This is a genomic window from Solimonas terrae (assembly GCF_011067135.1).
GTDB lineage: Bacteria > Pseudomonadota > Gammaproteobacteria > Nevskiales > Nevskiaceae > Solimonas > Solimonas terrae.
On the sequence record NZ_JAAMOW010000001.1, the window covers coordinates 1 to 230,686 of the forward strand.

At 65.9% G+C, this 230,686-nt stretch carries 186 protein-coding genes, 3 tRNA genes and 2 pseudogenes (1 of these 191 cut by a window edge); 112 read left to right on the forward strand and 79 right to left on the reverse strand.

Going from position 1 to position 230,686, the window contains the following annotated elements; genetic code table 11:
• The first annotated feature begins 223 nt into the window (after nt 1-223).
• The 6 genes from G7Y85_RS00010 to G7Y85_RS00035 all read left to right on the forward strand — a co-directional run bounded on the left by G7Y85_RS00010 (nt 224) and on the right by G7Y85_RS00035 (nt 3,430).
• Nucleotides 224-469, forward strand: coding sequence for an SH3 domain-containing protein (locus tag G7Y85_RS00010; RefSeq protein WP_166250571.1), 246 nt, complete (start codon nt 224-226; stop codon nt 467-469).
• A gap of 107 nt (nt 470-576) precedes the next feature.
• Nucleotides 577-2,385, forward strand: coding sequence for an excinuclease ABC subunit UvrC (gene uvrC / locus G7Y85_RS00015; RefSeq protein WP_166250573.1), 1,809 nt, complete (start codon nt 577-579; stop codon nt 2,383-2,385).
• 52 nt (nt 2,386-2,437) lie between these two features.
• Nucleotides 2,438-3,016 (forward strand): CDP-diacylglycerol--glycerol-3-phosphate 3-phosphatidyltransferase, encoded by a 579-nt coding sequence (gene pgsA, locus G7Y85_RS00020; RefSeq protein ID WP_166250574.1) that lies wholly within the window; start codon nt 2,438-2,440, stop codon nt 3,014-3,016.
• Nucleotides 3,017-3,099: 83 nt separating this feature from the next.
• A tRNA-Gly gene (locus G7Y85_RS00025) sits at nt 3,100-3,175 on the forward strand.
• A gap of 84 nt (nt 3,176-3,259) precedes the next feature.
• Nucleotides 3,260-3,333, forward strand: a tRNA-Cys gene (locus G7Y85_RS00030).
• 10 nt (nt 3,334-3,343) lie between these two features.
• Nucleotides 3,344-3,430 (forward strand) — tRNA-Leu (locus tag G7Y85_RS00035).
• 36 nt (nt 3,431-3,466) lie between these two features.
• Here the strand turns inward: G7Y85_RS00035 and G7Y85_RS00040 are convergent.
• The 10 genes from G7Y85_RS00040 to G7Y85_RS00085 form a co-directional block, all read right to left on the reverse strand.
• Entirely contained in the window at nt 3,467-4,396 is a 930-nt protein-coding gene (locus G7Y85_RS00040; protein ID WP_166250575.1) for a response regulator, read from the reverse strand.
• Nucleotides 4,393-7,779 carry an ATP-binding protein gene (locus G7Y85_RS00045; protein WP_166251734.1) on the reverse strand — a complete coding sequence of 1,129 codons (3,387 nt, stop codon included), beginning with the start codon at nt 7,777-7,779 and terminating at the stop codon, nt 4,393-4,395. The genes G7Y85_RS00040 and G7Y85_RS00045 overlap by 4 nt, the downstream gene beginning before the upstream one ends.
• Before the next feature lie 98 nt (nt 7,780-7,877).
• Complete coding sequence (locus G7Y85_RS00050) at nt 7,878-8,456, reverse strand: HupE/UreJ family protein (protein WP_166250576.1); 579 nt, start codon at nt 8,454-8,456, stop codon at nt 7,878-7,880.
• Nucleotides 8,456-9,118, reverse strand: a complete 663-nt coding sequence (ureG, locus tag G7Y85_RS00055; protein ID WP_166250577.1) for an urease accessory protein UreG — start codon at nt 9,116-9,118, stop codon at nt 8,456-8,458. The genes G7Y85_RS00050 and ureG overlap by 1 nt, the downstream gene beginning before the upstream one ends.
• Nucleotides 9,115-9,795, reverse strand: coding sequence for an urease accessory protein UreF (locus tag G7Y85_RS00060; RefSeq protein ID WP_166250578.1), 681 nt, complete (start codon nt 9,793-9,795; stop codon nt 9,115-9,117). The genes ureG and G7Y85_RS00060 overlap by 4 nt, the downstream gene beginning before the upstream one ends.
• Nucleotide 9,796: 1 nt before the next feature.
• The gene (locus G7Y85_RS00065; RefSeq protein ID WP_166250579.1) at nt 9,797-10,291 is read right to left on the reverse strand and encodes an urease accessory protein UreE; all 495 of its coding nucleotides are present in this window, start codon (nt 10,289-10,291) and stop codon (nt 9,797-9,799) included.
• A 643-nt stretch (nt 10,292-10,934) separates the two neighbouring features.
• Complete coding sequence (gene ureC, locus G7Y85_RS00070) at nt 10,935-12,647, reverse strand: urease subunit alpha (RefSeq protein ID WP_166250580.1); 1,713 nt, start codon at nt 12,645-12,647, stop codon at nt 10,935-10,937.
• On the reverse strand, nt 12,648-12,965 hold the full coding sequence (locus tag G7Y85_RS00075) for an urease subunit beta (protein WP_166250581.1): 318 nt from the start codon (nt 12,963-12,965) through the stop codon (nt 12,648-12,650).
• Nucleotides 12,966-12,970: 5 nt separating this feature from the next.
• Complete coding sequence (locus G7Y85_RS00080; protein ID WP_166250582.1) at nt 12,971-13,273, reverse strand: urease subunit gamma; 303 nt, start codon at nt 13,271-13,273, stop codon at nt 12,971-12,973.
• Nucleotides 13,274-13,287: 14 nt separating this feature from the next.
• Nucleotides 13,288-14,172 carry an urease accessory protein UreD gene (locus tag G7Y85_RS00085; protein ID WP_241695904.1) on the reverse strand — a complete coding sequence of 295 codons (885 nt, stop codon included), beginning with the start codon at nt 14,170-14,172 and terminating at the stop codon, nt 13,288-13,290.
• A 254-nt stretch (nt 14,173-14,426) separates the two neighbouring features.
• Between G7Y85_RS00085 and G7Y85_RS00090 the strand changes: the two genes are divergently transcribed.
• Genes G7Y85_RS00090 through urtB form a run of 3 tightly spaced genes read left to right on the forward strand, consistent with a single transcriptional unit; the run spans nt 14,427 to nt 18,588 of the window.
• A complete protein-coding gene (locus G7Y85_RS00090) occupies nt 14,427-15,512 on the forward strand; it encodes a hypothetical protein (protein ID WP_166250583.1) in 1,086 nt (361 codons plus the stop codon).
• Between the two features lie 59 nt (nt 15,513-15,571).
• Nucleotides 15,572-16,840, forward strand: a complete 1,269-nt coding sequence (gene urtA, locus G7Y85_RS00095) for an urea ABC transporter substrate-binding protein (RefSeq protein ID WP_436286630.1) — start codon at nt 15,572-15,574, stop codon at nt 16,838-16,840.
• A 26-nt stretch (nt 16,841-16,866) separates the two neighbouring features.
• The gene (urtB, locus tag G7Y85_RS00100; protein WP_366514892.1) at nt 16,867-18,588 is read left to right on the forward strand and encodes an urea ABC transporter permease subunit UrtB; all 1,722 of its coding nucleotides are present in this window, start codon (nt 16,867-16,869) and stop codon (nt 18,586-18,588) included.
• 48 nt (nt 18,589-18,636) lie between these two features.
• Here the strand turns inward: urtB and G7Y85_RS00105 are convergent, their stop codons facing one another.
• Nucleotides 18,637-19,044, reverse strand: a complete 408-nt coding sequence (locus tag G7Y85_RS00105; RefSeq protein ID WP_166250586.1) for a hypothetical protein — start codon at nt 19,042-19,044, stop codon at nt 18,637-18,639.
• Between the two features lie 131 nt (nt 19,045-19,175).
• On the opposite strand from G7Y85_RS00105, the gene urtC reads away from it, so the two are divergent.
• From urtC to G7Y85_RS00125, 4 genes are all read left to right on the forward strand, one after another.
• Nucleotides 19,176-20,276: an urea ABC transporter permease subunit UrtC gene (gene urtC / locus G7Y85_RS00110; protein ID WP_166250587.1), complete on the forward strand. Its 1,101-nt coding sequence runs from the start codon at nt 19,176-19,178 to the stop codon at nt 20,274-20,276.
• On the forward strand, nt 20,273-21,085 hold the full coding sequence (urtD, locus tag G7Y85_RS00115) for an urea ABC transporter ATP-binding protein UrtD (RefSeq protein ID WP_166250588.1): 813 nt from the start codon (nt 20,273-20,275) through the stop codon (nt 21,083-21,085). The genes urtC and urtD overlap by 4 nt, the downstream gene beginning before the upstream one ends.
• Before the next feature lies 1 nt (nt 21,086).
• Nucleotides 21,087-21,803 carry an urea ABC transporter ATP-binding subunit UrtE gene (urtE, locus tag G7Y85_RS00120; protein WP_241695905.1) on the forward strand — a complete coding sequence of 239 codons (717 nt, stop codon included), beginning with the start codon at nt 21,087-21,089 and terminating at the stop codon, nt 21,801-21,803.
• A 101-nt stretch (nt 21,804-21,904) separates the two neighbouring features.
• Nucleotides 21,905-22,369, forward strand: a complete 465-nt coding sequence (locus tag G7Y85_RS00125; RefSeq protein WP_166250589.1) for a hypothetical protein — start codon at nt 21,905-21,907, stop codon at nt 22,367-22,369.
• Nucleotides 22,370-22,386: 17 nt separating this feature from the next.
• Here G7Y85_RS00125 and G7Y85_RS00130 read toward each other — a convergent pair whose 3' ends face one another.
• Together G7Y85_RS00130 and G7Y85_RS00135 are read right to left on the reverse strand one after the other, a co-directional pair.
• Nucleotides 22,387-23,184: an alpha/beta fold hydrolase gene (locus tag G7Y85_RS00130; RefSeq protein ID WP_166250590.1), complete on the reverse strand. Its 798-nt coding sequence runs from the start codon at nt 23,182-23,184 to the stop codon at nt 22,387-22,389.
• A 10-nt stretch (nt 23,185-23,194) separates the two neighbouring features.
• Complete coding sequence (locus G7Y85_RS00135; protein ID WP_166250591.1) at nt 23,195-25,699, reverse strand: TonB-dependent receptor; 2,505 nt, start codon at nt 25,697-25,699, stop codon at nt 23,195-23,197.
• A gap of 149 nt (nt 25,700-25,848) precedes the next feature.
• Here G7Y85_RS00135 and G7Y85_RS00140 point away from each other — a divergent pair, with 149 nt between their 5' ends.
• The 7 genes from G7Y85_RS00140 to G7Y85_RS00170 all read left to right on the forward strand — a co-directional run bounded on the left by G7Y85_RS00140 (nt 25,849) and on the right by G7Y85_RS00170 (nt 31,833).
• A complete protein-coding gene (locus tag G7Y85_RS00140) occupies nt 25,849-27,111 on the forward strand; it encodes a glycoside hydrolase family 1 protein (RefSeq protein ID WP_166250592.1) in 1,263 nt (420 codons plus the stop codon).
• Nucleotides 27,108-28,394, forward strand: coding sequence for a sugar MFS transporter (locus G7Y85_RS00145; protein ID WP_166250593.1), 1,287 nt, complete (start codon nt 27,108-27,110; stop codon nt 28,392-28,394). The genes G7Y85_RS00140 and G7Y85_RS00145 overlap by 4 nt, the downstream gene beginning before the upstream one ends.
• A gap of 302 nt (nt 28,395-28,696) precedes the next feature.
• The gene (locus G7Y85_RS00150) at nt 28,697-29,185 is read left to right on the forward strand and encodes a P-loop nucleotide/nucleoside kinase family protein (protein WP_166250594.1); all 489 of its coding nucleotides are present in this window, start codon (nt 28,697-28,699) and stop codon (nt 29,183-29,185) included.
• A gap of 95 nt (nt 29,186-29,280) precedes the next feature.
• Nucleotides 29,281-29,454, forward strand: coding sequence for a DUF3144 domain-containing protein (locus G7Y85_RS00155; RefSeq protein WP_166250595.1), 174 nt, complete (start codon nt 29,281-29,283; stop codon nt 29,452-29,454).
• Nucleotides 29,455-29,479: 25 nt separating this feature from the next.
• The gene (locus tag G7Y85_RS00160; protein ID WP_206675446.1) at nt 29,480-29,977 is read left to right on the forward strand and encodes a GFA family protein; all 498 of its coding nucleotides are present in this window, start codon (nt 29,480-29,482) and stop codon (nt 29,975-29,977) included.
• A 152-nt stretch (nt 29,978-30,129) separates the two neighbouring features.
• On the forward strand, nt 30,130-31,188 hold the full coding sequence (locus tag G7Y85_RS00165; protein WP_166250596.1) for a hypothetical protein: 1,059 nt from the start codon (nt 30,130-30,132) through the stop codon (nt 31,186-31,188).
• A 168-nt stretch (nt 31,189-31,356) separates the two neighbouring features.
• The gene (locus G7Y85_RS00170) at nt 31,357-31,833 is read left to right on the forward strand and encodes an MOSC domain-containing protein (RefSeq protein WP_166250597.1); all 477 of its coding nucleotides are present in this window, start codon (nt 31,357-31,359) and stop codon (nt 31,831-31,833) included.
• A gap of 61 nt (nt 31,834-31,894) precedes the next feature.
• On the opposite strand, the gene G7Y85_RS20735 is transcribed toward G7Y85_RS00170, so the two are convergent.
• Complete coding sequence (locus G7Y85_RS20735; protein WP_241695906.1) at nt 31,895-32,335, reverse strand: hypothetical protein; 441 nt, start codon at nt 32,333-32,335, stop codon at nt 31,895-31,897.
• Between G7Y85_RS20735 and G7Y85_RS00180 the strand changes: the two genes are divergently transcribed.
• The 3 genes from G7Y85_RS00180 (at nt 32,303) to G7Y85_RS00190 (ending at nt 33,730) form a co-directional block, all read left to right on the forward strand.
• On the forward strand, nt 32,303-32,800 hold the full coding sequence (locus G7Y85_RS00180; protein WP_166250599.1) for a GNAT family N-acetyltransferase: 498 nt from the start codon (nt 32,303-32,305) through the stop codon (nt 32,798-32,800). The two genes, G7Y85_RS20735 and G7Y85_RS00180, sit on opposite strands and share 33 nt — an antisense overlap.
• 134 nt (nt 32,801-32,934) lie before the next feature.
• On the forward strand, nt 32,935-33,324 hold the full coding sequence (locus G7Y85_RS00185; protein ID WP_166250600.1) for a YciI family protein: 390 nt from the start codon (nt 32,935-32,937) through the stop codon (nt 33,322-33,324).
• 10 nt (nt 33,325-33,334) lie between these two features.
• A complete protein-coding gene (locus G7Y85_RS00190) occupies nt 33,335-33,730 on the forward strand; it encodes a GFA family protein (RefSeq protein WP_166250601.1) in 396 nt (131 codons plus the stop codon).
• 129 nt (nt 33,731-33,859) lie between these two features.
• On the opposite strand, the gene G7Y85_RS00195 is transcribed toward G7Y85_RS00190, so the two are convergent.
• On the reverse strand, nt 33,860-35,017 hold the full coding sequence (locus G7Y85_RS00195) for a metallophosphoesterase (protein ID WP_166250602.1): 1,158 nt from the start codon (nt 35,015-35,017) through the stop codon (nt 33,860-33,862).
• Nucleotides 35,018-35,109: 92 nt separating this feature from the next.
• On the opposite strand from G7Y85_RS00195, the gene G7Y85_RS00200 reads away from it, so the two are divergent.
• Both G7Y85_RS00200 and G7Y85_RS00205 read left to right on the forward strand, forming a co-directional pair.
• Nucleotides 35,110-36,036 (forward strand): ABC transporter ATP-binding protein, encoded by a 927-nt coding sequence (locus G7Y85_RS00200; RefSeq protein ID WP_166250603.1) that lies wholly within the window; start codon nt 35,110-35,112, stop codon nt 36,034-36,036.
• Nucleotides 36,033-37,373, forward strand: coding sequence for a hypothetical protein (locus tag G7Y85_RS00205; protein WP_166250604.1), 1,341 nt, complete (start codon nt 36,033-36,035; stop codon nt 37,371-37,373). Before G7Y85_RS00200 ends, G7Y85_RS00205 begins: the two co-directional genes overlap by 4 nt.
• Before the next feature lie 135 nt (nt 37,374-37,508).
• Here G7Y85_RS00205 and G7Y85_RS00210 read toward each other — a convergent pair whose 3' ends face one another.
• From G7Y85_RS00210 to G7Y85_RS00245, 8 genes are all read right to left on the reverse strand, one after another.
• Nucleotides 37,509-38,267 carry a Crp/Fnr family transcriptional regulator gene (locus G7Y85_RS00210; RefSeq protein WP_166250605.1) on the reverse strand — a complete coding sequence of 253 codons (759 nt, stop codon included), beginning with the start codon at nt 38,265-38,267 and terminating at the stop codon, nt 37,509-37,511.
• Nucleotides 38,268-38,331: 64 nt separating this feature from the next.
• On the reverse strand, nt 38,332-39,189 hold the full coding sequence (gene kynA / locus G7Y85_RS00215) for a tryptophan 2,3-dioxygenase (protein ID WP_206675447.1): 858 nt from the start codon (nt 39,187-39,189) through the stop codon (nt 38,332-38,334).
• A 6-nt stretch (nt 39,190-39,195) separates the two neighbouring features.
• Nucleotides 39,196-40,569 carry an FAD-binding oxidoreductase gene (locus tag G7Y85_RS00220; RefSeq protein WP_166250606.1) on the reverse strand — a complete coding sequence of 458 codons (1,374 nt, stop codon included), beginning with the start codon at nt 40,567-40,569 and terminating at the stop codon, nt 39,196-39,198.
• Nucleotides 40,570-40,571: 2 nt separating this feature from the next.
• Nucleotides 40,572-41,846 (reverse strand): dihydrolipoamide acetyltransferase family protein, encoded by a 1,275-nt coding sequence (locus G7Y85_RS00225; protein WP_166250607.1) that lies wholly within the window; start codon nt 41,844-41,846, stop codon nt 40,572-40,574.
• Nucleotides 41,843-42,850, reverse strand: coding sequence for an alpha-ketoacid dehydrogenase subunit beta (locus G7Y85_RS00230; protein WP_166251750.1), 1,008 nt, complete (start codon nt 42,848-42,850; stop codon nt 41,843-41,845). The genes G7Y85_RS00225 and G7Y85_RS00230 overlap by 4 nt, the downstream gene beginning before the upstream one ends.
• A 10-nt stretch (nt 42,851-42,860) precedes the next feature.
• Complete coding sequence (locus G7Y85_RS00235) at nt 42,861-44,114, reverse strand: thiamine pyrophosphate-dependent enzyme (RefSeq protein WP_166250608.1); 1,254 nt, start codon at nt 44,112-44,114, stop codon at nt 42,861-42,863.
• A 29-nt stretch (nt 44,115-44,143) separates the two neighbouring features.
• Nucleotides 44,144-45,811: an alpha/beta hydrolase-fold protein gene (locus G7Y85_RS00240; RefSeq protein WP_166250609.1), complete on the reverse strand. Its 1,668-nt coding sequence runs from the start codon at nt 45,809-45,811 to the stop codon at nt 44,144-44,146.
• Complete coding sequence (locus G7Y85_RS00245; RefSeq protein ID WP_166250610.1) at nt 45,801-48,230, reverse strand: TonB-dependent receptor; 2,430 nt, start codon at nt 48,228-48,230, stop codon at nt 45,801-45,803. The genes G7Y85_RS00240 and G7Y85_RS00245 overlap by 11 nt, the downstream gene beginning before the upstream one ends.
• 110 nt (nt 48,231-48,340) lie before the next feature.
• Here G7Y85_RS00245 and G7Y85_RS00250 point away from each other — a divergent pair, with 110 nt between their 5' ends.
• Nucleotides 48,341-48,979: a TetR/AcrR family transcriptional regulator gene (locus tag G7Y85_RS00250; RefSeq protein ID WP_166250611.1), complete on the forward strand. Its 639-nt coding sequence runs from the start codon at nt 48,341-48,343 to the stop codon at nt 48,977-48,979.
• A 115-nt stretch (nt 48,980-49,094) separates the two neighbouring features.
• On the opposite strand, the gene G7Y85_RS00255 is transcribed toward G7Y85_RS00250, so the two are convergent.
• Complete coding sequence (locus G7Y85_RS00255) at nt 49,095-49,712, reverse strand: OmpW/AlkL family protein (protein ID WP_166250612.1); 618 nt, start codon at nt 49,710-49,712, stop codon at nt 49,095-49,097.
• On the opposite strand from G7Y85_RS00255, the gene G7Y85_RS00260 reads away from it, so the two are divergent.
• The 16 genes from G7Y85_RS00260 (at nt 49,711) to G7Y85_RS00335 (ending at nt 62,464) form a co-directional block, all read left to right on the forward strand.
• Nucleotides 49,711-49,923 (forward strand): hypothetical protein, encoded by a 213-nt coding sequence (locus G7Y85_RS00260; RefSeq protein WP_166250613.1) that lies wholly within the window; start codon nt 49,711-49,713, stop codon nt 49,921-49,923. The genes G7Y85_RS00255 and G7Y85_RS00260 overlap by 2 nt on opposite strands.
• Complete coding sequence (hemN, locus tag G7Y85_RS00265; protein WP_166250614.1) at nt 49,890-51,272, forward strand: oxygen-independent coproporphyrinogen III oxidase; 1,383 nt, start codon at nt 49,890-49,892, stop codon at nt 51,270-51,272. Before G7Y85_RS00260 ends, hemN begins: the two co-directional genes overlap by 34 nt.
• 97 nt (nt 51,273-51,369) lie before the next feature.
• Nucleotides 51,370-52,809 (forward strand): cytochrome-c oxidase, cbb3-type subunit I, encoded by a 1,440-nt coding sequence (gene ccoN / locus G7Y85_RS00270; RefSeq protein WP_166250615.1) that lies wholly within the window; start codon nt 51,370-51,372, stop codon nt 52,807-52,809.
• Nucleotides 52,806-53,453 (forward strand): cytochrome-c oxidase, cbb3-type subunit II, encoded by a 648-nt coding sequence (gene ccoO, locus G7Y85_RS00275; RefSeq protein WP_166250616.1) that lies wholly within the window; start codon nt 52,806-52,808, stop codon nt 53,451-53,453. The genes ccoN and ccoO overlap by 4 nt, the downstream gene beginning before the upstream one ends.
• Complete coding sequence (locus G7Y85_RS00280; RefSeq protein ID WP_166250617.1) at nt 53,450-53,635, forward strand: cbb3-type cytochrome oxidase subunit 3; 186 nt, start codon at nt 53,450-53,452, stop codon at nt 53,633-53,635. Before ccoO ends, G7Y85_RS00280 begins: the two co-directional genes overlap by 4 nt.
• Nucleotides 53,632-54,519, forward strand: a complete 888-nt coding sequence (gene ccoP, locus G7Y85_RS00285) for a cytochrome-c oxidase, cbb3-type subunit III (RefSeq protein WP_166250618.1) — start codon at nt 53,632-53,634, stop codon at nt 54,517-54,519. The genes G7Y85_RS00280 and ccoP overlap by 4 nt, the downstream gene beginning before the upstream one ends.
• A 2-nt stretch (nt 54,520-54,521) precedes the next feature.
• Nucleotides 54,522-54,845 carry a hypothetical protein gene (locus G7Y85_RS00290; RefSeq protein WP_166250619.1) on the forward strand — a complete coding sequence of 108 codons (324 nt, stop codon included), beginning with the start codon at nt 54,522-54,524 and terminating at the stop codon, nt 54,843-54,845.
• Complete coding sequence (gene ccoG, locus G7Y85_RS00295; protein WP_166250620.1) at nt 54,832-56,325, forward strand: cytochrome c oxidase accessory protein CcoG; 1,494 nt, start codon at nt 54,832-54,834, stop codon at nt 56,323-56,325. Before G7Y85_RS00290 ends, ccoG begins: the two co-directional genes overlap by 14 nt.
• A gap of 19 nt (nt 56,326-56,344) precedes the next feature.
• Nucleotides 56,345-56,509: a hypothetical protein gene (locus tag G7Y85_RS00300; protein ID WP_166250621.1), complete on the forward strand. Its 165-nt coding sequence runs from the start codon at nt 56,345-56,347 to the stop codon at nt 56,507-56,509.
• 11 nt (nt 56,510-56,520) lie between these two features.
• On the forward strand, nt 56,521-58,731 hold the full coding sequence (locus G7Y85_RS00305) for a heavy metal translocating P-type ATPase (RefSeq protein WP_166250622.1): 2,211 nt from the start codon (nt 56,521-56,523) through the stop codon (nt 58,729-58,731).
• 3 nt (nt 58,732-58,734) lie between these two features.
• Entirely contained in the window at nt 58,735-58,878 is a 144-nt protein-coding gene (ccoS, locus tag G7Y85_RS00310; RefSeq protein ID WP_166250623.1) for a cbb3-type cytochrome oxidase assembly protein CcoS, read from the forward strand.
• Between the two features lie 60 nt (nt 58,879-58,938).
• The gene (locus tag G7Y85_RS00315; RefSeq protein ID WP_174839723.1) at nt 58,939-59,280 is read left to right on the forward strand and encodes a TraR/DksA family transcriptional regulator; all 342 of its coding nucleotides are present in this window, start codon (nt 58,939-58,941) and stop codon (nt 59,278-59,280) included.
• 16 nt (nt 59,281-59,296) lie between these two features.
• On the forward strand, nt 59,297-59,920 hold the full coding sequence (locus G7Y85_RS00320) for a sulfite exporter TauE/SafE family protein (RefSeq protein WP_166250624.1): 624 nt from the start codon (nt 59,297-59,299) through the stop codon (nt 59,918-59,920).
• Nucleotides 59,917-60,273, forward strand: coding sequence for a thioredoxin family protein (locus tag G7Y85_RS00325; protein ID WP_166250625.1), 357 nt, complete (start codon nt 59,917-59,919; stop codon nt 60,271-60,273). Before G7Y85_RS00320 ends, G7Y85_RS00325 begins: the two co-directional genes overlap by 4 nt.
• Before the next feature lie 62 nt (nt 60,274-60,335).
• Nucleotides 60,336-61,853, forward strand: a complete 1,518-nt coding sequence (locus G7Y85_RS00330) for a PAS domain-containing sensor histidine kinase (RefSeq protein ID WP_166250626.1) — start codon at nt 60,336-60,338, stop codon at nt 61,851-61,853.
• Nucleotides 61,850-62,464 carry a response regulator transcription factor gene (locus G7Y85_RS00335; RefSeq protein WP_166250627.1) on the forward strand — a complete coding sequence of 205 codons (615 nt, stop codon included), beginning with the start codon at nt 61,850-61,852 and terminating at the stop codon, nt 62,462-62,464. The genes G7Y85_RS00330 and G7Y85_RS00335 overlap by 4 nt, the downstream gene beginning before the upstream one ends.
• 28 nt (nt 62,465-62,492) lie before the next feature.
• On the opposite strand, the gene G7Y85_RS00340 is transcribed toward G7Y85_RS00335, so the two are convergent.
• The 4 genes from G7Y85_RS00340 to G7Y85_RS00355 form a co-directional block, all read right to left on the reverse strand.
• Nucleotides 62,493-62,759: a hypothetical protein gene (locus tag G7Y85_RS00340; protein WP_166250628.1), complete on the reverse strand. Its 267-nt coding sequence runs from the start codon at nt 62,757-62,759 to the stop codon at nt 62,493-62,495.
• A 113-nt stretch (nt 62,760-62,872) separates the two neighbouring features.
• Nucleotides 62,873-63,628, reverse strand: coding sequence for a Crp/Fnr family transcriptional regulator (locus G7Y85_RS00345; protein WP_166250629.1), 756 nt, complete (start codon nt 63,626-63,628; stop codon nt 62,873-62,875).
• Nucleotides 63,629-63,874: 246 nt separating this feature from the next.
• Nucleotides 63,875-64,420: a BON domain-containing protein gene (locus G7Y85_RS00350; RefSeq protein WP_166250630.1), complete on the reverse strand. Its 546-nt coding sequence runs from the start codon at nt 64,418-64,420 to the stop codon at nt 63,875-63,877.
• A gap of 85 nt (nt 64,421-64,505) precedes the next feature.
• Nucleotides 64,506-64,709 carry a hypothetical protein gene (locus tag G7Y85_RS00355; RefSeq protein WP_166250631.1) on the reverse strand — a complete coding sequence of 68 codons (204 nt, stop codon included), beginning with the start codon at nt 64,707-64,709 and terminating at the stop codon, nt 64,506-64,508.
• Between the two features lie 143 nt (nt 64,710-64,852).
• On the opposite strand from G7Y85_RS00355, the gene G7Y85_RS00360 reads away from it, so the two are divergent.
• The gene (locus G7Y85_RS00360; RefSeq protein WP_166250632.1) at nt 64,853-65,389 is read left to right on the forward strand and encodes a flavodoxin family protein; all 537 of its coding nucleotides are present in this window, start codon (nt 64,853-64,855) and stop codon (nt 65,387-65,389) included.
• A gap of 6 nt (nt 65,390-65,395) precedes the next feature.
• On the opposite strand, the gene G7Y85_RS00365 is transcribed toward G7Y85_RS00360, so the two are convergent.
• The 4 genes and pseudogenes from G7Y85_RS00365 to G7Y85_RS20555 form a co-directional block, all read right to left on the reverse strand.
• Complete coding sequence (locus G7Y85_RS00365; protein WP_166250633.1) at nt 65,396-66,352, reverse strand: universal stress protein; 957 nt, start codon at nt 66,350-66,352, stop codon at nt 65,396-65,398.
• Nucleotides 66,353-66,471: 119 nt separating this feature from the next.
• Nucleotides 66,472-67,428, reverse strand: coding sequence for a ribose-phosphate diphosphokinase (locus G7Y85_RS00370; protein WP_166250634.1), 957 nt, complete (start codon nt 67,426-67,428; stop codon nt 66,472-66,474).
• On the reverse strand, nt 67,425-68,936 hold the full coding sequence (locus tag G7Y85_RS20550; protein ID WP_166251756.1) for a thymidine phosphorylase family protein: 1,512 nt from the start codon (nt 68,934-68,936) through the stop codon (nt 67,425-67,427). The genes G7Y85_RS00370 and G7Y85_RS20550 overlap by 4 nt, the downstream gene beginning before the upstream one ends.
• 27 nt (nt 68,937-68,963) lie before the next feature.
• Nucleotides 68,964-70,373, reverse strand: a pseudogene (locus G7Y85_RS20555) (MBL fold metallo-hydrolase RNA specificity domain-containing protein); the annotation flags it as partial.
• 233 nt (nt 70,374-70,606) lie between these two features.
• Here G7Y85_RS20555 and G7Y85_RS00380 point away from each other — a divergent pair.
• Nucleotides 70,607-70,963 (forward strand): carboxymuconolactone decarboxylase family protein, encoded by a 357-nt coding sequence (locus tag G7Y85_RS00380; RefSeq protein WP_166250635.1) that lies wholly within the window; start codon nt 70,607-70,609, stop codon nt 70,961-70,963.
• A gap of 37 nt (nt 70,964-71,000) precedes the next feature.
• On the opposite strand, the gene G7Y85_RS00385 is transcribed toward G7Y85_RS00380, so the two are convergent.
• The 8 genes from G7Y85_RS00385 to G7Y85_RS00420 all read right to left on the reverse strand — a co-directional run bounded on the left by G7Y85_RS00385 (nt 71,001) and on the right by G7Y85_RS00420 (nt 76,852).
• On the reverse strand, nt 71,001-71,408 hold the full coding sequence (locus G7Y85_RS00385) for a DUF6691 family protein (protein WP_166250636.1): 408 nt from the start codon (nt 71,406-71,408) through the stop codon (nt 71,001-71,003).
• Nucleotides 71,405-71,845 (reverse strand): YeeE/YedE family protein, encoded by a 441-nt coding sequence (locus tag G7Y85_RS00390; protein ID WP_166250637.1) that lies wholly within the window; start codon nt 71,843-71,845, stop codon nt 71,405-71,407. The genes G7Y85_RS00385 and G7Y85_RS00390 overlap by 4 nt, the downstream gene beginning before the upstream one ends.
• A 34-nt stretch (nt 71,846-71,879) precedes the next feature.
• Nucleotides 71,880-72,173, reverse strand: coding sequence for a cyd operon YbgE family protein (locus G7Y85_RS00395; protein ID WP_166250638.1), 294 nt, complete (start codon nt 72,171-72,173; stop codon nt 71,880-71,882).
• Complete coding sequence (cydX, locus tag G7Y85_RS00400) at nt 72,170-72,292, reverse strand: cytochrome bd-I oxidase subunit CydX (protein WP_166250639.1); 123 nt, start codon at nt 72,290-72,292, stop codon at nt 72,170-72,172. Before cydX ends, G7Y85_RS00395 begins: the two co-directional genes overlap by 4 nt.
• A 16-nt stretch (nt 72,293-72,308) precedes the next feature.
• Nucleotides 72,309-73,445 carry a cytochrome d ubiquinol oxidase subunit II gene (gene cydB / locus G7Y85_RS00405; protein ID WP_166250640.1) on the reverse strand — a complete coding sequence of 379 codons (1,137 nt, stop codon included), beginning with the start codon at nt 73,443-73,445 and terminating at the stop codon, nt 72,309-72,311.
• A gap of 12 nt (nt 73,446-73,457) precedes the next feature.
• Nucleotides 73,458-75,017 carry a cytochrome ubiquinol oxidase subunit I gene (locus G7Y85_RS00410; RefSeq protein WP_166250641.1) on the reverse strand — a complete coding sequence of 520 codons (1,560 nt, stop codon included), beginning with the start codon at nt 75,015-75,017 and terminating at the stop codon, nt 73,458-73,460.
• Nucleotides 75,014-75,307 (reverse strand): cytochrome oxidase putative small subunit CydP, encoded by a 294-nt coding sequence (gene cydP / locus G7Y85_RS00415; protein ID WP_166250642.1) that lies wholly within the window; start codon nt 75,305-75,307, stop codon nt 75,014-75,016. Before cydP ends, G7Y85_RS00410 begins: the two co-directional genes overlap by 4 nt.
• Nucleotides 75,308-75,538: 231 nt before the next feature.
• On the reverse strand, nt 75,539-76,852 hold the full coding sequence (locus G7Y85_RS00420) for a sigma-54 interaction domain-containing protein (protein ID WP_166250643.1): 1,314 nt from the start codon (nt 76,850-76,852) through the stop codon (nt 75,539-75,541).
• Nucleotides 76,853-77,099: 247 nt separating this feature from the next.
• On the opposite strand from G7Y85_RS00420, the gene G7Y85_RS00425 reads away from it, so the two are divergent.
• The 8 genes from G7Y85_RS00425 to G7Y85_RS00460 all read left to right on the forward strand — a co-directional run bounded on the left by G7Y85_RS00425 (nt 77,100) and on the right by G7Y85_RS00460 (nt 84,609).
• On the forward strand, nt 77,100-77,984 hold the full coding sequence (locus G7Y85_RS00425) for an MBL fold metallo-hydrolase (RefSeq protein WP_166250644.1): 885 nt from the start codon (nt 77,100-77,102) through the stop codon (nt 77,982-77,984).
• Between the two features lie 15 nt (nt 77,985-77,999).
• On the forward strand, nt 78,000-79,667 hold the full coding sequence (locus G7Y85_RS00430) for a bifunctional protein tyrosine phosphatase family protein/NAD(P)/FAD-dependent oxidoreductase (RefSeq protein ID WP_166250645.1): 1,668 nt from the start codon (nt 78,000-78,002) through the stop codon (nt 79,665-79,667).
• A 4-nt stretch (nt 79,668-79,671) separates the two neighbouring features.
• On the forward strand, nt 79,672-80,496 hold the full coding sequence (locus G7Y85_RS00435; RefSeq protein WP_166250646.1) for a sulfite exporter TauE/SafE family protein: 825 nt from the start codon (nt 79,672-79,674) through the stop codon (nt 80,494-80,496).
• A 101-nt stretch (nt 80,497-80,597) separates the two neighbouring features.
• A complete protein-coding gene (locus tag G7Y85_RS00440; RefSeq protein ID WP_166250647.1) occupies nt 80,598-80,867 on the forward strand; it encodes a hypothetical protein in 270 nt (89 codons plus the stop codon).
• Between the two features lie 166 nt (nt 80,868-81,033).
• A complete protein-coding gene (gene exaC, locus G7Y85_RS00445; protein WP_166250648.1) occupies nt 81,034-82,557 on the forward strand; it encodes an acetaldehyde dehydrogenase ExaC in 1,524 nt (507 codons plus the stop codon).
• Nucleotides 82,558-82,582: 25 nt separating this feature from the next.
• Nucleotides 82,583-83,608 (forward strand): alcohol dehydrogenase AdhP, encoded by a 1,026-nt coding sequence (gene adhP / locus G7Y85_RS00450; RefSeq protein WP_166250649.1) that lies wholly within the window; start codon nt 82,583-82,585, stop codon nt 83,606-83,608.
• Between the two features lie 46 nt (nt 83,609-83,654).
• Nucleotides 83,655-84,155: an ion channel gene (locus G7Y85_RS00455; RefSeq protein WP_166250650.1), complete on the forward strand. Its 501-nt coding sequence runs from the start codon at nt 83,655-83,657 to the stop codon at nt 84,153-84,155.
• 280 nt (nt 84,156-84,435) lie between these two features.
• Nucleotides 84,436-84,609, forward strand: a complete 174-nt coding sequence (locus G7Y85_RS00460; protein ID WP_166250651.1) for a hypothetical protein — start codon at nt 84,436-84,438, stop codon at nt 84,607-84,609.
• A gap of 45 nt (nt 84,610-84,654) precedes the next feature.
• On the opposite strand, the gene G7Y85_RS00465 is transcribed toward G7Y85_RS00460, so the two are convergent.
• The gene (locus G7Y85_RS00465) at nt 84,655-86,805 is read right to left on the reverse strand and encodes a TonB-dependent receptor family protein (protein ID WP_166250652.1); all 2,151 of its coding nucleotides are present in this window, start codon (nt 86,803-86,805) and stop codon (nt 84,655-84,657) included.
• A gap of 329 nt (nt 86,806-87,134) precedes the next feature.
• Here G7Y85_RS00465 and G7Y85_RS00470 point away from each other — a divergent pair, with 329 nt between their 5' ends.
• Together G7Y85_RS00470 and acs are read left to right on the forward strand one after the other, a co-directional pair.
• Complete coding sequence (locus G7Y85_RS00470; RefSeq protein ID WP_166250653.1) at nt 87,135-87,722, forward strand: adenylate kinase; 588 nt, start codon at nt 87,135-87,137, stop codon at nt 87,720-87,722.
• A 172-nt stretch (nt 87,723-87,894) separates the two neighbouring features.
• Nucleotides 87,895-89,871 (forward strand): acetate--CoA ligase, encoded by a 1,977-nt coding sequence (acs, locus tag G7Y85_RS00475; RefSeq protein WP_166250654.1) that lies wholly within the window; start codon nt 87,895-87,897, stop codon nt 89,869-89,871.
• Between the two features lie 31 nt (nt 89,872-89,902).
• On the opposite strand, the gene G7Y85_RS00480 is transcribed toward acs, so the two are convergent.
• Nucleotides 89,903-91,945 (reverse strand): sigma-54-dependent Fis family transcriptional regulator, encoded by a 2,043-nt coding sequence (locus tag G7Y85_RS00480; RefSeq protein ID WP_166250655.1) that lies wholly within the window; start codon nt 91,943-91,945, stop codon nt 89,903-89,905.
• 408 nt (nt 91,946-92,353) lie between these two features.
• Between G7Y85_RS00480 and exaC (G7Y85_RS00485) the strand changes: the two genes are divergently transcribed.
• The 3 genes from exaC (G7Y85_RS00485) (at nt 92,354) to G7Y85_RS00495 (ending at nt 97,127) form a co-directional block, all read left to right on the forward strand.
• The gene (exaC, locus tag G7Y85_RS00485; RefSeq protein ID WP_166250656.1) at nt 92,354-93,883 is read left to right on the forward strand and encodes an acetaldehyde dehydrogenase ExaC; all 1,530 of its coding nucleotides are present in this window, start codon (nt 92,354-92,356) and stop codon (nt 93,881-93,883) included.
• Nucleotides 93,884-94,031: 148 nt separating this feature from the next.
• The gene (locus G7Y85_RS00490; RefSeq protein WP_166250657.1) at nt 94,032-96,410 is read left to right on the forward strand and encodes a TonB-dependent receptor; all 2,379 of its coding nucleotides are present in this window, start codon (nt 94,032-94,034) and stop codon (nt 96,408-96,410) included.
• Between the two features lie 159 nt (nt 96,411-96,569).
• Nucleotides 96,570-97,127 carry a hypothetical protein gene (locus G7Y85_RS00495; RefSeq protein ID WP_166250658.1) on the forward strand — a complete coding sequence of 186 codons (558 nt, stop codon included), beginning with the start codon at nt 96,570-96,572 and terminating at the stop codon, nt 97,125-97,127.
• Between the two features lie 172 nt (nt 97,128-97,299).
• Here G7Y85_RS00495 and G7Y85_RS00500 read toward each other — a convergent pair whose 3' ends face one another.
• Both G7Y85_RS00500 and G7Y85_RS00505 read right to left on the reverse strand, forming a co-directional pair.
• On the reverse strand, nt 97,300-98,517 hold the full coding sequence (locus G7Y85_RS00500; protein ID WP_166250659.1) for a c-type cytochrome: 1,218 nt from the start codon (nt 98,515-98,517) through the stop codon (nt 97,300-97,302).
• 7 nt (nt 98,518-98,524) lie between these two features.
• Nucleotides 98,525-100,255 carry a methanol/ethanol family PQQ-dependent dehydrogenase gene (locus tag G7Y85_RS00505; RefSeq protein ID WP_166250660.1) on the reverse strand — a complete coding sequence of 577 codons (1,731 nt, stop codon included), beginning with the start codon at nt 100,253-100,255 and terminating at the stop codon, nt 98,525-98,527.
• A 572-nt stretch (nt 100,256-100,827) separates the two neighbouring features.
• On the opposite strand from G7Y85_RS00505, the gene G7Y85_RS00510 reads away from it, so the two are divergent.
• Nucleotides 100,828-102,063: a porin gene (locus tag G7Y85_RS00510; RefSeq protein WP_166250661.1), complete on the forward strand. Its 1,236-nt coding sequence runs from the start codon at nt 100,828-100,830 to the stop codon at nt 102,061-102,063.
• A gap of 156 nt (nt 102,064-102,219) precedes the next feature.
• On the opposite strand, the gene G7Y85_RS00515 is transcribed toward G7Y85_RS00510, so the two are convergent.
• The gene (locus G7Y85_RS00515) at nt 102,220-103,257 is read right to left on the reverse strand and encodes a type IV pilus assembly protein FimV (RefSeq protein WP_166250662.1); all 1,038 of its coding nucleotides are present in this window, start codon (nt 103,255-103,257) and stop codon (nt 102,220-102,222) included.
• A gap of 113 nt (nt 103,258-103,370) precedes the next feature.
• On the opposite strand from G7Y85_RS00515, the gene G7Y85_RS00520 reads away from it, so the two are divergent.
• The 5 genes from G7Y85_RS00520 (at nt 103,371) to G7Y85_RS00540 (ending at nt 111,690) form a co-directional block, all read left to right on the forward strand.
• Nucleotides 103,371-105,512, forward strand: a complete 2,142-nt coding sequence (locus G7Y85_RS00520) for an EAL domain-containing protein (RefSeq protein ID WP_166250663.1) — start codon at nt 103,371-103,373, stop codon at nt 105,510-105,512.
• A 148-nt stretch (nt 105,513-105,660) separates the two neighbouring features.
• A complete protein-coding gene (locus G7Y85_RS00525) occupies nt 105,661-106,590 on the forward strand; it encodes a histone deacetylase family protein (RefSeq protein ID WP_166250664.1) in 930 nt (309 codons plus the stop codon).
• A gap of 8 nt (nt 106,591-106,598) precedes the next feature.
• Nucleotides 106,599-108,956 carry a bifunctional acetate--CoA ligase family protein/GNAT family N-acetyltransferase gene (locus tag G7Y85_RS00530; RefSeq protein ID WP_166250665.1) on the forward strand — a complete coding sequence of 786 codons (2,358 nt, stop codon included), beginning with the start codon at nt 106,599-106,601 and terminating at the stop codon, nt 108,954-108,956.
• A 131-nt stretch (nt 108,957-109,087) separates the two neighbouring features.
• Nucleotides 109,088-110,011 carry an alpha/beta fold hydrolase gene (locus tag G7Y85_RS00535; RefSeq protein WP_166250666.1) on the forward strand — a complete coding sequence of 308 codons (924 nt, stop codon included), beginning with the start codon at nt 109,088-109,090 and terminating at the stop codon, nt 110,009-110,011.
• Nucleotides 110,012-110,211: 200 nt separating this feature from the next.
• Nucleotides 110,212-111,690 carry a leucyl aminopeptidase family protein gene (locus tag G7Y85_RS00540; protein WP_166250667.1) on the forward strand — a complete coding sequence of 493 codons (1,479 nt, stop codon included), beginning with the start codon at nt 110,212-110,214 and terminating at the stop codon, nt 111,688-111,690.
• Between the two features lie 40 nt (nt 111,691-111,730).
• On the opposite strand, the gene G7Y85_RS00545 is transcribed toward G7Y85_RS00540, so the two are convergent.
• Nucleotides 111,731-112,927, reverse strand: coding sequence for an alpha-hydroxy acid oxidase (locus tag G7Y85_RS00545; protein ID WP_206675449.1), 1,197 nt, complete (start codon nt 112,925-112,927; stop codon nt 111,731-111,733).
• A 91-nt stretch (nt 112,928-113,018) separates the two neighbouring features.
• Here G7Y85_RS00545 and G7Y85_RS00550 point away from each other — a divergent pair, with 91 nt between their 5' ends.
• The gene (locus G7Y85_RS00550) at nt 113,019-113,753 is read left to right on the forward strand and encodes a FadR/GntR family transcriptional regulator (RefSeq protein ID WP_166250669.1); all 735 of its coding nucleotides are present in this window, start codon (nt 113,019-113,021) and stop codon (nt 113,751-113,753) included.
• 11 nt (nt 113,754-113,764) lie between these two features.
• On the opposite strand, the gene G7Y85_RS00555 is transcribed toward G7Y85_RS00550, so the two are convergent.
• The gene (locus G7Y85_RS00555) at nt 113,765-114,286 is read right to left on the reverse strand and encodes an Lrp/AsnC family transcriptional regulator (protein ID WP_166250670.1); all 522 of its coding nucleotides are present in this window, start codon (nt 114,284-114,286) and stop codon (nt 113,765-113,767) included.
• A gap of 135 nt (nt 114,287-114,421) precedes the next feature.
• On the opposite strand from G7Y85_RS00555, the gene G7Y85_RS00560 reads away from it, so the two are divergent.
• The 13 genes and pseudogenes from G7Y85_RS00560 (at nt 114,422) to G7Y85_RS00620 (ending at nt 130,419) form a co-directional block, all read left to right on the forward strand.
• A complete protein-coding gene (locus tag G7Y85_RS00560; RefSeq protein ID WP_241695908.1) occupies nt 114,422-115,486 on the forward strand; it encodes a Glu/Leu/Phe/Val family dehydrogenase in 1,065 nt (354 codons plus the stop codon).
• A gap of 116 nt (nt 115,487-115,602) precedes the next feature.
• Entirely contained in the window at nt 115,603-117,459 is a 1,857-nt protein-coding gene (gene ilvB, locus G7Y85_RS00565; protein WP_166250671.1) for a biosynthetic-type acetolactate synthase large subunit, read from the forward strand.
• Nucleotides 117,459-117,596, forward strand: coding sequence for a hypothetical protein (locus tag G7Y85_RS00570; RefSeq protein ID WP_166250672.1), 138 nt, complete (start codon nt 117,459-117,461; stop codon nt 117,594-117,596). Before ilvB ends, G7Y85_RS00570 begins: the two co-directional genes overlap by 1 nt.
• A complete protein-coding gene (locus G7Y85_RS00575) occupies nt 117,593-117,907 on the forward strand; it encodes a response regulator transcription factor (protein WP_166250673.1) in 315 nt (104 codons plus the stop codon). The genes G7Y85_RS00570 and G7Y85_RS00575 overlap by 4 nt, the downstream gene beginning before the upstream one ends.
• Before the next feature lie 131 nt (nt 117,908-118,038).
• Nucleotides 118,039-118,683, forward strand: a complete 645-nt coding sequence (locus tag G7Y85_RS00580; protein ID WP_166250674.1) for a TetR/AcrR family transcriptional regulator — start codon at nt 118,039-118,041, stop codon at nt 118,681-118,683.
• Between the two features lie 61 nt (nt 118,684-118,744).
• Complete coding sequence (locus G7Y85_RS00585; RefSeq protein WP_166250675.1) at nt 118,745-121,246, forward strand: TonB-dependent receptor; 2,502 nt, start codon at nt 118,745-118,747, stop codon at nt 121,244-121,246.
• Nucleotide 121,247: 1 nt separating this feature from the next.
• Nucleotides 121,248-122,723 (forward strand): AMP-binding protein, encoded by a 1,476-nt coding sequence (locus G7Y85_RS00590; RefSeq protein WP_166250676.1) that lies wholly within the window; start codon nt 121,248-121,250, stop codon nt 122,721-122,723.
• Nucleotides 122,724-122,740: 17 nt separating this feature from the next.
• Nucleotides 122,741-122,938, forward strand: a pseudogene (locus G7Y85_RS00595) (SDR family NAD(P)-dependent oxidoreductase); the annotation flags it as partial.
• A gap of 47 nt (nt 122,939-122,985) precedes the next feature.
• On the forward strand, nt 122,986-124,530 hold the full coding sequence (locus G7Y85_RS00600) for a carboxylesterase family protein (RefSeq protein WP_166250678.1): 1,545 nt from the start codon (nt 122,986-122,988) through the stop codon (nt 124,528-124,530).
• 19 nt (nt 124,531-124,549) lie between these two features.
• Entirely contained in the window at nt 124,550-125,968 is a 1,419-nt protein-coding gene (locus tag G7Y85_RS00605) for an MFS transporter (RefSeq protein ID WP_166250679.1), read from the forward strand.
• Between the two features lie 79 nt (nt 125,969-126,047).
• A complete protein-coding gene (locus G7Y85_RS00610; RefSeq protein WP_166250680.1) occupies nt 126,048-128,591 on the forward strand; it encodes a beta-mannosidase in 2,544 nt (847 codons plus the stop codon).
• Nucleotides 128,588-129,817, forward strand: coding sequence for an AGE family epimerase/isomerase (locus G7Y85_RS00615; RefSeq protein WP_166250681.1), 1,230 nt, complete (start codon nt 128,588-128,590; stop codon nt 129,815-129,817). Before G7Y85_RS00610 ends, G7Y85_RS00615 begins: the two co-directional genes overlap by 4 nt.
• The gene (locus tag G7Y85_RS00620; RefSeq protein WP_166250682.1) at nt 129,814-130,419 is read left to right on the forward strand and encodes a GDSL-type esterase/lipase family protein; all 606 of its coding nucleotides are present in this window, start codon (nt 129,814-129,816) and stop codon (nt 130,417-130,419) included. Before G7Y85_RS00615 ends, G7Y85_RS00620 begins: the two co-directional genes overlap by 4 nt.
• A 68-nt stretch (nt 130,420-130,487) precedes the next feature.
• Here the strand turns inward: G7Y85_RS00620 and G7Y85_RS00625 are convergent, their stop codons facing one another.
• Nucleotides 130,488-131,204, reverse strand: coding sequence for a riboflavin synthase subunit alpha (locus G7Y85_RS00625; protein WP_166250683.1), 717 nt, complete (start codon nt 131,202-131,204; stop codon nt 130,488-130,490).
• 113 nt (nt 131,205-131,317) lie between these two features.
• Complete coding sequence (locus G7Y85_RS00630; protein ID WP_166250684.1) at nt 131,318-132,286, reverse strand: alpha/beta hydrolase; 969 nt, start codon at nt 132,284-132,286, stop codon at nt 131,318-131,320.
• A 218-nt stretch (nt 132,287-132,504) separates the two neighbouring features.
• Here G7Y85_RS00630 and G7Y85_RS00635 point away from each other — a divergent pair, with 218 nt between their 5' ends.
• The 11 genes from G7Y85_RS00635 (at nt 132,505) to G7Y85_RS00685 (ending at nt 147,140) form a co-directional block, all read left to right on the forward strand.
• A complete protein-coding gene (locus G7Y85_RS00635; RefSeq protein ID WP_166250685.1) occupies nt 132,505-134,910 on the forward strand; it encodes a TonB-dependent receptor in 2,406 nt (801 codons plus the stop codon).
• Between the two features lie 129 nt (nt 134,911-135,039).
• On the forward strand, nt 135,040-136,338 hold the full coding sequence (locus tag G7Y85_RS00640) for an MFS transporter (RefSeq protein ID WP_206675450.1): 1,299 nt from the start codon (nt 135,040-135,042) through the stop codon (nt 136,336-136,338).
• A gap of 3 nt (nt 136,339-136,341) precedes the next feature.
• Nucleotides 136,342-137,175, forward strand: coding sequence for an alpha/beta fold hydrolase (locus G7Y85_RS00645; RefSeq protein ID WP_166250686.1), 834 nt, complete (start codon nt 136,342-136,344; stop codon nt 137,173-137,175).
• 2 nt (nt 137,176-137,177) lie between these two features.
• Nucleotides 137,178-137,972 carry a GntR family transcriptional regulator gene (locus tag G7Y85_RS00650; RefSeq protein ID WP_277817104.1) on the forward strand — a complete coding sequence of 265 codons (795 nt, stop codon included), beginning with the start codon at nt 137,178-137,180 and terminating at the stop codon, nt 137,970-137,972.
• A gap of 13 nt (nt 137,973-137,985) precedes the next feature.
• Nucleotides 137,986-139,932 (forward strand): bifunctional 5-dehydro-2-deoxygluconokinase/5-dehydro-2-deoxyphosphogluconate aldolase, encoded by a 1,947-nt coding sequence (locus G7Y85_RS00655; RefSeq protein ID WP_166250687.1) that lies wholly within the window; start codon nt 137,986-137,988, stop codon nt 139,930-139,932.
• Between the two features lie 4 nt (nt 139,933-139,936).
• Nucleotides 139,937-140,860: a myo-inosose-2 dehydratase gene (gene iolE, locus G7Y85_RS00660; protein ID WP_166250688.1), complete on the forward strand. Its 924-nt coding sequence runs from the start codon at nt 139,937-139,939 to the stop codon at nt 140,858-140,860.
• 10 nt (nt 140,861-140,870) lie between these two features.
• Complete coding sequence (iolD, locus tag G7Y85_RS00665; protein ID WP_166250689.1) at nt 140,871-142,811, forward strand: 3D-(3,5/4)-trihydroxycyclohexane-1,2-dione acylhydrolase (decyclizing); 1,941 nt, start codon at nt 140,871-140,873, stop codon at nt 142,809-142,811.
• 32 nt (nt 142,812-142,843) lie between these two features.
• On the forward strand, nt 142,844-143,854 hold the full coding sequence (locus G7Y85_RS00670; RefSeq protein ID WP_166250690.1) for a Gfo/Idh/MocA family protein: 1,011 nt from the start codon (nt 142,844-142,846) through the stop codon (nt 143,852-143,854).
• 13 nt (nt 143,855-143,867) lie between these two features.
• Nucleotides 143,868-144,665 (forward strand): 5-deoxy-glucuronate isomerase, encoded by a 798-nt coding sequence (gene iolB, locus G7Y85_RS00675; RefSeq protein ID WP_166250691.1) that lies wholly within the window; start codon nt 143,868-143,870, stop codon nt 144,663-144,665.
• A 110-nt stretch (nt 144,666-144,775) separates the two neighbouring features.
• Nucleotides 144,776-145,585 (forward strand): alpha/beta fold hydrolase, encoded by an 810-nt coding sequence (locus G7Y85_RS00680; RefSeq protein ID WP_166250692.1) that lies wholly within the window; start codon nt 144,776-144,778, stop codon nt 145,583-145,585.
• Between the two features lie 94 nt (nt 145,586-145,679).
• The gene (locus G7Y85_RS00685) at nt 145,680-147,140 is read left to right on the forward strand and encodes a M28 family peptidase (protein ID WP_166250693.1); all 1,461 of its coding nucleotides are present in this window, start codon (nt 145,680-145,682) and stop codon (nt 147,138-147,140) included.
• 71 nt (nt 147,141-147,211) lie between these two features.
• Here the strand turns inward: G7Y85_RS00685 and G7Y85_RS00690 are convergent, their stop codons facing one another.
• Together G7Y85_RS00690 and G7Y85_RS00695 are read right to left on the reverse strand one after the other, a co-directional pair.
• The gene (locus G7Y85_RS00690) at nt 147,212-148,447 is read right to left on the reverse strand and encodes a serine hydrolase domain-containing protein (protein WP_166250694.1); all 1,236 of its coding nucleotides are present in this window, start codon (nt 148,445-148,447) and stop codon (nt 147,212-147,214) included.
• Between the two features lie 84 nt (nt 148,448-148,531).
• The gene (locus G7Y85_RS00695) at nt 148,532-150,979 is read right to left on the reverse strand and encodes a TonB-dependent receptor (protein WP_166250695.1); all 2,448 of its coding nucleotides are present in this window, start codon (nt 150,977-150,979) and stop codon (nt 148,532-148,534) included.
• Nucleotides 150,980-151,335: 356 nt separating this feature from the next.
• On the opposite strand from G7Y85_RS00695, the gene G7Y85_RS00700 reads away from it, so the two are divergent.
• Entirely contained in the window at nt 151,336-152,103 is a 768-nt protein-coding gene (locus G7Y85_RS00700; protein WP_166250696.1) for a TetR/AcrR family transcriptional regulator, read from the forward strand.
• Between the two features lie 211 nt (nt 152,104-152,314).
• A complete protein-coding gene (locus tag G7Y85_RS00705; RefSeq protein WP_166250697.1) occupies nt 152,315-153,844 on the forward strand; it encodes a carboxylesterase/lipase family protein in 1,530 nt (509 codons plus the stop codon).
• A gap of 60 nt (nt 153,845-153,904) precedes the next feature.
• On the opposite strand, the gene G7Y85_RS00710 is transcribed toward G7Y85_RS00705, so the two are convergent.
• From G7Y85_RS00710 to G7Y85_RS00735, 6 genes are all read right to left on the reverse strand, one after another.
• Complete coding sequence (locus G7Y85_RS00710) at nt 153,905-155,551, reverse strand: long-chain fatty acid--CoA ligase (protein ID WP_166250698.1); 1,647 nt, start codon at nt 155,549-155,551, stop codon at nt 153,905-153,907.
• Between the two features lie 56 nt (nt 155,552-155,607).
• Nucleotides 155,608-156,564 (reverse strand): alpha/beta hydrolase, encoded by a 957-nt coding sequence (locus G7Y85_RS00715; protein ID WP_166250699.1) that lies wholly within the window; start codon nt 156,562-156,564, stop codon nt 155,608-155,610.
• 71 nt (nt 156,565-156,635) lie between these two features.
• Nucleotides 156,636-159,164 carry a TonB-dependent receptor domain-containing protein gene (locus G7Y85_RS00720; protein ID WP_166250700.1) on the reverse strand — a complete coding sequence of 843 codons (2,529 nt, stop codon included), beginning with the start codon at nt 159,162-159,164 and terminating at the stop codon, nt 156,636-156,638.
• A 17-nt stretch (nt 159,165-159,181) separates the two neighbouring features.
• Complete coding sequence (locus G7Y85_RS00725; protein ID WP_166250701.1) at nt 159,182-160,999, reverse strand: trehalase family glycosidase; 1,818 nt, start codon at nt 160,997-160,999, stop codon at nt 159,182-159,184.
• Nucleotides 160,996-161,913 carry an alpha/beta hydrolase gene (locus G7Y85_RS00730; RefSeq protein ID WP_166250702.1) on the reverse strand — a complete coding sequence of 306 codons (918 nt, stop codon included), beginning with the start codon at nt 161,911-161,913 and terminating at the stop codon, nt 160,996-160,998. The genes G7Y85_RS00725 and G7Y85_RS00730 overlap by 4 nt, the downstream gene beginning before the upstream one ends.
• 32 nt (nt 161,914-161,945) lie before the next feature.
• A complete protein-coding gene (locus G7Y85_RS00735; protein WP_166250703.1) occupies nt 161,946-162,842 on the reverse strand; it encodes an alpha/beta hydrolase fold domain-containing protein in 897 nt (298 codons plus the stop codon).
• Between the two features lie 312 nt (nt 162,843-163,154).
• Between G7Y85_RS00735 and G7Y85_RS00740 the strand changes: the two genes are divergently transcribed.
• Nucleotides 163,155-164,153 (forward strand): LacI family DNA-binding transcriptional regulator, encoded by a 999-nt coding sequence (locus G7Y85_RS00740; protein WP_166250704.1) that lies wholly within the window; start codon nt 163,155-163,157, stop codon nt 164,151-164,153.
• 138 nt (nt 164,154-164,291) lie between these two features.
• Here the strand turns inward: G7Y85_RS00740 and G7Y85_RS00745 are convergent, their stop codons facing one another.
• From G7Y85_RS00745 to G7Y85_RS20120, 3 genes are read right to left on the reverse strand one after another with little or no spacing between them, the layout of a single operon-like run.
• Nucleotides 164,292-166,031: a DUF885 domain-containing protein gene (locus tag G7Y85_RS00745; protein ID WP_166250705.1), complete on the reverse strand. Its 1,740-nt coding sequence runs from the start codon at nt 166,029-166,031 to the stop codon at nt 164,292-164,294.
• Between the two features lie 18 nt (nt 166,032-166,049).
• Nucleotides 166,050-166,451, reverse strand: coding sequence for a hypothetical protein (locus tag G7Y85_RS00750; RefSeq protein WP_166250706.1), 402 nt, complete (start codon nt 166,449-166,451; stop codon nt 166,050-166,052).
• Nucleotides 166,448-167,227, reverse strand: coding sequence for a TetR family transcriptional regulator (locus G7Y85_RS20120; protein WP_206675451.1), 780 nt, complete (start codon nt 167,225-167,227; stop codon nt 166,448-166,450). The genes G7Y85_RS00750 and G7Y85_RS20120 overlap by 4 nt, the downstream gene beginning before the upstream one ends.
• Nucleotides 167,228-167,298: 71 nt before the next feature.
• On the opposite strand from G7Y85_RS20120, the gene G7Y85_RS00760 reads away from it, so the two are divergent.
• The 3 genes from G7Y85_RS00760 to G7Y85_RS00770 all read left to right on the forward strand — a co-directional run bounded on the left by G7Y85_RS00760 (nt 167,299) and on the right by G7Y85_RS00770 (nt 172,957).
• Nucleotides 167,299-169,506 carry a S9 family peptidase gene (locus tag G7Y85_RS00760; protein ID WP_166250707.1) on the forward strand — a complete coding sequence of 736 codons (2,208 nt, stop codon included), beginning with the start codon at nt 167,299-167,301 and terminating at the stop codon, nt 169,504-169,506.
• Between the two features lie 161 nt (nt 169,507-169,667).
• On the forward strand, nt 169,668-171,974 hold the full coding sequence (locus G7Y85_RS00765) for a TonB-dependent receptor (protein WP_166250708.1): 2,307 nt from the start codon (nt 169,668-169,670) through the stop codon (nt 171,972-171,974).
• Between the two features lie 8 nt (nt 171,975-171,982).
• Nucleotides 171,983-172,957: a dipeptidase gene (locus G7Y85_RS00770; RefSeq protein WP_166250709.1), complete on the forward strand. Its 975-nt coding sequence runs from the start codon at nt 171,983-171,985 to the stop codon at nt 172,955-172,957.
• Nucleotides 172,958-173,036: 79 nt separating this feature from the next.
• Here the strand turns inward: G7Y85_RS00770 and G7Y85_RS20125 are convergent, their stop codons facing one another.
• The 5 genes from G7Y85_RS20125 to G7Y85_RS00795 all read right to left on the reverse strand — a co-directional run bounded on the left by G7Y85_RS20125 (nt 173,037) and on the right by G7Y85_RS00795 (nt 178,292).
• Nucleotides 173,037-173,231, reverse strand: coding sequence for a ferredoxin (locus G7Y85_RS20125; RefSeq protein ID WP_166250710.1), 195 nt, complete (start codon nt 173,229-173,231; stop codon nt 173,037-173,039).
• Nucleotides 173,228-174,541 carry a cytochrome P450 gene (locus tag G7Y85_RS20130; protein WP_166250711.1) on the reverse strand — a complete coding sequence of 438 codons (1,314 nt, stop codon included), beginning with the start codon at nt 174,539-174,541 and terminating at the stop codon, nt 173,228-173,230. The genes G7Y85_RS20125 and G7Y85_RS20130 overlap by 4 nt, the downstream gene beginning before the upstream one ends.
• A gap of 365 nt (nt 174,542-174,906) precedes the next feature.
• On the reverse strand, nt 174,907-175,806 hold the full coding sequence (locus tag G7Y85_RS00785; RefSeq protein WP_206675452.1) for a DMT family transporter: 900 nt from the start codon (nt 175,804-175,806) through the stop codon (nt 174,907-174,909).
• On the reverse strand, nt 175,803-177,044 hold the full coding sequence (locus tag G7Y85_RS00790; protein ID WP_166250712.1) for a sarcosine oxidase subunit beta family protein: 1,242 nt from the start codon (nt 177,042-177,044) through the stop codon (nt 175,803-175,805). Before G7Y85_RS00790 ends, G7Y85_RS00785 begins: the two co-directional genes overlap by 4 nt.
• 9 nt (nt 177,045-177,053) lie before the next feature.
• Nucleotides 177,054-178,292, reverse strand: a complete 1,239-nt coding sequence (locus tag G7Y85_RS00795) for a metal-dependent hydrolase family protein (RefSeq protein WP_166250713.1) — start codon at nt 178,290-178,292, stop codon at nt 177,054-177,056.
• A 344-nt stretch (nt 178,293-178,636) separates the two neighbouring features.
• On the opposite strand from G7Y85_RS00795, the gene G7Y85_RS00800 reads away from it, so the two are divergent.
• From G7Y85_RS00800 to G7Y85_RS00820, 5 genes are read left to right on the forward strand one after another with little or no spacing between them, the layout of a single operon-like run.
• Nucleotides 178,637-179,284 (forward strand): TetR/AcrR family transcriptional regulator, encoded by a 648-nt coding sequence (locus G7Y85_RS00800; RefSeq protein WP_166250714.1) that lies wholly within the window; start codon nt 178,637-178,639, stop codon nt 179,282-179,284.
• The gene (locus G7Y85_RS00805) at nt 179,284-181,710 is read left to right on the forward strand and encodes a TonB-dependent receptor (RefSeq protein ID WP_166250715.1); all 2,427 of its coding nucleotides are present in this window, start codon (nt 179,284-179,286) and stop codon (nt 181,708-181,710) included. The genes G7Y85_RS00800 and G7Y85_RS00805 overlap by 1 nt, the downstream gene beginning before the upstream one ends.
• A gap of 38 nt (nt 181,711-181,748) precedes the next feature.
• Nucleotides 181,749-184,166 carry a S9 family peptidase gene (locus tag G7Y85_RS00810; RefSeq protein WP_166250716.1) on the forward strand — a complete coding sequence of 806 codons (2,418 nt, stop codon included), beginning with the start codon at nt 181,749-181,751 and terminating at the stop codon, nt 184,164-184,166.
• The gene (locus G7Y85_RS00815; protein WP_166250717.1) at nt 184,166-185,056 is read left to right on the forward strand and encodes an alpha/beta hydrolase; all 891 of its coding nucleotides are present in this window, start codon (nt 184,166-184,168) and stop codon (nt 185,054-185,056) included. The genes G7Y85_RS00810 and G7Y85_RS00815 overlap by 1 nt, the downstream gene beginning before the upstream one ends.
• A gap of 34 nt (nt 185,057-185,090) precedes the next feature.
• Nucleotides 185,091-186,827 (forward strand): DUF885 domain-containing protein, encoded by a 1,737-nt coding sequence (locus G7Y85_RS00820; protein ID WP_166250718.1) that lies wholly within the window; start codon nt 185,091-185,093, stop codon nt 186,825-186,827.
• Nucleotides 186,828-186,889: 62 nt separating this feature from the next.
• Here G7Y85_RS00820 and G7Y85_RS00825 read toward each other — a convergent pair whose 3' ends face one another.
• The 5 genes from G7Y85_RS00825 to G7Y85_RS00845 are packed head-to-tail and all read right to left on the reverse strand — an operon-like array spanning nt 186,890 to nt 194,231.
• Entirely contained in the window at nt 186,890-188,014 is a 1,125-nt protein-coding gene (locus G7Y85_RS00825) for a permease (RefSeq protein WP_174839724.1), read from the reverse strand.
• The gene (locus G7Y85_RS00830; protein ID WP_166250719.1) at nt 188,014-188,391 is read right to left on the reverse strand and encodes a sensory rhodopsin transducer; all 378 of its coding nucleotides are present in this window, start codon (nt 188,389-188,391) and stop codon (nt 188,014-188,016) included. The genes G7Y85_RS00825 and G7Y85_RS00830 overlap by 1 nt, the downstream gene beginning before the upstream one ends.
• On the reverse strand, nt 188,388-191,345 hold the full coding sequence (locus G7Y85_RS00835) for an FAD-binding and (Fe-S)-binding domain-containing protein (RefSeq protein WP_206675453.1): 2,958 nt from the start codon (nt 191,343-191,345) through the stop codon (nt 188,388-188,390). The genes G7Y85_RS00830 and G7Y85_RS00835 overlap by 4 nt, the downstream gene beginning before the upstream one ends.
• A complete protein-coding gene (locus G7Y85_RS00840) occupies nt 191,335-192,429 on the reverse strand; it encodes an enolase C-terminal domain-like protein (RefSeq protein WP_206675454.1) in 1,095 nt (364 codons plus the stop codon). Before G7Y85_RS00840 ends, G7Y85_RS00835 begins: the two co-directional genes overlap by 11 nt.
• Before the next feature lie 11 nt (nt 192,430-192,440).
• Entirely contained in the window at nt 192,441-194,231 is a 1,791-nt protein-coding gene (locus tag G7Y85_RS00845) for a thiamine pyrophosphate-requiring protein (RefSeq protein WP_166250722.1), read from the reverse strand.
• 634 nt (nt 194,232-194,865) lie between these two features.
• Between G7Y85_RS00845 and G7Y85_RS00850 the strand changes: the two genes are divergently transcribed.
• The gene (locus G7Y85_RS00850; RefSeq protein ID WP_166250723.1) at nt 194,866-195,093 is read left to right on the forward strand and encodes a DUF6496 domain-containing protein; all 228 of its coding nucleotides are present in this window, start codon (nt 194,866-194,868) and stop codon (nt 195,091-195,093) included.
• Nucleotides 195,094-195,393: 300 nt separating this feature from the next.
• On the opposite strand, the gene G7Y85_RS00855 is transcribed toward G7Y85_RS00850, so the two are convergent.
• Complete coding sequence (locus tag G7Y85_RS00855; RefSeq protein ID WP_166250724.1) at nt 195,394-197,040, reverse strand: tannase/feruloyl esterase family alpha/beta hydrolase; 1,647 nt, start codon at nt 197,038-197,040, stop codon at nt 195,394-195,396.
• A 337-nt stretch (nt 197,041-197,377) separates the two neighbouring features.
• Nucleotides 197,378-200,074, reverse strand: a complete 2,697-nt coding sequence (locus tag G7Y85_RS00860; RefSeq protein ID WP_166250725.1) for a winged helix-turn-helix domain-containing protein — start codon at nt 200,072-200,074, stop codon at nt 197,378-197,380.
• A gap of 209 nt (nt 200,075-200,283) precedes the next feature.
• Here G7Y85_RS00860 and G7Y85_RS00865 point away from each other — a divergent pair, with 209 nt between their 5' ends.
• The 6 genes from G7Y85_RS00865 to G7Y85_RS00890 all read left to right on the forward strand — a co-directional run bounded on the left by G7Y85_RS00865 (nt 200,284) and on the right by G7Y85_RS00890 (nt 210,875).
• Complete coding sequence (locus G7Y85_RS00865; RefSeq protein WP_166250726.1) at nt 200,284-201,843, forward strand: acyl-CoA synthetase; 1,560 nt, start codon at nt 200,284-200,286, stop codon at nt 201,841-201,843.
• Between the two features lie 39 nt (nt 201,844-201,882).
• Complete coding sequence (treF, locus tag G7Y85_RS00870) at nt 201,883-203,430, forward strand: alpha,alpha-trehalase TreF (RefSeq protein ID WP_206675455.1); 1,548 nt, start codon at nt 201,883-201,885, stop codon at nt 203,428-203,430.
• A 37-nt stretch (nt 203,431-203,467) separates the two neighbouring features.
• Nucleotides 203,468-204,895 (forward strand): D-xylose transporter XylE, encoded by a 1,428-nt coding sequence (xylE, locus tag G7Y85_RS00875; protein WP_166250728.1) that lies wholly within the window; start codon nt 203,468-203,470, stop codon nt 204,893-204,895.
• 127 nt (nt 204,896-205,022) lie between these two features.
• The gene (locus G7Y85_RS00880) at nt 205,023-207,416 is read left to right on the forward strand and encodes a TonB-dependent receptor (RefSeq protein WP_166250729.1); all 2,394 of its coding nucleotides are present in this window, start codon (nt 205,023-205,025) and stop codon (nt 207,414-207,416) included.
• A gap of 40 nt (nt 207,417-207,456) precedes the next feature.
• Complete coding sequence (locus tag G7Y85_RS00885) at nt 207,457-209,250, forward strand: CocE/NonD family hydrolase (protein WP_166250730.1); 1,794 nt, start codon at nt 207,457-207,459, stop codon at nt 209,248-209,250.
• Complete coding sequence (locus G7Y85_RS00890; RefSeq protein WP_166250731.1) at nt 209,247-210,875, forward strand: tannase/feruloyl esterase family alpha/beta hydrolase; 1,629 nt, start codon at nt 209,247-209,249, stop codon at nt 210,873-210,875. The genes G7Y85_RS00885 and G7Y85_RS00890 overlap by 4 nt, the downstream gene beginning before the upstream one ends.
• A gap of 64 nt (nt 210,876-210,939) precedes the next feature.
• Here the strand turns inward: G7Y85_RS00890 and G7Y85_RS00895 are convergent, their stop codons facing one another.
• The 5 genes from G7Y85_RS00895 to G7Y85_RS00915 form a co-directional block, all read right to left on the reverse strand.
• The gene (locus G7Y85_RS00895) at nt 210,940-211,893 is read right to left on the reverse strand and encodes a fumarylacetoacetate hydrolase family protein (protein WP_166250732.1); all 954 of its coding nucleotides are present in this window, start codon (nt 211,891-211,893) and stop codon (nt 210,940-210,942) included.
• A gap of 57 nt (nt 211,894-211,950) precedes the next feature.
• Entirely contained in the window at nt 211,951-213,105 is a 1,155-nt protein-coding gene (locus G7Y85_RS00900; RefSeq protein WP_166250733.1) for a VOC family protein, read from the reverse strand.
• 76 nt (nt 213,106-213,181) lie between these two features.
• Entirely contained in the window at nt 213,182-214,684 is a 1,503-nt protein-coding gene (locus tag G7Y85_RS00905; RefSeq protein WP_166250734.1) for a bifunctional 3-(3-hydroxy-phenyl)propionate/3-hydroxycinnamic acid hydroxylase, read from the reverse strand.
• Between the two features lie 8 nt (nt 214,685-214,692).
• Entirely contained in the window at nt 214,693-216,306 is a 1,614-nt protein-coding gene (locus G7Y85_RS00910; RefSeq protein ID WP_206675456.1) for an FAD-dependent oxidoreductase, read from the reverse strand.
• Between the two features lie 249 nt (nt 216,307-216,555).
• Nucleotides 216,556-217,527 carry a LysR family transcriptional regulator gene (locus tag G7Y85_RS00915; RefSeq protein WP_166250735.1) on the reverse strand — a complete coding sequence of 324 codons (972 nt, stop codon included), beginning with the start codon at nt 217,525-217,527 and terminating at the stop codon, nt 216,556-216,558.
• 102 nt (nt 217,528-217,629) lie between these two features.
• Between G7Y85_RS00915 and G7Y85_RS00920 the strand changes: the two genes are divergently transcribed.
• From G7Y85_RS00920 to G7Y85_RS00935, 4 genes are all read left to right on the forward strand, one after another.
• Nucleotides 217,630-220,245 (forward strand): TonB-dependent receptor, encoded by a 2,616-nt coding sequence (locus tag G7Y85_RS00920; RefSeq protein WP_166250736.1) that lies wholly within the window; start codon nt 217,630-217,632, stop codon nt 220,243-220,245.
• 75 nt (nt 220,246-220,320) lie between these two features.
• Nucleotides 220,321-221,637 (forward strand): alpha/beta hydrolase, encoded by a 1,317-nt coding sequence (locus tag G7Y85_RS00925; RefSeq protein WP_241695947.1) that lies wholly within the window; start codon nt 220,321-220,323, stop codon nt 221,635-221,637.
• Nucleotides 221,638-221,775: 138 nt separating this feature from the next.
• Nucleotides 221,776-223,287, forward strand: a complete 1,512-nt coding sequence (locus tag G7Y85_RS00930; protein WP_166250738.1) for a phytoene desaturase family protein — start codon at nt 221,776-221,778, stop codon at nt 223,285-223,287.
• Between the two features lie 23 nt (nt 223,288-223,310).
• Nucleotides 223,311-224,321: an MBL fold metallo-hydrolase gene (locus tag G7Y85_RS00935; protein WP_166250739.1), complete on the forward strand. Its 1,011-nt coding sequence runs from the start codon at nt 223,311-223,313 to the stop codon at nt 224,319-224,321.
• Nucleotides 224,322-224,423: 102 nt separating this feature from the next.
• Here G7Y85_RS00935 and G7Y85_RS00940 read toward each other — a convergent pair whose 3' ends face one another.
• Nucleotides 224,424-226,424, reverse strand: a complete 2,001-nt coding sequence (locus tag G7Y85_RS00940) for an acetoacetate--CoA ligase (protein ID WP_166250740.1) — start codon at nt 226,422-226,424, stop codon at nt 224,424-224,426.
• The gene (locus G7Y85_RS00945; RefSeq protein ID WP_166250741.1) at nt 226,421-227,275 is read right to left on the reverse strand and encodes a fumarylacetoacetate hydrolase family protein; all 855 of its coding nucleotides are present in this window, start codon (nt 227,273-227,275) and stop codon (nt 226,421-226,423) included. Before G7Y85_RS00945 ends, G7Y85_RS00940 begins: the two co-directional genes overlap by 4 nt.
• A 494-nt stretch (nt 227,276-227,769) precedes the next feature.
• Here G7Y85_RS00945 and G7Y85_RS00950 point away from each other — a divergent pair, with 494 nt between their 5' ends.
• Both G7Y85_RS00950 and G7Y85_RS00955 read left to right on the forward strand, forming a co-directional pair.
• Entirely contained in the window at nt 227,770-228,423 is a 654-nt protein-coding gene (locus G7Y85_RS00950; RefSeq protein WP_166250742.1) for a TetR/AcrR family transcriptional regulator, read from the forward strand.
• Between the two features lie 53 nt (nt 228,424-228,476).
• Nucleotides 228,477-230,686 carry the 5' portion of a TonB-dependent receptor gene (locus G7Y85_RS00955; protein ID WP_166250743.1) on the forward strand. It continues 181 nt past the right edge of the window, so the window shows 2,210 of its 2,391 coding nt (coding positions 1-2,210); it begins with the start codon at nt 228,477-228,479; the stop codon falls past the right edge of the window.

Genomic DNA, 230,686 nt, shown 5'->3' on the forward strand with positions numbered 1-230,686 from the left:
ACCAGCACCAGCACCAGCACCAGCACCAGCACCAGCACCAGCACCAGCACCAGCACCAGCACCAGCACCAGCACCAGCACCAGCACCAGCACCAGCACCAGCACCAGCACCAGCACCAGCACCAGCACCGGACACGCCGACAGCGGCGCTCGCGACGCCAGTGGTACAAACAAGGGATCGGATCGTGGCACCGGAGACGACGGCGCCCACGTCGAATCCGGTCATGCCGCAGGCGCCGCGTGCCGCGCCAACCGGCTCGATGCTGGGCTCCACCGAGGCGACGACGCTGATCCACGACGGCGTGGTCCGCGCATCGCCGACCGACCACGCGCAAATCATCGCGAGTCTGCCAGCGGGGACCGCCGTGACCGTGGCGTCCGCTGCCATACACAACAAGTCAGGCGACTGGTACTTCGTCAAGAATGCAAGCGTCACGGGCTGGATCAATGTGCTGGCGCTGCAGCCCTGAGTACTGCGGGCTGGTCTGATGCTTTCCCGTGCAGTTGCGGCGGACGGCCGACTCGTGATCGAGTCGCCCGTCCGCTAGCATGATCGGGTTGCATACCTGATCCGACGATGTCCGAGCGTTTCGACCACCGCAGTTTCCTCCAGCAGCTGACCACGCAGCCCGGCGTCTACCGCATGTACGGTGCGGCGGACGAGCTGTTGTACGTCGGCAAGGCGCGCAATCTGAAGAAGCGCGTCAGCACCTACTTCCTGCGCGCGAGCGGCAATCCGCGCATCGAGTCCATGGTCTCGCAGATCGGTCGCGTCGAGGTCACGGTGACGCGTACCGAGGACGAGGCGCTGCTGTTGGAAGCGAACCTGATCAAGGAGTTCGGGCCGCGGTACAACGTCATGTACCGCGACGACAAGAGCTATCCGTATGTGCGCTTTTCCGCGCATCGCTATCCGCGCATCAGTTACTACCGTGGCGCCAAGACCGGCAGCGATCGCTATTTCGGGCCATTCCCGTCGGCAATCGCGGTTCGAGAGACGCTCAGCACCTTGCAGAAGCTGTTTCAGCTGCGGCCTTGCCGCGACAGTTTCTTCGCGCATCGCGACCGACCTTGCCTGCAGCACCAGATCAAGCGCTGCTCGGCGCCATGCGTGAATCTGATCGGCGAGGACGACTACGCGAAGGAGCTGCACAATGCCGCGCGCCTCCTGGAAGGCAAGGCCGATGAACTCGCCGACGAGCTCGGCGTTGCCATGCAGGCCGCGGCCGACAAGCTCGATTTCGAACTCGCGGCACGCGTCCGCGATCAGATCGCCGCACTCAAGCGCGTGCGCGAAAGCCGGGTCATCAGCGGCGGCGCCGACGATCTCGATCTGATCGTCGTTGCGCTGCATCCGTCGAGCAGCTGCGTGGTCGTGATGAGCGTGCGCGATGGCGTCAATCTCGGCCATCGCAGCCATTTTCCCCGGCATCCGGCGCACGCTTCGGCCGAGGAGTTGCTGGACAGCTTCATCAGCCAGCACTATCTCGAACAGCCGGCACCACCGGAAATCCTCGTCAGCCACGCGGTCGACGAGCGCGAGCTGCTGGAGCAGGCACTGGGCCAGCGCGCCGGACGCAAGGTCGGCATCGCGCTGCCGCAGCGCGGCACCAAGCGGCGTCTGCTCGACATGGCGATGAACAGCGCCACGCAGGCGCTGTCCACGCGTCTGGTCGAAGCGGCGAGCATGGATGAACGCCTGCTCGAACTGCAGCGCGCGCTCGATCTCGATGCCGTGCCGCGCCGGCTCGAATGCTTCGACATTTCGCATACCGGCGGCGAGAAGGCGGTCGCGTCCTGCGTGGTGTTCAACGAGGCCGGGCCGTTGAAGAGCGCATACCGAAAATTCAACATCGAGGGCATCACGCCCGGCGACGACTACGCGGCGATCAGGCAGGCCGTCGCGCGGCGCTTCGCGCGCGTGAAGAGCGGCGAGGTGCAGATGCCGGACGTATTGTTCATCGATGGCGGCCTCGGCCAGCTCAATTCGGCTTTGGAAGCGCTGGAAGAACTGGAGATCAGCGAGCTGCGTGTCGTCGGCATCGCCAAGGGACCGACGCGCAGGCCGGGCCTGGAAGAGTTGATCGTCGCCGAACGCGAACTGCCGCTGAGCCTGCCGCCGGACTCGCCGGCCCTGCATCTGATCCAGCGTATCCGCGACGAGGCCCATCGCTTCGCGATCACCGGTCATCGCGGCCGGCGCGACAAGGCGCGCCTGAGTTCCGGGCTGGAAGCGGTCGAAGGTCTCGGTCCGGCGCGCCGGCGAGCGCTGCTCAAGGCGTTCGGCGGACTTGCGCAGATCAAGCGCGCCAATGTCGACGAACTGGCGCGGGTCGAAGGCCTGTCGCGCACTTTGGCCGAGCGGGTTTACGCTCACTTCCACTGATCGCTACTATCAGCGCCACGATCGCCCCTGGCGACGAAAAGGAAGCCATGGATTGCGCCTGAATCTGCCGCTGATACTGACCATGCTGCGTGTGGCCGTCATTCCGGTCGTGCTCGGCCTGTTCTATGTGCCCTGGGCGCACGCGCGCCAGATCGCCACCGTCCTGTATGCCGCGGCGGCGGTCACCGACTGGCTCGACGGCTATCTCGCGCGACGCTGGGGCCAGACCACGCGCTTCGGCGCGTTTCTCGACCCGGTGGCCGACAAACTGCTGGTCGCGGTCTGTCTGGTGATGCTGTTGCGCGACGCCTACGTGCAGAACACACCTGCCGATCTGCTCGGCGTCTTGGTCGCGATCATCATCGGCCGCGAGATCACGATCTCCGCGCTGCGCGAATGGATGGCCGAACTCGGACAGCGCACCAGCGTTGCCGTCAGCTGGGTCGGCAAATGGAAGACCGGTTTCCAGATGACCGCGATCGGCATGATGATCTGGAAGATTCCCACCTTCGGCCTGCCGTGGTATTCGATGGGTTACTGGCTGCTGTTCGTCGCCGCCGCGCTGACCATCTGGAGCATGGTCAACTATCTGCGCGCGGCGTGGCCGATGATGCGCGAGTCGGGCGAGTGATCGCCGCTGTGCGCATGTCTAAAAAATGACCTAATGAAATGCTTGACTTAGCGCTGCCGACCACTAGAATACGCGTCCTCGATGCGGGAATAGCTCAGTTGGTAGAGCGCAACCTTGCCAAGGTTGAGGTCGCGAGTTCGAGCCTCGTTTCCCGCTCCAAATCGAACAAGCCCCGGCGGTGCAGACCACGGGGTTTTTTAGTCTGAGCCGCTGTTACAATCCCGCGGCTGTCCGACTTCCGAAGGCTAGGTGGCAGAGTGGTCATGCAGCGGACTGCAAATCCGCGTACGCCGGTTCAATTCCGACCCTAGCCTCCATTTCCATTCGGCCCGAGTGGCGAAATTGGTAGACGCAAGGGACTTAAAATCCCTCGACCTCACGGTCATGCCGGTTCAAGCCCGGCCTCGGGTACCAGAACGTTCTGCCGGTCCTGTTCGATCGTGAGCGGCGCTAGCCGCTGAGCACGCGCACGGCCTTGGCCGCCGCCGCCGCGCGGTTCTCGACACCGAGCTTCTCGAAGACCTGTTCGAGATGCTTGTTCACGGTGCGATGGCTGATGCCGAGGATTTCGCTCATGTCGCGATTGGACTTTCCGCGGCTGACCCACAGCAGGACCTCGGCTTCGCGCGCGGTCAGCGACATCGTCTGCTGCAGTGCCTCGGCCTGCTGGCGCAGTGCGCCTTCGCTGTCGGTGCTGGTCTCGGTGAGGCGAAACAGGAATTCGTCGGCACCGGTGGCGCTGACGAAGGCGAATTCGAGACGGCGCTGATCGGCGTCGATCACGGTCGCGCCACCTTCGCGGCAGTGGCGTGCGAGCTGCGCCGCCAGTGCCTCCGGAATCTGCGGCGTCGTGCCTTCCCCCGCGGAAAATGCATTGCGCAGCAGCTGTTCGGCGCGCGGCGTGCACCACAGCAGATTGCCGGCGTGGTCGGTCGACAGCAGGAAGCGGCCGGTGGCGTCGAGCGCCACGCGTGAAGCCTGGGCGGTACGCGCATTGGCGAGGTGCACGCGAATGCGCGCCAGCAGCTCCTCGACGACGATGGGCTTGGTCACGTAGTCGACGCCGCCGGCTTCGAGGCCGCGCAGCACGTGTTCGGTTTCCGACAGGCCGGTCATGAAGATCACCGGCACGTGCGCAAGCTTCTTTTCGTTTTTCAGGCGTCGGCAGGTTTCGAAGCCGTCGATGCCCGGCATCAGCGCGTCCATCAGGATCAGGTCCGGCGTGATCTCGTCGACCAGCGCCAGCGCGCTCTCGCCGTCGGTCGCGACCAGCACCGTGACGCCGGCACTGTCCAGCGTATCCGTGAGAAAACTGAGACTGTCCGGGGTGTCGTCCACCACCAGCAGGGTGTCGCGGCGGCGATTCGGAGCGGAATTCACGAGCCGGCCTCCGGCGGGACGTCGTCGAGCAGATTCATGTAGGCCTTGAGATCGAAGTTCGCGACCAGACGCTGCAGCCGCGAAATGAAGGCGGAGTGCGCGGGATCGGTTTGCGCCAGTTCCCGCAGCCGCGCTTCGATCGCTCGTACGTGCCCGATGCGGCCGAGCTGGCGCAGCTCGTCACGGTAGCGCGCAAAGCCCTGCGGCATGGCGGCCACCGGCGACGGTACGTCGTCGGCCGCCCCCGGTTCTTCGGCGTACAGCCATTCGACACGCAGCAGTTCACCGAGGCGTTCGATCAGGAAGTCGAAGTCCCAGGGCTTCATCAGGAAGGCGTCGTGCGGTGCATCGCCGTCGCCGCCGCTGCGATAGTCGTGCGCATTGGCCGACACCATCATGATTCTTGCCGGCGTGTCTGCGGCGCGCAGCCGGCGCGCGACTTCCCAGCCGTCGATGCCCGGCATCGCGATATCGAGCGTGATCAGATCCGGTTGGCATTGCGCAGCGAGTTGCAGTGCACCTTCGCCTTCGCGCGCGGTGTAGACCTCGAAGCCGAGCCGGCGCAGCGGATGCAGCAGCAGATCCAGATGCGTGGGATCGTCGTCGACCAGCAGCAGGCGGCGACGGCGGCCGGCATAGCCGGTCACGCGACGGCGCCGGGCGGCATCGTCGAGCGTCTGCTGCGCTTCCGAGAGCAGCAGGCGCACCGTGAACACGCTGCCGCTGCCCGGCGTGCTGCGTACCGTGATCTCGCCACCCATGATCTGTACCAGCACCTTGGTGATCGCCAGGCCCAGACCGGCGCCGGGCGCCGCACGCGCAGCGGGCATGCCGCCGCGCTCGAAAGGTTTGAAGATGTCGTCGAGATCTTCTTCGCGTATGCCCATGCCGGTGTCGGCAATCTCGAACTCGGCGACCTGGCTGCGATAGCGCAGGCTGAAGCTGACCTCGCCGTGGTCGGTGAACTTGATGGCGTTCGACAGCAGATTGATCAGCAGCTGGCGCAGCCGCTTCTGGTCGCTGTGCACGAACAGCGGCAGTCGCGCCGGCCGGTGATAGTGGAAGTCGACGCCCTTGGCGACCGCCTGTGGGCGGAACATGTCGACGATCTGCTCGAGAAAATCCGCAAGACGAATGCGGTCGCGCGACAGGCGCAGCAGACCGCTCTCGATCTTGGAAATGTCGAGCAGGCCGTCGACGAGGTTCGACAGATGCTCGGCGCTGCGGCGAATGATGCGCACCGCGTTCTGCGGTGGCGTGGCGCTGTCGCGCTCGAGCAGCTGTGCGTAACCGAAGATCGAATTGAGCGGCGAGCGGATTTCGTGGCTGATGCCGATCACGTAACGGCTCTTGGCCTCGTTTGCCGACTCGGCGATTTCCTTGGCTTTCTGCAGCGCCGCGTCGGTGCGTTCATGCGCGTCGATTTCGTCCATCAGCATCGCCGTCTGGCGCACGGTTTCCTGCTGGGCGTTGTTGCGGCTTTCGTGCGCCAGCGCCATCAGCCACGCGGCGACGCCGGACAGCATGAACAGGCTGAAGAACACGATCCACAGCGTCGTGCCGATGACCGTGCGCGACGCCGGCGCCAGCGCGCTGTACTGCAGATAAATCAATGACAGCAGCGCGCCGATGACGATCGTGAACACCAGCAGGATGCCGATGAAATGGCCGATGCTGGTATTGACGTAGCTGGCAAGCCTGCGCGGCGCGATGCGCGCCAGCAGCGCGGTGATCTGCTGACCGAAGCGGCTGTCGTCCTTGCAGACGTCGTGACAGCGCGCTTCCAGCGTGCAGCACAGCGAGCAGATCGGACCATCGTAGGCCGGGCACATCGCCATGTCGGCGCGCTCGAACACGTTCTCGCAGATCACGCAGCGGATTTCCGCTTCGTTCGCCGGCAACCCGGTCGCCTCACGCGCCAGATACCAGCGGCCGCGCGTCGCCCAGGCCAGCAGCGGCGCGGCGGCGAACGCGGTGACCAGACCGATGAACGGCGACAGCGCTTGCGGCAGCGCGCCGAACAGACCGATGAACGCGGCGGTCGAGGTGGCGATCGACAAGGCCATCGCGCCGACGCCGACCGGATTGATGTCGTACAGATGCGCGCGTTTGAATTCGATGTACGACGGCGACAGGCCGAGTGGTTTGTTGATGACCAGATCCGCCGTCAGCGCGCCGATCCAGCTCACGGCGAAATTGGCATACAGCACCAGCACCGCCTCGATCACCTGGAAGATGCCGAGTTCCATCAGCAGCAGCGCGAGCAGCACGTTGAACACCAGCCAGACCACGCGGCCGGGGTGCGCGTGTGTCAGGCGCGAAAAGAAATTCGACCAGGCGATCGAACCGGCGTAGGCATTGGTGACGTTGATCTTCAGCTGGCAGGTGACGATGAAGATGCCGGTGATCGCCAGCGCGAAGCCCGGTGAGCCGAACATCTCGCGAAACGCGACGAAGAACATCTGCATCGGCTGCGTCGCGTCGGTAGCCGGTACGCCGTGACGCAGCGCGAAGTAGGCCAAGAACGAACCGGCCACCAGCTTGAGTCCACCCATGAACACCCAGCCCGGACCGCTGCTGATCAGCGCGCCCCACCAGGCGAAACGGCTGCTGCGGCGACGGTCGGGCAGAAAGCGCAGATAGTCCGCCTGTTCGCCGATCTGTGGCAGCAGCGACAATAGCGTCGAGGCGGCGAGCGCGAACAGCAGCACATCCATCGAGCCGTCGGCGTGGCCGTGCGCACCGGCGAAGTGTCGCCAGTCATGCAGCTCGGTGTGACCGCCGAACAGCGTCTGCCAGATGATGTAGGCGATCGGTGCGAGCTGCAGCAGCAGCCAGATCGGCTGCGTCGCGATCTGCATGCGGTTGATCAGCGTGATGCCGTAGATCGCGATCGGGATCACCACCAGCGCGCTGATCAGGTGCGCGATCCACAGCGGGATGCCGAGCACCATCTGCAGCGCCGCCGACATGATGCTGGCTTCGATCGAGAACAGCAGGAAGGTGAACGAGGCGTAGATCAGCGAGGTGATCGTCGAACCCATGTAGCCGAAGCCGGCGCCGCGCGTCAGCAGATCGATGTCGAGCCCGTACTTGGCCGCGTAGTGCGCGATCGGCAAGCCAATGAAGAACATCAGCACGCAGACGGCGATGATCGCCGGCACCGCGTTGGCGAAACCGTACTGCAAGGTCAGGCCGCCGCCGATCGCCTCGCACGCCAGAAACGAGATCGCGCCGAGCGCGGTGTTGGCGATGCGGAAGCTCGACCAGCGCCGTGCCTTGTCGGCGGTATAGCGCAGCGCGTAGTCCTCCAGCGTCTGCGTCGCTGCCCATTTGTTGTACTGGCGGCGTTCGCGAACGATGCGCTGGTGGCGGCCGCGCACCGCCGCCGCGCGCGGGCCGGCGCTTGGTGGCAGCGCATCGAGCCTGAGCGGCGCGTCAGCCGACATCGCCGCTCATCCCCGCACCACGGTTCCGGGCATCACGCGAATGCAAAGGCGAGCCCGGCCGCCGCGGTCAGTGCGCCAGCGACGCGGGCGAGCGTCCCGGCACCGCGCTGTGATACACGGCCCAATGCAATGCCGGCGACATGCAGCGAAGCCGTGGTGGTCACGAAGCCGATTGCGTACAGCCCCGGATTGGCCAGACTCGGCAATTCCTGACCATGCGCCGCGCCATGGAACAGCGCGAACAACGCGACCAACCCCATCGCCGCCGGCATCGGCAGGCGACGGCGCAGCGCGACCAGCAGACCCAGTACCAGCAGCGACGCGGCGATGCCGGCTTCGACATGCGGCGGCACGTAGCCCTGTGTCGCGGCGAGGCCACCGATCGCCATCAGCGCGACGAAGCTGCAAGGCACCAGCCAAGTCGCACGCCCGCCGAGCTGGGCGGCCCAGACGCCGACCACGGTCATCGCCAGCAGATGGTCGAGACCCAGCAGAGGATGCAGGAAGCCGGCGACGAAACCGGCGCTCGCGCCGTCGTGGCCGGGATGCGCGAGCGCGGGCAGGGCGGTCGTCAACAGGATCAGGGCGGCGAGGGAAGTCAGGCGACGCATCAGATGCTCTCCGGCAGCGGGCGGCTTTCGAGACCGCCGGTTTCGACGATGAAGCCTGCGATCTTGTGCAGGCCGAAATTTTCCTTGAGATTGCTGAACAGGAAGGGCCGTTCGCCGCGCATTTTCTTCGCGTCGCGATCCATCACCTCCAGCGAGGCGCCGACCAGCGGTGCCAGATCGATCTTGTTGATCACCAGCAGATCGGAGCGGGTGATGCCGGGGCCGCCCTTGCGCGGAATCTTGTCGCCGGCCGACACGTCGATCACGTAGATCGTGATGTCGGCCAGCTCGGGCGAGAAGGTCGCGGCGAGATTGTCGCCGCCGCTTTCGATGAAGATCACTTCCAGCGTCGGGAAGCGCGCGACCATGTCGTCGATCGCGGCGAGATTGATGCTGGCATCCTCGCGGATCGCCGTGTGCGGGCAGCCACCGGTCTCGACGCCCATGATGCGGTCCGGCACCAGCGCGCCGGTGCGCGTCAGGATCTCGGCATCTTCCTTGGTGTAGATGTCGTTGGTGATCGCGGCGATGTCGTACTGATCGCGCAGCAGCTTGCACAGGCGCTCGGTCAGCGAGGTCTTGCCGGAGCCGACCGGGCCGCCGATGCCGACGCGCAGCGGCCCATGGCCGCGACGCGGTTTGTTCTGAAGTGGAAGGTTCATGAGCGGAACAACCTCGTGTACTGGGTTTCGTGTTGCATCGAAAAAAGATCGAGACGCGGTGCCGCGCTGCCGAGCTCGTCGAGCTCGCAGTTCGGTGCGCGCGCGGCGACGTCGGCGACCACCGCGGCCAGCTGCGCCGTGGCGATCTGGCCGTCGGTCTGGCCCAGCGGCACCAGGCGCACGCCGGCCGACACCAGATTGGCGGCGAACGCGTGCAGGTAAGCGTGCAACGCCGGGGCGAGGGCGATGCCATGCGCGGCGCAGGCCAGCGCCATCACCGCCGCATGCGACAGGGGCTGCCCGCGCCGGCGTTCGGCGAACGCATCGAGCCTTGCGTGCGGCCAGGCACGGCGTGTCACTTGCAGAAAAGCCTGCCCCTGCTGGCGGCTTTCCAGTGCGGTCTCGGCGGTGCCGCGCATCGCTGCGGCAAGTTCGGCGATTTCATCGAACGCGTCATCGTCATCGGCGCTGCGCCATGCATGTGCGAACAGCACCGCGTCGATCCAGCCGCCACCGTGCCGCAGCACGGTGTCGATGTACTCGACCAGATCGTCGACATCGCGCACGTCGCCGCATTCGACAGCCCACTCCAGACCATGGCTGTAGCTGAACGCGCCGGTCGGATAACCCGGCGAGGTCCAGGCCAGCAGCTGGTAGAGCGTGGTGCCGTCACTCATGTCAGTGGCCGTGATGTGCGACGAAGACGAATGACGGATCGCCCGAACCGCCATGCGCGTGCGCGCCGGCATAGGCCCCGGATTCCGGCGTGAAGGCGGCCGACACCGCACGCGTGGTCGCGCCCAGACCGTGCAGCATCGCGACGATGACGTGGTCCTCGCGTATCAGGATGCGATCGTCGGAGAGTTGCGCCGGCAAATGGCGATTGCCGATGTGCCAGGCCAGCCGCACGAGCGCTGCGGGACTGGTCGCCGTCACTTCGATCAATGCTTCCGGCGCGGCGACGACCAGCACGATGCGTCCGTCGTCGAGCCGCAGACCGTCGCCATCATGAATTACCGCGGCGCGCGGCAGGTCAAGCAGGAACTCGGTGCCGGCGTCGGCGGTGTAGCGGAAGCGGCGACGATGGCGTGCGTCGTAGTCGAGGGCGATGCGATCGGCGGCGCTGGCGAGGGGCCAGGTGCCGGCGGGGAGGATGGCGTGGGCGTGGTTCATCGTGCGACCAGCCCGGTGGCGGCGTCGACATGGCCGCGAAAGCGGCGATCCGCTTTGGTATGAGATGCGGATCGCAGCTTGATATCTGGCCTTTGGTTTCGCCCTGTCGGGCGAGTTCCTTTTCTTTGCTTGTCCAAAGAAAAGGAACCAAAAGAAACGACACCCTGGCTTTCGCGTCGGTGCTGCGCACCGATACCCTGCGATGCTTGCCACGCCGGCCGCCGCTGAAACTCGCGCCGCTGCGCAGCGCTCAAACAGTCAGCGACGGACAGCCCCGGCGCGTCTGTGCTTCTCGGCGCTTCGCAAAGGGGCCCGGACGTCAAAAGCGGGAACGGCCGCCCGCTGTTGCGTCTGCTTTTGACTTTCGGGGTCCCCTCAGGGCCGCACCGAGCAGCGCAGCGCGCGCAGGGGGCGGCGTGCCAGGACGGCACGCCGAGTCGCCGTCGCGGCAGGGACGCCGCGTCGGTGACGACCCCGAGCACGGGAGCAGCGCAGGCTCCGCTCGCACAGCGAGCGGTGCGGCTCTCAGGGGTATGCTTTCTCTTGCCTACTTCTCTTTGCACAAGCAAAGAGAAGTAGGTCGCGCCGCAGCGCGAAACAGAAGGGCCAATCAAGTGACAGCCGTTCGTCATCAGCCAGGTACTCAAAACAGAAAATACCGCTGTGCCATCGGCAACACATCCGCCGGCTCGCAAATCAACAACTCGCCATCCGCCCGCACGTCATACGTCTCCGGATCGACCTCGATATGCGGCATCGTGTCGTTCAGCACCATGCTGCGCTTGCCGATGCCGCTGCGTGTGTTGCGCACGGCGGCGAGCGGGCGGCTGAGGCCGACGCGACTCGCGCCGCCGACGTCGATGAACGCCTGGCTGACGAACAGCAGCGACGAGTCGATGCCGGCGCGGCCGAGCTGACCGAACATCGGCCGGTAGTGCACCGGCTGCGGCGTCGGGATGCTGGCGTTCGGATCGCCCATCGGCGCGACCGCGATGCTGCCGGATTTCAGCACCATGTCCGGCTTGACGCCGAAGAACGCCGGCGACCACAGCACCAGATCGGCGAGCTTGCCGACTTCGACCGAGCCGACGTGTTCGCTGATGCCGTGCGCGATCGCCGGATTGATCGTGTACTTGGCGATGTAGCGGCGCGCACGGAAATTGTCGGCGCCGTTGCCGTCGCTGCCGAGACTGCCGCGCTGGACTTTCATCTTGTGCGCGGTCTGCCAGCAGCGGATCACGGTTTCGCCGACGCGGCCCATCGCCTGGCTGTCGCTGCTCATCATCGAGAACGCGCCGAGATCGTGGAGGATGTCCTCGGCGGCGATCGTCTCCTTGCGGATGCGGCTCTCGGCAAAGGCCACGTCCTCGGCGATCTTCGGATCGAGGTGATGGCAGACCATCAGCATGTCGAGATGTTCGTCGAGCGTGTTGACGGTATACGGCCGTGTCGGGTTGGTGCTCGACGGCAGCACGTTGGGCAGACCGGCGACGCGGATGATGTCGGGCGCATGGCCGCCGCCGGCTCCTTCGGTGTGGAAGGCGTGAATGGTGCGGCCCTTGAATGCCGCGATCGTCGATTCGACGAAACCGGATTCATTGAGCGTGTCGGTGTGCAGTGTTGCCTGCACGTCGAGTGCATCGCAGACGCTCATGCAGCAGTCGATCGCGGCCGGTGTCGTGCCCCAGTCCTCGTGCAGCTTCAGACCGCAGGCACCGGCCAGCACCATTTCCTCCAGCGCCGCCGGCCGGCTGGCGTTGCCCTTGCCGAAGAAGCCGAGATTCATCGGCAGGCTTTCCGCGGCTTGCAGCATGCGCGCCAGGTGAAAGGCGCCGGGCGTGCAGGTCGTTGCCAGCGTGCCGTGGGCCGGCCCCGTGCCGCCGCCGAGCATGGTTGTGATGCCGGCGCACAGCGCCTCGTCGATCTGCTGCGGGCAGATGAAGTGGATGTGGGCATCGATGCCGCCGGCGGTGACGATCTTGCCTTCCGCCGCAATCACTTCGGTGCCGGGGCCGACGACGATGTCGACGCCGGGCTGCACATCCGGATTGCCGGCCTTGCCGATCTTGACGATACGGCCGTCGCGCAGGCCGATGTCGGCCTTGATGATGCCCCAGTGATCGAGGATCACCGCGTTGGTGATCACGGTGTCGACGGCGCCTTCGGCGCGGCTGACCTGCGACTGGCCCATGCCGTCGCGGATCACCTTGCCGCCGCCGAATTTCACTTCCTCGCCGTAGATCGTGCGGTCTTCGTCGATGCGGATGAACAGCTCGGTATCGGCGAGGCGGATGCGGTCGCCGGTGGTGGGGCCATACATGCCGGCATAGGCGCGGCGACTGATCGTGGTCGGCATTTATTCCTCCTCGTCCAGTGCACCCATGGTCGCGCCGCGGAAGCCGACCACGATGCGGTTGCCGGCGTAGGGCACCAGCTGCACCTCGCGGGTCTGGCCGGGCTCGAAGCGCATGGCGGTGCCGGCGGCGATGTCGAGGCGCATGCCGCGCGCGGCGTCGCGATCGAAGATCAGCGCCGGATTGGTTTCCGAGAAGTGATAGTGGCTGCCGACCTGGATCGGACGGTCGCCGCTGTTGGCGACGCGCAGGCGCAGCGCGCGACGCCCCGCGTTGAGAGTGATATCGCCGTCTTGCGTGAGGATTTCGCCGGGGATCATCGGCCTTACCTGATGGGTTGGTGGACAGTGACGAGCTTGGTGCCGTCGGGGAAGGTCGCTTCGACCTGGATTTCGTGAATCATCTCGGCGACGCCGTCCATGACCTGTGCGCGGCCGATCACCTGTGCGCCGGCCTGCATCAGCTCGGCGACCGTGCGGCCGTCGCGCGCACCTTCGACGACGGCATCGGTGATCAGCGCAATGGCCTCCGGATGATTGAGTTTGACGCCGCGCTCGAGGCGACGGCGCGCGACGATCGCGGCCATCGCGACCAGCAGCTTGTCTTTTTCACGGGGCGTCAGATTCACGGCGGAGTCCTCGTTCAACAATGCCAGACCCGCGGCAGGCGCGCCGGCAGGTCGCCGACGGCTGCGCGCAGTGTGGCGGTAATGGCGACCGTCGCCGCGCGCAGGCTCAGCGCGTCGGCGGCCAGCAGGCGCACGATCAGGATGCCGTCGATGACCGTCGCGGCCGCCTCGACCTGGTGTTCGGCGAGCAAGCGGCGCGCCATCGTCAGCTGCGACGCGGCGCGCGGGCCGACGCAGACCAGGGTCGCGCCGGCGGCGGCGCCGCCGAAACCGAAGCGGGCGGACAACAGCGGGCGCAGCTCGCCGCGCAGGTGCTGGGCGTCCGCCCAGGCCAGACGGCCGTCGCGGCGAATGCGCCAGACATCGCGCAACAGGCCGTGTTCGCAGTGCTCGTTCATCGCGCGCCGGCCGAACACGACGCTTTCCGTCGCCAGCAGGTGCGCGTCGGCGGCGATGTCGATGGTCAGCCGGCGCCGCAGCCGGGCGCGATCGAACAGGATGGTTTCCTGCGCCAGCCATTCGGCCCAGGCCAGTGTGCCGACCCGCAGCCGCACGTCGATGACGGTATCGGCTTCGTCCGCCAGCGCGCGATAGATCTTCTCGGCCGCCTGCGTGGTCAAGGTCAGCTGCGCACCGGCGCCGACCTCGGCTTCGATGCGCAGGCGATCGCCACCGGTCAGGCCGCCGCTGGTGGTCAGCAGCACGGCCTGCGTCGGTTCCGGCGCATCGGTGTCCGGAAACAGCGCACGGCAAGGTGCGCGTTGATAGAGGTTGGACAGGCGCGTGCTGCCCTGCGCATCGCGGCGATACGCCAGGCGCAGCGCGCCATCGACACGCTGGCGGCGCGTGCCGTGCATCTCCTCGCGGGCCAGGTGCAGCGGCGGCGGGCTCGCAGTCATGTCGAAATCGTCGTTGATGCGGACATCGTCGCGATCTTCGGCGGCGGCCGCAATCGCGCACATACGTCAAATACCCCATGGCGCAGTCGGCAACCGGCAGGACCGGAAGCGGGCGGCCGCGGGCCTACGTCAAATACCCCATACCTCGCATCGCCGCCGCCGCCTAACTTCGATTCGCCGACACGCACGACCACTCCGGTCACAGGCATCGGCATTCGAGACGGGACTACGCAATGGGCAAACGGGAGACGGACATGAATACGGGACCTGCGGCGCGCAATCGGCGTCGCATGATGGCGCTGGCCTGCACGCCGGCACTGATGGCAGCAACGATCGCTGCGCCGGCGTTTGCGGGTGATGTGACCTTGCCGCCGATATCGGTCGGTGCCGGTCTGCGCACCAGCTTCACGCACACCGACATCGACGGCAGCTCGCCGAAGGCCAACGACTTTTCGCTGGACAGCGCGCGCATCTACATCAGCGGCGCGGCACTGCCGTTCCTCAAGTTCAGCTTCGACACCGACTACGACGGCGGCGACAGCAAGCTGACCGTGATCGACGCGATCGCACGCTTCGAGTTCTCGCCGACGATGAACATCTGGGCCGGCCGCTTCCTGCCACCGAGCGACCGCGCCAACCTCAACGGTCCGTACTATTCGAATGAATGGGGCTTCGCGACCGAAGGCATCGAAGACGGCTTTCCGTTCTATGCCGCCGGCCGCGACAACGGCGTCGCGTACTGGGGCGACTTCGGCAAGCTGAAGGTTTCGGTCGGCGGCTTCGACGTGCCGGCCACCGACGCCTCGTCGGCCGACAGCAACCACATCGTCACCGCCGGGCGCATCCAGTACGACTTCTGGGATGCCGAACCGGGCTACTACCTCAACGGCACCTACTACGGCGACAAGGACATCCTGGCGCTCGGCGTTGCCGCACAGCACGCCAACGGCGACACCGCGCTCACTGCCGACGGCCTGATGGAAAAGAAGATCGGCGGTGGTGGCGTGGTCAGCCTCGAAGGCGAATATGCCCATTACGACGCGCCGTTCTCCGGCTATGGCTATGCCGGCCAGAAGTCCAGCGACGGCGGCTTCGGTCTCGCGGCCTACCTGTTCCCGCAGAAGATCGGCATCGGCCAGATCCAGCTGCTCGGCAAATATGCCTCGAACAGCTACGACGTGCCGGGTCCGGACGTGAAGCGCAGCACCACCGAAGGCGACATCAACTACGTCATCAAGAGCTTCAACGCGCGCCTGAGCCTGTTCTTCATGGACGTCAACTACACGCACGCGCCGGGCGACTACACCCAGGTCGGGCTCGGTCTGCAAGTGCAGATCTGAGCCACCCCACACACCGAATACGGGAGTAATTCATGCAACGCAGAAACCTGATCCGCACGATGGCTGCCGCCATCGCCGCGCCGATGCTGCTGGCTTCGAGCCTGCAGGCTTTCGCCGCCGACGACACCATCAAGGTCGGCGTGCTGCACTCGCTGTCCGGCACCATGGCGATCTCCGAGACCACGCTGAAGGACACCGTCCTGATGATGATCGACGAGCAGAACAAGAAGGGCGGCGTGCTCGGCAAGAAACTGGAGCCGGTGGTCGTCGATCCGGCCTCGAACTGGCCGCTGTTCGCCGAAAAGGCCACCGAGCTGCTCGAGAAGGACAAGGTCGCCGTCGTCTTCGGCTGCTGGACCTCGGTGTCGCGCAAGAGCGTGCTGCCGGTGTTCGAGAAGGACAACGGCCTGCTGTTCTATCCGGTGCAGTATGAAGGCGAGGAGTCTTCGAAGAACGTCTTCTACACCGGCGCCGCGCCGAACCAGCAGGCCATTCCGGCCGTCGATTACCTGATGAAGGATGTCGGCGTGAAGCGCTGGGTCCTGGAAGGCACGGACTACGTCTATCCGCGCACGACCAACAAGATTCTCGAAGCCTATCTGAAGGCCAAGGGCGTCGCCGCGGACGACATCATGATCAACTACACGCCGTTCGGTTTCTCCGACTGGCAGAGCGAGGTCGCCAAGATCAAGACCTTCGGCTCGGCCGGCAAGAAGACCGCGGTGGTTTCGACGATCAATGGCGACGCCAACGTGCCGTTCTACAAGGAACTCGGCAACCAGAAGATCTCGGCCGAAGACATTCCGGTCGTGGCGTTCTCCGTGGGCGAAGAAGAGCTCGCTGGTCTGGACACCAAGCCGCTGGTCGGCCATCTCGCGGCCTGGAACTACTTCGAGAGCGTGAAGTCGCCGGCCAACGACGCCTTCATCAAGCAGTGGCACGAGTTCACCAAGAACCCGAAGCGCACGACCAATGACCCGATGGAAGCCACCTACATCGGCTTCAACCTCTGGGTGAAGGCGGTCGAGAAGGCCGGCACCACCGATACCACCAAGGTCATCGCGACCCTGCCGGGTCTGGAAACGCCGAATCTGACCGGCGGCGTCGCCAAGGTCCTGCCGAACCACCACATCACCAAGCCGGTGTACATCGGCGAGATTCGCGATGACGGCCAGTTCGACGTGGTCTGGCAGACCAAGAAGGAAGTGCCGGGCGACGCCTGGTCCGACTTCCTGCCGGGCAGCAAGGATCTGGAATCGGACTGGGTGACGCTCAAGTGCGGCAACTACAACACGAAGACCAAGAAGTGCTCGGGTCAGAACTTCTGAAATCGGGAATGACCGACTTGCTCCAAGTGGCAGTCTTGACCCCGGGCGCGACCACGCCCGGGGTCTTCCTTGGCGGACGGGGATGGCGGCGCTGGGTGGTGCTGCTCGCCACCGTTTTGCTGGTCACGGTCAACGTTCCGGCGTGGGCGCAGGACACGGCTGCCGACGAGACGCCGGCCGCAACCGGCGGGGCGCCTGCCGCCGCACCGGCCGATTTCGCGACGCTGGTCGACAGCCTGGTCGACGCCGGTTACGCCGACAAGGACCACATCGCCGGAGAGATCGTCGAGTCCGGCAATCCGCGGGCGCGGATCGTCCTGCAGGCGCTGCTCGACGGCAAGCTGTACGCGGACGGCAACAAGCAGGTCTACATCGTCGGCGACGCGCCGGACGATGCCAGCGAACTTCCGGTCAGCGACGCCGTCAGTGGCGATGCGCATGCGCCGGTCGCCGCCGATCAGCTCGACCGGATCGGCACCAACAACGGTTTGCGCAAAGGACTCAAGGGTCTGATCGCGCAACTCAAGCTCAATGATCCGGACGCCGGCGTACGCCAGCGGGCGGTCAAGGAAATGCTGCGCGATCTCGACGAGTCGACGATCGCCGCGCTGCGCGCACGGCGCGCACATGAAGACAATGCCAGGGTGCTCGCCAAGATCGATGTCGGCCTCGCGCTCGGCGATCTCGAAAGCAGCGACGTTGCCACGCAGCTGAGCGCGGCGAATTCGCTCTACGGCGAACTCGACGACGATGTCTACAACCGCCTGAAGCCCCTGGCCGACGCCGGCGACGGCGATCCCCGCGTGCGCGCGGCCGCGAGCAAGGCGGTCAAGCACATCGAGTTCTGGCGCGAGATCTACGACGGTCTGCAGACCCTGTTCTTCGGGTTGTCGCTGGGCTCCGTGCTGGTGCTGTCGGCGATCGGCCTGGCCATCACCTTCGGCGTGATGGGCGTGATCAACATGGCGCATGGCGAGCTGATGATGCTCGGCGCGTACACCGCCTACGTCATGCAACTGCTGATGCCGAATCATCTGGCACTGTCGCTGCTGCTGTCGATTCCCGCCGCGTTCGTCGTCTCCGGACTGATGGGCGTGGCGATCGAACGCGGCGTCGTGCGCTTTCTCTACGGTCGGCCGCTGGAAACGCTGCTCGCCACATTCGGCCTGTCGCTGGTCCTGCAGCAGCTGGTGCGTTCGATCTTCTCGCCGCTGAACCGCTCGGTTGCCACGCCGGAATTCATGAGTGGCGTCTGGCAGCTCAACGATCTGTTCGCGCTGACCTGGAATCGCCTGTACATCGTCGTCTTCGCGCTGATCGTGTTCGCCGTCCTGCAGCTGGTGCTCAAGCGCACCTCGCTCGGCCTCAAGGTTCGCGCCGTGTCGATGAATCGTGCGATGGCGCGCGCGATGGGCGTGCGCAGCCAGTGGGTCGACGCCGCGACCTTCGGTCTGGGCTCCGGCATCGCCGGCATCGCCGGTGTCGCGCTGTCGCAGCTCACCAATGTCGGTCCCAACCTCGGTCAGTCGTACATCATCGATTCGTTCATGGTGGTCGTGTTCGGGGGCGTCGGCAATCTCTGGGGCACGCTGATCAGCGGCATGTCGCTCGGCGTCGCGAGCAAGCTGCTGGAACCCTGGGCCGGCGCGGTGATGGCGAAGATCTTCGTACTCGTCTTCCTGATCCTCTTCATTCAGCGTCGCCCCCGGGGCCTGTTCCCGCAGAAGGGCCGGGCGGCGGAGGGCTAGGGCAATGAGTGCGATCCCCGAGCAGACGGTTCACGCCGTGCCCCCACCTCACCCAACCCTCTCCGCCCCGAGGGGCAGAGAGGGCTCGATGGTGAGAGCAACCCCGATGGCTGGAATCGGTTCGATGGTGATGCCGACCCCGATGGGTGGAATCAGTTCGATGGTGACACCGACCTTGATGGGTGGAATCGGTTCGATGGTGACGCCGATCCCGATGGGTGGAATCAGTTCGATGGTGACACCGACCTTGATGGGTGAAATCGGTTCGATGGTGATGCCGACCCCGATGGGTGGACCCCGCTCGATGGTGACACCGACCCCGATGGGTGGAGTCAGTTCGATGGTGACTCCGACCTTGATGGGTGGAATCGGTTCGATGGTGATGCCGACCCCTATGAGTGGAATCCGATCGATCGTCGTGCCCGTCCCCGTGAGCGGAGCGCCGTTCAGACGCACGGTTTTGCAAATGACCACCACTGGCCGCAAGCCACCGTCCCGATTCCCCTCCGCCCGCTCGCGGGGGGAGGGGTCAGGGGAGGTGGGCGCTTGCGTCTGGAACCGTCCTTTCGGCCGAGAGCCGCACGCTCATGAATAAGTCTTTCATCAGTCGCCTCATGCTCAACGACAGCGGCAGTCGCCTGTTTCTCGGCGCGCTGCTGATCGCCGCGCTTGTCGTGCCCTTGCTGAATCTGGTCGTGCCGGCGGGGTCGGCGCTGCATCTGCCGACCTATGCGGTGACGCTGCTCGGCAAATACCTGTGCTACGCGCTGCTGGCGATCGCGGTCGATCTGGTATGGGGTTACTGCGGCATCCTCAGCCTCGGCCATACCGCGTTCTTCGCGCTCGGCGGCTACGCGATGGGCATGTATCTGATGCGGCAGATCGGCACGCGTGGTGTCTATGGCGACCCGATCCTGCCGGACTTCATGGTGTTCCTGAACTGGAAGGAACTGCCGTGGTTCTGGCATGGCATGAATCTGTTTCCGGTCGCGATGCTGATGGTGGTGCTGGCGCCGGCGCTGCTGGCCTACGCGTTCGGCTGGCTGGCATTTCGTTCGCGCGTCACCGGCGTCTATCTGTCGATCATCACGCAGGCCCTGACCTATGCGCTGCTGCTCGCTTTCTTCCGCAATGAAATGGGCTTCGGCGGCAACAACGGGCTGACCGACTTCAAGGAGCTGCTCGGCTTCGATCTGCAAAAAGGCTCGACGCATGTCGGCCTGTTCCTGATCACAGTGCTGGCGCTGGCGCTCGGCTATCTGGCCTGCCGCTACATCGTCAATTCGCGTTTCGGCCGGGTCATCGAAGCGGTACGCGATGCCGAGAGCCGCGCGCGCTTCATCGGCTACAAGGTCGAGTCGTACAAGCTCTGGCTGTGGGTGTTCTCGGCGATCCTGTCCGGCATCGCCGGCGCGCTGTACGTGCCGCAGATCGGCATCATCAATCCGGGCGAATTCGCGCCGATCAATTCGATCGAAGTCGTGGTCTGGGTCGCGGTCGGCGGGCGCGGCACGCTGTACGGCGCGGCGCTGGGCGCGGTGCTCGTCAACTACGCCAAGACCTATCTGACGGCGGCCCTGCCGGAAGTCTGGCTGTACGCGCTCGGCGCTCTGTTCGTCGGCGTCACGCTGCTGTTGCCGCAGGGCATCGTCGGCCTGCTGCGCCAGCTGCGGAGCAAGAAATCATGAGGGGCAGCAGCATCGTCGACCGCGCGCTCGGCCGCGGCCATCGCTCGAATCCGCCGCGGCCGGATCTGTCGCACAACATCATCCTGTACCTGGAGGGGATCACCGTCAGCTTCGACGGCTTCCGCGCGCTCAACGCGCTGAACCTGTACATCGAAGCCGGTGAGCTGCGTTGCATCATCGGTCCGAACGGCGCCGGCAAGACGACGATGATGGACGTCATCACCGGCAAGACGCGGCCGGACGAAGGCTCGGCCTGGTTCGGTCAGACCATCGATCTGCTGGCGATGAAGGAGCCTGAGATCGCTGCCGCCGGCATTGGCCGCAAGTTCCAGAAGCCGACCGTGTTCGGCAGCCACACCGTGTTCGAGAATCTCGAACTGGCGATGGCCGGCGACAAGTCGGTCTGGAAAATCCTGTTCGCGAAGCTCAGTGCCGAGCAGCTGGCGCGCATCGACTCGGTGCTGGAGACGATCGGCCTCAAGGATCTGCGCTCGCAGCTGGCCGGCTCGCTCTCGCACGGCCAGAAGCAGTGGCTGGAAATCGGCATGCTGCTGATGCAGGACCCGCAACTGCTGCTGGTCGACGAACCGGTCGCCGGCATGACGCCGCAGGAAACCGAGAAGACCGCCGAGCTGTTGGTCTCGCTCGCCGGGCAACGCTCGGTCGTCGTCGTCGAACACGACATGGATTTCGTGCGTTCGATCGCGCGCACCGTCACCGTTCTGCACGAGGGCAGTGTGCTCGCCGAAGGCCCGATCGATCAGGTGCAGAACGACCCCAAGGTCGTCGAGGTGTATCTCGGTGAATGACATGAGCCCCGCCGCGCTGCTCGACGTTCGCGGCCTGAACCAGTTCTACGGCGGCAGCCACACGCTGTGGGACGTCGATCTCGCGGTCAAGGCCGGCTCGCGCACCTGCCTGATGGGTCGCAACGGCATGGGCAAGACCACGCTGCTGCGCGCGGTGATGGGTCTGGTCGCGACGCGCAGCGGCGAGATCCGCTACGACGGGCGCGACCTCGGCAAGGTGCCGGCCGAAGCGCGCGCCGGCCTGCGCATCGGCTACGTGCCGCAGGGCCGCGAGATCTTCTCGCAGCTGTCGGTCGAGGAGAACCTGCGCATCGGCATCTACGCACGCGCCGACAAGGCCAGATTCGCCGATGTCATCGACCGCATCTACGCGATCTTCCCGGTGCTCAAGCAGATGTCGCGTCGCCGCGGCGGTGATCTGTCCGGCGGCCAGCAACAGCAACTGGCGATCGGTCGCGCGCTGGTCCTCGATCCGCAGCTGCTGATCCTCGACGAGCCCTGCGAAGGCATCCAGCCGAACATCGTCCACGAGATCGGTGATCTGATCCTGAGGCTGAATCAGGAACATGGCCTGACGGTGCTGCTCGTCGAACAGAAATTGCCGTTCGCGCGACGCGTCGCCAGCGAATTCCGCATCATCGACAAGGGGCGCATGGTGGCCGGCGGCGAGATCGCCGCGCTCAGCGACGAGCTGATCCGCGCACATCTCACGGTCTAGGCCTGCAGCGGTGCGGACTGTACCGCGTGTCGTCGACGATTCCGCCGGGCGGGTGTCACGGATTTGATTGTCGGCGGTCGGTTCGCTGTTAGGATCGCGCCATGAACAACAAGCAAGCGATGGCGGCACTGGTGCTGGCGACGGCGGCCGGTCTCACGATCCCTGCACCGGCGCGCGCGTTCGGTGCGTCCGACGTGGCCGGGACCTGGACGATTGCAGCCAGGAAGCTGGTGTATTCGGCCGTGATGTACACGACCCTGGAGAAGGACGGCAGCTGTTCGCAGGCGCTCAAGGTGTCCGGCATGGGCATGACCAAATGGGCATTCGACCGCTGCGCCTGGTCGCTGCAGAAGTCGGAGCTTTCGATCCGGATCATCAGTTCGCCGACCTTGCCGGACCAGGTCGGCAAGACCAGCGTGACGACGATCAGGAGCCTCACGCCGGACGCCCTGCAGACCGAAGACCAGAAGCACGAGGCGCAGACCTGGACGCGCACGGCCGAGTGGCCGACCGAATTCACCAAGCAGTTCGACGATGCCTACGCCGCGGCCACGAAGGTCGATTGAGAGGCGCGGCCGCCGCGTCAGGCATCGGCGCGCTCGAGAAACGCGAGCACCTCGCGGTTGGCGGTTTCCGCCGCCGCGACGTAGTAGTTGTGGCCCGCGCCCTCGAGGGTGACCAGGCGGGCGTTCGGCAAGGTCGTGGCGAGTTCGACGCCGTGTTCGTGTGCCACCACCGGGTCCTCGTCGCCGTGCAGGACCAGGGCCGGCATCGTCAGGCCCGCGATCCGTTCGCGGTCGGCGACATGCCTGATCATCGCGCCGGCCTGTGCCGCCAGACCGAGCATGGCGTGCGGGTCGGCATCGATCATCCGCTGATCGCGTTCGATCGCCGCAGGCCGGGCGGCGCGGCCGTAAACCAGGTCGCCACCGCGGCGCTGCGCCATCACCGCGCGCAGCAACGGCGGCGGCAGGTAATAGAGCAACTGCACCGACTTCGGCATCCGCAGTTTTTCGAACGACCACAACGCGGTGCAGCCGAGGATCAGCGAGCGCACGCGCGTCGGCTGCTGCACGGCGAGTTCCTGGGCGATGCCGCCGCCCATCGACACGCCGTACACATGCGCGGATTCGACACCGGCCGCATCCATGACCGCCAGCGCATCGCGCGCCATCTGCGGGATCGTCACACGCAGGCTGTAGCCGCTGTCGCCGGTGCCGCGATTGTCGAAGCTGATGACGCGATGCGAGGCGGCGAGCGCGTCCAGCGCCGGATACCACATCCGCGCGCTGTAGCGGTGCCCCATGATCAGCAGCAGGGGGCTGCCGGCGCCGCGCGCCTCCCAGTGCAGCCGCACCCCGTCGTTTGTCAGCATCGGCATCGCGTCGACCTCAGAATGAAAGACTCAGGCGCGCGGAATACGTGCGCGGCATGTTGAGCTGGTACGAGGTAGCCGAAGTCTGGATGATGGAAGTGCCCGTGCCGCCGGCGACCACCGCAGTCCTGTCGAGGATGTTGGAGACGTTGAGCGCCAGCATAGGTTGCAGGGCCCACGCGCTGGTGCCGAAGGTGATGCCGGCGTTGAGCGTACCGTAGTCGTTGATGGCGACGCTGTGCACGATATCGCTGTAGCCCTTGCCGATATAGACGTAGTTGACGCGGGTTCCCAGGTCGAATACGCCGACCGGCACGAAGTAGCTGGCTTCCGCCGAGTACTGCGACTTCGCTGCGCCCGGCATCTGCGTGCCCGGCGATACCTCATCGCCGTTCGACGCCGTGAACGGCTTGGTGGTCCGCGAATCGGTCAGCGCCCCGTCCAGCGCCAGTGTCAGGCCGTGGATCGGCGTCAGCCACAGCATGTTCGCCTCGAGACCCTTGCTGCGTGCACCGCCGACGTTGTCGGTGTAGTTGAACGGCAGGCCGGTCGTGGTCTGGCCGAGCTGCGGGTCCTTGTATTCGATGTCGAACACGGTGAGATCGGCGTGCAGACGATTCTCCAGCCAGGCGGTGCGCAGACCGATTTCGTAGTTCCACAGCGAATCCGACTTGTAGACCGGCGGCACATGATTGGTCGGTGTCGACGGCACGCTCTGCAGACCGCCGAAGCGGAAGCCGCGCGCGGCCTGCGTGTAGACGGAGATGTCATGCGAGAAGTGCCAGGTCGCCGTGAACTTGGGGCTGACGCCGTTCTCCTTGATCGCATTGTTCTCGTAGTGGATGTCCTGGCCGCCGTTCTCGGCAAGCGCCAGCACGCCGGTGCCGTAGAAACCGCCCTTGACCTGCGTCGAATAGACGCGCGCACCGGCCTCCAGTTCGAGGTGATCCCAGAACGTGTCGCTGATGTCGAAGAACAGCGCGCGCTCCTGCGCCTTCGGCTTGCTCTCCGCGTACAGCAGCGAGGTCTTGTCGTAGAGGGTGCTGGCATCGAGGCTGAGCCCGGACAGCAGCGTGTCGAGCACGCTGTCGTGGCCGAGCAGCGTCTGGTGCGCGATGGTGTCGGCCAGCAGGTCGAAGTTCACCGAGTAGTCGTAGAAGTAGGCGCCGACCAGCCAGTCGAGCGGACCGCCACCGTTCGATTGCAGACGCAACTCCTGTGCGAAGGCCCTGGAGTTGTCGTCGAAGGTTTCGAATGCCCCGAGTGCGGCCGGATAGCCGGGCGGCGGCTGACCGATCAGCGCTGCCGTGGCATCGGCCAGGACCGTGGCGTCCTTGGTCGTGTACGAGCTCAGCGATACCGCGCGAACGCTGTCGCTGATGTCCCAGTTGATCTGCAGGCTGTCGAGCTGGAACTTGTTGTCGACCGGCGCCGGCAGCACCTGGTGGCTGTTTTCGCGGCGATCCGGATTGTCGGAGACGGGGGAGGCGTTCGGCGCGCTGTAGGTCTGGCTCAGATGCGTCAGCTTGAACTCCAGGGCATCGATCGGCTGCCAGGCGAGGATCGCGCGGTACTGGTTGCCGCCGCCGTGATCGACATTCTTCTCCGGCGTCGGATCGGTCAGATCGAGCACGCCCGGGTAGTTGCGTCGCACATAGCCGACGCGCAGCGCGAGACGGTCGCTGTACAGCGGCAGGTTGGCCATGACGCCGCTGCTCAGGGCCGAGCTGCCACCCTGGGGGCGTTCGTACTGCGTGAACGCACGCGCCTGCCATTCACCCATGACGGGATCGTTGAGCACGTAGCGAATGGCGCCAGCCAGTGCCGCGCCGCCGAACAGCGTGCCTTGTGGCCCCTTGAGGACGTCGACGCTCGCCAGATCGAAGGCGGCGAGGTCGGGCTGGACGTTGGAAATGTACGGATCGCTGAACGCCACGTCGCCGATGAAGATGCCGGTCGGCGAAGGCAGCGGCGACAGGCCGCTGGTATCGGTGCTGATGCCGCGCATCGAGATGCGCGGAAAGCTCGGTGCGATCGAGGTCAGCGTCACGCCCGGCGCCTGCTGCAGGTAATCGGTGAGATTCTGCTTGCCCTGTTCTTCGAGCTTGCTGCCGTCGAACTCGGTGATCGATGCCGGAATGTCGCGCAGCGACTTCTTGCGCTTGGTTGCTGTCACCACGACTTCGGCGATCTGGTCGCCGGCCGGCGCCGAGTCCGGAGGGGGCACCGGCGCCGGCGCGCTCGCGCTCGGTACCGGAATCGTGTCGAGCCGGTCGGCAACCGCCGGTGTGGCCGCCGCGCCAGCTTCTGCAGACGGCGCTTCGGGTGATGCGGGCGTCTCGTCCGGCGTCGGGTCCGGCGAGGCCGTATCGCTCTGCTCGGCCTGCGGGCCGGCCGGGCTCTGTGCCGTCGGCGCCTCGTCGACGGCCTGCGCCGCGGCGTTCTGCGTGCCGATCGTCGCGCAGGCCAGAATCAGCAGCGTTGCGGAATGTCCCAGCGTTCTCTCTATGCTCTTTGGCATGGTGCTCTCCTCGTTGTGAGGCGAGTGTGTGCGCTCCGCGCCGGCCGCGCTGTCTCTGTTGTGACACCGGGTGCCGATGCCGCGGGGCATACTGCGCGCACCGATCAACGGGGAGAGCGCGCGTGCCGAAAAGCAGCGCATCACGTGGCATGCGTATCGTTCTGAAGCTGTTCGCCGGGCTGCTGCTGATTTTCCTGTTGCTGGTCGTCTGCTGGAACTGGCGTCCGGCGAGCGTGCCGGTCGTCGCGGTTCAGGGTCCGATGCCGGCAGGCTTCATCTGGGGCGTGTCGTCGTCCGCGTTCCAGAGCGAGGGCGGCGATGTGGATTCCAACTGGAATCGCTACAACGACAGGACGCCGGGCCAGGATCGCTACGGCCGATCGGTGGACTTCCGGCATCGCTATCGCGACGACATCGAGCTGGCCCGGACGCTGGGCATCAACACCTATCGCATCGGCATCAGCTGGGCGCGCATCGAGCCGAAGAAGGGGCAGTACGACGAGACCGAGCTGGCGTACTACGACGACCTGATCCTGGCGCTCAAGCAGGCCGGCATCGCGCCGCTGATCACGCTCGATCACTTCACCTATCCGGGGTGGGTGCTGGAGCAGGGAGCGTGGAGCAACCCGCAGACGACGGCCGACTTCGTGGCGTACACGCGTCTGATCGCGCAGCGCTACCACGCCGACGTCCACCTGTGGATCACGTTCAACGAGGCAGCCTTCTTCATGGCCGGCGAAGCCGGCGCACGCAAGCTCGGTCTGCACGGGATTCTCGACATGCGGCGCAATCTGATCCGCGCCCATCGCCAGGCCTATGGCGTGATCCACGCGCTCGATGCGCAGGCGAGGGTGACGTCGAACATCGTCTGGATGGGCGACCACCTGCGTGACGCTCCCTTGCGCTGGCTGACCGACTGGATGTTTCTCGACGCCGTCGAAGACAAGTGCGATGTCATCGCCATCGACTACTACGCCTCGGACGTCGTCGCGGTGCTGAAGGTCGGCAAGCACTGGAAATGGCCGCCGGACCCGCCCGGCCTGTATCGCGCGCTGAAAATGCTCAAGGCGCAGTATCCCGGCAAGCCACTGCTGATCGCCGAGACCGGCATGGCGACCGAGAACGGCAAGCCGCGCGAAGACGGGATCAAGCGCGAAGACGTGCTGCGCGACGGTGTCTACTGGACGCAACACGCGCGGGAGGACGGCGTCAAGGTGATCGGCTACATGGTGTGGTCGCTGACCGACAACTTCGAGTGGGGCAGTTACACGCCGCGCTTCGGCCTCTACACGGTGAATGCGCTGACCGACCCGACGCTGGCCCGCATTCCGACCGCCGCCGTGCCGGCCTACCAGCAGATCATCCGCGACGGTGGCGTCGGCGCCGACTACCGACCGGTGCTTGCGCAATGAATCCGACCCTTGCCACCGTGCAGGCCGATGCGCCGGCTGCGCAGAGCGGGCAGCCGCGCGTGCTGTCGCTGGTCTTTCTCATGTTCTTTGCATGGGGTTTCTGCACGGTGCTGGTCGACACCCTGATTCCCAAGCTGAAGGCGGTGTTCGCACTGAGTTATGTCGAAGTGATGCTGACGCAGTTCTGTTTCTTTCTGGCGTATTTCGTCATCTCGCTGCCGGCCGGCTGGTTGCTCGGGCGTCTGGGCTATCTGCGTACGATCATGACCGGTCTGCTGATCATGGCCGGCGGCTGCATGCTGTTCACGCCGGCTGCGGCGCTCGGCGTCTACCCGGCGTTTCTCGGCGCGCTGTTCATTCTCGCCACCGGCATCACCATCGTGCAGGTCGCCGCCAATCCGCTGGCCGCGATGCTCGGCAACCCACTGCGCGCGCACGCGCGCCTGACGCTGGCGCAGGGCTTCAATTCGGTCGGCACCATGCTCGCGCCGCTGTTCGGTTCGGCCCTGATCCTGGCCGGCGGTGTCGCGCTCGCCGATCCCGGCTCGCTGAGCGCCGTCGCACTCAGCGCCTTGCGCGGGCACGAGGCGCACGTCTTCCAGCTGCCGTTCACGCTCGTGGCCGTGGTGCTGGGCGCACTCGCGCTGCTGTGCTGGATCGTCAAGCGCGCGCCGGCGCCGGCCGCCGCGCCGGCATCGACGGAAGCGTATCGGCGCGTGCTCCGGCATCCGCGCCTGTCGCTCGGCGCGCTGTCGATCTTTCTCTACGTCGGTGCCGAAGTGTCGATCGGCAGCGCGATGGTCAATTTCCTGATGGCCGGCTCCAGCCTGGATGCGCATCACGCCGGCAAGCTCGTCTCCGTGTACTGGGGGCTGGCGATGCTGGGCCGCTTCATCGGGGCAAGGCTGCTGCGGCACATGCCGGCGGCAGCGCTGCTCGGCAGCTGCGCCATGATCGCCGCGCTGATGGTCAGCGGCTCGACGATGTTCACCGGCACCACGGCCGCCGTCATGGTGCTTGCCATCGGTCTGTTCAATTCCGTGATGTTCCCCAACATCTTCTCGCTCGCGATCGAAGGCCTTGGCGAACAGGCCGCCAGCGGTTCGGGCGTGCTCTGCCTGGCGATCGTCGGCGGCGCGATCGTGCCGCTGATCTTCGGCTACGTTGCCGACCACGCCGGCCTGGTGTCCGCGTACTTCGTCCCGGCCGTCTGCTACCTCTGGATCGCCGCGTACGGATTGATGCTGGGCAAAGGGCCCTTGCGCTTGCGCACGGCGCAATAGCGGCACCTGTTTCTTCGATCGCGCGCAGACAGCTGAAAGCGCAGTCCGCGCTCGTTGTTCGCAATCGGGGTAGACACGACAGCGCCGCCCGATCCTTCGTCGCCAGCCGACGCCACGCGGCCGAATTCGAACTGCCGATTCGCGTGTCCCGACTTGCTTGTGAGCGGTATGCGGACCCCGTAGCATCGATTCCGGAGGCAAGCAGGGGCTTCGTGCGAATTTCGGACGCTTTGCCAGAATGCATATGCGGACGCCAGCGTCCGGCTATCGGCTGTTGGGCTTCACCGTAAAGGTTCGTCAGGATGCCTACCCTTCATTTCTTCTGCGGCAAGGCAGGCGCCGGTAAAACAACCGTCGCGGCGAAGCTCTCAAAAGACCATTCCGCCGTGCTCTTATCTGAAGATATATGGATGCTGCGATTGTATGGCGATCAGATGAAAACCTTTGATGACTACATCCATTACTCCCAGAAGCTAAAGGGCGTCATCGGCCCTCACGTCGCCCAGTTGTTAAGGGCCGGATGCAACGTCGTAATGGACTTTCAAGCAAACACAAGAACAGGTCGCAGCTTTTTCAGATCAATATTCGAGCAAGCCGATGCCTCCCACGTGCTGCACTACCTTGCAACGCCTGATCAAGTCTGTCTTGAGCGCGTTGCCAAGCGTAATGTCGAGCGGCCTGATGGCTCTCATCACCTTACGGAGGAGGATTTTGTCCGCATCTCGTCCTACTTCCAGGCGCCCGAGGAAGCCGAGGGGTTCAACGTCCTGGTTCACGAGTCTGGCGTGTGAAGCGCCCAGCCATGCCGTCCGGTCGCGGATTTGCCGTCGCTTCGCTCCGTAAGGTCCGCGGCTGAATGCAGGCATTGGCCCGGAAGATCATGACGATGTCTGAACCTACTGACCCTCATTTCTATGACCGAGCCGATGCGGTCATCAATCTTGCCAATGATGAGAGCAAAGGCATCGGAAGTGGCAAGGTGAGTGCGTCACTGATGTATGCCACGTCTCCTTCAACGCTTGAATTAGTGTTTGCGGCTTTGACGGCGCCGACGAGATGAAGAGCACAAAGCCGGAAACCATCGAATGGTCCGCTCCGAAGGGGAGCCTGTCCTCGTGGAGATGCACCAGCGACCCGGATACGCAGCGGACAACAGAGGAAGCTTTGCAATGAACGCTCCATTCTCCGGTGGTTGTGCCTGCGGCGCGATCCGCTATGTGTGCCTGCGCGCACCGCTGGCAATGCTCAATTGCCATTGCCTGGACTGCCAGCGCTCCAGCGGTGCTCCTTTTGCCTCGGGCTTCATCGTTGCGGATTCGGACATGCAGGTCACGGGTACGCCACAGACGTATTCGGTGCACGGCAACAGCGGCAGTCTGGCGATTCGCAGCTTCTGCGGCCGCTGCGGTTCACCGCTGTTCACGCGCGGCGAGGTCAACCCGGGTGTCATGTCCGTTCGTTTTCCGACGCTGGATGACGCGTCGGACTTTCAGCCGATGCTGGATATCTGGACGGCCAGCGCACAGCCGTGGGTCTGCCTCAGTCAGATCATTCCTCACTATCCCGAGTCGCCCCAGGTTTGATCCGCCGCCGCGGCCGACGCGCGCCTGGTGTGGTGAGCGGAGGGATTGCGGCGCGCCGCCGGCGCGCTTGAGGTGATTGGCGAGCCCAAGTTAGAGTTCCGAAATTGCTCGGGGTTGGTTCGGTCGACGCAAGTTGCGAGGAGAACACGCTCGTGAACTTCGGAATCTGTGTGTCCCAGGGCGACCGCTCGACCTTGAGTCTGGCGGCGTCCGAGACAAGTTGCCCGGCAACGAGGTCGAGGCTTGCGATCTGCTGCTGGCTCGCAATGCCCAGTCTCGTCTTGTTGCCTGCTTTGCTCGCGGGATGTGATTCTGAAAATGGAGCGGCTGCGGACGGTCGCTTCCATATCAACAGCGATCTGATGGTGGTTCCTGTTGTCGGCACCACGGCGAGTACGGAAACGGTCACCTATGTGCCAGACGCGGCAGATGCTGAATCGGCTGCCTTGTCGATCAGTGGCCTGCCGAGCGGAGTGCACGCTACATTTGCGCCCGCGTCGGTGGATGCCTCATCGCCCAGCAGCACCCTGCACCTTGGTGCCGATGCCGGGGTTGCCGACGGCGCATATCCAGTGGTCATCGTTGCCACATCGCGCACGCAGAACGCTTCTGTTCCGGTGACCGTCTGGGTCGTGAGAAACCCGGGGATGACCCTTGGCTTCGGTGCCGAACTGCAGACTCCCACGGCCGGTTCCTATCTGGCTCCGTTTTATGTCGGAGTTGTCGATGGCGCCGGAAATCCGCCGCCGGCGGGGACGTCGGTAACGCTCGCCGTTCGACCGCAGGCGTATCAGAAAGGGCGGATGACGTTCAACGGATCGCAGTGGGCGCCGACATATGCCATTTCCAGCAGCGATGCAGACTTCGATTCGTTCGGCTGCATGAACGAAGATACGAACTCAAACGGAAATTTGGATCCGGGCGAGGACTACAACAACAATATGCAGCTCGATCCGGTCAGCAGTGTTTCATTGCCGACGTCGACCGTCATCGCCGACACGTCCGGATATGCCGAGTCCGGAATGACTTACAGCCGGCAAGAGGCGCGCTGGCTCAGCGCAAGCCTTACCGCAACTTTGTCCGGCACCACACTGTCGCTTGTCGAAACACTTGTATTGCCGGCACTTGGAGACGACGAAACAGGCTCCGATCCTCCGCCTGATGCGATCAGTCCTTTCGGGACGGCTTCGAACTGCGGCACTCCGAACTGATGTGCGTGCGGATGTCAGACATTGGGACAGATGCCTGCACCATGAACGTACCTGCGATCGGGACGCTCGGACTCGCTCTCCTCATGAGATTCGCTCGCGATGAAGTTGGCCGCCCTGTCTACCCGGAACCCGAGCCGCCGGCCCTCGAGCCGCGCGATCGAGCGGCAAATGATTGAGTCGATTTTCATTGCGCGGGGAAAGACAGAACCTCAGGTCGAGGTCGCAGAGATCGAGCTTGTGGCGGGCAAGGGCATTGTCGGGGATCGCAATTTCAGCCGCGAACAGTGGCCGGGGCAAAACGTCACGTTCATCGAGCTGGAGGAGATCGAAAACTTCAACGCGAACTACGGGCGCGCAATCGGTGCCGGCGACACGCGGCGCAACATCGTCACGCGTTCGGTTCGGCTCGACGCGCTGGTCGGCAGGGATTTCCGGATCGGCGAGGTCGTGTTTCATGGTGTCGAGCTTTGCGAACCCTGCAAGACGCTCGGCAGCCTGCTTGCCTCGGACGGAATGGCGGTGCACGAAGTGGTCAGAGCCTGGGTACACAAGGCCGGCCTGCGTGCCAATGTCCTGACTGGCGGCGTGATCCGGGTTGGCATGCGCTTCACGGGCGGCGCGCAAGCTCAGGACCGAATGCTCTGATCCCCGTGCGGGTCGCCGCCGCCCTTTTTGTCCTGCTGCCTCGATGAGGCTGGCGCGAGGTTCACAACGGAAGTGAAGGATTGAGGTCCGTGCCCGGTGACGGCGCGATTCGTACTTGGAGAGCACCCGAAGTGCACAAGAGCAAATTGGCCGGCTTCATCATCGACTGCCAGACGGATGACAGCAGGCTGCGGCAAACTTCTGGGGTGGCGCGCCCGGGATGGATGTTCGGCAGCTGCCGCCGGACGAGGCCGGGAAATGTGTCGAACTCGTCGATCCCGGCAATCATCTGCACATCGACGTGCAAGCCGTGATGCATCCGAGCCGCGTGCATCCGGACATCGAAACCGACAGCATCGAAGCGGAGGTCGCTCGGCTGGAATCGCCGGGCGCCAGGCGTCTCCGGCATGCGTCGGTCGCATGATTCGTCCTGCGAGCCATTCAAACGACAAACGAGGGAAGGGTGGAAATGGTGACGATCGAGCCGATCGGTGAACAGCATCTCGCGTTCGTGCAGTTGCACGCGTCGCACCCGTCGATCGGTGCGGCGAGCATGGTTCCATACCCTTATCCGGCGGACGGCGCGGCGCGCTGGTACGACGGCGTTCGCGCACGGCAGGCTGACGGACTTGCCCGCGTTTTCGCCATTCAGCGGCATGGCCAGTTCAGTGGCGTGATGTCGATCAACGGCATTGCTGCCGAGAGCTGGAGTGCGGAACTCGATTATTGGGTGGCGTTCGCTTTTCAGGGCAGGGGCGTGGCGACGCAGGCCGCCGCGCTCGCGATGTCGTTCGCGCGCGAGTCGCTCGGCACACGACATCTGCACAGTGCGTGTCTGGCACGCAACGTCGCGTCCGGCCGCGTGCTGGAGAAGTGCGGCTTCCGGGAAATTGGCCGGATCACGTTGCCCGACGGCAGGTTCAAGGGCGAGGAGGTTCGGCGCTTCCTGTGCGAGCTGTCCGGTTAGCGGCAGGAGGCGCGCCGACGTCCGGCGCTGGCGTGGTTCCACGAGGCGCAGGCGGCGCCCCGAGTTGCGTGCTGGCTGCGGTCGCCGGGCGGTGACGCCGGGGCGTATTCTTGCGCGGCAAGTTCGAGGACCTCATGAGCACTTCCATCCGGAATCAGGAATATCTCGTCATCTCCCGCGGCCAGTGGGATCGCGACGCCTCGCCGGAGCGCATCCAGCAGGCGATCGACGATTTCTATGTCTGGCACGATGAGATGGTCGCGGTCGGCAAGATGAAAGCCGGGCAGCGGCTGGCGCCGGAGCGGCGGCTCGTGTCGCGCGGTGCGATCGTCGACGGACCGTTCAGCGAGGCCAAGGAAGTGGTCGGCGGTTACTGGTTCATTTACGCGGACAGCCTTGACGATGCTGCGCGACTTGCAGCGGGCAATCCTTGCCTGGCCTGCGGTCTTTCGTTCGAGATCCGGCCGATCGAACCGGAGCGCGCCAGCGCGTATGTGCACGCCACGGAAACGCCGCCCGTCTGAGAACTTGCCAATGAAAATCCGACATGCAGCCTGCAACTGCGGACGGCTGCGACTCAGCACGCATGCGGAGCCGACGCGCATCTCCATCTGCCACTGTCTCGCCTGTCAGCAGCGCACCGGCAGTGCGTTCGGCATCCAGGCCCGGTTCGCCGAGGCGGATGTGCAGGTCGAAGGGCAGAGCACCGAGTATCTGCGTATCGCGGAAAGCGGCGACGCCGTGCGCTACGGCTTCTGCCCGATTTGCGGTTCGACGCTGTTTTACCGGCTGCTGGGCGTGCCGGGCACGATCAGCGTGCCGGTCGGCGGTTTCGCCGATCCGGATTTTCCGGCGCCGACGGTTTCCATCTACGAGGAGCACCGGCACCGCTGGCTGGTTCTGCCGGATGGCATTCAACACGAGTATTGAAACGGTGCGTCGCCTGCGGTGCGACGGGGATTGCGGAGATGAGACCGTGTCGTGGTGCGAGCCGCGACACGGGGCTGCGCAACGCATGCAATTTGCAGGAACAGCGCGAGCCGTGATCGGCACCCCGGTTCAGTCGTTGGCCGGCACCAGCCGCAGGCGCGTGATTTCGGACGGCGCGCCGAAGCGCAGCGGTGGCCCCCAGTAGCCGGTGCCGCGACTGGTGTAGACCCAGAGATTCTTCAGGCGATGCAGGCCGGCGACGAAGGGTTGCTGCATCGGCACGAACAGATTCCAGGGCCAGAACTGGCCGCCGTGGGTGTGGCCGGAAAGCTGGACGTCGAAGCCGGCGTCGGCGGCGGCCTTCGCGGAACGCGGCTGGTGGGCCAGCAGCAGCTTGAGGGCGACCGTGTCGCTGCTGCTGGCGGCGGCGAGCGGATCGCTGCGATGCGCGTCGCCGAACTGATGTCCGTTGTAGTCGGTGACGCCACCGACCAGCAGACGCTCGCCGTCGTGTTCGAGCACCTCGTTTTCGTTGAGCAGTACGCGCAGGCCGAGGCGGCGCCCCTCGTGCAGCCAGGCATCGACGCCGTGGTAATACTCGTGATTGCCGGTGACGTAGTAGCTGCCGTGCCGCGATCGCAGTTCGGACAGCGGCGCGACATGCCGGCGCAGGCGGTCGATATGGCCGTCGACGATGTCGCCGGTCAGTGCGACCAGATCGGCATCGAGACTGTTGACGCGGCGGACGATGGCATCGAGATAGCCGTGCTTGATCGTCGGCCCGACATGAATGTCGCTGAGCTGGACGATGGTGAAGCCGGACAGCGCCGGCGGCAGGCCGGCGATCGGCAGGTCCACGTCGACGACTTTCGCGAGCCGGCGTGCGTTCCAGAAGCCGACGAGACTGACGAACGCCGTCAGCACGATCACCGCGACTGCGGAGTCGCGATGCAGGGCATCGATGTCGATGCTGCCGGGGCGCAGCCACTGCAGGATCATTGCCAGCATCAGCACGACATCGCGCGCGAACGTCAGCACCAGCAGGCCGGAGAACACGCCCATCGCCAGATAGCCGGTCCAGGCCAGGGTGTCGGAGGCGCGTTCGGAAAGATGGCGAAGGCGGATCAGCAGCGGCGCCGGTGTCAGCACGGCGGACGCCAACAGCAGCAGGAGGGCGAGGGCAAAGCCGTGCGGCGGCAAGGCCAGCGCCGGCAACAGGCGCCATGCAATGTATCCGTGCAGCAGCAGGCTGACGGCGATGGCGATCAACAGGGGATTTCGGCGCATCGCCAGTGTCTGGGAGCGGCCGCGCCGAATTCAAGAGCGGCCGCCAGTGGCGGCTGGCGATGCGCCATACTTCGGCCACCACAGGGGGAATCATGATCCGTGCCAGCGAGCTGGTCTACGAATATCCGGGCAAGCGTGCGCTGGACGCCGTCAGTTTCACGCTGGCGGCAGCCTCGATCACCGCGCTGGTCGGCCCGAACGGCGCCGGCAAGACCACGCTGCTGCGTTGCCTGGCCGGCCTCGACGAGCCGTATTCCGGCACCGTCGAGATCGCCGGCATCGATGTCCTGAAACATCCGCGCGACGCGCATCGCCACATCGGCTATCTGCCGGACGACTTCGGGCTCTATGCGGAATTGAGCGTGCGGCGCTGCCTGCTGTACGCCGGCCGCGCGCGCGGGTTGGCCGACGCGACCCTGGACGCACGGGTCGACGAAGTCGCCGCGCAGCTGGAGATCGGCGACAAGCTCGCCGACAAGGCCGGTTCGCTGTCGCGCGGTCAGCGGCAACGTCTGGCGATCGCGCAGTCGATCATTCACCGGCCCAGCGTGCTGCTGCTCGACGAACCGGCATCCGGCCTCGATCCGGAATCGCGTGCGGCCTTGTCCGGCCTGATGCGCAAGCTGCGCGGCGAGGGCATGACGCTGGTCGTGTCCTCGCACATCCTCGCCGAGCTGGAGGAGTACTGCACCGGCATGCTGGTGCTGCAGCAGGCGCGCATCGTCGAACACCGGCTGATCGAACAGGCCGATGCTGCCGCCGTGCGCCAGGTGCGTCTGCGGCTGGCACAACACAGCGAGGCACTGGCCGATGTGCTCGGCGGCCTGCCGCTGTCCGAGCTGCAGATCGACGGCAGTGTCGCGAACTTCGACTACGCCGGCGACGATGCTGCGCTGGCGGGTCTGCTGGCAACCCTGGTCAACGCCGGGCTGCCGGTCTGCGAACTGCAGATCGAACATGCCAGCCTGCAGGATCAGTACCTGCTGGCAGTCGACGTCAATCGTGGAGGCCGCGCATGAACCTGTATCGCAATCCGGAATTCCTGCGTCACGCCTGGCTGGAACTGACCGCGCAGCGCCTGATCGCGATGCCGGCGATCATCGGCCTGATCGCGTTGATCGGCGCGCAGCTCGACGAGCGCGTCGGCGGCCTGCGCATGATCGGCCTGCTGCTGTTCGTGCTGATCACCGTGCTGTGGGGCGCGAAGCTCGCCGGCGATTCGCTGAATCAGGAGCTGGTGCAGGGCACCTGGGATCAGCAGCGCCTGTCCGGCATGGGCGCCTGGCAGATGACGCTCGGCAAGCTGCTCGGCGGGCCGGTGTTCGCCTGGTACGGCGGACTGTTCTGCCTCGCGCTCTACGCGATGACAGCGACACCGAGCTGGGCGACGATCCGCCCGCTGCTCACCGCCCTGAGTGCGGCGTTTGCCTTGCATGCGCTGATGCTGCTGTCGACGCTGGTGGCATGGCGCAAGCAGCCGCGGGCTGCCGTCGCCACGCCGCGTGCGCGCGGCTCGACCCTGCTGCTGGTGTTCATCGTCGCACCGCAGCTGATGAGCCTGATGTTCGGGCGTCACGCTGTCGGCACCGTCCTGTGGTACGGACACACGATCGCGATGGCCGATTTCGTGTTGCTGTGCGCGCTGCTGGCGATGGTCTGGAGCGTCACCGGTCTGTATCGCGCGATGCGTGAGGAGCTGGCGTTCCGCGATCCGCCCAGCGTCTGGGCCGGCTTCCTGCTGTTCCTGTTCGTCTTCAGTGGCGGCTGGTTCTACGGCCGTCCGCTTGCCGACCTGTCGGTGTTCCTGAAGATGGCGCCGTTCACCGCGCACCTCGCGCTGTGCGCGCTGATCGCGATGATCGCGGCCTACGTGATGCTGTTCAGCGAGCGCAAGGACTGGGTGCGTCTGCGCCGGCTCGTCGCCTTGTGGCAGTCCGGTCAGCGTCGCCGCGCCTGGGAGCTGGCGCCCAAATGGCTGGCATCGGCGGTGATTGCCGTGCTCATGTCCGCGGCGTTCGCGCTGGCGGGACTCGTGACCGAGCCCTGGCTCGATGGCATTGCCGGCGCCTGCACGGCAGCGGCGCTGCTCGCGTTCCTGATCCGCGATGGCGCGATCGTGCTCGGCCTCAATTTCACGCGCGATCAGCGTCGTGCCGACGCGGCCGCCGGCCTGTATCTGGCGGTGCTCTATGCGCTCCTGCCCGGCGTGCTGTACGCGTTCGGCCTGCGTCTGCTCGCAACGATGTTCTGGCCGGTGCTGGTCGCGCATCAGCCGTTCTGGCTGATCCCGATCCTGTTGCAGACGGCGGTCGCGCTCGATTTCGTGCTGCGCCGCTGGCGACAGCTGCCGGCCTGAGTGCGCAACGCGGACGCCGGCATCTGGCGGCGCAGCGGTGGAGTGTCGCGCTCGCGAGGCGGGAGATGCGCTGCGTCGGCAGCGGCCAGCGTCAGCCGGCTGACGCAGATCGGCGCCGAGCGCGTCGCGCCGTGCTCAGCGCGCGTTGCCCTGCCAGCCGTAGTGCCATGCGGCGAGATAGCCGTCGAGATCGAAGCCGGTCTTGCAGGCTTCGCCGCGCAGTGCAGCCACGTCGCGCAGATGGATGCCGTCCTTGGTTACTTCGATGATGCCGCGCCGCGTCCACGCCGCGATCACGCCGTTGACACGCTGACGGGTGGCGCCGATGCGCGAACCGATCTCGGACTGGCTTTCGTCGTGGTCGATGCGCACGCCGCCGTCGGCAGCGGGGCGACCGCGCAGGCGTGCCATGCGCAGCAGATAGACGGCGAAGCGCACCTGGGTGTTGTGCAGGCTGAGCAGCTCCAGCCGCGCAAACACGGCAACTGCGCGCGCGGTGAATTCGTCGTAAAGACCCTTGTAGTACTGCGGCCAGCGTTCGGCGAACTCGAGCAGCACCGCGTAGGGCACCGCCACCACGCGCGCCGCCTGCTGGCAGACGCAGTGCAGCAGATAGGTGGACGGCGGACGCGGCGAGTGGTGACTGAACCAGCCGCCGGCGACGACTTCCTCCATGGTGATCTCGTCGCCGCGATGATTGATGAGGTAGATGCGGAACGAGCCACTGATCACGCCGAACACGGCTTCGACCGGGTCACCGGGCGAGAAGATCATCCTGCCCCTGGCGATCTCGCGCACGCTGGCGCGTTCGGCCAGCCACTGCCGCGCCTCGGGCGGCACGTAGGCGAACCACTGCCATCCCTCGATGGTCTTGAGCACGATGTCGTCGGACATAGCGGGCGCGATGCTAGCCCACTTCCCGCGTCGTGGACATCCGGCCCGGCATTCCTGCGCGCCGCTAGAGTTCGGTGCGCAGATCCCAGAGTTCGGGGAACAGGGTGATGTCGGTGACTTTCTTCAGGTAGCCGACACCGGCGGTACCGCCGGTTCCGCGCTTGAAGCCGATGATGCGCTTGACGGTCGTCATGTGGCGGAAGCGCCACTGCTGGAACCAGTCGTCGACATCGACCAGCTTTTCGCCGAGCTGATAGAGATCCCACCAGTGTTCCGGGTCGCGATAGACCTGCAGCCAGGCGGCTCGAACGCTGGCGCTGGCCTGATACGGCTGGCGGAAATCGCGCGTCAGCACCTCGGCATCGATTGCCAGGCTGCGGCGGGCGAGCAGGGCGATCGCCTCGTCGTACAGGCTCGGTGCCGCGAGCGCGGCGTCGAGCGCGGTGCTGCGCACCGCGTCGTGGCGGAACGGCTCGATCATCTCCGCCTGCTTGTTGCCGAGCATGAACTCGATGCGGCGGTTCTGGAACGACTGGAAACCGGACGAGCGACCGAGCGCATCGCGGAAGCCGGAATACTCGGCCGGCGTCATCGTCGACAGCACATCCCAGGACTGGATCATCTGCGCCTGGATGCGACCGACGCGCGCGAGGTTCTTCAAGGCCGGCTGCAGGCGATCCTCGCGCACACCGGCCATCGCCAGTTCGAGTTCGTGCAGGACCAGCTTCATCCACAGCTCGGTGGACTGGTGGATGACGATGAACAGCAACTCGTCGTTCTTGTCGCTGCGCGGCTTTTGCGCGGTGAGCAGGGTGTCGAGCTGCAGGTAGTCGCCGTAGCTCATCGCCCGGCCGAAATCCGTGTAGGCGCCGAGCGCGTTGCGTTCGGCTTGGTCCGCGTCGTCTTTCGGGCCGGTGCTCACGGCAACTCAGAGTACCTTGCCGGGATTGAGGATGTTCTTCGGGTCCATGGTCTTCTTCAGCAATTGCATCAATGCGATTTCGTCGTCGGAGCGCGAGATCGACAGATGAAGGCGTTTCTCGGTGCCGATGCCATGCTCGGCCGAGATCGAGCCGCCGATCGGCTTGAGCGGCGCATAGACGTCCTCGTCCGACTGCGCATGCTGATGTTCACCCTCGCAGCCCGGATTGACGAAGAAGTGCAGGTTGCCGTCGCCGATGTGGCCGATCACATCGCAGCGGCTGTCCGGCCACCGACGCCTGAGGCGCGCCTGGACTTCGCTGACGTACGCCGGCATTTCGCGAATCGGCAGGCTGACGTCGTAGAGGAAGATCGGCTTGCGGCGATACAGCGCCATGAAATCCTCGCGGATTTCCCAGAGTGCCCGCAGCTCGGTGTCGGACTGCGGGATGACCGCGTCGGCGACCAGTCCGTCGGACAGGGCCTGTTCCATCACCGTCATGAACAGTGCGTTGTCGGCGTCGGCGTTCGCGCCTTCGGCTTCCAGCATCACGTAGTACGGATAATGACGATCCATCGGCGCGCGGTGATAGCCGGGTTCGGTGACATCGCGGAAGTAGTCGCCCCACATGACCTCGAACGCGCTGAGCTGGCCACCCAGCGAGCGCTGCAGCAGCTTCAGCAGCTGCGTGACCTCGTCGAAACCGGCGAGCGCGACGAGCGCGCTGTTGCGACTGCTGGTGGCTTCCTCGAGCCGCACGACGACGCGGGTGACGACGCCGAGCGTGCCTTCGCTGCCGATGAACAGCTGCTTGAGGTCGTAGCCGGCGTTGTTCTTCAGCATGTGATTCATCGACGAGATCACCGTGCCGTCGGCCAGTACCGCTTCGAGCCCGAGCACGCGCGAACGCATCATCCCGTAGCGGATCACATTGATGCCGCCGGCATTGGTAGCGACATTGCCGCCGACCGTGCACGAGCCGCGCGCGCCGAGATCGACCGGGAAGATCAGGCCGTGTTCGCGCGCCGCCTCCTGCAGGACCTGCAGCGCGACGCCGGCCTGCACCGTCGCCGTGCGGCCGACCGTGTCGATCTCCTCGATCGCGTTCATCTTCTCGAGCGAGACGATCACGGTGTCCGCATCGCTGGTCGCACCCTGCACGCAGCCGGTCAGTCCGCCCTGCGTGACGATCTTCTGACCCGCGTCATGACAGATCTTCAGCGTCGCCGACAGTTCCGCCGTCGTGCGTGGCCGCACCAGTGCCGCGGCGCGCATCGGCGACGGATCCCAGTAGCTGCTCGCGCGTTCGGACACGCGGCTGGCATCGATGACGATGTCGGCGCCGAGCGCCGCCTGCAGGGTTTCGAAGATGTTCGGCATGGTTACTCGATGAACAGCGTGGCGGGGTGTTCGAGCAGGGCCTTGACGCGCTGGATGAAGGACGCGGCATCGAAGCCGTCGACGATGCGGTGATCGAACGACGACGACAGGTTCATCATCGAGCGCACGACGATCTGGCCGTTCTTCACGACCGGCCGCTCGACGAGCTTGTTGACGCCGACGATCGCGACTTCCGGTGCGTTGATCACCGGCGTCGTGACGATGCCGCCGAGCGCACCGAGGCTGGTGATCGTGATCGTCGAGCCGGACAGTTCGTCGCGCGTCGCCTTGCCGGTGCGCGCGGCTTCGGCGAGACGACGGATCTCGGTGGCGCGCGACCACATGTCGAGCCGCTGCGCGTGCTTCAGCACCGGCACGATCAGGCCGTTCGGCGTCTGCGCGGCGATGCCGACGTGCAGCGCACGATGGCGCGTGACGATGCCGGCTTCGTCGTCGTAGGTCGCGTTGACCTGCGGGAATTCCGGGATCGCCCTGGCCAGTGCCTGGATCAGCAACGGCAGCAGGGTCAGCTTGCCGCGCTCCTTGTGCGTCGCATTCAGGTGCTGGCGCAGCGCTTCGAGTTCGGTGACGTCGACTTCCTCGACGTACGCGAAGTGCGGAATCCGCTGCTTGGAGCGCTGCATCGCCTCGGCGATCTTGCGGCGCAGGCCGATGACCTTGATCTGCTCGATGGCGTCGTCGTCGCCGTGGCTGCGCGCAGCGGGCGCCGGTCGCGTTGCCACGGCGCCGCCGCTGGCGTGGCGTTCGACATCATCGCGGCTGACCCGACCGGACGCGCCGGTCGGTGTGACCATTGCGATATCGACGCCGAGCTCGCGCGCACGCTTGCGCGTCGCCGGCGAGGCGGCGACCGAATCACGCGGCGAGGAACTGGCGGGGCTGTCGCCTTTGCTCGCGACGGCTGCGCTCGTGGTCTGGGTCGGGGCGCCGGTGGCCGCCCCGGTTTCGGCTGCTGCCGGTGCCGCGGGTGCCGCTTCGGCAGCGGCGATTTCGCCGGCCGATGTGTCGGTTTCCAGCGTCACCAGCGCGCCACCGACGGCGATCTTGTCGCCGGCGGCGCCGTGTATGGTCAGCACGCGACCGGCAACCGGCGACGACAGTTCGACGGCTGCCTTGTCGGTCAGCATGTCGACCAGCTGCTGGTCTTCCTCGACCGTGTCACCGACCGCGACATGCCACTGCGCGATTTCGGATTCGGCGATGCCTTCGCCGATGTCCGGCAGCTTGAAGATGTACTGGTTGCTCCGGGTGCTCATGCGGCCTCCATGGCGCTCTTCAGCGCGGCGACGACGCGGGCCGGGCCGGGGAAATACTCCCATTCCAGCGCGTGCGGGTAGGGCGTGTCCCAGCCGGTGACGCGCGTGATCGGCGCTTGCAGATGCCAGAAGCAGTGCTCCTGCACGATCGCCGACAGCTCGGCACCGTAGCCGCCGGTGCGTGTTGCCTCGTGGACGATGACGCAGCGGCCGGTGCGTCTCACCGAGGCCTCGATGGCGTCGATGTCGACCGGCAGCAAGGTGCGCAGATCGATCACTTCGGCGTCGACGCCGGACTCCTCGGCAGCGGCGAGACAGACATGGACCATGGTGCCGTAGCACAGCACCGTGACGTCCTGGCCGGGCCGCACGATCGACGCCTTGCCGAGCTCGATGCGGTAATGACCGTCCGGCACCTCGGCCGAAGGATGGCCGGCCCAGGATTTCAGCGGCCGGTCGTGATGCCCGTCGAACGGACCGTTGTAGAGCCGCTTGGGCTCGAAGAAGATCACCGGATCGTCGTCTTCGATCGCGGCGATCAGCAAGCCCTTGGCGTCGTGGGGATTGCTCGGCATCACGGTCTTCAGGCCGCAGACGTGCGTGAAGATGCCTTCCGGACTCTGGCTGTGCGTCTGGCCACCGAAGATGCCGCCGCCGCAGGGCGAGCGCACGGTCAGCGGTGCCCAGAACTCGCCGGCCGAGCGATGACGCAGGCGGGCGGCTTCGGACACGAGCTGGTCGAAAGCCGGATAGATGTAGTCGGCGAACTGCACCTCGACGACCGGGCGCAGGCCGTAGGCGCCCATGCCGATCGCCGTGCCGAGAATGCCGCCCTCGGCGATCGGCGTGTCGAACACCCGCGTCTTGCCGTATTTCTTCTGCAGGTTCGCGGTGGCGCGGAACACGCCGCCGAAGTAGCCGACGTCCTCGCCGAAGATCACGACCTTGTCGTCGCGCTGCATCATCACATCCATCGCCGAGTTCAGCGCCTGGATCATGTTCATGGTCGGCATGTCAGGCTCCCATCGCGCCGAGCAGCTCGTCGCGCTGGCGCTGCAGATGCACCGGCAGCTCCTTGAACACGTCGTCGAACATCGTTGCCGGATCGGCCTTGGTGCTGCCGAGCGTGCCGATCGCCTCGGCCTCGCGCAGGGCTTTCTTCACTTCCGCGTCGACCTCCGCGACCAGCGCCTTGTGCTGTTCGTCGCTCCATTTGCCGAGCGCGATCAGGTGCTGCTTGAGGCGTGCGATCGGATCGCCGAGCGGCCAGTGCTCGGCCTCGTCGCCGGGCCGGTAGGCGGACGGATCGTCGCTGGTCGAATGTGCGGCGGCGCGATACGTGTATAACTCGATCAGCGTCGGGCCGTGATTGTGGCGGGCACGTTCGGCCGCCCACTGCGTGGCCGCGTAAACGGCGAGAAAGTCATTGCCGTCGACGCGCAGACCGGGAATGCCGTAGCCGATCGCACGGGCCGCGAAAGTCGCGCATTCGCCGCCGGCGATGCCCTGGAAACTGGAGATCGCCCACTGGTTGTTGACGACATTGAGGATGACCGGCGCGCGGTAGACGGCGGCAAAGGTCAGCGCGTGATGGAAGTCGGCCTCGGCGGTCGTGCCGTCGCCGATCCAGCTTGCGGCGATGCGCGTGTCCCCCTGGATCGCCGAGGCCATCGCCCAGCCGACCGCCTGCGGATACTGCGTACCGAGATTGCCGGAGATCGAGAAGAAGTTCTTGTCACGCACCGAGTACATCACCGGCAGCTGCCGGCCCTTGAGGCGGTCCGCGGAATTGCTGAACAGCTGGCACATCATGTCGAGGATCGACCAGTCGCGGGCGATCAGCAGGCCCTGCTGGCGATAGCTCGGAAACAGCATGTCGTCCGGGTCCAGCGCCATCGCCTGCGCGACCGACACGGCTTCTTCGCCGGTCGATTTCACGTAGAAGCTGGTCTTGCCCTGACGCTGGGCGCGTTGCATGCGCTCGTCGAACGCGCGCGTCAGTGCCATCGCGCGCAGGCCCTTGAGCAGCACGTCGACTTTCAGCGCGGGCGTCCATTCGCCGACCGCCTTGCCGCTGTCGTCGAGCACGCGGATCAGGCCGTAGGGAAACTCGCGCAGCGAGGCTTCCGGCGCGTCCGTCGCCGGACGCGGCATCGCGCCGGGCGTGGCGATCTGCAGGCCGTCGAAATTGCCGGCGTCACCCGGCCGGTGCTTGGGCTCCGGGACATGCAGCTGCAGGCGCTGGGGGGCTTTCGCCTTCTTGCTCATCTGTTCTTTCTCCGTCCAGTTGGCGGCACTCACGATACCGGCTTGTGGATGACAAAGAATGAGGAAAGTGCCTGAGTGACGGCGCGGGGGAAAATGCTGCTATGGGTCTCGCCGTCGAAGCAGCGATAGCGCACCGCGAGGCCGGACTGCCTGCGGACTTGTTCGGCGAAGGCGCCGGTCAGCGGAATGCCGGCGATGCCGTTGAACAGGTTGCGCATTTCCGCTTCGCCAACGGCCAGAAACACGTTCGCACCGGATTCGACGATCGCCTTGTCGGCGAACGACCGGCGCATCAGCCAGTTGCCGCAGATGCCGACACCCGGACTGATGCCGGCGTAGTGATGGAACAGGTCCGGACGCTGCGACAGCACGTAGCCGACAAAGGTGCCACCAGCCGAATGGCCGAGCAGGCCGAGACGCGACTTGTCGATCGGCAGGGCATCGGCAAGCTGCGGGAGCAGCTCGTTGCCGATGAAGTCCAGCAGCTTCGGTGCCTGGCCAAGACGCCGGCGCGCATCCTCGCCACGCATCGCGAACAGCGAGCGGAAGATGCGGCCGAGATCATCGTCGAACGCGTAGCCGTCGGCCGGCGGCGAGAATTCCTCGAAGCGGCGATAGCCGAAGCTGACCGGTCCCTCGGCGCGCGGCGCGCCGAGGCCGACGACGATGAGCTCCTCGATGATGCCGGCCTTCGCCATGCGCGCCGCCGTTTCGGCGACAGTGGCGAACTCGATGTTGGCGTCGAGCACGAGCAGCGTCGGATAGCGGCGCGCCGGGTCCTGGCCAGCGGAGGCGGGCAGGCAGGTGAAGACCTCGTAGTCCCGCCCGACCGCGGCGGCGTGCACCAGAAACCGGTTGTTGGCCGGCGACTTGCCGGGCCTGGGCAGCAGACGCCTGGCGACCGGCGAGACCAGTCGCAGCAGGGGCGGCATGTAGGGCTTGCGCAGCGATTCGACCTTGCGACCGTAGGCGATGCCGCTCTCCAGCAGCGTCTGCAGGCCGTGGCTCAGCGCCGCGACCTTGATGTCCGCGTGCGGTTCGTCGTCGAGCGCGCGCCGCAGGATCTGCAGCGAGTCGTTCGCCAGCGGTTGCAGCGCAGCTTCGATCGCCTGCAATGGCGCCGCTTCGGCAGCGCCGGGGCCGGACACCAGCACGAGGCGTCGGCGCTGCGGGGTCGAGGAAGCACCGACCTGCGCGATGGGTTCGAGCGCGGCGGGGTTGGCGGCGATCGCGTGATGCCAGCCGTCCTTGCCTGCGAGCACGCTGCGCAGGGCGTGCGCGCCGGCCAGGCCTGCGCCGGACAGCAGGGTCTGCGTCGTGTCGATGCGGTAGCGCTGCGTGCATTCGGCGAGCAGAGACGCCATCAGCTTGGCGGCCGCGCCATCCGGCGCTGCGAAATCCTCCGGCGAGCCGTCGATGCCGGCGACGATGCATTCCCGGATTTCCTGGGTTTCCGCCATCAGGCGGCTCATTTCGACGGCCGAACCGAAGCAGTCGCCGGCGTCGAGCACCAGCAGCAGCGGATAGCGCGTCCTGGCCGCTTTTCTGGTCTTGTACGAAAAGGGCAGGGCGATGCGCGCCTCGCGCGTGAGCCCGCCGCTTGCCGGGCCGAGCGTGAAGCGCTCGATGTCGTCGAGGCGGCCGCTGCCGACCTCGCGCAGTCCAAGCACGCCGGACAGTGGCGTTCTAGAAGTCATAGCTGAGCCGAATGCCATAGGTCCTCGGAGTGATGATGGTGTACTGCGGCGTCGGCGCCGAGATGTTGATGATCGAATGCTTGTTGGCGAGATTGTTGCCGTACAGCTGCACCTGCCAGTTTTCGCCACCGATCGCGGCGCTCGCCTTGATGGAATCGTAGCTGGCGATCGGAAAGCCGTCGGTGCCGCCGGATTGCAGCGTCATCAGCTGATCGCCGATGTACGAATAGCCTGCGGACAGGGTCGCCAGCAACGACGAGAACACCGGCCAGTCGTAGCTGCCGGTCGCGCTCCAGGTATAGCGCGGCGTGCTCGGCACGCGTGAGCCTTTGGGCGTCTCGCTGTTGGCGGCGGGCTTGGTGATGTTGCCGTCACTGTAGCCACCGTTGAGCGACAGCAGCATGCCGGTGAACGGCGCCCAGGTGATCGATGCTTCGGTGCCGAGCACGACCGCGTCACCGGCATTGTCCAGATGCGCGAACTGGGTCGAGACGGCGCCGAGCCTGGCGGTGCCGACGACCGTCGCCTGCAGATTCTGCCAGTCGATGCGATAGGCCGAGAGATTCGTGATCAGGTGGCCGTGGAACCAGCTGAGCTTGGCGCCGATTTCCTCGTTCCAGACGTAGTCCGGCTTGACGACCGGCGGACCGCTGTCGAGCGCCGAGTACACGTTCGGCGTACCGGAGCGAAAGCCGCGGCTGAGGGTCGCGTACAGCATGTGATCGTCGGTGATGTGCCAGGACAGCGATAGCTTCGGCAGCGCGCCGCTGGTCTTCACCGACTGCGAGAAGTACTTCGTCACCGCGCCGGTTTGCGGATCGACATTGCTCGGGTCGGTCGCGAGCAGATAGGCCTCGATGCCATAGAACTGCGTATCGATGAAGAACGAAACATCTTCGCTGAACAGACGCAGGCCGCCGGTCAGTTCCAGCGACGGCAGGATCTCGTAGTTGAGTTCGCCGTAGGCCGCGATCTGCTTGAACTTCTCGTCGCCGTGTCCGTTTTCCTGCTGGCCCTGGACCGGATTGAAGGGGCCGAGCAGGGCTTCGAGTATGCCGGTCGGATCGTCCGGTATGGCGTTCTCGTATTTCTGCTCGTCAAAGCTCTGGCTGCGGTTGCGATAGAACAATCCGGCGATCCAGTCGAGGCGCTCGTCGCCGTTGGAGACCAGGCGCAGTTCCTGCGAGAACGACTGCAGGCCGGTCACGACATGCGTCGGCGAATTGCTGAAGATCGGCGGCGCCGTGATGCCGAGCGGATTCACCTGGGTCTGCACCAGACCCTGCAGTACCGGCACGCGGCGCTGCGAGTCGCGATCGGTGTTGTATACCGCGCTGACCGACGTGAGTTGCGCGAACGGCAGGCTCCAGCGTGCGGTCAGGGCGTTGATCGTGAACCTGGTCTTTGCGTACTGATCCTCGGGGCCGCTGTTGGTCAGCTCGTTCTCGGCCCCGGCGTCGACCACCGGAAACTGCTTGCGGTCGTCGTTGTCGTACAGGAAGGTGTATTCGAGCAGCATGCTGTCCCAGGCTTGCCAGTCGACGATGGCCCGCGCGGACTGATGGTTGTCGGCATCGGCGTCCTTGCGGTCGAGCGTGGTGTAGTCGACGAAGCCGCCGTTGTGCCGCAGATTGCCGACCACGCGCGCCGCGAGGCGATCCTGGACGATCGGCACGTTGACGGCGATGCGTTCGTCATTGCTGGGCGCGCCGTCGCTGGTGTTGGAAAGCGAGGCCTGCGTGCGCACGATCCACTGGCTCATGTCCGGCGCGTTGGTCACCATCTTCAGCGAGCCGCCCATCGAACCCTCGCCGTACAGGGTGCCCTGCGGCCCCTTCAGGACCTCGATGCGCTGCAGATCGAAGATGTCGAGGTCGGGAAACACGCCCGAGCCCTGGATGCCGACGTCGTTGAGATAGACGCCCGTGGTCGGCGAGCCGTCGCCGTAGCCGAGGTCCGACGAGTTGACGTTGGAGATGCCGCGCATCGAAATCTTCTGCGAACCGTTGCCCGACGACTGCAGCGACACGTTCGGCACGTCCAGCAAGTAATCCTTGAGGCCGGCGGCACCTTTCTTGTCGAGGTCCGCGCCGCTGAACACCTGCGTGCTGCCGACCACGTCCTGGTTGCTTTGCTCGCGATACGAGGCGGTGACGACGATTTCGGCGATCGGCTGCGATTCCGGCGGCGGCACCGCGACCGGCGGCGGCGCCGTGTTGCCGACCGGGATGACCGGCAACGGGCTCGCAGCGGCGGGGTCGGTATCTGCGTTGGTGGCGGACGAGCTGTCGGCTGCGTCCGATGCCGCGCTCGATGTTTCGTCCGCCGAGGCCGGATCCTGCTGTGCCCGGGCGATCGGACAAAACGTTGCCGCGACCATCGCCGCGCCGATCAATTGCGCGCTCCTGCCTGCCTTCATCATGCTCCTCCGCCTGCCATTCACTATTCATGGCGTTTAGTAATACATTCTGTTTAGAAATATATGGTACATTCACGACTCGTGCAAGTCGGAAAAAGGCGCAGTGAGCGATGGCCAAGGCGAGCCCCGCAAAGAAGGTGAGGCTGTCACGCGCAGAACAGAATGCACAGCGTTCCGAGGAGTTGCTGGCCGCGGCGTGGACCATGTTCTGCCAGAAGGGTTACGAGGCCGTCACGATCGACGACGTGGCTGCACAGGCTGGCTATTCGCGAATGCCGATCTATTCGCTGTTCGGCGACAAGCAGACGCTGTTCTTCGAACTCTGGCAGGTGTCGCTGCGACGACTGGCCGACCAGCTGCTCGCGGAAATGAACCTCAAGGGTCCGCTGCGCCGCAACCTCAAGCGCCTGGCCGAAATGATCGCGGACGGCCGGAATACCGAGCCGGATGGCGCGGGAGAGAGCCTGTTCTTCGTGGTGCAGACGATCGCACTCAGCCGGCCGGACCTCGAGGTGCGGCTGCAGGCGCTCGCGCGCGACGTGGTCACGCGCTTCACCGAGATGATCCGCAGCTCCACGCTCGCCGACGGCGAAGTGCTGCGCAGCGATGCGGGCACGATCGCGGCGCACCTGATCGCCCACATCAATGGTCTGTCAACGGTCCAGTTCCAGACCGGCCACGGCTATGCACGCAGCCGTGAGCTGATTCCGATTTTCAACGCCATCGCGTTCAAGTCGGCGGACGAGTAGACACCGCACCGACGGCGGGTCGGGCCGCTGTGCTCCCGCCGCCGTCATCGCGCCGCCTCTCGACCGTTGACGACGGCCGGCGCGGCATGATGGCGGCGGCGTTCCGCCCTTGCGTTCAGAAGCGGTAACCGATGCTCAGGCCGTAGCCCATCGGATCGATCTTGACGGTCCCGATCGACGTGCCGTCCAGCCGTGCCTTGGTGTCGATCTTGAAGTAGCGCAGATCGGCGACCACGCTCCAGGCCTTGTTCAGATCCAGCGCCAGGCCGCCGACCGCCGCCACACCGACCGAGTCCTTCAGCGACAGCTTGCTGCCGTCCAGTGCGCCGTGCGTCTTCTCGTCGAAGAACATCGTGTAGTTGACGCCGGCACCGACGAAGGGATGCCAGCTTTCGCTGACCGCGGGATACCAGACCAGCGACAAGGTCGGCGGCAGATGGCGCGTGCTGGCGACCTTGTCGCCGCCGTTCACGAGTTCGATGTCGTGCCGGTAAGGCACCGCGAGCAGCAGGTCGACGGCGAGGCTGGGGGTCGCGAAGTATTCGACGCTGCCGGTGACGCCGAAGGCGCCGTCGACCTTGACGACATCGTGATTGTGGTGCTTCGGATCGATGTAGTGCGAACCACCGCGGACGATCCAGTCACCGCTGTCATACGCCGGTGCCAGCCCCGCGTGGCCCAGACCGACGGCGGCAGCGAACGCCCAAGAAATTCCCTTGTTGATCTTGTTCATGAAGATGCTCCTGGCGGCACATGCCGCGGCCGGCACCTTGGCGCTGCGCGATGCCAACGGCATTGATGGCGGTCATTGCATCGCCGGACGTCGCGCCGTCGCCGGCGTCGCCATGATTCAGGTCAAGGGACTGGCGCGCATCGGGTCCGACAATGTGGTCACTGCCGGAGAACCCGCATGCCGACTGTCATCGATTCCGACGCCGATCTGATCCGCCGCTACGGCGGTTCGGTGCCGCGCTATACCTCGTATCCCACGGCGCTGCAGTTCACCGAAAGTTTCGGCCCGGAACAACTGCGTGAGGCGCTGGCGCGCCGCCGCGCCGACGCGCCGCCGTCCCTGTATCTGCATGTGCCGTTCTGCCGCAGTCCCTGCTTCTACTGCGCCTGCACGCGCGTGATCTCGCGTCGGCCCGAAATCGGCGAGCGCTATGTCCAGCGTCTGCTGGCCGAGATCGCCTCGTGGGCGGCGCTGTGGCGGGGCGCGCAGCGTGGCGTCCGGCAGCTGCATTTCGGCGGCGGTACGCCGACCGCGCTCGACGACCGGCAGCTCGCCGAACTGATGACCGCCCTCGACCAGCATTTCGGCCTGATCGACGACGCCGATCGCGAGTACTCGATCGAGATCGATCCGCGCACCGTCGATGCCGAGCGGCTGCGGGTGCTTGCCGGGATCGGCTTCAATCGCGTCAGCTTCGGCGTCCAGGACCTTGATCCTCGTGTACAGGAAGCGATCAACCGCGAGCAGGCGCCGACGCTGACGGTGGCCGCGGTCGACGGTGCGCGGCGCGCCGGGTTTCGTTCGGTGGCGGTCGATCTCATTTACGGGCTGCCGCGCCAGACCGTCACGAGCTTCGCCACCACCGTGCGGCGGATCGCCGAGCTGCGCCCCGATCGCGTCGCGGTCTATGCCTATGCGCACATGCCGGCGCAGTTCGCGGCGCAGCGCCAGATCGTCGCCGGCGAGCTGCCGGATGCGGCCACGCGTCTGCAGTTGCTGCAGATCGCGGTCGAGGCATTCGTTGCGGCCGGCTATGAGCGTATCGGCATGGATCACTTCGCGCTGGCCGGCGACGATCTGGCGCGCGCGCAGGCGGCCGGCACCCTGCAACGCAACTTCCAGGGCTATTCGACGCATGCCGGCAGCGACCTGATCGGCATCGGCATGAGCGCGATCAGCCGCATCGGCGACTGCTACGTGCAGAACGCCAAGACCCTGCAGTCCTACGCCGCGCGCATCGACGCCGGTTCGCTGCCGGTGCAGCGCGGCCTGCACCTGGATGCCGACGATCTGCTGCGGCGGGCGGTGATCGAGACGGTCATGTGCGGCACGCAGGTCGATTGCGCCCGCATCGGTCGCGAGCACGGCATCGATTTCTGGCCTTACTTCGCCGATTGCAAACCGGCGCTGCAGGCGCTGGCGGAAGACGGCCTGATCGAACTGGCCGGCGACCGCATTCGCATCACGTCGCGCGGTCGGCCGCTGGTCCGCAACATCGCGCGCGTCTTCGACCGCTACGCCGTCGATGCGGCGACACCGCGCCATTCGGCGGCGATCTGAGGCGCGGCTCGCGCCGATATTGATGCCGGTCAATGCCGGCCGCAGGGCGGAACGGGACACTGCCATCACCCGAACGAACAGGGCAGGGGACCGTCCAATGAGTACCGAAGCTGTTGCCGCGCCGCACTACCACGACAAGGTCGTGCGCCAATTCACCGTGATGACCGTGGTCTGGGGCCTGGTCGGCATGAGCGTCGGCGCCTATATCGCCGCCGAGCTGCTGTGGCCGCTGCTCAACTTCGACATTCCGTATCTCACCTACAGCCGCCTGCGGCCACTGCACACCAATGCGGTGATCTTCGCGTTCGGCGGTTCGGGGTTGATCGCGACCTCGTACTGGGTCGTGCAGCGCACCTGCCGCGCGCCGCTGTTTCTGCCGAAGCTGGCCGCGTTCACGTTCTGGGGCTGGCAGACGGTCATCGTGCTGGCGGCGATCACGCTGCCGATGGGCATCACCCAGGGCAAGGAATACGCCGAACTCGAATGGCCGATCGACATCCTGATCGCGATCGTCTGGGTCGCCTATGCGATCGTCTTCTTCGGCACCATCGCCAGGCGCACGGTCAGCCACATCTATGTCGCCAACTGGTTCTACGGCGCGTTCATCATCGCCGTGGCGCTGCTGCACATCGTCAACAGCGCGGCGATTCCGATCTCGCTGACCAAGTCGTACTCGGCCTACGGCGGCGCCGTCGATGCGATGGTCGAGTGGTGGTACGGACACAACGCCGTCGGCTTTTTCCTCACCGCCGGCTTCCTCGGCATGATGTATTACTTCGTGCCCAAGCAGGCCGGCCGGCCGATCTACTCGTATCGGCTGTCGGTCGTGCACTTCTGGGCGCTGATCAGCATCTACATGTGGGCCGGCCCGCATCACCTGCAGTACACGGCGCTGCCGGACTGGGTGCAGTCGCTCGGCATGGTGTTCTCGCTGATCCTGTTCGCGCCGAGCTGGGGCGGCATGATCAACGGCATCATGACCCTGTCGGGTGCCTGGCATAAGCTGCGCGACGACCCGATCCTCAAGTTCCTGATCGTCTCGCTGAGCTTCTACGGCATGTCGACCTTCGAAGGTCCGATGATGTCGATCAAGACGGTCAACGCGCTCAGCCACTACACCGACTGGACCATCGGCCACGTGCATTCCGGCGCGCTCGGCTGGGTGGCGATGATCACCTTCGGTTCGATCTATGCGCTGGTGCCGAAGCTGTGGAACAAGCCGGCGATGTACAGCGTGCCGGCGATCAATCTGCACTTCTGGCTGGCCACCATCGGCACCGTGCTCTACATCGTCGCGATGTGGATCGCCGGCGTCATGCAGGGACTGATGTGGCGCGCCGCCGAAGCCGACGGCTCGCTGACCTACAGCTTCATCGAAAGCCTGAAAGCGACCTATCCCTTCTACGCGATGCGCCTCGGCGGCGGCCTGATTTTCCTGTCGGGCATGGTGATCATGGCCTGGAACACCTGGAAAACCATCATGCCGTCGGCGCACGACGCCCAGGCTGCGGTCGGCACGGCGGAGGCCCACGCATGAACCACGAACGAATCGAGAAGAGCGTCGGCTGGCTGGCCGTGCTCACCGCGCTGGCGATCAGCTTCGGCGGTTTCGTCGAGATCGTGCCGCTGATGGTGCAGCAGTCGAAGACGCAGCCGGCGCCGGGCATGAAACCGCGCTCGCCGCTGGAAGTCGCCGGCCGTGACGTCTATCTGCGCGAGGGCTGCTACAACTGCCATTCGCAGATGGTGCGCTCGCTGGCCGAGGAAGTGCTGCGCTACGGGCCGGCCGGGCAGGCGTCGGAATCGGTCTGGGATCATCCGTTCCAGTGGGGCAGCAAGCGCACCGGCCCCGACCTGTCGCGGGTCGGCGGTCGCTACTCGGACGACTGGCATCGCATCCATCTGCTGAATCCGCGCGATGTCGTGCCGGAGTCGAACATGCCCGGCTATCCGTGGCTGGCCGAAGAGTCGCTCAAGGGCGAGGACGTGCAGGCCGAGATGCGCGCGCTGTCGCGGGTCGGCGTGCCGTACAGCAAAGCCGACATCGCCGCCGCGCCCGAAGCCGTGCTCGGCAAGACCAAGCTCGACGCACTGATCGCATTCCTGCAGTCGCTGCGTGCGCCGCCGGCGGCGCCGCAAGCGGCGGCCGCAACCACGAGCGCTACCGGAGAAGGATCATGATCAGCGGTCTCGTCACCGCGACCCTGCTGCTGGCGTTCGTCGCCATGGCGGTCTGGGCCTGGTCGCCGCGCAGTCGCGTGCGCTTCGCCGAGGCGGCGCGCCTGCCGCTCGAGGATGACGTGCCGCCCGTTGGCGAAGCGCATGACGGCGGGTCTGCGGCGCGCGCCGGAGATCGGCCATGAGCAACTTCTGGCACTGGGTGGTCGTCGCCATCGTCGTCGGCTCGTTCATCGGCACCATGTGGCTGCTGTTCGCCAATGCGCGCGGCAAGGCCGGCGAGGGCGATACCGGACACGTCTGGGACGATGATCTGCGCGAGTACAACAATCCGCTGCCGCGCTGGTGGCTCAACGTGTTCGTCGCCACCACCGTGTTCGGCGCGCTCTATCTGACGTTCTATCCGGGCCTCGGCAATTTCGCCGGCAGGCTCGGCTGGACCGAACAGAAGCAGCTGCATGAACGACTCGACGCGCTGAAGGCGCAGCGTGACCGGCAGCTCGCGAAATTCCATGATCGCGATGTCGCGTCGCTGGCCACCGATCCGGCGGCGCGCACGCTCGGCCGCAATGTCTTCCTCAACAATTGCGCCGGCTGCCACGGCGCGGATGCCCACGGCGCGCTCGGCTTTCCGAACCTGAGCGACAAGGACTGGCTGTACGGCGGCACGCCGGAGGCGATCGTCGCGTCGGTGACGCATGGCCGCAACGGCCAGATGCCGGCATTCAACGGTGCGATCGACGCGCCGACCTTCGACGCGCTGGTGCGCTACGTTCAGCACTGGAATGATCCCAAGCTCGATGCATCGGTGCGCGAGCAGGCGCAGAAGCAGTTCGCGATCACCTGCGCCGCCTGCCACGGCCCGGACGGGCACGGCAATCAGGTGATCGGCGCGCCGAATCTCACCGACACGATCTGGTTGCACGGCGGCACGCGTGAACGCATACGCGAAACCATCCTGTTCGGTCGCCGCAGCGCGATGCCGGCCCACGAGAAGATTCTCAGCCCGGACGAGATCAAGCTGGTGTCGGCCTACGTCTACAGTCTGTCGCAGCAGCCGGGCGAGTAGCGATGCGCGAGCCCTGGGATCTCGATCTGGAAGCGGGCAGCGACATCGACGCGCATGCGATCGTCGGCGCCACGCAGCGCCGCGCGCTCGGCAGTCGTCGCCGCTGGCGCCAGTTCGGCGCCGTGCTCTGGGCCTCGTTCCTGGGCGCGACGATCGCGCTGCTGTTCGTCGTGCTGCTGCCGGCCGAGGGCTGGTTGCCGCTCGATACCGCGACGCGCGCCGCCCTGGCGTTCGCGGTGCTCTGGCTGCTGGCGTTCATCCCGGCGCTGATCGCCGCGGTGCTCGCGGTGCCGCCGACCGCGGAGGCAGACGATGCCGCACGGTGATCGCAAGCCGGTGACCGAGCAGCCGATCCTGATGTATCAGTCGGCCGGCAAGGTCTATCCGCGCGACGCGCACGGCCGCTACGCGCGCCTGCGGCGGATCGCGATGATCGCGCTGCTCGGCCTGTTCTACCTGATTCCATGGCTGCGCATCGGCGGCGCGCCGCTGGTGCTGTTCGATCTGCCGGCGCGGCGCTTCCACGTGTTCGGCCTGACGCTGGTGCCGCAGGATCTCTACCTGCTGTCGGCGCTGTTGCTGGCTGCCGCGCTGACGCTGTTCTTCTTCACCACCGTGGCCGGCCGCCTGTGGTGCGGCTACGCCTGCCCGCAGACCGTCTGGACCGAAGCCTTCCTGTGGATGGAGCGCCGGTTCGAGGGCGACCGGCATCTGCGCCTGAAACTCGACCGCGGCCCCTGGAACGGCAACAAGATCCTGCGCAAGGGCGGCAAGCACCTGGCCTGGATCGCGTTCGCGTTCGCCACCGGCCTGAGCTTCGTCGGCTACTTCGTGCCGGTACGCGAGCTGGTCGGCGAGCTGCTGCACGGCACGCTCGCCGGCTGGTCGCTGTTCTGGGTGCTGTTCTACGGTTTCGCGACCTGGGGCAACGCCGGCTTCATGCGCGAGCAGGTCTGCAAGTACATGTGTCCCTACGCGCGCTTCCAGAGCGCGATGTTCGATCGCGACACGCTGATCATCGCCTACGACGAAAAGCGCGGCGAACCGCGCAAGAGCCTGTACCGGAAACTGCTGCAGCAGCGCGCGCCGAGTGCCGCCGCCCTGCTGGCCGGCGAACGTCGCGAAGACGACGACGGCGCCGCGACGCTCAAGGCCGGCGATTGCGTCGATTGCTCGCTGTGCGTGCAGGTCTGCCCGGTCGGCATCGACATCCGCAAGGGTCTGCAATACGAATGCATTGCCTGCGCCGCCTGCATCGACGCCTGCAACGAAGTCATGGATCAGGTCGGCAAGCCGCACGGCCTGATCCGCTACAGCAGTGCGCGTCACGACGCCGGCGGTCGCTTCCGGGTATTGCGGCCGCGCGCCGTCGGCTACGGCGCCGTCTGGCTGCTGGTACTCGCCGCGACCGCCTGGCTGATCGTCGCGCGCAGTCCCTTCGATCTCGATGTGGTGCGCGATCGCAAGCAGCTGTATCGCGAGCTCGACGATGGCCGCATCGAAAATGTCTACGCGCTGAAGTTGTCCAACAAGCAGACGCAGCAGCGTCACTACAGGATCGCCGCCGCGTTCACCGACGGCAGCGCGGTCACGGTCGAGCCGGACGCGCTGGACGCCGGCCCGGGCGAACACGTGTCGCTGACGGTGGCGGCCAGCGCGCAGGGCCAGCATCCAAGCGTGGCGCGGCTGCGCTTCGTGGTGACCGCCGACGACGGCTCGCACACGACACAGAGCCGCATCGCCACTTTTCTGTCCGACGGCCGTGCGCACGGTGACGAAACGCGCGACACCGACGACGACCACTGATATCACCGGGAGCAAAACCATGAACACGACCCCTCGACGCTCGAGCTTCGGCATCGAGATCCTGTTGCTGATCGTGTTGCCCGCGGCCGTGCTGATCGCCGGCGCGTTCACCGCGACGCTGGCCTTCCGCGGCGGCTTCACGCCGCTGCCGGAACCGGCCGGCTTCGTCGTGCAGGCGCACTGAGCACAACGCTCGTGGCTGCCGTCGGCCTGTCACCGTGGTCGGTCTACGATCGGCCCGAGCTGCGCGACAGCGTCAGCCAGCCGAGCGCCGGCAACAGCCGCGAGGCCCTGCTCGGCGTCGACGGCGTGCATTGCGCCGCGTGCGTCAGCCGCGTCGAGCGCCTGCTCGCGCCGCTGGTCACGCAGGTCCACGTCAATCTCGCGGCGCGCACGCTGCAGTTCCGCTTCGACCCGGAACGGGTCAGCTTGTCGAGCGTGTTGGCGGCGCTCGATGCCGCCGGCTTCGAGCCGCAGGTGCTGGCCCAGGACGCGCGCCTGACGGCGCGCCGCGCTGCCGCACGCGAGCAGCTGGCGCGGATCGGCGTCGCGGCGCTGTGCGCGATGCAGGTGATGATGCTGGCCTGGCCGTTCTACGGCAACGATGGCAGTGTCATCGAGCCGGCGATGGCACAACTGCTGCGATCGACGCAATGGCTGCTGGCGACGCCGGCCGTGTTCTACGCGGGCTGGCCGTTTCTCGCCGGTGCCGCACGCACATTGCGCGCCGGACGCGTCGACATGGACGTGCCGATCGCCCTGTCGCTGCTGATCGCCTACGGCGCCTCCGCGGCAAACGTGCTGCGCGGCGAGGGCATTCTGTATTTCGATTCGGCGACCATGTTCGTGCTGCTGCTGTCGGGAGCACGCTACCTCGAAAGCCGCTCGCGCATTGCCGCCGGCGGCCATCTGCGGCGCCTGGTCGGTGCGCGCAAGCTGACCGCGGTGCGGGTCGGCGAGCACGGTGACGAGACCCTGCCGCTGGCCAGCATCGCGATCGGCGATGTGCTGCGTGTCGTGCCCGGCGAGGCGGTGCCGGTCGACGGTGAACTGCTCGACGTCGCCGCCGAACTCGACGAGGCGCTGCTCAGCGGCGAGTCGCGGCCGGTCGTGCGCTGCGCCGGCGAGCGCCTGCTGGCCGGCAGTCTCAATGTCGGCGGCAGTGCCTTGTGTCTGCGCGCCGAATCGCTGGGCGCCGATACCTGGCTGGCGCAGATCACGCACATCCTCGCCGCCGCGCAGCAGGAGCGACCCGCCTACCAGCGCCGGCTGGACCGCTGGGCGGGCATCTTCATCGTCGCTGTCCTGCTGCTTGCCGCGGCCACCGCGCTGTTGTGGTGGCACCTGGATTCCGCGCATGCCTTGTCCGCGGCACTGTCGGTGCTGGTCGCGAGCTGTCCCTGCGCATTGTCGCTGGCGGCGCCGCTGGCGCTCGCGGCCGGCAGCGGACGTCTGGCCGCCGCCGGCGTGCTGGTGGCGAGACCGCAGGCGCTGAGCCGGCTCGCCGCGCTCGACACCGTGGTGTTCGACAAGACCGGCACGCTGACCGAGACCAGCCTCACGGTTGGCGAGGTCGAAGCACTGGCCGAAGTCGATCGCGGGCGCTGCCTGGCGATCTGCGCGGCGCTCGAACGCGGCCTGCTGCATCCGATCGCGCTTGCCTTCCAGTCGCACGATCGAGGTCTGCTCGCCGAGCAGGTCAGCAGCCAGCCGGGACAGGGCGTGGCCGGCGTCATCGACGGCCGGCGCTACTGGCTCGGCGCCGCCGAGAGTGCCCCCGGCGGCCGCTTGCTGCCACAGGCCGATGCCGCGGCGACGCCGCTGTTGCTGCGCCGCGACGAGCAGATGCTGGCGTACATCGAAGTGCTGGCGCCGGTGCGTGCCGATGCCGCGCCGCTGATCGCCGCGCTGCACGAGCAGGACATCGGCGTGCAACTGCTGACCGGCGACGGTGTGCTGCCGGCGAACGCGCTGGCCGACCGGCTCGGCATCGACAAGGTCGACGCCCGCATGCAGCCGGAGGCCAAGCTGGCGCATGTGCGCGAGCTGCAGCGCCAGGGTCATGTGGTGCTCGCGGTCGGCGACGGCATCAACGATGCGCCGCTGCTGGCCGGCGCCGACATCGGCTGTGCCATGCCCGACGGCGCGGCGCTCACCCAGGCGCGCGCCGATCTGCTGCTGGTCGGCAACCGGCTCGGCAGCCTCGCCGCGCTGCGGCACATGGCGCGCATGATCCGTCGCCGCACGATGCAGAACGTCGGCTGGGCGCTGGCGTACAACGCCTTCGTGCTGCCGCTGGCGATCGGTGGCGCGCTGACGCCGTGGCTGGCGGCGCTGGGCATGTCGCTGTCGTCTCTGGTGGTGGTCGTCAACGCGCAGCGCCTGCCGCGTCTGCGTGCGGACTGAGCCGTGGAAATCCTGTTCCTGCTGATTCCGCTCGGCACCGTCTTGCTGGCCGCCGCCGCGTTCGTGCTGGTCTGGGCTGTGCGCAGCGGTCAGTACGACGACCTCGACGAGATCGCGCGCCGCATGCCCGACGACGAGCCGGACTGACCGGGATCAATGCCGCGGCGCCACGCTGCCGCGACACTGTTCCGGCAACGGAGAGCGACCATGAAACACATTGCCATGCCGCAGGATCTGCGCCGCCAGCTCGAAGCGCAGCAGGTGCAATACCGCACGCGCCTGGAACAGCTCGAGCGCGACCGCCGCCGTCAGGGTGTCGCGCTGTCGGCCGACTTCGCCGAGCAGGCCGGTGAACGCGAGAACGATGAAGTGGTCGACGCGCTGAGCGTCGGCACGCAGGTCGCGCTGACGCAGGTCGACCGTGCGCTGCAGCGCGCCGATGCCGGTCTCTGGGGCGTTTGCGAGCGCTGCGGTCGGGCGATCGCCGACGCTCGCCTGCGCAAGATGCCGGAAGCGACACGCTGCACGCGTTGCGCCAGCCGCGACTGAGATGATCGAGCTTGGCATGCCCGCGATGTTTGCCGCCGGTCTGGCGGCGTCCCCGCATTGCAGCCTGATGTGCGGCGCCGTCCAGCAATTGCCTTTGCGCGGTGCCGGTCGCGGCGATGCGCTGCGGGCACTGCTGCCGCTGCACGGCGGACGGATCGGCATGTATGCGGTGCTGGGGGCGCTCGCCGGCGCCGGCGGCCTGAGCCTGCTGCACCTGTTGCCGCCGGCACACGGCGGCGTCCTGCTGCAGCTCGCCGCGGCGACAGCGTTGATCACGATCGGGATTCGTCTCTGGCGTCGACCCACTGCCGCCTGCTGCGTGCCGCGTGCGAACGGTCCCGCCTGGCGACGGTTTCTGCAGGGCGCGCTGTGGGGCTTGATGCCCTGCGCCTGGCTCTATTTCGCGCTCGCCGGCGCCGCGCTCGCGGCCTCGCCGCTGCAGGGGGCCGGTCTGCTGGCGGCGTTCGGCTTCGGCACCACGCCGCTGCTGGCCGCGTCCGGATGGACCTTCGCCGGATTTGGCCGGCTGCGCAGTTCGCCACGGCTGGCCGCCGGCTTGATGCTCGGCGTCGGACTCGCCGGCTTCGCGGTGACGGCGGCGATGCCGGCCATGGGTGCGTTCTGGTGCCAGCCGCAATGAATGTCGCCGGCAGTCCATCGCCGATCGCCGAACTGCGTGTCGACGACTTCAGCGTGCAGAGCGCCGATGCGGAAGCGCCGCTGGTCGTGCATTTCTGGGCGCCATGGTGCGCGCCGTGCGCGATGCTCAAGCCGGTGTTCGAACAGGCCGCGGCGATGCGCGGCGATCTGCGCTTCGCGAGTTGCGACATCGACGAGCAGCCCGAGCTGGCACGCGAGCTGGCGATCCGGAACCTGCCGACCCTGGCGATCTACCACCGCGGTCTGGAACGTGCACGGATCAGCGGCACGATGCGGCTCGGCTCGCTGCTCGACTGGTTCGACCGTCATCGCGTGAGCGCGCAAGCCGGCTGAGCGGTGACGCGGTGCCGCCGCCGATCGCGGCCACGCTAAGATGCGCGCAGCCCGGAACCGTCATGCCCGAAAGCACACCGCCCGCGATTGCCCACGACCCGCTGCGTGCCTTGCTGCAGGCGGCGGTCGATGCCATCGTGCTGATCGACGAGCGTGGCCGCATCACCGCGTTCAGCCGCTCGGCGGAAAAACTGTTCGGCTATCGCGCCGCCGAGGTCGTCGGCGAGAACGTCAACGTGCTGATGCCCGAACCCTATCGCGGCGAGCACGACGGCTACATCGAGAGCTACGAGAACACCGGCAAGCGCCGCATCATCGGCATCGGCCGCGAGGTCGTGGCGCGGCGCAAGGACGGCAGCACGTTTCCCATCGATCTGTCGGTCGGCGAATACGCGACCGAAGGCCTGCGCGGCTTCGTCGGCATCCTGCGTGACATCACCGAACGCAAACATCAGGAAGCACTGCAGCGACGCAACAGCGAGGAGCTGCGCCTGATCTTCGAGTTCGCGCCGACGGCGATGACGACCACCGATCTGCAAGGCCACATCCTGCGAGCCAATCGCGCCTGTGCGGAGCTGCTCGGTCGCGACATCGATGCCTTGCGCGGCCATCGCCATGTCGACCTCATGCACGCCGACGACCGGCCGCGCGCGATCGCCGGACTCAGCCTGATCAGCGACCAGGGCGGCGAGTGGCGGCAGGAGCTGCGCTATCGCTGCGCCGACGGTTCGGAACTGACGGTGCTGCACTACAGCGCCGCGGTCACCGACGGCGACGGTCGGCCGCAGCAGATCATCAGCGAACTGGTCGACCGCAGCGCCCTGCTGGCCGCCAATCGCGAAGCCGATGCGCTGCGCGAGCGTCTGATGCATGCCAGCCGCATCGGCCAGCTCGGCGAGATGGTCAGCGGCATCGCACACGAAGTGAACCAGCCGCTGACCGCGATCGCCAACTACGCCAGTGCCTGCCGGCGCCTGCTGCAGAGCGGGCAGGCGACACCCGCAGAACTGGCGACGCCGCTCGACAGGATCGCCGCGCAGGCCGAACGTGCCGGCCAGGTGATTCGGGGGCTGCGCACGCTGGCGCGCCGGCAGGACAGCCAGCGCCGACCGCTCGACGTCAATCAGCTGGTGCGCGAAGTCCTGCCGCTCGTGGAATTCGAGGCGCGCCAGTCCGGTGTCCGTCTGCGTTCCTGGCTGGGCGAGAAACTGCCGCCGGTGGGCGGTGACGCCGTGCAGATCCAGCAGGTGCTGCTGAACCTGATCCGCAATGCCGTCGAGGCCGTGGCCGCTGCCGGGCCCGGCGACATCGTCGATGTCGTGACCGTCTGCAACGAGGCGCAGCGCGTCGAGATCCAGGTTGCCGATCGCGGGCCGGGCATTGCCGCCGAAGCCGTGGCGCGATTGTTCGAGCCGTTCTACACGACCAAGCCGCAAGGCATGGGCCTGGGGTTGTCGATCTGCGAATCGATCGCCAACGCGCATGGCGGCGAACTGAGCTATTACTGCAACGAGTACGGCGGCGCGACCTTCGCACTGCGCCTGCCGGCCATGGTCGCCAGCCAGGAGGACATGCGATGAGCGAGGCGCTGGTGTACGTCGTCGACGACGAAGAGGCGATCTGCGACAGCGTCGGCCTGCTGCTGAAGAGCGTGCGGATCGCCTGCCGCAGCTACAGCGATCCCGGCGAGTTTCTTGCGCAGTGGCGCGCCGGCTGGCGCGGCTGTCTGCTGCTCGACGTGCGCATGCCGCGCATGAGCGGCATGGAGGTACATCGCGTGCTCAAGGAGCGCGGCAACCGTCTGCCGGTGATCTTCATGACTGGTCACGGCGATGTGCCGATGGCGGTCGAGGCGATGCGCGCGGGGGCGCTCGATTTCCTGCAGAAGCCGTTCAAGGACGACGAGCTGATCAGCCGCGTGCAGCGCGCACTGGCCCAGGATGCCGAGCAGGCCGCCTCGGCACAGCAGCATTCGGACGTCGAGCGTCGCTACGCCAGCCTGACGCCGCGCGAGCGCGAGATCGCGCGGTGCCTGGTCGACGGCGCGTCGAACAAGGTCATCGCCATCGATCTGGGTCTGTCGGAGCGCACCGTCGAACTGCATCGCGCCCACATCATGCAGAAGATGAATGTCCGCTCGCTCGCGCAACTCGTGCAGCTGCTGATCAGCGTGCAGCCGGACGCCGAATAGAGGGCTTGCGGCTGCAGGCGTCCGGCCTTCAGGTTCCGGGCCGAGGCGCGGGGCGAATCGCGAGCGGACAGTCGGGCTGGGTCGAGCAGGGTGCCGAACCGGCGACACAGACTGCGCCCGGATGATCCGGACAACCCCGCAGCTGGTTCGGCAGTTTCAGCATCTCGTCCGGCAGACCGCCCTGCGACCAGCGGCACAGCATGTCCGGCGAATGCGATTCGATGCTGCCGAGCGGACGCAGGGTTTCGACCGATGCAGCGGTGTCGTCGGTCGGGGTCCGGCGGGCATCATTCATGGCAGGGTTCCGGGTCGCATCGCGGTCTCATGATGCGGCGCGGCGGCGAACGGGGCCTTGACCCCGATCAAGAACGGGGTGCAACCGCGCCGCGAAGCGCAGGTGCACCGGGCTCAGGCCACGCGCGCCAGCGGCTGGAAGCTCTCGGCGACGTCGGCGAGCCGGGCGAGCATCGTGCTGTCGAGCACCTGCACGCTGTTGCCCTCGCAGGCGATCACGCCATCCGTCTGCAGGCGCGTGAACATTCGCGACACCGTTTCGGTTGCCAGGCCCAGGAAACGGCCCACGTCGATGCGGGTCATCGGCAGCGTGAAGCGGTCGATCTGCGCGCCGAACAGACGCCGGCGACGCTGCAGTTGCGCGAGCAGGAACGCGGCGATGCGCACCTGCGCCGTGCGCCGTTCGTCGCGCAGATGTTCCTGCAGTTGGCCGATTTCGCGGCCGAGATCGTCAAGCAGGTGGCTGGCGACGGCCGGCGAGGCGTGCACCTCGCGGCGCAGTGTCGTCAGCGGCACCTGGCAGACCCGTGTCGAGCACAGCGCCACCGCTTCGGTGCCGTGTTCGCGGTTGCCGATCGCGTCGAGGCCGACGCTGTCGCCGGGCAGGCGGAAGGCGACGATTTCCTCTTCGCCGTTGTAGGAGTGACGGCGCGATTTCAAGGCGCCGCTCTGCACGATGTAGACGGCGTCGACCGCATCGCCGGCGCGGAACAGCGGCTGGCCGCGCTGCAGCGTCATGGTCGTGATGCAGGCGTTCTCGCCCTCGGCGCCGACGGCATCCTGGACGCAGGCGCCGAGACAGGCGCTGTGCCGCAGGCAGCTGGTGCACGGCAGCGCAGCGACGGTGTTCGAAACGTTCTGGTTCAGCATGTGGCGGCTCCGGTCCTGATCTGATGTCACTGTAGGCAGGCGCCGAAACAGCCGGTATTCGGGGATTCGCGTAGGCCGATTGCGGCAACTACGTATTGCATCGCGGGCCGGCGCGGTGCGTCGTGCGAGCCGCGCTCGCGGCCGGCCGGCGGCAATCGGCAAGGCGATCCGCGCTGCGCGCGTCGTGCCGCCGGCCGCTGCAGCGCCGACGCTGCGGTCGTTTGACGGATCGGCGGCGCGCGGCCGTCAGCGTCGATCTCCGGCGGCGGTCGCGGCGCCGTGCTCGGCGAGCACGCGGACGGCGACGAATTCGTGCAGCGGCCGGGGCTCGCGGTCGACCGCGTCCGCGGGTTTCAGCAGACCGATGTGGTTGATCACTTCGCGTACACCCTGCAGTTTGCGGACGTCGCGTTCGGCGTCACGTCGCTGATGTTCCCATTCGACCGTGCCGGCCAGCTCGACGACGCCGTGCTCGACGGTGACGTGCACCGTGCCCGGCGACACCATCAGATCCCAGGCGAGCAGGCGCGCCGCGCGGTCGGCGATTTCATCGTCGGCCGTCTTCGGCAGGTCTGCGGGCCGCACGTCGATCTGCTGTGCGATCGCGCGTACGCCCGGCACGCCGCGCGCGGTCATGGCGGCCGCGAGCTTGTCGCGATGGTGATGGACGTGGCCGCTCAGGGTGACCACGCCGTCGCGAACGGCGACACCCAGCACCGACGCGTCGAGATCGGTGCGTGTTCCCAGTGCAGCGAGCACGTTCTGCTGGAGCTTGCGGTCATCGAGTTTCATCGCGGTCCCCGTCTGGCATGGCGCCAGTGTGCCGGCACGGCCACGCCTGTCCCTTGATCCGGATCAAGTTGCCGGCCACCGCCGCTCAGGGTTCGTCGTCGTCGCCGGCCTCGATCAGTCCCCAGCGGACGCGGCCATCGTGACCGATGCGTTCGCGTTGCAGAACGGCCTCGAAGCCGCACTGCGGACAACGGACCGCGGCGCCGTCATGGCGCGCTCCGGCCGACAGCACGATGTCGGCATTGCAGGCAGGGCAGCTCAGGACTTCGGATGGCCGGGTGAGAGGCATGCGGGTTCTCGTTGCGGGCGCGGCTGGCGCGCTGTGTCGATACCCTGGCACCCGGCGATGGCAGCCGCCTTGACCGCGATCAATGCCGGCCGACGCGGCGCAGACGACGCTGCGTATCGGTCCAACTCGTCTGGAAAATACCCGTGAGCAACACATTGCTGGTGTTCTATTCGCGCAGCGGAACGACGCGTGCACTGGCGTGCCGGCTGGCGCGCGAGCTCGATGCCGATCTCGAGGAAATCCGCGAGCGGCATGATCGCAAGGGCTGGCGCGGCTTTCTGCGCAGCCTGTTCGAATCGCTGTCCGGCCGCGATCCGGCCATCGTCCCGTGTCGCTTCAAGCCCGCCGACTACGCACTGGTTGTCGTCGGTACGCCGGTCTGGGCGGAACGACCGGCCGGTCCGGTGCGTCGCTATCTGCTCGATCACGAAGCCGAGCTCAATCATGTGGCGTTTTTCTGCACCTACAGCCACAACGGCGCCGCGGCGCTGGCCGAGATGGCCGACATCGTCGACTGCGAGCCGATCGCGACCCTGATGCTGAGCGGTCCCGAAGTCGAGGCCGGCGACAGCGGACAGTCCGCGCGCTTCGTGTCCGAGGTCTTCGGCAGTGTGCGCTGGGGGATCGAGAATCGGCGGTTCGAGCGCATCATGCCGGTCGCGCCGGCGCGATGCGCCTGACCGCGATCACGCGCTCGCCATCAGGTCCGCGTGTGCCTGTTCGGCGAGCAGCGTCGCCAGACCTTGCGGTTTGACCGCCAGCACGTCGCAGGGCAGGTGCTGGAGGATGGTTTCGGCCGTGCTGCCCATCAGCAGACGTTCGAGACGGCTGCGATGCGTCGTGCCCAGCACGATCACGTCGGCACTGCTCTCGGTCGCGAAATCGAACAGCGCCAGCCCCGGCGGGCCGTGCAGGAAGTGCCGGCGCTCTGTCGGCACGCCGTAGCGCTGTGCGAAGGCATCGAAGGCGTCGTGATGCAGGCGATACAGCGTGTCGTACAGGTCACCGGACAGCGCCGGCACCATCGCGGGCGCCATGGTTTCGAGCGGTGCGATGGCCTGGAACGCGTAGGCCAGGTGCAATTCGGCGTTGCTGGCATAGGCCAGGGCCAGGGCCTGTTCGACGATGCGGGCGTTGAGGGGATCGTCGCCGCCGGCCAGCGCGTCGATCGCGACGATGATGCGCTTCGGAGCGATGTGCTCGGTGTTGACCAGCAGCAGCGGCGCCGGACAGCGGCGCAGCAGGGTCCAGTCGAGCGGTGTCATCAGCACGCGGCGGATGCCGCCGTGCAGGTCGATGTCCTTGACCACGAGGTCGGCGTGCCACTCCACCGCGTGCAGGATGATTTCCTCGGCCGGACGCTTGGTCCAGACCGCTTCGCTGGTGACTTTCAGGCCGGTTTCGCAAAGCTCGGCGGCCTGTTCGCCCAACCAGTCGCGGCGTTCGCGCAGGAACGCCTCGTGCAGCATCGCGACATCGTCATGGCGCAGATGGCCGACCATGTCGAGCGTGCTGTTGTGGTCGAGCAGCAGCAGATGCAGGGCCGCGCCGGTTTCACGCGCCAGCCACACCGCCTGTTCCATCGCCGGTGAGCGCTTCATGTCCCTGCCGGCGATCAGCAATATGCGTTGATAGGTTTTCATCGTCGCTCTCCTTCGCTTCCCGTTCCAGACCGGTCGTGGACGCAGCATGCGGGTGCCTCGGGCACCGCGCGTTGACGCCGGTCAAACCCGCGCAAGCGGGTGCCGGTGCCGGCCGGCTTTCAGGCGTTTTCCGGCTGCCGTCCGGCCGGCGCCGCCGTCGGTACCGTGGGCTCCGAGGCATCGTGCAGCATGCGCGCGACCGCCTCCGCGAGTTGCGGATGCAGATCGATGACGTTGGACGCATGGGCAACGGTGTTGCAGCTGAGTACGCGGCCGGCCCCGGCGGCGATCAGATCGTGGTAGGCGTCGCCGACAAACAGCGCGTGCACGGCGATGCAGACCGGATCGAGGTAGTCGTGCCGCTGCAGCAATTTCAGTGCGCCGATCATCGTCGCCGCGGTCGACGCGATGTCGTCGACGATGATGGCGCGCCGGTCCGTGTGCGTGGCGAGCTGGCGTACGGTCTGGCGGACCTCGGCATCGCCGAGACGTGATTTGTCGAGACACACGAACGGGCAGTCGAGACGCGCGGCGACGGTCGCCAGCCATTGCCCGCTCTCGGCGTCGGGCCCGATCAGCAGCGGCCGCTCGACAAGATGTGCCGCAATCCAGTCGGCGATCTGCGGCGCGGCGTCGACGATGCGCGTCGGTATCGCGAAGATCTCGCGCAGTTCGCGAATGCGGTGCAGATGGGGATCGACCGTGATCAGACCGTCGAACAGCGTGCCGAGCCAGTGCGCATATTGCCGCGCCAGGACACCGGTCCCCGGTTCGAACGCAAGATCCTGGCGCATGTAGGCGAGGTACGGCGCGAGCAGCAGGATGCGCCGCGCGCCCTGTTCTCGCAGCGTGGCGGCGGCAAACTGCAGCAGCGCCATCTGCTCGTCCGGGTGCGCGAGCGTCGCCGCCAGCACGATGTCGCGGCCGGCGACGGGCGTCAGCACGCGCAGGCTCGTTTCGCCATCGGCGAAGCGGCGGATCGCCAACCTGCCGCTGTCCAGATGCAGTTCGGCGGCGATGGCCCGCGCCAGCACCGCATTGCCGGGCAGTGCGAAAATCAAGGGTGTGCCGTTCATGTGGATTCCGTATCGAAAGTGAAGACGTCGCCGTGACTGTCCGCGTAGGCGCTGGCATAAGCCAGTTCACCCGGCGATTCGGCGTGCAGCGTGAACAGCGGCTCCCCGCGCTCGACGCGGCTTCCGAGATGTCGATGCAACTCGACGCCGGCGGCCGGCGCGCGCGGTGCGCCGGCGAGCTTGGCGATACGGGCCAGGCGTCGGTTGTCGATGGCCGTGATCGCGCCGCCCTGCGCTGCGACGAAGACCTTGCGGTAGCTCGCCATCGGCGGCTGACGCATGGCGGCGCCGCTGCCCAATGTCGCGCGTGCCAGTGCGACGCCATCTCCGGCTGCGCTGCGGCCGCCCATTTCGAGCAGGGCGCCGGCGAGGCGCAAGGCGCGTTCGCGCAGATCGGCCGGCGCGTCGGCGGCGTTGCGCAGGACGGCGAGCACGTCGATTGCCTCGAGTGCGGGACCGATGCCGCGACCGACCGGCTGCAGGCCGTCGGTCTGCATGATCCGCGTTGCCAGACCCAGCGCGTCGCCGACTGCCTGCAGGCGTTGCGCGATCTCGTCGGCCGCCTGCGTCGACCGCAGCTTCGCGGTCGGGCCTACCGGAATCTCCACCAGCAGGCTGTTCGAACCGGCCGCCAGCTTTTTCGACAGGATCGAAGCCACCAACTGGCCGGCACTGTCGAAGTCGAGTGGACGTTCGACCCGGATCAGCATGTCGTCCACCGGGCTCAGCGCCATGCCGCCGCCCCAGACCACGCAACCGCCCTCGCGCTCGACGACGCGTCGCATGCTGGCCACGTCGAGTGCAACCGGCGCCAGCATCTCCATGGTGTCGGCGGTGCCGGCCGGCGAGGTGATCGCCCGCGATGACGTCTTGGGAATCATCAGACCGCAGGCCGCGACGATCGCGACCACGATCGGGGTCGTCCGATTGCCTGGCAGGCCGCCGACACAATGCTTGTCGAGCACCAGCGGCGCCGCCCAGCGCAGGCGTTGTCCGCTGTCGGTCATCGCGCGCGTCAGGGCGATTGTTTCGTCGTGCGACAGCTTGCTGCCGCCGCAGGCCGTGATGAAGGCGGCGAGTTCGAGCCCGGAATAGCGGCCGGCGCTGATGTCGCGAATGATCGCGTCGATGCCGTCATCGCTGAAGGACCGGCCATACACCTTGCCGCGGACCGCGGCGAAGGACTCCACCGGCTCGGGATGCGAGATCACGACTTCGGCGCCCTCGTGGGCCGCCAGCGCGTTCCATGCAGCCTCCGAGAGTCCGGCCTGCGTGTCGTCGAGCAAAGGGGCGTCCACGGTGTACAGCGTTGCCACCAGCGACCGCGCGCCGATTTCGAGCTTGACCCGCGATTGCGACTCGAAACCTTCGGAGCGACAGATCGGCGCATCGGCGCGCAGGAAGACCACCGGTTCCTGATAGGTGTCGACGCCGAAGCGATGGGCGCGCAGGCGGTTGGCGAACGGAGCCTGCACGGCGTTCGCGGATGCGGCGCGCTTCAGCTCCACGGTCTGCAGATGCTCCGGCACCGAAACTCGCCAGCCATACCGGTGCTCGATCTGCTGTCGCAGCGCGTCGGCTGCCGACGGCTCGCCATGCGTCACGAACACGGCCTGCGGCGCGCGTTCGAAATGGCTGAGCCAGTCGAGAATCTCACTGGCGTCGGCGTGTGCCGACAGATTGTCGATGCTCGCGATCTCGGCGCGCACCGCGACGTATTGGCCGTGGATGCGGATCGACCTGGCACCGCCCAGCAGGGCGGCGCCGCGGGTGCCGCCGGCCTGGAAACCGACCAGCAGGATGGTGTTCGCGGCGTCGCCGGCGAATGCCTTGAGGTGATGGACGACGCGGCCGCCGGTTGCCATGCCGCTGCCGGCAATGATGATCATCGGGCCGCCGCGTTCGTTGAGGCGCTTCGATTCCTCGACGGTGTTGACGATGTGCGCGACCTTGCCGAGCGCGGCGCACTGCGCGGCATCGAGGCGGTGCTCGCCGAGGTGCGTCCGGTACAGCGTCGTGACGTCGGCCGCCATCGGGCTGTTGAGGTAGACCGGCAGATCGGCCGGGATCGCGCCGCTGCGCCTGAGGCGGTCGATGCCGAACAGCAGCTCCTGGGCGCGGCCGACCGCGAACGACGGAATCACCAGCACGCCGCCGCGCGCGGCAGTACGGCGTATGACCTCGGCGAGCTGCGCGAACGGATCGACAATTTCGTGATGGCGGTTGCCGTAGGTCGATTCGACGACCAGCCAGTCGGTTTCGGAGACCGCCGCGGGCGCGTGCAGCAGGGGATCATGCGGTCGCCCGAGGTCGCCGCTGAACAGGATCGTGCCGTCGGCATGGCCGAGCCGCAGCATCGACGCACCGAGGATGTGGCCGGCCGGCAGCAGACGCGCCAGGAAGCCCGGCGCCGGCCGGAAATCGGTATCGAATGCCTGCGGCGTGAAGTGTTCGAGCGCCGTCATGGCGTCGGCTTCGGTGTAGAGGGGCAGCGCCGGTTTGTGCCGGGACAGATGATGGCGGTTCGCGAAGTCCGCCTCTTCCTCCTGCAGTCGACCGCTGTCCGGCAGCATGATCCGGCACAGGTCGTAGGTCGCCTCGCTGCACAGGATGCGGCCGCGATAGCCGTAGCGAACCAGAATGGGCAGATAACCGGAGTGATCGATGTGTGCGTGCGTCAGCAGCACCGCGTCGAGCTCCGCCGGTGGTGTCGGCAGCGGTGCCCGGTTGCGCAGGCGCAGCTGCTTGTAGCCCTGAAACAGACCGCAGTCGACCAGCAGACGGCTGTGCGCATCGCTGACCAGATACTTCGAGCCGGTGACGGTGCCGGCCGCACCCAGAAACTGCAGTTGCATGATCGCTCCCGGAGTCGTCGGCACAGCGTGCATCCGGCGCGCCTGCGACATGTTGATGAGGATCAAGTCCGATCCGGCTTTGACCGGCATCAATGCACGGCCGCGGCGCGGCTGTTGCACTGACGCCGCTGTCAGCCGGCGGATCGCGTCATGCAAGGCGTCGATGCGAAACCGCAAGGCGTGCGTGCGGCCCGACGAAGGCCTGCGTCAACAGCTTGCCGTGCGTGCCGTCAGCCCGCACCGAAGCATGCGGGCGCGGCATCCGGATGGCGCAGCGCGACGTCGGTGGACGGCTCCATTGCCGCGACCAGGAATGCATCGACATGAGCAAGAACTATCCCGACATCATTCGTTCGACATCGGCGCAGATGGCCGAATTGCGGACCGGCATTCCCGAGGTCAGCAAGGGATTCACGTCGCTCGCGCAGGCGGCGACCCGCGACGGAGCGCTGGATCGCAAGACCAAGGAGCTGATCGCGCTCGCGCTCGGCGTCGCGGCACATTGCGACGCCTGCATCGGGTTCCACGTACAGGCGCTGGTGCGTGCGAACGTCACTCGCGCCGAGCTTGAAGAAGCACTCGGTGTGGCGATCTACATGGGCGGCGGACCGTCGCTGATGTACGCCGCCGACGCGCTTGCTGCCTACGAACAGTTCGCACCGACGGCGTCGGACACCTGAGTGCCACCGGCACGCACCGGGCCGCGCGGTGTGATGCTCAGCGCATCAGACGCCGCTGCAGCCACATGCCGGCGACCATGGCGACGCAGAACAGCAGGGTCGCCGGATGCAGGGCCGACAGTGCCGCGATCGCGGGGCCGGGGCAGTAGCCGGCGATGCCCCAGCCGACGCCGAACAGCACGGCGCCGACGATCAGCCGCTTGTCGATGTCATTGCGCGTCGGAATCTGGAATGCGAGATCGAACAGCGGTCGGTCGCGGCGGCGCGCCAGCGCGAACGCCGGGAATGCCACCAGCAGGCCGCCGCCCATGACGAATGCCAGGCTGGGATCCCAGACGCCGGCGAGATCGAGAAAGCCGAGCACTTTCTGCGGCTGCACCATGCCGCCGATCGTCAGGCCGGCACCGAACAGCAGACCCGCCAGCAGGCCGATGAGATTTTTCATGCGAGCCCCGGCAGATGGCGGATCAGATAGACGGTGACGAAGCCGGCGGCCATGAAGGTCGCCGTCGCCAGCAGGGAGCGTGGTGACAGGCGGCTGATGCCGCAGATGCCGTGACCGGAAGTGCAGCCGCTGCCGAGCCGGGTGCCGAAGCCGACCAGCAGGCCGGCGACCACGATCATCCCGGCATTGACGGTCGGGGCTGCAGCGCGAAGTTCGGGTCGCAGCCAGCCGACGATCAGCGGCGCGAGTATCAGGCCCAGCACGAACAGCGCGCGCCAGCCGCGGTCGGGGCCGCGCTCGAACAGCAGATTGCCGGCGATGCCGCTGATGCCGGCGATGCGCCCGCTGCCGATCAGCAGCAGCGCGGCCGACAGGCCGATCAGCAGTCCGCCGGCAAGGCCGAGCAGCCAGCTGTAAGGGTCGATGATGATCTGCATTCGCGGTTCTCCGGAGCCGGCGCCAGTATGGGGCTCAACGAGGGGTGAGGAACAGGCGCAGCGCGGCCATCGACAGTGCCAGTGCACAGGCGCGGCCCGAGAGCAGAACGCGCGCCGGACGATACCGGGGCACGAAGCCGACGCCACGCACGATGCCGGCCGCCATGGCCCAGCCCGCCAGAGTCGCCCCCAGATGATCGGCGCGTCCGTCGCCGTCGATCAGCACGCGCGGATCGGCGGTCAGACCGAACATCAGGGCCAGACCGACGAGCAGGGGCAGCCATGCCAGCGTGGTGGGCGTGGCCGAAGGCGGCAATGCCGTCTTCATGGCGCGGCGGAATCCTCGTCGGCTGCGCGGCGCGCAACTTCGTTCTCGCCCCAGATGGCATTGAGGATCGCGAGCAGAACCGCGAAGCCGACACCCAGTACCCAGGTCAGATACCACATGCTTGTTCTCCGGTTTTCAGTACGCGCTGTGCGTATTGCGTTCGATGTCGGTCGCCGTCACCTTGCCGCGCATCACGCGGTAGGCCCAGGCGGTATAGAACACGATCAGCGGCATGAAGATCAGCACTGCCCACAGCATGATGGACAGCGTCAGCCGGCTCGAGGTGCTGTCCCAGACCGTCAGACTCGCATCCGGCTGTGACGACGACGGCATCAGGAACGGGAACATCGAAACGCCGGCGGTGCCGATCACGCCGGCCAAAGCCAGAGCCGAGGCCACGAACGCGATGCCGCTGCGGCCGGCGCGCAACAGCAGCAGCGCGGCAATCGTGCCCAGATAGGCGAGCATCGGCACCAGCATCGTCGCCGGCACGAGCCGGTAGTTGGCGAACCAGCCGCCGCTGCGTCGCACGACGGTCTTGGCGAGCGGATCGGGCAGGGCCGACGGATCGACGATCGACGTGATGGCATAGCCGTCGATGCGCAGCAGGCACAGGCCGGCGGCCGTGAACCCGAGCAGCAGCACGAGACCGGCGCCACAGGCGGCGCGGCGTGCACGTGCGGCGATCACGCCTTCCGTGCGATGCGTCAGATAGATCGCGCCGTGCAGCAGGATCATCGCACTGCTGACCACGCCGCAGAGCAGGGCAAACGGGTTCAGCAGCTGCCAGAACGAACCGGTATAGGTGGACACGAGATTGTCGTCGAACCGGAACGGCACGCCCTGCAGCAGATTGCCGAACGCCACGCCGAAGATCAGCGGCGGCACCGTGCCGCCGACGAACAGGCCCCAGTCCCAGGTCGAGCGCCAGCGTGGATCGTGGATCTTGCTGCGGTAGTCGAAGCCGACCGGGCGGAAGAACAGCGCCCAGAGCACCGCCAGCATCGCCCAGTAGAAGCCGGAGAACGCGGTCGCGTAGATCAGTGGCCAGGCGGCGAAGATCGCGCCGCCGCCGGTGATGAACCAGACCTGGTTGCCGTCCCAGTGGGGGCCGACGGTATTGATCACCACACGGCGCTCGATGTCGTTGCGGCCGACAAAGGGCAGCAGGCTGCCGACGCCCATGTCGTGTCCGTCCATCACCGCGAAGCCGACCAGCAGGACGCCGACCAGCAGCCACCAGATCAGTTTGAGAACTTCGTAGTCGAGCATGGTTTCAGTCCTTCAATGTTGCGCGGCGGCTTCGTCGGCGTAGCGGCCGGTGCCGAGACTGCCCGGACCCCGGCGAGCGAAACGCACCATCAGGTACATCTCGACGATCAGCAGCGCGGTATAGAAACCGACGAAGCCGGCCAGCGAGCCGTAAAGGCTCGACACGCTCAGGGTCGAGACCGACAGATTGGTCGGCAGCACGCCGTAGATCGTCCAGGGCTGGCGACCATATTCGGCAACGAACCAGCCGAGCTCGCAGGCAAGCCACGGCAGCGGCAGCGACCACAGCGCCCACTTCAGCAACCAGCGCCGACGCTCGCACTGCATGCGCAGCGTCGACAGCGAGGCCAGTGCGAACAGCGCCAGCATCAGGAAGCCGATGCCGACCATCGCGCGAAATCCCCAGAACATCGGTGTCACGCGCGGGATGGTGTCGTTGACGGCGCGCTCGATCAGCTCCGGCGTGACCTGATCGAAATCGGTGACGTACTTGCGCAGCAGCAGGCCGAAGCCGAGATCGGCCTTGTGCTGTTCGAAGATCGTCCGCGCATCGGCATCCTGGCGATTCGCACGCAGGCGGCCGAGCGCCTTCGCCGCCTCGATGCCGGACACGATGCGCACCCGGTTCTTCGCCTTGATTTCGAGAATGCCGGGAATCTGCAGGCTCACCGAGCGCGTGCCGATCAGACCCATGACCCAGGGAATCTCGACGGCCCAGTCATTCTTCTGTTGTGCTTCGTTCGGCCAGGCGAGCAGATTGAACGAGGCCGGCGCCGGCTCCGTTTCCCACATGGACTCGATCGCCGCCATCTTGGTCTGCTGCGCCTCGCCCACCGTGTAGCCGGACTCGTCGCCGAGCACGATCACGGAACAGACCGATGCCAGGCCAAAGGCGGCGGCGATGCGGAAGCTGCGCCTGGCGAACTCGACATCGCGGCCGCGAAGCAGATACCAGGCCGAGATCGACAGCACGAACATCGCGCCGGTCACGTAACCGGCGGACACGGTGTGCACGAACTTCGCCTGCGCGATCGGATTGAAGATCACCGACCAGAAGTCGGTCAGTTCCATGCGCATGGTTTCGTAGTTGAACTCGGCGCCGACCGGGTTCTGCATCCAGCCGTTGGCGATCAGGATCCACAGTGCCGACAGATTGGTGCCGATCGCCATCAGGATGGTCACCAGCAGGTGTTGCTGCCTGGAGAGCCGGTCCCAGGCAAAGAAGAACAGGCCGATGAAGGTGGATTCGAGAAAGAACGCCATCAGCCCCTCGATTGCCAGGGGTGCACCGAAGATGTCGCCGACGTAATGCGAGTAGTACGCCCAGTTCGTGCCGAACTGGAATTCCAGCGTGATGCCGGTGGTGACGCCCAGCGCGAAGTTGATGCCGAACAGCTTGCCCCAGAAGCGGGTCATGTCCTTGTAGACGAGCTTGCCGGTCATCACGTAAACCGACTCCATGATGACCAGCAGCCAGACCATGCCCAGCGTCAGCGGCACGAACAGGAAGTGGTACATCGCGGTCGCGGCGAACTGCAGGCGCGAAAGGTCGACGAGGTGGGTGCTGATCATGGCTGAGGCTCGGTAAGGGGCGCAGGAGAAGCCGGTCCGCCGAGCACGCTTTCGCCGGCGCGGTGACCGTCGATCCGGATCCCGTGAGGGCGCACGAACGCGAACCACAGCAGGACGATGGCGAGCAACTTGACGAGCAGGACGACGGTGATGCCGCGCCGCAGCCGATCGCTGCGATGGGTCCGTGCGGCCGGGCATGGTGGAGAGGGGGTGTTCACGGCGCGGACGAGGGTGGCGGGCAGGCCTGCATCGTCGGACAGCGGCCGCCCGTACGCCTTGACGACGGTCAAGCCCTGGTCCGTGAGGAGCGGCAATCGGGTTTTGCGGGTGCTTGGCGGCATGGCATCTGGATCGCGTGACGCCACGGCTTGATCAGGTTCCGTGCCAAGCCGGAATTATTGAAATTAAACTTTATAATTCAAATAATTAAATTTGATACTTTAAGTGAATTCAAAAGCCTTGAGGCTGCCATTGGCAGAGTTTGGCAGACGACTGCCAGTACGCTGGCAGCAATGTCGATCTCAGGCGAGGCCGAGCTCGCGCAAGCGCCGGTACAGGGTCCGCTCGCTGAGTCCGAGATGATGAGCGAGTTCGCTGCGCGTGCCTTTGAACACCGCCAGCGCGTGCGCGAGTTGCGCGCGTTCGTCGCGCCGCTGCCGGCGACCGCCAGGCGCGGCAGGCGGACCGGCGGCCGCGCTGTGCAGCTCGGCTGGCAGGTGGCCGGCATGAATCACGCCGTCGTCGGCGAACAGCCGCGCGCGTTCCAGAATGTTGCGCAGTTCGCGGACGTTGCCGGGATAGCGGTACTGAGCCAGCAGGCGCATTGCTTCGTCGTCGACGCGTGGCGCCTGATTGCCGGCGATGCGCTGCAGCAGACTCTCGACCAGCAGCGGCAAATCATCGGCCCGTTCGCGCAGCGCCGGCAAATGCACCGGAAAGGCGCTGATGCGGTAGTAGAGATCCTGGCGAAAGCTGCCCTCGGCAACCATCGCTGCCAGCGGTTTGTGGGTTGCCGAGACGAGGCGGAAGTCGGCTCGCAGCGGTTCGACGCCGCCGACCCGCCGAAACGTGCCGGATTCGATCAGGCGCAGCAGCTTGACCTGCATCGCCAGCGGCACGTCGCCGATTTCGTCGAGAAACAGCGTGCCGCCGTGCGCGGTCTCGGCGAGGCCGATCTTGCGCTGCGTGGCGCCGGTGAACGCGCCTTTCTCGTAGCCGAACAGCTCGCTTTCGAACAGGGTTTCCGTGAGGCCGGTGCAGTCGACCACGACCAGCGGTCCGCGCGCGCGCGGGCTGCTCTCGTGCAGCGCGCGCGCGAACAGTTCCTTGCCGGTGCCGGATTCGCCCTGCAGCAGTACCGGAATCTGCGCCGGCGCCGCGCGTTGCAATGCGGCCAGCGCTGCCTTGAAGGCAGGAGCCCGGCCGACCAGGCCCTGGCGCTGCGGCTGCGCCGCCGCCGCCGTGACACTGCTCAGCCGCTCGACGTAGGCCGCCACCTCGCCGTGTTCGTCGAGGATCGGTCGCAGTTCGACATCGACGTGCTCGGGGCCGCGTGGCGTGTGGTGGATGTGCAGCACGCGATCGGGTGCACGGGTTTCGCTGGCCTTGCGCATCGGGCAGTGCTCGCCGGCCTGATCGCAGGGCACGGCGTATTGATGCGAAACGCGATAGCACTTGCTGCCGATCGGCGCCTGCTCGGCCGCACCGAACTGCCGACGGTACGCGTTGTTGGCGGCGAGGATGTTGTAGTCGGTGTCGAGCACGATGGTCGGCTGGACTTCGTGTTCGAGATACGAGATCAGCGCCTGCACCTGTGCCGAGGAAGGAAGGGTCATCGCGTCGTGCTCCGGAGTCTGCGGGACAGCTTAGTCGCCCCCGACGGCGCTGCCAAATGCTGCCATGTGCTGCCATCGTCGCCGCCATTGTCAGTCACGGCGGATCGGTCTTCCAAAGATAAATATCATTAAAACAAGGTCTTGAATTTCTCTTCCGGACGAGTTCCGGCTGGCACGCGTCTTGAGTGTGGACTGTCATCACTGGCAGCCGGATGGCGCGCCGGATTCATTCAGCGGAGCCAACGAGATGTCCGAGACCAGTCAGATCCAGCTCGAAGCCTTTTTCGATCCGGCGACGTGGACGATCAGCTACCTGTTGCTCGATCGCGGCAGCATGCAATGCGCCTTGATCGACAGCGTGCTTGATTACGACCCGAAGTCCGGGCGCACGCGGCATGATTCGGCGGACCGCCTGATCACGCGCGTCCGCGAACTCGGTGCCAGCGTGCAATGGCTGCTCGAAACGCATGTGCATGCCGATCACCTGTCGGCGGCCGGGTATCTCAAGGAGCAGGTCGGCGGCAAGCTCGCGATCGGCGCGCACATCACGGCCGTGCAGGACGTGTTCGGCAAGCTGTTCAATGCCGGCGCCGGATTCGCCCACGACGGCAGCCAGTTCGACACGCTGCTCGCGGACGGCGAGACCTTCAGCATCGGTCATCTCGAGGCGCGCGCCCTGCATACACCCGGTCATACACCGGCCTGCATGACCTACGTGGTCGAGGACGGCGACGAGACGATCGCCTTCGTCGGCGACACGCTGTTCATGCCGGATTACGGCACCGCACGCTGCGATTTTCCCGGTGGCGACGCGCGCACCCTGTATCGCTCGATCAACAAGGTGCTCAGCCTGCCGCCGCAGACGCGGCTGTACATGTGCCACGACTATCAGCCGGGCGGCCGCGATGTGGCCTACGAAACCACCGTCGCCGAGCAGCGCGCGAACAACATCCATGTGCGCGACGGCATCAGCGAGGAAGGCTTCGTGACCATGCGCCGGGCGCGCGACGCGACGCTGGAAATGCCGGTACTGATCCTGCCGTCCGTGCAGGTCAACATGCGTGCCGGCCATCTGCCGGACCCCGATGACAACGGCGTCCGCTATCTGAAGATTCCGCTCAACGCGATTTGAGCGCTGGAGATCCGCATGCAGGTTCGCAAGCTTGGCGACGATCTGTCGGTCGCCCCGCAGATTGCCGTCGCCGATATTGCCGCACTCGCGGCGCAGGGGTATCGCAGTCTGATCTGCAATCGTCCGGACGGCGAGGGGGCCGACCAGCCGCTGTATGAAGAGATCGCCCGCGCCGCGGAGGCAGCGGGACTGAAGCCTGTCTATCTGCCGATCGAGTCCGGCAAGGTCGACGACGCCGCTGCGCAGCGCTTCGGCGAGTTGCTGTGCGAACTGCCGAAACCGGTGTTCGCGTATTGCCGCACGGGTACGCGGTCGGCAACGCTGTGGGCGCTGGCGCAAGTGCAACGCCGGCCGCTGCCGGAAATCCTCGACATCGCGCGCGTCGCCGGCTACGACCTCGCCGCCGTTGCGCGCCGCATCGCCAACGGCGGACGTACACCAGTCGATCGTGTCGATGCCCGCCACCAGATCGTCATCATCGGTGGTGGCGCGGCCGGCATCGCGACCGCGGCGAGCCTGCTGTCGCGCGACGCGAAGCTGGACATCGCCATCATCGATCCGGCGGACGTGCACTACTACCAGCCGGGCTGGACGCTGGTCGGCGCCGGTGTGTTCAAACCGTCGCATACGGCGCGCACGATGGCTTCCCTGATTCCGCGCGGCGTGCACTGGATCAAGGCCGCGGTCGCCGCCTTCGAGCCGCGCGCCAACGCCGTCGTGCTCGATGGCTGCCGTGTCGTCGGCTACGATCAGCTCGTCATCTGCCCCGGACTCAAGCTCAACTGGGCCGGCATCGAAGGACTCGACGAAACGCTCGGTCGCAACGGCGTGACTTCGAACTACCGCTACGATCTCGCGCCATACACCTGGGATCTGGTGCAGAAGCTGCGCGAAGGGCGGGCGTTGTTTACCCAGCCGCCGATGCCGATCAAATGTGCCGGGGCGCCGCAGAAGGCGATGTATCTGTCGTGCGATCACTGGCGTCGGGAGGGTGTGCTCGCGAAGATCGAGCCGGAGTTCTACAACGCCGGCGGCGTGCTGTTCGGCGTCGCCGACTACGTGCCCGCATTGATGCACTACGTCGAGCGCTATGGCATCGATCTGAACTTCGGGCACACCTTGGTGAAGGTCGACGGCGCGCGCCGGATCGCGAGTTTTGCACGCAACCGGACTGACGGGACTCGCGAGACCGTCGAACGCGAATTCGATTTCCTGCATGTGGTGCCGCCGCAGGTCGCGCCGGATTTCCTGCGTGTCAGCCCGTTTGCCGACGCGGCCGGCTGGGTCGACGTCGATCCGGCCAGCTTGCGGCATCGTCAGTTCGGCAACGTGCATGCGCTGGGCGATTGCACCAATACCAGCAATGCCAAGACCGCCGCCGCCGCTCGCAAGCAGGCGCCCGTCGTTGCGCACAATGTGCTGGCCGCGCTTGGCCGCGCACGCACCGAGGCGCGCTACGACGGTTACGGTTCATGCCCGCTGACTGTCGAGCGCGGCAAGATCGTGCTGGCCGAATTCACCTACGGCGGCAAGCTGGCGCCGAGCTTCCCGAGTTGGTTGCTCGACGGCCGCAAGCCGACCCGTGCCGCCTGGTGGCTGAAGGAACGCGTCCTGCCGCCGCTGTACTGGCAGGCCATGCTCAAGGGTCGCGAGTGGATGGCGCAGCCGGAACTGGCGGACTGAAGCCATGAACGAACACCTGCTGCTCGGTTCCGCGCTCGGCGCCGTGGTCGGCGCCATCCTCGCGTTGACCGGTGCCGGCGGCGGCATCCTCGCGGTGCCGCTGCTGGTGTTCGGACTCGGTCTGTCGATGGCGCAGGCGGCGCCGGTCGGCCTGCTCGCCGTCGGCCTCAGTGCCGCGCTCGGTGCCGTGCTCGGCCTGCGCGAAGGCATCGTGCGCTATCGCGCGGCCGGTTTCATTGCCGGCATCGGCATCGTGTTCGCGCCGCTCGGTTTGTGGATCGCGCATCGCGTGCCGAATGCGCCGCTGGCGCTGGCCTTCGCGGCCTTGCTGATCTACGCGATGCAGCGCATGTACCGCCAGGCCCGCCGCGAACTGCGCGAAGGTCCGCAGCCGCCGCGCACCGAAGTCCTGCCCTGCGTGATCAATCCCGGCCGCGGCCGCCTGCGCTGGACCTTGCCGTGCGCGCGCTCGCTGGCGCTGACCGGCGTCATATCCGGCGTGTTGTCCGGTCTGCTCGGCGTCGGCGGCGGCTTCGTCATCGTGCCGGCGCTGAGCCGCTATACCGATCTCGACATGAAGAGCATCGTCGCGACTTCGCTCGCCGTCATCGCCCTGGTGTCGGCCGGCAGCGTCGCCGCCGCGAGTATCGGCGGTGTCATGCACTGGGCGGTCGGCGTGCCGTTTGCCGGTGGTGCGGTCGCCGGCGTGCTCGGTGGGCGTCTGTTCGCGGCGCGGCTCGCCGGGCCGCGGCTGCAGCAGGCATTCGCCGGCGTCGGTTCGATCGCCGCGCTGCTGCTGATCGTGCGCGGCGTGCACGGCGCCTTCTGATCGACGCCGGTGGCGCGCACCCTGCGGTATTGACGCAGATCATCGCCGCAGTGGCAGGCCTCGCGGAGACTCGCTGCATCTCCACAGCAGAGGATGCACACATGCCGCGAATGAAGACCGCCCTGCGCAACGACCTGCGCGCCTTGCAGCTCGTGCGTGACGAGCTGCTGCTGCATCTGCATCTGCTGGGCGCGGACGTGAACGATCGCTGGCAGGTCCTCGAACGGCAGTGGGACAGCCTGAAAGAACACGCGCATCGCGCACAGACGGCTGCCGAATCGGCGCGACCGGAAATCGAGACCGCCGCCGGTCTGCTCGCCGAAGCGCTGAGACGCGGCTACGCCGAGATCGGCAACGCCTTGAAGCGCTGAGGCAGTCGGCGTGCAGGAGGCCGCGGCGTCTGCCGCGGCCTTTCTGTTTCCCGGTCTCGGATGCCGTGGACTCATGACGCAGGTCAATGCAGTGCCGAGCCGGCATCCCTAATTTGCGTGCACCCCTTCGGCGTTCCCGCAAGGAACGCGCAAATTGGAGAGTCTCATGAACAAGCCCGAACCCTGCACTGCCGCCACGCTGCGCCATCCGTTCAAGGCGCGCTATGAAAACTTCATCGGTGGCCGATGGCTGGCGCCTGCGGCCGGGCGCTACTTCGCCAATGTATCGCCGGTCAACGGCGACGTGGTTTGTGAAATCCCGCGCTCCGATGCACAGGACGTCGAACGCGCGCTCGACGCCGCGCACAAGGCGCGACGCGCCTGGGGGCGCACAGCGGTTGCCGAAAGAGCACGGCTGCTCAATCGCATCGCCGACCGCATGGAGGACAAGCTGGACCTGCTGGCACGGGCCGAGACCTGGGACAACGGCAAGCCGATCCGCGAGACCATGGCGGCAGACGTGCCGCTGGCGATCGATCACTTCCGCTATTTCGCCGGCTGCATTCGCGGTCAGGAAGGATCGATCGGCGAGATCGATCACGACATGGTCGCGTATCACTTCCACGAGCCGCTCGGTGTCGTCGGCCAGATCATTCCCTGGAATTTTCCGCTGCTGATGGCAGCATGGAAGATGGCGCCGGCGCTGGCCGCCGGCAATTGCGTTGTCATCAAGCCGTCGAAGAACACGCCGGCCAGCATCCTCGTGTTCGCCGAGCTGATCGCCGACGTGTTGCCGCCTGGCGTGCTCAATATCGTCAACGGCAGCGGCGCGGAAGCCGGTGAAGCGCTGGCGGCGAGCAAGCGCATTGCCAAGATCGCGTTCACCGGCTCGACCGAAACCGGCCGCGACATCGCGCGTCACGCCGCCGAGAGCCTGATCCCGGCGACTCTGGAACTCGGCGGCAAATCGCCGAACGTGTTCTTCGAAGACGTGATGCGCGCCGACGATGCGTATCTCGACAAGGCCATCGAAGGCCTGGTGCTGTTCGCGTTCAACAAGGGTGAGGTCTGCACCTGCCCGAGCCGCGCGCTGGTGCAGGAGTCGATCTACGAGCGCTTCATGGAGCGTGCGATCGCGCGTATCGAAAGGATTCGCGTCGGCAATCCGCTCGACATGGCGACCCAGATGGGTCCGCAGAACTCGAAGGAGCAGGAGAGCAAGATCCTGCGCTACATCGCCATCGGCAAGGACGAAGGCGCCTCCCTGCTGACCGGTGGTGCGCGCGCGACCGTCGAGTCGGCGCTGTCCGGCGGCTACTACCTGCAGCCCACCGTGTTTCGCGGCGACAACCGGATGCGCATCTTCCAGGAGGAAATCTTCGGGCCGGTGCTCTCGGTCACGACCTTCAAGGATGTCGACGAAGCGATCGAGATCGCCAACGACACGATCTACGGGCTGGGCGCCGGCGTCTGGAGCCGCGACGCGAATACCTGCTATCGCATGGGTCGCGCGATCGAGGCCGGCCGGGTATGGGTCAACCAGTACCACGCCTATCCGGCTCATGCCGCGTTCGGCGGGTACAAGGAATCCGGCATCGGCCGCGAGACGCACAAGATGATGCTCGATCACTACCAGCAGACCAAGAACATGCTGGTCAGCTACAGCGAGCAGGCCCTGGGCCTGTTCTGAACCGCGACGATCCACGGAGCACGAGATGAAGACCATGAAAGCCGCGGTCGTCCGCGAATTCCATCAGCCGCTGCAGATCGAGGAGGTCGCGATCCCGACGCCGGGTCCCGGCCAGATCCAGGTCAAGATCCAGGCATCCGGCGTCTGCCATACCGATCTGCACGCTGCGGAAGGTGACTGGCCGGTGAAACCGTCGCCGCCGTTCATTCCCGGCCATGAAGGCGTCGGCTACGTATCGGCGGTTGGTGCCGGCGTGCACCACGTGAGGGAAGGCGACCGTGTCGGCGTGCCATGGCTGTACAGCGCCTGCGGGCACTGCGAGCACTGCCTCGGCGGCTGGGAGACGCTGTGCGAGAGTCAGCAGAACACCGGCTACTCCGTCAACGGCGGCTTCGCCGAATACGTGATCGCCGATCCGGACTATGTCGGCCATTTGCCGCCCAACATCGGCTTCGTCGACATCGCGCCGGTGCTGTGTGCCGGTGTCACCGTCTACAAGGGACTCAAGGTCACCGATACGCGGCCGGGCCAGTGGGTGGTGATTTCCGGCATCGGCGGACTCGGCCACATGGCCGTGCAGTACGCCAGGGCCATGGGTCTCAATGTCGCGGCGGTCGATGTCGATGACGACAAACTGGATCTCGCGCGCCAGCTCGGCGCCACGGTCGTCGTCAATGCGATGAAGACCGATCCCGCCGTCTATCTGAAGAAGGAGATCGGCGGCGCCCACGGTGCGCTGGTGACGGCGGTGTCGCCCAGGGCGTTCGAGCAGGCGCTCGGCATGGTGCGACGCGGCGGTACCGTTTCGCTCAACGGTCTGCCGCCCGGCAGCTTTCCGTTGCCGATCTTCGATGTCGTGCTCAGCGGCATCACCGTGCGCGGCTCGATTGTCGGCACACGCCAGGATCTTCAGGAATCGCTGCAGTTCGCCGGCGAGGGCAAGGTGCGCGCAATCGTGTCGACGGAAAGACTCGAGAACATCAATGATGTCTTCCGCCGCATGCACGAAGGCCAGATCGAAGGGCGGGTAGTGCTCGATTTCCGGCAATGAGTCCGGAACCGTGGCGCTGAGCTGAACGGCGCGGCTAGTGCGACACATGCGATCGTCCGCGATCGGTGTCGTCATGCCCGGCACGCCCGGCCTGCTGGCTGCCGCGGCCGAGCCGGTCTACTGGCTGACCGTCGCCGCGACGCTGATGCTGGTCGCGGCGGCAGTGGTGCTGCATTACGAAGGTCTGGAGCGACTCAATCGCGCCATCTCCCGCTGGCAGATGCCGCCGCGCCTGCGCATCCTCGGGCTGATCTTCTGCATCATCACCCTGCACACCGCCGAGATCTGGATCTTCGGTCTGGGCATTTACGCGGTCGCGTCGCATCCGGCATTCGGTGCGATCGGTGGCGCCGACACGCCGCAGTTGCTCGACGCCGTCTACCTGTCGACGACGACCTACACGACCGTGGGCTATGGCGATCTCGTGCCGCACGGCCCTCTGCGGCTGATCCTCGGCAGCGAGGCGTTGACCGGTTTCGTACTGTTGACCTGGTCGGCGTCATTCGCCTACATCGAAATGCAGCGTTACTGGCACGGCGAACGCTGAACCGTCGCGGCAGCGCGAACGCGTCACCGTCGCTTGACGCAAATCAAGTGATCCCGGTCGCCGCCGCCGTATCGTGCACCGACATCCGGGGAGCGCGGGAATGCGGCGCAGCGACGGCATCGGGAAGCGGTTGGTACCGCGCACACATGCGCGATGGGCGGGACGCGATGTCGGCATTCGTGCTGCCGGCCGCGTCACGCGCGGGCGTTGCCCGGATGCTGATGTTCGTCGCGTGGCTGGCCCGTCTGTATCTGTGGCTTCCGCTGCCGGCGCTGGCGACATGGTGGCTCGCAAGGCGCGACGTGCGCCGCAGCCGCAGATCGGGTCGGCCGACGCCGCGGCGATCTTCGGCGTCGCACCGGCAGCGGCCAGCCGGCTTCGTGCGGCGCGCCACGCGTGCATCAACACCGCCGATCACAACCTGGCCGATCTGGTCGTCGAAACGGAGGCCTGAGTGATCGCGCGCCTGCCTCGCTGCGGTTCTCGCCCCGGCGCCGCCTCAGTACTTCCACTCCAGTCGCAGCCCGGCGAGCACGCTGCGGCCGGGGCCCGGCTCGTAGTAGCGGCCGTTGCCGTCGTTGACGATCACCGAGCCGACGTAGTCGCGATCGAGCAGATTGTCGACACGCACGAAGCTGCGCACGCGCAGTGTCGGCAGGTCGAAGACATAGCCGGCACTGGCATCGAGCAGGCCGTACGAGGGTGCGGCTTCGCTGTCGATGTCGTTGACCTGGACCTTCGAGACGTAGCGGCCGTCGAGCGCCGCATTCCAGCCGCTGTCGCGTCCCCAGCGCAGTTCGGCGTAGAGATTGGATTCGGGAACACCGGGAATGCGACTGCCGGCGGCGACCGTGCCGAGGTTGGTGCCGCTCGGATTGCTGTTGCTCGGCTGCGCGCAGGGGCTGCCGGTGCAGGTCGTGTAGGCCGCGCGCGTGGTGGCGTCGAGCAGGGTGTAGGCGAGTTGCAGCTTGAAGTCGTGCGGCAGACGCGCCAGCGCCGAGGCTTCGATGCCGCGCCGGCGTGTACGGCCGGCGTTGTCGTAGGTGGAACGGCCACCGCTGTTGGTCGCGGTCACGAGTTCGTCGCGCGTCAGGGTCTGGAACAGCGCGAGTTCGGTCTGCACGCGTTGGCGCGGATGCCACTTGGCGCCGATTTCGGCATTGTCCGAGCGCGCGGCGTCGAGGTCGAAATTGAGGCCGGCCTGGCCGTCGGGGCGATAGGCGAGTTCGGCAAAGGTCGGCGTCTCGAAGCCCTGCCCGTAGGCGGCGTACAGATTGAGCGTCGGGCTGTAGTGAAAGCTCAGGCCGGCGACCGGCGTGGTCGCGCCGTAGTGCGTGCTGCCGCTGTCGTCGGGATTGCTGCTGGTGATGTAGTGGTCTTCGGATTTGAACCTGACCTTGCTGTGGCGCAGGCCGGCGAGCAGCGACCAGCGCTCGGCGAAATCCCAGTTCGCCTGCAGATACTGGTCGAAATCGTGGACGTCGTCGTTCTCGTCGCGTCGCAGCGCGCCGCGTACACCGAGCGTATCGCCGACGAAATTCTCGTAGCCGCGACGCTGCTGGGCGAGCGCGTCGTAACTCAGACCGGCGATCACTTCCAGCGGTTGTCGTGCCAGCGCGCCGTGCCAGCTCCAGCGCAGATCGCCGCCGCCGTAGCCGGTGCCGAGATCGACGACGCCGCCGGAATGTCGCGGGTTGGCCTGTGCCGAAGGCGGGATGGAAAGAAACTGCTCGACGTTGCGATGGCCGCCGTAGACCAGCACGCGCAGGGCCTGCGCCGGACTCAGCGCGCAGTCGTAGATCGCGCCGATCTGTTTCTGGTCGGCGCTCTTGCGCGTGTCGTACTGCGTGGCGACCGCGGTAGCCTGGCGCGGATCGGCTTCGAACTGATCGCGTGTGAGGCCCAGCGGGTCCTGGGCGTGCGGCGAGTTGAAGTAATTGAGCAGCAGCGTGAGCTTGCCGCCGTCCGAGAAGTCGAGGCCCAGCTTGCCGTTGAACGAATCGCGCGTCGCCGCACTGTGATCGCGAACGCCGTCGGTCGTGAAGTGCAGGTAGTCGAAGTTGTAGTCGGCGATGCCCAGCCGGCCGCTGGCACCGACATCGCCGCGGCGCGTGCCGTAACTGCCGAGCGCGACGCCGCCGAACAGTTCCGGCTGTGCGCTGCCATCGGCCGTGAACAACTGGATGACGCCGCCGGACGAATTGCCGTACAGGGTCGAGAACGGCCCGCGCAGCACTTCGACGCGATCGGCCGATTCGAGATTGAAGTGCGAGACCTGGCCCTGGCCATCGGGCTGTGTTGCCGGAATGCCGTCGAGGTAGAGACGCACGCCGCGCACGCCGAAGGTCGAACGCGCGCCGAAGCCGCGAACCGAGATCTGCGTGTCCTGTGCGTAGTTCTGGCGATCGCGCGCGAGCAGGCCCGGCACCGCCGGCAGCACTTCGGAGAGATTGACGCCGAGCGCGGTGTCGGCGAGCTCGTCGCTCGATACGGTGCTGATCGACGCCGGCACGTCGAACGACGGCGCCGGCAGGCGCGTCGCCGTCACGGTGATCGTGTCCGGGGCATCGTCGGCGGCCGCATGGACGCAGACCGCGGCGATCGCAATCGCCAGGACGCTGGGCGGCAGAGGCCGGCATGAGTGGCGCATCGTGACTCCTCGTTCATTGTGCAAGCCGATCTGGATGCCGGCGCTTGGCGCGGCGAAGAGCAAGCCTCGTGCCACGGTGCGCTACCGCCGCCGGCGTCCGCGGCGCGGGTCGACGGCAGCGGCCCAGGCACGACAGCGTGTCAGCCACGACACAGCTGCAGCGGGACAGTCCGTCACGAATCCGGCCCGAGCAGTGCAAACCGTCGGAGGCGGTCGCTCGTCGTCGCCTGTCGGCGCGAGGCTTTTGCCGCTCGCCAGCCGCCATGGCATCGGACTTGCTCTGTGGCGCCCACTTCAGATCGCGACATTCACGAAGGAGTGATGAACGCATGAAAATCGTATTGCTCGGAGCGCCGGGTTGCGGCAAGGGCACGCAGGGCGAAATGCTGTCGGCGCATTACGGCATCCCGCGCCTGTCGACCGGCGACGCCCTGCGCGCCGCGGTACGCCTGCGTACCGCACTCGGCCTTGAAGCCAAGGCCGCCATGGATGCCGGCCAGCTGGTCGAGGATCGCATCGTCATCGGCATCGTCGAGGAACGGCTGGCGGAGGACGATGTCACCGCCGGCTTCATCCTCGACGGCTTCCCGCGCAATGTGCGGCAGGCGCAGACGCTGGACGCCATGCTTGCGCGACAGGGACAGGCCGGCATCGACGCCGTGCTGCATCTCGAAGTGCCGTGCGAGGAACTGCTGCGACGCATGCTCCTGCGCGGCATCGAGGAAGGCCGCAGCGACGACACGGAGCAGACCATCCGCCGACGCCTTGCGGTGTATCGGACTGAAACCGGCCCGCTGCTCGCGTACTACCGCGAGCAGGGCAAGCTGCTGACGCGCAGCGGCTGCGGTTCGGTGATCGAGGTGTTCGGCAGCGCGGTGAGCGCAGTCGACGGTTTCGTGGCGGCGCTGCCGCTGTGAGTTTGTTGTCCCGCCGCGCGCCGGCAGCGGGACCGTCCGTGTCGTCGCCGTCGCGGCACGGGACTACGACGACGGCGGATGCACGGTCGGTGGCGCATGGCATCGGCTTTGCTAAGCGCCGCCGGTCCGCGCGCTGCGGGCCCTGCCGGCAAGAACCAGAGGAGAGCCGTACATGAGTGCCACTGCACCGGAGATCGAATCCGTCCTGCACGAGGAGCGCAGCTTCGCGCCGTCGCCGGCGTTCGCTGCGTCCGCGAACTTCAACGGCGAGCGCCTGGCGGCGCTGCGTGCGCACGCAGCCGCCGATCACGAGGGCTTCTGGGCTGCACAGGCGCGTACGCAGCTGTGCTGGCAACAGCCATTCGGACAGACGCTCGACGACAGCCACGCGCCGCTGTATCGCTGGTTCGGCGGCGGCCGCCTGAATGCCTCGGTGAACTGCCTCGACCGGCACCTGCCGACGCGCGCGCAGGACACCGCCATCATCTTCGAGCGCGACGACGGTGAGGTGCAGCGCTGGACGTACGCCGCGCTGCACGAAGAGGTATGCAGGCTCGGCAACGCACTGCGCCTGCTCGGCATCGGCAAGGGCGACCGTGTCGTGCTGTACCTGCCGATGGGCGTGCAGGCCGTGATCGCCATGCAGGCCTGCGCGCGCATCGGCGCCGTGCACTCCGCGGTGTTCGGTGGCTTCTCCGCCGAATCGCTGAAGGACCGCATCGAGGACGCCGGCGCCAGCGTCGTCATCACCGCCGATGCCGCCCCGCGCGGCGGCAAGCGCGTGGAGCTGAAGGCGACTGTCGATCGTGCCCTGTCAGCCGGCTGCGGGAGCGTCGAGCATGTGCTGGTGTTCCAGCGCCTCGACGGCTGTGCGATGCAAGCCGGTCGCGATCTCTGGTGGCAGACGCTGGTGCCGCAACAGGCCACGCACTGCGAACCGGAATGGGTGGAGTCGGAGCATCCGCTGTTCCTGCTGTACACGTCGGGTTCCACCGGCAAACCCAAGGGCGTGCAGCACTCCACCGCCGGCTATCTGCTCGGCGCGACGGTCACCATGCAATGGGTTTTCGACCTGCAGCCCGGCGATGTGTTCTGGTGCACCGCCGACATCGGCTGGATCACCGGCCACTCATACGTCGCCTACGGGCCGCTCGCCAATGCCGCGACGCAGGTGATCTTCGAAGGCGTGCCGACCTGGCCGGACGGCGAGCGCTTCTGGCGCATGATAGCGGCGCACAAGGTCAGCATTTTCTACACCGCACCGACCGCGATCCGCTCGTTGATGCGTCTCGGCGACGAGCTGCCGGCGCGGCACGATCTGTCGTCGCTGCGTCTGCTCGGCAGCGTCGGCGAGCCGATCAATCCGGCGGCCTGGCTGTGGTACCAGCGCGTGATCGGCGGCGGTCGTTGCCCGGTGGTCGATACCTGGTGGCAGACCGAAACCGGCGCCATCATGATCGCGCCGGTGCCGGGCGCCATGCCGACCAAGCCCGGCTCCTGCACGCTGCCGCTGCCCGGCATCTGCGCCGAGATCGTCGACGAGGACGGCCATCCGCTGAGCAAGCCCGGACACGGCGGCCTGCTGGTTGTCGGCAAGCCCTGGCCGTCGATGCTGAGCACGATCTGGGGCGATGACGCGCGCTACTGCAGCACGTATTTCGGACGCTTCGGCAAAACCATCTACGTCGCCGGTGATGGCGCGCAGCGCGACGAGGATGGCTATTTCTGGATCCTCGGCCGCATCGACGACGTGCTCAATGTCTCCGGCCATCGTCTCGGTACGGCGGAAGTCGAATCGGCGCTGGTCGCGCATCCGCGCGTGACCGAAGCGGCGGTCGTCGGCCGTTCGCATCCGGTCAAGGGCGAGGCGATCCTCGCGTTCGTCGTCGTCAACGGCGCGCGCGAAGCCGCCATCGCAGCCGGGCTGGCACAGGAACTCTGTCAGTGGGTTGCCACCCAGCTCGGCGCAATCGCCAGACCCGACGAAGTGCGCATCGTCGAACAGTTGCCGAAGACACGCTCCGGCAAGATCATGCGCCGCCTGCTGCGTTCGATCGGCCGTGGTGAAGCGGTGACGCAGGACGTCAGCACGCTGGAGAATCCGGCGATCATCGAACAGCTGCGGGGCGAGCCGGCGTTCGGTGCGTAGGCGGCTCCACGGGTCGTCACGGCCGACTGTCTCAATGTCGTGACACTTTGTCACCGCGCTGGTCGCCGACGGCGATGCCGTGTCGCGCCAGTTTGCGATACAGGGTGTTGCGGCTCATGGCGAGTGCTCGCGCGGTGAGCGTCATGTTCCAGCGATTCTGTTCGATGGCCTGCAGGATCGCCTTGCGCTCGGCGGCTTCCAGCGGGTTGCCGCTCGCCCCCGTTGTTTCCGTCGGGAGCGCCGGCGCTGCCGGCAGGTTGTTCGCGACCGGTGCTGCTGCGGCCGGTTTGTCGCCGCCGTTGCGCAGTTCCGACGGCAGGTCCTCGCGGCGGATGACATCGCCGTCGCAGATGGCCAGCGCGGTGCGCACCACGTTGCGCAGCTCGCGGATGTTGCCGGGCCATGGATAGGCGAGCAGGCAGGCGAAGGCGTCGCCATCTATCGTCACCGGCCGGTCGGTTTCCATGGCGATGAAACGGCGCACGAGCCGCTCGATGTCACCGCGCTGGCGCAGCGCCGGCAGTTCGAGCGTGATGCCGTTCAGGCGGTAGTAGAGATCCTCGCGGAATTCGCCGCGCTGGATCATCTCGCGCAGCGGCCGGTGCGAGGCGCTGATGACGCGCAGGTCGACCTTGATCGCGGTGTCGCCGCCGAGCGGCACGACCTCCTGTTCCTCCAGTACGCGCAGCAGGCGCGTCTGCAGATTCAGCGGCATGTCGCCGATCTCGTCGAGAAACAGGGTGCCGCCGCTGGCCTGCAGGATGCGGCCTCTGGAGCCTTCCTTGCGTGCGCCGGTGAAGGCGCCGCCCTTGTAGCCGAACAGTTCGGCTTCGATCAGCGATTCGGGAATCGCGCCGCAGTTGACGGCGACGAAGGTCTGCGACGCGCGTTCGCTCGCCAGATGCAGCGCCTTGGAGAACGCTTCCTTGCCGGAACCGGTCGGACCCTGGATCAGGATCGGTACCGGCGAGTTGGCGACCCGGCTGGCCGAGCGCGTGTTGCGCAGCATCATCGGGTCGTCGCCGGCAAGCTCGGACAGCGTCATGGCCTCCGGCTTGCCGAGCGGTTCGATCCGTACGCTCTCGCTGGCCGCGGCAACGCGGCGCAGCGGCTGCGCGCTGATGTAGGGCGTGCTGTTCTGCGGCGGCACCAGACTCAGGAAGTAGCGTCGGCCGTAGCGGCGATCGCGGACCGGGAACAGGGCGTGACGTGCCGATTCGAGTTGGCGCAGATCGCTGTCGTCGATCTCGAACAGGTCGCTGAAGCGGCTGCCGACCAGCGCGCGACGGCTTTGCGCCGACAGCAGCGACACGGCCATGTCGTCGGCGGCCACCACGGTGCCGTCCTCGGCCAGCGCCAGTGCGGCATCGTGCAGCAGGTTGACGAACTCCGGGCGGCTGTGGAAACGCAGCACGCGGAATGGCTGGCTGCGGCGCAGGAACAGGCATTTCTCGATCAGGCGCGCCGAGGTGTTGACCAGCGCCATGGTGTGCATCTGGCTGCTGCGCGTGTCGTGCGAGCCGACTACCGAGGCGTCGAGCACGGCGATCATGTCGCCCTGCGGATCGCGGATCGGCGAGCCGGAGCACGACAGCGCGATGTGCCGTGCGCGGAAATGGTCGGCGCGATGGATCATCACCGGCCGGGCTTCGGCGATGCAGGTGCCGATGCCGTTGGTGCCTTCGGACTGTTCGCTCCAGTTGGCGCCGACGATCAGGCCGGCACCGCGGAACATGCGCGTCAGGGTGGGATCGACCTTCTCGCTGAGGATGACGCCCTTGGCGTCGGTCAGCAGCAGCGCATAGCCCGAGCCGCTGATCTGGTCGTAGAGCGTGTCCATCTCGGCGCGTGCGATGTCGACCAGTTCGTCGTGCCGCGTCTGCAGATCCTTGAGGTTGGCACCGTCGACGATATCCGGCGCATGGGGCCGCGCCGGATCGAGCTGGTAGGCATTGACGCAGCGCTCCCAGGACACGCGTACCGCGTCGTTGACACCGCCGCGCGGGGGCGCGCCGAGGCCATTGACCAGACCCATCACGCCGCGGGCGTGTTGTACCAGCGCTGTGTCACCCATCTCTCCACCTTCTGTTCTGTGTACGGCTTCGACCGCGACGGCCCGCGCTGCACTGCGAGGTCTGTCGTGTGGCCGCCGGCTAGCAAGTCGGATGCCATCGCCTTGTTTCTGTTCAATGACGCTATGCCCCAGTGTGGCGGACGTCAATCGCGACGCATTGACGCAGATCAATCTGTCCCATCGGCGTGACAGTGCAAACGACGGGCGCGCGCCGCTGCCGTGACAGCAGGCGCCGCTGCGGCGGGTGGCCTTTTCCGAATTCCCCGCAAATTCAGCGTGATTGCCGCTTGGCCTGCTTCTTGCCATCGCGCCGGCCGTCGCGGGTGCAGGGCATCCGCAAGGCCGCTGGCGTCGCTGTGACGGCACGACCTGCAACACATCACGAACCGCATCAATCGAGGAGATCCAATGAACGCAGTCACTTCCGTCCGGCCGCAGGCCAACGATCCGTCCGCCATCTTCAAGGCCCGCTACGAGAACTTCATCGGCGGCAAGTGGGTCGCGCCGGTGGGCGGCCAGTACATCGAGAACGTCAGCCCGGTGACCGGCAAGGTCTTTACCAGGGTTGCGCGTTCGCAGGCGGCGGATGTCGAACTGGCGCTCGATGCTGCGCACGCGGCCAAGGACGCCTGGGGCCGCACCTCGCCGGCGCAGCGCTCGAACGTGCTGCTGAAGATCGCCGACCGCATCGACCAGAACCTCGAACTGCTCGCGCACGCCGAGACCTGGGACAACGGCAAGCCGATCCGCGAGACGCTGAATGCCGACATCCCGCTCGCCGCCGATCACTTCCGCTACTTCGCCGGCGTGCTGCGCGCACAGGAAGGCAGCATCAGCGAGATCGACGACAACACCATCGCCTATCACTTCCACGAACCACTCGGCGTCGTCGGCCAGATCATCCCGTGGAATTTCCCGATCCTGATGGCGGCGTGGAAACTCGCCCCGGCGATCGCCGCCGGCAATGCCGTCGTGCTCAAGCCGGCCGAGCAGACGCCGGCCAGCATTCTCGTGCTCGCCGAACTGATCCACGATCTGCTGCCGGCCGGTGTACTCAACATCGTCAACGGTCTCGGCCATGAAGCGGGCAAGGCGCTCGCCACCAGCACCCGCATTGCCAAGATCGCGTTCACCGGCTCGACCTCGGTCGGCAAGTTGATCGCGGGCTATGCCGCCGAGAACCTGATTCCGGCGACGCTCGAACTCGGCGGCAAGTCGCCGAACATCTTCTTCGAGGACATCATGGCGGCCGACGACGATCTGCTCGACAAGGCCATCGAAGGCTTCGTGCTGTTCGCCTTCAACCAGGGCGAAGTCTGCACCTCGCCGAGCCGTGCGCTGGTGCAGGAGAGCATCTACGAGAAGTTCATCGAGCGTGCGCTCAAGCGCGTTGCGGCGATCAAGCAGTCCAATCCGTTCGATCACAACACGCAGATCGGTGCGCAGGCCTCGACCGAGCAGATGGAAAAGATCCTCGGCTATATCGAGATCGGCAAGCAGGAAGGCGCGGAGCTGCTGATCGGTGGCGAGCGCAACACCGATACCGCCGATCTGGCCAGCGGCTACTTCATCAAGCCGACCGTGTTCAAGGGCCACAACAAGCAGCGCATCTTCCAGGAAGAAATCTTCGGGCCGGTGCTCGCGGTGACTACCTTCAAGGACGAGGCCGAAGCGCTGGCGATCGCCAACGACACGCCGTACGGCCTGGGGGCCGGTGTCTGGACGCGTGACGGTTCGCGGGTCTACCGCTTCGGTCGCGGCATCCAGGCGGGACGCGTCTGGGTCAACAACTACCACGCGTATCCGGCGCATGCGGCCTTCGGTGGCTACAAGCAGTCGGGCATCGGCCGCGAGACGCACAAGCAGATGCTCGATCACTACCAGCAGACCAAGAACATGCTGGTGAGCTACTCGCCGAAGGCGCTCGGGTTCTTCTGAGTCCGGAGCTGCGGTCGATGAAAGCTTCGCGCGCTCTCCCCATCGTGCAAACGATGGGGAGAGGCGGCGCGAAGACCCGAGCGTTTCCACGACGAAACGCCGCGCGCGACGCCGAAGGGCGGGCGCACAGCATGAGGAGGGCAGCAGGATGCGGACGCCGACGCGCATGTTGGTGCCGGTCGCACTGACCGTTGCGGCCATGCAGCCTGCGTGGGGCGAGGAGCCGTTCGCTGCGTCACCGTCTGAAGCAGTACCGGTTTCGGCGCTTGCGCCGATCGCCGAAGTCGTGGTCGTCGGCACGACGCCGATGCCCGGCAGCGGCATCGACATCGACAAGGTGCCGAGCAATGTGCAGACGATGTCGGCGCGCGATCTCGATCGTCCGGGCGGCGCCGGGCTGGTGCCGGATGCGGCGTCCGATCGCATGGGCAGCGTCAGCCTCGAAAGCGAGCAGGGCAACCCTTACCAACCGGATTTCGTCTATCGCGGCTTCGCGGCATCGCCGATTTCCGGTGTTGCCCAGGGTTTGGCGGTCTATCAGGACGGCACGCGCATCAACGAGGCCTTCGGCGACTCGGTGAACTGGGATCTCGTGCCGATGTTCGCGGTCGATCGCCTGAGCGTGCAGGGCAACAACCCGGTATTCGGCCTCAACGCGCTCGGCGGCGCGGTGACGCTGGACATGAAGGACGGGTTCAACAGCGCTGGTAGCGAGCTGCAGATATCCGGCGGCACCTGGCATCAGCGCGCCGGCTACGCGGGCAGTGCAGCGCGCTCCGGCAACTTCGGCTTCTACGCCGGTGTCGGTGGTTTCGACGACGACGGCTTTCGCGATCGTTCGCACACGATCATCCGCCAGGCCTACGCCGATGCCGGCTACGAGGACGACACGCGCACCTTGCACCTGACGTTCTCCGGTGCCGACAACGCGATCGGCGCGGTCGGCCCGACGCCGATCGAAATGCTGGCCGCCGATCCGAAGTCGGTGTTCACGTATCCACAATCGATGCACAACGAAGCCGCGCTCGTGCAGCTGCGCGGCAGCCTGAAGTGGAGCCAGACGCAGAGCCTGGCGGCGCAGGCCTACTACCGGCGCTTCGAGCAGCGCCTGATCGATGGCAACACCACCGATGTCGAAGCCTGCCAGAACGATGCCGGCTGGTTCTGCCTCGAAGGCGGGGCGCAGTATCCGGACGATGCGCTGTACGACGACAGCGGTCGCCGCGTGCCCACGTCGGTACTGGCCGACGGCGCGACCGCCGGCGAACTCGACCGCACGCATACGAAAACCGACGGCCTGGGCATTTCAGTGCAATGGACGCTGACCGCACCGCTGTTCGGCCTGCCGAATCACTTCGTCGCCGGCGCATCCGAAGATCGCGGCAGCACCGGTTACGGCGCCGATGGCGAACTGGGCATGCTGGCCGACGATCTCGGCGTTACCGGCGCCGGCGTGATCATCGATCAGGGTCGGAGCGCGACTGCCGCGCCACCGATCGTCGCGCCAGTGCGCTTGCGGGCGCGCAACGTCTACAGCGGCGTCTACCTCACGAACACGCTGGATCTGACACCTGAACTGGCCTGGTCGCTGAGCGGCCGTTACAACCGTGCCGACATCAGCCTGCGCGACCGTCGCGGCGACACGCTGGACAGCGACAATCACTTCGAGCGTTTCGATCCAGGTAGCGGCGTCACCTACCGGATCAGCGAAACCGCGACGGCCTATGCCGGCTGGTCGCAGGCCAATCGCGCGCCGACCGCGGGCGAGCTGAATTGCGCAGACCCGGAATCGCCGTGTCTGCTTGGTGCTTTCCTGGTGGACGATCCGCCGCTCAAACAGGTTGTTTCCAACACCTGCGAAGCCGGCTTGCGCGGCCATGTCGCAAGCGGCCTGCCGGGCCGGCTGAGCTGGAAGGCCGGCCTGTTCCGCACCGACAATCGCGACGACATCCTGCTGCTTGCCACCGCGATCAACGGCTTCGGCTATTTCAGCAATGCCGGCAAGACGCGCCGCCAGGGCGTCGAAACGGCTATCGGCTACGAACTCGCACACTGGGAATTCCACGCCAGCTACAGTTTCATCGACGCGACGTTCCGCAACGCGCTGACGATCGCGTCCAACAGCCCGTCGGCCGATGACGACGGCAACATCACCGTTCAGCGCGGCGACCACATTCCGCTGATGCCGCGTCATCGCTTCACGCTGCAGGCCGATTACAAGCGCCGGCGCTGGAGCGTCGGCAGTGAACTGCGCGCGGTCGGCAGGCAGTATTACGCCGGCGATGCGTCGAACCAGCAGAAACCGCTCGGCGGCTATGCGACCGTCGATCTGCACGGCGAATTCGCCGTGACGAAAAAGCTGCGGTTGTTCGCCGACGTCGAAAACCTGCTGGACCGGAGCTACTACACCTACGCAACCTACGCCGAACTCGACGGCCTGCCGGACCGCGTCGATCTGAGCGACCCGCGCACGCTGAGCCCGTCGCCGGGACGTGCGATCTACGGCGGCCTGCGTTTGAGTTTCTGAGCGCGAGGCAACGTTCGCAGAATGCGGAGCGTTCCGTCGTCCGCAATCGACGGGATGCTCAGCTGCCCCCGTCCTACAATCCGTCCTGGCTGGGGATGCGTTGCGCTGCCCCTGCCTTGCGATGCCGCAAATCTTGTCTCACACGAAAATGAGCGCCCGATGCGGAAATGGATTGGAATATGCGTCCTCGACATTTTGCTGCTGGTCTGCAGTTCCCCTTCCGCGCTCGGCGTAACGCTGCGCTTCACTTATGCGCCGCTCAACTATGCGGCATTCGCTTTGATGCTCGGCTTTCTGCCTGTCGCCGTCATTGCCGCTGGCTCAAAGGCAAGCGGTCGCTTGCTTACCTGGTTGCTTTGCACCGCTGGCTTCCTGCTTCTGCTCCCGGCGCTGGCACTGAGCGGCATAGCCTGCCTCATGCTCGCCGATGTGGCCTGGTCGGGTGCGGACGATTCGTCGGTGAAGATTGCCGAGCTGAAAACTGCCAGCGCCGATTTTCGTGCCTATAGAACGGACTATGGTGCGACGACTGATTTTGGCGTTGTGCTGCAACGAGAGGCGCCGATCATGCTGGGATTGTCTCTGGTCTCCGTCGAGTGTGCCTACTACCATGCCGCCGCGGCGTCTCTGCGCCGGCTGTCTGATGCTCGTGGCGTGATGACGGTAGAGGCCTATGGCAACGGCTACCCGCAACGAATTTGCGAATTCGATATCTAGCAAGGTCTAGGGCGGGCGTATCATGCCATTCGTGGTGTCGGACGCGTGTGACAGGCGAGGTACGCTGTGCTGCTCCCGCCCTTGGTCTGCAGCGTTTGCAACGGATTCCATGTCGAATCGCGACAACGAAAAAGGCGACCTTGCAGTCGCCTTTTTCGTTGTCGCGCGGGTTTCAGTTCGACGCTTGTTGCGTGTGTTCGCGATAGACGAGCCTGACGGTGGACTTCAAGGCGCTGTCGAAGGTCAATGCGGTGCTGCCGGCGGGGTAGCCGTTCTGCTGCAGGATGTAGGCCATGACGTTGACGTAGTCTTCGTGCGGCAGCGTGCCGGGCGCCGGTGCCGGCATGTTTTCCGAAACGATCTTGAAGATGTCGCCGACGTGGAAATTGGCTTCAGGGTTGGCGAAGGTCGCCCCTTTCAGCGCCGGTCCGGCGCGGCCCTCCAGATCGGGACCGTGGCAGATCGCGCAGTTGCTGCGGAACGTGGCGCGTCCGGTTTCCGCCTGCTGGACGGTGTACAGACCGACATCGCCGTTGTGCGCGACCGCATCGGAGACCTTGATCAGACGGCCGGGCATGGACGCCTGGCTGCGCAGCGCGACCTTGTGCGGCGTCGCCACTTGCGCACCGCCGGCCACTTCGCCGTACGGCATCAGTAGTTTCTGCAGGCGACCGTCACGACGCAAGGCGTCGACACCCTGTTCGAACTGCTGCGCGACCGCCTCGGAATCCGCGCTGTACAGCGCCACCAGATTCCACTGGGCATGCGGTTCGGCCAGCGGCGACACCTGCAGCTTGCGGCCGGCGGTCTTGTCGAGATGACCGGCGACGTAGGGCATCCACAGCATCGCAGCGGCAACATCGCCGTGCGCGACGGCCTTCAGGGTTTCGTCGTCGGTCGTGAAGATCTGCGCCGTGATGCGCGGATGCGCGGAGAAGTACAGGTTCGGCGTGGTCATGTAGGTCACGGCGACTTCACTGCCTTTCGGCAATTGATCGAGCGTGGTTGCCGCATTCCGCGGCGTCACGAGCACGAAACCGGTGTGCGCATAGGCATCGGTCGCGTGCGTGCCGTCCGGCGCAACGCCGCCTTGCGCGTCGAGCGGAAAGCCCATGACGAGCTGGCAGCGGCTGGCGAGCAGCTTCGGGAAGGTCGACAGTGCGAGGCCGTCGTCGTCGTCGCCACTGCCGTCGAACGGCACGATGCTGGCCTGCAGACCTTGCTGCTTTGCCACCGCCTGCGCGATGCCGGCATCCATGGCCTTGACCGGGCTGCTCTGATCGACACAGACGCGCAGTTCCGCCGCCTCCGCGCTGCGGTGCGTGAGCACCGCAGCGAAGAAGGCCGCCGGAATCAGCCGCAGGACGATGCGATTGATGGGCGTGGGCATGGCGATTTCACTCCAGCGCGAACACGTAGAGATGACCGCCGACCGGGATGTCCATCACGTCCGGCACCATGTCGCCGCCCCAGATCGGCACGCCGCCGCCCCAGCCAGCCCAGATCGCGACGTACTGCTTGTCGTCGACGCGGTAGGTGGTCGGTACGCCGATGATGCCGGAGGAGAGCTGCTCGCTCTTCCACAACACCTTGCCGGTCTTCGCGTCGAATGCCATGAAGTAGCCGTCCGCGGAACCGGAGAACACCAGGCCGCCGGCCGTTGCCAGCGTGCCGTCACTCCACGGCAGGGCGCTCTCGTAGTTCCAGACCTGCTTGCCGGTATCGAGGTCGATGGCCTGCACCGCGCCCCAGTTCTTGTTGTCCGGATCGTGGACCACCTTGAACGACTCGCCGAGGAACGGCAGGCCGGCCTTGTAGTTGACGGTGCCGCCCTTCATCGTCATGCACGAGTGCAGCGTCGGCACGTAGGCCATGTGCGTCTGCGGGCTGATCGAGATCGGCCACCAGTTCTTGCCGCCGAGGAAGCTCGGGCAAGTGAACACTTCCTTGTCGACGGTCGGACGCAGATCGTTGTCGGTGTACGGCTTGCCATCCTTGAAGCCGGCCACAGAGGTGGCATGCGCGAACTTCTCGGCATAGATCAGCTTGCCGTTGGTGCGATCGATCGCGTAGAACCAGCCGTTGCGGCTGGCGCTGACGACAGCCTTGTACGGCTTGCCCTGATAGTTGATGTCGGTGACGACGGTTTCGTTGGTGCCGTCGTAGTCCCAGGTGTCGTTCGGCGTGTACTGGTAGTGCCACTTGACCTTGCCGTCGGCCGGGTTCATCGCGATCACCGAATCCGTGTACAGGTTGTCGCCCGGACGCAGCGTCGCCAGCCACGGTCCCGGATTGCCGACGCCCCACAGCAGCGTGTCGGTTTCCGGATCGTAGGTGCCGGTCAGCCAGGCCGCGCCGCCGCCGGTCTTGTAGGCGCCCTTCGGCCAGGTGTCGCCACCCGGCTCGTTCGGCGCCGGAATCGTGTAGGTCTTCCAGGCCATCTTGCCGGTCCCGGCATCCAGTGCCTCGACGAAGCCGCGCGCGCCGTACTCGCCGCCGGACACGCCGACCACGACCTTGCCCTTGACGATCAGCGGCGCGAGCGTCATCGCATAACCGACGTCGGGCGCGTTGAGCTTCTCCTGCCACTGGACCTTGCCGGTCTTGGCATCGAGGGCGACGACATGGTTGTCGAGCGTCGCCATGTAGACCTTGTCCTCGTAGAGGGCGACACCGCGATTGACGACATCGCAGCAGACCGTCTTCAGGCCGACCTTGGACAGGTCGTGCTCATACTTCCAGATCAACTTGCCGGTGGTCGCGTCGAGCGCGATCAGGCGGTTCTTCGGCGTGGTGACGAACATCATGTTGCCGTTGACGATCGGCGCGGCCTCGTGGCCGGTTTTCAGATCGCTCGTGTAATCGAACACGACCTTGAGTCTGGCGACGTTGCCGGTATTGATGTTGTCGAACGGCGCGTAGCCGTCGCTCGCGTAGTCACGGCGGTACATCAGCCAGCCGTCATCGCTTGCCGCCTTGGCGAGCCGTTCGCTCGTCACGCTCGGGTAATCGGCCGCCTGGGCCACGCTGGCGATGGCCGGTGCCAGCACCGACGCCAGCGCCGCGCCGCACAGCAGCAGCCGGCGTCTGGCCGGGCTGGTCGGTGAACCCCATGTTGTCGCACGCATCTTGTTCTCCTCTCGGGTGTTGCCCATTCGGGCCTGTTGAATCGCTTGCCTGGATGCGACTGCAGGAGCATCCGGCAGCGCACGGGCGCGGCGAAAAGCAACTTCGATGCCACCGTGAGAAAGGCCGCGAGCGCCAGTGAAAACCGTCCCTTGGCGGTGTTTTCCGCGTACTGCACGGACGACGAGGCGTGACGTGACGGACAGGCTGTCATCGCCGCGGGTCACTGTGTCACGCCGATGCCACGGCGCCGCGAACGCCGTCGGCGAGGTCCGGTTGCGCAGCTGATCGGGCCAGTGTCACCAGGCTGTCCCGCAGACGACGCGGTGATCGTCACCAGCCTGCAACAACCGCCGGCGGCATCGTCGTTCCTGGCGGCCGATCGTCGCAAAACCCCGGCAGAAACAGCTGCCGCAGCGGCAATTCGCGGTTGGCATGTCGCTTGCTCCACGGCGCGCCGCCGTTGCGAGCGCGACGTCCGGCGACAGCCGTGGCGACAGGCGCGCAGGGCTTGTCGCCAGCCGGGCGGGTGCCCGGCGGCGTCGATCATTCCACAAGAGAGGAGAGCGTTTCGATGAAACATCTGAGTCCGCGTCACGCGGCGGCGCTGGCAGCGGTATCGCTGCTCGCCACGGGGAGCGCACAGGCGGTCGAACTGCAGGCCGGCGACTGGACGTTCACGGCCAACGGCAACGTCAATGTCCATTACATCCATTCGAGCTGCGAAAGCCACCCGCAAAGCATCGTCACGGTCGGCGGCGCCTGCTCGGTCGATGCCGGCGGCGAGAAGAACAGTTCGTCGATCAGCAACGGCCTGCTGCCGGCAGCACTGGTGTTCGGCGCCAGGACACAGCAGTCCGGTTACGACATCGCCGTGACCTTCGGCTTCTATCCGGGCATCAGCACCAACGACGGTGGCAGTCCGAACCTGCAGCAGAGCGGTTCGCTCGGCACCAATACCGCGCTGGGCACCACCGGTCTCGACGTGCGTCAGGTGTTCATGACGGTCGGCAATGCCGACATCGGCAGCTTCACGCTCGGCCGCAACTTCGGCCTGTTCGGCTTCGACGCGATCATCAACGACATGACGCTGCCGGGTGTCGGGGTCGCCGGCAGTGCATCGGGCGGTGCGCCATCGAACACCACATTGGGCTCGATCGGTTTCGGTTACATCTACACCGACACGCTGGCACAGATGAACTACACGACGCCCGACTTCCACGGCCTGACGCTGACGGCCGGCATCTTCGATCCGGTCGAGCCCTTGCTGCAGGGGGCGGCCACGGCCGAATCAGCGCCCGGCTTCCACGGCAAGCTCGCGTACAAGTCCGGCAACTACTACCTGTCGTCGAGCTTCATCAGCCAGTCGCAGCACCTGCCGAACGGCAGCAGCTATCAGGCATTCGGCGCCGACGTGACCGGCAAGGCCAAGCTGGGGCCCGTCGATCTGCTGGCCAGCTATTACCGCGGCAGCGGCATCGGCACCACCGGTCTGTTCGTGCTCGGCGACGACGGGCTCGGCAACAAGCGTGATTCCGATGGCTATCTGGTGCAGGGCACCTGGACGCTGGGCGCCACCAAGCTCGGCGTCAACTACGGTGTCAGCAAGCTGGACTTCGCCAATGACGGCGACCGTCTGGCAACGCCGAACCTGCTCGACAAGAACAGCAAGATCACGGCCGGCGTCTATCACGCTCTGACCAAGAACCTGACGGTGCTCGCCGAGTTCAGCGACGTCAAAACCGAAGGACACGACGGCAGCGACAACCGCAGCAACAACTTCAACGTCGGCGCCTACCTGGCGTTCTGATCCGTTTCTCCCCGCTGCAACGCAAGAACTGGCCGGGCATTTGCCCGGCCTTTTTTGCGGGTGTCGGATTGCGGGGCGCTTGCCTGGCCGCGCGCCTGTTCAGGCGGATCAAGGACGTCGGCGAGCGCAGCGCGCTTCAGCCGGCGTGTGTCGGCTTCAGGCGGACTGGAACTGCGCCCGCATCATCTGCTTGCTCTGCTTGCGCAGGCGGTGTGCGTGACCGAACAGCAGACTGGCCAGCAAGCACAGCAGCGCGAAAACCCGGAACGACGATTCGACGAATTCCGCGTCCGGACCGGCGGCGCGAGCCCTGGCGATGCGCGGGTCGAGTGCGCTGACCGGCATCGCCGGCGAGCCGACGGGCAGGGGCGCAGCGGCCGCGATATGGCTTGCTTCCGTTCGCGGCGCGGCAACCGTCGTCGACAGGGCGAGCGCCGGTGTTGCGGCTGCGGCCGATTCCCGGTCATCGGATGCCGCCGCGGGTTCGCTGTCGACACTGCCGGCGTCATCGGATACCGCCGCACCGTCGAGCAGGGCAAGGCTGGCGACCGACAGGTGGCTGCTGATCTGCAGGCCGTGCTGCGTGCCGTCGCCCTGCGTGGTCGGCGTCGACGGGCTTGCGCGCCGTGCGTGCCGGCCGGCGTGTCCTGCGGCCTTGCGATGCACCGGCGCCGGCTCGGTCGCCGGTGCCACCGCCGCGACCGCGGTTTCGGCTGCGACGGCCGGTTCGCTGTCGTCGCTCGCCGGCGAGGCCGGCGGGTTCGCAGCCGCGAGTCCGGCAGGCGGCGCGGTCTTGCCCGGTGGATCGAGCAGCACGGTGACGGTCCGTTGCAGATGGGTAGGGCCCTGCGAGACCTCGACGTCGAAGTCGAGCGCCGGTTCACGCATCGGGTGCAGTGAACGGACGTGCAGCAGCCAGACCTGCGGCGTGGCCGTTTCTTCCAGCTCGGTATCCAGTTCGTCGGCCGCGATCTGGCCGAGCGTGCCGACGCGGACGACCGCGCGCGGCGCTTCGCCGCCTTCGCCGACCACCGTCATCTTCAGGTCGAGCGCCTGTCCGAGTGCCGACTCGACGCGGGCATCGGAGACCGACAAGGCGAATGCCGGCGGGCAGGTCAAGATTGCGAGCAGACTGCCGACAACAAGCACGGAGGAAACCTGCTTTTGCGTCAGAACCTGCGAACCGGCGATCATTTCGTTCCGTAAAAATTACACATTGTAAATCAGAGTGTAGAATCCGGCCCGCTCGGCACCAGTGGTAAAAACATCCCACGCGGATGGGGATCGAACATGAAGAACGAGAGTCGATGAAAGTCCTCGAACGCCTGCGGGACTGGCTGGATGATCGGCGTGCCGTCTGGGGCGAACTCAATTACCAGATCTATGTCGCGCTGCTGATCTTCACCCTGGCGTTCATGGTCATCGGCATCGTGCTGACCTGCATGCTGATCCCGGCCGGCGGCGTATTCGTCTACGGCGAGCACATCCTGAGTGGCGCGCAAATGCGGCGGCAGGTGCTGTGGCCGTATCTGGGTGTCGTGGTGCTGATGACGGCGCTGATCTACATGCATCTCGTGCGGGTGCTGATCACGCCGGTCGAACGCATGCGTCGCCAGCTGCAGCAGCGGCGCGGCGTGAACGCGCCCGCGCAGGCCAACGCGCCGTATGACCGTCACGAAGTGCAGCTGCTTGAAGTCGCCGTGCAGAATGCACAGCGTCAGTTGCAGGATCGCCAGGCGCTGTTGCTGCAGCAGGCGGATTCGATCGGGCAGCTCGAGCAGAGTCGCAACCAGTCCGAGCTGCGGCATCGCGCGCTGCTCGATGCAGTCGGCGATGCCGTGCTTGAAGTCGACGCCGAGCTGCGCATCAGCGCCGCGTCGGCCGCTGCCGCGCAGCTGCTGATCGCCAACCGCAACGCCCTGATCGACAAGCCTCTGAAGGCGGCGGTGCGCCTGTTCGATGTCGGGCAGAAAGACTGGCTCAATCATCCGCTCGACGGCGCGATCGAACGTGTGCTGCGCAGCGACGCGGCCGTCCCTTGTCTGTTCGAGGCCTTGCTGCTGAACGATCGCAGCGAGGAAACGCGACTGACGATCATGGTCACGCCCTACGGCGGCGCCGCGCGCCAGGACGGTGGCGTGATCAGCCTGCGCGTCGAAGGCGACAGCGGACCGGCGATGGCGCCGCTGTCCGTCGCCGCCGCGGCGAGCGACCTCGAACACGGGCTGCCGAACAATCTTGCGTTCCGTCGCCGCGCGATGGCGCTGATCGAGTCGGCGCGGCATGACGCGCGCGAGCATACGGCGGCGATCTTCCTGATCGGCGGATTGCGCGACGAGGACGATCCCACCGATCAGCAGCGCCACACCCTGGCCGAGGTGCTGGCGCGCAATCTGCGCCGCAGCCTCGACGGCGACGCCGAGCTGTACCGGATCGGCGGCATCGCGTTCGGCATCCTCAAGCCCGATGCGCGTCCGGCTGCCATGCTCGACCTGTTCGAGACGATTCGCGCCCTCTGCCAGCTCGAGCTGTCGCGCCAGGTGTCCGGCGACGTCACGCTGACCGTGCGCTACGCGGCGAGCGGCCTCGATGCCAAGAGCGAAGGCATCGACGTGCTGATGAGCGAACTCGTCGCCCAGATCACCAATCGCATCGCCGTCGGCGTGCAGCCGCGTCAGTCCGACAGCATCGAGGGCGAGGGCGACCTGCTGGCGCGACGCGCGCAGTGGGTGTCCGAGCGCCTGCTCGATCGGCGCCTGCACCTGGTATCGCAGTCCGTGTTGCCGGCGGTGCCCAGCCACGACACGCTGCCGTGGCTGGAAGTGTTCGCGCGCATCGAGGACGACGACGGCCACTGGCTGGAACCCGCGCACTTCCTGAAAGCCGTCGAGCACGCCGGCGAAGCGGGCCGGCTCGATGCCGCCGTCTTTCAGCGCGTTCTCGAGACCTGCAGCAGCGCACCCGATCTGCTGACGCGTTACGCAGGCATCAGCCTCAACATCAGCGCGCAATCGCTGGGCGATGATTTCTTCCTCAATGAAGTGATCGGCCGGGCACGAGCCTCGGGCATCGCCGCGTCACGTTTCGCGGTCGAGATCGATCACGGTGCGATCCAGCTGTCGGCCGGCGCGCTGGCCGGGCTCGAGCTGTTGCGGGCGTCCGGCATTCGCACCATCGTCGACGGCTGCAACGATCTGCGCAGCCTGCGCCTGATGGCCAGCATCCAGCCGTTCCTGATCAAGCTCAGCGGCGACTTCATCGCCGCAGCCGAGCACGACTCGGTGATCGGCGCCGAGCTGCAGGCCATCATCTCGTCGGCCAAGGTCATGGGCGTGCTGCTGTCCGCCAAGAACGTTTCCGGGGCCGGACAATTCCGCAAGCTGGCGGAACTCGGCATCAGCTATGCGCAGGGCTCCGGCCTCGAGACCCTGGGGCCGATACTGGGCTGACACGCGGGCGCGGGCCGCTCGCCGCGTGGCGGCCGACGATCGACTCGCTTGACGACGATCAATGCCCGCGCGGCGTCGCGGTGCAATGCTGATTCCGTATGATCGATACGCAAGCCGACCGTGATCGTCCGATCGCCGCAGGAGACCGATGAGCGCGCCCCCCAGCTACTGGCTGTCGCATCCGAGCAGTCGCCTGCACCGGATGGAGGAAGGCCATCCCGAGTGTCCGGAACGGCTGGCCGCGATCGAGGACCGGCTGCTGGCCGGCGGTCTCGACTTTTTCCTGCGCCGGCTCGACGCTCCCGAGGCGCCGGTCGAAGCCCTGCTGCGGGTTCACGAAGCCGACCATGTCGAGTCGGTGCTGCGTACGCGGCCCGCCGAAGGCCTGGTGCACGTCGATCCGGACACCGCCATGAACGCGCATACCGCCGATGCGGCCCTGCATGCGGCCGGTGCCGGCGTGCTGGCGGTCGAACTCGTGCTGAGCTGCCGCGCCGGTTTCGTCTTCTGCGGCGTGCGACCGCCGGGCCATCACGCGGAGCGGCATCGCGCGATGGGGTTCTGTTTCTTCAACAACATCGCGGTCGCCGCCGCCGAAGCCCTGGCACGCGGCATCGGCCGTGTCGCCGTGCTCGATTTCGATGTGCACTACGGCAACGGCACCGCCGACATCTTTCGCGCCGAACCGCGCGTGCTGCTGTGCTCGACCTACCAGCACCCGCTTTATCCGGACTGGGCCGGAGATCCGGACGCACCGGGCCTCGTCGACGTCCCGCTGGCGCAGGGCGACGGCAGCGTCGCCTATCGCGCGGCGATCAGCGAGCACTGGCTGCCGGCGCTGCAGGAATTCGCGCCGGAGCTGCTGTTGGTCTCGGCTGGCTTCGATGCGCATATCCGCGATCCGCTCGGTGGCCTGCGCCTCAGCGACGAGGATTTCTACTGGACCGGACAGCAGATCCGCGACTTCGCCGCCGAGCACTGCGAGCATCGGGTGATCGCGATGCTCGAAGGCGGTTATGAGCCGCATGCGCTGGCGCGCTGTGTCGAGGCCTTCGTGCGGCCGTTCGTCGACGCCTGAGCTTCGCCGTGAGCGCGCAGAATCTGCAGACCCTGCTGCGCAGCCGGAAGGTGCTGGCGATCGGCATGCCCTGCAGTGCCCTGGAACGCGGCCTGCTGGATCGCTTCGCGGCCGGCGGCGGCGAGCTGATCCGGGCGCCCGATGATCAATCCCTGCACCGTTGCCTGACGCCGCCCGCCGCTGCCGATGATGGCGTCGCCGTGGTCTTCGAACCGGCGCTGCTGAGCACGCACGCGATCGACCTGCTGGCGGCGGCCGGCTGTCGCGGCATCGTCTGGACCGGTGCCGAGCCGGTTCCTGCGGTGCTGCTGCAGGCGGCGCGGCCGCACCGCCTGCGCTTTCTCGGCTCGCGCAGCGCCGGTTTCTTTCACGCCGCGGGGATGAGCTGCGGCGCCTTTCCCGGCGATCTTCCCGCCGGCGATCTGGCGCTGATCATGCAGTCGGGCTCGATTGCCGCCGCCGCAGTCGACTGGGCGGCCGGTCGCGGCATCGGTTTTTCGTGGGCGGTCACGACCGGTGCCGAATGCGATGCCGATCTCGCCGATTTTCTCGATCTGGCGGCACTCGATCCTTCGACGCGGGCCGTCATCCTGCAGCTCAGCCAGCTGCGCGCCGGCCGCAAGTTCATGTCGGCCGCGCGGGCCTGTGCGCGCCTCAAACCCGTGGTCGTGCTGCAGAGTCGCGGCGGCGGCGGGACGGCGCCGGCGGCCGATCCGGTGCGCAGCGCGGCCTTTGCACGCGCCGGCCTGATCGAATGCGAGACGCTCGACGGTCTGTTCGATGCGCTGTCGGCGCTGGCGCGGATTCCGGCGCGACGCGACATGCAGGTCCTGACGCTGGGCAATGGTGCCGGCGTCTGCGCGCTCGGCGTCGATGCCGTGCTGCGCCATGAACTGACGCCGTTCCGCTGCAGCGATGCGCAGCTCGATCGCCTGCGACAACTGGCGCCGCGCGCGCGACGGCTCGACGGGGCGGTCGATCTCGGACCGGTCGACGCACCGGCAATGGCGCAGATCTGCGACGAGCTGCTGGCCGGATCGTCGCCCGACTATCTGCTGCTGATGCACAGTCCCTCGATCGATGCGCCGCATGCGGCGTTCGTCGACGCGCTGTGCGCCGTGCGTGCGCAACCGCGTCTGGTGACCGTCTGGCTGGGCTTGAGCACGGCGACGATCGCAAGGCAGCGTTCGGCCGCCGCTGGCCTGGCGACCTTCGCCACTGCCGGTCAGGCCGCGCGCGCCCTGCGCTTTCGCTGGCTGCACGGGCGAACCCGCGAGCTGCTGATGCAGACGCCACCTCTGCGACGCCGGAGCAGCGTCGATCGCACATCGGCCGGCCGTCTGCTCGACGCCGCGCTGCAGCGTGGCGCCGGCACGCTCGAAGACGGCGCCGCCGCCGCGTTCCTGCAGTGCTACGGCCTGCCGTCGCCGGCCTCGCAGTCGTTTGCGAACCTGCCGCACTTCGAACTGCAGCTGCAGCGCCATCGCGAACTCGGCATGGTGCTGGCGATCACCGCGGTGGCCGGACCGCTGCGTTCGAATACCGCGCGCGGCTTCGCGCCGCTCGACGCGCTGCTTGCGCAGCGCATGGTCGAGTCGATGGCACTGCCGGCATCGCCGACGCCGGATCGCGATGCCACGCTCGTCGCGGCACTGCTGGCACTGTCCGACATCGCGCTCGAAGTGCCGGTCGTCAGCGGTCTGCGTCTGTGCCTGCATCTGCCGGCGGGCGTCGGCGCTGACCCGCACCGTGCCGAACTCGGTGCGGCCCGCGTCGAACTGGAACGCCGTCCGCCGAGCGAGCGGCAGCGCCTGGTGCTGGCGCCGTATCCGGATGCATTGCGGCGGACGCTGGCGACCCGCAGCGGGCACCGCTATCAGCTGCGTCCGGTGCGGCCCGAAGACGAACCCGCGCTGGTCGAGCTGCTGCAACGCACGCGGCCGGACGATATCCGTCTGCGCTTCTTTGCGTCGATCCGGCACTTCTCGCACGAGATGGCAGCGCGCATGAGCCAGATCGACTACGACCGTGAACTGGTGCTGGTCGCCGAGGCTGCCGGCGAGCCCGGACTTTGTGCGCTCGCGCAGCTGGTCATCGATCCCTACGGGGAAGACGGCGAATTCGCGGTGCTCGTGCATCACCTGCACGCCGGTGCGGGTCTGGGTCATCAATTGATGGACGAGCTGCTTGCCTATGGTCGGCGCCACGGCCTGCACCGCATCCACGGCGATGTCCTGAGCGAGAACCTGGCGATGCTGGCGCTGGCGCGGCGGCTCGGCTTTGTCGTGGTTGCGCACGAGGACCCGGGCTGTCGGCGCGTCGTGCTCGATCTGGCAGGCCGCACGAGCGGCGACAAGCCGGACTGAGCAAGGCCGCGAGCGGGCAATGACGCCGGCATGAACGGCGTCCGGCAGATCGATTCCCGGATCTGGTCTGACCACCAAAGTGTGCCGGCAAGCACCTCCCCATACTCGCGCCGGGAAGGAGGAGGCCTCACATGGTCAGCCGGGCGCAGACCACTCTGGCGGTACGCGAAGGTTGCGTCGAGCACGACGGCGCACGTCTGGCCTGGCGGCTGGTCGGGCAGGCGCGTCGCTTGCCGATGCTCGTTTTCGAGAACGGCTGGTCGGCTTCGTTCCAGCAGTGGACGCTGCTGCAGCCCTTGCTCGCGCCGCACACCCAGCTGCTGTTCTACGATCGTGCCGGCATCGGCGGCAGCGCGCACGGTCGCGGCCCGGTGGCGAACCGCATCAGCAGCGACCTCGACGCGCTGTGCCGCTCGCTGAATCTGTCGCGCCCGATGGTCGTTGTCGGCCAATCCTATGGCGGGCTGATCGCGGGTCTGCACGGCGCGCAGATTCCGTCGCGGGTCTGCGGCATGGTGCAGCTCGATCCGACGCCGGAACTCGACGATCCGTTGATCGACGGACAGCTGGCCCTGTTCCGGACAATCGGCGCCGCGTCGGTGCTCATCGCCCGACTCGGTCTTCCGAATCCCTTGTTTGCGCCACTCTGGGAGCACTTTCCGAAAGCCGAGGCCGAGCAACTGGAACGGCTCAGCTATCGCTCGGCGGCTTCGCTGCGCGCGGCGCTGGCCGAACTTCAGCTGCTGGCTTCGATCCGACAGGCGATCCGCAGCCAGCTCGGTCAGCGTCGCCAGCCGCGGCTGGTGATCAGTGCCGGCAGCCCCAGTGCGGCGAGTGGTTGGCTCGCCCGGCGTCTGCACAACGAGAACAAGCTGCGCCGAACCCTGGCCGCGATGCAGGCGCAGCATCGCAAGCAGGTCGAACGTGGCCTCGGCGGCAGCTGGGAGCTGGCCGCGGCTCATACCCACGGCGGACTGGTGTCGTCGCCGGACGGCGCCGCCTTCAGCGCCACACGAATCCTCGCGTTCCTGCAGACACTCGCAAGCCCGGCATGAGTGGACGCCGCGTCAGCGTCCGCCGTCGGCGGCTCGCGCCGGCCGAGCCGCCGACGATTGCGATGCCGGCAAAGCCCGACCATTTCCCCTTGCGCCCGCGCTCGATCGTGCCGCGTCGGGGCCTGCGTTTCCGAAACCGATCGCATGTCGCTGCAAACCCGCTTCGACATGCGCATCGCAAAGCCATGGAGTTCGTCACGATGAAGGCGCCACTGATTCCAATTGATCGACTGCAGAAGTTCGATGTCGCACCGGCGGCACGCAAGGCCGCGCCGCTGCGTGTCGCGCTGGTCGATCATCATCTGCAGTCCTTGTCGGTCTTGAGTGATCGTCGGCAGCTGCCGAGCCTGCCCGCGCATTTCCGCGGGTTGCCCGGTGAACGCTGGACGGCGGACGACGTGCTGGTGATCGGCTGCGGCGCGGTGCCGGCGGCCGACGCCGCGGCACTGTACTGGCATGGCGTGGCCTGGCAGGTCGGCCAGGCCTTGCAGGCCGGCAAGATCGCGGTCGCGGAACTGCTGGGCGTCCTGCCGAAACCGATCGCGCAGGACTTCGCGACCGGGTTCCTGCTGGCCGGTTACGACAACGATCTCTACCGAAGCGTGCCGGCCAGGAACGCCCTGAAGTCTTGCGTGCTGCGCATGCCGGGCCTGGACCGCAGGGAACTGGCCCGCGCCCGTGCCACCGCCGAGGCCGTGAACTGGGCGAGGGCGCTGGTCGACGCGCCGGCCAACTACCTGACGCCGGCCGCGTTCGCCGACGAGGCCCTCGCGCTGGCGCCACTGGGCATCAAGGTCAAGGTGCTGAACGAGGCTGCGCTGCGCAAGCTCGGCGCACACGGCCTGCTGGCGGTCGGTTCGTCCAGTCCGCACAAACCATGCATGGTGGTCGCGCAGTGGAAAGGGCGTGCCGCGGCGGCGACCGATCTCGCGATCGTCGGCAAGGGCCTGACCTTCGACGGCGGCGGGCTCAACCTCAAGATGATGCTCATCGAGAAGATGAAATTCGACATGGGCGGTGCCGCCGCCGCGCTCGCCGCACTGCGTCTGATCGCCAGCCGCAAGCTCGCCGTGAACGTGGCGATCGTGCTGCCGCTGTGCGAGAACATCATCGCCGGCGACGCCTATCGGCCAGGCGACGTGATCGGCTCGCTCGAAGGGTTGACGATCGAGGTCGCGAACACGGATGCCGAGGGACGCATCGTCCTGGCCGACGGGCTCAGCTACGCGAAGCGCTTCAAGCCCGGCGTGCTGGTCGACATCGCGACCCTGACCGGCAGCATTTCGATGACCCTGCATCAGGAGTTCGCCGGCCTCTACGCCAACGACGAAGCGCTTGCGCAGCAGATCTCGCAGGCCGCAGAGCAAAGCGGCGATCTGGTCTGGAGAATGCCGTTGTCGCCGCTGCAGGATTATCTGGTCGACTCGGACATCGCCGATGTCCGCAACCTCGGTGCCGGCAACGGTCTCGGACTTCCGGCCGGCAGCTCGTCGATCGCCGGTGCCAAGTTCCTGCAGCGCTTCGTCGGCGAGCAGCGCTGGGCGCATCTGGACATGGCCAGCACCGTGCTGTCCTCGCGCCAGCGCGGCGCCGTGCGGCCCGGTCCGACGGGCTGGGGTGTCCGGCTGCTCGTCGAGTTGTCGCAGTCGCTGTCGAACAAGCCGGCGCGCGGCGCTTGATGCCGGTTGCTCGCGATCCGCGTCGGCGAATCGCGAGCGTTCAGCCGGCGAACGGCGTCACGGTCTGCGGCGAGCGCGACAGCGGCCGGCGAATGCCGGTGACGTGCTGCGCACCGAGTTCGGCAATCGAGCGGCAGCCGAGCAGGCCGAGCCCGCGTTCGATCTCGGCACGCAGCAGGCTCAGGGCACGGTCGACGCCGGCTTCGCCGCCGGCGGCAAGGCCATACAGGTACGGGCGGCCGATCGAGCAGGCGTTTGCGCCCAGCGCCAGCGCCTTCAGCACCTGTGTGCCGCGGCGGATGCCGCCGTCGATGATCAGTTCCAGGTCATTGCCGATCGCGTCGCGGATCGGCGCCAGCGTTTCGATCGGAGCCGGCACGCTGTCGAGCTGACGGCCGCCGTGATTGGACAGCATCGCCGCGGTCGCGCCGATCGCGACCGCGCGTCTGGCGTCCTCGACCGAACTCATGCCCTTGATCACGAACGGCCCGTCCCACTGCGACGCCAGCCACGCCGCGTCGTCCCAGGTGACGCTGCGGTCGAACTGGCTGTTCACGTAGTCGATCAAGGCCATTGCGCCGCCGCCGAGCGCGTCGACGCGATGCGCGACATTGGCGAGCCGGAAGTCCGGGTTCAGCGCGAGATGGAACGTCCAGTCGAAGCTCGTCGCGTAGCTGAAGAGCGATTGCAGCGAGACGCTGGGCGGCATGGTCATGCCGTGGCGCCGGTCGCGTTCGCGATTGCCGGCGATCATGGTGTCGACCGTCAGGCACAGCGCCCGATAGCCGGCCTGCCGGCAGCGTTGCAGCAGCTCCTTCGTCAGTTCGCGGTCCTTGAAGATGTAGACCTGAAACATCTTCGGGCCGCTCGTGGCGGCGGCGACATCCTCGATGCTGGTGGTCGCCATCGTCGACAGCGAATACAGCGTGCCGTGCCGGGCGGCGGCGCGCGCCGCGCCCAGCTCCTTGTGATGATGGAACAGCCGCGACATGCCGGTCGGGCTGAGCATCAGCGGCATCTTCAGGTCGCAACCGAGCACGCGGGTCGACAGGTCGAGCGACGACACATCGTGCAGATAGTGCGGCAGCAGCTGGTAGTCGTCGAACGCGCTGCTGTTGCGCCGCATCGTCCATTCGTCGTCGGCGCCGCCGTCGATGTAGTGGAACATCGGCGCCGGCAGCTTGCGGCGTGCCCGCGCCCGCAGGTCCTCGATGTTGTAACAGTTCTTCAGGCTCACCCGCGCTCCACCTCGCCGTGCCGATGCGTGCAATTTGAACGGGGCGCCGCGAGCCTGATACGGTGGTCTGACCAGAACAGGAGCAGCCGACATGGGCGCCATACAGGGTGCGAGCGGGCCGGAAGCCGTCGCGCGCCGGCTCGACCGGGCGATCAAGAAGGGCGAATTCAAGGCACACGAAGCCGTGCCGTCCGAGCGTGTGCTGGCAGAACGCTGGGGTGTCTCGCGACCGATCGTCCGCGAAGGCATCGGCATGCTGGTCGCCAAAGGCATCCTGACGCGGCGCCACGGCCGCGGAACCTTCGTCAACGACATCGAGGAGCAGCTCGGCAGCGAGGTCTGGGCCGACATGTCGCGCAGTCATCCGTACATCCAGGGTGACCTGCTGGAGTTCCGCCACATGCTCGAACGGCACGCTGCCGAACTTGCTGCCGAACGCCACACTGCGAAGGACGCGACGCGTCTCCGGGAAACCGAGGAAGCGGTGTACGCCGCGTTCCTGAACGACGACCGCCGGCAGCGCATGATTGCCGACCTTGCGTTCCACCACAGCATTGCCGAAGCCACGCACAACCCGGTCTACGCCTACCTGATGAAGTCGATGCACAAGGTGCTGTACGAGCACATGCAGCTGACCTTGATCGGCACCGAATCGAACGCGCGCGAATTCCGGCAGGTGCAGGCGCAGCATCGTGCGCTGGTGCAGGCGATCCTCGCGCGTGACGCGCACGGCGCCGGCCGGATTGCGGCCGAGCATATCGACTTTGTGCGTGTGCGTCTCAATCACCTGGCGCCCAGCCGCGCGCCGACGCGCGCCGATACCTGAAGCCGGCGCTCTCAGCGCCGCTTCGCAGCCGGCGCCTTGCGCGTCTCGGCAGGGCGCGATTCGAAGGCCACCAGATTCATCGGCAGCGCCGTCGCGGCCTTGATTTCGGTCAGCGCGATCATCGAGTGGACTTCCTGCACCATCGGCAATCGTGACAGGCGGTCGAAGAAGAAGCGCTCGTACGACTCCATGTCGCGGGTGACGATCCGCAACATGAAGTCCACGGCGCCGAGCAGCACGTGGCAATCCAGCACTTCGGGAAAGCGTTTGATCGCGGCGAAGAAGTCGGGCAGGGCTTCCTTGCCATGACCGATGAGCTTGACGTGCGCAAAGATCATGACGTTCAAGCCCAGCTTCTTGCGGTCCACGACGGCGACGCGTTTGACGATGACGCCGTCCGATTCGAGGCGCTCGATCCGTCGCCAGCACTGCGACTGCGACAGGCCGATGCGGTCGCCGATGTCGGCCGCCGACAGTGAGGCGTCTTCCTGCAGAAGGGAGAGAATCTTGTGATCGAACTTGTCCAGTTGCATTGTTTTGACATGCGCTATCTGAATGTGGCGCATTAATTATGCACATATGGCAGCGCCGGAACCGGAAAATGCAAGAACTCCACCGCGCGGCGCTCGCATACTTTTTCCACCGCAAGTCGCGTGGAGGATGCGCCGATGTTCGATGCAAAGATGGATGCTGAAGGCTTCTTCGGTCTGCCGACCGACCATGAATCCCTGGCTGCGGTCTCGGACCGGGCGTCCGGTCTCGAGGCGATCGTTGCCATTCACAGCACGGCGCGCGGGCCGGCCTTCGGCGGATGTCGCTACTGGCACTACGAGAACCGCGACGCCGCGATTCGCGATGCGCGGCGACTGGCGGAAGGCATGAGCCTGAAGAACGCGCTCGCCGATCTGCCGTTCGGCGGCGGCAAGGCGGTGATCATCCGCAACCCGCGGCAAACCGATCGCCAGGCGCTGTTTTCACGCTTCGGACGTTTCGTCGAGTCGCTCGAAGGCCGCTATGTCACGGCCGAGGATGTCGGTACCACCGAAGCCGACATGGCCGCCATTGCCGCGCAGACCCCTTACGTCAGCGGCCTGAAAACGGCGAAGACCTACGGCGGCAATCCGTCGCCCAAGACCGCGCTCGGCGTGTTTGTCGCCATTCGCAGTGGTGTCAGGCAGGTCCTGAATCGCCGCGATCTGGACGGTCTCGTGGTGGCCGTGCAGGGCCTCGGGTCGGTGGGCTGGGATCTGTGCCGCCTGCTTGCCGGTGCCGGCTGCAAACTGATCGTCGCCGATATCAATCCGGCGGTTGCCGCGAAGGCCGTCGAGCAGTTCGGCGCGAACACCTGCGAGCCCGACGCGATCCTGTTCCAGGACGCCGATGTGCTGGCGCCTTGCGCGCTCGGCGGTGTCCTGAACGTCGATTCCATTCCGAAGATCCGCGCGAAGCTGATCGCCGGTGCCGCGAACAACCAGCTGCAGTCGATCACCGACGGCGACAGCCTGCACAAGGCCGGTATCTACTATCTGCCGGATTTTCTGGTGAACGCCGGTGGCATCGTCAGTGCGGTCCGCGAGTATCAGGGCAAGCTCGGCGAGCAGCAGGTGATCGAAGAAGTCGAGCGGATCGGGCAGCGGGTCGAAGAGCTGGTGGCGCGAGTCGCCCGCCTGGATCTGGCGCCGGCGCGGGCAGCCGACGCCTGGGCGCGTTCGCTGCTGGTGCCGACGCGCTGAATCCGGCGCGGCTGCTGGTCAGAGCTTCTGTCGGGCCGCATTTTGCGGAATGCAGACTGCGGCCGGCATGTTCCAGTGTCGTCCATCCTTGCAGCAGAACCGTTGTGGTGCTCGGCATGAAAACGGATAACGTCATCTATCAGGATTCCGGCAGCATCCACGGCGGCCTGCTGTCGGAGATCAAGCCGGAGCAGCGCGCCGGCGCGCTGAAGGGCGCGCAGCTGCTGGCCCGCTGCCTGCAGCTCGAAGGCGTGGAGGTCGTGTTCGGCTATCCGGGCGGCGCCAATCTCGAAATCTTCGATGCGCTGCATGCTTCGGGCATTCGCTGCGTGCGTGTCGAACATGAGCAGGGCGCGGCGCATGCGGCGCAAGGCTACGCCCGCGCGACCGGCAAGGTCGGCGTTTGTCTGGCGACCTCCGGCCCCGGCGCGACCAATCTGGTCACCGGCATCGCCGATGCCAACAGCGACTCGACGCCGATCGTCGCGATCACCGGCAACGTGCCGACACGCCTGCTGGGACGCAATGCGTTCCAGGAAGTCGACATCGTCTCGATCGTCAGGCCGATCACCAAGCGTGCCTGGCTGGTCGATCGCGTCGCGCGGATTCCCGAAGTCGTGCGTGAAGCCTTCGCGCTGGCCGGCGGCAACCGGCCGGGGCCGGTGCTGATCGATCTTCCCAAGGACATCCAGCAGCACTATCCGCGCGATGTCGAAGGCAACTACGTGCTGCCGCGGATGCCGGCGGTGATCGAGGTGCCGGAACCGAAGCCGCTTGCCATGACGCCGGAAGTGGTCGGCGAATGCCTGCGCATGATCCGCGAGGCGCGCCGGCCGATCCTCTACGTCGGCGGCGGCATCATCAGCGCCGCCGCCGAAGCGGCCTTGCTTGCATTCGCCGAGCGCACCGGAATTCCGGTCGTGACCACGGTGATGGGCGTCGGTGCCTTTCCGCCGACGCATCCGTTGTGTCTGGATGTGCTCGGCATGCACGGCGCCAAGTACGCCAACATCGCCGTCAACGAAGCCGATCTGGTGATCGCGCTTGGCGTGCGCTTCGACGACCGCGTGACCGGCAACGTCGCCGAGTTCATCAAGAGCGGTCACATCATCCACGTCGACATCGACCGTCGCGAGCTCAACAAGAACAAGACGGTGACGCTGCCGATCTGCGCGGACGTCCGCGAAGCACTGACGCAGCTCGCCGCTGCGCAGGCTGGCGAGACCGATGCGTGGCGCGGGTATTGCGCGCGGCTCAAGTGCGACTATCCGTACCCGATCGCGGAAACCGCCGGCATCGCCGCGCCGCGCGCGATCGCGCTGCTGAGCGAGATGACGCAGGGCAGGGCGATCGTCAGCCTCGGCGTCGGCCAGCATCAGATGTGGGCGATGCAGCACTATCGCGTCGCGCACACGCGTTCGCTGCTGTCGAGTTCCGGCTTCGGCACCATGGGTTACGGCCTGCCGGCGGCGATCGGCGCGAAGCTCGGTTGCCCCGAGCGCACGGTCATCGACATCGATGGCGATGGCAGCTTCAACATGTCGATCCACGAGCTGAGCACCTGCCGTCGCGAACGCATCGGCGTGAAGATCGTCGTCATCAACAACCAGTGGCTGGGCATGGTGCGCCAGTGGCAGGACATGATCTACGACGGTCGCCGCGCCTGCTCGGATCTCTCGGATCCGATGTCCGCGGTGAAGGCCGGCGAGGAGCCCGAAATCTATCCCGACTTCGTGACGATCGCGCGCGGCTATCGCGTCAAGGCCGAACGCGTCAGCTCGATGGCCGAGCTGGCTGATGCCTACGTGCGCATGCTGGCCGATCCGGGCGAACCCTATCTGCTCGACGTGATCGTCGATCCGGAGGTCAACGTGTATCCGATGATTCCGGCCGGCGCGACCTATCGCGACATCATCATGTGCGATGCCGATGTCGCCCGGCTGCAGAAGGACGCGCAGGGGGCGAACGTCTGATGGACCTGCCGATCCTGACGAATGCGGGCTCCGGCGTGCCTGATGATCGCGACCGCGATCGCATCGGCAGCGCTGCGAACGGCCGGAAGATCGGCGTGGCGATGGCAGACGGTGCCGATCGCGGGAGCGCGAAATGAGCGTGCATTCGACCGCGATGCGCGAGAGCCTGCCGCCGTCGCTGCGCTACCGGCACGGCGCGACGCGGCAGACCGAAGTGCGCAATCCGGTTTTCACGCCGCGCGAGATGCAGACGCTCTATCTGATGATCATCGGTCGCACCCGCAAGCAGATCGCCGCACAGCTGCATTTGTCGGTGCACACGATCGACGTCTATCGCCGCAAGCTGTTCGAGAAAGTCCGGGTCCGGAATTCGACCTGCCTGGTGCGTCATGCGCTCGCCGCCGGCTGGGTCGGGCCGCAGGCGATCGGCGGCTCGGGCCGTCGCTGAGGACGGGCCGCTCGGCTGCGGCGGTACCGCCGGCGACGGCTGAGAGCTGCATACAGAAAGCAAACGAACGTTAGGTTGTTTTTTGTGTTTCCAGCAGATACGATGCATGCATTCTGCTAACGGTCGTTTGCATGCCCAAGTTTCTCAGCACTCACCGCCGGTTGGCCGCTGTCGATACCCTGCTGCCGCCAGCCGCCATCCAGGACGGGTCGCGCGGCGTGATCCTCGGCGAGTCGCTGCGGCTGTTCGCCGAGCGCGGCTACGGCAGCGCGTCGATGCGCGACATCGCCCAGCTGGTCGGCATCAAGGCCGCATCGGTGTATTCGCATTTCCCGTCGAAGGCGCATGTCCTGGCGGAACTGATCCGGGTCGGCCATGAGGAACACCTGCGACGCATGCGCGCGGCACTGATGGCGGCCGAACCCGATCCGACGACGCAACTGAAGGCAGTGGTTCGCGCGCACGTCCTCGCCCATGCCGACTATCCGATGCTGGCGGTGGTTGCCAACGCCGAACTGCACGCCCTGCCGGGTGAATTCGCCGCCCCGATTCTCGAAATCCGCCGGCAGTCCGAGATGCTGCTGGTCGACGTGATCCAGCGCGGCGTCGACATGGGTACGTTCAACGTGCCCGACGTGCAGCTTGCGATGCCGGCGATCGGCGCCATGGGTCTGCGCGTTGCGCATTGGTATGCGCCCGATCTCGGCAAGGACCCGGAGCACATTGCCGACACTTTTGCCCAGTTTGCATGCCGGATGGTCGGTGTCATGACCTGAGGCGGTACCACGCCGCGGCGACAGACCGCGCAGCGACATTTAAACGAGAGGAGAGAACACGATGCTCAACACATCGAGCGCGACGAGGACGGCTGCGCTGCTGGCCGCGCTGTCGGTGTCTGCCGGCGCGACACCGGCGCTCGCGCAGGACGCCGCCGCGAACGGTGCGCAGCCACCAGCCACCGCTGACGATTCCGCTGCTGCCGTTGGCGCCGACGCGCCGGCAGCAGCGACGGCTGAAGCGGCCGCCGACGGCAGCGCATCCCCCGCCGATGCGGGCGCCGCCACGGCGGCCGCGCCGCTCGACACGATTCCGGTGAAAGTGCCGCCGCCGCGGCAGGCGCCGGCAGCGGCCGTCGACGTGCAGGGGCCTGCGCAGATCGCCGAGATCATCGTCACCGCGACCAAGCGGACGCAGTCCATTCGCGACATTCCGGCGTCGATCACCGCCTTCACGGGTGAGGATCTGGAGAACACCGGCAAGCTCAATCTCAACGACTTCGTTCAGGAGTCGCCCGGTGTGACCGCGGCGCAGGGTTCGCCGGGGTTCACGCGCCTGACGTTCCGCGGCATCTCGACCGACACCAATCCGTACTCCGGCAACGCGCAGCCGGTCGGCATCTTCATCGGCGACGTGCCGTTCACCGATCCGTATGTCGCCAACATCATTCCGGATCTCAGCGCCTTCGACCTTTCCGACGTCGAAGTGCTGAAGGGACCGCAGGGAACCCTGTTCGGCGGCGCAGCACTGTCCGGCGCGATCCGCTACCAGCTGCAGGAACCGCAGCTCGACACCTGGCAGGCGCGCGGCTTCTCGCAATACGCCAAACCGAAGGACGGCAGCTCCGCCTTCACCGAAGGTCTGTCCGTCAACGCGCCGCTGTTTCGTGACGACCTGGCCGTTCGCCTGGCCTACGTGCGCCGCGAATATCCGGGCACGATGGACAACCTGCGCACGGGCGAGAAGGACGTCGACGCCTCGTCGGGCAACCAGTATCGCGGCCAGCTGCTGTGGCAGCCCGGCAACTGGAAGTTCAAGTACACCCACCTGCAGCAGGACTTCCAGGGCGACGACCAGCTGCTGTTCACCGATTCGCCGCGGGGACCGCGCGCCAGCGATGTGGCCATCACGCCGCAGCCGTCGCAGAACGAATTCCACCTCGACAGCCTGGAAAGCGCCTACGACTTCGATGGCGTGCGCGCCGTCTCGCTGAGCTCCTGGGTCAAGCGCGATGCGAACTACACCAAGGACTACACCAGTGTGCTGATCGGCACGCCGCCGCCGGGGTATCCGGCGGAGGCGGGCGTGTTCACCCACGTCGTCGACAACTCGAAGAGTTTCTCGCAGGAGCTGCGCCTGCAGTCGGACGACGGCGGGCCGTTCACCTGGCTGGTCGGTGCGTACTACTTCGATTACCGGATGTACTTCAACATCCTGATCGACACTCAGCTCAACCAGGACCTGCTCGGCCAGGACAGCGTGCTCGGCAGCAACCCGGCCGTGGCGGCGTTGTTCGCGCTGCTCGGTGCGCCGTCGGCCGCCGCGACCACCTCGCTGCTCGACGGCACCTCGAACGCCAAGTCGACCGAGAAGGCACTGTTTGCCGATCTGTCCTACGAAATCGCCGATGCGCTGACACTATCCGCCGGCGGCCGTTTCTATCGCACCGAAGTCACCGGCGGTTTCGTCGGCAGCGGCCTGCTGATTGCCGGCAACGAGAACGACGGTCCGCAGTCGAACTCGGTGGCCACGCTGAAAGAATCCGGATTCAATCCCAAGCTGTCGGCGACCTGGCGTTTCGCCGACAACGCGTCGATCTATGCGACCGCCGCGAAGGGCTTCCGCTTCGGCGGCCTGCAGGACCTGCCGTCGACGCCGACCAACGGCGTGCCGCCGACCTACAAGTCGGACACACTCTGGAACTACGAGATCGGCCTGCGCACCGACTGGTTGCACAAGACGCTGCAGGCTGACCTGACGGCGTTCTACATCGACTACAAGAACCCGATCATCACGCAGTCGACGCAGGGCATCCCGATTGCCTACAACACCAATGTGTCGGCGGCGATCAGCCGCGGCTTCGAAAGCAGCCTGCTGTGGAACACGCCGCTGCGCGGACTGACCTGGTCGCTGTCCGGCGCCGTGACCGACGCCCACATCACCAAGTCGTTCACGGCGTCCGACGGCCAGGTCGTCGAACCGGGCCAGGAGATGCCCGGCGCGGCCAAGTACCAGTTCAACTCCTCCCTGCAGTATCTGCACGCGTGGAAATTCCTCACGCTCGCGCCGATCGCCAGCTACACCTATGTCGGCAAGGGCTACAGCGACATCACGCACCAGGTGGAAATCAACGGCTACGGTTCGTTCAACGCCGGCCTGTTGATCGGCGCCGACGGCCTGTGGGGCAGCCCGAAGCTCGCCCTCAACGTCAACAACATTCTCGACGTCACGCGGCCGGTGGCAGGTGGAACCGGCACGACGCTGGTGACGCGCCAGCCGACCGAAACCTATCTGCTCAATCAGCCGCGGACGATCACCGCGCGCTTCTCGTTCGAGTTCTGAGATGACCACGATTTCCGTCACCGAAGCCCTGCATCGCCACGCGATCGCCGATGCCGATCGTCCGGCCCTGACCGTCGACGGGCAGACGCTGACGCGCGGCGAACTCGAAAGCCGCACGAACCGTCTCGCGCGCGAGTTCGAGCGTCTCGGCGTGCGCGAAGGCAGCTTCGTGACGATCGCACTGCCCAATTCGCTGGCTTTCGTCGAGAGCGCCCTCGCGGCGCTCAAGCTCGGCGCGACGCCGCAGCCGGTCTCGAGCCGTCTGCCGCAGGCCGAGCTGGCGGCGATCGTCGCACTCGCCGCGCCGGCGCTGCTCGTCGGTGCCGATGCCGCGGCCTTTCCCGGCACCGCAGTGATCGGCGCGGATTTCGCGGCGGCCGCCGCGTGGTCGGACGCGCCGCTGCCGCTGCGCACCGCCAAGTACTGGAAAGCGCCGACATCCGGCGGCAGCACCGGTCGGCCGAAACTGATCGTCGCCGGCAGCCCCGCGGTCGTCGACGAGCAGCCGACACCCTACGCGATGCCGCTGATGCTGCCGCTCGAGGGCGCGGTGCTGGTGCCCGGCCCGCTGTATCACAACGCGCCGTTCACGACCTGCCTGCAGGCGCTGTTCCGCGGCAATCACGTCGTCGTCATGCGTCGTTTCGATCCGCTGCAGACGCTGCAGCTGATCGAGCAGCATCGCGTCAACTCGGTGCTGATGGTCCCGACCATGATGTCGAGAATCTGGAAGCTGAGCGATGCCGAACGCGCGCAATTCGATCTGTCGTCGCTGCGCGTCGTCTATCACATGGCCTCGCACTGTCCGGCGTGGCTCAAGGCGGCGTGGATCGACTGGCTCGGCGCCGAGCGCATCTACGAACTGTACGGTGGCACCGAGATGCAGGCGCTGACGGTGATTCGCGGCGACGAGTGGCTGCAGCGACGCGGCTCGGTCGGCCGTTGCGTGCTCGGCGAAATCAAGGTGGTCGGCGAGGGCGGTCAGGCGCTGCCCCCCGGCGAAGTCGGCGAAATCCTCGTGCGCTCGCCGGTCGGTGCGCCTCCCAGCTACTTCTACATCGGTGCCGAAGCCAGACGGGTGGGGGACTGGGACAGCCTCGGCGACATCGGCCATCTCGATGCCGACGGCTATCTCTATCTCGCCGACCGCCGCACCGACCTGATCCTGCGCGGCGGCGCCAACATTTATCCGGCGGAGGTCGAAGCCGCGATCGACGAACATCCTGCCGTGCATTCGAGTGCGGTCATCGGCCTGCCGGACGACGATCTCGGCCAGCGCGTGCACGCCATCGTCCACGCACGCACGCCGATCGGCGCCGACGAGCTCGGCCGCCACCTGGCGGCGCGCCTCGTGAACTACAAGATTCCCGCGTCCTTCGAGTTCGTCGCCGAGCCGGTGCGCGGCGACGACGGCAAGGTCCGCCGCTCGGCGCTGCGCGATGCGCGCCTGGTGCCGGCCGCCGTTTCGCAGCGTTGATCGGGGTTCGACATCGAATGAACAACAAGCTCGATGGCAGGGTCGCGCCGATCACCGGCTCCGGCCGCGGCATCGGTCGGGCGACCGCGCTCGAGCTCGCCGAGGAAGGCGCACGCATGGTCGTCAACGACCTCGATGCCGGGCCGGCCGAGGCGGTCGTTCGCGAGATCCGCGATCGCGGCGGCGAGGCCGTGGCCTGCGTCGGCGGCGTCACCGGCATCTGATGAACGGCGCAATTCGAATGCAAACAACGGAAAACGGAATGTCCGAGCTCACCGTGGAGCGCACGACCCGACTCGGGACGCTGCGCGGCATCAGCCGCATCGGCGTCGAAACCTACCGCGGGCTGCGCTTCGCCGAACCGGTGCAACGCTTTCGCGCCGCCACCGTGGCGCGGTCGCCGTGGTCCGGCGTGCGCGATGCCACGCGGCACGCGGCGATGGCGGTGCAACCGGTCGTGACCACCGACGTCTACGGGCGGATTCCCGACGCGCCGTTTTCCGAGGATTGTCTGTTCCTGAACATCCATGTGCCGGCCGCCGCTTCCGCAAGTCCCCGGCCGGTGATCGTCTTCATCCACGGCGGCAGCTTCACGTCCGGCAGTGGCAGTTTCTACGACGGCAGCGCGCTGGCGCTCGGCGCGGACGCGGTGGTTGCCTGCATCAACTACCGGCTCGGCGTATTCGCGGCGCTCGATCTCGACTGGCTGGGCACGCAACGCGACGGCGGCGGCCAGCTCTGGCTCGGCGACCAGATCGTCGCGTTGCGCTGGCTGCGCGAGAACATTGCCGACTACGGCGGCGATCCGGATTGCGTGACGGTCATCGGCGAGTCCGCCGGCGCGGTTTCGGTCGCGGCGCTGTGCGCCGCGCCGCAGGCCGAAGGACTGCTGCATCGCGCGGTCGCCTGCAGCACGGGCTACCTCGTGCGCGAGCCGTCGAAGGATGTGGTCGGTACCATCGCGCGCACGCGGTGCATCGACCGCGCCGCCGCACTCGACTTGCTGAAATCCTGCACGACCGAACAGCTGCTCAAGTTCCAGGGCCGCAAGGGACTCTCGCCGCGACCCGTCGCCAACACGCCGCTGCTGCCGGGAAAGATGGAAGACCTGATCGCGGCGCGCCGGTCGCCGGTGCCGCTGATCGCCGGCTACGCCACCCACGAAGGCGCGTCTCTGGAAATCATGCTGAAACTCGGAACCGGCCTGCCGACGCCGGTGCTGTGGGTCGTCGCCCATCTGATATCGCTCGGCATTGCCGTGCACGGCGCCAAGGGCGAGGCGAACGTCAAGACCTATCTGCGCCGCCTGAAGCGCGCGACGCGCAACCCCGGGTTCGGCAAGACCTTCAACGATCTGGTGTGGACGGACGGATTCCGTCGCGCGGCGGCCGACTATGCCGAGACGACGACGCGCGCCGGCAGCCGCGGCTACCTGTACGTCATGGATGTGCCCATGCGTTTCGCCGGCAAATCGCTGCCGTCGAGCCACGGCATCGATCTGGCGCTGACGTTCAATGTCGGCGACGACCCCGGGCACACCGTGCCGGCCTTCGCCGATCACCCCCGCGCCGACGCCCTGGCGCGGCGCTGGGTGGCGATGCTCGGGCATTTCGCGCGGCACGGAGAACCCGGTCCGTCGCTCGGCGAATGGCCGGTCTACGCGCCGGGCCGACGCGCATCCAAGCGCGTCGACTGCGACGACTGCCGCGTGCAGGACGACGCCGAGGCGCTGTTCCGCGAGGCGGTCTGGGTGCACGCGCCGGAGGCATCGGGCATGCCCGAGCTGCCGGTCTCCGCCACATCCTGAATCGACGGGTCACGTCATCATGCAGATCAGTCACGACAAGCTGTCGTTTCGCACGAAGTTTTCGTACGGGCTCGGCACGCTCGCTTTCGGCATCAAGGACCACGGCTTCAACGTGCTCCTGATGCTCTACTACAACCAGGTCATCGGCCTGCCGGCCGCGTCGGTCGGGCTGATGATCATGCTGGCGATGATCGTCGATGCCGTGGCCGATCCGCTGATCGGGCATCTGTCGGACCGCACCCGCACGCGCTGGGGGCGACGTCACCCGTTCATGTACGGCTCGGCGATTCCGGTGGCCGTGGCCTACTTCCTGCTGTGGCTGCCTCCGCACGGCAGCCAGGCGCTGCAGCTCACGTATCTGCTGATCCTCTCGGTTGCCGTACGGGTCGCGATCAGCTGTTACGAGATTCCCTCGTCGGCGCTGATGTCCGAGTTCTCGTCCGATTACGAGGAGCGCACCAGCCTCTCGACGTACCGCACCGTGTTCTTCGCCCTCGGTACCGTCATCATGTCGCTGCTGGTGTTCAAGGTGTTGCTGCTGCCGACTGCCGAGCAGCCGGTCGGTCAGCTCAATGCCGCCGGGTATGCGCGCTACGCCACGGTCTCGGCGGTGCTGATGGCGTTCGCCATCCTGATTTCGGCACTCGGTACGCACAAGCGGATTCCGACCCTGAGCAAGCCCTTGCCCGTGAGTGAGCACAGCGGCCTGTTCGGTGGCCTGCGCGCCTTGCTGACCGACCGCCCCTACGTCAGCGTGCTGCTTTGCGGCTTCATGTTCGCCGTGGCTGCGGGTCTGGCGGCGACGCTGGGGGTCTACATCTCGACCTACTTCTGGCGCCTCGGCGCAGCCGATCTGGGGACCATCGGTGCCAGCGCCGGCGGCGGCCTGATCCTGGCGCTCGCGATCCTGCAGTTCACGCGCCGGTACAGCAAGAAGCACATCGCCGTGAGTCTGTTTTCCGTTGCCCTGGTGGCCATCGTCCTGCCGGTCGCTCTGGGCTTGCCGGGATGGATGCCGCGGGACCCGGGCCGGCTGGTGCCGATTCTGATCGCCAGCACGCTCGTCACCACTGCCGCCGTGCTCGCCGCCGCGGTGGTCAGCCTGTCGATGGTCGCCGACGTGGCCGATCACCTCGATCTCAAGACCGGCCGGCGCATGGAAGGTCTCATGTTCGCGGCATCGGTGATGGTCAACAAGGCCGTGTCCGGGGTCGGCGTGTTCCTGTCCGGCGTGGTGCTGTCGGCGATCCACTTTCCCGAAAAGGCCGATCCCGCGACCGTCGACCCGGCGATCGTCAATGAAATGACCCTGGTCGCCGCGGTCTGCATGGGCGTGTTCGCGACCCTCGCGATTCTCATCCTGCAGTTCTATCCGATCACGCGCGAGAGCCACCAACGCACGATCGAGGCACTGAAGTTGCGGCGCGCGCCGGCCTGATCCGGCGCCGCCGGAGCGGGCCGAAAAATCCACTGACTGAATCCGGCGTCGCGAGTCCGCGCGCCGATGGCGAGACGACATGCACGACGTACCATCCGACCATTCGCTCACTCACTGGGAGATCCTCGACTGCGATCCCGGCAAGGGACAACCGCAGGCTCTGCAGCGCGGCGGCGCCGGGTGGATCGCCGCGACCGCGCCGGGCGACACCTATCTCGCGCTGCATCAGGCCGGGCGCCTGCCGCATCCGTACGCCGACGGTGGCGAGGCGCAGTGCGCCTGGGTGCGCGATCGCGAATGGTGGTGGCGGACTTCGTTCGAGACTGCCGCAGTCGGCGCGGGTGAGCGCCTGCAACTGTGTTTCGAAGGGCTCGACACCTACGCGACGATCTGGCTCGACGGCGTCGAGATCGCGCGCTCCGACAACATGTTCGTGCCCGTGACGATCGACATGAAAGCGCACGCCAGGGCAGACGGCGTGCACGTGTTGCTGCTGCGATTCGATCCGCCGGCCTTGCGGGTTGCCGACCGCGAGCCGCCGAGCTGGCCGATCGCATCGGAAGCGACGCGGGCCTCGAAGCGGGCGCTGCATCGCAAGGCGCAGTACGGCTGGGGCTGGGACTGGGGCCCCGATCTGCCGACCGTCGGCATCTGGCGGCCGGTGACGCTGCGGCGACGCACGCAGGCCGCGCTCGAAGACCTGCGCTTCTCGACGCTGGCGATCGCGCCGTCGGCGATGGTCGAGATCGAAACATCGATCGCGGTATTCGATGCGTCGCAGCCCGGCGAGCTGACGCTGCGCCTGCTTGCCCCGTCCGGTGCCTGCGTGGCGTCCGAGCGCAAGCCGGTCGCGGCGGACGGGCGAGGCGTGATCACCACGCGCTTCGGGATTGCCGATCCGCAACTCTGGTGGACGCCGGAGCTCGGCGAGGCGCCGCTGTACCGGGTCGACGCCAGCCTGCGCGTCGGCGCGAACGTCGTCGATCGCAAGACGCTCGACGTCGGCCTGCGCACGATCGAACTCGACACGTCGGCCGATCCCGACGAGCCCGGTTGCGACTACTTCCGTTTCATCCTCAACGGCGTGCCGATCTTCTGTCGCGGCATGAACTGGATTCCGGCAAGCGCCTTCATCGGTGCGGTCGAACCCGCAGACTACGAACGATCGCTGCGCGCCGCCGCCGACGCCAACATGAACATGGTGCGCGTCTGGGGCGGGGGCGTATACGAGCCGGATGCGTTCTACCGGATCTGCGATCGCCTCGGTCTGCTGGTCTGGCAGGACTTCATGTTCGCGTGCTCGCCGTATCCGGACGACGATCCGCATTTCACCGCGAGTGTGCAGCATGAAGTCGAGGAACAGGTGCGGCGGCTGCGCAACCATCCGTCGCTGGCGCTGTGGTGTGGCAACAACGAAGGGCAGGTCCTGCACCAGTTCGTCAATCTGCGCACCGGTGGCGACGCGCCGTATCCGGGCGACCGCCTGTTCGAGTCGCTGATTCCGGCCGTGCTGCAGCGTCTCGATCCGGAAACTCCATATCGGCCGGGCAGTCCGTACGGCAAGCCGGTCCACAACAGCATGCGCGCCGGCGACGTCCACAACTGGACGGTCTGGCACGGTGCACCGCCGATTCCGGATGACAAGCCGGTCGGCGCCTTCGGTGTCACCCCGGAGGGCGTGGCCTACATGCGCTACAGCGAAGACCGCGCGCGCTTCGTCAGTGAATTCGGCATCCAGGCTTCGCCGGATCGCGCGACGCTTGAAGCCTGGTCCGGTGAAGGACTGACGCTGGATTCGGATCGCTTTCTCGATCGCATCAAGGATCACCCCAAGGACAAGGTCAACGCGATGCTGGTGACGACCACCGGCCTGCCGACGACGCTGGATCAGTACATCGGCTATACGCAGCTCGTGCAGGCCGAAGGCCTGAAGTTCGGCATCGAGCATTACCGGCGCCGCAAGCCGCATTGCGCCGGCACCCTGATCTGGCAGCACAACGACAGCTGGCCCGGCATCAGCTGGAGCCTCGTCGACTACGAAGGGCGGCCCAAGCCGGCCTGGCACTACGTGAGGCGCGCGTACGCGCCGCTGCTGGCGTCGTTCCGCCAGCGCGACGACGGCAGCGTCGAGCTGTGGCTGAGCAATGACTTCAATCGTCCGGTGACGGTCAAGGCCAGGCTGCGGCTGATGTCGCTGCAGGGCCAGAGCCTGTGGCATGAGGACCTTGCCGGCACGGCGGCGGCCAACAGCTCGGCGATCGTCTGGTCGGCACCGGCGGCACGGCTCGGAACCGGCAATGACCGCGTGCTGCTCGTGCGTTCCGATGATTTCCACGGCAACGAGCTGCTGTTCGCGCCATTCAGGGAACTGGCGCTGCCGGCGCGCGCGCCGGCTTTCGAGGTCAGGTGCCTGGACGACGGCGCGCTCGACATCACGCTGTCGGCGTCCTGCTACCAGCATTTCGTGCAGCTGCGCCTTGCCGCAGCCAAGGCCAGTCTGTCCGACAACTGCTTTGCGATGCATGCCGGCGAACAGCGACGCGTGATCGCCCGCGCCGATCGCCCATTGAGCGCGGACGAGCTGGCGGTCGACTGTTTCAATCTTCGGGAGCAATCGCAATGACGCGCGCCGAACTGCCACCGCAGCCCATGACGTGTCTGAAGGGCGAGATCGAGCGGATCATGTCGTTCTATCACCCGCGCTGCATCGACCCGGCGGGTGGATATTTCCAGTTCTTCAACCCGGACGGCTCGGTGCACGATGCCGGTACCCGGCATCTGGTCAGCAGCGCGCGCATGAGCTTCAACCATGCCGTCGCGTTCGAACATCTGCAGCAGGCGCAGCATGCCGATGCGGTGCGCCACGGCCTGACATTCCTGCGGCGTGCGCATCGCCGGCCGCGGCCCGGCGGTTATGCCTGGATCCTGCGCGATGGCCGCATCCACGATGCAAGCAACCACTGCTACGGCCTGGCGTTCGTGATGCTGGCCTATGCGAAGGCGATGGCGGTCGGCATCGAAGACACGCGCGCCGACCTCGCCGACACCTGGAACCTGCTGGAGGCGCATTTCTGGGAACCGCGGCACGGCCTCTACGCCGACGAAGCGACGGCCGACTGGGTCGTCTCGCCGTATCGTGGCCAGAACGCCAACATGCATCTGTGCGAAGCGTTCATCGCAGCCTGGCGCGCGAGTGGCGAATCGCGTTTTCTGGACCGCGCCGCGCTGCTGGCGCACAACATGGTGCTGCGGCAGGCCGAGCAGTGCCGCGGTCAGATCTGGGAACACTATCGCCGCGACTGGCACATCGACTGGGACTACAACCGCAACGATCGCTCCAACATCTTCCGTCCATGGGGGCTGCAGCCCGGTCATCAGATCGAATGGGCGAAACTGCTGCTGCAGCTGGATCGGCATGCACCCGAGGCCTGGCGTCTCGAACGCGCATGCAGGCTTTTCACGACCGCGGTCGAACTGGCCTGGGACCCGCTGCACGGCGGACTCATCTACGGCTACGACCCGGACGGCAAACCGTACGACTGCGACAAGTACAGCTGGGTGCAGGCCGAAGCGATGACCACGGCCGCGCTGTTGCACGTCCGCACCGGCGAATCGGCGTTCGGCGACTGGCACGAGCGCATCGCCGCGTACTGCCGGCAGAACTTCGTCGATCCGGCGACCGGTTGCTGGTATCGCATCCGCCATCCAGACAACAGCGAAAAACCGGAGCCCGGCGCGTTCTCCGGGCTGACCGACTATCACACGCTGAGCGCCTATTCGGATCTGATCCAGAGCGGATGCGAACCGGCCGGCACCGACATCCCGATCAAGACTGGAGCAAAGCCGTGAAGAGATTGCTGCGCGCGCTGACTGAACGCCTGGGCCGGAAATTCCTCGCGGCGTGCCGAAGCGGCATCGACGTGATCGCGCAAGCGAACGGCGGCGGCGTCGTGTTTCTCGGCGACAGCCTCACGCATCTGGGGCGCTTCGATCTGATGTTCCCACGCACCATGACCCGCAACCTCGGCATCGGCGGCGAATGCAGCCATCACATCCTCGCGCGCCTCGATCCGGTCGTCCGTATCAATCCGGAAAAGCTGTTTCTCCTGATCGGAACCAATGATCTCGGCTCGGACGTGCCGGCGTCCGCAATCGCCGCCAATGTCGGCGCGATTCTCGACCGCCTGAAGCGGGAGCTGCCCGGCTGTACCCTGCATCTGCAAGGCCTCATGCCGCGCCAGAGGAAGTTCGCGCCGCGCATCCAGGCGCTCAACGCGGCATACGAGCGGCTCGCGGCCGAGCGGGGCATTGCCTACATCGACCTCTATCCGTCCTTCGACGACGGCAGCGGCGAGCTGGTGGCCGATTACAGCTACGACAGGCTGCATCTCAGCGGCGCCGGCTACGCGATCTGGCGCGATCTCCTGCGCCCTTTCGTGGAAGCGCCGTAGCGGCGCGTGCAGACGCCGGCGCCGGGCCGGCTGGCCGGCCGGCCGACGCCACCCATGCGTCTGCCCGATCAGGGAAGCCGGGAGATGCGGCCTTCCGGCAATTCGATCAGCTCATCCAGCGTCAGGCCTTTTTCCTGCAGCAGGGCCTCGAGCAGCGGCTGCAGCTTGCCCAGCGATTCACGCACCGTGTCGCGCACGGTGTCGACCACGACCTGCGTGCCTCGTTCGATTTCGATGTTCAGGCTGTCGCCGACCTGCTTGCCGTCCAGCGTCGTGACCCGGCGCGTTTCGGGAATCAGCCAGACCTCGAACCAGCCTTGCCGCTTGTCGCATTCGGATACCGTCAGGCTCGCGCCGTTGACGGCGATATAGCCCTTCGCGAACACGTAGCGACGGAAGGTTTCCGGGATCGCGATTCTCAGCGACTTGTTGCCGCCGGCCTCATTGATGGTTTCGATGACGGCCGAGAAGTCGACATGCCCGGACAGCGGATGACCGCCGATCTCGGCGCCGTCACGCGCCGCGCGTTCGACATTGACGAGGTCGCCCACCGCGTAGCGGCCGAGTGTGGTCACGACCAGGCTTTGCAGCACCACGTCGAAGGCCGCGCGTGTCGGCGAGTGGATGTGCGTGACGGTCAGACAGGTGCCGTCGACCGACACGCTGGCGCCGATCGCCAGGCCCTCGCAGAAGCCGTCGGGAAAATCGAGCACGAAAGAGCGGATGCCGTCGCGATCCTGCACGGACGTGATGCGGGCGACGCCGCCGACGATGCCGGTGAACATGCTGGAGTTCCTGATCGAAAAAATGTGTGGCGCGGCGCCTTGTCTGCCGTGACCGCCGCGTTCACTTTCGCACGAAAATACCGGCGCCGCGATTCGCGCCGGATACGTCGGCCCTAGCGATCGCGGCCGGCGAGAAAAGCCTTGAGCGCGCTCAGGCTGGCCTGCCGCGCCGCCACGGCGATCCTGGCGCTCGGATGATAGTCAAAGCCATGCACGGCGCCGGCAAACACATGCAGCTCGGTCGGCACGCCGTCGCGCATCAGGCGTTTCGCGAATTCCAGATTTTCGTCGACGAAAAGATCCAGCGATCCGGTGCAGATGAATGTCGGTGGCAGACCGCGCAGATGCGCGGCGCGTGCTGCGGCCGCGTACGGCGAGACGGCGTCGCTGCCGGGCGGCACACCGAGCAGGGATGACCAGCCGAAGTGGTTGCTCTCTCGGTTCCAGATGTAGTCGCCACTGTGGGGATGCGGCTCGCTGGCGCTGCAAGTGCGATCGTCGAGCATCGGATACATCATGTGCAGGAACGCCGGCTTGAGTTTTCCGCGATCGCGTGCCGCGAGGCAGAGGCAGGCCGCGAGGCCACCTCCGGCGCTTTCGCCGACCACGCCGATACGCGCCGGATCGACGGACAGCGATGCAGCGTGCTCGACGATCCACGACAGGGCGCTCATGCAGTCGTCAAGATTGCCGGGAAACCGGGTTTCCGGTGCCAGACGATAGTCGACCGACACCACGACGCAGCCCAGCATCGCCGCGAGCTGGCGATGCTGGTTCTGGTGGGCGGCAGCGCCGCCACGAACAAAACCGCCACCGTGGATGTGCAGCAGGCAGCCCATGGCCGCCGTCACCGAGGCGGGCCGATAAACCCGCAAGCCCACCGCGGGAGCGTTGCCGTCGGCCGACGCGTGCTCGATCGTGCAGCGGACATTGTCCGCTGCGGCGGCCGTCTCGATCGGATACTCCGGCATCGGCGCTTCGCGAAGCGCGCCGAGAATGTCCGCGCTGAACGTCGTCGTCGGCAGGGCATCCAGAAGGTCCAGAAGTTCCGGGTCGACCAGGTGCCGGCTGTTGCTGCTCATGATTCAGTCTCCGTCCATATCGGGGTGGCATTCGACACGAGGGTGGCCGTGCCGTGCCTGCCCACCGATCGCGATTGTAATTCGCGATCATATTTGTCAGTATGTCCTAACATAATAATATGTCCTGACAAGACAAGTCGCGGTGAGCGCCGCTGCGGGGCGTGCTTGTCATGCAATGAGACGCTCGCAATTGCCGGACGTCGAGGAGAGATTTGTCGATGAAAACAGAAATGTCCGCAGCACTGCTGCTGCTGCTGGCCGCGACCGCACCGATTGCCGCGCAGGCACAGGGGGCTGGCACCGATCAGGCTCGGCAGGGCGCACCGGCATTGCAGTCGTCGGCAGACCCGAGCGCAAACGCGGCGCCAGACACCGGCACATCGGCGACGATCACGGACGTCGATGCCGGCGAAATCCTGCCGACGCTTCCGGTCCCGCAGACGCCGGACTCCGTGCCGGTCTCGGCCGACGCGCAGCCTGGTGCGAAGATCGAGGAGATCATAGTCACGGCGACCAAGCGCGAGCAGTCGCTCAGGGAGATTCCGGCAAGTATCGCGGTGCTCAAAGGCGACGAGCTGGAGCGCAGCGGTGCCGCGGGCATCGACGACATCGCGCGGCGTGTGCCGGGCCTGAACGTCGCCACCGAGAACGGCGTGCAGCGCGTGACCATTCGTGGCATCTCCGCCGCAAACAACACCAATGCGACGACCGGCACGCTGTTCGGCAACGTCTCGTTTACCGATGCCTATCTGCCGGTGGTCTCGCTGGACCCGCAGCCTTTCGATCTCAAGACGGTGGAGGTCCTGAAGGGGCCACAGGGCACGCTGTTCGGCGCCGGTGCCTTGAACGGCGCGGTCCGCTATGTCCCGGAGCCGGCGATGCTCGGCATGTTCTCGGCGAAGTACTTCGCGCAATACGAGAACGTCGAACACGGTGCCGACGGCGTGACGTACGGCGCGGCGGTCAACCTGCCGATCGGCGACACACTGGCGGTACGCATCGTCGGTTTCGACCGCGCGTCGCCCGGCTGGATCGACAACCTCAGCGCGGGCATCGACGATGCAAATCGCACCAGGCAGAAAGGCCTGCGCACGATGGTCGAGTGGCAGCCTGACGAACTGTGGAACGTCTCGTTGATCTACGGACTGCAGGACACCTCGATCCGGGACGAGCCGCTGACCGACAACCTCGACGGCGAGCTGACGACCCGGGACCGTCCGCGCACCAGCCCGACGGACAAGTCCTATCGACTGGCCGGCGTCAACATCGAGCGCACGTTCGATTGGGCACGACTGGTTTCGGAAACCGACTGGGTCGGCAAGGATTCGCATACCTTCCTCGGCAACACACGCACCTTGCTGCCGTCGTCGCCGGTCGGGTTGCTCGGCGTCCAGGGTGGCGGCAACTCGGATACCTGGAGTCAGGAACTGCGTCTGGTGTCGCCCGACGACACGGACTCGCGCTGGCGCTGGATCGGCGGCGTGTTCGGGTCGCGGCAAAAGATCGACAATGTCGTCGATCTGTTCGCGGGGAATGCCGACATCATCCCGCCGGGGCTGTTCGAGCTGCTCGACGCGGTGCTGCCGCCGCTGGATTCGCTGGTCGACGGCGACGGCGTCCATCTGATCAACCTCAATCCGAAGGTCAAGGTCGAGGAGCTCGCGCTGTTCGGCAGCGTCACGCGCGAACTGGGCGATTCCTGGGAGCTGACCCTGGGCGGACGCCTGTACAAGACCCGCTCGTTCGGCACGAATCTGCAGCGCGGCCTTGTTTTCGCGGCACTCAACGGCAGCCTCGAATACACCGACAAGGGCGGTATCAAGGACACCGGCTTCAATCCGCAGGCATCGCTGAGCTGGCACATTACCGACGACATCCTGAGCTACGTGGCCGTGTCGAAGGGCTTCCGCGTCGGCGGTCTGCAGCCGGGCATCACGCTGCCCACTTCCAGCACGCAGGCGCCGCACACCTTCAAGTCGGACACGATCTGGAATTACGAAGGCGGCGTGCGCACGCAGTGGTTCGATCGCACCCTGAGCGTCGACCTCACCGGCTTCTACATCGACTGGAAGAATCCGCAGCTGCAGCAGCACGACAGCACCTTGAACATCGTCTACCTCGACAACGTCGGCGGTGTCGAAAGCAAGGGGGCCGATTTCGCACTGCAATGGATCACCCCGTTCCGCCTGCAGTTGAGTGCGAACGCCAGCTATGCGAAGACCGTGACGACGAAGGCCTTCCAGAGCGGATCGGGCGAAGTGTCGATGCCGGGTGACGACTGGCCATACGCACCGCGCTGGCAGACCTCGACGACGCTGAGCCTGCCGCTGGAAATCGGCAACTGGCTGCTGTCGAGTTCGGTCACGCACTCCTATATCGGCAAGACGGTCAACGACATCGCCGAACAGATGCCGATCTTCAACTACCAGCAGCTCGACGCGCAGCTCGACCTGCTGAGCAGGAGCTGGACGTGGTTCCCGGAAATCACGCTGACCGTGAACAACATCATGGACAAGCGTGCCGTCGTGACGAGCGTCTCGCAGGGGCTGATCACCCCGGTCTCGCGCGATGTCGCTTATATCCAGCCACGCACTTTCATCCTGCGTTTCGGTGGCTCGTTCTGAGCGACATGAGCGGGAGCGCAGGCAGCTTGCAGCACGCGCTCTTGCCCGCTGTTGAAATCGTCATGCGTATTTGTAAGTATGTCAGGACAAAGTGTCGCCACGGCAATTCCGGGCGGCGTGGGAGGAACATTGAATCCGTCGATCGACACCGACGCATCGGTCGCTGATCTGTCTGCCAGACCCCGGCAGGCAAGGCTTGCGCGCGGTGCGCAGGGTCTGGTCCGGCTGATGATCGGCATGTTGTGCGCGGCTGCCGCCATGACCGCCGGCTTCAACGGCATCCAGCAGGTTCTGGTGCCCGGGCGGATCGAGGCACTGGACCCGGCGGGGAAGGTCGCCACACTCGCGGTACTGACCACACTGGCCGCGCTCGCGTCGATGATCGGTATTCCGCTCGGTGGCGCCCTGTCCGACCGTACGCGTACGCGCTTCGGCAAACGCACGCCGTGGATTGTCGCCCTGTCGGGTCTGTCCGCCGTGCTGATGATGCTGATGAGCGACGGAAACGATCTGATCACGCTGGGTCTCGCGTACGCGTCGCTGTGGCTGATCCTGAACATGTACCAGGGTGCGCTCGTCGCGATCCTGCCGGACCGCGTTCCCGAGGACCGGCGTGGCCTCGCGTCCGCGGTCATCGGTCTGGGCACACCGCTGGGCGCGCTCATTGGCGTCAACACCGCGAGTCATGTCGGCGCCGGCACCAGCTACATCGCACTTGCAGTGTTGCTGGTTGCCGCCAGCCTGGCGCTGGTGCTGCTGGCGCCGGAGGCGTCGTCGCGAACGGCTGCAGTCGGCGTGCCGGAAACGGCGAGGCCGGATCGCCACCTGCTCGGATTCTTCGACGCGTTTCGTTCGCGCGATTTCGCGCTGGCCTTCGCCAGCCGCTTTCTGCTGTGCCTGTCGTACTTCACCGTCAGCGGCTATCTGTACTACACGCTCAGCGATCACATCGGCATCGATCAGATACCGGATCGCAACGTGCCGGTCGCGGTCAGCACCCTGCTGTCGATCAGCGTGCTGGCCTGGGTCGGCATTGCCGCGTTCTGCGGCTGGCTCGCCGACCGCATCGACCGGCGCAAGCTGTTCGTCGGCATTTCCGCCGTCGGGCTCGGCGCGACGATGTTCGTGCCCATCCTCAGTCCGGACTGGAACGGGATGATCATCTACTCGGCATTGGCGGGCGCCTTCATCGGCATCTATTTCGCGGTCGATCTCGCCGTGATGTCGCTGGTGCTGCCGGACCCGAAGCGGGTCGGGCGCGACTTCGGCATCCTCGCCGTCGCGACCGGTCTGCCGCAGATCATGTCCGCAGCGCTGGCCGGCGCGTTGATCGATCATGCCGGCGGCTACAACGCCCTGTACCTGTTCGGTGCATGCTGCGCAGCCGTGGCCGGCGTCACCGCACTCTTCATTCGCAAGGTTCGCTAGAACATGAGTATTGCAAGCACGGCGTCTGGGGCTCGCATCGCCTGGGACGCGTTCGGCGATCCGCGACTGCCGCCCATGGTCCTGATCCAGGGGCTGGGCGCGCAGATGATCGGCTGGCGTCCGGGCTTCTGCGAACGGCTCGCGCGGGAAGGGCTGTACGTGATCCGCTTCGACAATCGCGACGTCGGACAGTCGCAGCGTTATCCGCAGGGCGGCTACACGCTGGCGGCGCTCGCCGATGACACGGCCGCGCTGCTTGATGCCCTGGCGATGGAATCGGCGCACATCGTCGGCCAGTCGATGGGCGGCATCGTCGCCCAGCTGCTCTGGCAGCGACACCCGCAGCGACTGCGCTCGCTCGGTCTGATCTACACCGCGACGTCCAAGCGCCATGCGCGTGGCATCGATGCAATTGCCGCGCGCGAGGCGCGCAAGCCGCCCACCACGCGCGAGGCGTACGCCGCCTACTATCTTGAAGGCGAAGCCATCTGCGCGTCGCCGGGATATCCGCAGGACCTGGCGTGGCTCACCGAACTCGGCGGCCGGATCTGGGATCGTGGCTGGGATGCGAGCGGCGGCGAGCGGCAGATGCAGGCGGTGTTGGCACAGGACGACCTCGACGACAACGCGCGCAGCATCCGCCTGGCCTGCACGATCATCGCCGGCGATGGCGACCAGTTGGTCGATCCCGCCGCATCGACCGAACTGCATCGCTTGATTCCCGGCTCGACGCTCCGGATATTCCCGGGCATGGGACATGAATTGCCGCAGCCCCTGTGGGGCGACATCGCCGGCCTGCTCGCTGCCAGCGCGCGCGCCGCATCAGCAGGAGCCTGAGTTTGCCGACATCAGCCAAAACCGCAGCGGTGGCCGAAGCAGTGGCCGAGTATGCCTTGCCGACCGCGTTGTTTCTGAGCGTCGATAGAGCCGGGCCGGTACCGCTCTATCACCAGGTCGCGAACTGCATCGAAGCAGCGATCGTCGATGGACGCGTACCGCGCGGCGCGCGCATCGACAACGAGATCGCGCTTGCCGGACGCCTGCGACTTTCGCGGCCGACGATCCGTCAGGCGATACAGGCGCTGGTCGACAAGGGATTGCTGGTCCGGCGTCGCGGCATCGGCACCCAGGTCGTGCGCGGCGGCGTGACGCGCAAGCTGGAACTGACCTCGCTGCATGAGGATCTGCGCTCGGCGGCGCGCGCACCAAGTACGCGCGTGCTCGATCATCGCCACGGCCGCGCCGACGAGGCGATCGCCGGCCATCTCGGCGTACCGGTCGGCGCGCCGGTCCTGCATATCCGTCGTCTGCGACTGGCCGACGAGGTGCCGCTCGCAATCCTCGAGAACGTCCTGCCGTCGGCGTTCGCGGACATCAGCCGCAGCGATCTCGAACGCTTCGGTCTGTATCAGCTGCTCGGTGCGCGCGGCGTCGACATGCGTGTCGCCAGACAGCGCATCGGGGCACGAATCGCGACCGCGGAGGAATCGCGGATACTCGACGTCGAGCGTCGTTCCGCGGTGCTGACGATGGAGCGCGTTGCCTTCGACAGCGATGGCCACGCCGTCGAGTTCGGTCATCACGCCTATCGTCCGGACCTGTATTCGTTCGAAGTCACGCTGGTCGGCAAGTAGGAACGAGTCGGCAATGACGGATTCCGTTTCTCCTGCAACCGACGCGCGTGCGCTGGATCTCATCTGCCTCGGTCGGCTGGCGGTCGATCTCTATGCGCAGCAGCTCGGTGCGCGGCTGGAAGACGTCGACAGCTTCGCCAAGTATCTCGGTGGTTCGTCGGCGAACGTCGCGTTCGGCAGTGCGCGTCTGGGCCTTCGGTCCGCGATGCTCAGCCGGGTCGGTGACGACCACATGGGGCGATTCCTGGTCGAAACCCTGCGCAAGGAGGGTTGCGATACCCGCGGCATCGCGGTGGACGCCGAGCGGCTGACCGCGCTGGTACTGCTCGGCATCAAGGATCGCAGCACGTTTCCACTGCTGTTCTATCGCGAGAATTGCGCCGACATGGCGCTGACGGCCGACGACATCGACGAGGCCTATGTCGCGTCGAGCCACGCGCTGCTGATCACCGGCACGCACTTTTCGGCGGCAGGTGTCTACGCCGCCAGCATGCGGGCACTGGAATACGCTGCGCGACACGGCGTGCAGCGCATTCTCGATATCGATTACCGGCCGGTGCTCTGGGGTCTCACCGGCAAGGCCGACGGCGAGACGCGTTTCATCGCCAGTGCGGAAGTCAGCCGTCATCTGCAGAGCATCCTGCCGCACTTCGATCTGATCGTCGGTACCGAGGAAGAGTTCGCGATCGCCGGCGGCAATGCGGACCTCGCGCAGTCTCTGGCGAACGTCCGTCGGCACACCGACGCGGTGCTGGTCGTGAAGCTGGGGGCACAAGGCTGCATGGTGTTGCGCGGCGAGATTCCGGCGAGCCTGTCGAGCGTGCCGAAGCACAGCGGCCGGCGCGTCGAGGTCCTGAATGTGCTCGGTGCCGGCGACGCGTTCATGGCCGGCTTCCTGAGCGGCTGGTTGCGCGGCGAATCCGAGACGCGCTGCTGCGAACTCGGCAATGCCTGTGGCGCGCTCGTCGTGTCGCGCCATGGCTGCGCACCGGCGATGCCGACACCGGCGGAACTCGATTATTTTCTCGGCAGCAAGCAGGCCATTGTCCGTCCCGATCAGGACCCGCATCTCAATCGCCTGCACCGTGCCGGCGTCGGTCGCAAAGCATGGGGACCGCTGTTCATTTTCGCGTTCGATCATCGCCAGCAGTTCTTCGAGCTTGCGCAGCAGGCCGGCTGCGATATCGAGCGCGTTCCGCAACTCAAGCGCCTGTTCGTCGACGCCGTGCGCCAGACGCAGGCGTCGCTGAGAGAGCAGGGACAGGCCGGCGATGTCGGCATCCTCGCCGACGACAGCCACGGTCTGGACGTGCTCAACGCCGTCACCGGGCGCGGCTGGTGGATCGGACGCCCGGTGGAAATGCAGTTTTCGCGGCCACTGCTGTTCGAAACCGGCCGCTCGATCGGCAGTGCGCTGCTGCAATGGCCGCGCGAGCACATCGTCAAGTGCCTGGTGCAATACCACCCGGACGATCCGCCGCTGCTGAGACTGGAGCAGGAAGCGCAGATCAAGGCACTGTACGAGGCGACGCAGGGCAGCGGCCATGAACTGCTGATCGAGCTGATTCCGCCGAAGATCGAAGCCTCGACCGACGAGAACGTGCTGCTGCGCGCGATCAAGCGGTTCTACAACCTCGGCATCCATCCGGACTGGTGGAAGCTGGAGTCGCAGACGCGCGAAGTCTGGCAGCAGATCGATGCCCTGATTCAGGCGCGGGACCCTTGCTGCCGGGGCGTCGTGTTGCTGGGACGCAACGCGCCGCTCGACGAACTCGGGCAGGGCTTCGCCGACGCAAGCGGAATTCCCGTGTGCAAGGGCTTCGCGGTCGGCCGCAGCATCTTCCAGGAGCCGAGCCGCGCGTGGCTGGCAGGGCAGATCGACGACGCGACACTGACGGCCCGCATTCGCAATGCGTTCGAGTCGCTGATCCACGCCTGGCTGCAGGCCGCGCGGAGCTGAGCCGATGCCGACCATCACGCACGACGACGCGATCAGGATCGGCATCAATCCGATTTCCTGGAGCAACGACGATCTGCCGGCACTCGGCGGCGAGACGCCGTTGGCGACGGCCTTGAGCGAGGGTGCGCGCATCGGCTATCGCGGCTTCGAACTCAACGGCAAATTTCCGCCGGATTCGGCCGGCGTCGGTCGCGTGCTCGCCGAACACGGCCTGCAACTCGTCTCCGGCTGGTACTCCGGCGAGCTGGCCACGCGCAGCGCAGAAGACGAGATCGCGGCGATTGCATCCCACGTCCGCAAGATGGCGGACAACGGCGCCGACCGGCTCGTCTACGGTGAAGTGGCGAATGCCATCCAGGGCAAGCGCGTTCCGCTTCTGCAACGACCGCGGTTTCACACCGACGCGGCGTGGCGAACCTATGCAGGAAAGCTCGACCGCCTGGCCGCCTACACGGCCTCGCAGGGCGTCAAGCTCTGCTATCACCACCACATGGGCGCTTACATCGAATCACCGGCTGATATCGATCGCCTGATGGCGCTGACGACTGATGACGTCGGCCTGCTGTTTGATTCGGGGCATTGCTGTCTGGGCGGCGGCGACCCGCTCACGGTGCTCAGCCGGCACATCGATCGGGTCGCGCACGTGCATTTCAAGGACGTGCGGCGCGACGTGGCGGCAATGGCGAGAAACGCGCAGTGGAGCTTTCCGGATTGCATCGTCAACGGCGCCTTCACCGTGCCCGGCGACGGCGACCTCGATTTCGCGGCAATGCTGGAGGTTCTGATCCGTCACGACTACCGCGGCTGGCTGGTGGTCGAAGCGGAGCAGGATCCCGCGGTCGCGCCGAGCTACCTTTACGCCAGGAAGGGCTTCGACACCGTGCAGCGCCTGCTGCATGCGGCGCGGGCCCGGATTGCCTCGAGCTGAGGGACGCGACATGACGAGCACGATCCGCCTGACGATGGCGCAAGCGCTGGTGAAGTTCATGGATGCGCAGTATCTGTCCGTGGACGGTGTCGAGAGCCGCCTGATCAAGGGCGTGTTCACGATCTTCGGGCACGGCAATGTGCTGGGCATCGGCCAGGCCCTGCAGCAGGACCCGGGCGGCCTGATCGTGCATCAGGGTCGCAACGAGCAGGGCATGGCGCACGCCGCCATCGGCTACGCCAAGCAGATGCGGCGGCGCCAGATCTATGCCTGCACATCGTCGGTCGGCCCCGGCGCGGCGAACATGGTGACGGCGGCGGCCACCGCGACTGCCAATCGCATTCCCGTTCTGTTGCTGCCGGGCGATGTCTACGCCTCGCGGCAACCCGATCCGGTGCTGCAGCAGATCGAGCAGCCACACAATCTGTCGATCAGCACCAACGACGCGTTTCGCCCGGTCAGCCGATACTGGGATCGCATCACCCGGCCCGAGCAGATCATGAGCGCCGTGATCAACGCGATGCGCGTGCTGACCGATCCTGCCGGAACCGGTGCGGTCACGTTGTGCCTGCCGCAGGACGTGCAGGCCGAGAGCTGGGACTATCCGGACTATTTCTTCGCCAGACGCGTGCATCGTCTCGATCGGCGCATCCCGGTGCCCGCGGCGATCGACGAAGCGGTCGCGCTGCTGCGTTCGAAGAACAGACCGCTGCTGATCTGCGGCGGCGGTGTGCGCTACTCGGACGCCGCCGAGGCGCTGCAGGAATTCGCCGAGCGTTTCGCCATTCCGTTCGCGGAGACCCAGGCCGGCAAGAGTGCGCTGGTGTCGGCCCACCCGCTGAATCTCGGCGGCATCGGCGAAACCGGCGGGCCCGCCGCCAACGAGATTGCGAAGCAGGCCGATGTCGTGATCGGCGTCGGTACGCGCTACAGCGATTTCACGACCAGTTCGAAGTGGCTGTTCCAGAACCCGGACGTGCGCTTCATCAACCTCAATGTCAGCAGCTTCGATGCCGGCAAGCTCGACGGCGTGCCGCTGGTCGCCGACGCGAAGCTCGCGCTCGAAGCGCTGCATGCTGCGCTGGCAGCCACCGGATACCGCAACGAATGGGGTGATGTTCCAGCGCAGGCGCAGACCCGCATGGCCGCCGAGATCGATCGTGTCCACGCGATCGAGTACGGCGGCGCGGATTTCGTGCCGGAAGTCGACGACGGACTCGATCGTGCCGCACTCGAGGACTACAGCCGGCTGACCGGTTCGCGGCTCGCGCAAAGCCAGGTACTGGGCGTGCTCAATCGGCTCCTGCCGGCTGATGCGGTCATCGTCGCGGCGGCCGGCAGTCTGCCGGGCGATCTGCAGCGAATCTGGCGCAGCAGGTGCAGCGAGACTTATCACGTCGAATACGGATATTCCTGCATGGGTTACGAGATCAACGCAGCGCTCGGCGTGAAGCTCGCGCAGCCGGCGCGCGAGGTCTTCGCGCTGGTCGGCGACGGCTCCTACCAGATGCTGCATTCCGAGCTGGTCACGTCGATTCAGGAACGCAGGAAGATCAACGTGCTGCTGTTCGACAACATGGGCTTCGGCTGCATCAACAATCTGCAGATCGGCAACGGCATGGACAGTTTCGGCACCGAGTTCCGCTTTCGCGACGAACGCGGAGGACAGCTCGATGGTGCCTACATGCCGATCGATTACGCCGCCGGTGCCGCGGCCTACGGCTGCAAGACCTATCGCGTCACGAGTGTCGACGAACTGCGCGACGCGCTCGCCGATGCGGCGATGCAGACGGTGTCGACGCTGATCGACATCAAGGTGCTGCCCAAGACCATGGTGCACGGGTACGCGTCGTGGTGGCGTTGCGGCGTCGCCGAGACCTCCGGCAGTCAGCGGACCGCCGAAGCGCATGCGCGCATGCAGACGCAGCTGCGCCGCGCCCGGCCTTATTGAGCCATCCATCAGTCCATGAGCATCGACATTCCATGACACTCAAGCTCGGCGTCATCGGTGCCGGCGCGATCGGCCAGGACCACATCCGGCGTTGCATGCAGACGCTGTCCGGCAGCCGCATCACGGCCGTCAACGACATCAACCCCGACAATGCCGGTAGCGCGGTAGCGCGGTACGCCGCCGATGCGAGGATCTTCGATGACCCGCATGCGCTGATCCGGTCGGATGATGTCGATGCCGTGATCGTGACGTCCTGGGGTGCCACGCACGAGGCGTTCGTGCTCGCGACGATCGCCGCGGGAAAACCGGTGTTCTGCGAAAAGCCGCTCGCCACTACCGCCGAGGCCTGCCGACGCATCGTCGAGGCCGAGATGAAACACGGCAGGCGTCTCGTCCAGGTCGGCTTCATGCGCCCGTACGACGCCGGTTATCGGGCGCTCAAGGCGACGCTGGACAGCGGCCGGATCGGCGAGCCCCTGATGCTGCATTGCGCACACCGCAATCCGCGCGTCGGCAAGAACTACACGACCGACATGGCCATTACCGACACGCTGATCCACGAGCTGCATGTGCTGCGCTGGATGCTGGACGACGACTATGTCTCGGCGCAGGTGCTCTATCCGCGCAAGTCTGGCAAGGCGCTCGAGCACCTGCGCGATCCGCAGATCGTGCTGCTGGAGACGGCGAGGGGAACGCGCATCGACGTGGAAATCTTCGTCAACTGCCAGTACGGCTACGACGTTCAGTGCGAAGTGATCGGCGAGCTCGGCATCGCCAGACTGCCGGAGCCGTCCGCCGTGCCGCTGCGCAGCGAGGCAGCACGCTCGGAGGCCATCCTCATGGACTGGAAGGAACGTTTCATCGGCGCCTACGACGTCGAGCTGCAGGACTTCATCGATGGCGTCCGTGCGGGTGTCCTGCGTGGTCCGGATGCCTGGTCCGGCTATTGCGCGGCGGTGGCGGCCGATGCCTGCGTTGCCGCGCAGACAAGCGGCGCGGTGACGCCGATCTCGCTGCCCGCCGCGCCGGCGTTCTACCGCTGAGCGGAGCATCGTCATGAGCCTTCTCGTCAAGGCCGCGCGCAGCGGCCGGAAGATCGTCGAAGTCACGCCGGCGTCGGCGAAGTGGCAGCACGTCGGTTTCGCGGCGTTCCGTTTCGAGCCCGGCGAGCGCATGACGTTCGCGGCCAGCGACCGCGAGCGGTGTCTGGTCGTGCTGCAGGGCAGGCTGGACATCGCGGCCGGCGCCGCAGCCTGGTCTGAAGTCGGCCGGCGCGACAGCGTGTTCGACGACGTGCCGCCGCATGCCGTGTATGTACCGCCCGGCCTGTCGGTGACAGTCGGCGCGCATGGCCATGCCGAGCTGGCGATTGCCAGTGCGCCCGGCCGGGGCAGCGCACGCGGGCCGCGCCTGATCGGCCCCGACGACATGACACGTTCGGTACGCGGCAAGGGCAGCAATACCCGCTACATCTGCGACATCCTGCCGCAGACCGCGGCGGCCGACAGCCTGCTGGTGGTCGAGGTGCGCACGCCGGCCGGCCATTCGTCGAGCTATCCGCCGCACAAGCACGATCGGGACCTGATTCCCGAAGAGAGCGTGCTCGAGGAAACCTACTACCACCGGATCAATCCGCCGCAGGGTTTCGCATTCCAGCGCGTCTATACCGACGATCGCGAGCTGGACGAGACCATGAGCGTGGAGGATCACGACGTGGTGATGGTGCCACGCGGATACCACCCGGTCGTGATGCCGCACGGCTACGACGGCTACTACCTCAATGTCATGGCCGGCCCGCGGCGGCAATGGCATTTCCGGAACGATCCGGCGCACGAGTGGATGCTCGAGGATTGAAGCTGTACGTCGTGCGATGGCCGGCATGACGACGGGACCGGTCCGGACGGTCCGGATGCCTGCGGTCCGTCATGGAAATCCGGGAACACAAAATTTAAGGAGAAATGGCGATGACGATCATGCAGGACCCCGAATGGTATGAAGCGGGCAGTGGTACACCGTTGGTGCTGGTGCATGGCTTCACCGTGTCGTGGCGCATCTGGAAACCGGTCCTGCCGCTGCTGGAAAAGCATCATCGCGTCATCGCGCCGACGCTGCCGGGCCACGTCGGCGGACTGCCGCTGAAGGAACGCGCCAGCCCGCTGAGCATCGCCCGCGCGCTTGCCGAACAACTGCGCGAACGCGGTATCGGCGATGCCCACTTCGCCGGTCAGTCGCTGGGTGGCTGGATGGTGTTTGAAATGGCCCGCTTCGGCCTCGCGCGCTCCGCGCTGGGACTGTGCTCGGCCGGCGCCTGGCGCGATCCGGCGGTGATCGAGAAATTCGTGCGCGACGGCAGGTCGGCGCTCAGGTTGCTGCCGTATCTCGCGCCCGTCATGAAGCTCGCGGTGAATTTCACGCCCCTGCGCAGACTGGCGCTGGCCAGGGAAATGCAGCACGGCGATCGCATGGAGGTCGAGGACGCCCGAGAGCATTTCGCCCGATTTTCGAAAATGACGATCCTCGAAGAGTTCCTCGACGAGAAGCTCGAACCGCTGCAGCCCCTGCCGGCCGACAACAAGGTGCCGCTCCGCGTCGTCTGGGGCGCCAGGGATCGCATCCTGCCGTTCGACGACTTCGGTCAACCGCTGCTCGACGTGCTCGGTCTGGACGCCTGCACGGTGCTCGAAGACTGCGGCCACAATCCCATGTTCGACGACCCGCAGCGCGTCGCGAACGAGATCCTCGACTTCACGCGTGAGGTTGAAAGCGGCCGGTAGAATCCAAGGCCGACCCGAATCCGCCGCAGACGGTTGGCCCGGCACCTCGACACTCGATCCGGCCGGCCGAACAGCCCGCCTTGGGGATTTCCGGATGAAAACTGCGTACCGGTCATCAGCAGCTCTGCTCGCGTCCGTCCTGCTGACCAGCTGCGTCGTCAGCTTCGCATCGACCACCCAGCTTGTGCGCGAAGCGGCACCCGAGCCTGCCGCGCTGACCGGCGCCGACGCCTACTGGCAGCTGCTCCGCTACAGCGCGATCGGCCTGCATCGCAGCGGCACCGACGGCGGCGAGCGCGTGGTGAATTTTCTCGATCAAAGCCTGCGCGGCTTCGGTCTGGAGCCGCAGATCGAGCCGTTCGACTTCCCGCAGTTCGTGCCGCGCACGGTCGCGCTGCAGCTCGATGACGGCAGTGACGTGAAAGTATTTCCGTACTGGTATTCGGGACGTACCGGCAGCGACGGTGTCCGCGCGCCCCTGGTCGATGTCGGCAGCGGCACGCAGGCGGAATTCGATGCGGCGAAGGTGTCCGGCAGGATCGTGCTCGCCGGCACGCCGCTGCAGCTGCGCGCATTCATGCCGACCCTGCCCGCTGTCATGAAGCGCGCGCAGGCGGCCGGCGCACTGGGTGTCGTCGCGGCGACGACGAATGCACCGGGCAATCTGATCGTCGCGGCGAACGCCGATTCGGCAGCCGGGCTGTGCGGCCTTCCGGTCCTGTTCGTCGGCGCCGAGGACGGCGCGCGACTGCGCGCGATGTCCGGCAGGATCGTGCGCTTCACGCTCGACGCCGAGCTGCGCGGCGGGCAGTCCGCGAATGTGGTCGCGACGATTCCGGGCAAGAGCACCGACACGCTGGTGATCGGCACGCCGACCAACGGCTGGTTCACGAGCGCATCCGAACGCGGTGCCGGTGTCGGCGTGCTGCTGACACTGGCGCGCCACTACGCGGCGCGCCGTGCGGAGGCCGGTGCCGCACCGGACAAGACCCTGGTGTTTGTGTTCAGCGGCGGTCACGAGGTCGGCTATCTCGGTCTCGAACGCTACATCGAGGCGCACCCCGAGGTCATCGCGAAGACCTACACGTACGTTCACCTCGGTGCCGGCGTCGCCGGACGCTATTACTTCCAGCAGCCCGACGGCGCGATCACGGCAGCGCCGATCGCAGACCCGTCGCGCTTTCTGTTCGTGTCGGAAAATCCCTTGCTGCAGCAAATGGTCTCGAAGCATCAGCTGAGCAGCGGCCTGATGCCCGCGCAAAGCATCTTGCCGTCGGTCCTGAATCCGGGCGAACAGCAGCGCATGTACGCGCGCGGTGTGCCGATCATCTCGATCTCCGGCACGACGCTGTTCTTCCATACCGAGGCCGACACGGCCGACACCAGCTCGGCCGAACTGCTCGATCCCGCCGTGCGCTTCTACGCGTCGGTGATCGACGACCTGCTGGCGGCCGACCCGGCCGAGGTCCTGCGCAACAACAAGCTCGCGGTCGGTTACGCGAAGCCGGTACCGGCACCGGCCTGTGTCGTTCCGGGCGTGCAGGGGGCCCGATGAGCTTGCGTTGAAGTGGGCACTGACGGTACGCCCGCCGCGGACCGATGCAACGCATGCCTGCGCGAGCGCGCTTACAGGCAGGCGTAGAGCGCGGCGAGTGCAGCTTGCTGGAGGGCGGCGTCGACGCCGGGAGTGAAGTCGGTCATCAGGCTTGCCAGCGACAGCTGCGCATCCGGATCGCCCATCGCCAGCTGGCCGCCGAAACCCATGGACGCAAAGGACGCCGGGTTCGGGCCGAGTTGCAGCCTGCCTCTGAGCTTGCGATTGGGGAACAGACCGTAGGTCATCGTCGTTTTCGGCAGCAGCGGCCTGAGGAGTGCCGGTACCGGTTCGCTCATCACGGAATCGACAGCCCGTCCGCGCGCCTCGCGCATGATGTCGATGGTCGCCGGCTCGAGGATGCGCACGCCGTCGAGCTTGCCGCCGCCGGCCAGCATGGCAAACAGGCGCGCCAGCGAGCGGGCGCTCGCGGTGCCGTTGCTCGCCGGCACCTCGGCTTCCAGCCACGCCGGCGTCTTGATGTAGGCCGGTGCGCGATCAAGGATCGTCGTGCTGCCGTCGCCCAGCAACGCCCGGCCGATCAGCGTGTGCGGATCGGAACCCTTGCGCCGCGCGTAGGACAAGAGTCGCCGCTGCAGCCACGGCCCTTTGCCGGGATCGGCCGACATCGGGAAGGCGACACGCTGCTGGTCGGCAATCGAGGTTCCGAGATGCAGGTCGAGATCGAGCGGCCGGCTCACGTCGCGATCGAACAGCTCGCCGATGGTCCGGCCCGACACGCGGCGAACCAGCTCGTTGAGCAGCCAGCCGTACGAGATCGCGTGGTAGCCGTTGCGCGTTCCCGGTGTCCACGAGGGCGCTGACGCGGCGAGGTGGGCGGCGATGCCATCGAGGTCCTGCCAGCCCTTGCAGCCGTCGGCATCGAGAAATTCGCGCGCGCCAGTGAAGCCGAGCACGCCCGACGAGTGGGTGAACAGCTGGTGGAGCGTGACCTGGTCCTTGCCGTTGGCGGCGAACTCGGGCCACCAGGTGCTGACCGGGCTCGTGTGGTCGAGCAGGCCTTGTTCGACGAGCCGCTCGATGATGATGGCGGCCCAGGATTTGGTGACCGACGCGACGCAGGCAAGCGTGTGCTCCTGCCAGCCCAGGCCGGGCCGCGCCTGACCGCCCCACAGGTCGACGACCAGCCGGCCGCCGACGCAGGCGGCAAGGCTGCCGCCGCCGCGTGCCCAGGGCGCCGGCATCGCCTCGATCGTCCTGCGTACACGTTCGAAGCCCGGTGCAACCCACCCCTGGACTTGGCCCATTCCCTGGTCTCCTTGTGATTTGCGTGCCGCGGTTCGCGATGGTGCCGATTCGGGGCCGGGTGCGAAAGCATCGACCGCCCGGATTCAGAACTCCAGGCTGAGCCGCATCGTCAGGGTGCGCGGCGGAATCAGGTTGTAGGTCCTGAAATCGCCGACCGGAACGACAGGTCCGACCACCGCTCCCGAGTTCGGGCGGGCCACGTCCAGGATGTTGCTGAGATTGATCGCCAGCTTCGGGCTGAGGAACAGGGCCTCGCTGCCCAGGATCAGGCCGGCATCCCAGGTTCCGTAGCCGTTGATGTCGATGTCGTGCTGGATGTTGCTGTAGCCCTTGCTGACATAGTTGTAGCCGGTGTTGATCTCGACTTCGAAGTTGCCGATCGGCCGCAGATATTGCATCGATGCGTTGTACTGCTGCGGCGCGGTGCCCGGCATTTCCTGCCCCGATTCGATCTGCACGTTGCCGGAAGCCGTGAACGGCGCAGTGATGTAGGCGTCGGTCAGTGCGCCGGTCAGCGACACGCTGAAGCCGCGCAGGGGCGTGTTCCAGACCACGGCCGATTCCAGACCGCGGCTGATGGCGCCGGACACATTGTCGTTGTAGCCGAGCGGAATGCCTTGCGTGCTCTGCGAAATGATCGGGTTCTTGTAGCGGATGTAGAACGCGGTGAGATCGGCGGTAAGCGTGCGATGCAGCCAGCTCGTCCGCAAACCGATCTCGTGGTTCCAGAGCGTGTCCGACTTGAAGGTCGGCGGCACACCGTTGGTCGGTGTCGACGGCGTGACCTGGATGCCGCCGAAGCGGAAGCCCTTGGCCACCTGCAGATAGACCGAAATGTCGTCGCTGAATTCGTAGGTTGCGGTGAACTTCGGATTGATTCCGTGCTCGGTGAGCCGGGCCCGGCTGTCGGCATCCATGCCGTTGTTCTCGGCCCGGACCAGCAGGCCGGTGCCGATGAAGCCGCCGGCCACGGCGGTCTGGTAGAGGCGCGCGCCGGCGCTCAGCTTGAGGTGATCCCAGAGCGTGTAGCTGAGGTCGGCGAACAAGGCCTTCTCGGTCGACTTCACATGCGAGGTGCCGTCGAGCAGGCCGGTGTCGTCGTAGAGCGTTCCGATCGGCAGGCCGAGATTCGCGGCAAGCTGATAGAGCGGACTGTCCGGCCCGATCAGACCCTCGGTCAGCGGATCGATCAGATGGATCCGGTAGTCCATCGTGTAGCGGTAGTAGTAGCCGCCGACCAGCCATTCGAACGGCGTGCCGTCGGCCGACTGCAGACGCAGCTCCTGTGCGTAGGCGTCCGAGGTCTCGGTGACGACCAGCGGAAATCCGAGCGCGGACGGATAGCCGGCCGGCGGCGGACCGATGATCGCGTTCGTGCCATCGGCGCTCGCCAGTCCGTCCTTGAACACGCGCGAGGTCAGCGAGACGACCTTGAACGCGTCGAAATCGTGGTCGACTTCCAGCGAATCCAGTCCGAATTTGTTGTGTGCCGGCACGGGGATGACATTGATGTCCGTCTCGCGCGGTCCGGTCGGACTGTCGACCGAAAAAACCGCGTTCGGCGCCGCATAGTCCTGCGACAGGTGCGTGAGTCTGAGTCTCCAGTCGTCCGGCTCCCACGCCAGGATTGCGCGATATTGATTGCCGCCGCCGTGATCGATGTCCTTCTCGCCGCTGCGGGTATCGTCGATCACGCCGGGATAGTTGTGGCGCACGTAGGCGAGGCGCAGTGCGAGATTGTCATCGGGCAGAACCGGAATGTTCACCGCGGCGCCGCCGGTGACCGCGAGCGAGCCGTCGCGCGGCTGTATCGTCTGCGCAAAACCGCGCACCTGCCATTCGCCCTGCACGGGCTGCTGCAACTCGTAACGGATGGCGCCCGACAGCGCCGCACCGCCGAACAACGTGCCCTGCGGTCCCTTGAGTACCTGCACGCCGGCCAGATCGAAAGCGCTGAGATCGGGAACGATGCCGCCGAGGTAGGGATCGGAAAACGCGGTATCGCCGATGAAGAAGCCGACGGGCGAGGGCGGTGACGATGACGGCGAGGTGTCCGTGCTGATGCCGCGGATGCTGAAGTGCGTGAGTCCGGGGCTCGCCTGCGTGACGGTGACGCCCGGCGTGTCCTGAACGAAATCGACCAGATTCAGATGGCCGTGATCTTCGAGCGACTGGCCGCTGATCGCGGTGATCGATTCCGGGATGTTGCGAATCGACTCCTTGCGCTTGGTTGCGGTGACGACGATTTCCGGGATCTGATCCACCGCGACCGGCGCCGGCGTCGACGGAATCGGGGCGGCTTTCTCCGCAAGCGGAATCGTGGCCAGCGGTGCATCGCCCGACGGCGTCGCGTCCGCCGGCTGATCGACATCCTGCTGGCCGTCGGCCGCCGGCGGCGTGACGGCGGAGGACGCCGCGTTTTCGTCGGGCGTCGCCGGCTGAGCATGCAGCACCGTGCTGTCGAAGGCGGCAAGGGAACCGGCCACCGCCAACGCGGAAAGACGGACGACCGTTCTTGTGTCCAGTTGCATCTGACTCCTCCTCTTGCGTCGGTACCTTGCAGTTGCACCGCGCTGGTTCGAATATTTTCTGGTTCAGCTGCCGCGCCGCCCGAATGCCATCGGCGCCGCGCTTGAAAACGGTGTGATGCCCGGCTCCGGATCGCGATCGACCTGTGGCGAAGTCGTCGTGTCCTGCATCGCCCACGCGCACCGCGTCGGCGATGCCGTCTGCGCTCCCCGGCGGTTGTCGACGCTGCTTCGTCTCCTCGCGTCGGCTCGCTGGCCGGCGTCATGTTATTCACTCTTTGTTGAATCAACATTATTGGAAGCTCATAATTCCTGTCAACAGCAGCGGCACTCCGTCGCGCTTCACTTAAGATTCGTCCATGACCTTCTACAAAGATAAGCCGATGATTCGGCGCGACATTGCGAAGACGGCGCGCCGTCTGCCGCGCCCGGCCAAGACCAAGTCCGAACGCCGCGAGGAAGCGATGACGCGCATCCTGGATTCCGCCGAGAAGCTGTTTGCGCAGGACGGTCGCAACGGCGTCACCGTGCGGGCGCTGGCCAAGGAGGCGGCGGTCGATCCCGGCCTCGTGCATTACTACTTCGAAAACATGGATGGTGTGTTCCGCGCCGTGTTCCGGCGCAAGTCGGTGATCGTCAACGCCATCCGCAACGAGGCGATGGATGCTTATCTCGCGGAACATGGCGATGCGCCGACCGTGGACGGCGCCTTCGAGGTCTTCCTGCGGCCGATGTTCGAGACGATCTGGAAGGACCCGACGTACTGGACCAATTACGTGGCGATCGTCAGCCATGCCAATTCGTCGCCGTTCGGCGGAGCCGAAGCGATGCGCGAGGCTTTCGATTTCACGGTCGGCCGTTTCATCGACCTGCTGAAGCGGGTGGCGCCACATGTGCCGCCGCAGGAGATCTACTGGTTCTATCACCTGATGTCGGGCAGCGTGACACTCACGCTTGCGCAGACCGGACGCATCGACGTCCTGTCCGGCGGCCTTTGCAAATCGACGGACATGAAATCGGCGTTCGACTCCATGAAGCAGGTCTTCAGCGGCGGATTCGAGACGGTGATGGCGCGGCACGCGAAGACCGCGAAGGTCCGCGCGCCGCGCTCGGTGCGGAAGAAGTGACGCGGCCATGGTGACCGTAAACCTGTCTGCCATGCCGGACTGCAGCGCCGATGCGGCTGCGCCCGCGATGCATGCAGTGGCGGGCGGGAGCCTGAAACCCGGGAACGCGGCGCGCCGATCGTGGCCATGCGACGCGGCGCAGCGTGCCGGCTGGCGCAAGCTTCTCGACCCGTTCGTGGCGCGGCGTTCGCGCAGGCAGCTGCAGGCACTGATGCTTGCCGCATGTCTGCTGCCGTCCGAAGCATGGGCATCCGCGCCGCTCGCGGGTGCGGCAGGCGACGAGGTTGTCAACAAGGTGGAGCAGGGCACCATTCGCGGTCAGCGGCTCGACGGGGTCGATCGCTACCTCGGGCTGCCGTTCGCAAAGCCGCCGGTCGGAGCGCTGCGCTGGCAGCCGCCGCAGGCACCCGATCATTGGGACGGCACTCGCGATGCGAGGCACTTCGGGCCGGCCTGCGCCCAGATCGGCAACTTCTACACCAGCAATCAGGCGGATACGTTCGACCGTCCCTACGGCCGGGAAGACTGCCTCTATCTCAACGTCTGGGCGCCGCAGAAGCGCGGTCCTGCGAAGCCGGTCATCGTCTTCATTCATGGCGGCGGTTCGATCAGCGGCGCCGCGTCGCTGCCCCTGTACGACGGTCGACGACTGGCCACCGAGCTGGACGTCGTGTTCGTCAGCATCAATTACCGGCTCGGGTTCTTCGGCATCGTCGATCTGCCGGCGCTGAAGACCGGCGATCCGCGCACGGATTCCGGAAGCTTTGCCTTGCTCGATCAGATCAGGGCGCTCGAGTGGGTGCAGCAGAACATCGCCAGCTTTGGCGGCGACGCAAGCAAGGTCGTCGTCATGGGCCACTCCGCGGGCTGCACCAGCATCTGGAACCTGATGAGTTCGCCGCTGGCAAGCGGCAAGTTCGGGAAGGTGGTCTGTCTGTCCGGCATGCCGCGGCAAAGCAGCGACGAGGAGCGGTCTGCTTCCAGCAAGAAGCTGCTCGCGCATCTGCTGTTGTCCGACGGGCGCATCGCATCCGAAGACCAGGCCGATGCCTATCTGCGGACGACCAGCCCCGCCGCGTTGCGAACGTATCTCTACGCGAAGCCCGCTTCGGACATCGTGATCGCGGCCAGGGGCGTTCGGCCGGTGCGCGAACGTGTCGACGGCCATGTCCTGACCGCCGGCAAGGACGGGCCGCTGGTCAATCCGGTGCCCGCCATCCTCGGCACGACCCGCGATGAAGCGCAGTTGCTGCTGATCAGCCACTTCGGCCCCCGCGACTTCGGCGCGATGTGGAAGCTGATGCAGTCGCCGAAAGCCCTCACCGAGAGCGACTTCTTCGCAAGCCGCATCGACAGGATCGAATTCAAGCTGACGTCCTGGGTCGTCAATCGCGTCCTTCACCGGTATCTCGACCGCGCGACCCGGCTGCTGGCCGCCACGTCGGTGCCGGTCTATCGCTACGAATTCGAGTGGGACCACAGTCCCGAGCCCTGGCGGTCGCTGCTGGGCGCGTACCACGGAATCGATGTCTCGTTCCTGTTCGGCAACTTCAGCACCGACGCGCCCGACTTCGCGAGCTTTGCCTGGCGCGGCCGCGATCCCGGCGAACTGGAGCGCGTTCACCGCGAGATGGTTGCAGCGCTCCGTGGATTCATCGACGCCGACGACCCGGATCGGTATGAGCCCGATCTGCGCTGGCAGCGCTGGTCCGGGCCGGACAACGACAAGATTTTCCGCTGACGGCGCGAACCGGAAGGGCGCGGTGCCTTGCGGCACGCCGCCCGCTTCGCCCGCAGCTGCTCAGGTTCGTGAAGGCTCGCCGGCGGCAGGATCGCGGGCCAGCGAGCTGTAGCGCTCGCGCAGCAGTTTCTTGTCGATCTTGCCGGTCGCGGTCAATGGCACATCGGCAAAGACAACGTCGTCCGGCAGCCACCATCTGGCGACGCGCGGTGCCATGAACGCCAGTACCGCATCGCGCGTCAGCGCGGCGTCCGGCAGGGCTTCGATGACCAGCACCGGGCGTTCGTCCCATTTCGGATGGGGTACGCCGATCACGCCGGCGAACTTCACGCCGGGGCAGCCGGCAGCAACATTCTCCAGGTCGATGGAACTGATCCACTCGCCGCCGGACTTGATCACGTCCTTCTTGCGATCCGTGATGCGCAGGAATCCGTCCTCGTCGAGCGTGGCGACATCGCCGGTATCGAACCAGCCGTCGCGATCGGTCGCGTCTTCGTCCCGAAGGTAGTAGCGCTGCACGACCCAGGGACCGCGTACCTGGAGCGCACCTGAGGAGACGCCGTCCTGCGGCACTTCGTTTCCGGATTCGTCGACGCAGCGAATCTCGATGCCGAATTGCAGACGTCCCTGACGAGTCCAGATGATGTCCCGCATTTGCTCGTCGCCGCGGGCCGCCAGAGAAGGCGTCGGTGTGGCGACGACGCCGAGCGGACAAGTCTCGGTCATGCCCCAGATCTGCAGGACCTCGACGCCGTATCGCGCGTGAAAGGTTTCCGCCATCACGCGTGGCACCGCCGAGCCGCCGATCGTGAGCCGCTTCAGCGCGCCCGGCGTCGCGCCGTGTTTCTCCAGCCAGTTCAGGTACGCGGTCCAGATCGTCGGCACGCCCCCGGTGAAGGTGACGCCCTCGCTGACGATGAGCTCGTGCAGGCTGGCGGCATCCATCCTGTCGCCGGGCAGCACGAACTTCGCGCCGCAGATCAGCGTCGCGAACGGCAGGCCCCAGGCCGTGGCGTGATACAGCGACGAGCACGGCATGATCACGTCGAAGGCGGTGAAGCCGAACGCGGACGCCAGACTTTCCGCCATCGCGTGCAGGACGATCGCGCGATGGCTGTAGAGCACGCCTTTGGGATGGCCGGTGGTGCCGGAGGTGTAGCAGAGGATCGCGCCTGCGTTCTCGTCGAATGACGGCCAGGCATGCACGCCGGACTCGGCCGCGATCAGGGCTTCGTAGCAGAGCGCATCCAGGCCGCCGCCGTCGTGACGCTCGATGTCGGTGAGCATCACGAAGGTCTTGATGCGACGCAGCTGTGGCGCGATGCGCTGCACCAGCGGCAGCAGATTGCGATCGAACAGCAGGATCGTGCTGTCGGCGTGCTCGAGCGTGTAGACGATCTGCTCGTCGTGCAAGCGCGGATTGGCGGTATGCAGGACCGCGCCCAGGCCCGGCACCGCATAGAACAGTTCAAGGTGGCGATGGGTGTTCCAGGCCAGCGAACTGACCGTGTCACCGGCGTTCACGCCGAGCCGCTGCAGTGCCTGTGCGGCCTTGCGCGCGCGCAGGCCGAGGCCGGCGAAGTCGTAACGCCAAAGCGGCTCGTCGACCAGACGCGAAACGATTTCGCGACGCCCGTGGGCGCGCTCCGCGAAGCTCAGTATCGACGGGATCGACAACGGGGTGGCTTGCATCTGGCCGGCTTTCATCAGTCGTGTCTCTCGGTTGGCTGGGGGCGCTGCCGTCGCGGCGTTGCGGTGCCGGCTCAGCGCGCCAGACCGGCGATCGCGCGGGCGATCTCGGCGATGCCATCGGCGGCCGACGCGCAGATGCGCGGCATGAAGAAGAAGCCGTGCGGCATGCCCTCGTAGTTGACGTACTTCGCGTGCACGCCGGCTTCGGCCAGCTTGCGCGCATAGCGCGCACCGTCGTCGCGCAGCGGATCGATGTCGGCGGTCAGGATCAGCGCCGGCGGCAGGGCCGACAGGTTTTCCGCGAACATCGGCGACAGCAAGGGATCGGTCAGTTCGGCCGCGCCGCGATACAGATCCATGAGGCGATGCGCGTTGTCCTTTTCCAGACCGGGCTGGTCGATGTTCCAGGATTCCGACGCCAGCGTGGCATCCAGCGCCGGATAGATCAGGGTCTGGTGCCTGATCACGGTGTCGCCGCGCCGCGCACGCAGCACGCACAGTGCCGCAGCGAGGTTGCCGCCGGCGCTTTCACCCATGACGGCGATGCCGGCGGCCGGCATGGCGCCCAGGGACTCGGCGCCGGCCAGCCAGCCGAGCGCGTCATCGCAATCCTCGAGCCCGCCGGGAAACGGCGTTTCGGGCGCCAGCCGATATTCGACCGACACGATCAGGCACCGTGCCTGCTGGCTGACGGCCGCGCAGAGGTAGTCGAGCGTTTCGAGCCCGCCATGGATCCAGCCGCCGCCGTGCAGGAACAGCACGCGCGGGCAGCGCGGATTCAGATTCGCAGGAACGTATTGCTTGATGGCGATCGGCCCGGCGCGGCCGGGAATCGTCTCGTACGTGGTGCGGACATCCGCTGGCGCTGCCAGCGTGGTCCATCCCGGCGCGCGCATGGCCTTGCGCACGGCAAGCGGTTGCGAGACCGCCTTTTCCGGCGTGATGCCGAGGCCCAGGCTGCGCACCAGCCGGTGTATCCCGTACATCAAGCGCAGGCGCCGGCCCTTGAGCTTCGTGTTCCGTTTCATGCCGGTTTCCCCCTGCTGGCTGCGGTGCGAGCGGCAGCTTTCATCGAAATGTTCATCGCGTTCACCACGCCTCAGTCGCCGAAGCGACCCATGAGGCGAATGCCGATCGCCCGCGGCGTGATGTAGTAATACTCCTCGGCGGCGAGCGCCGGCGACGGAACGCCGGACGTGAAGGCGTTGGTGATGCCCCGCTCGTCGGTGAGATTGTTGACGATCAGCGCGATCTCCGGCAGCCACTCGATGCGCGCGTTGGCGACGCTGAACTGAAGATCGAGCTGGTGGTAGCCGAAGATCTTGTGGGCACCGAACGTCGGCACGGTCTTGCCGATCGTGGTGTATGTGGCATAACCGCCCAGAAGCCAGTCGCCCGCCGGCTGCAGGAACGACAAGGTCGACGCGGTCTGCCACTTCGGTGCCAGTGGCCAGTTCGTGCCGCTCGGGTAGATGTCGCCGGCTGCGGTCGTGAACGGCTTCGTCGTCACGGTGTCGGCGTACGACACGGAGTTGGTCAATCTCAGGCCGGCCCAGGGAAACAGGTACTGCAGCGACAAGTCGGCGCCCTTGCTGCGTACACCGCCGACGTTGTCGATGTAGACCGAAAGGCCCGACGCGTCCGGCTGCAGGCTTTGCGGGTTCTTCCAGTCGACGAGAAAGCCGGTCAGATCCAGGCGCAGGGTGTTGTGGAGGAACTGGGTGCGAATGCCCGCTTCATAGTTCCACAGCGTGTCCGACTTGAAGGTTTCCGGTGCGGCGCTGCGGCCGAACGACGAGGTCAGGCCGGTCTGGATGCCGCCGACGCGAAAACCTTTCGACACCAGGCCGTAGGTGAGAATGTCGTCGTTGAGGTGCCAGACGATCGATGCCTTCGGGTTGAAGCCCTGCTGTTTCACTTCACCGTCGATCACGTAAGGCGAGCTGCCCTGCTGGGCCAGCACATAGACGCCGGACTGCGCGTTCTGACCGCCGGATTGCGTACGGTACAGGCGTCCGCCCAGCGAAAGCTCGACGCTGTCACCGAGGCGGCGGGTCAGTTCGCCGAAGGCCGCCAACTCGCGAATGCGTACGTCGCCGACGGTCTGCAGGACCACGGGTGAGCCGCTGCCGTTGAACAGCGAGCTGAGCGGGCCGAGGTTCAGGGCGTCGATGATGGTCGCCAACGGCGTCACGTCGACCGCCAGTGGCACGGACAGGGTGTTCTTGACGTCCTGCTGCCAGCCGAAGATGCCGGTGACCCACTTCCAGCGCTTCTGCGGATCGTCGACCGACACCAGGCGGAATTCCTGGCCGACGGTGCTGGAGTCGCCGGCGTAGTACTGCGCGGTCAGCGACAATGCGCCGTTGCCGGTGATGCGCGAACTGGCGTCGAAGAAGTTGTGGCCACCCTTGTCGATGTACGAGGTATCGGAAACGAACTGTGCCCAGTCGCCGTTCCAGGTCACCGCCAGATCGGCCATCGAGTACTGCGTGTGGTTCGGACTGGCACGCGGACGATCGTTGGTTTCGAGGCGGCCCTGGTCGTTGTCGGCAATGCCGACATCGCGCAAATCCGTCTCCTGCCAGGCGGTCGTCAGCAGGATGTCCCAGGCATCGCCCGGTCGCCAGCCGAGCAGCGCACGTGCGCCCTTCTGGTCGGTGCGGTTGACGTCCTTCTTGCCGGTGCGCAGGTTGTCGATATAGCCCGGGCTGTCACGATCGAACGCCATCACGCGCAGTGCCAGCGTGTCACCGAACGGCAGGTTCACCGCCGCACCATAGCTGGGGCCGGCGTCGCCTTCGTGGATCGAGGTGTACTGGCCGAACCATTTCAGTTCGTACTCGCCGAATTTCGGCGGGGTTGGTACGTAACGCACCGCGCCGTTCAGTGCGGAGGCGCCGAACAGCGTGCCCTGCGGACCCTTGAGGACCTCCACCGAGCCCATGTCGAACGGATTCGGATCGAGCGAGACGACCGGCGCCCAGGCCTCGGTGAACGAGACGTTGCCGAACAGGATGCCGGTCGTCGAGCTGGTCCCGATGTCCGACGAAATGCCTCGCAGCGTCACCCGTTGCGGGCTGTCGCCGGTCGAGGTGACGTTGGCGCCGGGCACGAGCTTGACGATGTCGGCCGTGTCTTGTGCGCCGCGCCGTTCCAGGTCTTCGCCGGACAGCACCGCGATGCTGGCCGGAATGTCGCGCACGTTCTCGGAACGCTTGGTGGCCGTGACGATGACCTCGGCGATCTGCGGCGACGATGCCGTCTGCTCGGTGGCCGGCACCGGCGCAGGCTGCTGCGGCACGGCAATGGTGGGGACAACTTGTGCATCGTCCGCGCTCGGGGCGGTCGACTGTACGGCCTCGGCGGTTTGCGGTCCGGCGGCAGATGGCGCTTCGGCAGGGTTCATCGTGCCGGCATCACCCGCATCGGCATCGGCATCCGGGGCTGCGGTGCTGTCCTGCGTGGCCGACGGCTGGGGCGCCCCCTGGGCGGCCGCCAATGGCGGCAGGCTCGCACACAGGAAACTGCCCAGGCCCAGCGCCATCAGGCGTGCAAATCCACCCGCGCGGCGAGCATCCTCGCCGGCTGGGGTCAATGGCCGGGTGACGGTAGATTTCTTTGACACGATTCTCTCCTCATGAATCAAGATGCGGCCGCTGACGCATGGCCGGTATGCGGAGTACTTGGCTCCACGATCGGTTTCAGTGGATGACCGAGGACCTCGGTGGCCATCCACGCAAAGCTGGAATTGGTCCAGAGAAAGCCTTCCTGGACCGGATACTGGTGACCCTTGCGGACTGGCAGATCGAGGGTCGCGACATTGATGCGCTCGAAAAAACTGCCGTGCTTTGCGAACACCGCCGTCAGCGCCGCGATCCAGCGTTGCGCGATATCGCGTGCGGCCGCTTCGAAGCCATGGCGCCGCAGGCCGCTGACCGCCATCAGCTGTGCCGGCGCCCAGCCGTTGTCGCCATCCCACTGCTGAAGTGATTCGAAGCGATTGGAGCCGGCGATGCCGCCGCGCCGCAGCAGCGGCCGGGCGGCCTGCAGGACGCGTTGTGCCTGGCCGGGCGAGGCGATGCCGGCGAACAGCGGTGCGAAGACAGTGAAGCCGATACCCTGGCTGGGCTGGCGGGTTTCGAGATGAAGGCTGCGGTAGTAGCCGCCGGCGTCGTCCCAGAGATGACGATCGATCGCCGTGCGACGTTCGGCAGCGAGCCGGGCGTAGCGATGTTGCGGCTCGGCGAGGCCGCCGAATTCGGCCAGCCACGCGACATCGGCGGCGAACTGCGCGAGCAGCGCATTGAGCATCACCGGCGCGAAGGCCGACATCTCGTTCCGGCCGGAAGCGCCGCTGTACAGCACCGTGAAATCGAGACCGGATTCCGCCATCGCGCGGACATCGCGCAAGCTCTTGCCGAGCGCGGTTTCGTCGTCTTCGGAATAGCGTTCGGGGCGCTTCACGTCGAGGGCGTCCCAATGATGATGCAGGCCCGTCGCCGCGTCGTAGCGCGTCTGCGGATCGGACCAGAAATCGAGGAATTCGCTGGCAAGCAGCGGCACCGCGCGCTCGCGTACCCAGCGCAGCAGGTTCGCGGAACGTTCGGCATCGCCGTGCCGGCGATACTCGGCGGCGCTGGCAGCGACAACGGTCCGGATCAGGCGGCTCGACAACGGCGGTTGCGAGCGGCTCAGGTAGTAGTCGCGGTTGCCGTTGGGCACGAAGCCGAAGCGGCGGATCAACTCGAGGAAGTTGTCGGCCTGCATCTGCGCCAGTTCCAGGCGGCCGGTCGCGATCAGGCCGTCGATGCCGAAAGCCGTGTCCCAGTAATACGCTTCGCGGAAGCGGCCGGCGGGAATCAGGAACGGGTAGGGCGTGTGCAGCAGCGAACTGCCGCGGGCACCGACACTGGTTTTCACCAGCTTGCCCCATTGGGTTTCGATATGTGCGAAGGCCGCGCGCATGCCGGCGTCCGGATGCTCGAGCACCCACAACGGCCGCACCCGTTCCGGTTCGATGCCGGCCAGATCGTCCTCCGCCTGATAGGCCGAGGCGAGATAACGCTGCAGCAGTTCGCGTCGCGCCGCGAGCCGCTGTTGCGGCGCGATCGTGTTGAGACCGGCGAACGCCGATTGCCAGTGCGCGATCCAGTCGCTGTCGTGATCACGCCGGTGCAGGTCGGACAATGACTTGAAGTCATCGTGCAGGCGCAGGATGCGCGCTTCCTCGATCAGCGGGCTCGCGAGTCCGGGCGACGGATCGGACCGCCCGTTCACCGGGGTCGGCGCGGATCGCGGCAGGTGCAGCTGCGTGGCGGCCGGGACCGACGGATGGCGGACGCGATTGAGCAGGCCCCGGGCCCAGTCCGCGCGTGCCTGGATCTCGGCGCGATCGGCGGCGCCGAGCACGCCGTCGTCGGCGACGCTCCACTCGAACGCGTGCGCGACATCGACGCTCACGCCTGCAGTTCCCCGACCAGCATGTCGATGCACAGCGGCGCGGCCGAGCACAGGCTCGCCAGTGAAAGAAAGGCGTGCGGCATGCCGCGATAATTTTCCAGGCGTACCGGAATGCCGGCTTCGCGCAGACGATCGGCGTAGCGGAAACCGTCGTCCCGCAGCGGATCGGCGTCGGCCGTGACGATGATGGCAGGCGGAAGTCCGTCGAGATCCGGGGCAAGCAGCGGCGACACGAATGGATCGTCGATGGCGGCCGCACCGCGGTATTTCTCGATGATCACGGTCGCGTCGCGCCGCGACATGCCTTGCCGCGGCGGATCGATCGACGGCGACGCCATGGTCAGATCGAGGAAGGCGTAGATCAGCACTTGGCGGCGGATCACGCCGAGCCCGCGACGACGCAGGCTCAGGGCCGCCGTCAGGTTGCCGCCGGCACTGTCGCCGACCACATCGACGCAGGGCGATCGGGCCAGCAGGGCGTCGAGCGCATCCTCGCAGTCTTCCAGTCCCGCCGGAAACGGATGCTCCGGGGCGAGCCGATAGCCGACCGCGGTCACTTCCGTGCCGAGCCGGTCGCAGAGATGAGTGCACAGGTAGTCCAGCGAATCGACGCCGCCGGCAATCCAGCCACCGCCATGAATGAACAGGATCGGCACCGCGGACGGCTTGCGCGCACGTGGCAGGAATCGCTTGAGGGGAATCGCGCCGCCGCGCGCCGGCAGCGTCGAACGCTCGATGCCGACCTCCGGCATCGGCAGCAACATCCAGCTTGCCGGCACGACGGCCGCGCGCCGCTCGATCGGCATCTTCATCGCCTTCGCCGATGCGCCGCCGAGACCGAGCTTCGACAGCAGATGCGTGAGGTTCATCAGCCAGCGCAGCTTCCAGCCATCGAGTCTTGCAATCGTTTTCATATGAGGTCGTGCCTGCAGGTGTACGGGCGGTCTCAGCAGACGCCGAGCCGTTGCAGCAGGAATTTTCCGGTCGAGCGGCGGGCAGCGACCGCCTCCGGCGATTCGACCGGCTTGAACTGGAACACATGCCAGAGGCCGTCGTGGATCTCCAGTCGTGCGTCGACGCCGGCGTCCAGCATGCGCCGCTGCAGGCGCACCGCGTCGCTGAGCAGCAGTTCGCGCGTGCCGCACTGGATCAAGGTCGGCAGATAGCCCGCGTGATAGTCCGCGAACAACACCGAAACCAGTGGATCGGTGAGCGCACTGCTGCCGGCGTAGCAACGCGCGGTGGCGCCGAGGAAGTCGTCCGAGGTGTAGAACGGTTCCGCATCGTGCAGCGTGCGATAGCTGTCGCCGCTGCACGAGAGATCGGCCCACGGCGACCACAGCACCAGCCCGGCCGGCAGTGGCATGGCCCTGGCGCGTGCACGCAGCATCGCCGAGGCGGCGATCGCGGCGCCGGCCGAGTCCCCGTAGATGCCGATGTCGCCCGGTGCAAAGCCGTCCGCGTAGAGCGCAGCCAGTACCGCCAGAACCTGCTCGCCGATGCGTGCATGATCGGCCTCCGGCGCCAGCGTGTAGTCGACCGACAGGATGCGCAGGCCGGTTTCCTCGGCCAGCGGCAAGGTGCTGTCGAGGGCGTCGTGCGCGGCGCCGCCGACAAAGCCGCCGCCGTGCGTGTACAGCAGCAGTTTGCCGGCAACGGCACCGCGTGCGGGGCGGATGTCGGTGACCGCGACGCCGCCGAGGTGCATCTGCCGGATGTCCGGGCGGTAGCGTTCGAGCAGGGCCATGTTCATGGCTTCGCGTTTGCGCAGTTCCTGCCGATTGCGACGCCGCCAGGCGTCGGTGTCGCTCGCTGCCGGTGCGCGCAGGGCATCGCGTTCCATTCGCGAGAATGTCTCGTGAAAGTAGCGCCGAGCCTCCTCCGACAGATGAGGAGCCGGCTCTGGAAATCCGGGGACGGCGACAGGGGCGGGATTCAGCATGCGGCGAATGTAGTCAATTTTGAAATCGATTGCAAAGACTGGTAGATTGCATGCCGTTGATCCGGCAGGGCAGCGATCGATGACGACAAGTGTGTTGAAATCGGACACCGTCGCGAACCGACTGCGGCGCCGTCCCGGTGCCGCAGCGGGCCTGCGGCCCGTTGCCGTCATCCCTGAAAGTCCCGGAAGCATCCGCGAATCGGACCCGAGCCCTTGAAGAAGAACACTGGCCCCAAGCGGATGGACGACATTGCACGCCTCGCCGGCGTGTCCAAGCCGACCGTGTCCCGGGCCCTGCAGGACAGTCCGCTGGTATCCGACGAGACCAAGAAGCGGATTCTCGAGATTGCCAGACGACACGGCTATGTCGTCAATCGCAACGCGCAGAACCTGCGCCGCCGTCGCACCGACACGATTGCGGTGGTCATCGACTTTCCGCATCTGCCGGACAACCGGCTCACCGATCCCTTTCACTTCGAACTGCTCGGCAACATCACGAATGCCCTGGCGGTGCGCCAGCAGGATGTGCTGCTCTGCTCGTCGCAGTCCGCCCATTCCGGCGGCTTCGAACACCTGCTGTCCAACAAGGGCGTGGACGGCATCATCTTCCTCGGACAAAGCGGGCATCACGAGGAGTTCCGGGCGCTGGCCAGAACCGCGGTGCCGTTCGTGGTCTGGGGCGCCCATCGTGATGATGCGACGTACTGCGTGCTCGGCAGCGACAATCCGCTGGGCGGACGGCTGGTCGCGGAGCGATTCCGCAGCCTGAAACGCAAGCGGGCGATGTTCCTCGGGCCGCGCGGCCACATCGAAATCGAACAGCGACACCGGAGCTTTGCCGAGTCCTGGGGCAGGGCGTTCGAGGAACTCGAAGTGCCGGACCTTTCCTTCGTTGCCAGCCGCGACGCGATGCTCGAACGACTGGACTCGGGAAAGCCCGCGCCGGACGCCGTGTTTGCCGGCAGCGACACGATGGCCATGGGCGCGCTGGCAGCCCTGCGCGAACGCGGCATCGAGGTGCCGGCGGACTGCAGCGTCTGCGGCTATGACGACAGTCCGTCCGCCGTCCATCACTCGCCGCCGCTGACCACGATCAGGCAGGACACCCGCATGGCCGGCGCGATTCTCGTCGAGCGTCTGATGCAGGCCATTCAGGGAACGCCGGCCGCATCGGTGCTCCTGCCGACCGACCTGATCGTCAGGGCAACCTGAGCTGCGGGGCGACGCGCTCCGCCAGCTCGGCCGCTGCCGTCGCATGCGCGCCGTCGGCAGCCGCTACCGCGATCGATCATCGGACTGGTGCACGACAGGCGCGCCGGCGTCAGGCCCTGGCGCGACGTGGTTCGGCACTCACGCCGGAACGGGATCGCCGAAGACCTTGTCGAGGTGCCACTCCAGCGCCGGCAGCGGCAGTGCGCCGGCATCGAGAATCGCGCTGTGGAAGTCGCGATGGTCGAATTGGTCGCCCAGTCGTGCACGCACCTTGTCGCGCATGCGCAGGATATCCTCGTCGCCGAGTTTGTAGGCCAGTGACTGCGCCGGAATGCCGCAGGAATAGCGCAGGGTTTCGGACTCGATCTCCGCGTCGGCGCACAGGGTATGTTCGCGCAGATAGTCCTTTGCCCGTGCCCAGCTCCAGCCCATTGCGTTCATGCCGGTATCGACCACCAGGCGGCTGGTGAGAAACGCGTCCATGCACAGGCGGCCATAGCGATCGTAGGGGTTGTCGTAGAGGCCCATCTCGCCGGTCAGCGTCGCGGCGTACTCTGCCCAGGCTTCGTTGAACGCGTTGACCGATGCGTTGCGCCGCAGCGGCGACTGGGCTTCGTTGTTGCCCTGCAGGGTCAGGTGCAGATGATGTCCCGGCACCAGCTCATGAAACACCAGCGACGCGGCCGCGATCACGGCGAGGCTGTCCAGCTTGCCGCCGTTGTAGTGGTAGAGGCCGCGTTGCTCGGCACCGCTTGGCGGTTCGTAGTAGCCCCAGGTCATGCTGCCTTCGAGCGCGGGCGCGAGCCGGACCAGATCGTATTCGGCCGGTGAGCGCTGATGAAAGAATTCGTCGAAGCGCTGTTCGATGCGATCCTTGTGCTGGCGCATGCGGGCACCGATGTCGTCCGCCGAGGTGGCTTTCGCGCCGGGTTGCTCGCGTGCGTGCACGGCGAACTCGGCGGCGGAACCGCTGAAGCCGAGTTGCCTGCGCAGCTCGGCCATTTCCGATTCGATGCGCGTCATGCGTGCATGACCGGCGCCGTGTACCTGCTCGATCGTCAGTTCGCGCGTGACGTGCAGCTTGAGCAGCCATGCGTACGCGTCCCGGCCGCCGGGCAGCTTGTCGAGACCGACGCCATCGGGCGCCTGCCGCTCGTAGTCATCGTCCAGCTGGTCGATCAACGCCGTGAACGCAGGCATCACGCGATGCGTGACGCGACGCTGGATTTCCGCGCGCAGTGCCTCCGCGTCGCTCAGGCCTTGCAGTCGCGATGCGGAAACCGGGTAGACAGTTTCGGCCGTCGCCCGCAATCGCTCCAGCAGGCTGCGCACGGCGGGCAGCTGCGGCTTGTGAACGCGAATGCCGCGCTGCGCCTGACCCGCGGTGCGCTCGTGGATCTGCTGCAGCATGCGCGTGATGTCCGACAGCAGCAGCAGATAGCGATCGCCGTCGCTGTCGTTCGTGAACGCATGGCCGGCCAGCAGCGCGTTGATCGAGCCCAGCAGGTAGCCGCCGGTGTAGGCGGTCTGTGCGAACGGGCCATAGAACAGACTGCCGGTCGGATCGATCGCCAGCCAGTATTGCTCGGCTTCGCGGCTCCAGCCGCTCGCGTAGTGACGCAGCAGCTTGCTGGTCAGCGCCGCATCGTGCGGCAGTTGCTCGTCGTCGACGCCGTCCAGCAACCTGAGAATCTGCGCGCCCATTTCCGCGCGGCGTGTCGCGCCTTCGAAGCTCAGGTCGGGAATCAGGCCCTCCGGTATGACACCGGCCTCGCGCTTCGCGAATACGGTCCTGCCGAGGTGGTTCATCGCCAGGTCCGCGGCGCGGTTCACGGCGCACAGGGCCTGCTCGATACGGCTCATTTCATGGCGTGACATAAGTGCTCCGCTGAGATTTCAGAATTCCGGAAATTCGCTGGCGATCGTCGCCGCGCGGCCGGCCGCAGCGAAGGCCGGCCCGATGACGGCCATCACGCCGGGGTCGCCGTGCGTGGTGACAGGCTCCTCACCGTCGCCGCCCTGCTTGGCGCGTTGCGTGGCCTTGACGACCGCGCGGTAGTCGCCGCGATACAGCAGATCGGGCGCATCGGTGTCCGGCTCCTGCAGACTGAAGCGGACGCCGCGGTTCGGATTGAATTCGACCGACCACCAGACGGTCCGCCCGCCATCGTTCAGTTCGTAAACCATCCAGTAGCTGCGCGCGAGCTGCGCGCACTCGGCCTTGCTGTCGGCGTCCGCCGCGAGGATGCGGTTCATGATGTCGACGTGCTGCTGCGACATGAACAGAGGCGCGGTCATGCCGTGGCACCGGGCACGCGGCGTGTCCGTCTGGCCCGTTGTCCGTCGCGTCGGCCGTTGGTGGCGCCAGCCGGGCGTCGGGCAGGTTCCGGCAGGATGGACACCAGCCAGCGCAGGGAATGCACGAGAAGTTCGTGCGAGTCGCTAGTGCCTCTGGCCCGGGTGAACGCCAGCAGACGCGCCCGCTCGCCGGTCGCATCCTCGCGCTGCGCGGCAATCGCGGCACGCGGGGCCACGGCGTCCTTTTGCGCCGGGGCATCGTGCAGCAGCCGCGCACCGAGATAGGCATGTCCGGATACCACGCCCCAGGTCTCGATGGCGGCGACCGTATCGAAGCCTGCGTTTTCGAGCGTGCTGTAGGCGGCATCCAGCAATCGGTTGCCCATGCTTTCCACGTAAGACCAGTCCGGCACGGCAAGAATCACCGGGTTGTCCACCAGGAAGCGGAACAGGGCGATGTTGGTTTCAAGCAGCCATTCGCGCCAGTGCGCCGGGTCCGCTGCGCGCACCTCGAAGGTTTCCGCAAGCCGGGCGCCGAGCGCCGCAAGCAGCGCGTCGCGCGAGTCGAAGTGCCGATACAGCGCCGCGGCGCTGACGTCGAGGCGTCGCGCGACGATCGGCATGGTCAGTTCGCGCGCCGGAATCTGCCGCGCCACATCGAGGATGCGTTCACGCGAGAGAACGGCGGGGCGTCCGCCGCGGCGCGTTGCGTCGACCTGCTCTGTCCGTGTGATTCGGGTGCCGGCATTCCGGGGCATTCGTTCGTCCTCGTGCATTTGACAACATCGTTTGTTACGTGCTTAACATACAGACATGCATTGTATGTGACAAGCCTCCGGAGAATTTGATGAGCGCAGCGGTTCTTGAAGCCTACCGTGATTTGCCGAAGCTGGTTCGCGACGCAAACCTGATCCCGGCATGGAGTAGCGACGGCAAGACGCTGGGCTTCGTTGCCGGTGCGCCCGACGCGCGTCAGGCGTGGCGAGTGGATCTGACCAGCGGTGACAAGACGCCGTTGCTCGATGTGCAGCGCGTTCGCGACGCGCTCAAGGCGGCGACCGGCGTGACGCCGCCGGGAGCCGGACTGCCGTTCGAGGCTTTCGGTTTTGTCGGGCCGGACATGATTGCCTTTGCCATCGGCGCCGATCGATTCATGCTGGATCTCAACCGCTTTCTCGTGATTCGTCCGCCGGCGCCGAACATGATCGACACCATGTTCGGTCAGTCGGCCGAGGCGCGCATGACGCCGCGCACGTTCAAGCGATCGCTGCCGATGGTCGGACAGGTCGATGCCTACGAGGTGATGTCGCCGGACGGCCGGAACCTGCTCTCGATCCAGGACTACAACGTGTCGCTGCGTTCCGCCTACGACGGTCGCACGCAGGCGCTCACGACCGACGGCACGCGCGAAGTCGAGTGGACGATCGACTGGGCGTTCCCGGGCATGCCGCCGGTGACGAACTGGTCGCCGCAGGGCACGCACGTCGCGGCCTACATGGTTGACAACCGCGGCGTGCCGGAGGTTTTGTCCATGCACAACCTCGGCAACTTCGAGCACAGCAGCCGCTACTACTTTCCGAAGGCAGGCGGCGTCCTCGAAAGTCACCGCCTGTTCGTGCTCGACGTGATGGGCAATCCACCCGTGGAAATCCAGCTCGGCGATACGCGCGACCACTATCCGGTATTCGTCGGCTGGCTGCCGGATGGCTCGGAACTGGTCGTGCTGCAGATGAGCCGCGATTGTCGGCGGATCGACGTGTTCGCCGCCAGTGCGATCACCGGCGCGGTACGCAAGCTGTTCAGCGAAGAAGGCAAAACCTTCGTGCGCATTCACCACGACATCTATTTCAACCGCAAGCTCGGCTGCAGCTTGACGCCGGACGGTCGCCATCTCCTCTGGCAGTCGGAGCGCGACGGCTGGAATCACCTCTATCAGTACGATCTCGATGGCCGCCTCGAAGCGCAGCTGACGTCCGGCGACTGGCCGGTGACCGCGGTCGAACGCGTCATCGGCGGTCACGTCTACTTCAGCGCGCACTGCGATCGGAAGCGTCCTTACGATCTGCATCTCTGTCGCGTTGCGCTCGGCGGTGGAACGGTCGAGCAGCTGACCGAAGGCGAGGGCGTGCATCGCGTCAGCTTCGCGCCGAATGGCGAAACCTTTCTCGACACGTACTCGTCGGTCAGTGCGCCGCCGGTGACGGCGCTGCGTCGCGTCGACGGCAGCGTGCTGAACGCCGAACTGCTGCGTGCCGACATCACGCCGCTCGTCGATGTGGGCTACACCGCGTCGGAAGAGTTCTGCGTCAAGGCGGCGGACGGCGAGACCGAGCTCTGGGGCGTGATGTACAAGCCGCATGATTTCGATGCCGGCAAGCGCTATCCGGTGATCGAATGGATCTACGGCGGTCCGCAGATCACGATCGCCGAGCACGGCTTCCCGGCGCTGCCCGGGCGCGCCAACATCGGCATGCGTCTGGCGCAGCTGGGCTGCATCGCGATCATGCTGGACGCGCGCGGCACGCCGGAGCGCAACAAGGCTTTCCACGATACCGCTGCCGAGGATTTCCAGGGCACGGTGACTGCCGATCACGCCGCGGCGCTGCGTCAGCTCGCGGAGCGGCATGCCTACATCGACCTCGATCGCGTCGGTGTGACCGGCGGCAGCTGGGGCGCTTACTTCGGGTTTCGCTGCCTCATCGATCAGCCGGAGGTCTACAAGGCCGCGACGGTCTTTGCGCCCGGCTTCGATCCGCTGTCCTGCGTGCTCTACGAGTGCTATCTCGGCTTTCCGCAGACCAATCCGGACGGATACCGCAAGGCCGACATCTTCGCGATGGCGCCGCGGCTCGATCGGCCGCTGATGATCGCCGGCGGCACCGCCGACCACGCGACCTGGCCCGACGCCATCAAGATGACCGAAGCGCTGATCCGCGCCGGCAAGGACCACGAATTCGTCGTGTTGCCGGATCAGGTTCATGGCTTCGGCTCCGTGCACCAGGACTATCTGGACAACAAGCAGGCAGCGTTCTTCCGACGCCATCTCGGCTTCTGAGCACGACACGACCACGGCATTCCAGGCTACGGAACATGAAGATCATCAGTCGCGCAGCATCCATGCTCGCCGTTCTCGTTCTCTCCTTTTTCTGCGTCCTGGACCCGGTCCTTGCGCAGGAGCCGGCACCCACCGGCGACGCACCGAACCGCGATGCCGCCATGGCAGTGCCAGCGTCGGCGAATGCGGCGCAGGAATCGCAAGGCGACACGGCGGCGTCCCCTGCGCCGCTGCCGACGATTCCGGTGCCGTCTTCCGCGCCGGAGACGCCGCCTGAAACGGCCGATTCCGGTGATGCGTCGGCCGGACCGATCACGGAGATCATCGTGACCGCGACCAAGCGAGCCAGATCGGTACGCGACGTTCCCGTGTCGATCAATGCGATCGCCGGCGACACGCTGGAAAAGACCGGCGCACGCGACATCCAGGATTACATCGCGACGGTTCCCGGCATCACCATGCAGGACGGCAGCAATGGCGATGCCGGCGGGCGCAAGATCACCGTGCGCGGTGTCGGCCCGAGCGAGGTCAACGGGGTGTCCGGCAACCAGACCGTCGGGCAATTCATCGGCGACATTCCGATGACCGACCCTTACTCCAATTTCGTGACGCCGGATCTCGATCCTTTCGATCTGCAGACCGTGGAAATCCTGAAGGGCCCGCAGGGAACCTACTTCGGTGCGTCGGCGCTGAATGGCGCCATCCGCTACGTGCCGAACAAGCCGCAGCTTGACCAGTGGGAGCTGCACGGCTTCAGCGAAGCCCTGAGCATCACCGACGGCGGCATGAACGGCACCTATGCTGCGGCCGCCAACCTGCCGATCGGCGACAGCCTCGCCGTTCGCGCGACCGGCGTGCTGCAGAACACGCCCGGCTACATCGACAATCTTCAACGCGACCAGAAGGACGCCGACAGTCGCCGCAAGTGGAGCGGCCGTGGCGCCCTGCGCTGGCAGCCGACTGACCGGCTCGACGTGAACCTGATGTACCTCAAGCAGCACAGCAAAAAGGACGACGTGCTCGATGTCGACAACTCGAACGGCGAGCTGACCAACAACGAGCATCCGGGCCCGAGCAGCATCGAGACCGGTTTCGATCTGGCGAGCATCGATGCCCGCTACGACACCGGCGCTGCCGGTACCGTCGTCCTGCAGAGTTCCCTGCAGCACAAGGACGCACTTTCCGATCTGGACAGCACGCTCTTCACCGGTTCCGCGGGTTTGCAGAATTTGCGGGCCTACTCGAAAACCAAGGTCAAGGGAACCACTCACGAGCTGCGTCTGGTTTCGCCGGACGATGGCAACTGGAGCTGGATCGTGGGCGCCTTCTATCAGAACTACCACGCCGATGTTTCGACGGACGCGTATTTTCTGGGGACTGCGCTGCCGCTGCCGCCGCTGCCCATACTCGATCAGATCCTGGGGCCGCGGGGCCTGTCGTACGGTACCGTCCAGATCGCGCCCGAAGCCCGGGAAACGTCGCTGTACGGCGAGTTGACGCGCACCCTGTTCGACGACTGGGAGCTGACTGCCGGCGCGCGTTTCTACAAGACCCGGATTTCCGGCACCGCCGTGGCGGGTGGCCTGGTCGGCACCATCGTCCCGGATGCCGAAATCGATCAACACGACAAAGGCATCAGCCCCAAAATATCGCTGTCCTACAAGCCGTCCAGGTCATTCATGGTCTATGCGACACTTGCGCGCGGCTTCCAGTTCGGCGGCATCAACACCAACGTCTCGGGTCTGCCGTTCGACAATCCGCTGACCGGCCCGCCAGTGCCGCCGTCGTTCAAGTCCAGCAGCCTGTGGAACCGGGAAATCGGCATCCGCACCGACTGGCTGCATCGCAGCCTGCAGGCCGATGTGGTCTTCTATGACCTGGACTGGAACAACGCGCAGTTCGTGGAAAAGAACGACAATCTGGTCATCGACACCACCTACGTCTCGAATGTCGGCAAGGTCCGCAGCCGCGGTGTGGAAAGCTCGCTGATCTATGCGACACCGCTGGACGGCCTGATTCTGAATCTCGCCGCCGGCTACTCGAGCGCCCTGACCGCGACGCCGTACACGGCAGAGGACGGTTCGGAAGTGCCGTCCGGCACCGTGATGCCGAACAGCCCGCACTGGCAGCTCGCCGGCACCGTGTCGTACGAGCACCCGTTCGGTTCCTGGCTGGTCGGCGGTTCGATCGCCGACACCTATACCAGCCGCGCCTACGACACGATTCTTCACGACCACACGATATTCGACTACAGCGCACTCAATCTCGGGCTCAGTCTCGCGCGCCCCGACCTCGCCGGATCGCCGGCACTCAGCTTCGACGTGACCAATGTGCTCGACAGGCGCGGCGTCGTCGGCCGCGGCACGTTCACGGGCGTTTCCGGCCTGACCGGCGGCCCGGAAACACCGTCGTACATTTTCATCCGTCCACGCACGTTCGCCCTGCGCCTGTCCTTCGACTTCCAGTGAGCACGCCGGTGACCGATGTACTCCGCCGCAGCATCGTCTGGGACAACCATGCCTGCATGCCGCTGCGTCCGGACGATCATGATTTTCTGCCGCAGCTCGAGCGGCACAGGGCAGGGGGTGCCACCGTCGTCGTGCTCAACGTGAGCTGCGATTGCGACGCCATCCTGCGACCTTTCGAGATGCTGGCGGCGTTCCGCAGCTGGCTGGCGTGCCGACCGGACGCGTATCTGATCGGCAGCAGCGTCGCCGACATCCTGCAGGCAAAACGCGAAGGCAAGCTGGCCGTGTTCTTCGACATGGAAGGCGGCATTCCGGTACAGGACGATCCGGAAGCCGTGGCACGGCTCTACGCACTCGGCGTGCGCTGGATGTTGCTGGCCTACAACGTCGGCAATCGCCTGGGTGGCGGCTGCCAGGAGGAGGACACCGGGCTTACCGCACAGGGGCGCCGCGTGCTCGATGTGATGAAGCGCGTCGGCATGGTGCTCTGCTGCACCCATACCGGCGCCCGCACCGTACGCGAGGCCATGGCGTACATGGAACAACCGGTGATCTTTTCACACTCCAATCCGCGCGCCCTGCATGATCACCCCCGCAATATCCCGGATGAACTGATCCGCGCCTGCGCCGCCACCGGCGGCGTGATCAACATCAATGGCATCGGCCTGTTCCTCGGTGGCAACGACAACTCCACCGACACCTACGTGCGTCATGTGCGCTACGTCGCCGACCTCGTCGGTGCGGAGCACGTCGGCATCGGGCTCGACTACGTTTTCGATCGCAGGGAACTGGACGACTTCGTGACCGGCAATCCGCAGATCTTCCCGCCGGCACTGGGATACGCGGCCGGCATCAGGATGATCGAGCCCGATCGCATCCCGGCGATTGCCGAGGCCCTGCTGGCCGGCGGCTGGAGCGATGCCGAGCTGGAAGGCTTTCTCGGCGGCAACAACCTGCGGGTTGCGCGCGCGGTCTGGAAATGAAAAGCCCCAGCGAAGCCGCGCTTCGGCGCCGGTTCGCGGGGGTGTGTTTCGCCGTCGTGCAGCCGGTTTTTCCGGCAGCTCAGTCTTCGCTCACGCTGATCGCGCCCGACGGACATTGCGCGGCTGCCTGACGCACCGCCTCTTCGAGTTCCTTCGGCACGTCGCCGACCCGCGCCACGGCATAACCTTCGTCGTGCAACTCGAACACCTCTGGGCAGACGCCCAGACAGGCGCTGAAGCCGGCACAGACCCCGGCGTCGACACGGACTTTCACTTCGCGCCTCCCGATACCGGATCGAATTCCAGTGCGAGGTGCGTCAAGCCGCGCAGGATGAAGGTCGGCAGATAACCGTAGCGGCGCGCGCCGGCCGGTCCGTGGACTTTCTCGTTGATGCGGATGTCGCGGGTGCGGTCGAACATGCGGTTCAGCGCGACGACCGCTTCGGCGCGGGCCAGCGGTGCGCCCGGGCAGGTGTGGCGGCCGCGGCCGAAGGCGACGTTCAGGCGCGCGTCGGCACGATTGAGCTGGAACTCGCCCGGGTTTTCGAACTTGCGCGCATCGCGGTTGGCGGCGCTGTTGGCGATGTACAGGAAGCTGCCGGCCGGAATGTCGACGCCGCCGACCTGCGTCGGTTTCTTCGCCAGACGGAAGTCGCCCTTGACCGGGCCTTCGAAGCGCAGGCATTCCTCGACGAAATTTGGAATGAGACTGCGATCTTCGCGCAGGCGCTTCTGCAGGTCGGGGCGATCACCGACAACCTGGAAGGCGTAGCTGAGCAGTCGCACCGTGGTTTCCTGCCCGGCGGCGAACAGGTTGGCGGCGATGCGCGCGACATCGAGCGGCGTCGGCACCGACTTGTCGGGGAAGGTGGCCTTCGCCAGACCCGTCAGCACATCGCTGGTCGGGTGGACGCGACGGTCTTCGATGTACGCCGAGAAGGTGCTGTACAGCCACTCCAGCGGCGAGTGGTGAGCGTCGCGATCCTCGGTGCCGCCGATGGTGGCCTGTTCGCGTTCGTTGCGGATCAGCTGCTGGCGGAACTTGATGCGATCCTCGGCCGGCACGCCGAGCAGGTCGGAGACCACGAGTACGGCGAAAGGCTGGGCGAAGGCGTCCATGATTTCGCACTCGCCCTTGTCGATGAAGGTGTCGATCTGCTGATCGGCCAGCTTCCACATGAACTCCTCGTTTTCCTTGAGGCGCTTGGGCGTGATCAGCGCCATCAGCAGGGCGCGATGATTCGTGTGCGTCGGCGGGTCCATCGTCGGCAGCTGATCGTAGAACGGCGTCTTGTCGCGCCAGGCCTCGATCAGCCCGGAAATGTCCTCGTTTTCCTTGCCCTTCAGCGGAATCGGGCAGCCGGCGAACGGACCGGTGGTCGACATGCACGAGGAGAAGCGATCGGGATCGTTGTAGATCTCGAGGGCTTCGTCGTAGCCGGTGACCATGAAGATGCCCTGATGCGGCTCGCGCAGCACCGGCGACTGCGCCCGGAGGTAATCGAAATAGGGGTAAGGATCGTTCACGAAGCGATCGCTGCGGAAGAAATCGTGCTTTTCAAACTCGTGCTGCTTATCGTTCATGTCGACTCCGTATTCGCGCTTCTGTTTGCGGCGTGAGCGTTCTTCGCCAATGGCCGGGCTTGCCCGAGGTGGCCGCGGCGTGTGCAGCATGAGCACCATGAGGGTGCCCGCTGTTCACCAATCACCGGTGGCCAGGCAGGCCGCCGCGAAGTATAAATGAACAGCGGTGTCGTCCAACAGCGACCGGCGCAGCAGCGCGAAAGCCGGCCGGTGTCCTGACCGATGCGGCCGCGATGTCGTCCTGATTTCCGGCGGAACTGCCATGTGACCGTGCTGGTCGGTGGACCGTGTACTCGATCGGATGCGCCGAAGCTGCCGGGCCCGCGCGGAGTCGTGATCGATCCGCTGGCGTGCGCAGGCGCCGATCAATTGGCCGCGGCCTGCTCCAGAGTCCGCGCGGCGAGCCGTGACCTCATGGCGACGGCGCCCCCCGAAACCGCCACGATCATCATTCCCAGAACGCCGGGGCCATCGGGGATGTGACCGAACACCAGCCATCCGAGAAAGCTGGCCCACACCAGCTGGGCGTACTGCAAGGGAGCCAGCGCCGAGGCTGCGGTATGGCGATGCGCCGCGGTGAACAGGAAATGGCCGACGCCCCCGAGGACACCGGTGCTGCAGAACAGCGCCAGATGCGTGAGCGGCGGCAGCGGGCCCGTCCAGAACCACGGCAACAAGGCGCCGTAGCCGACGGCACCGACCAGAGCCGTATAGAACAGCAAGGCGATCGTGCGCTCGGTCGTGGCCAGCACACGCGACAGCAACTGGTAGACCGCGTTGGCGGTCGCAGCGCAAATGGCCAGCAGCACGCCCACCGCATCGAGGCCGGCGCCCGGGCGTGCGATCAGCAACACGCCGACAAAGCCGGCGACCGCGGCCATCAGGCCGAACCGGGTCACGTATTCCCGCAATACCGGGCCGGCCATGAGCACGACCAGCATCGGCGACAGAAACACGATGGCCGTGCTCTCGGCCACCGGCATTCGTTGCAGTGCCAAAGTCAGGCACATCGAGGCGACGGCGAGACAGCCGGCCCGGATCAGGACGAGGTCGGTGCGTTGCGTCTGGAACAGCCTGCGCCCCTGCGAGGGATACAGGAGCACAAGCATCAGCAGGCATTGCACGATATAGCGAAGCGCCACGACCATCGGTGCCGGATAGCGCGCCGCAAGGTACTTGGTGGTCGTGTCCATGCAGGCGAACAGCAGGACACCGAAGCAGAACAGTGCGATGCCGCCGAGCGTGTTTTTCGACGTGGACCTCAATGCGCGATTCCCGATGCGCCGGCCTCGTCGATCAGGGCGCCGGAACTGAAACGTTCGAGTCCGAACGGCTCGATCAGCGGGTGGCACTTGCCGGTCGCCAGGGTGTGGGCCATCGTGTACCCGCCGGCCGGCGTCGCCTTGAAGCCGCCGGTGCCGAACCCGCAGTTGAGATAGAGACCATCGATCGGCGAGGGGCCCAGGATCGGCGAGGAGTCCTTCACCACGTCGCAAATCCCGGCCCACTGACGCATGAAGCGCAGGCGGGAGAATGCCGGGAACAGTGCCAGCATGCCGGCCGTGACGGTTTCGATCGTATGAAAGTTGCCTCGCTGCGCATACGACGGATACAGGTCGAGCGCGCCCCCGATCAGCACTTCGCCCTTGTCGGTCTGGCTGATGTAGATGCCGGTGGACGGCGACAGCACCAGCGTGTTGAGCGAAGGTTTGATCGGTTCCGAAACGAAGGCCTGAAGCGCATAGCTGGTGATCGGCAGGCGCAGCCCGGCCATCGCCGCCAACCGGCTCGTGTGTCCGGCAACCGAAAGGCAGACGCGGGCCGCAGCGATGTCGCCGCGGCTGCTGCGCACGCCGCTGACGCGGTTGCCGTTCATGATGAAGCCCGTCACGGCGCAGCCCTGGATGATGTCGACGCCGTGCCGGTCCGCGCCGCGTGCATATCCCCAGGCAACGGCATCGTGACGTGCCGATCCGGCGCGGTTCTGCACCAGTCCGCCAAGAACCGGAAAGCGGCCATCCATTCGCAACAGGGGCTCGCGTCGACGCACCTCGTCGGGCGACAGCCACTCGCCGTCGATGCCGTTGAGCTTCATCGCGTTCAGCAGGCGACGCGACATCTCGACCTGATGGCGGTCGTGCGCGAGCGTCACTTGTCCGCGCTGCGACAGCATGACGTTGTAATTCAGCTCCCGGCTCAGACCTTCCCACAACTGCAGCGACTTCTCGTAGAACGCGGCAGACTCCGGGTAAAAGTAGTTGGAGCGCACGACAGTCGTGTTGCGACCGGTGTTGCCGCCGCCGATCCAGCCCTTTTCGAGCACTGCGACATTGGTGATCCCGTGATTCTTCGCGAGGTAGTACGCGGTGGCGAGGCCGTGGCCGCCACCGCCGACGATGACGACGTCGTAGGACGACTTCGGGCTGGGATTGCGCCACAGGGGCCGCCAATGGCGATGTCCGCTCAGGGCGTTGATCGCAAGTGAAAGTGCGGAGTAGCGCAAGGCTCTATCTCAAATCCGGTTACGAACGAAGTCGCCGCCCTTCATGATCATCGAGAAGTGCTCGTCGGGCCTGGCCATGACGTGAATGTCGCGCAGCGGATTCCGGTCGACGGCGATGAGGTCGGCATAGGCGCCCGGCGCAATGCTGCCGACCACGCCGCTTTTCTGCATGATCTCGGCGTTGATGCTGGTCGCCGAGCGCAGCAGTTCGATCGGCTTGAAGATTTCCGAGCGGAAACTGAATTCCAGACTCTGCATTGGATGGAATCGCTCCTCGAACAGATCCGTGCCCATGCCGACGCGTGCGCCGGCGCGCTGCAGGTACTCCAGCGATCGATAGGCGCCGGCATGGGCGATCCCGAGCTTCTCCAGGCTCTCGCCGAACAGGCCCAGCTCCGGGCCATGGCGCATGACCTGCTCCAGCACGGCGATCGTCGGCACCGCGTAGGTTCTGCCGTCCGCTGCCGCGATCAGCCTGGCGGTGTCCTCGGTGATGAGCGTGCAGTGATCGATGGAGCGGATGCCGTGCTGCAGGCATCGGCGCGCGCCGTCGTCGGTGTGGCAGTGCGCCATCACGTACTTGCGCCGGCTGCCGGCCTCGTGGACTGCTGCCTCGATTTCCGCGTCGGTGTACTGCGGCATCCAGATCGGATCGGTGGGCGAGGAGACGCCGCCGGAAATGAACAGCTTGATGTGGTCGGCACCCTTGCGCAGTTCATTGCGGCAGAACTTGCGCACATTGTCGACGCCATCGACGACCTCGGAGAACGTGTTGTTCGCGGAGCAGCCGCAGGGGCTCTCGGCGTGGTCGGCCTGACGCATGTCGCCGTGGCCGCCGGTCTGCGACAGGGCCTTGCCGCCGTAGTAGAGGCGCGGGCCTTCGAACAAGCCCTGGCTGATGGCCAGATGCAGGCCGACCTCGCCGCCGCCCGGGTCGCGCACCGTTGTATAGCCGCGGTGCAGGGTGCCCCTGAGCAGACGCGCGGCGTGGGCAACCTTCAGCGGCATCGTCATGTTGTCGACGAGGGACATGTTCAGCGAGATGCTGTAGGCGTGGAAGTGCGCGTCGAGCAGCCCGGGCATGACGAAACGGCCGCCCATGTCGATCACCGCGGCGTCCGGAATCTTCGCTTCGCCGGCGGCGACCTCACGAATCCGGTCTCCTTCGATCACGACGCTGCCCCCTTCGATCAGCGCCTCGTTGCTGCCATCGAAGATGACGCAGTTTTTCAGGATCTTGATGCTCATGCCGGCTCCCTCGAAAACCTGTGACGCCTTGATCAAGGCGACGTGATCACGCACGCACGACGGTGACAGCGATCCGCTCCGGACGCTGCGGCTCGGTGCCGCCGAAGCGAAGACGGGTCCCGAGCACGGCGCAGCCAATCCGGTGCCGGTTCACGCCTTGGTCCGACCTCGATTCGCCTACCTGCACGCCATCCGGGCTTTCACGTGTTGCCATCATACACATCTGTATGTACATTACATGAAATACAGACCACTTGGAAAGTAAATGTCTTCCAATGGACTGCCGGGATGATTTCGGACGGGAGAGCGGAGTGGGAACTCAGCGCGAGCGGGCAGACGTTTCGATGCAGCGAAATCCGCGGGGACGGCCGCGCAAGTACTCCGACGAGCTGCTCGTCGAAGCCGCGTTGCGCGTCATGGGACGCGACGGCTACAAGGCGCTGACGATCCGCGCGCTCGCCGACGAGCTGGGCATCACGCACTCGGCGCTGTACACCTATGTCGGCGCGGTCGAGGACATCGAGAAAATGGCGGTGCACCGTCTGACGAGCCAGTTGCCGCTGCCGCATTCCTCGTCGGTGCCGGCGCTGCGCCAGGAACTGCTGGCCTATCTGCACGCCGCGCAGCGCCTGTTGCGCCTGCACCCGGGCGTGGTGCTGTCCAGGCCGGGATCCGCGGCGTCCGGAATTTTTCGCGAGATTTCCGATGCGTGGAACCGGGCTTTGCTGCCGCACGTGCCGAACCAGCGGACGCTGCATCTCGCGCTCGGCGCCCTTGTCGGGACGGTACTTCTGATCGTCGAAGGCGAACGGCTGCTCGAACCGGACTCCGCCGGCAAACGGCGCAAGTCGTCGACCGGCAAACCCTCGGCCAATGCCGCCATGCAGCCGATAGCCGATCGCTGGCTCGACGACCTCGTCGATCTGGTGTTGCCGGAGCTTTCGATCGCGAAAAAGGGCCGCAAGCCGGCCAGCAGCAGGAGCAGGAAGTGATGAAATCGCACCGCTTTGCAGGATCGAGCCTGTTGCTCGTCGCCGTGATGCTGTCGTCGGTGGCCTGGGCACAGGACGCCGCGCCTGCGCCAGTCGCCGAACAGGGGCCGCAGCCGGGGCCCGCGACCGCGGACGATGGCGGTGCAGCAGCGTCGACCGGCGCCGCTTCGACTGCGGCCGCACCGACGGCGCCCGATGCGAACCTGGACGTGATTGCCGTGCCGTCGGCGCAGACCGTCACCACGCCCGCAACGGAGGAGCCGGCGACAAACGATGCGCAGATTGCCGAGGTCGTGGTCACCGCCACCAAGCGCGCGCAGCCGGTGCGCGAGATCCCCGCGACGATCGCCGTGCTGTCCGGCGAAAAGCTGGAACGCGAAGGCGTGCAGAACATCGAGCAGATCGTCGCGATGGTGCCGGGCGTCAACCTCACCGACGAGGGCACCGGCGGCACGCCGAAACGCGTGACGATCCGCGGCATCTCGGCGGGGACGGGCACGAACCTCACCACCGGCACGCTGATCGGCGACATTCCGTTCTCCGATCCGTTTGCGCCGAAGGTGCAGCTCGATCCGAATCCCTTCGACATCGCGACCGTCGAGGTGCTCAAGGGACCGCAGGGAACCTTGTTCGGCGGCACCGGCCTCAACGGCATGATCCGCTATGTGCCGGAAGCGCCGGAGCTGGATCGCTTCCACGTCAAGTACTACACCCAGTTCGCCTCTTATCCGGGCAATGGCGACAGCGGCTGGAACTACGGCGCGATGATCAATGTCCCGTTCGCCGACAACACCGCGGCGCTGCGCCTGGTCGGCTTTCACCGTGACCAGCCGGGCTATGTCGACGATACCTACAATGATCGGCGCGACGTGAATTCGGCCTTGCAGTACGGCTTGCGCGGCATCCTGGCATGGCAGCCGGACGAGCGCTGGAAAATCTCGCTGATGGGCGCCATGCAGCGCACCGACGACTACGACCTGAGCTACGCGGACAATCCGGACGGGCGGCTGGAACACGGCAATTCGCCCAGGCCCAGCCCCGGCGAATCGCGCTACGTGCTCGGCAATCTGGCCATCGAGCGCGACTTCGACTGGGGCGACGTGATCTCCCAGACCTCGTATGTGCAGAAGAACTTCAACATCTTCCTCGAGGCGTCCAGGGCGGTTGGTGGTCAACTGCCGCTGCTGTCCGGTGCCGACGATAACCACAGCAAGAGCGTGATCCAGGAACTGCGTGCCGTCTCGGCGCCCGACGACGGTCCGTGGAAGTGGCTCGCCGGCGCGTTCTACTACGACATGAATCTCTACGACTGTGCCGAGGCCGGGGCTGCCCAGGATCTGCCGACGCTCCCGGTCCCGGAAATCCTCAATGGCCTGCTTGCGAATCCGTGCCCGGGCAACGCCGGCAAGTTGAGCGGCCAGCTCGATATCGCACAACTGCTCGGCGATCTCGAACTTCAGGAGCAGGCGCTGTTCGGCGAACTGACGCGCGAATTCGGCGAGCATTGGGAAGCGACGCTGGGCGCGCGCGCCTATCGCATTCGTACCACCGGCACGGTGTCGTTCGCCGGCTTGATCTACGCCCTGCAGAACAACCTGATGGCCGGGGAGCATTCCGGCGACGCGTCCGAAAACGGCATCAGTCCGAAGGCATCGATCGTGTATCACCCGAGCAAGGACCTGCGCTTCTATTTCACGGCGTCGCGCGGTTTCCGCTTCGGCGGTCCGCAGCTGGCGTCGTCGACGCCGACCACGAAAATTCCCGAGACCTACAAGTCCGATTCGCTGTGGAACTACGAGTTGGGCGTGCGCAGCGACTGGTTCCGGCATGCGCTGATCGCCGACGCGTCGATCTACCTGCTCGACTGGAAGAACGCACAGGTTTACCAGATGACATCGCCGCCGGTCTCGATCGGCTACCTGGACAACGTCGGCGGCGCGCGCGGCAAGGGCGCGGAAGTGTCGTTGAGCTATCTGCCGCCGTTCCTCGACGGCTTGTCGCTCGATGTCGCGGCCAGCTGGAACCGCACTCGGACGACCGCAGCGTTCACCGCCGGTGACGGCACTGTGGTGCCGGTCGGCTCGCCCTGGCCGCTCGCGCCACGCTGGCAGACCTCGACCACACTGGCTTATGTGCAGCCGGTGCTGTCCTGGCAGCTCGGTGCCTCGGTGCGCCACACCTATCTCGGTGATGCCTGCAACACCATCACCTGCACGGCGCGGGTGTTCGGCTACCAGACCTGGGACGTGAACCTGTTTGCCACGCCGGATGAGGGCAGTTACTGGCCGCAGCTGAGCGTCACGCTGGCGAACCTCACGGACAAGCGCGGCTTCAGCAACATCACCACCAATCCGGCACCGGCCGGCGACACGTACGACTACATCGCGCCGCGGTCGCTGGTGCTGCGCCTGAGCGGCAATTTCTAGCACGCATTTCATTCCATGCTTTCACAAAGGCCCATTCGATGACGGATCCGATTGCCACGCCGCAACCCGACGCTGCCGATTACGCTGCCGCCGCCGGCCTGATTGAAGCGAACGCCGCCGGCCTGATCAGAAACGCCGACATCAATCCGCATTGGCTGGGCGACAGCGGCCGCTTCTGGTACCAGCAGCAGACCGTCGACGGTTCACGCTTTGTCGTGGTCGACACCAGCGACGGCAGCACCCGGCCGCTGTTCGATCATCCGGCCGTCGCCGACGCCCTGAATGCGGCGCTGCAGCCTGAGACGCCGCCGACGGCCGAAAGGCTCGGCCTGCAGAATGTTCGCATCGACGCCGACGAGCGGACCCTGACGGCGATCGCCAACGGCAAGCCGCTGCGCGTGGATCTGCGCCGGCATGCGGTCGAGATCACCAACCCGAAATCATCCGGGGCAGGCATGCTGATTTCGCCTGCGGGCACGCGCGGGGTGCGCCGCGACGGCGACAATCTCGTGCTCGTCGAAATCGCCACGGGGCGCGAATACCGGATGACCGACGACGGCGAACCGTATTTCAGCTACGGCAAGCTGCCGGACGCGTCGCTGCAGAACATTCCGCTGAAGAAGAGTCGCGCCGTGCTGCCGCCCTACGGCGCGGCGTTTTCGCCGGATGGCCGTTACTTCATCTGTCCGCGATTCGACGAGCGGCGGCTGGGTATCGAACCCTTCATCGAGCAGGTACCAACCGATGGCAGCCTGCGTCCTATCGTGCATGAAATCCGTCGCGCGTTCGCCGGCGACCCGGCGCAGATGGTCACCGACTGGTTTGCGTTCGATCTCGACAGCGGCGAACGCTGCCGACTGCAGCTGCCGCTCGGCAGCTCGCCGGCCTTTCTGCTCGGCAACGGCATCGTCGGCTGGTCGGTCGTGCGCAAGCAGGTGTTCATCCTCGTCGCGACCGAGGGCTGGACCAGCGGCATGCTGCTGCGGGTGGATCTGACCAATGGCGCCGTGACGGTCGTGATCGAGGAGCAGGGCACGACCTGTCGCTACGAGCCGAACACGCTGATGTACAACCTGCCGAACGTGCAGGTCATCGGCGATGGCGCGGAAGCCATCTGGTATTCCGATCGTTCCGGCTGGGGGCATCTGTATCGCTACGATGCGCAGTCCGGCGAATTGCTCGGGCAGATCACGGGCGGCGACTGGATGCTGTTCGATATCCACCATGTCGATGAAACGCGGCGCACGCTCTACTTCACCGCGGGCGGACGCGAGCCCGGTGTCGATCCGTACTACCGTCATCTGTACCGCGTCGGCCTCGACGGCTCGGACCTGCGCCTGCTCACCGGCGGCGAGCTGCACGCGGATCACACGTTCGCCCCCGATGCCGCGCCGATGTTCAAGATGCTGTTCGGCGTGCCGGACGCGCCGGCGAAGATCAGACCGCAGGCCGGCGTGTTCATCGATACCTGCTCGACCGTATCCGCTTCGCCGGTGACGCTGCTGCGTTCGCTGACCGACGGTACGCTGATCGCCGAGCTGCAGCGCGCCGATGTGTCGTCCCTGCTCGAAGCCGGCTACGTTCCGCCAACGCGGCGCCTGCTCAAGGCCGACGACGGCGAAACCGGCATTCCGGTCGTGTACTACCCGCCGGTCCACATCCGCGGCGATGGCGTGCATCCGATCGTCGACGCCTGCTACGGCGGACCGCAGGTTTACGTGGCGCCGCGCAACTATGTCGATGCCGCAACCGCCTCGAATCCGACCAATCGCATGGCGATGGCGCGGCTCGGTTTCGGCGTCGTGATCGTTGACGGCCGTGGCACGCCGGGCCGCGGCAATGCTTTTCGCGATGCCGGCGTGCCGCGCTTTACCGAGATCGGCATTGCCGATCACGTCGCGGCGATCCGCCAGCTCGCGGCGCAGAAGCCCGAACTCGACCTGCGCCGCGTCGGCATTCACGGCTGGTCGTGGGGCGGCACCTTCAGTGCGCAGGCCATTCTCACGCATGGCGAGTTCTACAAGGTCTGCGTCTCCGGCGCCGGCGTCTACGACTACGGCGCGCTGTATTCGGGCTTCGAATCGTCCATCGGCCTCGGAATCTATGCCGACGGCAGCGTCATTCGCTCCCGGCCCGGCGACAAGCCGGAGTCATGGGCGTCGCTCGATGTGACGCAGATGGCCAAGGGCCTGGGCGGCAAGCTGCTGATCGTCTGGGGCGATGCCGACGAGAACGTGCCGCCGGCGCAGGCGTATCGGCTGATCGAAGCGCTGATCCAGGCTGGCAAGCCCTACGACGCGCTGATGCTGCCGAACAAGACGCATCCGACCGCGAGCCAGTCGCTCAATCCGTACACCGCGGTACGCACCTGGGATTATTTCGTCGCGCATTTGATGTCGGCGGCGGTACCTGTCGCCGCGCCATTTCCGATCACGCCGCGCCGGGTGATGCAGTAGTGGAGTCCGTCGCCCTGATCGATCCACCGCGCCAGTCGATGCTGCTGGACGACGGCAGGACCTTGTCCTGGCAGGAATTCGGCGTGCCCGACGGCAGGCCGGTCCTGTACTTTCATGGCGGCGGCAGCTTCAGCCTCGAAGCCGGACTCTTTCATCGCGAGGCCGTCGCCAACGGCATCCGCTTGATCGCGACCGATCGCCCGGGCGCCGGTGCATCGACCTTGCGGCCGGGCCGCAAGGTCGCGGCCTACGCGGACGACTTGCGCGAACTGCTGGCGCACCTGCGGGTGGACCGGTTCGCGTGCCTCGGTGAATCCAACGGCGGCATGGTGACGCTGGCCGTCGCCGCGGCAATGCCGGAACGGGTGCTCGGCGCGGTGCCGATCAACCCGACCGTGCCCTGGTTCGATCCGCTGGCCAGGAGCGTGAGTTCGCGCACCGTCGCCTGGGGCTATCGCGCCATGAGGTACGCTCCCTGGGCGCTGCCCGGGCTGGCGAAGAGGTCGATCGCCAGGATTCGCAGACTGAAGGCGCAGCACGTCGCGGACGCCGGCCGCTTCAGCCGCCTGGACCTGATGGGACCGCCGCCGGGCATCGAGGCCGACGTCGGTGATCTTCAATGGCAGGTGATGGAACGCTCGCAGAAGCGCGCGCTCCTGGCCGAACTCGAGTGGGCCGTTTCCGACTGGGGCGTCGACTACTACGCGATCCCGGTGCCGCTGGACTTCTTCTGCGGCGTCTACGACGCCCAGGCGCCGTTTGCCCTGGTGCTGGCGGATCGCAATCCGGATGCGCGCTTCCACTACTTCTCGTACGGGCACTCGGCCTACTCGCACCCCGACGCCCGGCGCCGCATCTTCGACACCATTTCGGCGTACTTCAGCCGCTGATGCGGCGATTCCAATCCGCAGCAGGAGTGGTGTGATGCCGCTGTACGAACCCGGGATTCTGGAACAGTCGCTGGTCGCGGTCGACAAGGCTGCCGTGCTCGCTACCTCCGTCATCTCCAACTGCATTTTCTGGCGAAGCGCGCATGGCAAGCCGATCGACGGATGCCTGCCGGATGTCAGCTTCGAAGGCGCGCAGCGGCGGGCCGCCATGGGCCGTGACATTCTCGATCTGCTTCGCGATGTCGATGACGGGCGACTGCCACACGAGTACGCGCTGACCGCAAAGCTCGCGCGGTTTTTCGCACAGGCCTGGAGCCAGGATGCCGACCGCTACTGGCTCGCGATCGACGTGATGGAAAACACCTTCTACGGTCCCTTCGTGCAGACCGCCTACACCGGCGGCTTTGTCTTCAACGAGCTCAGGGCCGCCTTGAGCGAGTTCGCATTTCGACGCGATGGCGACGGCGATCGCTATCTGCTGCTGCTGAGCGATGTGGCGCATTTCCTCGCACAGATTCATGCGCGCACGGCAGGTCAGGCCGCGCGCGGCATTCGCATCCACAAACCGCAGCTGCCCGGCGTGCGCACGCTGCTGGCGGGCTTGCGGGATACGGCGGCCGCGAGCTATCCGGTCAACGCGGCGCGACTGGCCGCGCTGTCGAACGCCGACGCGCTCGCCGCGGAAATCCGGCGCCGCATGGACCACCTGATCCTGCCGGCCTTCGATGCACTGATCGTCCAGCTCGACGAGCGCTACGAATCGCTGGCGCCGGACGGCGTCGGCATGGACAAGCTGCCGGGCGGGGCGGCGGTTTACGCCGATCTGTTGCGCATGCACACGACCCTGGATCTGACCGCGGAGCAGGTTCATGCGGCGGGGCACGCGCGCATGGCACGCATCCAGGCCGAGATGGGGGAGGTTCGAAAGCAGCTCGGGTTTACCGGCACCGAAGCCGCGTTCGCCGTGCACCTGCGCCGGCAGCCCGGCGCGATTGCGACTTCGGCCGACGACATCGGCGCGAAGATGCGAAGACACAAGGATCGCGTCGAGGCGCGCTTCGACGAATTTTTCGCCCGGCGTTCGGATTGGCAATGCGACCTCGAGCGGCTGCCGGCGGCGCTGGAGAGCGGCATGACCTGGGGTTACTACTCGCGTCCGGTCGGCAACGAAAAGCGCGGCTTGTACTACTACAACGGTTCCAAGCTCGACAGCCAGGCGGTCATCGCGGCGGCCTCGCTGGTGTTCCACGAACTGGTGCCGGGGCATCATCTGCATCTGACCTCGCAGATGAGCAATCCGCACCTGTCCGAGTTTCGACGCACCTGCGTGGTCAACGCGTTCAACGAAGGCTGGGCGGAATACGCCGCGACACTGGCTGGCGAAATGGGCCTCTACGATGATCCGTACGATCGCTACGGGCGCCTGTCGCAAGACGCGTTTCTCACCTGTCGCCTCGTCGTCGATACCGGCATGAACGTGCTGGGCTGGAGCTGGGAGCAAGCCCGGCAGTACATGCGCGAGCACACGATGTGCGCGGAGGGCGAGATCGAATCCGACACCTTGCGCTACGCCTGCGGAATTCCCGCGCAGTCGCTGGCGTACAAGCTCGGCGACGAGGAAATTCTGCGCATGCGACAGCAGGTGCAGACCCGACTCAAGGAACAGTTCAGCTTCCGCGATTTCCACAGCGCCGTCCTGGGCTGCGGCGCGCTGCCGCTGCCGACGCTCGAATGGCATCTGCAAAGGGTATTTCCGGAAGCGGCGGCCTGAAATCGCAGACATTCGCCATCGGCCTGAACCAGCATCGCGATCGATCGGCGCCGCAGCGGCATTCACATCCTGCGCATCATCGCCGGGCCGCCGCTGCGCGCGAAGACGATCGCCAGCGTCAGACCGGCGCCGCCGAGCAGCAGGTTGAGCACGGCGGTGTAGTCGAGCTCGATCGCGGTCTGTGCGACCTTCACATGACCGGGCTCGGGAATCGCGCCGAGCAGGCTGAACAGACCCTCGACGATCAGCGCCGCCAGCACCATCGCCAGATAGAACACCACGAGCAGCCGCCAGGTCGTGCGGCCGCCGTAGTACTTGCGATAGATGTTCAGCAGCGGCGGGATGATGAGGTCGCCGAAGATGAAGGCGATGACGCCGCCGAAACCGATGCCGCCGTTCCACAACACCGCCGCCAGCGGCACATTGCCGACCGAACAGGTGAACGCGACCAGTGCGATCAGCGGCCCGATCGCGGCGCCCCAGACGGCGGTCAGCCAGCCGTGATCCTGGAGAAACACGAGTTGCCAGGCATCCTTCGGCACCCAGCTGCCGAGCGCGCCGGCGACCAGCAGACCGATCGCGATGTCCTTCCAGACCATGCTCCAGTTCATCACGTAATTGTGACTGACGGCGATCCAGCCTTGCCGCGAACCCAGCCGGTCGCGCCAGCTGCCTTGCTGCTTGCCCATCGCCATCGCCGCGTGGCCTTCCATCGCCCCGCGCGCGTCGCCCTTGGCGTGATGGACGGCGTCACGCCGCAAGCGCTCGGAGACGAACAGGCGCAGGCCGCCGGCGACCAGCACGATCATGACGATGCCGCCGGCAAAGTCGGCGGCGGCGAACGGCCAACCGAGCATGACCCACATCAGCACGCCGAGCTCGATGACGAGATTGGTCGCCGCGAACTGGAAGCACATCGCCGCCGTGAAGTCGCCGCCCTTGCGCACCACCGCGCGCGCCATCGCGACCGCCGCGTACGAGCACGACGACGACACGGCGCCGAACAGGCTGGCGCGCGCGATGCTCGCCGCGCCGGCGTCGGGCATCAGGCGCGACATCTGGTCCTTGGAGATCATCACTTCGATGACGGCCGACAGCGCGAAGCCGAGATTCAGGCCCCAGAACATCTGCCAGAACATGCGTCCGGACAGTGACAGTGCGTCGAGCACCGCGTGCAGGAGGTCCACTACGCCTCCGCACCGAAGGCGAGGGTGCTGAGCAGCGCGCGCTCGCCGGGCCTTGCGTCGAGGCGCGTGTGCTGGATGACGACTGGCACGTCGGCCTCGAACACGCTCGCGTAGTCGGTGTTGCGCGGGATCGCCTCGGGCTCGCGCAGGTCGTCGAAGCGCAGGTGCAAGGTACGCCGCGCCGGCACCGTGATGCGGTACGGGCCGGCCGGCTCGCGGTCGCCGAAGAAGATCGTCAGCGTCACGTGCGCGTCGCAAGCATTGGCATTGAGGATGCAGGCCGCCTCGTGGCTGCGCAGCTTGCGGTCGTCCGGATGCGGCCCGAAGTCGGGCAGGAAGCCCTCGGGAATCGCCCAGGCCGTCTTGCCGATGCTCATTGCGTTGCTCCTCTCGTTCGGGTTTCCGGCATCTGCTCGCGCAGGGCGAGATCGAGAACCTCGGCGAAACCGAGTGCGACACGGCCGGTGCCCTGCAGGATCTGCTCACGGCAGGAAAAGCCGTTGGCGACGATCACGGTGTCGGCGTCGGCCGCACGAATTGCCGGCAGTAGCTGCTGCTCGCCGATCGTCTGCGACAAGACATGGCTGCTGGCGCGAAAGCCGAAACTGCCGGCCATGCCGCAGCAGCCGGCATCGAGCCAGTCGACCGTCGCGCCGAGCTTCTGCAACTGCCGCTTCTCGGCCTCGACATCGAGCGACGCGTGATGATGGCAGTGCGCCTGCACGATCAGGCGCCGCGGCAACGGCGGCGGTTGGTAATGCGCACGATCGAGAAACTCGCTGAGGAGGAAGCTGTTGTCGGCCAAGCGGCGCGCGCGACCGTCGCCGGGGAACAGCTGCGGCAATTCGTCACGGAAGCTGGCGATGCAGGACGGTTCGAGGCCGACGACGGCAACGCCGCGCGCGAGATCATCGGCCAAGGTGTCGAGCACGCGCGTCAGTTCGCGCCGGGCGAGATCGAGCATGCCCTCGGCGTACAGCGGTCGCTGGCAGCACAGCGACCGGGACGGCAGCCGCACCCGGCACCCGGCCGCTTCGAGCACGCGTACTGCGGCGCGCAGCGGTTCGGGATGGAAGTAGTTGTTCCAGGTGTCCGGCCAGAGCACGACTTCACGGGCGTCGGCCGGCAGTGGCGGTGCTTCACGCCGGGCGAACCAGTGCGCGAAGGTTTCCTGGGCGTAGCGCGGCATCGTGCGTTGCGGCGCAATGCCGGCCAGCCCCTTGGCGAGGCGGCCGACGAGCGGTGCGTGCAAGAGGAAGTTCGCGAGTCGCGGCAGCTTTGCCGCCGCACGGCTCCACCACCAGATCAGGCCCATCGCGTAGGCCGCGCGTGGCCGCAGGCGGCGGCGATAGTGACGCGACATGAATTCGGCCTTGTACGTGGCCATGTCCACGTTGACCGGGCAGTCGCGCTTGCAGCCCTTGCAGGCGAGGCAGAGGTCGAGCGCGTCGTGCACGGCCCGGCTGCGGAAGCCGTCGGCGATCGGTCCGCCGCGAATCATCTCGAACAACAGGCGTGCGCGGCCACGCGTCGAATACTGCTCGTCGCGCGTGCCGCGATAGCTCGGACACATGACGCCGCCGCGCGGATTGCGGCAGTTGCCGACGCCGACGCAGCGATTCACCGCATGACCGAAGCTGTGCGCGTCGTCCGGATAGGCGAACTGTGTCGCGGGCAGCGGCAGATGCAGGTCCGGCCCGTTGCGAAGGTCGGCATCGACGGGGTAGGCGTCGATCTTCTTGCCGGGGTTCATCCGCTGCCGGGGATCCCAGATTGCCTTGAACTCGCGGAACGCCTGCATCAGTTCCGGGCCGTACATCTTCGGCAGCAGATTGGCGCGAACCTGGCCGTCGCCGTGCTCGCCGGACAGCGAACCGCCGTAGCCGACGACCAGATCGGCGGCGTCGTTCATGAACGCGCGCCAGGTGGCGACGCCGTTCGTCGATGCAAGATCGAAATCGATACGGCAATGAATGCAGCCGTCGCCGAAGTGGCCGTACAGCGCGGCGCGGTAGCCGTAGCGCGACAGCAGCGCCTTGAAGTCGCGCAGGTAGGCGCCGACCTGCGCCGGTGGCACGGCGGCATCCTCCCAGCCGGGATGGGTGTCGGGTTCGCCGGGTACGAAGGCCGTTGCGCCGAGTCCGGACTCGCGGACTTTCCACAGCAGTTCTTCCTCGCGCAGATCGTCGAACAATTTCATAGCCGGCGCATCGCCGTCGCCTTCGAGACGTGCCATCAGCCTGCGGGCCTTGGCATCCGACTCCTGCTTGTCGACACCGCCGAACTCGACCAGCAACCAGCCGTCGCCGGGCGGCAGCAGCGCGCGGTTGCGCGGATGCAGGTGCTTGCGTTTCATGAATTCGACGAGCAGGCCGTCGATGCCTTCGAGGCCGATCGGACCGTGCTCGAGAATCACTGGCACGTGATCGCCGGCATGAAAGACGTCCGGATAGCCGAGCACCAGCAGGCTGCGCGCGCGTGGCGATTCGACCAGCCGCAGTTCGGCTTCGAGCACGGTCACACAACTGCCTTCGGCGCCGACCAGCGCGCGCGCGACGTTGAAGCCGTTTTCGGGCAGCAGTTCGTCGAGCGCATAGCCGGAGACACGGCGCGGGATCTGCGGATAGCGCGCCCGGATCAGCGCGGCGTAGCGGTCTCCCAGCGCGCGCAAGGCCTGATAGATCTCCGCACGCCGACCGCCGCCGGCGACGATCGTCTCGTATTCGGCGTCGGAGGTCGGGCCGACGGTCATGCGCAGACCGTCGTAGGTGACGATGTCGAGGGTGTGGACGTTGTCGACGGTGCGGCCCGCCATCACCGAATGCACGCCGCAGGAGTCGTTACCGACCATGCCGCCGAGCGTGTTGTGCGCGTGCGTGGCCGGATCAGGTCCGAACGTCAGATGGTAGCGCTCGGCGGCATCGCGCAGCGTGTCGAGCACGCAGCCCGGCTGTACGCGCGCGCGACGCGTCTGCGGATCGAGGGCGACGATGCCGTTCAGATGTTTCGAGCAGTCGATGACGACCGCGACATTGCAGCACTGGCCGGCGAGGCTGGTGCCGCCGCCACGCATCAGCACCGGTGCGTCGTGCGCGCTGCAGGCCGCGACCGTGGCGATGACGTCTTCGACTGTGCGCGGCACGACGACACCGATCGGCACCTGCCGGTAGATCGAACCGTCGGCGGCATACAGTGCGCGGCTGCCGCCATCGAAGCGGACATCGGCGCCGGTCGTGCGACGCAGTTCGGCCGCCAGTGCCACGGCCTGCGCGCGGGCGAAAGCCGGCGGTGCCGGTCGCGATGCGACGGCGGCAGACGCGTCAGCAGCCATGACGGGCGATCTCCGCGGTGCGCAGGTGCAGGCCGTGGCCGGGCGCATCGGGGTCGGGCCACAGCGCGCCATCGCGCAGCGGCGGCAGGCCGTCGAACAGCATCTGCTCGATGCGGCTGTGGTCGTGGAAATATTCAAGATGCCGCAGGCGCGGCACCGCAGCGCAGACCGGCACATGCAGCGCTGGCGCACAGTGCGCGGACAGCGGTACCAGAAAGCTGTCGCACAGCGCCGCCGCCTGCAGAAAACCGGTATAGCCGCAGCGCGTCGCATCGGCCTGCAAGGTGCCCACGGCACGATTCTCGAGCAGATGCCGGAAATAGCGGCAGTCCCAGCCATACTCGCCGGCCGCGACGGCCATGCCGACCGGCAGGCGCAAGCCGAGCCAGTGCAGGCCATCGACATCGTCCGACGACACCGGTTCTTCGAACCAGCAGACATTGGACGCGGCCAGCTCATGCGCGATCGCCAGCGCGGCGTAGCGGTCGAACGCGCCATTGGCATCGACCATCAGCTCGACGTCCGAGCCGACCGTCTCGCGTGCCAACGCAACACGACGCGGATCATCGTCGGGCCGGCTGCCGATCTTCAGCTTGACGGCACGCAGGCCGGCATCGACCCAGCCGCCGAGTTGCGCGCGCAATTGCGCATCGTCCTCGTTGGTAAAGCCGCCGCTGCCGTAGACGGGCACCGATTCACGCATGCGGCCGAACAGCTGCGCCAGCGAGATACCGAGCAGGCGCGCCTTCAGATCCCAGAGCGCGATGTCGACCGCTGCCAGCGCCATCATGCCGAGCCCGGGGCGGCCCAGATTGCGCAGCGCCGCATTCATCGCCTTCCAGAGTTGCGGCAGGTCGAGGGCGTCGGCGCCGCGCACGAGCTCGGCGAGTTTTTCGACGATCAGCGTTGCCGCCGGCCGCGCCTGCGTATAGCTGTAGCCGAAGCCGGTCGTCGTCCCCGCCCGCAGCTCGACGATGACCAGCTCGGTCGCCGACCAGCACAGCGTGCCGTCGCACTCCTCAGCGTCGGTCGGCACGCGGCAGGCGTGGACGCGGACGTCGTCGATACGGGCAGCGCGGTTCACGCGCGCCACCGTCAGTCGACGGTCGTGCCGAGCGAGGCGAGCAGCTGTTTGGCGCTCTGCTTGATGATGCCGCCTTCGTCCGGGTCACCCTTGGTCAGCGTGCCCATCAGCGCCTTGGCCTGCTCCCAGGTGATGTGCGGCGGCAGCGGCGGTACGTCCGGATCGGTGATGAACTCGATGACGACGGGCCGGTCGGCGCTCAGCGCACGCTGCCAGGCGCCGGCGATGTCGTCCGGCTTGTCGACACGAATGCCGTGGAAGCCGAGCATCTCGCCGTAGCGCGAATACGGGAAGTCGATGACGTCCTGCGCGGTCTCGAACTTCGGATCGCCGGCCAGTGCGCGCTGCTCCCAAGTCACCTGGTTCAGATCGTGATTGACCATCACCATGACGACGAAGCGCGGGTCCTGCCAGCGCTTCCAGTACTGCTTGACGGTCAGCAGTTCGGCGTTGCCGTTCATCTGCATCGCGCCATCGCCGACCATTGCGATCACCGGCCTGTCCGGATGTGCCATCTTGGCGGCAATCGCGTACGGCACGCCGCTGCCCATGCTGGCGAGCTTGCCCGACAGCGAGCCCATCATGCCGCGACGCAGCTTGACGTCGCGCGCATACCAGTTGGTGTGCGAGCCGCAGTCGCCGCAGAGAATCGCCCGGTCCGGCAGCAGCGGCGACAGCTCCCAGAACACGCGCTGCGGATTGATCGGGTCGGCGGACGCCATCGCCCGCGCCTCCGAGTCTTTCCACCACGTCGCAACCCGTTTCTCGACGCTCTCGCGCCAGCCGCGATCCTGTTTGCGCTTGAGCAACGGCATCAATCGCCGCAAAGTCTCGGCGGCATCGCCGATCAGATTGACCTCGGTCGGATAGCGCATGCCGACATTGCGCGGCGACAGATCGATCTGCACGGCGCGCGCCTGACCGTCCTTCGGCAGGAACTCGGCATACGGGAAGGTGGTGCCGATCATCAGCAGCGTGTCGCAGCGATTCATCATCCAGTAGCTCGGCTCGGTGCCGAGCAGGCCGATCGAACCGGTCACGAACGGTAGATCGTCCGGCACCGCGGCCTTGCCGAGCAGCGGCTTGGCGACACCGGCACCGAGCAGTTCGCAAACCTCGATGACTTCATCGGTCGCGCCGAGCGCGCCGGCGCCCGCCAGCACCGCGACCTTCTCGCCGCTGTTCAGCAGCTCCGCCGCATGCTGCAGCGCCTCGGCCGACGGCACCGGATGATCCGGCGCATAGCCGACACTCGAATAGTTGTTGCCGTGCGCGCGCGGCGGACTCGGCACGGCGTCCATCAGCTGCACGTCGTTCGGCACGATGACGCAGGTCACGGTGCGCTCGGCGGCGGCGATGCGCAGCGCGCGGTCGATCACATGCCGGGCCTGCGCCGGCGTCGCGATCGATTGCGTGTAGTCGGAGACGTCCTCGAAGACCGCCGCGAGATTGACCTCCTGCTGGAAGTCGCTGCCGAGCGCCGATACGGCCTGCTGGCCGACGATGGCGACGACCGGCATGTGATCCATCTTGGCGTCGTACAAACCGGCGAGCAGATGCAGGGCGCCCGGGCCGGAGGTTGCCATGCAGACGCCGATCTCGCCGGTGTATTTGGCGTGCGCGCCGGCCATGAATGCGGCCATTTCCTCGTGTCGCACGCGTACATAGTCGAAACGTTCGGCAGCGCGGCCCATCGCGCCCATCAGGCCGTTGATGCCGTCGCCCGGGTATCCGAAGATCCGCTTGATGCCCCATTCACTGAGGCGCTGGAGAATGAAATCTCCCACTGTTGCAGTTGCCATGGCACGTCCTTGTGCTGGATGGATTTCAAAGCGCGTCCTGCGCTCCCTCTGATTTGCGACCGCGTTGCGCCTGGCAAGTTCCTCTCGGGAAGTCCGGCGTCTGACACTGCGGCGCCATACGCCTCGAGGTTCAGCTGACCGTCAGCAAGCGAGCCGCGAAAAGGTGTCCAAGGTATTGGCGGTGACACCAATTACGGCATCCGAAGGAGTCGGGGATTTGACGCCTGTTCCACTGCATCCGGAACGTCGCTGTTTCACGGCGTCGCGGCCCCCGCCGAAAGTGCACTGAGCACGCGGATTCGCGTTTGAACTTCACATGGGAGGGATAGTCGTAAATGTCATGGCGACCGATGTTCCGTATCCGCGCCGGCGCAGTCGGGCAGCGAAATGCCTCAACGAAGAGCAAGAGGGATGACGTGAAAATTTCCGAAGCCATGAGCGGCGACGCCTGTACGATTCAGGGCGCTTGATGAATGTGAAAACTCTACCTGGCCGACCGGTTCCGCCCGTGGAATGCGCGCCGTTGTTCGTGACGCTCGCGTCGCGGCAATCGAGCTGCGTTACCGATGAGGTCCACGGTGTCACCGGCGGCAATCCAATGTCTTGAAACCGATGCCATCGGGAGGAAACCAGCATGGCCACGACCAGGAAGTCCAGCGGCAAATCTGCTTCGTCCGGCAAGCGCAAGTATGGCAAGGCGGCCTCGAAGTCGGTCGCATCGGCGCTGCGGCGCAAGAGGCGCGGCACGCTGAAGAGCGGCTCGGGTCGTCATGTCCGAAGCCGCAAGCAGGCGATCGCCATCGGCCTGTCGGAAGCGCGCAAGAAGGGCGGCAAGGTGCCATCGAAGAAATCGCCAACATAGCCTGCCGAAAGCCGCACGCCGCCAATGCAGCGACGGTGCTCCGTGTCGCACAACCGGCGCGAACAAGATTTTGCATCGAGCCAGGCGATTCCTGCGATTTGATCGACAATCATTCAGGAGTCCGCAAATGCCGATGCCAGCCCCGAGAATGACGTATCGCAATAGCCCACAATTCACAGCCACCGCGATCGGCTTGAGTCAGTTGCCGGGAGTAGCGGTCGTAGATGCCGAGGATTCGCATTACTTCCATCCATTCATGTTGTCCTCGTTCCCGGCTGTCGGGGTTGGGCACCGCGGACCTCACGGTTGCATCGCGCGGACAGTCTCGAGCGGCGGTGCCACGCAACTGAAGGTCTCAGCATCATCACTGGAGCCCCGACCGGTCCAGCGAGCAAATTCCGGATAGGGACAAAGCGGTCTCGTGCGAATCAAGGTCGCCCTGTCGGGCGCCAGCAAAGGTTTGAGGTCGCCGTCGTATCGACTCGCAATGATGGCACCTGGGGCGACACCTTTTTCCACCCAGTCGAACAACGCCGCACTGATGTTGTGTCGAGCGTCCCCGCTTCCGGGTGCCAGTTGACCGAAGACGTTGGCCCCGGGCCCGCCGACGCCGTGCTGCAGGCCAGGCACCATGTAGAGACGCACAAATCCATCGACGGAATCAGTGCCCATCGTGGCCCGCATGCGTTCGTAATAATCGACGGTAAGCCGGGGCGGAATTGCGGGATCGCTCCAGCCGTGAAATAGGATCAGTTTGCCGCCGCGCGACTTGAAAGCGGTCAAGTCCGGATCATCGGTGCTGTAGATCTGACCGAGTGCGTGTTCGGCATCTGCGTGAAATTTCTCGACATCGAAGTGATCCAGCGTCCACTGCGGATCCTTGTAGATCAGGAAGCGCGGAAATTCGAGCGAATAGCGATACAGCACGCCTTTTCCGGGTCCGGAGCCCAACAGATACTTCGCCCAGCCGCCGAAGCTGCCGAGCTCGCCGCCGGGCTCGTAACCGCGGCGGCGGTGACCATCAAACACACCGCCGTCACCACTGTAGATCGCACGCAGGCTTTCGATCTGCGGCGCCGTCAGGCAGGCATTGGTTTCCTTCCCGGCACAACGCAGCGATTCCGGATGGAAATTGCAATGGCGAGGGTCGTCGATGACGCCATCTTTGACGCCGTCCAGGGCGTCGCAGGCAGCGACCGTAGCGGCCGCAATCGCGGGCAACTTGCGCTTGGGAATGTAGGCGGCCGGGCTGCGGTTGAGTTGCTTCTGTATCCAGATGGAAGATGCCATCGCCGTGGCACCGTCTGCGGGCGGGCAACCGACGAGGATGCCGTCGTAATCCTCCGGATAGCGCTGCGCTTCCATCAGGGCCTGCCGCCCCCCGTTCGAAGCCCCCGAGAAATAGGAATACGAAGGCGGGCGACCGTAATACGCCGCGATCAGCGTTTTTGCCTTCTGCGCCGTTTCATGAATTGCGCGATAACCGTAGTCGAGCAGTTTCTCCGGATGTCCAAGCGCCCAGGATCCGTCGAGATCGCTGGCCACATGGCCTGTATCCGTTGCGGCAACGGCATAGCCATGCTGTAGCGCGAAGCTCAGCCCGATTTTCTCGATGCTGCCGCCAAACCCGCCGTTGCCAAGGCCCAGAAAGCGACCATTCCAATCGCGCGCCGGCATCCATACCGTGAAGCCGATATGCGAATCGGACGTCGGTTGAATCACACCATCGACGCGGCACGAGGCTGGAAGCTTCAACCACGGGACGCCGATGAATGCTGTCTTCCAGGACAAGCTGTAACCCCCACGATCAGCATCCACCGACGAGATCAGGGTCTGGTCGAGCGTGAGGTTCTTCAGTGCGTCGCACTTCGAATCGCCGGCACCTAGCGCACAACCGCTGCACAGCAGTCCAAGCATGACGACAAAGCCGACAAGACAGCCTTTCATGGATCACTCCTGCAAGAGATCGAGACGGCAGCCTTGCCGTCAAGTACGCAGTATCCAAGTCGGAGGGCTCATTCGAAGCCTCTCCGATCGGGAGGGTTGTCCGGCGCTGGGAGGCACCATGTTCCCGCCTGGACCGACGCCAAATCGTTGCCGGCGCTGGTCGGCAGAACCCCGTTCACGCGAAAGCGGCAAGCGTTCAGCTGATCGGCTGCCTCAAGCATGGAGTCCAGCTGTTCAGAACTTCAATCTCGTCGCATTGGGCAAGACGACGCGCGAAATACATCGCGGAACGGGCGCCTCTTCTGGCTCGTGGCCGTACTCCAGCCGGCAACGATGCTCAGACCAGAATGTGCAGCTTTCTGGCCTTCGCGAGCGCATCTTCGCGCGAGACGGCGTTGAGCTTTCCGTAGATATTCTTGAGATGCCACTTCACGGTTCCGGCCGAAAGATCGAGCGAGCGCGCAATGCTCTTTGTCGACAGCGCACGGCTGAGCAGCTCAAGCACTTCGCGCTCACGTCGTGACAGCACCTCGACGCCAGCGACTTCGGTAACTGTTGGCGCTGCCGGCGTCATTGCCAGAACCGCTGCATCAAGGAATGTCTGTTCTTGCGTACTCAGCTCAAGCGATTGCAACACGCCCAGCAAGGCGGCAGCGGCCGAGCCGATATCAAGAAGCAGGCGGCGCATGCCGAGTTCCGCTGCAGCGCTGAGGCTGGCCCTGGCTTGCAGCGTCGCCTGCGACGAATCCCCGCCACGCAAGAGGATGATGGCGCGCATGAATCCAAGACGCGCTGCAAGTTGATGGCGGCCGTTGATCGCCGCAGCCTTGTCGCCCTGATCCAGCAGAGCCAGACAGACTGCATCGTCGGACTCGTCGAATGCGATGTCGGCGCGAGCGAGCAGGGCAGCCAGCGGAATCTCCGCCCACGCGCAGTTCTGCTTCCCCTCGTATCGCTGCGCGAGCAAATCGAGGCGCTGCAGGAGTTCGCGAACGGAGAGACTGCGCTGCGCGCGCAGCGCCATGCGTATCTGCTCATACAGACTCCAGGCCACAAGCCTGTCGGCACCTTCCTGGTAACCGAAGTCCTCAAGTCGCTGCAGCGTTTTTGCGGCTGCTTCCGGATTGCCGTCAAGCTGTTCAAGACGTGCTCTTACCCGATAGCTGAACAGCACGCTGTCGGCGGCCCCCACCGCGTCGATCAGCTCGGCGTGCTGGTCCAGCAAGGTGCGCGCGAGATCCAGACGGTCCTGCTGGAACCGTGCTTCGATCAGATAGCCGACGATGATGCCGCTGGCGTCGGCGCCGAGCGCTGCCGTGCGGACTGCATCGTCGAGCACCGAGGCCAGCAATTCCGCCGCCTGATCGATATGTCCTTGAATCAGATAGCTCAAGCCCTGGATCATCTCGAGAAATGGTTTGGGGTGGTCGCCGCGGCCAGATCCGTGGCGGCTTCTTACGGCGTCCCGAGCGGCTTCGAAGCGGTTGGCATAAACGCGGCCGATCCCGGCGAGATATGCCGCCAGTACCGCTTGAAATGCACTGGCGGGGGGCGCGTCGCTCAGCATCGGTTCGACAATACGCAGCTGCGAACCAGTGTCGTCCTTTCGCATGAAGCGGTAGGCTTTCATCAGTTCCACTTCGGTACGGACGTCCGGGTGCGAACTGTCGGGGTGCAGGGCGATGTCCCCCAGCGAACGCTCGAACTCATCGGTGCGGCCGACGGACACCTGAGCCCAGGCCGTACACAGGCACGCATCGAGTCGGGTTCGCAGTCGCTCGCGGGGCACGATCGCGTACCAGGCCAACAGCTGCGTGAATTCAGCGCCCGCGATCATTCGCCTTGCGACCCGATCGATCAGGTCCATGAGCAAATCCATGTCGGACGCCAGCCGTGCATGCCGCAAGGCTTCGCGATGCAGGCCTTTGCCCGCAAACCAGTGGCTAGCAAGCTGATGCAACTTCTGCAGCTCCGGTTCGCCGAGCTTTTCCAGACGCTTGTTGAGAAAGTTGGCGAACAGGCGGTGCAGGCGGTACCAGGGCTCGATGTCGGTGGTGTCGATCGGCAGCAGGAACAGGTTCTCGGCTTCGAACTTGCGCAAATGCGTGGCGGCCTGCGGATCACTGGTCAGCAGTTCGCAAAGCTCGCGATTGAAGCGCCGACACGCCGAGATCCGCGTCAGGAAAGAAAGCTCGGCCGCGCTGAGATGCTCGAGCGCGGCCCGCTGCAGATAGTGTTCGAGCGATTCTTCCTGTGCGAGTGACAGACGTGCCTGTCCCTCCAGGAAATCGTCTGGCAGCCTTTGCTTGCGCAGGGAAAAGGCGAGCAACTGCAGGCCGGCGGCCCAGCCGTCGGTGATGTCGTGGAGCGCGCCGATCTGCTTCTGTGCAAGGCGATCCAGACCCTGCACTTTCGCAAACTCGCGAGTCTCGTCGAGACTGAAACGCAAATCCTTGAAGTCGATCTCGGTCAATTGGTCTTCGCTGCGCAATCGTCCAAGGTCGATCGGCGGACGGATTCTCGACGCCATGGCCAGGTGAAAGCGCGGTGGTGCCAGGGCCAGCCAATGATCGACAAGTTTCAGAATCGTGAAGGAGGCGATGTATTGGAAGTCATCAATGAAGAAATAGATCTCGCTCGGGTGCTCGCCGAGTTCGTTGATAAGAGATGTCAGAAACAGCTTCCACGCCTTGCCGCCCGACCGGGCGAACAGCTTGAGTCCGTCGCTGCTGATTGCCAGCCCAGCTGCACGAAAACTTTCGGCGATGTAAGCGGCGATGTAGACGTCGTCGTCGTCGGCACTGACGTTGTACCAGGCGACGGTTGCGCCGCGCTGGATGAGCCGCTTCCGCCACTGCGTCAGCAACATCGTCTTACCGCTGCCGGCTGGCCCGAGCACGAGACTGAGCTTGCGATCGCAACGTGCTTCGAGCTGATCAAGCAAGGCACCACGCGCGACGGGCGCGCTGCCGATGCGCGGAGGCGCCAGCTTGGTGCGGATAAGCGAAAGTTCGCTCTGGCTGTTCTCGATCATGATTCTGGCGCCGGCCGACATTGCGCGGGGGCTCGGCCACGCGCTCTGCCTCAGGGTAGCGCAGAAATGTAGGGCGCTCGTCGCCCTGCCAGACCTCCCGATCCGGGAGGGTAGCCGAGGCCTGCGGCCCGCTATCCTGCCGCGACATCGAATCGATGTCCTACAACCGTGTCGCCGACGAGAAGACCGGGGAGAGCGCGATGTCCATCATGAATCTGACGCAGGCGCTGCATCGCGCGCGGCGCCATTATCCGAGCCGCCTCGCGACGGTATTCGGCTCGCGCCGGCACGATTTCGACACCTTTGCCGATCGCGTCGCACGAATGGCGGGCGCGTTGTGCCAACTCGGCATGAAACCGGGCGAGCGGGTTGGCATCCTCGCGCTGAACTCCGACCGTTTCCTCGAACTGTACTTTGCGGTGTGGTGGGGCGGGGGCGCCGTCAATCCGGTGAACATCCGCTGGAGCGCTCGTGAAATTGCATATTCTCTTGACGACTGCGACACGCACATCCTCGTTGTCGACGATGCTTTCGCGGCGATCGTCGGTGAACTTTGCGAACGCTCACGATCGCTCCGCACGCTGATTCATGCCGGCGACGGCGCGGCGCCGTCTGGTATGTTCGACTACGAACAGCTGATCGCCGACCACACGCCGGTCAGCGACGCGATGCGCGCGAACAGTGACCTCGCCGGCGTTTTCTACACGGGTGGTACGACGGGCTTTCCCAAAGGCGTGATGCTGTCGCATGCCAATCTGGTATCGAACGCATTGAACGGGCTCGCCGAGCGTGTCGTCGAAGAGGACGACGTTGCTTTGCACGTGGCGCCGATGTTTCATCTCGCCGATGGATTTTTCGGCATCATGCTGTTCTTGCGCGGCTGTACCCAGGTCATCCTGCCGGCATTTCAGCCGGAGACCGTATTGCAGACAGTCGAACGCGAACGCGTGAACGCGATCCTGCTGGTGCCGACGATGATCCAGATGCTCGTCGACCATCCGCGTCTGTCCGACTACAAGCTGGATTCCCTGCGCAAGCTGATCTACGGCGCCTCGCCGATCAGCGAAGCGCTGCTCGACCGCGCCATCGAGCGACTGCCCGGAGCACGGTTCACGCAGGCGTATGGGCAGACCGAAATGTCGCCCGCAGTGAGCCTGCTCGGCCCCGACTACCACGACGCGCAGGGGCGCAAGCTCGGCAAGTTCCGCTCTGCGGGCCGGCCGATGCTGGGCGTCGAGATCAGGATCGTCGATCAAGAAGGCCGAGAGTTGCCATTCAGCTCGGTGGGTGAAATCACGGCTCGTGGCGCCGGCGTCATGCAAGGCTACTGGAACCGGCCGGAGCAGACTGCCGAAGCCATACGCGACGGCTGGATGTACACGGGCGACAGCGGCTATCTCGACCAGGACGGTTTTCTTTTCATCGTCGATCGCGTCAAGGACATGATCATCAGTGGTGGCGAAAACATCTATTCAGCTGAAGTCGAAAACGCGATTGCCCAGCATCCCGCGGTTGCGTCTTGCGCCGTGATTGGCATCCCCGACGATCACTGGGGGGAAGCGGTGCATGCGGTGATCGTGCGAAAGCCGGGCGCCGTCGATTTCGGCATCGATGAACTCCGAGATCACTGCCGCGCGCTCATTGCGGGCTACAAGTGTCCGCGCAGCCTCGAGATGCGCGACGCGCTGCCGTTATCCGGCGCTGGCAAGGTGCTGAAGATCACCTTGCGGGAACCGTACTGGCAGCAGCGACAACGGCGCGTGGGTTAGTTTCCGGCGATGCGCCTGAGTGGATTCATAACGTGCATCGTGTTGGCGCTATGCGGCAGCACTGCCGCTGCAGCACCAGCCACGCCACCATCACCGCTGGATGTCTACCAGGAACTGTTCGTACGCGTTGAGTCGCAATCACTGTTTTCAGACGACAAGACCTTTGCCGACGCCGAGCCGCGCCAGAATCCCGCTGCGATCCTCGCGGCGTATCGAGCCCACGTGCCGCGTGATCGCGCCGAGCTAGCGGCATTTGTCGCGGCGCATTTCGACCTTCCGCACGATGGAGCGGTGCAGCCGGCCGAGCCGTCTGCGTCATGTGCGTTGAAGGAGCACATCGCCAGGCTATGGACGGCGCTGCAGCGTCCTCCGACCGTGCCAGCGCCGGGTTCCTCGGCGCTGGCATTCGCATTTCCGCACGTGATTCCCGGCGGACGCTTCCGCGAGCTGTACTACTGGGATTCGTACTTCACGGCGCTGGGCCTGGTGCGCGACGGGCACACCGACATCGTGCAGGACATGGTGGCCGGCTTCGCGGCGCTGATTGCCCGATATGGGCACATCCCGAACGGCACGCGCACGTATTACCTGAGCCGTTCGCAACCGCCCGTGTTCTTCCTGATGGTGGGACTGCTCGATCCGACGGATCCGGCGCAGGCCTACGCTGCCTGGCTGCCTGCATTGCGCGCCGAACATGCCTACTGGATGTCGGGCGAACGCTCGCTCGCGGTCGGCACGGCCGCGGCGCACGTCGTCCGGCTGGCCGATGGCGCGCTGCTGAACCGGTACTGGGATGCACGCGACACACCACGCGACGAGGCCTATCGCAAGGATGTGGCCGTCGCGCAGCGGACGCAGCGACCTGCCGCCGAAGTTTATCGAGATATCCGCGCCGCGGCCGAAAGCGGTTGGGATTTCAGCTCGCGCTGGTTCGCCGACGGCCGGCACTTGCAGACGATCGAGACCACGGCAATTGTGCCAGTTGACCTCAACAGTCTGTTGTATGGGCTGGAACAGGCCATTGCGCTGGGCTGCGCGCGTGTCCACGACAGCGGCTGCGAAACCGAATTCACGCAGCGCATGGCGGCGCGGCGCGCCGCCATAGAGCGTTACCTCTGGAACGTGAAGGCCCATTGCTATTTCGACTACCAATGGCGCCGCGGCGAACCGACGCGAAGACTGAGCGCGGCAACGCTGTATCCGTTGTTCGTCGGCGCTGCAGTGCCGCAGCATGCGGCGGCCGTCGCGGAGGTTGTCGAACGTCGCCTGGTCAAGTCCGGCGGCCTGGTGACGACTGCCCGTCACACCGGCCAGCAGTGGGACGCACCGAACGGCTGGGCGCCGCTGCAATGGATCGCGGTCGACGCCCTGTCGCGCTACGGCCTGCGCGACGACGCCCGGTCGCTGGCCTGTCGCTGGCTGCTTACCGTGGAACGCACCTACGACGTCGAGCACCGCCTGGTCGAGAAATACGATGTCGAAACTCGCCGGCCAGGCGGTGGCGGCGAGTATCCGCTGCAGGACGGCTTCGGCTGGACCAACGGCGTGACGCGCGCGCTGCTTGACCAGTACCCGGATTGCAAATGAAGCGCCGACCCGGCGCGCCAGCAGGGAGCTTCGTCCGATGAATCCCGCTTCAAGGTCTTCGCATTCGCTTGCGACCCGTCTCACGCTGATCGCCAATCTCGGCGGCCTGATGTTCGGCTACGACACTGCCGTGATCTCCGGAGCGGTCGATTCCATCGACCGCTACTTCATCGCCCCGCTGGCATTGTCCGAAACCGCCCGCGATACCCTTTCCGGCTTCACGATCTCGAGCGCGCTGATCGGTTGCGTGATCGGCGCTGCGATGGCGGGTTGGGCCGCCGACCGCTCGGGGCGGCGCAAGACCCTGATGCTGGCCGCCGTGCTGTTCATCGTCTCGTCGATCGGCGCCGCGCTGCCGGAGATCGGATTCGGCGCGATCGGCGCTGCCGGGCCGGCCGCGCTGCCGGCCTTCATCCTCTACCGGATACTCGGCGGTGTCGGCATCGGCATCGCCTCGATGGTGTCGCCGATGTACATCGCCGAAATTGCGCCCGGCGCGATCCGTGGCCGTCTGGTGTCGTACAACCAGATGGCGATCGTCGTCGGCATCGTCGGCGTCTATTTCGTCAACTGGGCGATCGCCGGTGCCGGCGATGATGCCTGGGTGCATGCCGTCGGCTGGCGCCTGATGCTGGCGTCCGCGGCGTTGCCGGCTGCGCTCCTGTTGCTGCTGTTGCTGCGCGCCGACGACAGCCCGCGCTGGCTGGTGCTCAAGGCGCGCGACGACGAGGCGCGCTCGCTGCTCGTCCGCCTGGCCGGCGAGGTCGAAGCCGACCGTGCGCTCGCCGAGATCCGCCAGAGCCTCGTGCAACACACGCAGCCGCTGCTGCATTTCGGTGCGGGCGTCGTGATCATCGGCGTACTGCTGTCGGTGTTCCAGCAGGCGGTCGGCATCAATGCCGTGCTGTATTACGCACCGTTGATCTTCCGCAACATGGGCGCCGGCGGGCAGACCGCGCTGCTGCAGACGGTGCTGGTCGGCGTCGTCAATCTGCTGGCCACGGTGCTGGCGATCTTCACGGTCGATCGCTGGGGCCGCAAACCACTGCTGGTGCTGGGCGGCTTCGTGATGGCAGCGGCGATGGCGGCGCTGTCGATCTGCTTCGCATCGCAGGCGCTCGGCATTGGCGCGCTGCTCGCCATGCTGGTCTACGTCGCCGGCTTCGCCCTGTCCTGGGGTCCGGTCACCTGGGTGCTGCTCGCCGAGATCTTCCCGAATTCGATCAAGGGCAGGGCACTGTCGCTGGCCGTGGCCGCACAGTGGCTCGCCAATATCGCCGTGTCGTGGTCATTCCGCCTGTTCGACGGCAATTCGCGGCTGATCGCGCATTTCCACCACGGCTTCCCATATGCGCTGTACGCGGCCATCAGCCTGTTCGCGGCCATCTTCGTGCTGCGCTGCGTGCCGGAAACCAAGGGTCGCTCGCTGGAATCCGTCGCTTCGCTGTGGAAGCGCCGCGACTGAATGGCCTGAGCCTCCCGATCCGGGAGGGTTGCCGATGCCTCGGCTGTCCTAGCCTGCACATCGAGCTTCGCCAGCGATGGCGCGGACAGAACTAGAGACGACGCGATGACGTCGACGGGAGGAGTGAATGCGTAGCCATCGATGGAGTACCGGACGCAGCTTTGCGACCACGGCAAGTGTTGCCGCAGCGGTGCTGACGACCCTGGGCGTGAGCGTTTGCATGGCGGATGCCTGGGCACAGGCGGACGCCGATGCCTCGGCAGCGCCAGTTTCGGCCGACACCGCACCTGCAGCGCTCGCCGACAACGGCGCGAATGCCGCCGCCGCGGACGCCACGACTCCGGCTTCGCAGACGGAAGCCGCATCGTCGGGCGCGAGCGGGCAGATCGCCGAAGTCATCGTCACCGCGACCAAGCGCCGCAAGAATCTGCGCGACATTCCGGCGAGCATCGCGTCGATTCCCGGCGACGAACTCGAACAGCGCAATGCGCAGACCGCGCAGGACATCGTCAAGCTGGTGCCGGGCGTGAACTACACGGAAGCGCCGGACAGCCCGCCGCGCATCACGGTGCGCGGCATCTCGGCGCAGCCGGCGACCAGCTTCACGACCGGCGTGATGTTTGGCGACGTCTCGTTCACGGACGAGTATGTTCCGCTCGTGGCGCTGGATCCGAATCCGTTCGATCTGCAGAGCGTCGACGTCCTGAAAGGGCCGCAGGGCACGCTGTTCGGTGCCTCCGGTTTCAACGGCGCGATCCGTTACGTTCCAAAGGCGCCGGAGTTCGGCGTCTGGCGGATCAAGTATTTCGGCGAATACACCGATCTCAGCGACGGCGGCCTGAAGCCGACCTACGGCGGCGCCGTGAACGCACCGATCGGCGAAGACCTGGCCTTGCGCGTCACCGGCTTCCACCGCGATTCGCCGGGCTATGTCGACAACCTGCGCACCGGCAAGAACGATGCGAACGAAGTCACGCAGGACGGCGTGCGCGGCATTCTCGGCTGGCAACCGTCCGATCCGTTCATGGCGCGCCTGACCTACGCCTGGCAGGGCACCCAAATCGATGATGCCTCGACGACCGACAACGGCGACGGCAATCTGAGCAGCAACGTGCGCCCGCGCAGCAGTCCGCAGCAGAACCGTTACCAGCTGGCCGACCTGAATCTTGCCTACGACTTCGGCGGGGCGCGCCTGGTCTCGGAAAGCTCCTATGTCTACAAGAAGCTCGACAACTACTTCGATGCCTCGCGCACCTTGCTGGGCGGTGCGCTGCCGCTGCTCGCGCAGGTCTATGCGGCGCACTCCGACACGTACGCTCAGGAGTTGCGGCTGGTATCGCCCGACGACAAGAACGCCGCCTGGCAATGGGTGACGGGCGCATTCTGGTCGCGGCAGAAGGTCTACGACCGCCTCGACATCACGCTCGGCGATCCGTCGGTACCGGTCGACGTGCTGCTGCCGGTACTCGACGCGCTGCTGCCGGGTCTCGGCGGCCTGGCCGGACCGGACGGCCAGTTGGATGCCGTCAGTACGGTGTCCGACGTCACGGTCGAGGAGAAGGCGATCTTCGGCGAAGTCACGCGGCGGCTGTGGACCGATCTCGAGCTGACGCTTGGCGGTCGCTACTACTGGACGAATTCCGGCGGCAGCAACACGCTTGGCGGCGCCATCACCCTGGCGACGACCGGTTCGCCGACCTCGGTGACGCAGGCGGAAATCCACGAACAGGGATTCAATCCCAAGGCTTCGCTGCTCTGGCATCTGACGCCGGACGTACTGGCCTACACGACTGCGGCCAAGGGCTTCCGTGTCGGCGGTGTGCAAGCCGGTGCGACACTGCCACCATCCCCGCCACCGCCGGCAACCTTCAAATCCGACACAATCTGGAATTACGAAGCGGGTCTGCGCACGCAGTGGTTCGATCGCAAGCTGCATGCCGACATCGCCGGCTTCTACGAACGCTGGCATCACCCGCAATACCTGCAGCCGGACTCGACCGGACTGCTCAGCTTCATCAGCAATGTCGGCGGCGTGAAGAGCGTCGGCGGCGAAGCGACGCTGCAGGCCCTGCTGCCGGTTCCCGGCCTGATGCTGACGGTTTCCGCGGCCTACGCGGATACCGTGACCACGGAGCCGTTCACCGCATCCGACGGCTCCGAGGTGCCGGTCGGCGCGCGCTGGCCGTTCTCGCCGCATTGGCAGACCGCGACGACGCTGGCCTACGCCGTCGATCTCTCGCCGTGGAATCTCAACGGTGCCGTCACGCATACCTACATGGGCAAGGCCACCAACAACCTCGCTCAGGAAGCGCCGGTGTTCGACTACCAGCAATGGGACGTTCAGCTCAGCATCGACAACGAGCGCCTGCTCTGGTTGCCCGAGATCACGCTGTCAGCCAACAACCTCCTCGACGAGCGCGGTGTCGTCAACCACGTCTACGCCGGCGGTGCCACGCCGTACAGCGACTACACCTATATCCAGCCGCGCGCGATCACCGTGCGTCTGAGCGGGCATTTCTGAGGCGGCACCGATGAGGGCATCGCCACTGCGGGGAGAATCGATGAAAGACGTGCACGCGGGTTTCGTTTCACGATGGCTGCAGCTGGCCGCGATCGCAATGCTGCTGCTGTGCGCCGGCGGGGCGCAGGCCGGCTTCGATCTCAAGGATCGGCCGCTGGCCGGCATCGAGCGCGAGTTCGGCTACTTCAAGGCCGCGGACGGCACGCCGCTGGCGTACGTCGTCTATCGCCCCGAAGGTGCAGGGCCGCTGCCGACGATCGCGTGGTACGACGTCTACGGCGCCGGCTCGATGCCGCCCCTGGGCATGGTGCGTGCGTGGGTTGCGCGCGGCTATGCCTTCGTCGCCGCCAGTGTGCGCGGCACCGGGTGCTCGGACGGCGACTACGTTCCATTCGGTGCACAGGACGCGCGCGACGGGGCAGTCTTCGTCGACTGGGCCGGCTCGCAGGCCTGGAGCAACGGCAAGATCGGCCTCGTCGGTAACTCGCAACCCGGCATCGTGCAGTTCGGCATTGCCGCGCTGCATCCCACGCACCTGGTCGCGATCGCGCCTGGCGGCACGATCAGTCGGATCTATGCCGACGGTTGGTATCTCGGCGGCATCTACAACGCCAGCTTCGCGGCGCACTGGAGCCGCTACGACCAGCCGGGTGCATCGCTGAAATTCGCGCAACTGCGTGCAGGTCTTGGCGACAAGGACTGCGAGGCACGCGTCGCGCGCATCGGGCCGAACTCGCTGGTCGCCCGTGTGCGTGCGCAGCCGTACGATGGCGAGTACTACCAACGCTATTCGCCCTACGATCGGGCGCCTGACGTGACGGTGCCGACGCTGATGGTGCAAAGCTGGACCGATCCAGCCGTCGGCAGCAGCGCGCTGAACGTATTTGCGCGACTGACCGCGAAGAGCAAACGTCTCTTCGTCCTCAGCGGTGGTCACGATTCGTATCTCGATTCGACAGCGCAGGAAGAAGTGGGGCGCTGGATGGATCACTGGCTCAAGGGCGATGACAACGGGGTCGACGGCGAGCCGCGTGTGCGCATCGACTTCGGCACGACGCCGACAGCGGCTGCGAACTATGGCGATGTCGTGCCGGTGCACGCGACCGCCACGCAGGCCCTGGCGGACTGGCCGGCGCCCGAGACGAAATGGCAGAGCTGGTTCATGACGGCAGGCGGCGCTTTGCAGGACAAGCCGGCGAACGGTGAGGCCGCCGGTACGCGCGAATATTTTTATCCCGCGGGCACCGAGTTGCCGGGCGATGCGGTGCAGTTCGCTATGACCGCACTCGACTGGGGTTCTCTGCGCTATCGCACACCGCCCGTCGCGCACGACACGGCCATTTTCGGGGCGCCAGAAGTCGTGCTGTACGCGGCGAGCGAGCAGGTCAACACGGATTTCATGGTGAACCTGCATGACGTGTCGCCGTCCGGCGACGTGACCTTCATCCAGCGCGGCTATCTGCGAGCCTCGCGGCGCGCCGTCGATTCGTCGCGGTCGACCGCGCAATATGTGTTTCATCCGCACCTCAAGGACGAGCCGCTGCAGGCCGGCCATGTCTACCGCTTCGACTTTTCGTTGCTGCCGGTGGTTTACATCCTGCGCGCCGGCCATTCGCTTGAGCTGCTGCTTGCGGCGCCGTCTCCCATCCCGTCACCGGGCTGGGGGCTGACGCCGTTGATGCTGCCGGGGTTCAATACGGTCTATCACGATTCCACGCATCCATCGTTGCTGAAAATTCCGGTCGTTCCGGGGATCAAGGCGCAGGGCCCGGAACCTCAGTGCGGCAGTCTGCCGTTCCAGCCCTGCCGGCATGAAAACGGGAGCACGTCTTGATCCGGAAGGTTCTGCCGGTTCTGGTTCTGCTCGCGATCGGCGCCTGCGCCGACCGGCAGATCGCCGGGCCTTGCAAGCAGCTGCGCGATCTGCAGTTCGAGCACGCGCACGTGGTGTCGGCAACGGCGGACTCCGGCGGCAGAGAGTTTTCGTTGATCGGCTTGTTCATCGGTCTGCCGTTCTTTCATGAGCCACCGTCGTGTCGCGTCGAACTGGAAATCACGCCGGTGCCTGATTCGACGATCCGCGCCGACGTCTGGCTGCCGGCCAAAGCCTGGAACGGCAAGTTGCAGGGCATCGGCAATGGCGGCTTTGCCGGATCGATCGACAAGCTCAGCCTGCGCTACGCACTGCAGCAGGGCTATGCGGCGGCGGCGACCGACACCGGCCACGAAGCCAATGATCGTGATGGTCGCTGGGCGCTCGGTCATCCCGAGAAAATCCGCGACTATGGCGATCGCGCCATTCACGAAACCGCACTCCACGCGAAGGAACTCATCACCGCCTACTACGGCCGCCAGCCCGAGCACGCTTATTTCGGCAGCTGCTCGAACGGCGGCCGCGAGGGACTGATGGAGGCGCAGCGCTATCCGGATGACTATGACGGCATCCTTGCTGGTGCACCGGCAATGTTGCCGACGGTCCAGCTTCCGGCCTGGGCCTGGACTCAGCAACAGCTGCAGAAACCCGGGGCCTATATTCCGAGCGGCAAGTGGCCGGCGATTGCCGCCGCCACCCTTGCGGCCTGCGACACGCTCGACGGCGTGAAGGACGGCGTCATCGACGATCCGCGGCGCTGCCACTTCGATCCGGCAGCGCTTCAATGCAAGGGGCCGGAAACCGACTCGTGCCTGACAACGCCGCAGCAACGGGCCTTGCGTGCAATCTATTCCGGCCCCGACGAACGGCATCATGGCTTCATGCCGGGTGGTGAACTCGGCAAGAAGGGTGGCGCGGCGGAATGGTTCAGCGGCGACAAGCCGCACAAGAGCATCGAGTATGGCTACGCACAGGATTTCTATCGTTACCTTGTGTACGACGATCCTCGCTGGAGCCTCGACAGTTTCGATATAAAGCGCGATGAAGCGGCGATGTACGATCGCCTGCATGCGGCACTCGATGCGGATGATCCCGATCTGACGCGTTTCGCCGCACATGGCGGCAAGCTGATCCTGTTTCACGGCTGGAACGATCCGGCACTGCAGCCTCAGATCACGATCGATTATTACGAAAACCTGCGTGCCCGCATGGGCGGCGCAAAGACTGACGACTTCGTAAGGCTATACATGGTGCCTGGTCTGCAGCACTGCATCGGCGGCCCTGGCCCCAACGTCTTCGGTGGTTTGCCGCCTGGCGGCCACGCCGATCCTCGCCACAACATCAGTGCGGCCCTGGAGGCCTGGGTCGAACAGGCGCGCGAGCCGGGGCCGATCATTGCGACAAAATACGACAGCGACTTGAAGCCGCTGCTCGCCCCTGAAAAGGCAAAGGCGATCCGTTCACGCCCTCTGTGTCCTTACCCTCAAGCAGCGCGCTGGAACGGAAACAGCTCCCCCGATGACGCGAGCAGTTTCAGCTGCGCGCTCGAAGTTGGCGACTCCGACGGAGCGATTGGTGGCAATTAGAGACCCGCTGCACATCGGATCGGCAAAGGATGCCGAACCGCTATTGGCTGAGAATCACGCAGGATCACGATTCGGCAACGATTCTGTTGCGCTGTACACCGAGATCCATGCTGCCGTCCGTGCTGCGAATTGAGGCTTCGACGACATCGCCAACCTTCAGATACTGAGCGCGTCCGGCTTGAACCTTCTGGAAGATCTGCCACTTCTTCCGTTCAGGGAGAAGCGCGGCGAGTCGCTGCTTTCCGGGCGACGGTACGGACAATGCGCAACCAGCTGGCGTCCCCGTCGCCAGGAGATCGCCGGCTTCGAAATCCTGCACCTTTGAAAGCTCGGTCAGGGTCTCCGCCGGCTTGTAGACCAGATTTGCCGAGTTGTCGTTCTGGCGTACTTCGCCGTTGACAGTCAGCTTGAGCTGAAGCTTGTCAAGCATCGCGATATTCGAAGCATCCAGCAAGGTCAACCAAGGGCCGACCGGTCCGAAAGTCCGGAACGATTTTCCCTTGTAGAACTGCATTTGCGGAATTTGCACGTCGCGGGCGGAATAGTCGTTGACGACAACGGCGCCGGCCACGAACTCGTGCAGATTGGCGCCCGTCACGGTAACGGACTCCCGAATCGACTTGCGCAATATCAACCCAAGTTCAACTTCGTAGTCGAGAAACTGCACACCATTCGGCTTGATCACATCGCTGTTTGCAGGACAAATGCAGCTCTGCGCTTTGGTGAAGATCATGTTGAATGCCTTGACATCCGGATCGACCCCGGACTCGATCATATGCTGGCGATAGTTGGCACCCTGGCAAACGAACTGCTGATTGGATGTCACTGGAGAAAGCAGACTTACTGCGGCCAAGTCGATCGTCGGACCGTCCAGCTTGAGCAGGTCACCGATATTTGTACTGCGAAGCAGATCACCGGTCGTGACGAAAGGGCCCGGGATGCAGGTGACCTTGCCGGAGCGGAGTACGCCCCAATGCTTGAGACCTTCGTGTTGATAGCGGATGACATTGACGGTCATGTGATTGACTCGATTCTGGTGAAGTGATCGAAAGTGTGTTGAGACGTTCCAGCGGCGTCAGCGCGACCAGGGTCTCGCCTTGGTCGACATCGCTTTCTTGAGAAGGCCCAATTGCCTTGCCGTCATTTTTCCGCTGCGCAGGGATCGAACGACCGACATGATGAATGACGGCGTCGGCTTCGGAGCGATGTTCGGTACTTCAGCTCCCCATGCGTACAGGCCGCCAAGATCCATCGGGTGATAGCGGGTTTCCCTGGCCGAATCGAACACATCGCCGTCGGCATAGTGTTCGAGCTCTTCACCTTCGGGGTCCTTCCAGTAGTCGAAGATCTGGCTTCCCAGGATATGGCGACCGATCCCCCAGTGATGACTCCAGCCTCTGGAGGCGAGGTACTGGTGGCCTTGGCCGATACTGTCTAGGTCGAGCGTTTCGTAAGCACTGTGCATGTACTGCGCCATCACGTTCTGGGTCAGCACAAGCGAATGATGATCTGCGAGTTCCGCGCCGCGATTCAGGCGATTGAAGGCCAGAACCGGGGATCCGTCCTCGATACACTGCACATCGGACGGAATGAGCCCAAGGTGCCGCATATACCACCGCTGCGAAACCTCCAGCGACGTCACCGACAGGACCGCGTGCCCCAGACGTTCAATGGGCGAGGGCAGGATGGGTGTGCGTATGGCTTCGTTGACACGCCTTTTTTCCAGCGGTGTGTTCACGGCAATGGGCGCTCGACTGTCCAGGCGTTCGAGCATTTGCCGGCCGTGACAGACATCGACAATGAATCCATCCGGATCAGACAAGCGGACGCGGTTGCCTGCTCCCGGGCCGTCGATGGGCTCGATGGTCACGCCGGTCGCTTTGCTCAGCGTATCCAGTTCGCCCGCTGTCTTGACCGAGAAGCCGATTCCGAGGAAGCCGTGCCGCTTTGGCCGCGGCTTCATTTTCTGAGCATCAAATGCCACGTAGAAATAGGGTAGCGGGCCGGTACCGCGCATGTAGATTGCTTCGGGTGTCTCGGCGGAGATCACCATTCCGAAGTCAAGCAAAAACGCCTTCTGCCGTTCGAGGCTCTTCTTGCAGAACATGATGTAAGCAACGTCGTCAGCCTTGACGATGGGCTCCGGTCTTGGGATGCGGACCGTCCCGGGATTCTCCACAGCTGCGGCTGACAGCTTCTCGACCCCGATGTAGTTCATGTCCGACTTCATGCTTCTCTCCACGTGGCAACAACGACTGGGAACTTCCCGAACGCTTCCGGACGACTGACGTCTCCAGCGAAGACCGTTACGAATGACGCATGAGATTCAGCGATTGCCTGGCCAACTCGGAAGCGTCCGCCGCAGGGCCATCATGCAAAACGATCCGATCCGGTCTGATCACGGCGCACCATCCATCGAGATGGCTGAATTCAGCCTGCGCCGGAATGGACACGATCGTTCCATGTGCCTGACTCCACAGCGCGTCCACCTCGGAATCCAGCCGGCACTCGGAGCCGAAGCTCATCAACGTCAAGTGAGGCCCCAGGAATTGATCGGAAAGCAAAGACCCATTCGAGTCCCGCAAACGCGCTTGCGGCAAAAGGCCTCCGCGTTTCAGCCTGCCCTTGCCCGGAACAAACAGGCCGTTCGGGTATTCGCTTTTCGGTTTTGGCCCTGCCGACTCAAGGAAGCGTCGGACAGGTGGAATCAGTCGCAGCACTTTGATGAATCCGTGAATGATCACCGCCTTGAACGCGTTGCCTGGCATGATCATGGAGCCGAGCCCCTTGGCCAGCCGTATCATCGCAAGCGCATGTGGACGCCGCTCGGAATCGTAGGAATCCAGGATGCCGACTGCGGCGCGATTTGAAATCACCGCCGCGAGTTTCCAGGCGAGATTCTGCGCATCGCGCAGTCCGCTGATCAGACCCTGGCCGGCAAATGGCGGCGTGACGTGCGCCGCGTCGCCCGCCAGGAAAACTCTGCCCTTCCGGTATTTTTCGCAGGACCGCGCCTGGAATTGATAGACGGCCTTTCGCTCTATCGTCGCCTTGTCAGTGCCCGGCCAAGGGGCCAGCAGTCTGCGAATGGATTCCGCTGTCTCCATTTGCTCCCGTGATTCGCCTGGCGCCAGCATGAATTCCCAGCGCGTCCGATTTCCCGGTGCGACCATGTGCGGTACCGGTCGCCGCGGGTCGCAGATGAATTCAACGTGGTCAATGTTGTCCGGAACTCCGACCGCATCGACAATCAACCAGTCTTGCTTGTAGGACTTGCCGCGAAACTCCTGGCCGATGGCCTTGCGCACTGCCGAGTTTGCGCCGTCGACACCGATCAGGAATTTGCAGGTCACCTCCGCTCGCGTGCCCCGCGCGTCTTGCAGTGTCGCGCGGACCTGCACCCCTTCATCGGAGAAACCGAGCAGCGTCGTGGAACACGCGACCGTCACGGACGCCGAACCTTCCGCCTTGCGCCGCAACGCCGCCTCCAACTGAGGCTGGTAGAACGTCACCAGCATCGGATGCCCGTTGATCGAGGCCGACGTATCCATCGTGCCGAAATGACCGAAATACGGGCTCCTCATCGTGACCTGTGGAATTTCGCAGCGATCGAATCCCTCCAGGACGCCGACATCCTGAAGAATCCGCAGCGCATCATTGTCGAGCGCGATCGCCCTCGGAGCCGTGTAAATGCCCGGCGCCTTGTCGATGACCAGAACACCAACACCGTATCGACCCAGCAACGCTGTCAATGCGGCGCCAACAGGTCCGTAGCCCACCACGAGGACATCCACGCTGTCGGGCAACATCGCCGGGGCTACCTCCTGGCGGACCCTTGGATCACGAGGGAAAGCACGTCAGGTTGCCATCGCTGGCCGCGCCACGAAACATGTTGATCGGGGCGAATCAGGGCAAGTCTGGCCTGATACAGGGCTTCGACGTCCAGTCCTTCCGGGCGTACCACCTTCAACGGGATTCGCGCTTGCCGTGCATCGAGCTCGGCCTGCGTGACTTCAGCGGCTGAAGCATCAGCCGCAACGAGCAACGTGAACCCCTGACCGAACAGATCGTAGATCGAGCTGCCGTCGGCAAGCCACGCATGAGGTGCCAGATATCCGGGTCGTGCGGTCGGTGTGTAGTTGCCGTTGTCGTGCATCGGCGCCGTGCCGCCTTCATCGGCGACCCATGGAGACCCTTCATATCCGAGCCCGAGGACGGTACCCAAGGTGTGGAACTCACGCGCCTTGGTCTTCTGGATCTTGCGCCCAATCAGGGCGCGCAGGCCGCGGCCGATGAATCCGTCCCGCTCGATGATGGCAGGCGGTACCGGCGCCGCGGCAAAGTTCGCAACGGCCTCTTCAATCACGATCCTGTGCAACGGCTGTCGTTCCGACTGATAGCTGTCCAGAAAAGCTGCATCGGCCCAGCCCTGCAGCACGGCTGCCAGTTTCCAGCCAAGATCGACACCATCACCAATGCCCATGTTCATTCCGTATCCGCCCGTGGGCGGATGCAAGTGACAGGCATCGCCTGCGAGCAGCATGCGGTGATCCCGATAGCGATCTGCCAGCCAGACACTCGCCACCCATGAATCGGCGCTCAGAATTTCGATGGGGCTGCGCAGACCACTGCGCTCGCGGATCAAGGCGATCGCTTCCTGGTCGCTGAGATGTTTTCCTTCCGGCACTCCCATCGGCATGAAGAACCACCGGTCGTCGGTATCCATGGGGCCGATGGCGCTCACTCCATGTTTGCCGATCTGCAGATACATCACGCCTTTCTCGTGCTTGTGCTCGCGCGCAAATTCCGGTGCACGAAATATGATGTTGTAGCTGTTGCCGAGCTTGCGCAGAGCGTCCGACTTGATGCCCATGACTTCACGCGCAGTGCTGCGTGCGCCATCCGCAGCAATCAGATAGCGGGCGCCGACTTCCAGACTTTTTCCGGACGCATCCTCCAATGTGGCGACAACCTGATCCTGATTCTGACGCGCGGTCACAAAGCGGGTATTGAACCGGATCTCGACGCTGGGAAGCGTCCGCGTGTGCTCCAGCAACACCTTTTCGAGCTTGTATTGCGGCACCCACTGCGCATGCTCGGGGTAGAGTGGATTGCGCCCCGGCGCCGCGTTGAATGCATCACGAAAATGAGCGAGTTTGTGCCCTGACAGGCTGGTGACAAAAATCATGTCGTTTGGAAAGTCGATGCCAAACGGCGCTTCGGCGGCTAGCTTGCCAGCAATGCCCCAGCGCCTCAGGTGCGTGCGCGTACGAACATTGGTGGTTTTGGCGCGAGGTGCTTGTCCGCCGCGGGCATTGCGATCGATGACCAACACGTCAATTCCGCGCATGCCCAGCTCAATGGCGGCTGCAAGGCCCGTTGGGCCTGCCCCCACGATCAAAACTTGCGTTGCAATAGCTGAGCTTGGCACGCGCCACTCCTGGACCTGACTGTCGCCGATCAGTCTAGAAAACGCGTCCCTGGCTCATAAGAGAGCAAAATCAGCGAGCTGATACCTGATTTGTATCGTCAGCCGTGACGGTTCAATCGAGGTGTCATGCCGTCGAATTGGTAATTTGTCTCCGCGAACTCGTTGCAGACTGTGATCCCGGCCGGACCAGGACGTACAGCTGTCAGGAATGCCGCCGCATCCCCCATTTCTGATGCGATACGAAGCCTGCTATCGCATCCGCGCAAGCCGGCTTTTTTTTGCGCCGCCGAGAGCCGGTGTTGCAGGTGCGGCATATTTATTCACCGCAACGCGACGCATCATGTCGCAGAAGTACTCGGCAGCGGGGGTCAAGGGCAGGGCACTGCGACGGACAATCCGGATGGGTGGCGCCGGCAGCAGTTCCTTCACCGGAATCGTCTGCACGGCATCGGTCCAGAGCTGAGACTCAACCCATTGAATGGGAAGCAGCACCAGCAGATCCGTTTTCGCGATCAATACCAGAGTCGTGAGGGCGGAATGCATCTGCATGACCGGCCGCGGGGTCGGCAAGCCGTATTGCTCGAACAGCGGAGCCAGTTCGGCATCTGCCCTGTGCGTCAGCGTCGTGCTCGCCCACTCGGCATCGACGAGATCCCGCAGTGACTTTGCCTTGCTGAGGGGATGCCCCTTGCGGCCAACGACCACTCGAGTATTTTCGAACAGCGTTTCCGTCCGGAATTCCGAACCGATATCCTCGGGTGCCGGCCCGATGTAGCAGTCGATGCTGCCGCTGCGAAGATCGCTGTCGATACGCGGAAACAGGGCATCCATGATGTTCAGGCGTACGTCGGGATACTTTCTGCGAAAAGGCCCGATCGCGTCAGGCAGCAATGCGAATTGCGCTACTGTCGAAAGTGCCATCGTCACGTTGCCATGCGTCTCTCCGCGCAGTTGCGCCAATTCCTCCTCGGCCCGCAACAGTTCACCCTGCGCGGCCCTGGCTCTCGAGTAGAACACTTTGCCGAGAGGCGTGAGCTGGGCACCTTTTGCGCTGCGCTCGAACAGCACGACGCCAAGACGACGCTCGAGTTCTCTGATATTGCGGCTCACGGTTGGCTGTGCACCGCCCTGATGCCGCGCGGCTGCATGCACGCTGCCGCGTTCCACGACTGCAAGAAAGTCTCTGAGAGCCGAAAATTTGACCACTGTCAGGTTATTCATTTCTGATATCACAAACCATTTATTGGCATCTTATCCCATTGCCTGCCTGTCCCTAGACTCGATTCGAGCATTGTGCGTGTGCGTGGAAATCGGAGTCCTTCGATGCTTCCAGACACCACGCGCATGGGCGCATCGGAAGTCGAGGCGACCAGAGATAAGCCGACAAAGGCAAGCACCGTCAGGCGAGTGGACATGATTCGCCTCATGAGTCAGAGCGACCACGGGGAGAAGATTTCAGTGTTGAAGACTGAGGAAGAAGTGCTCGGCAGGGGCCGCAAGGCGCTGGCGGTGCTGATCGTTGTCTTGGCGCTCGGTTTTGAGTCCGAGCCGGCCTTGGCCCAGCAAGCGGCCCCCGGCGATAGCGGGCATGCGAGCCCTTCCGAGCATGGTGATCATTCTGCAGCCGATCCGGTGCAAAGCGGGAATGACGCCGCCGTTGCTGGCGACGGCAACGGCACCGTCAACGAAGCGCCGGTGGCCGCGTCTGCGGACAGCATGCCGCCACAGACTGAACTCAAGACGATCACGCTTGGTGCAGAAGACCCTGGTGCGGTGCCACTGGCGGTGCCCGACAAGGCAAAAGAGACGCCGTTGGAGGAGGTGATCGTCACAGCGCAGCGACGCACTCAGGATTTGCAGAAAACGCCGGTCGCGGTGACCGCGCTGAGCGAAAAGACGCTGACGGAACGGAATATTCAATCGACGCAGGACTTGATGCAGGTGGCGCCCAGCTTGCAGGTCAGCACCGAAACTGCGGGGCCAGGTGGTGGTTCGGCGGTGTTTTTCCTGCGTGGCATGGGTCAGCAACGATCGGGCAACGGCACGGAGCCTGCCGTGGGCGTTTATGTCGACGGGGTTTATTACCCGTCTCCGCAAGGCGCGATTTTCAGCATTCTGGATTTGCAACAGGTCGAGGTCCTGCGTGGTCCGCAAGGCACCTTGTTCGGCCGCAACACGATCGGCGGTGCCATTCGCTATACCAGCAAGGCGCCTGAGTTCGACGACAACGGTTATGTGCAAGGCACCGCGGGAAGTTACGATCGCCGGGACCTGGTGGGAGCGGTCAATCTCGCCTACCAGGATCTCGTCGCCATGCGGTTATCGGGCGGACGACTGCAGCGCGACGGATACGTCAGGCAGCAGGATGGCGGCAAAGACGCCGGCGCTCAGGACGACAAGGTGGCGCGGGCGCAAATCCGCTTCGCTCCCATGCAAACGCTGGAGGTCAACCTCGAAGGGCAATACAGCAGGACACTTCTTGACGGTTTGACCTACAACCAACCCGGACCCATCAAACCCACGCCGAACACGGTCCCCTGGTATTACAACCTGACGGCAACCGGTGGACTGCTCTATCCGCCTTACGATGACCGCTTTGCCTCGACCTGTGACTACTGTCAGGCTGGAACCAACATCCGCGAGTTTGCAAAGAGCGACGGCGATGGTGCCAACATGAGCGTGATCTGGACCGGGCTCGATTCGGTCGAAGTGAAATCGCTGACTGCGTGGCAGCGGGTCGACAGCAATTTTGCGCTGGATCTGGATGGTTCGCCCGCTCCCGTATACAGCGCGGCCGCACATCTCCAGGACGAGATTTATTCGCAGGAGTTTCAATTCAGCGGCAAGGCGTTCGACGAGAAGCTCGATTGGGTCGGCGGACTTTATGGTGCGCAGCAAACGTCCGATGTGCTGCCCGGCGGGACTCAGTTGCTGTTCGGTGTGATCCCCAACGATCCGGCGCCGTTGAGCCGGAAGACCGACACCGGGGCGGCATTCATCGATATGACGTACGAGCTGTTCGACAATGCTCACGTCCTGGGCGGTTATCGCATCAGTCAGGACAACAAGAAGGCGACGCTCTACGACAAGAATTCTGGGGACGAGACGGAGCAGGAGCGCAAGAAGTTCACGAGCAACACCGGCCGTGTCGGATTGCAGTACCAATGGACAAGCGAGATCATGAGTTACGCCACGGTGTCCACCGGGTTTCGTGCCGGCGGCTTCAATCTGGACGTGAACACGCCGCTGATCTTCACGCCGGCGCTCTACCAATACACGCTCGCTCCATACAAGCCGGAAAACGTGACGAGCTACGAGATTGGCGCGCGCAGCGAATTTTTCGGAGGACTCGTCCGGGTCAATCCGACCATTTTCTACGCGAAGTGGAAGGACATCCAGGTCCAATCCGTGAACGTCAATGCGTCGGCGCTGGAAATTTTCGTGGACAACGCAGCCAGTGCGCACTCGGAGGGTCTGGAACTGGAAATGCAGGCCGTGGCATCGCGTCACCTGATGTTCTTCGGGAATCTGGCCTTGCTGAAGATGAAGTACGACGCGATCGGCAATGCCACCGGCATCACGACCGACAGCAGGTTCATGCGTGCACCGAAGGTGACGTACACGCTGGGCGGGCGATACCAGAACGACATCGAAGGCTGGTTCCAGTACGTGCTGTCGGCAAACTGGAACTGGCAGGACGATCAAGCCAGCTCCGCGACGGATGATGATTCGCTGTCGCTGCCTTCATACGGGCTGCTGTCGATGCGGCTGGACCTGAAAAGCCCGAACGATGTGCTCGAGTTCTCGGTGTTCATGACCAATGTGACCGACCAGACCTACTACGTCGGCGGTGCGAATTACGCATCATCGACCGGTACCGCGCGTTACGACCTGGGCCGCCCGAGAGAGACCGGCGTCAGCCTGCGGTACAACTTCTAGCCCGACAACGCTGCGGATCGATTCACGCGCTTGCCGATCGGCGATCGCGATCATCCGGATTTGAGAGTGAATCAGATGAACGAGAAATACGAAAAGCTGCGCGAAGCACGGCTCGCCAAGGTCAACCAGGATTATCGGGGGATGATCGAGGCAATCCCGCCGCTGCGCACGCTCGGTATCACCGGCATGCGCGCCGCTTTCGAAGGGCTGGGGGCATCGCGGGAAGTGACGCCCGGCGTCTCGCAGCGCGACGTCGAGATTCCGGGACCGCATGGCCCGGTCCCGACGCGTATCTACACCCCCGATGGCTACACTGGTCCCAAACTTGGCGTCTACGTGCACACGCACGCAGGCGGCTTCGTTTCGGGCGGCGGACTCGACACCTGGAACTGGATGAACACGATGCTGGCCGCGCGCGTGCCGTGCATCGTCGTCGCACCCGATTTCCGGCTGCCGCCTGAGCACCGATTTCCGACCGGTCTCGACGACTGCTGGGCGGTCGTCAACTGGGTCGCCGCGCAAGGCGAGGCGCATGGCTGGGATGCCGGCAGGATCGCGGTCGGCGGTGGCTGCACCGGCGGCAATTTTGCAGCGGTGCTGTCGCTGATGGCGCGCGACGCCGGGCGGCCGAAGATTTCGCTGCAGATCCTCGAATCCTGGCTGGCCGATGCGCACGGCACCGCGCCATCGCATGAGGAATTTGCGGACGGCTACGGCCTGCGCCACGAGGACAACGAATTTGTCGTCGGCAACTACATTGCCAGGGAGGCCGATCGCGACGACTGGCGCGTCTCGCCACTGCAGGTGACGTCAGTCGCGAACGTCGCACCGGCGCTGATCACGGTCGGCGAATGGGACATCCTTCGGGACGAGGATATCCAATACGGTGAACGCCTGAAGGCAGCCGGCGTGCCGGTCGATGTGCATGTCATTCCGGAGACCGGCCACTTTCCGAATCCGGACCACGCCGAGCACGTCCACGAGCTGCATATCAAGGGGCTGACCGCGGCAATCGGACCGAAAGGCACGTACTCGATTGCGCCGATCGCCGCAGTACAGGCCGCCACCGACGAGTCGGCCGGCACGGCGCCTTCGCGGCCGGACGGCAAATGGATGCTGACGGTACGAACCCCGATGGGCATCAAGACCGACGAACTGGAACTCAGGACGGTCGCCGGAAAACTGACGGGTACGCAGTCCAGCCCGGAAATCGGCACGCACGCCGATCTGGTGATCAAGGTCGATCGCGGCACGATCAGCTGGTCGATTCCAGTCACCAGGCCGGTCAAGCTGACGCTGCAGTTCACGGCGCAGATCGACGGCGATGCGATGACGGGTACCGTCAAGGCCGGCTTCTTCGGCAAGGCGCCGTTGAACGGCAGGCGCGTCTGAGCGTTCGCGCCGATACCGCATCGGGAGCGCACGGACATGTTCGTCGGCAACGCGTGTTGCGTCGCTGCATGGCTGCGCGAAAGCGATGTCCGGTCGATGATGTGGACGCCGGCGCGCCGCGCGCGAATCGGGTGAGCGATGACACAACGCAGTCGCTATGACGCCATCGTGATCGGCGCCGGACATAATGGTCTGGCGCTGGCCAGCTATCTGCAGCGCGCCGGTCGCCGGACGCTGCTGGTCGAGCAGGCAAGCCGCGTCGGCGGCATGACCAGCACTTGCGAGCCGATGTTGCCCGGTTACCGCCACAATCCGCACGCGAACTTTCTTGCCTACCAGTCCGTCTCGCCGATCATGGCGGACCTGCGCCTGCGCGAGCGCGGTTTGCTGACACTGACCCCCGAAGTCCAGCATGCGATCGCCTTCGCCGACGGGCGACCGCCGGTCGTCGTGCACCGCAAGGACCGTGATGCGTGCACCGCAAGAAGCATGGCCGCACACAGCGCACGCGATGCGGCAGCCTTTCTCGATCTGCGTCGTCGCGTCGACGGCCTGACACCATCCTTGCGCGATGTTCTGTTCCGGCCCCTGTCCGAAATCGGAATTGCGGCACACCGGGATGCGGTCTTGCAGGCGTTTCGTGGCGTGAGCGGCATCGAGCAGACGGGGACGCGCGGCGGCGCGGCCGTCATCGATGCGCTTTTCGAGTCGCCCGAAGTCCGCACACTGTTCTATCTGCTGGCGATCGAATACGGCGCCTCGCTGACGCAGCCGGGCAATGACCTGGCCTTCCTCGGTCTGGTGCTGTGGATGATTGGCGGACGTGAAGTGCCGCTGGGCGGGATGCAGCGTTTCGCCGACGCATTGCATGCCGCAGCGCGCGAACACGGTGTCGATGTGCGGACTTCGTCGCCGGTCACGCGCATCATCGTCGAATCCGGACGCGTCAGCGGCGTCGAGATGGCGGGCAAGCGTGTCGGCGCGCCGTTGGTCGTCTCCAGTCTCGGCCTCCGGCAGACCTTCAACGAGCTGCTGGATGCGCAGGCGCTGGGTACAGGTGATCGACAGGCGGCGGCGACGACGGGCGCACAACCGACGCCCAGCATCGCCAGTCAGGCTTTCGCACTGCGCGAACCGCCGGCCTATCGATCCGCGCGCTGGGATCCGGATCTCGATCGTTGCGTGCAGACCTTCATCGGCTTCGACACGCCCGCCGATGTGCTCGCACAGGAGCGCGACCTGGCGATGGGCGTTCTGCCACCTCCGCGCGCGTCGGTACGAGTGCCGAGCCTCTGGGATCCGGGCATGGCGCCGCGCGGCTGCCACGTCGCGGGCGCGGACAGTCATTTCCCGCATGCCGCTTCACTCAGCGACGACGAATGGGGCGAGATCGAAGCCATTTACAACGACGCGCTGCTCGACACCTGGCGCGAAGCCGCGCCGAACATGCACCGCGACAACGTCATCGCCAGTCATTTCGCACGGCCACAAGCGGGCGATCGGCAAGTGGTACTGCGCTGCGGCAGCCAGTATCGCACCTCGATCGACGGCCTCTGGTTGTGCGGCACCGCGACCTATCCCGGCGGCGGCGTGCACGGCGCCTGCGCCATCAATGCCTTTCAGGACATCACCGGACAAAGTCTGCAATGAATCTGCTCAAGACAAGAAGCACCATGATCGCCGTCGCATCGCGGCATCGCCGGCGCAGGATCATGGCGGCGATGGTGGTGGCTGCCTGTGCCTGGTCCGGTACGCTGGCGGCGCAGTCGACGCTGCCGGCCAAAGGCATCGTGCAATGGGTGACGCTCGGCACCAATTCCGGTCCGCTGGCATTCAGCGATCGCGCGCAGCCGGCGAACCTGCTGGTCGCCGACGGTCAGTACATTGTCGTCGATGCCGGTGACGGCGCCAGCGAATCGCTGTTGCGCAAGGGCGTGTTTCTCGATGATGTCCACGCCGTCTTCATTTCGCACCTGCATTTCGATCACACCGGCGGCCTGTTTGCCCTGCTTGGCCGGCGCTACCAGGCACGCGGCGTTTCGCCGCTGACGATCTACGGCCCACCCGGCACGAAACGCACGGTCGATGCGCTGATCGCGGCGATGCAACCGATGGCGGAGGCCGAGGGCGAGGGTGGCGTATTCTCCGCGCTGGCCAAGTCGAAGCCCGGCGACAACATCAAAGTGGTCGAGCTGGTCGACGGCTCGCGCGTCAAGCTCGGCAACGTGAATGTCAGCGCGGCAGTCAACACCCATTACGTGCTGTCCGACGAAACAGGCAAGGGCAATCACTCGCTGGCGTTCCGCTTCGACGCCCCCGGCCGTTCGATCGCCTACACCGGCGATACCGGACCGAGCAAGAAGGTCGAGGCTCTGGCGAAGAATGCCGATCTGCTGGTTTCCGAAATCATGGATCCGGACGAGTCGCTCGACCGGCTCAGCGAGATGGCCAAGGATCTCAACTTCGTGGTGCTCGCGGTCGCGAAACACGCACTCCGCAGTCACTTCGTCGAGGAGCATCTGTCGCCGGACGAAGTAGGTCTGATGGCGAAGCGCGCCAATGTGAAATCGCTGCTGCTGACGCACAACGCCCTGGCCGCTAGCTCGCTCGACGGCGCGCACGCGCGTATCGCGAAGAACTACTCAGGCCCGATCACCTTCGCCGAGGACATGCACGCCTACTGAGGTTCGCGGATGCTGGCCAGCCGCCGGGCAAGGGCGTGCGCCGGGTCCGGCGAAGCGCCGCGAACATGATCCCGGTGCGGCACGGCGGCGGGCGAGGCTGGCTCAGTTGCGTTGGTAGTCGCGCGATTCCGCTGCGAAGCGCACGAACCAGTCGATCGCATCCGGATTCATCATGGCGTCGCGGCTGGCCGCCTTCTCCGGCGGCCAGCCCATCAGGATCTTGCGCACCGGCACTTCCATCTTCTTGCCGGTCAGCGTGTACGGAATCTGCTCGACCGCGTAGACGCGGTCCGGGACGTGACGCGGGCTGCAATCTTCGCGCAGTCGGGCCGCGATTTTCCCGAGCAGGCTGTCGCCGAGCACCTGGTCCGGTTTCAGCTTGACGAACAGCGGCATGAAGAACCGGCCGCCGGGCAGTTCGCAGCAGACGATGAGACTGTCGGCCACTTCAGGCACCTGCTCGACCGCGCGATAGATTTCCGCCGTGCCGATGCGCACGCCATGGCGATTCAGCGTGGAGTCCGAGCGCCCGTAGATGTAGCATCCGCCGCGTGCGTTGATCTTGATGAAATCACCGTGGCGCCAGACACCGGGCCAGGAGTCGAAATAGCTTTCGTGATAGCGCCTGCCGCCTTCGTCGTTCCAGAAATACAGCGGCATCGAAGGAAACGGGGTCGTGCAGACCAGCTCGCCGACTTCGTCGACAACAGCCTGACCGTCGTCATTCCAGGCCTGCACATTCATGCCGAGCAGGCGTGTCTGAATCTCGCCGGCGTGAACCGGCAGCGTCGGCGATGCACCGACGAAGCCGCTGCAGATCTCGGTGCCACCGGATTGCGAGGTGACCCAGAGATCCGCCTTCACGCAACGGTAGAACCAGGCGAAGGTTTCCGGCGTACTCGGCGCGCCGGACACGAGTATGGCTTCGAGCGCCGACAGGTCGAACGCAGTGCCCGGCTTCAGCTGCGCTTTCTCCATCATCTGCACGAAGGTCGGACTGGCGCCGAAGTTTGTCGCGCGCGTGCGCGCGGCGAGGGCCCACAGAAAATCGGGGCCCGGATGAACCGGTGAGCCGTCGTAGAGCACGACGCTTGCACCCTGCAACAGCGAGCCGAGCAGGGCATTCCACATCATCCAGCCGGTTGTGCTGTAGAAGAACATCATGCTGCCGGGTTTCAGGTTGACGTGAAAGCAGGTGCTCTTCAGTTGTTCGATCAGGATGCCGACATGCGAGTGGACGATGGCCTTCGGCAAGCCGGTCGTCCCGGACGAGAACAGCACCCACAGCGGATGATCGTGCGCGACGCGTTCGTAGCGGAACTGCTCGCGCGGGATGTCTTCGTGATCGAGCAGCTGACGCCAGCTCACGAGCTTCGGCTCGTCGGGCAGGGTTGCGGTCGCCTCGAGATAAGGCAGCCAGACCAGATGTTCCAGTGTCGGCAATGCATCGACGATCTGCCGGACTTCGTTGCTCCGACCGAAGTCCTTGCCGCCGAAGCGATAGCCGTCGCAGGCGAACAGAACCTTGGGCGCAATTTGCGAAAAACGCTCGATGACAGTCCGCACGCCGAACTCGGGCGCCGCCGATGACCAGACCCCGCCGATCGCGGTCGTTGCCATCATCGCGATCGCCGTTTCCGGAACGTTGGGCATGTAGGACACGACACTGTCGCCGGGGCGAACCCCGATTCGGCGCAGCTGCGTGGCGAGTATGCGAACCTGCCGCCCGAGCTCGGCCCAGCTCATGGTCGCCAGCGGGCGCGTTTCGGTCAGATGCTGGAAGACAATGGCGTCGGGAGCAATACGTTCGCGGCGCAGCAGATGTTCGGCGTAATTGACGCGAGCACCTTCGAACCAGGTCGCGCCGGGCATCACCCGACGATCGAGCACCTGACGATACGGCGTGTCTGATTCGACCGTGAAGTAGTCCCAGAGCGAACCCCAGAATGCTTCCGGCTCATTGACCGACCATTGCCAAAGCCGCTCGTAGCTGTCTATCGACAACTTGCGCTCGCGGGCCAGCCATTCGATGTAGCGCGAAACATTCGAGTCCGCGACGAACTCAGCCCCCGGCGTCCACAGCAGCGCGCCCTCCGTGGTCATGGCTGGTTCTGCACGCCGTTGACCAGCGTACCAACACCGGAGACTTCCACCTCGACGGTGTCGCCGGCTTTCAGCAGTACCGGCGGCTTGCGCAGCGCGCCAATGCCTGCCGGCGAACCGGTGACGATGACATCGCCCGGCACCAGCCAGGTGAATTCGGAGATGAAGCTGACCAGCTCGGCAAACCCGAAGATCAGGTCGTCGATCTTCATCCTTTGCATTTCGGTGCCGTTGAGCCGGCAGACCATGGTCATGCTGGCGAGATCGACCTCGTCGGGCGTGACGAGGCAAGGCCCGAAGCCGCCGCTGCGCCAGGCGTTCTTGCCGGCGGTGATCTGGTTCGACGACAGCTGATAGGCGCGAGCGCTGGCATCGTTGAAGCAGGCGTAGCCGGCGATGCAGGCCATCGCCTGGTCGACCGCGACATTGCGCACGTGCGCGCCGATGACGATCGCGATCTCCCCTTCGTAGTCGAAATACGGGTCCAGCTTCGGCTTCTCGAGATTCCGGCCCGAGCCGACCAGCGTTGCCGTGCTGCGGATGAACAGGATCGGCTTGGCCGGCTTGTCGTGGAGCTTCATGTGCTCCCGGGCCTCGTCGTAGTGCGAGTGCGTGTTCATGCCCGCGCACCAGATCGTTCCCGGGTTGGGGATTGGGGGCAGCAGTTCGACGTGCGCCAGGGCGATCGGTCCGGTGCTCTGTGCCGCCTCCTTTTCGGCAGCTTGCAAGGCAGCAGGCCCGGCGGCGAGCAAGGACTTCAGATCGGCGTCTTCGCTCAGCGGGACGATCGCATCCTTCTTGAATACGCCGAACCGATCAGCGCCACCGTGACGGAAGCTGACGAATTTCATTTCCATTCCGTGATTGCGTTGTCGCCGCACTCTGATGCCTGGTGCTCGCGCCGTTAAGATCGCAAGACTTCCGCGGTGATGCGAAAACCGAATCGCCTGACATGCCGACGCGACGCGCATCCGGGCAGTTGGATACCGAGCCCGACGGCAGCGCCAGTCGGGGAGGCGTCATTGATTGACAAGTCGTCGTGCGCCCAGGTTCGACTCTTCGGCCATCGCGTCGCCCCGAACCGTCGGCACCGGCGCCGGCGTGATGGCGGGTGCCCGGCGCTCCGACTGCAGACGATCAAACGCCGGTATGCCCGATGCCCGGTTCGCACCAGGTTCGGGAAGGCGCGGCCGGCGCATGTGATCGCGGCAATGGCGTCATGCGCGTTTTCACGCACAGTCCCGGATCTGCCACGGATTCAGGCCCATCGCATTTTGCGCGTGGGCTTGCAGTTTTACGATCAGGTGATCATTATTATTAACGAGCACCTGATCGTAAATAGTCCATGGCCGCTTCCCGCCGAAATTCCGCAGTACCGGTCAAACCGGTGGTCGTGCGCGCAGACCCCGCAAGACCGGGGCGTCCGCGCAAGCTCACGCACGAGCAGATCATCAGAGCCGCGCTGACGCTGATCGAGCGCGACGGCTTCGCGGCGCTGAGCACGCGCTCGCTGGCACGCGAGCTGGGCATTACCGGCTCCACGCTGTACAACTACGTCGAGCGTGTCGAGGACATCGAGGTCGAGGTCCTACGGATCATCACGTCCGACATTCCGCTGCCGACCGCGAAAACCGGGCCAGCGTTGCGCGCCGAATTCCTGAACCACTTGCTGGCCGTGCGTCGTCTGGTGCTGAAGCATCCGCGTGTGCCGTTTCCGGAATACGACTCGCCGTCGTGGAACCTGCTCAACGAAATCAACGCGAAGTGGTACGCCGCACTGGCGCCGTTCGTGCCGCAGCCGCATCTGGTGGTGCTGGCCTACAGCGCGCTGATCTCGAATGTCGTCGCATCGGCCGAGCGCGAACGCATCTCCGGCCCTGTCGTCCGGCAACCGAAAAGCGCGCAGCCATACCTGCGCGATGTGAAGCTGGAAACCGTGGAGGTCGTGCTCGGCCTCCTGATCGATCAGCTTTTGCCTGGTCTTGGCGCGTCGCGATGACGGCGACGCATTGCTTTCGACCTGATGACACCCGACGGAATCCTGGAGGCAGCGTGAACGCGACAAACAACGGTAGCCGGTTGCAGGTTCAGTACCCGCACGCCGCCAGCATGAACAAGACCGCCATCGCCGCCTGTCTGGCACTGATGGCGGGCCTGGTGACGGGCGAGGCGCGCGCCCAGGACGCAGGTGTGCAGGACGATGCCGCACAAGGGGCGGCCGCTCCGCCGCTGGCGACGATTCCGGTGCCGGTGGCGGAGGCGCCCCAGCCGACAGCCGACGACAGCGCGTCGACCGTGCCGGACGGCATCGCCGAGATCGTCGTCACCGCCAACAAGCGCAGCGAGAACATCTCCAAGCTGGCCGGCGCCGTCACGGCGATCGACAGCGCCATGCTCAAGGAGACCGGTTCGAGCCAGCTGGGCGAATATCTGTCGCTGTCGCCGGGTGTGAACTTCGACAGCAGCACACCGGGCTACTCGGTCATCACGATTCGCGGCGTGTCGTCGGACACCATCAATACGCTCGCGCAGACCGCAGTCGGCGTGTACTACGACGACATCCCGCTGACCGATCCGGCGGCGCCGATGGTGGTGCCCGACATCGATGCCTTCGATGCGCAACGCATCGAGGTGCTGCGCGGGCCGCAGGGCGCGTTGTACGGATCGGCTTCGCTCGGCGGCGCCGTCAACTACATCCCCAACGCGCCGGACACTCATGACTTCGACTTTGCCTTGCAGGGCACGGGCTCGAAAGCGGTCAATGCTGCGATCGGTGGCAGCGCGAAAGCGATGATCAATCTGCCGCTGATCGACGACACGCTCGCGTGGCGCACCGTCGGGCATTACACCCGCACGCCGGGATACATCGACAACGTCGGTACCGGTGTCGATGGTGCGAACAATGTCGTGACCCGTGGCGGACGTTCGACGCTGGGCTGGAATCCCACCGACCTGACGCGCGTCCGCCTGACCGGCCTGTATCAGAAGACCCAGGTCGACGATGCCGCGTACATCGATCCGCGCGAGGGCGATCTCAAGAAGAACACGCTGACGCCGGAACCCAGCGACAACGAGATCAAGCTGCTCAATCTGCGTGTCGAGCAGGAACTGGGCGATGCCGGCACGCTGTCGCTGATCGGCGGCTATCAGAACAAGAACAGCGCGCTGGAATACGACGGCGCCACCTCGCTCGGTCTGCAGGCGGCCGGCCAGAAGATCCTGCTGCAGCAGTCCGGCAACGTGAAGGGCTACAGCGTCGAATTGCGCTTCGTCTCGGCGGCGAACGAAACCTTCGAATACCTCGCCGGCCTGTCGTACGCCAACCGCGACGAACGGTTCGATGTCGGGCTCAATCTGGCGACGCTGCAGCAAAGCGCGGACGCGGTGACGGCGTTCCTGAACCAGCTTGGCTTGCCGGCACCGGCCGTGATCGGCGACGTGACGACGCTGTTCGACGAAACCGCGAAGATCAACGCGCCCGAAAAGGCTGCGTTCGCGGAAATGACCTGGCGCTTTCTCGACGGTTTCAAGCTGACGGCCGGCGGACGCTACTACGACAACCAGGTCAACAGCGATGTCAGCGGCCGCGGTCTGTTGCTTGCGGCGGCGGGTGGTGTCGAGTTCCACGAGGCGCGCAGCATCGGCGCCAAGGGCTTCAATCCCAAGGTGTCGCTGTCGTGGGAGGCCACCGACCACGCGCTGCTGTACGCGCTGTTCTCGCGCGGGTATCGGCTTGGCGGTCCCAACCTCGTGCCGAGCACGCCGATCTTCGTGACCAAGCGCAACTACGGTCCGGATGAAGTGAACAACTACGAGGTCGGCGCCAAGACCTCCTGGTTCCGGCGCCGGCTGACCGCCGACATCGCCGCGTTCTGGATCGACTGGAAGGACATCCAGCTCGTCACCACCGAAAGCACCGGCACGTTCAAGTATCTCGACAACGCCGGCAACGCACGCATCAAGGGTGTGGAGCTGGCACTGGCGGTGCAACCGTTCGACTTCCTGACGGAGCGCACGTCGCTGACCTATCTCGACGCGCGGCTGGAAGAAGACTACGACCCGAACAATGGTCGTCCGCCGGCGCAGAAGGGCGATCGTCTGCCGGGTTCACCGGAGTGGTCCGCGAGCAACACGCTGACCGCCAGCTGGCCGGAACTCTGGGGCGCGCCGACGCTGACCTTCATTCACCGCTACGAAGGTCGGTCGTCGACGAACCTGTCGTTTCAGGACATCAAGAAGGGCGGCTACAACCTGTTCGATGC

Bases quoted from the DNA above. Each gene is read 5' to 3' on its own strand.
- G7Y85_RS00010 (WP_166250571.1), top strand. From the start codon at position 224: ATGCCGCAGGCGCCGCGTGCCGCGCCAACCGGCTCGATGCTGGGCTCC.
- uvrC (WP_166250573.1), top strand. From the start codon at position 577: ATGTCCGAGCGTTTCGACCACCGCAGTTTCCTCCAGCAGCTGACCACG.
- G7Y85_RS00050 (WP_166250576.1), bottom strand. From the start codon at position 8,456: ATGCGTCGCCTGACTTCCCTCGCCGCCCTGATCCTGTTGACGACCGCC.
- ureG (WP_166250577.1), bottom strand. From the start codon at position 9,118: ATGAACCTTCCACTTCAGAACAAACCGCGTCGCGGCCATGGGCCGCTG.
- G7Y85_RS00060 (WP_166250578.1), bottom strand. From the start codon at position 9,795: ATGAGTGACGGCACCACGCTCTACCAGCTGCTGGCCTGGACCTCGCCG.
- G7Y85_RS00065 (WP_166250579.1), bottom strand. From the start codon at position 10,291: ATGAACCACGCCCACGCCATCCTCCCCGCCGGCACCTGGCCCCTCGCC.
- ureC (WP_166250580.1), bottom strand. From the start codon at position 12,647: ATGCCGACCACGATCAGTCGCCGCGCCTATGCCGGCATGTATGGCCCC.
- G7Y85_RS00075 (WP_166250581.1), bottom strand. From the start codon at position 12,965: ATGATCCCCGGCGAAATCCTCACGCAAGACGGCGATATCACTCTCAAC.
- G7Y85_RS00085 (WP_241695904.1), bottom strand. From the start codon at position 14,172: ATGACTGCGAGCCCGCCGCCGCTGCACCTGGCCCGCGAGGAGATGCAC.
- G7Y85_RS00090 (WP_166250583.1), top strand. From the start codon at position 14,427: ATGAATACGGGACCTGCGGCGCGCAATCGGCGTCGCATGATGGCGCTG.
- urtA (WP_436286630.1), top strand. From the start codon at position 15,572: ATGGCTGCCGCCATCGCCGCGCCGATGCTGCTGGCTTCGAGCCTGCAG.
- urtC (WP_166250587.1), top strand. From the start codon at position 19,176: ATGAATAAGTCTTTCATCAGTCGCCTCATGCTCAACGACAGCGGCAGT.
- urtD (WP_166250588.1), top strand. From the start codon at position 20,273: ATGAGGGGCAGCAGCATCGTCGACCGCGCGCTCGGCCGCGGCCATCGC.
- urtE (WP_241695905.1), top strand. From the start codon at position 21,087: ATGAGCCCCGCCGCGCTGCTCGACGTTCGCGGCCTGAACCAGTTCTAC.
- G7Y85_RS00125 (WP_166250589.1), top strand. From the start codon at position 21,905: ATGAACAACAAGCAAGCGATGGCGGCACTGGTGCTGGCGACGGCGGCC.
- G7Y85_RS00130 (WP_166250590.1), bottom strand. From the start codon at position 23,184: ATGCCGATGCTGACAAACGACGGGGTGCGGCTGCACTGGGAGGCGCGC.
- G7Y85_RS00135 (WP_166250591.1), bottom strand. From the start codon at position 25,699: ATGCCAAAGAGCATAGAGAGAACGCTGGGACATTCCGCAACGCTGCTG.
- G7Y85_RS00140 (WP_166250592.1), top strand. From the start codon at position 25,849: ATGCGTATCGTTCTGAAGCTGTTCGCCGGGCTGCTGCTGATTTTCCTG.
- G7Y85_RS00145 (WP_166250593.1), top strand. From the start codon at position 27,108: ATGAATCCGACCCTTGCCACCGTGCAGGCCGATGCGCCGGCTGCGCAG.
- G7Y85_RS00150 (WP_166250594.1), top strand. From the start codon at position 28,697: ATGCCTACCCTTCATTTCTTCTGCGGCAAGGCAGGCGCCGGTAAAACA.
- G7Y85_RS00155 (WP_166250595.1), top strand. From the start codon at position 29,281: ATGTCTGAACCTACTGACCCTCATTTCTATGACCGAGCCGATGCGGTC.
- G7Y85_RS00160 (WP_206675446.1), top strand. From the start codon at position 29,480: ATGGTCCGCTCCGAAGGGGAGCCTGTCCTCGTGGAGATGCACCAGCGA.
- G7Y85_RS00170 (WP_166250597.1), top strand. From the start codon at position 31,357: ATGATTGAGTCGATTTTCATTGCGCGGGGAAAGACAGAACCTCAGGTC.
- G7Y85_RS00180 (WP_166250599.1), top strand. From the start codon at position 32,303: ATGGTGACGATCGAGCCGATCGGTGAACAGCATCTCGCGTTCGTGCAG.
- G7Y85_RS20735 (WP_241695906.1), bottom strand. From the start codon at position 32,335: ATGCTGTTCACCGATCGGCTCGATCGTCACCATTTCCACCCTTCCCTC.
- G7Y85_RS00185 (WP_166250600.1), top strand. From the start codon at position 32,935: ATGAGCACTTCCATCCGGAATCAGGAATATCTCGTCATCTCCCGCGGC.
- G7Y85_RS00190 (WP_166250601.1), top strand. From the start codon at position 33,335: ATGAAAATCCGACATGCAGCCTGCAACTGCGGACGGCTGCGACTCAGC.
- G7Y85_RS00195 (WP_166250602.1), bottom strand. From the start codon at position 35,017: ATGCGCCGAAATCCCCTGTTGATCGCCATCGCCGTCAGCCTGCTGCTG.
- G7Y85_RS00200 (WP_166250603.1), top strand. From the start codon at position 35,110: ATGATCCGTGCCAGCGAGCTGGTCTACGAATATCCGGGCAAGCGTGCG.
- G7Y85_RS00205 (WP_166250604.1), top strand. From the start codon at position 36,033: ATGAACCTGTATCGCAATCCGGAATTCCTGCGTCACGCCTGGCTGGAA.
- G7Y85_RS00210 (WP_166250605.1), bottom strand. From the start codon at position 38,267: ATGTCCGACGACATCGTGCTCAAGACCATCGAGGGATGGCAGTGGTTC.
- G7Y85_RS00220 (WP_166250606.1), bottom strand. From the start codon at position 40,569: ATGCCGAACATCTTCGAAACCCTGCAGGCGGCGCTCGGCGCCGACATC.
- G7Y85_RS00225 (WP_166250607.1), bottom strand. From the start codon at position 41,846: ATGAGCACCCGGAGCAACCAGTACATCTTCAAGCTGCCGGACATCGGC.
- G7Y85_RS00230 (WP_166251750.1), bottom strand. From the start codon at position 42,850: ATGAACATGATCCAGGCGCTGAACTCGGCGATGGATGTGATGATGCAG.
- G7Y85_RS00235 (WP_166250608.1), bottom strand. From the start codon at position 44,114: ATGAGCAAGAAGGCGAAAGCCCCCCAGCGCCTGCAGCTGCATGTCCCG.
- G7Y85_RS00240 (WP_166250609.1), bottom strand. From the start codon at position 45,811: ATGACTTCTAGAACGCCACTGTCCGGCGTGCTTGGACTGCGCGAGGTC.
- G7Y85_RS00245 (WP_166250610.1), bottom strand. From the start codon at position 48,230: ATGAAGGCAGGCAGGAGCGCGCAATTGATCGGCGCGGCGATGGTCGCG.
- G7Y85_RS00250 (WP_166250611.1), top strand. From the start codon at position 48,341: ATGGCCAAGGCGAGCCCCGCAAAGAAGGTGAGGCTGTCACGCGCAGAA.
- G7Y85_RS00260 (WP_166250613.1), top strand. From the start codon at position 49,711: ATGAAGATGCTCCTGGCGGCACATGCCGCGGCCGGCACCTTGGCGCTG.
- G7Y85_RS00255 (WP_166250612.1), bottom strand. From the start codon at position 49,712: ATGAACAAGATCAACAAGGGAATTTCTTGGGCGTTCGCTGCCGCCGTC.
- hemN (WP_166250614.1), top strand. From the start codon at position 49,890: ATGCCGACTGTCATCGATTCCGACGCCGATCTGATCCGCCGCTACGGC.
- ccoN (WP_166250615.1), top strand. From the start codon at position 51,370: ATGAGTACCGAAGCTGTTGCCGCGCCGCACTACCACGACAAGGTCGTG.
- ccoO (WP_166250616.1), top strand. From the start codon at position 52,806: ATGAACCACGAACGAATCGAGAAGAGCGTCGGCTGGCTGGCCGTGCTC.
- G7Y85_RS00280 (WP_166250617.1), top strand. From the start codon at position 53,450: ATGATCAGCGGTCTCGTCACCGCGACCCTGCTGCTGGCGTTCGTCGCC.
- ccoP (WP_166250618.1), top strand. From the start codon at position 53,632: ATGAGCAACTTCTGGCACTGGGTGGTCGTCGCCATCGTCGTCGGCTCG.
- G7Y85_RS00290 (WP_166250619.1), top strand. From the start codon at position 54,522: ATGCGCGAGCCCTGGGATCTCGATCTGGAAGCGGGCAGCGACATCGAC.
- ccoG (WP_166250620.1), top strand. From the start codon at position 54,832: ATGCCGCACGGTGATCGCAAGCCGGTGACCGAGCAGCCGATCCTGATG.
- G7Y85_RS00300 (WP_166250621.1), top strand. From the start codon at position 56,345: ATGAACACGACCCCTCGACGCTCGAGCTTCGGCATCGAGATCCTGTTG.
- G7Y85_RS00315 (WP_174839723.1), top strand. From the start codon at position 58,939: ATGAAACACATTGCCATGCCGCAGGATCTGCGCCGCCAGCTCGAAGCG.
- G7Y85_RS00320 (WP_166250624.1), top strand. From the start codon at position 59,297: ATGCCCGCGATGTTTGCCGCCGGTCTGGCGGCGTCCCCGCATTGCAGC.
- G7Y85_RS00325 (WP_166250625.1), top strand. From the start codon at position 59,917: ATGAATGTCGCCGGCAGTCCATCGCCGATCGCCGAACTGCGTGTCGAC.
- G7Y85_RS00330 (WP_166250626.1), top strand. From the start codon at position 60,336: ATGCCCGAAAGCACACCGCCCGCGATTGCCCACGACCCGCTGCGTGCC.
- G7Y85_RS00335 (WP_166250627.1), top strand. From the start codon at position 61,850: ATGAGCGAGGCGCTGGTGTACGTCGTCGACGACGAAGAGGCGATCTGC.
- G7Y85_RS00340 (WP_166250628.1), bottom strand. From the start codon at position 62,759: ATGAATGATGCCCGCCGGACCCCGACCGACGACACCGCTGCATCGGTC.
- G7Y85_RS00345 (WP_166250629.1), bottom strand. From the start codon at position 63,628: ATGCTGAACCAGAACGTTTCGAACACCGTCGCTGCGCTGCCGTGCACC.
- G7Y85_RS00350 (WP_166250630.1), bottom strand. From the start codon at position 64,420: ATGAAACTCGATGACCGCAAGCTCCAGCAGAACGTGCTCGCTGCACTG.
- G7Y85_RS00355 (WP_166250631.1), bottom strand. From the start codon at position 64,709: ATGCCTCTCACCCGGCCATCCGAAGTCCTGAGCTGCCCTGCCTGCAAT.
- G7Y85_RS00365 (WP_166250633.1), bottom strand. From the start codon at position 66,352: ATGAAAACCTATCAACGCATATTGCTGATCGCCGGCAGGGACATGAAG.
- G7Y85_RS00370 (WP_166250634.1), bottom strand. From the start codon at position 67,428: ATGAACGGCACACCCTTGATTTTCGCACTGCCCGGCAATGCGGTGCTG.
- G7Y85_RS00380 (WP_166250635.1), top strand. From the start codon at position 70,607: ATGAGCAAGAACTATCCCGACATCATTCGTTCGACATCGGCGCAGATG.
- G7Y85_RS00385 (WP_166250636.1), bottom strand. From the start codon at position 71,408: ATGAAAAATCTCATCGGCCTGCTGGCGGGTCTGCTGTTCGGTGCCGGC.
- G7Y85_RS00390 (WP_166250637.1), bottom strand. From the start codon at position 71,845: ATGCAGATCATCATCGACCCTTACAGCTGGCTGCTCGGCCTTGCCGGC.
- G7Y85_RS00395 (WP_166250638.1), bottom strand. From the start codon at position 72,173: ATGAAGACGGCATTGCCGCCTTCGGCCACGCCCACCACGCTGGCATGG.
- cydX (WP_166250639.1), bottom strand. From the start codon at position 72,292: ATGTGGTATCTGACCTGGGTACTGGGTGTCGGCTTCGCGGTTCTGCTC.
- cydB (WP_166250640.1), bottom strand. From the start codon at position 73,445: ATGCTCGACTACGAAGTTCTCAAACTGATCTGGTGGCTGCTGGTCGGC.
- G7Y85_RS00410 (WP_166250641.1), bottom strand. From the start codon at position 75,017: ATGATCAGCACCCACCTCGTCGACCTTTCGCGCCTGCAGTTCGCCGCG.
- G7Y85_RS00420 (WP_166250643.1), bottom strand. From the start codon at position 76,852: ATGACCCTTCCTTCCTCGGCACAGGTGCAGGCGCTGATCTCGTATCTC.
- G7Y85_RS00425 (WP_166250644.1), top strand. From the start codon at position 77,100: ATGTCCGAGACCAGTCAGATCCAGCTCGAAGCCTTTTTCGATCCGGCG.
- G7Y85_RS00430 (WP_166250645.1), top strand. From the start codon at position 78,000: ATGCAGGTTCGCAAGCTTGGCGACGATCTGTCGGTCGCCCCGCAGATT.
- G7Y85_RS00435 (WP_166250646.1), top strand. From the start codon at position 79,672: ATGAACGAACACCTGCTGCTCGGTTCCGCGCTCGGCGCCGTGGTCGGC.
- G7Y85_RS00440 (WP_166250647.1), top strand. From the start codon at position 80,598: ATGCCGCGAATGAAGACCGCCCTGCGCAACGACCTGCGCGCCTTGCAG.
- exaC (WP_166250648.1), top strand. From the start codon at position 81,034: ATGAACAAGCCCGAACCCTGCACTGCCGCCACGCTGCGCCATCCGTTC.
- adhP (WP_166250649.1), top strand. From the start codon at position 82,583: ATGAAGACCATGAAAGCCGCGGTCGTCCGCGAATTCCATCAGCCGCTG.
- G7Y85_RS00455 (WP_166250650.1), top strand. From the start codon at position 83,655: ATGCGATCGTCCGCGATCGGTGTCGTCATGCCCGGCACGCCCGGCCTG.
- G7Y85_RS00460 (WP_166250651.1), top strand. From the start codon at position 84,436: ATGGTGGCTCGCAAGGCGCGACGTGCGCCGCAGCCGCAGATCGGGTCG.
- G7Y85_RS00465 (WP_166250652.1), bottom strand. From the start codon at position 86,805: ATGCGCCACTCATGCCGGCCTCTGCCGCCCAGCGTCCTGGCGATTGCG.
- G7Y85_RS00470 (WP_166250653.1), top strand. From the start codon at position 87,135: ATGAAAATCGTATTGCTCGGAGCGCCGGGTTGCGGCAAGGGCACGCAG.
- acs (WP_166250654.1), top strand. From the start codon at position 87,895: ATGAGTGCCACTGCACCGGAGATCGAATCCGTCCTGCACGAGGAGCGC.
- G7Y85_RS00480 (WP_166250655.1), bottom strand. From the start codon at position 91,945: ATGGGTGACACAGCGCTGGTACAACACGCCCGCGGCGTGATGGGTCTG.
- exaC (WP_166250656.1), top strand. From the start codon at position 92,354: ATGAACGCAGTCACTTCCGTCCGGCCGCAGGCCAACGATCCGTCCGCC.
- G7Y85_RS00490 (WP_166250657.1), top strand. From the start codon at position 94,032: ATGCGGACGCCGACGCGCATGTTGGTGCCGGTCGCACTGACCGTTGCG.
- G7Y85_RS00495 (WP_166250658.1), top strand. From the start codon at position 96,570: ATGCGGAAATGGATTGGAATATGCGTCCTCGACATTTTGCTGCTGGTC.
- G7Y85_RS00500 (WP_166250659.1), bottom strand. From the start codon at position 98,517: ATGCCCACGCCCATCAATCGCATCGTCCTGCGGCTGATTCCGGCGGCC.
- G7Y85_RS00505 (WP_166250660.1), bottom strand. From the start codon at position 100,255: ATGCGTGCGACAACATGGGGTTCACCGACCAGCCCGGCCAGACGCCGG.
- G7Y85_RS00510 (WP_166250661.1), top strand. From the start codon at position 100,828: ATGAAACATCTGAGTCCGCGTCACGCGGCGGCGCTGGCAGCGGTATCG.
- G7Y85_RS00515 (WP_166250662.1), bottom strand. From the start codon at position 103,257: ATGATCGCCGGTTCGCAGGTTCTGACGCAAAAGCAGGTTTCCTCCGTG.
- G7Y85_RS00520 (WP_166250663.1), top strand. From the start codon at position 103,371: ATGAAAGTCCTCGAACGCCTGCGGGACTGGCTGGATGATCGGCGTGCC.
- G7Y85_RS00525 (WP_166250664.1), top strand. From the start codon at position 105,661: ATGAGCGCGCCCCCCAGCTACTGGCTGTCGCATCCGAGCAGTCGCCTG.
- G7Y85_RS00535 (WP_166250666.1), top strand. From the start codon at position 109,088: ATGGTCAGCCGGGCGCAGACCACTCTGGCGGTACGCGAAGGTTGCGTC.
- G7Y85_RS00540 (WP_166250667.1), top strand. From the start codon at position 110,212: ATGAAGGCGCCACTGATTCCAATTGATCGACTGCAGAAGTTCGATGTC.
- G7Y85_RS00550 (WP_166250669.1), top strand. From the start codon at position 113,019: ATGGGCGCCATACAGGGTGCGAGCGGGCCGGAAGCCGTCGCGCGCCGG.
- G7Y85_RS00555 (WP_166250670.1), bottom strand. From the start codon at position 114,286: ATGCAACTGGACAAGTTCGATCACAAGATTCTCTCCCTTCTGCAGGAA.
- G7Y85_RS00560 (WP_241695908.1), top strand. From the start codon at position 114,422: ATGTTCGATGCAAAGATGGATGCTGAAGGCTTCTTCGGTCTGCCGACC.
- ilvB (WP_166250671.1), top strand. From the start codon at position 115,603: ATGAAAACGGATAACGTCATCTATCAGGATTCCGGCAGCATCCACGGC.
- G7Y85_RS00570 (WP_166250672.1), top strand. From the start codon at position 117,459: ATGGACCTGCCGATCCTGACGAATGCGGGCTCCGGCGTGCCTGATGAT.
- G7Y85_RS00575 (WP_166250673.1), top strand. From the start codon at position 117,593: ATGAGCGTGCATTCGACCGCGATGCGCGAGAGCCTGCCGCCGTCGCTG.
- G7Y85_RS00580 (WP_166250674.1), top strand. From the start codon at position 118,039: ATGCCCAAGTTTCTCAGCACTCACCGCCGGTTGGCCGCTGTCGATACC.
- G7Y85_RS00585 (WP_166250675.1), top strand. From the start codon at position 118,745: ATGCTCAACACATCGAGCGCGACGAGGACGGCTGCGCTGCTGGCCGCG.
- G7Y85_RS00590 (WP_166250676.1), top strand. From the start codon at position 121,248: ATGACCACGATTTCCGTCACCGAAGCCCTGCATCGCCACGCGATCGCC.
- G7Y85_RS00600 (WP_166250678.1), top strand. From the start codon at position 122,986: ATGTCCGAGCTCACCGTGGAGCGCACGACCCGACTCGGGACGCTGCGC.
- G7Y85_RS00605 (WP_166250679.1), top strand. From the start codon at position 124,550: ATGCAGATCAGTCACGACAAGCTGTCGTTTCGCACGAAGTTTTCGTAC.
- G7Y85_RS00610 (WP_166250680.1), top strand. From the start codon at position 126,048: ATGCACGACGTACCATCCGACCATTCGCTCACTCACTGGGAGATCCTC.
- G7Y85_RS00615 (WP_166250681.1), top strand. From the start codon at position 128,588: ATGACGCGCGCCGAACTGCCACCGCAGCCCATGACGTGTCTGAAGGGC.
- G7Y85_RS00625 (WP_166250683.1), bottom strand. From the start codon at position 131,204: ATGTTCACCGGCATCGTCGGCGGCGTCGCCCGCATCACGTCCGTGCAG.
- G7Y85_RS00630 (WP_166250684.1), bottom strand. From the start codon at position 132,286: ATGAGCAGCAACAGCCGGCACCTGGTCGACCCGGAACTTCTGGACCTT.
- G7Y85_RS00635 (WP_166250685.1), top strand. From the start codon at position 132,505: ATGAAAACAGAAATGTCCGCAGCACTGCTGCTGCTGCTGGCCGCGACC.
- G7Y85_RS00645 (WP_166250686.1), top strand. From the start codon at position 136,342: ATGAGTATTGCAAGCACGGCGTCTGGGGCTCGCATCGCCTGGGACGCG.
- G7Y85_RS00655 (WP_166250687.1), top strand. From the start codon at position 137,986: ATGACGGATTCCGTTTCTCCTGCAACCGACGCGCGTGCGCTGGATCTC.
- iolE (WP_166250688.1), top strand. From the start codon at position 139,937: ATGCCGACCATCACGCACGACGACGCGATCAGGATCGGCATCAATCCG.
- iolD (WP_166250689.1), top strand. From the start codon at position 140,871: ATGACGAGCACGATCCGCCTGACGATGGCGCAAGCGCTGGTGAAGTTC.
- G7Y85_RS00670 (WP_166250690.1), top strand. From the start codon at position 142,844: ATGACACTCAAGCTCGGCGTCATCGGTGCCGGCGCGATCGGCCAGGAC.
- iolB (WP_166250691.1), top strand. From the start codon at position 143,868: ATGAGCCTTCTCGTCAAGGCCGCGCGCAGCGGCCGGAAGATCGTCGAA.
- G7Y85_RS00680 (WP_166250692.1), top strand. From the start codon at position 144,776: ATGACGATCATGCAGGACCCCGAATGGTATGAAGCGGGCAGTGGTACA.
- G7Y85_RS00685 (WP_166250693.1), top strand. From the start codon at position 145,680: ATGAAAACTGCGTACCGGTCATCAGCAGCTCTGCTCGCGTCCGTCCTG.
- G7Y85_RS00690 (WP_166250694.1), bottom strand. From the start codon at position 148,447: ATGGGCCAAGTCCAGGGGTGGGTTGCACCGGGCTTCGAACGTGTACGC.
- G7Y85_RS00695 (WP_166250695.1), bottom strand. From the start codon at position 150,979: ATGCAACTGGACACAAGAACGGTCGTCCGTCTTTCCGCGTTGGCGGTG.
- G7Y85_RS00700 (WP_166250696.1), top strand. From the start codon at position 151,336: ATGACCTTCTACAAAGATAAGCCGATGATTCGGCGCGACATTGCGAAG.
- G7Y85_RS00705 (WP_166250697.1), top strand. From the start codon at position 152,315: ATGCTTGCCGCATGTCTGCTGCCGTCCGAAGCATGGGCATCCGCGCCG.
- G7Y85_RS00710 (WP_166250698.1), bottom strand. From the start codon at position 155,551: ATGAAAGCCGGCCAGATGCAAGCCACCCCGTTGTCGATCCCGTCGATA.
- G7Y85_RS00715 (WP_166250699.1), bottom strand. From the start codon at position 156,564: ATGAAACGGAACACGAAGCTCAAGGGCCGGCGCCTGCGCTTGATGTAC.
- G7Y85_RS00730 (WP_166250702.1), bottom strand. From the start codon at position 161,913: ATGAAAACGATTGCAAGACTCGATGGCTGGAAGCTGCGCTGGCTGATG.
- G7Y85_RS00735 (WP_166250703.1), bottom strand. From the start codon at position 162,842: ATGGAACGCGATGCCCTGCGCGCACCGGCAGCGAGCGACACCGACGCC.
- G7Y85_RS00745 (WP_166250705.1), bottom strand. From the start codon at position 166,031: ATGTCACGCCATGAAATGAGCCGTATCGAGCAGGCCCTGTGCGCCGTG.
- G7Y85_RS00750 (WP_166250706.1), bottom strand. From the start codon at position 166,451: ATGACCGCGCCTCTGTTCATGTCGCAGCAGCACGTCGACATCATGAAC.
- G7Y85_RS20120 (WP_206675451.1), bottom strand. From the start codon at position 167,227: ATGCACGAGGACGAACGAATGCCCCGGAATGCCGGCACCCGAATCACA.
- G7Y85_RS00760 (WP_166250707.1), top strand. From the start codon at position 167,299: ATGAGCGCAGCGGTTCTTGAAGCCTACCGTGATTTGCCGAAGCTGGTT.
- G7Y85_RS00765 (WP_166250708.1), top strand. From the start codon at position 169,668: ATGGCAGTGCCAGCGTCGGCGAATGCGGCGCAGGAATCGCAAGGCGAC.
- G7Y85_RS20130 (WP_166250711.1), bottom strand. From the start codon at position 174,541: ATGAACGATAAGCAGCACGAGTTTGAAAAGCACGATTTCTTCCGCAGC.
- G7Y85_RS00795 (WP_166250713.1), bottom strand. From the start codon at position 178,292: ATGAGCATCAAGATCCTGAAAAACTGCGTCATCTTCGATGGCAGCAAC.
- G7Y85_RS00800 (WP_166250714.1), top strand. From the start codon at position 178,637: ATGCAGCGAAATCCGCGGGGACGGCCGCGCAAGTACTCCGACGAGCTG.
- G7Y85_RS00805 (WP_166250715.1), top strand. From the start codon at position 179,284: ATGAAATCGCACCGCTTTGCAGGATCGAGCCTGTTGCTCGTCGCCGTG.
- G7Y85_RS00810 (WP_166250716.1), top strand. From the start codon at position 181,749: ATGACGGATCCGATTGCCACGCCGCAACCCGACGCTGCCGATTACGCT.
- G7Y85_RS00820 (WP_166250718.1), top strand. From the start codon at position 185,091: ATGCCGCTGTACGAACCCGGGATTCTGGAACAGTCGCTGGTCGCGGTC.
- G7Y85_RS00830 (WP_166250719.1), bottom strand. From the start codon at position 188,391: ATGAGCATCGGCAAGACGGCCTGGGCGATTCCCGAGGGCTTCCTGCCC.
- G7Y85_RS00835 (WP_206675453.1), bottom strand. From the start codon at position 191,345: ATGGCTGCTGACGCGTCTGCCGCCGTCGCATCGCGACCGGCACCGCCG.
- G7Y85_RS00845 (WP_166250722.1), bottom strand. From the start codon at position 194,231: ATGGCAACTGCAACAGTGGGAGATTTCATTCTCCAGCGCCTCAGTGAA.
- G7Y85_RS00850 (WP_166250723.1), top strand. From the start codon at position 194,866: ATGGCCACGACCAGGAAGTCCAGCGGCAAATCTGCTTCGTCCGGCAAG.
- G7Y85_RS00855 (WP_166250724.1), bottom strand. From the start codon at position 197,040: ATGAAAGGCTGTCTTGTCGGCTTTGTCGTCATGCTTGGACTGCTGTGC.
- G7Y85_RS00860 (WP_166250725.1), bottom strand. From the start codon at position 200,074: ATGATCGAGAACAGCCAGAGCGAACTTTCGCTTATCCGCACCAAGCTG.
- G7Y85_RS00865 (WP_166250726.1), top strand. From the start codon at position 200,284: ATGAATCTGACGCAGGCGCTGCATCGCGCGCGGCGCCATTATCCGAGC.
- xylE (WP_166250728.1), top strand. From the start codon at position 203,468: ATGAATCCCGCTTCAAGGTCTTCGCATTCGCTTGCGACCCGTCTCACG.
- G7Y85_RS00880 (WP_166250729.1), top strand. From the start codon at position 205,023: ATGCGTAGCCATCGATGGAGTACCGGACGCAGCTTTGCGACCACGGCA.
- G7Y85_RS00885 (WP_166250730.1), top strand. From the start codon at position 207,457: ATGAAAGACGTGCACGCGGGTTTCGTTTCACGATGGCTGCAGCTGGCC.
- G7Y85_RS00895 (WP_166250732.1), bottom strand. From the start codon at position 211,893: ATGACCGTCAATGTCATCCGCTATCAACACGAAGGTCTCAAGCATTGG.
- G7Y85_RS00900 (WP_166250733.1), bottom strand. From the start codon at position 213,105: ATGAAGTCGGACATGAACTACATCGGGGTCGAGAAGCTGTCAGCCGCA.
- G7Y85_RS00905 (WP_166250734.1), bottom strand. From the start codon at position 214,684: ATGTTGCCCGACAGCGTGGATGTCCTCGTGGTGGGCTACGGACCTGTT.
- G7Y85_RS00915 (WP_166250735.1), bottom strand. From the start codon at position 217,527: ATGAATAACCTGACAGTGGTCAAATTTTCGGCTCTCAGAGACTTTCTT.
- G7Y85_RS00920 (WP_166250736.1), top strand. From the start codon at position 217,630: ATGCTTCCAGACACCACGCGCATGGGCGCATCGGAAGTCGAGGCGACC.
- G7Y85_RS00925 (WP_241695947.1), top strand. From the start codon at position 220,321: ATGAACGAGAAATACGAAAAGCTGCGCGAAGCACGGCTCGCCAAGGTC.
- G7Y85_RS00930 (WP_166250738.1), top strand. From the start codon at position 221,776: ATGACACAACGCAGTCGCTATGACGCCATCGTGATCGGCGCCGGACAT.
- G7Y85_RS00935 (WP_166250739.1), top strand. From the start codon at position 223,311: ATGATCGCCGTCGCATCGCGGCATCGCCGGCGCAGGATCATGGCGGCG.
- G7Y85_RS00940 (WP_166250740.1), bottom strand. From the start codon at position 226,424: ATGACCACGGAGGGCGCGCTGCTGTGGACGCCGGGGGCTGAGTTCGTC.
- G7Y85_RS00945 (WP_166250741.1), bottom strand. From the start codon at position 227,275: ATGAAATTCGTCAGCTTCCGTCACGGTGGCGCTGATCGGTTCGGCGTA.
- G7Y85_RS00950 (WP_166250742.1), top strand. From the start codon at position 227,770: ATGGCCGCTTCCCGCCGAAATTCCGCAGTACCGGTCAAACCGGTGGTC.